At 70.3% G+C, this 227,207-nt stretch carries 216 protein-coding genes, 1 pseudogene and 1 riboswitch (2 of these 218 cut by a window edge); of the genes and pseudogenes, 116 read left to right on the top strand and 101 right to left on the bottom strand.

Going from position 1 to position 227,207, the window contains the following annotated elements; translation table 11 throughout:
- The 5 genes in view from EAS64_RS38350 to EAS64_RS38330 are tightly spaced (at most 30 nt apart) and all read left to right on the top strand, a layout consistent with a single transcriptional unit that may run on beyond the window.
- On the top strand, positions 1-472 hold the 3' portion of the coding sequence (locus EAS64_RS38350) for a nuclear transport factor 2 family protein (RefSeq protein WP_145861331.1). It extends 26 nt beyond the left edge of the window; 472 of the gene's 498 nt are visible here — the last part of the coding sequence; its start codon lies off the left edge, out of view; its stop codon occupies positions 470-472.
- Entirely contained in the window at positions 450-1,625 is a 1,176-nt protein-coding gene (locus tag EAS64_RS38345; protein ID WP_145861330.1) for a hypothetical protein, read from the top strand. Before EAS64_RS38350 ends, EAS64_RS38345 begins: the two co-directional genes overlap by 23 nt.
- On the top strand, positions 1,625-2,401 hold the full coding sequence (locus EAS64_RS38340) for an SDR family oxidoreductase (RefSeq protein ID WP_145861329.1): 777 nt from the start codon (positions 1,625-1,627) through the stop codon (positions 2,399-2,401). Before EAS64_RS38345 ends, EAS64_RS38340 begins: the two co-directional genes overlap by 1 nt.
- On the top strand, positions 2,398-3,561 hold the full coding sequence (locus tag EAS64_RS38335; RefSeq protein WP_145861328.1) for a sulfotransferase family protein: 1,164 nt from the start codon (positions 2,398-2,400) through the stop codon (positions 3,559-3,561). The genes EAS64_RS38340 and EAS64_RS38335 overlap by 4 nt, the downstream gene beginning before the upstream one ends.
- Positions 3,562-3,591: 30 nt before the next feature.
- Entirely contained in the window at positions 3,592-3,828 is a 237-nt protein-coding gene (locus EAS64_RS38330; RefSeq protein WP_145861327.1) for a hypothetical protein, read from the top strand.
- Here EAS64_RS38330 and EAS64_RS38325 read toward each other — a convergent pair.
- From EAS64_RS38325 to EAS64_RS38305, 4 genes are all read right to left on the bottom strand, one after another.
- Entirely contained in the window at positions 3,825-4,241 is a 417-nt protein-coding gene (locus EAS64_RS38325; protein ID WP_145861325.1) for a carboxymuconolactone decarboxylase family protein, read from the bottom strand. The genes EAS64_RS38330 and EAS64_RS38325 overlap by 4 nt on opposite strands.
- Before the next feature lie 184 nt (positions 4,242-4,425).
- Positions 4,426-5,160 (bottom strand): hypothetical protein, encoded by a 735-nt coding sequence (locus EAS64_RS38320; RefSeq protein WP_145861323.1) that lies wholly within the window; start codon positions 5,158-5,160, stop codon positions 4,426-4,428.
- On the bottom strand, positions 5,141-5,503 hold the full coding sequence (locus EAS64_RS45275; RefSeq protein WP_222849910.1) for an SDR family oxidoreductase: 363 nt from the start codon (positions 5,501-5,503) through the stop codon (positions 5,141-5,143). Before EAS64_RS45275 ends, EAS64_RS38320 begins: the two co-directional genes overlap by 20 nt.
- 303 nt (positions 5,504-5,806) lie before the next feature.
- Positions 5,807-7,411 (bottom strand): GMC family oxidoreductase, encoded by a 1,605-nt coding sequence (locus EAS64_RS38305; protein WP_145861321.1) that lies wholly within the window; start codon positions 7,409-7,411, stop codon positions 5,807-5,809.
- Between the two features lie 191 nt (positions 7,412-7,602).
- Here EAS64_RS38305 and EAS64_RS38300 point away from each other — a divergent pair, with 191 nt between their 5' ends.
- Together EAS64_RS38300 and EAS64_RS38295 are read left to right on the top strand one after the other, a co-directional pair.
- Positions 7,603-8,358, top strand: a complete 756-nt coding sequence (locus EAS64_RS38300; protein WP_145861319.1) for a glucose 1-dehydrogenase — start codon at positions 7,603-7,605, stop codon at positions 8,356-8,358.
- Between the two features lie 2 nt (positions 8,359-8,360).
- The gene (locus tag EAS64_RS38295; RefSeq protein WP_145861317.1) at positions 8,361-9,290 is read left to right on the top strand and encodes an SDR family NAD(P)-dependent oxidoreductase; all 930 of its coding nucleotides are present in this window, start codon (positions 8,361-8,363) and stop codon (positions 9,288-9,290) included.
- Between the two features lie 532 nt (positions 9,291-9,822).
- Here the strand turns inward: EAS64_RS38295 and EAS64_RS38285 are convergent.
- Positions 9,823-10,128: a hypothetical protein gene (locus EAS64_RS38285; protein ID WP_145861316.1), complete on the bottom strand. Its 306-nt coding sequence runs from the start codon at positions 10,126-10,128 to the stop codon at positions 9,823-9,825.
- 51 nt (positions 10,129-10,179) lie between these two features.
- On the opposite strand from EAS64_RS38285, the gene EAS64_RS38280 reads away from it, so the two are divergent.
- Entirely contained in the window at positions 10,180-10,827 is a 648-nt protein-coding gene (locus tag EAS64_RS38280) for a TetR/AcrR family transcriptional regulator (RefSeq protein WP_145861314.1), read from the top strand.
- A gap of 47 nt (positions 10,828-10,874) precedes the next feature.
- On the opposite strand, the gene EAS64_RS38275 is transcribed toward EAS64_RS38280, so the two are convergent.
- From EAS64_RS38275 to EAS64_RS38265, 3 genes are all read right to left on the bottom strand, one after another.
- Positions 10,875-11,396: a hypothetical protein gene (locus EAS64_RS38275; RefSeq protein ID WP_145861312.1), complete on the bottom strand. Its 522-nt coding sequence runs from the start codon at positions 11,394-11,396 to the stop codon at positions 10,875-10,877.
- A 19-nt stretch (positions 11,397-11,415) separates the two neighbouring features.
- Positions 11,416-12,246, bottom strand: coding sequence for a class I SAM-dependent methyltransferase (locus EAS64_RS38270; RefSeq protein WP_145861310.1), 831 nt, complete (start codon positions 12,244-12,246; stop codon positions 11,416-11,418).
- Positions 12,247-12,604: 358 nt separating this feature from the next.
- Positions 12,605-14,140: an aldehyde dehydrogenase family protein gene (locus EAS64_RS38265; RefSeq protein ID WP_222849909.1), complete on the bottom strand. Its 1,536-nt coding sequence runs from the start codon at positions 14,138-14,140 to the stop codon at positions 12,605-12,607.
- 98 nt (positions 14,141-14,238) lie between these two features.
- Between EAS64_RS38265 and EAS64_RS38260 the strand changes: the two genes are divergently transcribed.
- The 10 genes from EAS64_RS38260 to EAS64_RS38215 are packed head-to-tail and all read left to right on the top strand — an operon-like array spanning position 14,239 to position 23,584.
- Positions 14,239-15,084, top strand: coding sequence for a CoA transferase subunit A (locus tag EAS64_RS38260; protein WP_222849925.1), 846 nt, complete (start codon positions 14,239-14,241; stop codon positions 15,082-15,084).
- Entirely contained in the window at positions 15,081-15,836 is a 756-nt protein-coding gene (locus tag EAS64_RS38255) for a CoA-transferase subunit beta (RefSeq protein ID WP_145861306.1), read from the top strand. Before EAS64_RS38260 ends, EAS64_RS38255 begins: the two co-directional genes overlap by 4 nt.
- Entirely contained in the window at positions 15,833-16,918 is a 1,086-nt protein-coding gene (locus tag EAS64_RS38250) for an NAD(P)H-dependent flavin oxidoreductase (protein ID WP_145861304.1), read from the top strand. The genes EAS64_RS38255 and EAS64_RS38250 overlap by 4 nt, the downstream gene beginning before the upstream one ends.
- Positions 16,918-17,697, top strand: coding sequence for an SDR family oxidoreductase (locus EAS64_RS38245; protein ID WP_145861302.1), 780 nt, complete (start codon positions 16,918-16,920; stop codon positions 17,695-17,697). The genes EAS64_RS38250 and EAS64_RS38245 overlap by 1 nt, the downstream gene beginning before the upstream one ends.
- Before the next feature lie 9 nt (positions 17,698-17,706).
- On the top strand, positions 17,707-18,474 hold the full coding sequence (locus EAS64_RS38240; RefSeq protein ID WP_145861300.1) for an enoyl-CoA hydratase family protein: 768 nt from the start codon (positions 17,707-17,709) through the stop codon (positions 18,472-18,474).
- A complete protein-coding gene (locus tag EAS64_RS38235) occupies positions 18,474-19,610 on the top strand; it encodes an acyl-CoA dehydrogenase family protein (RefSeq protein WP_145861298.1) in 1,137 nt (378 codons plus the stop codon). The genes EAS64_RS38240 and EAS64_RS38235 overlap by 1 nt, the downstream gene beginning before the upstream one ends.
- Before the next feature lies 1 nt (position 19,611).
- Positions 19,612-20,607, top strand: coding sequence for an acyl-CoA dehydrogenase family protein (locus EAS64_RS38230; protein ID WP_145861296.1), 996 nt, complete (start codon positions 19,612-19,614; stop codon positions 20,605-20,607).
- Entirely contained in the window at positions 20,607-21,446 is an 840-nt protein-coding gene (locus EAS64_RS38225) for an enoyl-CoA hydratase (RefSeq protein WP_145861294.1), read from the top strand. Before EAS64_RS38230 ends, EAS64_RS38225 begins: the two co-directional genes overlap by 1 nt.
- Positions 21,443-22,591: an acyl-CoA dehydrogenase family protein gene (locus EAS64_RS38220; RefSeq protein ID WP_145861292.1), complete on the top strand. Its 1,149-nt coding sequence runs from the start codon at positions 21,443-21,445 to the stop codon at positions 22,589-22,591. The genes EAS64_RS38225 and EAS64_RS38220 overlap by 4 nt, the downstream gene beginning before the upstream one ends.
- 3 nt (positions 22,592-22,594) lie before the next feature.
- Entirely contained in the window at positions 22,595-23,584 is a 990-nt protein-coding gene (locus EAS64_RS38215) for an acyl-CoA dehydrogenase family protein (protein WP_145861290.1), read from the top strand.
- A 34-nt stretch (positions 23,585-23,618) separates the two neighbouring features.
- Here the strand turns inward: EAS64_RS38215 and EAS64_RS38210 are convergent, their stop codons facing one another.
- Positions 23,619-25,031, bottom strand: a complete 1,413-nt coding sequence (locus tag EAS64_RS38210; RefSeq protein ID WP_145861288.1) for a dihydrolipoyl dehydrogenase family protein — start codon at positions 25,029-25,031, stop codon at positions 23,619-23,621.
- Between the two features lie 112 nt (positions 25,032-25,143).
- Between EAS64_RS38210 and EAS64_RS38205 the strand changes: the two genes are divergently transcribed.
- Positions 25,144-26,202 carry a glucose 1-dehydrogenase gene (locus EAS64_RS38205; RefSeq protein WP_187366478.1) on the top strand — a complete coding sequence of 353 codons (1,059 nt, stop codon included), beginning with the start codon at positions 25,144-25,146 and terminating at the stop codon, positions 26,200-26,202.
- A gap of 170 nt (positions 26,203-26,372) precedes the next feature.
- Here the strand turns inward: EAS64_RS38205 and glnII are convergent, their stop codons facing one another.
- Together glnII and EAS64_RS44210 are read right to left on the bottom strand one after the other, a co-directional pair.
- The gene (gene glnII, locus EAS64_RS38200; RefSeq protein ID WP_145861284.1) at positions 26,373-27,395 is read right to left on the bottom strand and encodes a glutamine synthetase; all 1,023 of its coding nucleotides are present in this window, start codon (positions 27,393-27,395) and stop codon (positions 26,373-26,375) included.
- A 192-nt stretch (positions 27,396-27,587) separates the two neighbouring features.
- Positions 27,588-27,683 carry an SHOCT domain-containing protein gene (locus tag EAS64_RS44210; RefSeq protein ID WP_187366477.1) on the bottom strand — a complete coding sequence of 32 codons (96 nt, stop codon included), beginning with the start codon at positions 27,681-27,683 and terminating at the stop codon, positions 27,588-27,590.
- A 176-nt stretch (positions 27,684-27,859) separates the two neighbouring features.
- Between EAS64_RS44210 and EAS64_RS38190 the strand changes: the two genes are divergently transcribed.
- Positions 27,860-28,600, top strand: coding sequence for a DUF899 family protein (locus tag EAS64_RS38190; protein WP_145861280.1), 741 nt, complete (start codon positions 27,860-27,862; stop codon positions 28,598-28,600).
- 52 nt (positions 28,601-28,652) lie between these two features.
- Here EAS64_RS38190 and EAS64_RS38185 read toward each other — a convergent pair whose 3' ends face one another.
- Positions 28,653-29,057 (bottom strand): DUF302 domain-containing protein, encoded by a 405-nt coding sequence (locus EAS64_RS38185; RefSeq protein ID WP_145861278.1) that lies wholly within the window; start codon positions 29,055-29,057, stop codon positions 28,653-28,655.
- 156 nt (positions 29,058-29,213) lie between these two features.
- Between EAS64_RS38185 and EAS64_RS38180 the strand changes: the two genes are divergently transcribed.
- Positions 29,214-29,957, top strand: a complete 744-nt coding sequence (locus tag EAS64_RS38180; protein WP_145861276.1) for a class I SAM-dependent methyltransferase — start codon at positions 29,214-29,216, stop codon at positions 29,955-29,957.
- Between the two features lie 508 nt (positions 29,958-30,465).
- Positions 30,466-31,221 carry a uroporphyrinogen decarboxylase/cobalamine-independent methonine synthase family protein gene (locus tag EAS64_RS38175; RefSeq protein WP_145861274.1) on the top strand — a complete coding sequence of 252 codons (756 nt, stop codon included), beginning with the start codon at positions 30,466-30,468 and terminating at the stop codon, positions 31,219-31,221.
- A gap of 130 nt (positions 31,222-31,351) precedes the next feature.
- Here EAS64_RS38175 and EAS64_RS38170 read toward each other — a convergent pair whose 3' ends face one another.
- A complete protein-coding gene (locus tag EAS64_RS38170) occupies positions 31,352-32,161 on the bottom strand; it encodes an SAM-dependent methyltransferase (RefSeq protein ID WP_246116078.1) in 810 nt (269 codons plus the stop codon).
- A 480-nt stretch (positions 32,162-32,641) separates the two neighbouring features.
- Here EAS64_RS38170 and EAS64_RS38165 point away from each other — a divergent pair, with 480 nt between their 5' ends.
- Both EAS64_RS38165 and EAS64_RS38160 read left to right on the top strand, forming a co-directional pair.
- A complete protein-coding gene (locus tag EAS64_RS38165) occupies positions 32,642-33,253 on the top strand; it encodes a DNA-3-methyladenine glycosylase I (RefSeq protein ID WP_145861272.1) in 612 nt (203 codons plus the stop codon).
- A 707-nt stretch (positions 33,254-33,960) separates the two neighbouring features.
- Positions 33,961-34,908: a TIGR03621 family F420-dependent LLM class oxidoreductase gene (locus EAS64_RS38160; RefSeq protein ID WP_145861270.1), complete on the top strand. Its 948-nt coding sequence runs from the start codon at positions 33,961-33,963 to the stop codon at positions 34,906-34,908.
- Positions 34,909-34,978: 70 nt separating this feature from the next.
- Here the strand turns inward: EAS64_RS38160 and EAS64_RS38155 are convergent, their stop codons facing one another.
- Complete coding sequence (locus tag EAS64_RS38155; RefSeq protein WP_145861268.1) at positions 34,979-35,869, bottom strand: alpha/beta fold hydrolase; 891 nt, start codon at positions 35,867-35,869, stop codon at positions 34,979-34,981.
- A gap of 448 nt (positions 35,870-36,317) precedes the next feature.
- Between EAS64_RS38155 and EAS64_RS46995 the strand changes: the two genes are divergently transcribed.
- The 10 genes from EAS64_RS46995 to EAS64_RS44205 all read left to right on the top strand — a co-directional run bounded on the left by EAS64_RS46995 (position 36,318) and on the right by EAS64_RS44205 (position 46,424).
- Complete coding sequence (locus EAS64_RS46995; protein ID WP_145861266.1) at positions 36,318-37,409, top strand: alkaline phosphatase family protein; 1,092 nt, start codon at positions 36,318-36,320, stop codon at positions 37,407-37,409.
- On the top strand, positions 37,409-37,744 hold the full coding sequence (locus EAS64_RS46990) for an alkaline phosphatase family protein (protein WP_187366476.1): 336 nt from the start codon (positions 37,409-37,411) through the stop codon (positions 37,742-37,744). Before EAS64_RS46995 ends, EAS64_RS46990 begins: the two co-directional genes overlap by 1 nt.
- Positions 37,745-37,982: 238 nt before the next feature.
- A complete protein-coding gene (locus EAS64_RS38140) occupies positions 37,983-39,632 on the top strand; it encodes an alpha-amylase family protein (RefSeq protein WP_145861262.1) in 1,650 nt (549 codons plus the stop codon).
- Between the two features lie 352 nt (positions 39,633-39,984).
- On the top strand, positions 39,985-41,325 hold the full coding sequence (locus EAS64_RS38135) for an ABC transporter substrate-binding protein (protein ID WP_145861260.1): 1,341 nt from the start codon (positions 39,985-39,987) through the stop codon (positions 41,323-41,325).
- 26 nt (positions 41,326-41,351) lie between these two features.
- Complete coding sequence (locus EAS64_RS38130) at positions 41,352-42,353, top strand: carbohydrate ABC transporter permease (RefSeq protein WP_246116077.1); 1,002 nt, start codon at positions 41,352-41,354, stop codon at positions 42,351-42,353.
- A complete protein-coding gene (locus tag EAS64_RS38125; protein WP_145861258.1) occupies positions 42,350-43,207 on the top strand; it encodes a carbohydrate ABC transporter permease in 858 nt (285 codons plus the stop codon). Before EAS64_RS38130 ends, EAS64_RS38125 begins: the two co-directional genes overlap by 4 nt.
- 2 nt (positions 43,208-43,209) lie before the next feature.
- Entirely contained in the window at positions 43,210-44,028 is an 819-nt protein-coding gene (locus EAS64_RS38120) for a DeoR/GlpR family DNA-binding transcription regulator (RefSeq protein WP_246116076.1), read from the top strand.
- A gap of 396 nt (positions 44,029-44,424) precedes the next feature.
- A complete protein-coding gene (locus EAS64_RS38115; protein WP_145861256.1) occupies positions 44,425-45,555 on the top strand; it encodes a hypothetical protein in 1,131 nt (376 codons plus the stop codon).
- Between the two features lie 58 nt (positions 45,556-45,613).
- Positions 45,614-46,000, top strand: a complete 387-nt coding sequence (locus tag EAS64_RS38110; protein WP_145861254.1) for a VOC family protein — start codon at positions 45,614-45,616, stop codon at positions 45,998-46,000.
- Between the two features lie 271 nt (positions 46,001-46,271).
- Positions 46,272-46,424, top strand: coding sequence for a hypothetical protein (locus tag EAS64_RS44205; protein ID WP_187366475.1), 153 nt, complete (start codon positions 46,272-46,274; stop codon positions 46,422-46,424).
- Between the two features lie 22 nt (positions 46,425-46,446).
- Here the strand turns inward: EAS64_RS44205 and EAS64_RS38105 are convergent, their stop codons facing one another.
- The 3 genes from EAS64_RS38105 to EAS64_RS38095 form a co-directional block, all read right to left on the bottom strand.
- On the bottom strand, positions 46,447-46,896 hold the full coding sequence (locus tag EAS64_RS38105) for a hypothetical protein (RefSeq protein ID WP_145861252.1): 450 nt from the start codon (positions 46,894-46,896) through the stop codon (positions 46,447-46,449).
- Positions 46,897-47,008: 112 nt separating this feature from the next.
- Complete coding sequence (locus EAS64_RS38100) at positions 47,009-48,025, bottom strand: endonuclease/exonuclease/phosphatase family protein (RefSeq protein ID WP_187366489.1); 1,017 nt, start codon at positions 48,023-48,025, stop codon at positions 47,009-47,011.
- 23 nt (positions 48,026-48,048) lie between these two features.
- Complete coding sequence (locus EAS64_RS38095) at positions 48,049-49,167, bottom strand: D-alanyl-D-alanine carboxypeptidase family protein (protein WP_145861248.1); 1,119 nt, start codon at positions 49,165-49,167, stop codon at positions 48,049-48,051.
- Positions 49,168-49,395: 228 nt separating this feature from the next.
- Between EAS64_RS38095 and EAS64_RS38090 the strand changes: the two genes are divergently transcribed.
- Positions 49,396-50,070: a response regulator gene (locus tag EAS64_RS38090; protein WP_145861246.1), complete on the top strand. Its 675-nt coding sequence runs from the start codon at positions 49,396-49,398 to the stop codon at positions 50,068-50,070.
- Positions 50,071-50,093: 23 nt separating this feature from the next.
- Positions 50,094-51,203, top strand: coding sequence for an ATP-binding protein (locus EAS64_RS38085; RefSeq protein ID WP_222849908.1), 1,110 nt, complete (start codon positions 50,094-50,096; stop codon positions 51,201-51,203).
- Here EAS64_RS38085 and EAS64_RS38080 read toward each other — a convergent pair.
- Entirely contained in the window at positions 51,181-51,975 is a 795-nt protein-coding gene (locus EAS64_RS38080) for an SDR family oxidoreductase (RefSeq protein ID WP_145861245.1), read from the bottom strand. The two genes, EAS64_RS38085 and EAS64_RS38080, sit on opposite strands and share 23 nt — an antisense overlap.
- A complete protein-coding gene (locus EAS64_RS38075; RefSeq protein ID WP_145861243.1) occupies positions 51,975-53,123 on the bottom strand; it encodes an acetyl-CoA C-acetyltransferase in 1,149 nt (382 codons plus the stop codon). The genes EAS64_RS38080 and EAS64_RS38075 overlap by 1 nt, the downstream gene beginning before the upstream one ends.
- 275 nt (positions 53,124-53,398) lie before the next feature.
- On the opposite strand from EAS64_RS38075, the gene EAS64_RS38070 reads away from it, so the two are divergent.
- The gene (locus tag EAS64_RS38070) at positions 53,399-54,502 is read left to right on the top strand and encodes an AMP-binding protein (RefSeq protein ID WP_281283381.1); all 1,104 of its coding nucleotides are present in this window, start codon (positions 53,399-53,401) and stop codon (positions 54,500-54,502) included.
- 19 nt (positions 54,503-54,521) lie between these two features.
- On the opposite strand, the gene EAS64_RS38065 is transcribed toward EAS64_RS38070, so the two are convergent.
- Together EAS64_RS38065 and EAS64_RS38060 are read right to left on the bottom strand one after the other, a co-directional pair.
- Positions 54,522-54,899, bottom strand: coding sequence for a VOC family protein (locus tag EAS64_RS38065; RefSeq protein ID WP_145861241.1), 378 nt, complete (start codon positions 54,897-54,899; stop codon positions 54,522-54,524).
- Positions 54,896-55,660 (bottom strand): ArsR/SmtB family transcription factor, encoded by a 765-nt coding sequence (locus tag EAS64_RS38060; protein WP_145861239.1) that lies wholly within the window; start codon positions 55,658-55,660, stop codon positions 54,896-54,898. Before EAS64_RS38060 ends, EAS64_RS38065 begins: the two co-directional genes overlap by 4 nt.
- 174 nt (positions 55,661-55,834) lie before the next feature.
- On the opposite strand from EAS64_RS38060, the gene EAS64_RS38055 reads away from it, so the two are divergent.
- Entirely contained in the window at positions 55,835-56,926 is a 1,092-nt protein-coding gene (locus EAS64_RS38055; RefSeq protein ID WP_145861238.1) for a proteasome accessory factor PafA2 family protein, read from the top strand.
- 30 nt (positions 56,927-56,956) lie between these two features.
- Here EAS64_RS38055 and EAS64_RS38050 read toward each other — a convergent pair whose 3' ends face one another.
- The 4 genes from EAS64_RS38050 to EAS64_RS38035 all read right to left on the bottom strand — a co-directional run bounded on the left by EAS64_RS38050 (position 56,957) and on the right by EAS64_RS38035 (position 59,560).
- Positions 56,957-58,321 (bottom strand): transaminase, encoded by a 1,365-nt coding sequence (locus tag EAS64_RS38050; protein WP_145861235.1) that lies wholly within the window; start codon positions 58,319-58,321, stop codon positions 56,957-56,959.
- Positions 58,303-58,839: an OsmC family protein gene (locus EAS64_RS38045; protein WP_145861233.1), complete on the bottom strand. Its 537-nt coding sequence runs from the start codon at positions 58,837-58,839 to the stop codon at positions 58,303-58,305. The genes EAS64_RS38050 and EAS64_RS38045 overlap by 19 nt, the downstream gene beginning before the upstream one ends.
- Positions 58,840-58,929: 90 nt before the next feature.
- On the bottom strand, positions 58,930-59,325 hold the full coding sequence (locus EAS64_RS38040) for an SAM-dependent methyltransferase (RefSeq protein ID WP_246116075.1): 396 nt from the start codon (positions 59,323-59,325) through the stop codon (positions 58,930-58,932).
- Positions 59,261-59,560, bottom strand: coding sequence for a hypothetical protein (locus tag EAS64_RS38035; protein ID WP_145861231.1), 300 nt, complete (start codon positions 59,558-59,560; stop codon positions 59,261-59,263). The genes EAS64_RS38040 and EAS64_RS38035 overlap by 65 nt, the downstream gene beginning before the upstream one ends.
- A gap of 125 nt (positions 59,561-59,685) precedes the next feature.
- Here EAS64_RS38035 and EAS64_RS38030 point away from each other — a divergent pair, with 125 nt between their 5' ends.
- Entirely contained in the window at positions 59,686-60,351 is a 666-nt protein-coding gene (locus EAS64_RS38030) for an N-acetyltransferase (protein ID WP_145861229.1), read from the top strand.
- 51 nt (positions 60,352-60,402) lie between these two features.
- On the opposite strand, the gene EAS64_RS38025 is transcribed toward EAS64_RS38030, so the two are convergent.
- From EAS64_RS38025 to EAS64_RS38015, 3 genes are all read right to left on the bottom strand, one after another.
- Positions 60,403-61,422, bottom strand: a complete 1,020-nt coding sequence (locus EAS64_RS38025; RefSeq protein ID WP_187366473.1) for a thioredoxin family protein — start codon at positions 61,420-61,422, stop codon at positions 60,403-60,405.
- Positions 61,419-62,666, bottom strand: a complete 1,248-nt coding sequence (locus EAS64_RS38020; RefSeq protein WP_222849906.1) for an epoxide hydrolase family protein — start codon at positions 62,664-62,666, stop codon at positions 61,419-61,421. The genes EAS64_RS38025 and EAS64_RS38020 overlap by 4 nt, the downstream gene beginning before the upstream one ends.
- Before the next feature lie 135 nt (positions 62,667-62,801).
- Entirely contained in the window at positions 62,802-63,449 is a 648-nt protein-coding gene (locus EAS64_RS38015) for a VOC family protein (protein WP_145861227.1), read from the bottom strand.
- Positions 63,450-63,580: 131 nt separating this feature from the next.
- Between EAS64_RS38015 and EAS64_RS38010 the strand changes: the two genes are divergently transcribed.
- Positions 63,581-64,228 carry a TetR/AcrR family transcriptional regulator gene (locus EAS64_RS38010; RefSeq protein WP_145861224.1) on the top strand — a complete coding sequence of 216 codons (648 nt, stop codon included), beginning with the start codon at positions 63,581-63,583 and terminating at the stop codon, positions 64,226-64,228.
- Positions 64,229-64,261: 33 nt separating this feature from the next.
- The gene (locus EAS64_RS38005) at positions 64,262-65,197 is read left to right on the top strand and encodes a PLP-dependent cysteine synthase family protein (protein ID WP_145861222.1); all 936 of its coding nucleotides are present in this window, start codon (positions 64,262-64,264) and stop codon (positions 65,195-65,197) included.
- Between the two features lie 16 nt (positions 65,198-65,213).
- On the opposite strand, the gene EAS64_RS38000 is transcribed toward EAS64_RS38005, so the two are convergent.
- A complete protein-coding gene (locus EAS64_RS38000) occupies positions 65,214-65,804 on the bottom strand; it encodes a TetR/AcrR family transcriptional regulator (protein ID WP_145861221.1) in 591 nt (196 codons plus the stop codon).
- Positions 65,805-65,900: 96 nt separating this feature from the next.
- Between EAS64_RS38000 and EAS64_RS37995 the strand changes: the two genes are divergently transcribed.
- Together EAS64_RS37995 and EAS64_RS37990 are read left to right on the top strand one after the other, a co-directional pair.
- Entirely contained in the window at positions 65,901-67,115 is a 1,215-nt protein-coding gene (locus EAS64_RS37995; protein WP_145861218.1) for an acyl-CoA dehydrogenase family protein, read from the top strand.
- A gap of 24 nt (positions 67,116-67,139) precedes the next feature.
- Positions 67,140-68,288, top strand: coding sequence for an acyl-CoA dehydrogenase family protein (locus EAS64_RS37990; RefSeq protein ID WP_145861216.1), 1,149 nt, complete (start codon positions 67,140-67,142; stop codon positions 68,286-68,288).
- Positions 68,289-68,317: 29 nt separating this feature from the next.
- Here EAS64_RS37990 and EAS64_RS37985 read toward each other — a convergent pair whose 3' ends face one another.
- From EAS64_RS37985 to EAS64_RS37975, 3 genes are all read right to left on the bottom strand, one after another.
- A complete protein-coding gene (locus EAS64_RS37985; RefSeq protein ID WP_145861214.1) occupies positions 68,318-69,346 on the bottom strand; it encodes an LLM class F420-dependent oxidoreductase in 1,029 nt (342 codons plus the stop codon).
- Positions 69,343-70,446, bottom strand: a complete 1,104-nt coding sequence (locus tag EAS64_RS37980) for an NAD(P)H-dependent flavin oxidoreductase (protein WP_145861212.1) — start codon at positions 70,444-70,446, stop codon at positions 69,343-69,345. Before EAS64_RS37980 ends, EAS64_RS37985 begins: the two co-directional genes overlap by 4 nt.
- A 72-nt stretch (positions 70,447-70,518) precedes the next feature.
- Positions 70,519-72,096: an acyl-CoA synthetase gene (locus tag EAS64_RS37975; RefSeq protein ID WP_145861211.1), complete on the bottom strand. Its 1,578-nt coding sequence runs from the start codon at positions 72,094-72,096 to the stop codon at positions 70,519-70,521.
- Between the two features lie 64 nt (positions 72,097-72,160).
- Here EAS64_RS37975 and EAS64_RS37970 point away from each other — a divergent pair, with 64 nt between their 5' ends.
- Positions 72,161-72,958: a crotonase/enoyl-CoA hydratase family protein gene (locus EAS64_RS37970; protein ID WP_145861209.1), complete on the top strand. Its 798-nt coding sequence runs from the start codon at positions 72,161-72,163 to the stop codon at positions 72,956-72,958.
- A 158-nt stretch (positions 72,959-73,116) separates the two neighbouring features.
- Here the strand turns inward: EAS64_RS37970 and EAS64_RS37965 are convergent, their stop codons facing one another.
- Complete coding sequence (locus EAS64_RS37965) at positions 73,117-74,679, bottom strand: acyl-CoA synthetase (protein WP_222849905.1); 1,563 nt, start codon at positions 74,677-74,679, stop codon at positions 73,117-73,119.
- Positions 74,680-74,748: 69 nt separating this feature from the next.
- Here EAS64_RS37965 and EAS64_RS37960 point away from each other — a divergent pair, with 69 nt between their 5' ends.
- From EAS64_RS37960 to EAS64_RS37950, 3 genes are read left to right on the top strand one after another with little or no spacing between them, the layout of a single operon-like run.
- Positions 74,749-75,717 carry a Zn-ribbon domain-containing OB-fold protein gene (locus tag EAS64_RS37960; RefSeq protein WP_246116074.1) on the top strand — a complete coding sequence of 323 codons (969 nt, stop codon included), beginning with the start codon at positions 74,749-74,751 and terminating at the stop codon, positions 75,715-75,717.
- Complete coding sequence (locus EAS64_RS37955) at positions 75,714-76,769, top strand: thiolase family protein (protein WP_145861205.1); 1,056 nt, start codon at positions 75,714-75,716, stop codon at positions 76,767-76,769. The genes EAS64_RS37960 and EAS64_RS37955 overlap by 4 nt, the downstream gene beginning before the upstream one ends.
- Positions 76,766-77,947: a thiolase family protein gene (locus tag EAS64_RS37950; RefSeq protein WP_246116073.1), complete on the top strand. Its 1,182-nt coding sequence runs from the start codon at positions 76,766-76,768 to the stop codon at positions 77,945-77,947. Before EAS64_RS37955 ends, EAS64_RS37950 begins: the two co-directional genes overlap by 4 nt.
- Here EAS64_RS37950 and EAS64_RS37945 read toward each other — a convergent pair.
- Positions 77,931-79,160: a cytochrome P450 gene (locus EAS64_RS37945; protein WP_145861204.1), complete on the bottom strand. Its 1,230-nt coding sequence runs from the start codon at positions 79,158-79,160 to the stop codon at positions 77,931-77,933. The genes EAS64_RS37950 and EAS64_RS37945 overlap by 17 nt on opposite strands.
- A gap of 116 nt (positions 79,161-79,276) precedes the next feature.
- On the opposite strand from EAS64_RS37945, the gene EAS64_RS37940 reads away from it, so the two are divergent.
- The 7 genes from EAS64_RS37940 to EAS64_RS44200 all read left to right on the top strand — a co-directional run bounded on the left by EAS64_RS37940 (position 79,277) and on the right by EAS64_RS44200 (position 86,361).
- Positions 79,277-80,407, top strand: coding sequence for a steroid 3-ketoacyl-CoA thiolase (locus tag EAS64_RS37940; protein ID WP_145861202.1), 1,131 nt, complete (start codon positions 79,277-79,279; stop codon positions 80,405-80,407).
- Positions 80,408-80,516: 109 nt separating this feature from the next.
- On the top strand, positions 80,517-82,400 hold the full coding sequence (locus EAS64_RS37935; RefSeq protein ID WP_145861200.1) for a glycoside hydrolase family 15 protein: 1,884 nt from the start codon (positions 80,517-80,519) through the stop codon (positions 82,398-82,400).
- Between the two features lie 52 nt (positions 82,401-82,452).
- The gene (locus tag EAS64_RS37930; RefSeq protein ID WP_145861198.1) at positions 82,453-83,112 is read left to right on the top strand and encodes a hypothetical protein; all 660 of its coding nucleotides are present in this window, start codon (positions 82,453-82,455) and stop codon (positions 83,110-83,112) included.
- A gap of 251 nt (positions 83,113-83,363) precedes the next feature.
- Entirely contained in the window at positions 83,364-83,501 is a 138-nt protein-coding gene (locus EAS64_RS45270) for a hypothetical protein (RefSeq protein WP_222849904.1), read from the top strand.
- Between the two features lie 56 nt (positions 83,502-83,557).
- Positions 83,558-84,697: a cation:proton antiporter domain-containing protein gene (locus EAS64_RS37925; RefSeq protein ID WP_222849903.1), complete on the top strand. Its 1,140-nt coding sequence runs from the start codon at positions 83,558-83,560 to the stop codon at positions 84,695-84,697.
- 105 nt (positions 84,698-84,802) lie between these two features.
- Positions 84,803-86,215, top strand: a complete 1,413-nt coding sequence (locus EAS64_RS37920; protein ID WP_145861196.1) for an NAD(P)/FAD-dependent oxidoreductase — start codon at positions 84,803-84,805, stop codon at positions 86,213-86,215.
- A gap of 5 nt (positions 86,216-86,220) precedes the next feature.
- Positions 86,221-86,361, top strand: coding sequence for a hypothetical protein (locus tag EAS64_RS44200; protein WP_187366472.1), 141 nt, complete (start codon positions 86,221-86,223; stop codon positions 86,359-86,361).
- A 40-nt stretch (positions 86,362-86,401) separates the two neighbouring features.
- On the opposite strand, the gene EAS64_RS37915 is transcribed toward EAS64_RS44200, so the two are convergent.
- The 3 genes from EAS64_RS37915 to EAS64_RS37905 all read right to left on the bottom strand — a co-directional run bounded on the left by EAS64_RS37915 (position 86,402) and on the right by EAS64_RS37905 (position 89,913).
- Positions 86,402-87,367 carry a cyclase family protein gene (locus EAS64_RS37915; RefSeq protein ID WP_222849902.1) on the bottom strand — a complete coding sequence of 322 codons (966 nt, stop codon included), beginning with the start codon at positions 87,365-87,367 and terminating at the stop codon, positions 86,402-86,404.
- A 4-nt stretch (positions 87,368-87,371) separates the two neighbouring features.
- Positions 87,372-88,286 carry a DUF389 domain-containing protein gene (locus EAS64_RS37910; protein WP_222849901.1) on the bottom strand — a complete coding sequence of 305 codons (915 nt, stop codon included), beginning with the start codon at positions 88,284-88,286 and terminating at the stop codon, positions 87,372-87,374.
- A 73-nt stretch (positions 88,287-88,359) separates the two neighbouring features.
- Positions 88,360-89,913, bottom strand: a complete 1,554-nt coding sequence (locus EAS64_RS37905) for a GMC oxidoreductase (RefSeq protein ID WP_145861195.1) — start codon at positions 89,911-89,913, stop codon at positions 88,360-88,362.
- A gap of 177 nt (positions 89,914-90,090) precedes the next feature.
- Here EAS64_RS37905 and EAS64_RS37900 point away from each other — a divergent pair, with 177 nt between their 5' ends.
- From EAS64_RS37900 to EAS64_RS37840, 13 genes are all read left to right on the top strand, one after another.
- On the top strand, positions 90,091-91,473 hold the full coding sequence (locus tag EAS64_RS37900; protein ID WP_145861193.1) for a cytochrome ubiquinol oxidase subunit I: 1,383 nt from the start codon (positions 90,091-90,093) through the stop codon (positions 91,471-91,473).
- Between the two features lie 9 nt (positions 91,474-91,482).
- On the top strand, positions 91,483-92,577 hold the full coding sequence (cydB, locus tag EAS64_RS37895) for a cytochrome d ubiquinol oxidase subunit II (protein WP_145861192.1): 1,095 nt from the start codon (positions 91,483-91,485) through the stop codon (positions 92,575-92,577).
- A 26-nt stretch (positions 92,578-92,603) separates the two neighbouring features.
- Positions 92,604-93,977 carry a glucose-6-phosphate dehydrogenase gene (gene zwf, locus EAS64_RS37890; protein ID WP_145861190.1) on the top strand — a complete coding sequence of 458 codons (1,374 nt, stop codon included), beginning with the start codon at positions 92,604-92,606 and terminating at the stop codon, positions 93,975-93,977.
- Between the two features lie 7 nt (positions 93,978-93,984).
- Positions 93,985-95,709, top strand: a complete 1,725-nt coding sequence (gene cydD / locus EAS64_RS37885) for a thiol reductant ABC exporter subunit CydD (RefSeq protein ID WP_145861424.1) — start codon at positions 93,985-93,987, stop codon at positions 95,707-95,709.
- Complete coding sequence (gene cydC / locus EAS64_RS37880) at positions 95,706-97,484, top strand: thiol reductant ABC exporter subunit CydC (protein ID WP_145861188.1); 1,779 nt, start codon at positions 95,706-95,708, stop codon at positions 97,482-97,484. Before cydD ends, cydC begins: the two co-directional genes overlap by 4 nt.
- A 169-nt stretch (positions 97,485-97,653) precedes the next feature.
- Positions 97,654-99,897: a helix-turn-helix transcriptional regulator gene (locus EAS64_RS37875; RefSeq protein WP_222849900.1), complete on the top strand. Its 2,244-nt coding sequence runs from the start codon at positions 97,654-97,656 to the stop codon at positions 99,895-99,897.
- A 148-nt stretch (positions 99,898-100,045) separates the two neighbouring features.
- The gene (locus tag EAS64_RS37870) at positions 100,046-100,405 is read left to right on the top strand and encodes a carboxymuconolactone decarboxylase family protein (RefSeq protein WP_187366471.1); all 360 of its coding nucleotides are present in this window, start codon (positions 100,046-100,048) and stop codon (positions 100,403-100,405) included.
- Between the two features lie 361 nt (positions 100,406-100,766).
- Positions 100,767-102,131 (top strand): DUF2252 domain-containing protein, encoded by a 1,365-nt coding sequence (locus EAS64_RS37865; protein ID WP_222849899.1) that lies wholly within the window; start codon positions 100,767-100,769, stop codon positions 102,129-102,131.
- A gap of 19 nt (positions 102,132-102,150) precedes the next feature.
- A complete protein-coding gene (locus EAS64_RS37860; protein ID WP_145861181.1) occupies positions 102,151-102,834 on the top strand; it encodes a hypothetical protein in 684 nt (227 codons plus the stop codon).
- A 77-nt stretch (positions 102,835-102,911) separates the two neighbouring features.
- Positions 102,912-104,465 carry a long-chain-fatty-acid--CoA ligase gene (locus EAS64_RS37855; RefSeq protein ID WP_145861179.1) on the top strand — a complete coding sequence of 518 codons (1,554 nt, stop codon included), beginning with the start codon at positions 102,912-102,914 and terminating at the stop codon, positions 104,463-104,465.
- A gap of 305 nt (positions 104,466-104,770) precedes the next feature.
- A complete protein-coding gene (locus tag EAS64_RS37850) occupies positions 104,771-106,180 on the top strand; it encodes a DUF2252 domain-containing protein (RefSeq protein WP_145861177.1) in 1,410 nt (469 codons plus the stop codon).
- Between the two features lie 34 nt (positions 106,181-106,214).
- Complete coding sequence (locus tag EAS64_RS37845) at positions 106,215-106,691, top strand: hypothetical protein (protein ID WP_145861175.1); 477 nt, start codon at positions 106,215-106,217, stop codon at positions 106,689-106,691.
- 2 nt (positions 106,692-106,693) lie between these two features.
- A complete protein-coding gene (locus EAS64_RS37840; RefSeq protein ID WP_145861173.1) occupies positions 106,694-107,326 on the top strand; it encodes a hypothetical protein in 633 nt (210 codons plus the stop codon).
- 316 nt (positions 107,327-107,642) lie between these two features.
- On the opposite strand, the gene EAS64_RS37835 is transcribed toward EAS64_RS37840, so the two are convergent.
- The 3 genes from EAS64_RS37835 to EAS64_RS37825 are packed head-to-tail and all read right to left on the bottom strand — an operon-like array spanning position 107,643 to position 108,713.
- Positions 107,643-107,822, bottom strand: a complete 180-nt coding sequence (locus EAS64_RS37835) for a chloride channel protein (protein ID WP_145861172.1) — start codon at positions 107,820-107,822, stop codon at positions 107,643-107,645.
- Positions 107,819-108,478: a YciI family protein gene (locus tag EAS64_RS37830; RefSeq protein WP_145861169.1), complete on the bottom strand. Its 660-nt coding sequence runs from the start codon at positions 108,476-108,478 to the stop codon at positions 107,819-107,821. The genes EAS64_RS37835 and EAS64_RS37830 overlap by 4 nt, the downstream gene beginning before the upstream one ends.
- A gap of 10 nt (positions 108,479-108,488) precedes the next feature.
- On the bottom strand, positions 108,489-108,713 hold the full coding sequence (locus EAS64_RS37825) for a hypothetical protein (protein ID WP_145861167.1): 225 nt from the start codon (positions 108,711-108,713) through the stop codon (positions 108,489-108,491).
- A gap of 193 nt (positions 108,714-108,906) precedes the next feature.
- On the opposite strand from EAS64_RS37825, the gene EAS64_RS37820 reads away from it, so the two are divergent.
- The 3 genes from EAS64_RS37820 (at position 108,907) to EAS64_RS37810 (ending at position 111,379) form a co-directional block, all read left to right on the top strand.
- Complete coding sequence (locus EAS64_RS37820) at positions 108,907-109,485, top strand: dihydrofolate reductase family protein (RefSeq protein ID WP_145861165.1); 579 nt, start codon at positions 108,907-108,909, stop codon at positions 109,483-109,485.
- A gap of 92 nt (positions 109,486-109,577) precedes the next feature.
- Entirely contained in the window at positions 109,578-110,462 is an 885-nt protein-coding gene (locus EAS64_RS37815) for an SMP-30/gluconolactonase/LRE family protein (protein ID WP_145861164.1), read from the top strand.
- Between the two features lie 35 nt (positions 110,463-110,497).
- Positions 110,498-111,379 (top strand): acyl-CoA thioesterase domain-containing protein, encoded by an 882-nt coding sequence (locus EAS64_RS37810; RefSeq protein ID WP_246116072.1) that lies wholly within the window; start codon positions 110,498-110,500, stop codon positions 111,377-111,379.
- Here EAS64_RS37810 and EAS64_RS37805 read toward each other — a convergent pair.
- Together EAS64_RS37805 and EAS64_RS37800 are read right to left on the bottom strand one after the other, a co-directional pair.
- Positions 111,357-112,136 carry a GNAT family N-acetyltransferase gene (locus EAS64_RS37805; RefSeq protein ID WP_145861161.1) on the bottom strand — a complete coding sequence of 260 codons (780 nt, stop codon included), beginning with the start codon at positions 112,134-112,136 and terminating at the stop codon, positions 111,357-111,359. The two genes, EAS64_RS37810 and EAS64_RS37805, sit on opposite strands and share 23 nt — an antisense overlap.
- A gap of 186 nt (positions 112,137-112,322) precedes the next feature.
- Positions 112,323-113,126 (bottom strand): SDR family NAD(P)-dependent oxidoreductase, encoded by an 804-nt coding sequence (locus tag EAS64_RS37800; RefSeq protein WP_145861159.1) that lies wholly within the window; start codon positions 113,124-113,126, stop codon positions 112,323-112,325.
- Between the two features lie 188 nt (positions 113,127-113,314).
- Here EAS64_RS37800 and EAS64_RS37795 point away from each other — a divergent pair, with 188 nt between their 5' ends.
- Positions 113,315-114,094, top strand: coding sequence for a TetR/AcrR family transcriptional regulator (locus tag EAS64_RS37795; protein ID WP_222849898.1), 780 nt, complete (start codon positions 113,315-113,317; stop codon positions 114,092-114,094).
- An 84-nt stretch (positions 114,095-114,178) separates the two neighbouring features.
- Here the strand turns inward: EAS64_RS37795 and EAS64_RS37790 are convergent, their stop codons facing one another.
- From EAS64_RS37790 to gap, 5 genes are all read right to left on the bottom strand, one after another.
- On the bottom strand, positions 114,179-114,508 hold the full coding sequence (locus tag EAS64_RS37790) for an RNA polymerase-binding protein RbpA (protein WP_145861157.1): 330 nt from the start codon (positions 114,506-114,508) through the stop codon (positions 114,179-114,181).
- 177 nt (positions 114,509-114,685) lie between these two features.
- Entirely contained in the window at positions 114,686-114,916 is a 231-nt protein-coding gene (gene secG, locus EAS64_RS37785) for a preprotein translocase subunit SecG (protein WP_145861155.1), read from the bottom strand.
- A 51-nt stretch (positions 114,917-114,967) separates the two neighbouring features.
- Positions 114,968-115,765, bottom strand: coding sequence for a triose-phosphate isomerase (gene tpiA, locus EAS64_RS37780; protein WP_281283380.1), 798 nt, complete (start codon positions 115,763-115,765; stop codon positions 114,968-114,970).
- Positions 115,766-116,038: 273 nt separating this feature from the next.
- Complete coding sequence (locus tag EAS64_RS37775) at positions 116,039-117,250, bottom strand: phosphoglycerate kinase (RefSeq protein WP_145861151.1); 1,212 nt, start codon at positions 117,248-117,250, stop codon at positions 116,039-116,041.
- 22 nt (positions 117,251-117,272) lie between these two features.
- Positions 117,273-118,283: a type I glyceraldehyde-3-phosphate dehydrogenase gene (gap, locus tag EAS64_RS37770; RefSeq protein WP_145861149.1), complete on the bottom strand. Its 1,011-nt coding sequence runs from the start codon at positions 118,281-118,283 to the stop codon at positions 117,273-117,275.
- Positions 118,284-118,708: 425 nt separating this feature from the next.
- Between gap and fdhD the strand changes: the two genes are divergently transcribed.
- From fdhD to EAS64_RS37750, 4 genes are all read left to right on the top strand, one after another.
- A complete protein-coding gene (gene fdhD / locus EAS64_RS37765; RefSeq protein WP_145861147.1) occupies positions 118,709-119,557 on the top strand; it encodes a formate dehydrogenase accessory sulfurtransferase FdhD in 849 nt (282 codons plus the stop codon).
- A 117-nt stretch (positions 119,558-119,674) separates the two neighbouring features.
- A complete protein-coding gene (locus tag EAS64_RS37760; RefSeq protein ID WP_145861145.1) occupies positions 119,675-121,066 on the top strand; it encodes a molybdopterin molybdotransferase MoeA in 1,392 nt (463 codons plus the stop codon).
- 122 nt (positions 121,067-121,188) lie between these two features.
- Positions 121,189-123,507, top strand: coding sequence for an FdhF/YdeP family oxidoreductase (locus tag EAS64_RS37755; protein WP_145861143.1), 2,319 nt, complete (start codon positions 121,189-121,191; stop codon positions 123,505-123,507).
- Between the two features lie 151 nt (positions 123,508-123,658).
- Positions 123,659-124,945 (top strand): NosD domain-containing protein, encoded by a 1,287-nt coding sequence (locus EAS64_RS37750; RefSeq protein ID WP_145861142.1) that lies wholly within the window; start codon positions 123,659-123,661, stop codon positions 124,943-124,945.
- Between the two features lie 81 nt (positions 124,946-125,026).
- Here the strand turns inward: EAS64_RS37750 and EAS64_RS37745 are convergent, their stop codons facing one another.
- Positions 125,027-125,278: a hypothetical protein gene (locus tag EAS64_RS37745; protein ID WP_145861140.1), complete on the bottom strand. Its 252-nt coding sequence runs from the start codon at positions 125,276-125,278 to the stop codon at positions 125,027-125,029.
- 72 nt (positions 125,279-125,350) lie between these two features.
- On the opposite strand from EAS64_RS37745, the gene EAS64_RS37740 reads away from it, so the two are divergent.
- The gene (locus EAS64_RS37740) at positions 125,351-126,109 is read left to right on the top strand and encodes a DNA alkylation repair protein (RefSeq protein WP_145861138.1); all 759 of its coding nucleotides are present in this window, start codon (positions 125,351-125,353) and stop codon (positions 126,107-126,109) included.
- A gap of 113 nt (positions 126,110-126,222) precedes the next feature.
- Positions 126,223-127,935: a phospholipid carrier-dependent glycosyltransferase gene (locus EAS64_RS37735; protein WP_187366470.1), complete on the top strand. Its 1,713-nt coding sequence runs from the start codon at positions 126,223-126,225 to the stop codon at positions 127,933-127,935.
- 272 nt (positions 127,936-128,207) lie between these two features.
- On the opposite strand, the gene EAS64_RS37730 is transcribed toward EAS64_RS37735, so the two are convergent.
- On the bottom strand, positions 128,208-129,419 hold the full coding sequence (locus tag EAS64_RS37730; RefSeq protein WP_145861135.1) for an ROK family protein: 1,212 nt from the start codon (positions 129,417-129,419) through the stop codon (positions 128,208-128,210).
- A gap of 39 nt (positions 129,420-129,458) precedes the next feature.
- Here EAS64_RS37730 and EAS64_RS37725 point away from each other — a divergent pair, with 39 nt between their 5' ends.
- Positions 129,459-130,814 (top strand): MFS transporter, encoded by a 1,356-nt coding sequence (locus EAS64_RS37725; RefSeq protein ID WP_222849897.1) that lies wholly within the window; start codon positions 129,459-129,461, stop codon positions 130,812-130,814.
- Here EAS64_RS37725 and EAS64_RS37720 read toward each other — a convergent pair.
- The 8 genes from EAS64_RS37720 to uvrC all read right to left on the bottom strand — a co-directional run bounded on the left by EAS64_RS37720 (position 130,811) and on the right by uvrC (position 137,220).
- Positions 130,811-131,023 (bottom strand): hypothetical protein, encoded by a 213-nt coding sequence (locus EAS64_RS37720; RefSeq protein ID WP_145861133.1) that lies wholly within the window; start codon positions 131,021-131,023, stop codon positions 130,811-130,813. The two genes, EAS64_RS37725 and EAS64_RS37720, sit on opposite strands and share 4 nt — an antisense overlap.
- 5 nt (positions 131,024-131,028) lie before the next feature.
- Positions 131,029-131,256 carry a hypothetical protein gene (locus EAS64_RS37715; protein WP_145861132.1) on the bottom strand — a complete coding sequence of 76 codons (228 nt, stop codon included), beginning with the start codon at positions 131,254-131,256 and terminating at the stop codon, positions 131,029-131,031.
- Positions 131,257-131,260: 4 nt separating this feature from the next.
- Positions 131,261-131,644, bottom strand: coding sequence for a hypothetical protein (locus EAS64_RS37710; RefSeq protein WP_145861130.1), 384 nt, complete (start codon positions 131,642-131,644; stop codon positions 131,261-131,263).
- A 138-nt stretch (positions 131,645-131,782) separates the two neighbouring features.
- On the bottom strand, positions 131,783-132,217 hold the full coding sequence (locus EAS64_RS37705) for a hypothetical protein (protein WP_145861128.1): 435 nt from the start codon (positions 132,215-132,217) through the stop codon (positions 131,783-131,785).
- An 81-nt stretch (positions 132,218-132,298) separates the two neighbouring features.
- A complete protein-coding gene (gene whiA / locus EAS64_RS37700; protein WP_145861126.1) occupies positions 132,299-133,276 on the bottom strand; it encodes a DNA-binding protein WhiA in 978 nt (325 codons plus the stop codon).
- Positions 133,277-133,297: 21 nt separating this feature from the next.
- Entirely contained in the window at positions 133,298-134,308 is a 1,011-nt protein-coding gene (locus EAS64_RS37695) for a gluconeogenesis factor YvcK family protein (RefSeq protein ID WP_145861124.1), read from the bottom strand.
- 4 nt (positions 134,309-134,312) lie between these two features.
- Positions 134,313-135,194, bottom strand: a complete 882-nt coding sequence (gene rapZ / locus EAS64_RS37690) for an RNase adapter RapZ (protein WP_145861123.1) — start codon at positions 135,192-135,194, stop codon at positions 134,313-134,315.
- Positions 135,187-137,220: an excinuclease ABC subunit UvrC gene (uvrC, locus tag EAS64_RS37685; protein ID WP_145861121.1), complete on the bottom strand. Its 2,034-nt coding sequence runs from the start codon at positions 137,218-137,220 to the stop codon at positions 135,187-135,189. The genes rapZ and uvrC overlap by 8 nt, the downstream gene beginning before the upstream one ends.
- A 127-nt stretch (positions 137,221-137,347) precedes the next feature.
- Between uvrC and EAS64_RS37680 the strand changes: the two genes are divergently transcribed.
- Positions 137,348-138,568, top strand: coding sequence for a cytochrome P450 family protein (locus EAS64_RS37680; protein ID WP_222849896.1), 1,221 nt, complete (start codon positions 137,348-137,350; stop codon positions 138,566-138,568).
- A gap of 424 nt (positions 138,569-138,992) precedes the next feature.
- Here the strand turns inward: EAS64_RS37680 and ald are convergent, their stop codons facing one another.
- A complete protein-coding gene (gene ald, locus EAS64_RS37675) occupies positions 138,993-140,108 on the bottom strand; it encodes an alanine dehydrogenase (RefSeq protein ID WP_145861119.1) in 1,116 nt (371 codons plus the stop codon).
- A 232-nt stretch (positions 140,109-140,340) separates the two neighbouring features.
- On the opposite strand from ald, the gene EAS64_RS37670 reads away from it, so the two are divergent.
- From EAS64_RS37670 to EAS64_RS37640, 7 genes are all read left to right on the top strand, one after another.
- Entirely contained in the window at positions 140,341-140,802 is a 462-nt protein-coding gene (locus EAS64_RS37670) for an Lrp/AsnC family transcriptional regulator (RefSeq protein WP_246116071.1), read from the top strand.
- Between the two features lie 134 nt (positions 140,803-140,936).
- The gene (locus EAS64_RS37665; RefSeq protein ID WP_145861115.1) at positions 140,937-142,112 is read left to right on the top strand and encodes an acyl-CoA dehydrogenase family protein; all 1,176 of its coding nucleotides are present in this window, start codon (positions 140,937-140,939) and stop codon (positions 142,110-142,112) included.
- On the top strand, positions 142,112-142,987 hold the full coding sequence (locus EAS64_RS37660) for a phosphate/phosphite/phosphonate ABC transporter substrate-binding protein (RefSeq protein ID WP_145861113.1): 876 nt from the start codon (positions 142,112-142,114) through the stop codon (positions 142,985-142,987). The genes EAS64_RS37665 and EAS64_RS37660 overlap by 1 nt, the downstream gene beginning before the upstream one ends.
- A gap of 70 nt (positions 142,988-143,057) precedes the next feature.
- The gene (locus tag EAS64_RS37655) at positions 143,058-144,329 is read left to right on the top strand and encodes a ferritin-like domain-containing protein (protein WP_187366469.1); all 1,272 of its coding nucleotides are present in this window, start codon (positions 143,058-143,060) and stop codon (positions 144,327-144,329) included.
- Positions 144,330-144,460: 131 nt separating this feature from the next.
- Complete coding sequence (locus tag EAS64_RS37650) at positions 144,461-145,315, top strand: hypothetical protein (protein ID WP_145861111.1); 855 nt, start codon at positions 144,461-144,463, stop codon at positions 145,313-145,315.
- Positions 145,316-145,844: 529 nt separating this feature from the next.
- The gene (gene sigK, locus EAS64_RS37645; protein ID WP_145861109.1) at positions 145,845-146,435 is read left to right on the top strand and encodes an ECF RNA polymerase sigma factor SigK; all 591 of its coding nucleotides are present in this window, start codon (positions 145,845-145,847) and stop codon (positions 146,433-146,435) included.
- Positions 146,435-147,217 (top strand): anti-sigma factor, encoded by a 783-nt coding sequence (locus EAS64_RS37640; protein WP_145861107.1) that lies wholly within the window; start codon positions 146,435-146,437, stop codon positions 147,215-147,217. The genes sigK and EAS64_RS37640 overlap by 1 nt, the downstream gene beginning before the upstream one ends.
- Before the next feature lie 164 nt (positions 147,218-147,381).
- Here EAS64_RS37640 and EAS64_RS37635 read toward each other — a convergent pair whose 3' ends face one another.
- Positions 147,382-148,215 (bottom strand): class I SAM-dependent methyltransferase, encoded by an 834-nt coding sequence (locus tag EAS64_RS37635; RefSeq protein WP_145861105.1) that lies wholly within the window; start codon positions 148,213-148,215, stop codon positions 147,382-147,384.
- A 94-nt stretch (positions 148,216-148,309) separates the two neighbouring features.
- On the opposite strand from EAS64_RS37635, the gene EAS64_RS37630 reads away from it, so the two are divergent.
- The 3 genes from EAS64_RS37630 to EAS64_RS37620 all read left to right on the top strand — a co-directional run bounded on the left by EAS64_RS37630 (position 148,310) and on the right by EAS64_RS37620 (position 151,383).
- Positions 148,310-148,852 carry a DUF488 domain-containing protein gene (locus EAS64_RS37630; protein WP_145861103.1) on the top strand — a complete coding sequence of 181 codons (543 nt, stop codon included), beginning with the start codon at positions 148,310-148,312 and terminating at the stop codon, positions 148,850-148,852.
- Positions 148,853-148,993: 141 nt separating this feature from the next.
- Positions 148,994-149,503, top strand: coding sequence for a DinB family protein (locus EAS64_RS37625; RefSeq protein WP_187366468.1), 510 nt, complete (start codon positions 148,994-148,996; stop codon positions 149,501-149,503).
- A 62-nt stretch (positions 149,504-149,565) separates the two neighbouring features.
- Positions 149,566-151,383, top strand: a complete 1,818-nt coding sequence (locus EAS64_RS37620; protein ID WP_187366467.1) for an NAD-binding protein — start codon at positions 149,566-149,568, stop codon at positions 151,381-151,383.
- A 20-nt stretch (positions 151,384-151,403) separates the two neighbouring features.
- Here EAS64_RS37620 and EAS64_RS37615 read toward each other — a convergent pair whose 3' ends face one another.
- A complete protein-coding gene (locus tag EAS64_RS37615; protein ID WP_246116070.1) occupies positions 151,404-152,246 on the bottom strand; it encodes an FAD:protein FMN transferase in 843 nt (280 codons plus the stop codon).
- Positions 152,247-152,316: 70 nt separating this feature from the next.
- Positions 152,317-152,805, bottom strand: coding sequence for a QcrA and Rieske domain-containing protein (locus tag EAS64_RS37610; protein ID WP_145861099.1), 489 nt, complete (start codon positions 152,803-152,805; stop codon positions 152,317-152,319).
- Between the two features lie 516 nt (positions 152,806-153,321).
- Between EAS64_RS37610 and EAS64_RS37605 the strand changes: the two genes are divergently transcribed.
- Complete coding sequence (locus tag EAS64_RS37605) at positions 153,322-153,723, top strand: cupin domain-containing protein (RefSeq protein WP_187366466.1); 402 nt, start codon at positions 153,322-153,324, stop codon at positions 153,721-153,723.
- 279 nt (positions 153,724-154,002) lie between these two features.
- Here the strand turns inward: EAS64_RS37605 and gcvP are convergent, their stop codons facing one another.
- The 8 genes and pseudogenes from gcvP to EAS64_RS37565 form a co-directional block, all read right to left on the bottom strand.
- Entirely contained in the window at positions 154,003-156,882 is a 2,880-nt protein-coding gene (gcvP, locus tag EAS64_RS37600) for an aminomethyl-transferring glycine dehydrogenase (RefSeq protein WP_145861411.1), read from the bottom strand.
- A 112-nt stretch (positions 156,883-156,994) separates the two neighbouring features.
- Positions 156,995-157,125, bottom strand: a riboswitch (glycine riboswitch).
- An 85-nt stretch (positions 157,126-157,210) separates the two neighbouring features.
- Complete coding sequence (locus EAS64_RS37595) at positions 157,211-157,756, bottom strand: MerR family transcriptional regulator (protein WP_281283379.1); 546 nt, start codon at positions 157,754-157,756, stop codon at positions 157,211-157,213.
- Positions 157,757-157,910: 154 nt separating this feature from the next.
- Positions 157,911-158,372: pseudogene (locus EAS64_RS37590) on the bottom strand (bifunctional nuclease family protein); the annotation flags it as partial.
- Positions 158,373-158,453: 81 nt separating this feature from the next.
- Positions 158,454-159,155, bottom strand: coding sequence for a transcriptional regulator FtsR (gene ftsR, locus EAS64_RS37585; protein ID WP_246116069.1), 702 nt, complete (start codon positions 159,153-159,155; stop codon positions 158,454-158,456).
- Positions 159,156-159,220: 65 nt separating this feature from the next.
- On the bottom strand, positions 159,221-159,790 hold the full coding sequence (locus EAS64_RS37580) for an FHA domain-containing protein (protein ID WP_145861090.1): 570 nt from the start codon (positions 159,788-159,790) through the stop codon (positions 159,221-159,223).
- Between the two features lie 357 nt (positions 159,791-160,147).
- Positions 160,148-162,646: a mannose-1-phosphate guanyltransferase gene (locus EAS64_RS37575; protein WP_145861088.1), complete on the bottom strand. Its 2,499-nt coding sequence runs from the start codon at positions 162,644-162,646 to the stop codon at positions 160,148-160,150.
- Positions 162,643-163,221 carry a CDP-alcohol phosphatidyltransferase family protein gene (locus tag EAS64_RS37570; protein ID WP_246116068.1) on the bottom strand — a complete coding sequence of 193 codons (579 nt, stop codon included), beginning with the start codon at positions 163,219-163,221 and terminating at the stop codon, positions 162,643-162,645. The genes EAS64_RS37575 and EAS64_RS37570 overlap by 4 nt, the downstream gene beginning before the upstream one ends.
- 256 nt (positions 163,222-163,477) lie before the next feature.
- Positions 163,478-164,032, bottom strand: coding sequence for a DinB family protein (locus EAS64_RS37565; protein WP_145861083.1), 555 nt, complete (start codon positions 164,030-164,032; stop codon positions 163,478-163,480).
- A 180-nt stretch (positions 164,033-164,212) separates the two neighbouring features.
- On the opposite strand from EAS64_RS37565, the gene EAS64_RS37560 reads away from it, so the two are divergent.
- The 3 genes from EAS64_RS37560 to EAS64_RS37550 all read left to right on the top strand — a co-directional run bounded on the left by EAS64_RS37560 (position 164,213) and on the right by EAS64_RS37550 (position 167,363).
- A complete protein-coding gene (locus EAS64_RS37560; protein ID WP_145861082.1) occupies positions 164,213-165,349 on the top strand; it encodes a ligand-binding sensor domain-containing protein in 1,137 nt (378 codons plus the stop codon).
- Between the two features lie 79 nt (positions 165,350-165,428).
- Positions 165,429-166,541 (top strand): hypothetical protein, encoded by a 1,113-nt coding sequence (locus tag EAS64_RS37555; RefSeq protein WP_145861080.1) that lies wholly within the window; start codon positions 165,429-165,431, stop codon positions 166,539-166,541.
- A gap of 159 nt (positions 166,542-166,700) precedes the next feature.
- Positions 166,701-167,363, top strand: coding sequence for an NAD(P)-dependent oxidoreductase (locus EAS64_RS37550; protein ID WP_145861078.1), 663 nt, complete (start codon positions 166,701-166,703; stop codon positions 167,361-167,363).
- An 89-nt stretch (positions 167,364-167,452) separates the two neighbouring features.
- On the opposite strand, the gene EAS64_RS37545 is transcribed toward EAS64_RS37550, so the two are convergent.
- The 5 genes from EAS64_RS37545 to EAS64_RS37530 all read right to left on the bottom strand — a co-directional run bounded on the left by EAS64_RS37545 (position 167,453) and on the right by EAS64_RS37530 (position 171,015).
- A complete protein-coding gene (locus tag EAS64_RS37545; protein WP_145861076.1) occupies positions 167,453-168,265 on the bottom strand; it encodes a hypothetical protein in 813 nt (270 codons plus the stop codon).
- 842 nt (positions 168,266-169,107) lie between these two features.
- Positions 169,108-169,368: a hypothetical protein gene (locus EAS64_RS37540; RefSeq protein ID WP_145861074.1), complete on the bottom strand. Its 261-nt coding sequence runs from the start codon at positions 169,366-169,368 to the stop codon at positions 169,108-169,110.
- Between the two features lie 2 nt (positions 169,369-169,370).
- Entirely contained in the window at positions 169,371-169,520 is a 150-nt protein-coding gene (locus EAS64_RS44195) for a hypothetical protein (RefSeq protein WP_187366465.1), read from the bottom strand.
- A 48-nt stretch (positions 169,521-169,568) separates the two neighbouring features.
- Complete coding sequence (locus EAS64_RS37535; RefSeq protein ID WP_145861072.1) at positions 169,569-169,802, bottom strand: hypothetical protein; 234 nt, start codon at positions 169,800-169,802, stop codon at positions 169,569-169,571.
- A 157-nt stretch (positions 169,803-169,959) separates the two neighbouring features.
- Complete coding sequence (locus tag EAS64_RS37530; protein WP_145861071.1) at positions 169,960-171,015, bottom strand: hypothetical protein; 1,056 nt, start codon at positions 171,013-171,015, stop codon at positions 169,960-169,962.
- 180 nt (positions 171,016-171,195) lie between these two features.
- Here EAS64_RS37530 and EAS64_RS37525 point away from each other — a divergent pair, with 180 nt between their 5' ends.
- The gene (locus EAS64_RS37525; protein WP_145861069.1) at positions 171,196-173,010 is read left to right on the top strand and encodes an ABC-F family ATP-binding cassette domain-containing protein; all 1,815 of its coding nucleotides are present in this window, start codon (positions 171,196-171,198) and stop codon (positions 173,008-173,010) included.
- A gap of 24 nt (positions 173,011-173,034) precedes the next feature.
- On the opposite strand, the gene EAS64_RS37520 is transcribed toward EAS64_RS37525, so the two are convergent.
- Complete coding sequence (locus tag EAS64_RS37520; protein ID WP_246116067.1) at positions 173,035-174,786, bottom strand: MFS transporter; 1,752 nt, start codon at positions 174,784-174,786, stop codon at positions 173,035-173,037.
- A gap of 92 nt (positions 174,787-174,878) precedes the next feature.
- Between EAS64_RS37520 and EAS64_RS37515 the strand changes: the two genes are divergently transcribed.
- Both EAS64_RS37515 and EAS64_RS37510 read left to right on the top strand, forming a co-directional pair.
- The gene (locus EAS64_RS37515) at positions 174,879-175,352 is read left to right on the top strand and encodes a winged helix-turn-helix transcriptional regulator (RefSeq protein WP_246116066.1); all 474 of its coding nucleotides are present in this window, start codon (positions 174,879-174,881) and stop codon (positions 175,350-175,352) included.
- 713 nt (positions 175,353-176,065) lie between these two features.
- Complete coding sequence (locus EAS64_RS37510) at positions 176,066-176,497, top strand: MarR family winged helix-turn-helix transcriptional regulator (RefSeq protein WP_145861067.1); 432 nt, start codon at positions 176,066-176,068, stop codon at positions 176,495-176,497.
- 178 nt (positions 176,498-176,675) lie between these two features.
- Here the strand turns inward: EAS64_RS37510 and EAS64_RS37505 are convergent, their stop codons facing one another.
- From EAS64_RS37505 to EAS64_RS37480, 6 genes are all read right to left on the bottom strand, one after another.
- Complete coding sequence (locus EAS64_RS37505; RefSeq protein WP_145861065.1) at positions 176,676-177,302, bottom strand: 2'-5' RNA ligase family protein; 627 nt, start codon at positions 177,300-177,302, stop codon at positions 176,676-176,678.
- Positions 177,303-177,403: 101 nt separating this feature from the next.
- A complete protein-coding gene (locus EAS64_RS37500; RefSeq protein WP_145861064.1) occupies positions 177,404-178,150 on the bottom strand; it encodes an ABC transporter ATP-binding protein in 747 nt (248 codons plus the stop codon).
- Complete coding sequence (locus EAS64_RS37495; protein WP_145861062.1) at positions 178,140-180,134, bottom strand: branched-chain amino acid ABC transporter ATP-binding protein/permease; 1,995 nt, start codon at positions 180,132-180,134, stop codon at positions 178,140-178,142. The genes EAS64_RS37500 and EAS64_RS37495 overlap by 11 nt, the downstream gene beginning before the upstream one ends.
- The gene (locus EAS64_RS37490; protein ID WP_145861060.1) at positions 180,134-181,000 is read right to left on the bottom strand and encodes a branched-chain amino acid ABC transporter permease; all 867 of its coding nucleotides are present in this window, start codon (positions 180,998-181,000) and stop codon (positions 180,134-180,136) included. Before EAS64_RS37490 ends, EAS64_RS37495 begins: the two co-directional genes overlap by 1 nt.
- On the bottom strand, positions 180,997-182,421 hold the full coding sequence (locus EAS64_RS37485) for an ABC transporter substrate-binding protein (protein ID WP_145861058.1): 1,425 nt from the start codon (positions 182,419-182,421) through the stop codon (positions 180,997-180,999). Before EAS64_RS37485 ends, EAS64_RS37490 begins: the two co-directional genes overlap by 4 nt.
- A gap of 58 nt (positions 182,422-182,479) precedes the next feature.
- Positions 182,480-183,385, bottom strand: coding sequence for a fumarylacetoacetate hydrolase family protein (locus EAS64_RS37480; protein ID WP_145861056.1), 906 nt, complete (start codon positions 183,383-183,385; stop codon positions 182,480-182,482).
- A 238-nt stretch (positions 183,386-183,623) separates the two neighbouring features.
- On the opposite strand from EAS64_RS37480, the gene EAS64_RS37475 reads away from it, so the two are divergent.
- Complete coding sequence (locus tag EAS64_RS37475) at positions 183,624-184,397, top strand: FadR/GntR family transcriptional regulator (protein ID WP_145861054.1); 774 nt, start codon at positions 183,624-183,626, stop codon at positions 184,395-184,397.
- Positions 184,398-184,445: 48 nt separating this feature from the next.
- Here EAS64_RS37475 and EAS64_RS37470 read toward each other — a convergent pair whose 3' ends face one another.
- The 9 genes from EAS64_RS37470 to EAS64_RS37430 form a co-directional block, all read right to left on the bottom strand.
- A complete protein-coding gene (locus tag EAS64_RS37470) occupies positions 184,446-185,405 on the bottom strand; it encodes a phosphotriesterase family protein (protein WP_145861053.1) in 960 nt (319 codons plus the stop codon).
- A 123-nt stretch (positions 185,406-185,528) separates the two neighbouring features.
- Positions 185,529-186,335: an SAM-dependent methyltransferase gene (locus tag EAS64_RS37465; protein WP_145861051.1), complete on the bottom strand. Its 807-nt coding sequence runs from the start codon at positions 186,333-186,335 to the stop codon at positions 185,529-185,531.
- Between the two features lie 181 nt (positions 186,336-186,516).
- Positions 186,517-188,634: a 3-hydroxyacyl-CoA dehydrogenase NAD-binding domain-containing protein gene (locus tag EAS64_RS37460; RefSeq protein ID WP_145861049.1), complete on the bottom strand. Its 2,118-nt coding sequence runs from the start codon at positions 188,632-188,634 to the stop codon at positions 186,517-186,519.
- A 2-nt stretch (positions 188,635-188,636) separates the two neighbouring features.
- Positions 188,637-189,815, bottom strand: coding sequence for a thiolase family protein (locus EAS64_RS37455; protein ID WP_145861047.1), 1,179 nt, complete (start codon positions 189,813-189,815; stop codon positions 188,637-188,639).
- Between the two features lie 104 nt (positions 189,816-189,919).
- Positions 189,920-191,323 carry a DNA polymerase/3'-5' exonuclease PolX gene (locus tag EAS64_RS37450; protein ID WP_145861046.1) on the bottom strand — a complete coding sequence of 468 codons (1,404 nt, stop codon included), beginning with the start codon at positions 191,321-191,323 and terminating at the stop codon, positions 189,920-189,922.
- Between the two features lie 99 nt (positions 191,324-191,422).
- Complete coding sequence (locus EAS64_RS37445; RefSeq protein WP_187366463.1) at positions 191,423-191,680, bottom strand: hypothetical protein; 258 nt, start codon at positions 191,678-191,680, stop codon at positions 191,423-191,425.
- Entirely contained in the window at positions 191,655-191,930 is a 276-nt protein-coding gene (locus tag EAS64_RS37440; protein WP_145861042.1) for a trypco2 family protein, read from the bottom strand. The genes EAS64_RS37445 and EAS64_RS37440 overlap by 26 nt, the downstream gene beginning before the upstream one ends.
- On the bottom strand, positions 191,914-194,100 hold the full coding sequence (locus EAS64_RS37435) for a CHAT domain-containing protein (RefSeq protein ID WP_145861041.1): 2,187 nt from the start codon (positions 194,098-194,100) through the stop codon (positions 191,914-191,916). The genes EAS64_RS37440 and EAS64_RS37435 overlap by 17 nt, the downstream gene beginning before the upstream one ends.
- Positions 194,101-194,199: 99 nt before the next feature.
- Positions 194,200-195,627 carry a glycosyltransferase 87 family protein gene (locus tag EAS64_RS37430; RefSeq protein ID WP_187366462.1) on the bottom strand — a complete coding sequence of 476 codons (1,428 nt, stop codon included), beginning with the start codon at positions 195,625-195,627 and terminating at the stop codon, positions 194,200-194,202.
- A 173-nt stretch (positions 195,628-195,800) separates the two neighbouring features.
- Here EAS64_RS37430 and EAS64_RS37425 point away from each other — a divergent pair, with 173 nt between their 5' ends.
- Entirely contained in the window at positions 195,801-196,697 is an 897-nt protein-coding gene (locus tag EAS64_RS37425; RefSeq protein ID WP_145861037.1) for a cytochrome c biogenesis CcdA family protein, read from the top strand.
- Between the two features lie 17 nt (positions 196,698-196,714).
- Here the strand turns inward: EAS64_RS37425 and EAS64_RS37420 are convergent, their stop codons facing one another.
- The gene (locus tag EAS64_RS37420) at positions 196,715-197,482 is read right to left on the bottom strand and encodes a gamma-glutamyl-gamma-aminobutyrate hydrolase family protein (RefSeq protein ID WP_145861035.1); all 768 of its coding nucleotides are present in this window, start codon (positions 197,480-197,482) and stop codon (positions 196,715-196,717) included.
- A 218-nt stretch (positions 197,483-197,700) separates the two neighbouring features.
- Here EAS64_RS37420 and EAS64_RS37415 point away from each other — a divergent pair, with 218 nt between their 5' ends.
- The 3 genes from EAS64_RS37415 to tnpB all read left to right on the top strand — a co-directional run bounded on the left by EAS64_RS37415 (position 197,701) and on the right by tnpB (position 201,060).
- Entirely contained in the window at positions 197,701-198,441 is a 741-nt protein-coding gene (locus tag EAS64_RS37415) for a VOC family protein (RefSeq protein ID WP_145861033.1), read from the top strand.
- Positions 198,442-198,480: 39 nt separating this feature from the next.
- A complete protein-coding gene (locus tag EAS64_RS37410) occupies positions 198,481-199,548 on the top strand; it encodes a hypothetical protein (RefSeq protein ID WP_145861031.1) in 1,068 nt (355 codons plus the stop codon).
- A gap of 222 nt (positions 199,549-199,770) precedes the next feature.
- Complete coding sequence (gene tnpB, locus EAS64_RS37405; RefSeq protein ID WP_145861029.1) at positions 199,771-201,060, top strand: IS607 family element RNA-guided endonuclease TnpB; 1,290 nt, start codon at positions 199,771-199,773, stop codon at positions 201,058-201,060.
- Between the two features lie 33 nt (positions 201,061-201,093).
- Here tnpB and EAS64_RS37400 read toward each other — a convergent pair whose 3' ends face one another.
- Both EAS64_RS37400 and EAS64_RS44190 read right to left on the bottom strand, forming a co-directional pair.
- Positions 201,094-201,927: a PhzF family phenazine biosynthesis protein gene (locus EAS64_RS37400; protein ID WP_145861027.1), complete on the bottom strand. Its 834-nt coding sequence runs from the start codon at positions 201,925-201,927 to the stop codon at positions 201,094-201,096.
- Positions 201,928-201,937: 10 nt separating this feature from the next.
- On the bottom strand, positions 201,938-202,093 hold the full coding sequence (locus tag EAS64_RS44190) for a hypothetical protein (RefSeq protein WP_187366461.1): 156 nt from the start codon (positions 202,091-202,093) through the stop codon (positions 201,938-201,940).
- A gap of 268 nt (positions 202,094-202,361) precedes the next feature.
- Between EAS64_RS44190 and EAS64_RS37395 the strand changes: the two genes are divergently transcribed.
- The 4 genes from EAS64_RS37395 to EAS64_RS37380 all read left to right on the top strand — a co-directional run bounded on the left by EAS64_RS37395 (position 202,362) and on the right by EAS64_RS37380 (position 208,301).
- Positions 202,362-203,189, top strand: a complete 828-nt coding sequence (locus EAS64_RS37395) for an FAD binding domain-containing protein (protein WP_145861025.1) — start codon at positions 202,362-202,364, stop codon at positions 203,187-203,189.
- A complete protein-coding gene (locus EAS64_RS37390; protein ID WP_145861023.1) occupies positions 203,186-205,978 on the top strand; it encodes a molybdopterin-dependent oxidoreductase in 2,793 nt (930 codons plus the stop codon). Before EAS64_RS37395 ends, EAS64_RS37390 begins: the two co-directional genes overlap by 4 nt.
- A gap of 28 nt (positions 205,979-206,006) precedes the next feature.
- Positions 206,007-206,894 (top strand): factor-independent urate hydroxylase, encoded by an 888-nt coding sequence (gene pucL / locus EAS64_RS37385; protein WP_145861022.1) that lies wholly within the window; start codon positions 206,007-206,009, stop codon positions 206,892-206,894.
- A 123-nt stretch (positions 206,895-207,017) separates the two neighbouring features.
- Positions 207,018-208,301: a hypothetical protein gene (locus EAS64_RS37380; protein ID WP_145861020.1), complete on the top strand. Its 1,284-nt coding sequence runs from the start codon at positions 207,018-207,020 to the stop codon at positions 208,299-208,301.
- 43 nt (positions 208,302-208,344) lie between these two features.
- Here the strand turns inward: EAS64_RS37380 and EAS64_RS37375 are convergent, their stop codons facing one another.
- Positions 208,345-210,615 carry an anthranilate synthase component I gene (locus EAS64_RS37375; protein WP_145861018.1) on the bottom strand — a complete coding sequence of 757 codons (2,271 nt, stop codon included), beginning with the start codon at positions 210,613-210,615 and terminating at the stop codon, positions 208,345-208,347.
- Positions 210,616-210,882: 267 nt separating this feature from the next.
- Positions 210,883-212,493, bottom strand: coding sequence for a hypothetical protein (locus EAS64_RS37370; protein WP_145861016.1), 1,611 nt, complete (start codon positions 212,491-212,493; stop codon positions 210,883-210,885).
- A 389-nt stretch (positions 212,494-212,882) separates the two neighbouring features.
- Here EAS64_RS37370 and EAS64_RS37365 point away from each other — a divergent pair, with 389 nt between their 5' ends.
- The 4 genes from EAS64_RS37365 to EAS64_RS37350 all read left to right on the top strand — a co-directional run bounded on the left by EAS64_RS37365 (position 212,883) and on the right by EAS64_RS37350 (position 215,867).
- Positions 212,883-213,344 carry a MaoC family dehydratase gene (locus tag EAS64_RS37365; RefSeq protein ID WP_145861014.1) on the top strand — a complete coding sequence of 154 codons (462 nt, stop codon included), beginning with the start codon at positions 212,883-212,885 and terminating at the stop codon, positions 213,342-213,344.
- Positions 213,345-213,416: 72 nt separating this feature from the next.
- Positions 213,417-214,175 (top strand): maleylpyruvate isomerase family mycothiol-dependent enzyme, encoded by a 759-nt coding sequence (locus EAS64_RS37360; protein ID WP_187366460.1) that lies wholly within the window; start codon positions 213,417-213,419, stop codon positions 214,173-214,175.
- A gap of 58 nt (positions 214,176-214,233) precedes the next feature.
- The gene (locus EAS64_RS37355; protein ID WP_145861011.1) at positions 214,234-215,094 is read left to right on the top strand and encodes a metallophosphoesterase family protein; all 861 of its coding nucleotides are present in this window, start codon (positions 214,234-214,236) and stop codon (positions 215,092-215,094) included.
- An 11-nt stretch (positions 215,095-215,105) separates the two neighbouring features.
- Positions 215,106-215,867 carry a phosphotransferase family protein gene (locus tag EAS64_RS37350; protein ID WP_187366459.1) on the top strand — a complete coding sequence of 254 codons (762 nt, stop codon included), beginning with the start codon at positions 215,106-215,108 and terminating at the stop codon, positions 215,865-215,867.
- 214 nt (positions 215,868-216,081) lie between these two features.
- Here EAS64_RS37350 and EAS64_RS37345 read toward each other — a convergent pair whose 3' ends face one another.
- Positions 216,082-216,600: an XdhC family protein gene (locus EAS64_RS37345; protein WP_246116065.1), complete on the bottom strand. Its 519-nt coding sequence runs from the start codon at positions 216,598-216,600 to the stop codon at positions 216,082-216,084.
- A 176-nt stretch (positions 216,601-216,776) separates the two neighbouring features.
- On the opposite strand from EAS64_RS37345, the gene EAS64_RS37340 reads away from it, so the two are divergent.
- Positions 216,777-217,358 carry a nitroreductase family protein gene (locus EAS64_RS37340; protein WP_145861007.1) on the top strand — a complete coding sequence of 194 codons (582 nt, stop codon included), beginning with the start codon at positions 216,777-216,779 and terminating at the stop codon, positions 217,356-217,358.
- A 30-nt stretch (positions 217,359-217,388) separates the two neighbouring features.
- Here EAS64_RS37340 and EAS64_RS37335 read toward each other — a convergent pair whose 3' ends face one another.
- Both EAS64_RS37335 and EAS64_RS37330 read right to left on the bottom strand, forming a co-directional pair.
- A complete protein-coding gene (locus tag EAS64_RS37335) occupies positions 217,389-218,678 on the bottom strand; it encodes an AI-2E family transporter (protein WP_145861005.1) in 1,290 nt (429 codons plus the stop codon).
- Between the two features lie 201 nt (positions 218,679-218,879).
- Positions 218,880-220,103 (bottom strand): glycoside hydrolase family 3 N-terminal domain-containing protein, encoded by a 1,224-nt coding sequence (locus tag EAS64_RS37330; RefSeq protein ID WP_145861403.1) that lies wholly within the window; start codon positions 220,101-220,103, stop codon positions 218,880-218,882.
- Between the two features lie 145 nt (positions 220,104-220,248).
- Between EAS64_RS37330 and EAS64_RS37325 the strand changes: the two genes are divergently transcribed.
- Positions 220,249-221,253, top strand: a complete 1,005-nt coding sequence (locus EAS64_RS37325) for an LLM class flavin-dependent oxidoreductase (protein WP_145861004.1) — start codon at positions 220,249-220,251, stop codon at positions 221,251-221,253.
- A 91-nt stretch (positions 221,254-221,344) separates the two neighbouring features.
- Here the strand turns inward: EAS64_RS37325 and EAS64_RS37320 are convergent, their stop codons facing one another.
- The gene (locus tag EAS64_RS37320) at positions 221,345-222,991 is read right to left on the bottom strand and encodes an amidohydrolase (protein ID WP_145861002.1); all 1,647 of its coding nucleotides are present in this window, start codon (positions 222,989-222,991) and stop codon (positions 221,345-221,347) included.
- A 125-nt stretch (positions 222,992-223,116) separates the two neighbouring features.
- Between EAS64_RS37320 and EAS64_RS37315 the strand changes: the two genes are divergently transcribed.
- The gene (locus EAS64_RS37315; protein ID WP_246116064.1) at positions 223,117-223,434 is read left to right on the top strand and encodes an ArsR/SmtB family transcription factor; all 318 of its coding nucleotides are present in this window, start codon (positions 223,117-223,119) and stop codon (positions 223,432-223,434) included.
- Positions 223,431-223,973: an SRPBCC domain-containing protein gene (locus EAS64_RS37310; protein WP_145861000.1), complete on the top strand. Its 543-nt coding sequence runs from the start codon at positions 223,431-223,433 to the stop codon at positions 223,971-223,973. The genes EAS64_RS37315 and EAS64_RS37310 overlap by 4 nt, the downstream gene beginning before the upstream one ends.
- On the opposite strand, the gene EAS64_RS37305 is transcribed toward EAS64_RS37310, so the two are convergent.
- Positions 223,954-224,412, bottom strand: coding sequence for a GNAT family N-acetyltransferase (locus tag EAS64_RS37305; RefSeq protein WP_145860998.1), 459 nt, complete (start codon positions 224,410-224,412; stop codon positions 223,954-223,956). The genes EAS64_RS37310 and EAS64_RS37305 overlap by 20 nt on opposite strands.
- A 196-nt stretch (positions 224,413-224,608) precedes the next feature.
- Here EAS64_RS37305 and EAS64_RS37300 point away from each other — a divergent pair, with 196 nt between their 5' ends.
- Both EAS64_RS37300 and EAS64_RS37295 read left to right on the top strand, forming a co-directional pair.
- Positions 224,609-224,929: a YciI family protein gene (locus EAS64_RS37300; protein WP_222849893.1), complete on the top strand. Its 321-nt coding sequence runs from the start codon at positions 224,609-224,611 to the stop codon at positions 224,927-224,929.
- Between the two features lie 58 nt (positions 224,930-224,987).
- Positions 224,988-226,280, top strand: a complete 1,293-nt coding sequence (locus EAS64_RS37295; RefSeq protein ID WP_145860996.1) for an RNA polymerase sigma factor — start codon at positions 224,988-224,990, stop codon at positions 226,278-226,280.
- 20 nt (positions 226,281-226,300) lie between these two features.
- Here the strand turns inward: EAS64_RS37295 and EAS64_RS37290 are convergent, their stop codons facing one another.
- Positions 226,301-226,918, bottom strand: coding sequence for a TetR/AcrR family transcriptional regulator (locus tag EAS64_RS37290; protein WP_187366457.1), 618 nt, complete (start codon positions 226,916-226,918; stop codon positions 226,301-226,303).
- Between the two features lie 123 nt (positions 226,919-227,041).
- Between EAS64_RS37290 and EAS64_RS37285 the strand changes: the two genes are divergently transcribed.
- A protein-coding gene (locus tag EAS64_RS37285; protein ID WP_145860992.1) for a DHA2 family efflux MFS transporter permease subunit crosses the window boundary here: on the top strand, positions 227,042-227,207 show its beginning. It continues 1,439 nt past the right edge of the window; 166 of the gene's 1,605 nt are visible here — the first part of the coding sequence; it begins with the start codon at positions 227,042-227,044; the stop codon falls past the right edge of the window.

The raw sequence follows: 227,207 nt of genomic DNA, 5'->3' as shown, positions 1-227,207 counted from the left end.
CCGCCAGCTGAAGTACCGCTACCTCCGCTGCGTCGACCAGAAGCTGTGGGACGAGATGGCGGACGTGTTCACCGAGGCCGCCACGGTGGACTACGGCACGCACGTCTACGGGAAGCCGCTCAAGCTCGCCGGCCGGGACGAGATCATCGCCTTCTTCCGCGCCAAGCTGGGGCCCGAGATCATCACCGTGCATGCCGCAGGCCAGCCGGAAATCACCGTGGACGGCGACAAGGCCAGCGGGACATGGCGGTTCGAGGACACGGTGATCGCGACGGAGCACCGCGTCGCCATCGCCGGTGCCGCCTTCTACCAGGACCGCTACGAACGAGGCCCGGACGGATCCTGGCGCATCGCGCACACCGGCTACGTGCGCATCTACGAGGCGATGATGTCGCTCGACGATCTGCCAAGCTTCAAGTTCCTCGCCGGGCTGCCGACAGGGAAGAGCGATGCTGACGCAGCCGTTCGCTGAGGCGCTTGCCGAGGCGGAGAAGATCATCGCGGGCGCCCCGCACGTCAAATCGGAGCGCGACCTCGCCGAAGGGTACGACTACCTGGCGGGCAGCATCCAGGCATCGCTCCGGCTGGCCTGGGCCTACGAGCGCGACTTCCCGTACTTCGTGCAGTCCACCGGGCCGTACACGAAGCTGGGGCTCGATAACCCGGACACGCTGTACTTCCACGCCTATCTGCGCGACAACGCGGAGTACGTGGTCACAGGCACCCGCGGCACGACCGCCGACCTGAGCTTCCAGGTGCTCAAGGGCGACTACACGCCCGCCGAGGTGCCCGACAGCCTGAGCGCGTTCGACGACCGGGCGATCGAAGTGGCGGATAACGGCGAATTCGAGTTCCGGCTTGGCCCAGGCAAGGCTGGACCCGGGTACTTCACGCTCGGCCCTGGCTCGGCGATGCTCGTCGTGCGCGAGGTGTACAGCGACTGGGCCGGGGAGCACCGCGGCACGCTCCGCATCCACCGGGCCGGCCACGAAGGCGAAGCGCCGCCCGCGGCGGTGGACACCGCGACCGCGGCGAAACGCTACGCGGTGGCTGGCAAGCTCCTGCTGTCACGACTGCGGACCTTCCTCGCCTTCCCCGAGTGGTTCTACCTGAACGAGCCGGCCAACACGCTGACCCCGCCGCGCGCCACCCCGGGCGGGCTTGCCACCCAGTTCTCGTCGGCAGGCCACTTCGACCTGGCCGACGACGAGGCCATGCTCGTGTCCGTGCCCGCCGCCGGCAAGGACACCGCGCCGTACCAGGGCCTCCAGCTCGGCAGCATGTGGTACATCTCGCTCGACTACATCAACCACCAGACCAGCCTCACCGCCGACCAGGCGAGGATCGACCCCGACGGCCGGATGCGGTTCGTGATCAGCGAGCGGAACCCCGGGGTGGCGAACTGGCTGGAGCTGACCGGGCACACCCGTGGCTACGTGCAACTGCGGTGGCAGCGGCTGACCCGCGACCTCGGGCCGAAGGACGGGCCCGCGGTCGAAGTCGTCCCGTTCACGGAAATCCCGGACCGGCTGCCGTTCTACGACAGCGCGCGGGTGTCCCCCGACGAATGGCGCAGACGCATCGCGGCGCGCCAGGCGGCGATCGCGGAAAGGATGCTCGGCTAATGCTGCTGAAGGACAAGGTCGTTGTGGTGGCCGGCATCGGCCCGGGACTCGGTCGTTCCATCGCGCTGGCCAGCGCGCGGGAAGGGGCCGACGTGGTGCTCGCCGCGCGGACCGCTTCCCGGCTCGACGACGTGGCCAAGGAGGTCACCGCGCTCGGGCGGCGCGGGCTCGCCGTGCCGACCGACCTGGCGGACGCCGCGGCGGTGGAGCGGCTGGCGCAGGCCGCGCGAGACGCGTTTGGCCGGGTGGACGCCCTGGTGTACAACGCGCTGGCGATGCCGCCGATCAAGGAACTCCGCGTGGTCGGGCTTGACGCGGTCAGCGCGAGCTTCGACGTGAACGTGGTCGCCGCGCTGCGGCTGACCAGGCTGTTCGTTCCCGACCTGGCGGAGAGCAAGGGCTCCGTTGTGATGATCAACTCGATGGTGGTGCGGTACTCGCAGCGGACGATGGGGCCGTACAAGCTCGCCAAGGCGGCACTGCTCGCGATGGCGCAGAGCCTGGCCACCGAACTGGGCCCGCAGGGCATCCGGGTCAATTCCGTGGCGCCTGGACACATCTGGGGCGACTCGCTGAAGTGGTACTTCGGCTACCAGGCCAAGAAGCGCGGTGTGACGGTCGAGGAGATCTACGCCGAGACCGCGGCCCCCATCGACCTGGGCCGGCTGCCCGAGCCTGACGAGATCGCGGACGCCGTGGTGTTCCTTGCCTCGCCGCTGGCGCGGGCCGTCACCGGCCAGTGCCTGGACGTCAACTGCGGCGAGTACCACCATTGAGCCCCGCCGAATCGAACAATGGCAATCCGGTCGGCACCGTCGAGGACCTGCGCGCGTCCGCGTCGCGGCGTACTGGCCTCGCCGACTTCGGCCCGGATGACTACACCGACGGGCTCGCGGTGCTGCTTGATTCCTTCGCGGCCGACGCGGGGCTCACGCCGCTTGGCGCGAAGGCACAGCGGGCGCTGCTGCGCGGTGTCCTGATGGCCCGGCTGTGCAGCGAGGCAGCCTGGCAGGCGAACCCGGAGTACGCCGAGGTCAGCATCGGACGTCCGGTCTTCATCACCGGCCTGCCAAGGACAGGCACCACGGCGCTGCACCGGCTGCTCTCCGCGGACCCGGCCAGCCAGGGCCTGGAGATGTGGCTCGCGCAGGTGCCGCAGCCCCGCCCGCCGCGGCATACCTGGCCAGGCAATCCCGTCTTCCAGTACATCCAGGCGGGCTTCGCCAAGCACCATGATGAGCATCCCGAGTTCATGGGCCTGCACTACATGGCGGCCGACCAGGTCGAGGAATGCTGGCAGTTGCTGCAGCAGTCGATGCGCTCGGTATCGTTCGAGACCCTCGCGTACGTGCCCGGCTACTCGGCGTGGCTGCGCGAGCAGGACTGGACCGATGCTTACCTGCGGCACCGGCGCAACCTCCAGCTGATCGGCCTGCACGACACTGGCCGGCGGTGGGTACTCAAGAACCCCAGTCACCTGTTCGCGCTCGACGCGCTGCTCGCCATCTACCCGGACGCGCTCGTCATCCAGACGCACCGCGCGCCGCGGACGGCGATCGCGTCCGCGTGCAGCCTGGCGGCGCATGCCTCGGCCGGCTGGTCGCCGGTCTTCACCGGCGCGCTGATCGGGCGCACGCAACTCGACCTGTGGGCCCGCGGCCTGTCCCTGTTTACCGCGGAGCGCGCCAGGCACGACCCGGCGCGCTTCTACGACGTGCGCTACGACGACCTGGTGGCCGACCCGGCAGGTACGGTGCAAGGGATCTACCGGCATTTCGGGCTGCCGCTGACCAGCGCGGCGGCCGACGCGATACGGGCGCTTGCGGCGTCCTCGCGCGACGGAGGTGAGTCCCCGCACCGGTACACGCTCGATAACTTCGGCCTGACCGCCGACGAGGTGGACGAGCGCTTCGCCGCCTACGCGGTCCCGTTATGATCGTTCGATGGTTAGAAAGGCCGTGGCGGTGTGAGGCTTGAGCGGGCAGGCCAGGCCGGTTTCGTGCTGGGCGTGACCGCGGTGGAGCTGTCGTCGCTCATCGCGGCCGTGCGCGTCGCCGCGGACGTGCTCGACGCGGACGAACGCACGCCGCCGGAGGCGGTCGCGCGGCTTCGGGTGCTTCTCGGTGACTACGAGCGCGCGACCGCCCGCCTGGATCGGCCGGGGGATCAGTCTGGGGGCTCGCCGGGACCGGCGCCGGCTTAAGCCGGGGCCGCAGCGTGCTTGGTGATGTAGGCCGTGATCTGGTCCACCTCGTGAGTGAACCGTTCGTAGTCGTACTGGCTGGCGTTCAGGTAAGTACTCCACCCCATCGTGTGCATGGCCATCAGCGCGGCTTCGTTGATCTCCTCGTCGGTGGCGCCGTACAGTCGTGCGGCTTCGGTGTGGAAGTAGACGCAATATCGGCAGCGCGTTGCGCCCGACACGGCGACCCCGATCAGCTCCTTGTACTTGTTCGGGATGGCCGTCTGATCGCTGAGTTCGACGCCCTTGAAGCTCTCCCATTCGCTGTCGAGCAGCGGGCCTGGCAGGTTCTCGAAGAACCCCGGTACCCGTCCCCAGCATCTCGCGGATTTCGGTCTTGGTGTCCACAGCCATAGGACACACCTCCTTCTCATCCCCCCGGAAGGTCGGTTTTCGTGTGTGCCCAGCGAGCCCAAGGGGACACATTATATCTCCCGGGTGTTAAGAAGACGCAGCGGGCGTTCCTGGCGGGTTAGCGGCTCCCGCTGATCCCTGAGCCCCGCGAGACCGTCACGCTGACGCTTGTGGCGCCCCGGGCACCTACTGCCGTAGCAGTGCCTACCACAGCGAGTCCTGCTCACAGAAGCGGGTGAATGCTCGGCCGGCGTCCGAGCCCTGGTAGGCGTTGTGCAGGTTGTCCTGCAGTACGTGTGCGAGGTGGTCGGGATTGGACGAGACCTCCAGGTCCTCGTCGAGCGTCTCGGCACGGAAACCCCAGCCGTGGGGAAGGGCGAGCCGACTGGCGAGATGGGCGAGGTTGTCGTCGCTGAGCACCGGCTCCCGGTGCTCAGCGGAGGATTGCATGATGAACGCCTCACCGTCGGGGGCTGCGAGCACGTAGACCTGGCTTCCTTTGTTGAAGGTGGAGGTGCTGTTGCGGGAGACGTAGCCGGGGTAGTAGCTGCCCTGGACGGTGGCCTGCATCATCGTTGCCGCGCCCGCCACGCCCGTCCAGGTGCCTGTGACGCCACCGAAGGTCTTGTCGTCGCCGGCTTCCAGGACGTCGAGCCGGTCGAACATCCAGTGCCTTATCGGGTTGAGCCAGGCATGCAGGGCTCCGTTTTCACGCGCGATGGTGTCGGCGTCGAGTGCGTCGAATTGCTCGGGTGTCGGGTCGCACACGCCGGTGGTGTTCCAGATGTTGGCGATGGCGTTGTCCTGGCTGGTGCCAGTGATCAGGCCCACTTCGCAGAACCGGTAGCCACGCATGTCCTGCAAGTGGATCTCCCGGCCGGGAACCAGATGCTCATGGTGAGCCGCTGCCATGTTCTGCTCAAGGCTGGCTTCGGTCATGGAAGTTCTCCTCTCGCCCCGTCACCGGGCCGTCTTGATCCAGTCCTGGTAGTGCGTGTGTGCCAGGTGCGCGTCCGGGCCCGCGATAAGCACGTCGCCAATCACGGGCGAGAACGTTCATGAAAGTGCGGAAGGAGCCCAGGGAGGCTTCGTCGAATGTCGGCGAGTTCGCTACGTTGACCACGATTTCGGCACCTTCCAGTGCCTGGTCCAGGCCCTTGCCTGTGATCAGGTCGAGGCCGGTGGACAGTGCCGCGGGGACGACTTGGTGCCCGGCTGCGGTGAGCCCCTGGACCACCTGGGAGCCGATCAGTCCAGTACCGCCGAGGACTGTGAGCTTCATGGCTGATTCCTTTCCGAGGCGTGCCATGCTCGGTCTCGGTCTTGGTATCGTCCCGGGCGCAGTCGCGGGACGAGTCGGATCGCTCCCCGGTCCTCCTGCCCGGCGACTTGGCGGAGGAAACGGCCCAGGAAGGCAGACCGGCGATGGGCGGCCGCGGCTTCCGGAGTCCTCGCTGGCCGCCGATGTTGCCCGGCTGCGCCAGGTGCTTGCCCGCCAGGACGGCCCGACCATCGTTGTCGGCCATTCCTACGGCGGTCAGAGAAGCTGCTGCCGAGGCTGTCTCTCGTGGTGCGGCACGCTTACTCAGCCGCGGAGCATGAGGCTCGCGCAGTGCTCGCCGATCATCATCGCCGGGGCGTTCGTGTTACCGCCGGTGATGGCGGGCATGACCGAGGCGTCAGCCACCCGGAGCCCGTCGACGCCGAGCACGCGCAGCGCCGGGTCGACGACCGCCCGCTCGTCCGTGCCCATCCTGCAGGTGCCGACCGCGTGGTAGACCGAGGTCGCCCGGTTCGGTACCTCCTTGGCCAGCGCGGCGCGGTCGCGGTAGTCGGCTCCAGGCGACAGCTCGAGCTCGACGTCGCCGGCGACCAGCTTGTGGCTCATCGCGGCGCGGATGAGGTCCATCCCGTCCAGCAGGACGGTGGTGTCGTCCGGCTCGGTCAGGTATCCCGGGTCGATGAGCGGCTCTGCGGCTGGGTCGGCGGAGGCGAGGCGGAGCGTGCCTCGGCTCTTGGGGTAGATCAGCGTGGAGAAGATAGTCAGCGCGGGGCGCTTGTCGACCACGTGCCTGGTTGGTGCGTCCTGGTTGGGGAACGGGTAGGACCAGGGCAGCGCATGGAGCTGGATATCGGGGACGGGCCCGGCCAGGCTGCTGCGCACGAAGCCGACCATCTCGAAGACGCTGCGGCCCATCCAGGTGTCACCGCGGACCGCCTCGCTGAGGATCCCGCCGACGAAGTACGGCGTTGTGCCGCGGTTGCGGGCAGTCTTCATGACGTAGGTCAGCGGGACGAACATGTGATCGTGCAGGTTGTCGCCCACGGGCAGGTCGGCGATGACGTCGATGCCGTGCTCGCGCAGGTGCGCGGCCGGGCCGATGCCGGACAGCATGAGGAGTTGCGGCGAGCCGAAGACGCCCGCGCAGACGATCACCTCCTTGACGGCCCTGACGGTCTCCCGCCCGGTTTCCGTGGTGACCTCGACGCCGACGGCGCGCCCGCCCTCGATGACGATCCGCGCGATGTGCGTGCGGGTCATGATCGTCAGGCCTGGCAGATCCTGCTTGTTCAGGTAGCCGATCGATGAGCTGTAGCGCAGCCCGTCCGCGGCGTTCTGCTGCATGACGGAAACGCCTTCCTGCGACGCGCCGTTGTAGTCGTCGATTCGGCCAACCCCGGCGGTGGCGGCCATCGCGTCGATGAACTTCTCCGACGCCCCGGTCAGGTCCCGCTGCCTGGTGACCCGCACCGGGCCGCCGCCGCCGCGCAGCTCGCTCGCGCCGTCTTCCCAGTCCTCCATGCGCTTGAAGCTGGGCAGCACGTCGCGGAAGGACCAGCCCTTGCAGCCGGCCTCGGCCCAGTCGTCGTAGTTCCGCTGGTTGCCACGGACGAACACCATCCCGTTGATCGAGCCGGAGCCGCCGAGCACCCGGCCGCGCGGCTGCGGGATCCGGCGGCCGAGCGCGGCCGGCTGCGGAACGGTGTAGTAGCCCCAGTCCAGGCGCTTCTTCAGGGCCGGCACGTTGTGGAAGATCGCGATCATCCCAGGCTTGCGCACAAGGCGGGTGCGGTCCGGGCCGCCCGCCTCAAGCAGGATGACGCTGGCGCCCGACTCGGCAAGTCGCCGCGCCAGCACGCATCCGGCGCTGCCCGCGCCGGCGACGACGTAATCCGCGCTGTGTTCCATCAGGTCCTCGCAGCAGCTCGCCCGGTGCTCGGGACTCTACGCCAACGCCATCTTCAAGACAAGAACACGTTCTAATATGATGAACGGGTGCGGCTTCCTATTGTCGGCGAACCGTGCTGTTCATGGTGTGGCCGACAACAAGATGGCGTTGCTACACGTTCTAGCGATTCGACAAGTCAAGCGGAGGGCACATGGGCCGCCTCGACGGCAAGGTCGCACTGATCACCGGGGGCGCCAGGGGCATGGGCAAGTCCCACGTGCGGCACTTCGTCGCCGAGGGCGCGCGCGTGGTCTTCGGCGACCTGCTCGACGACAAGGGCGCGTACGTGGCCGCCAAGCTCGGCGACGAGTCCTGCAGGTACCTGCACCACGACGTCACAAGCGAGGCGGACTGGGACGCCGCGATCACGCTCGCGCTTGAGGCCTTCGGCTCCCTCGACGTGCTGGTGAACAACGCCGGCATCCTCACTTTCGCGCCGATCGCCGACATGCCGCTCGCCGACTTCAGGCGGGTGCTCGAGGTGAACGCGGTGGGCTGCTGGCTTGGCATGAAGGCGGTGATCGGCCCGATGACCAAGGCGGGCGGCGGCTCGATCGTCAACGTCTCCTCGATCGAGGGATTCACCGGGGCGGCGGGCCTTTCCGCTTACAGCGCGAGCAAGTTCGCGATCCGCGGGATGACCAAGGCCGCCGCGCAGGAACTCGGCCAGTTCGGCATCCGGGTCAACTCTGTGCATCCCGGCGGGGTGCTCACCCGGATGGTCCTTGACCAGGCGGAATCGGGCCGTGACGGCGAGCGCTTCCTCGGCAGCATGCCGCTGCGCCGGTTCGCCGAGCCCGCCGAGATCTCCCGCCTGGTGGCGTACCTGGCCTCGGACGAGTCGTCCTACTCGACAGGCAGCGAGTTCGTCGCCGACGGCGGCGTGCTGTCGGGACCGGGGTACTGACCATGGACGACGCGCTGTCGCTGGCTGGCAAGGTGGCCATCGTGACCGGGGCGGGCAACGGACTCGGCCGGGCGGAGGCGGTCGCCCTCGCCAGGGCCGGCGCGCTGCTCGTGCTCAACGACCTGCCGGGCGACCCGGTCGCGGAGACGGCCGCGCTGATCGCCGCGGGGGGCGGCGAGGCGGTGGTCCGCAGGGGGGACATCGGCGACTGGGAAACCGGCCACTGGCTGGTGCGGGATGCGCTTGACGCCTACGGGCGGCTGGACATCCTCGTCAACAACGCCGGAGTGCTGCGGGACCGGATGGTCTTCACGATGTCGGCCGAGGAATGGGACCTGGTCATCAGGGTGCACCTGCGCGGCCACTTCGTCACCACCCGGCACGCGACCGCGCACTGGCGGGAGGCGAGCAAGCGGGCGGGCGGCCCGGTCTACGCGCGGATTGTGAACACCTCGTCGGAGGCGTTCCTGCTCGGCTCGCCGGGTCAGCCGAACTACGCCGCGGCCAAGGCCGGCATCGCGGCCCTGACGGTGTCCACCGCCCGCGGCTGCGCGCGGTACGGCGTGCGCGCCAACGCCATCTGCCCGCGCGCCCGTACCGCCATGATCGCCGGGCTGGTGAGCCCGCCGCCCGAGGAGGGCCCCGACCCGCTCGACCCCGAGCACGTGACGCCCCTGGTGACCTACCTGGCGAGCCCCGCGGCGGAACGGATCAACGGCGAGGTGTTCGTCGTGCACGGCGGCGTCGCCGCCGTCATGAACCCGCCGAGCATCCGTGCGGTCTTCCGCGCGGACACGCCCGACGGCATGTGGACGCTGCCCGCCGTGCACGACGCCCTGGCCGGCGCGTTCGCCGACAGTTCGCCGGACGCCCCGGGCTTCGCCTACATGGAAACGATGGCCCTGGCCACCGAGACGATCGGCTTCGGCTAAAGCACGCCGCACTGTCAGCGACTGGAACCGGTAGGCGTTGCCGACGTCCACGGGATGGAAGTCCACGACATCGAACCGCGCGTTAGCCGCGAAGCCGAGCAACTGCTCGTCTGTGCGCCAGGAGAAGAAGCGCGGCGGCACGTGCGAGTCATCGTGGATCGGGCCTTCGGCACTCTCGTTCCGGCCGTACACCCCGACGAAGAACAGCCCACCGGGGCAGTGCTCGACCATCACCGCCGAGAGGTCGGCCGCTACGACTGCAAAGCCCTCCTCCTGAAAGTAGGCGCTGTCCTGCCCGGTGCCGGCACCGATCTCCAGCAACCGGATGCCCGGCGTCAGCCGCTCCCGGAACGCTTGCCGTTCTGCCAGCTTCCACGGTTGCTTGCTCAGCCCGTCACGCCATGCCGCGCGCGCGTCGTACGCCTCACGCAACGGGCCAAGCACTTCCTCGTATCGGATCGTCACGCTAATCATTATCGACTGGCCTGGGCGGCTTGCTATGGACCGCGAGGCACCCCACCTTGGGCGGGGGTCAGGGCGTGAGGGAGTGGTCGGCCGTCCAAGCGTCGATGATGTCGAGCGTGGCGCGCGGCGGCTCGGGCGGCACGAAGCCGAGCATCTCCTGCAGCATGGGGTGGACGACGGGGTGGAGCCGGTCATGCTCGAAGGCCTCCCAGTCGTCCTTGGACTGCCAGACCTCGACGTAGCGCAGGCCGTTCTCGATGCCGTAGGCCAGGTGGGCGATCAGGCCAGTCGGTCGCTCCGGGCCGATGCCAGCCCTGATCCGGGCGTAGATCTCCGTGTTGATCGGCACGTCGTAGGTGAATGCGTAGGTCATGTGCTCGCCCCTCATTTTGATCCGAACCAGATTCGGATTAATATGGTCATCATGGACCCCGAGCAGCCCCCCGTCAAGCGGCGGTACGACGCACCCAAGCGCCGCCAGGCGGCGGAGCGCACCCGCACCGCGGTCCTTGACGCCGCCCTGCACCTGTTCACCCGCCAGGGCTACACCGCGACCACGATGACGGCGATCGCCGCCCAGGCTGGCGTCGCGCTCGACACCGTCTACGCCTCCGTGGGCCGCAAGCCCGACTTGGCCCGGCTGCTAATCGAGACCGCGATCTCCGGCACCAGCCAGGCCATCCCCGCCGATGGACGCGACTACGTGCGTGCGATCCAGGCCGCACCCGACGCCCGAACGCGGATCGCCATCTACGCCGCCGCGATGCGGCAGATCGCCGGGCGGCTCGCCCCCGTCCTCGGCATCGTCCAGCAAGCCGCCCCGGCAGAGCCGGAACTCGCCGAGTTGTGGCGCGAGATCGCCGAGCGGCGGGCGGCGAACATGCGCCGTTTCATCGACGCACTCGCCGCGGTCGGCACGCTCCGCGTGGAACCCGGCGAAGCCGCCGACATCGTGTGGGCCACCAACGCTCCCGAGCTCTACCAACTGCTCGCCGGCCAGCGCGGCTGGACCCCGGAACGCTACGAGCACTTCCTCGCCGATACCTGGCAGCGCCTGCTCCTGGCCGACTAGCCCGGCCCCGATGCTCACCGCACGACCGTTCCGCTACAGGTTCAGTGCTAACCGATCGTGGCCCCCAGTATCTGCGTGACGATTCCGGCCGCAAAGGCGAGGACTGCGATCCGGAGCCGGAAATCCTTCCCGGTGTCCGATAGATACCTGACAGTAACGACCGGGAGCAGCAGGGCCGACCAGACCAGCGCGGCGGCCAGCAGCACCAGCCCGACAGGAGCGCAAAGGACTACGGCGGGCCAGCCAACGGTGCGCGCGTTCCGCCAGCCCCGTTCCCACCAGCGGAAGATCAGTCCAAGAGATTCAGCCATCTGCGGCGCCAGAAGCCCTTCGGCATCTGTTTCCTCATCGGTTTCCGCTCCGGACTCCCCCCTCAGGAGCAGGATGTCGGGCCGGGCCTCGCTTACCGGATCCGTCACGGATACGGATGCGCCAAAGGACAAATTGCGGTCCGCGTCGGCGATGACTCGCTCTCGGTATCGGGTGGCTACATACCAACAGCCGGCGGCCAGACCGAGGAGATCGAGGCCGCTGCCCGCCAACTCCAGCAATTTCGCGTGTTCAGCCACTAATTCACGCCTGTCACGGTTATCGCGGCCGATCGGCTGTTCCGAAGACTACGTCGGTGCGCACGGCTGTCACCCTGGCCGATCGCAGTTCGCTGAGCACTAGGCTGCGGACGCGGTCATATTGCCCGGGAGCAAGGGCGTCAACGGTGGCCCGGTAGCCTGACCCGAGCACGATCTCCCAGAACCTGTCCGGATGTTCCAGATGGTGCTGGCCTGGGACCGCTGCGACGGCGGGGTTCGGCACCTCGGCCCGGGAGAACAGGCCGGCGACGGACTCGGGGGTGGTGATCACGTCCCACGGGTTGAAGGCCTTGAACAGGGACGGCTCGACGGCGCCGACAGCCGCCCAGAAAATGCTATTGGCCGGCTCGAACAGGCCCGCCCCCCAGGTGGTGACGGCCAGCACGCCGCCGGGCTTGACCAGTCGCCACATCTCCCTCACGAACGCCGTCATATCGGAGGCGAAGAAAACGCCGAACACGCACACGACCGCGTCGAAGCTGCCGTCAGGCAATCCCGTCTCGAGCGCGTCGCCATGGCGGAATTCGATATCAACCAGGCGCTCGCGAAGGGCCCTGGCCCTGGCCATCTTCAGCAAGGGCGCCGCCACGTCGATGCCAAGAACGCGCCCTGTCGCGCCGACGGCATGGGCGGAAGGGATCGCTGACGCCCCGGCGCCACAGCAAAGATCGAGTACCAGGCCGCCAGCGGGGAGCGTCAGCCGGGACACCGTGGCGGCACCGTATCGGTCCCAGAAGCCCAGCGAGGCAAGGCCGTAGTGATCGGCCGCTGCTCCATACGTGCTCGCTGCCCGCTGTGCATGCTGACCCAGTGCCCGCTCAGTTGGCATACCGCCCGCCCCCTGGTTGCCCTGACGCTGTCACCGGCCATCCTGCCATCAGGGCTCTGCGCCTGCTACCAACGCCGCCGTGATCGAGCGAATCGGGCGCGGGATGCCGATACCTTGGCTACTTCTGGGCTTGGCCGATGATGGCGGCTAGGTCTTCGGATAGACCGCCAGACCGCCGATGACCGCCCATCGTGCCTCTGCCGGTAGATTCGCACCTCAGCGTCACACAAGTCGAAGACCACCCGGAACTTCTCAACATCAGCAGCGGCCATGACTCCATTCTCGGCGGCGTTAAGCCGTCCGGTCTGCCTCGACGCGCTGTCTGCCAGCCTGTCAAGCGACCTGAGGCGTGCGGAGGTCAGATCATCTCGTCGGTTAGCGGGAGCAGGACGGTCTTCAGCTCGGTGTAGGACTCGATCGCGGCGCGGCCGCCCTCGCGGCCCATGCCCGACTGCTGGAAGCCGCCGAACGGCGCGTTCGGCTCGAGCTGGTAGCCGTTGATGCCGACCGTGCCGGCGCGGATGGCCTTGGTCAGCCGCATCGCCCGGCGTATGTCTGAGGTCCACACGGTGGCGGCGAGCCCATAGGCGGTGTCGTTGGCGAGCCGCAACGCCTCGTCCTCGTCATCGAAGGGGATGACGGAGAGCACCGGACCGAAGATCTCCTCCCGGGCGATGCTCATGTCGTTGGACACGTCGGCGAACAGCGTCGGCGTGACGAAGTTGCCCACCGCGAGGTCGCCCGCCTCCCTGGTGCCGCCGCAGACCAGCCGGGCGCCCTCTTCCTGCCCGCGGGCGATCAGGCCGAGGACCCGGTCAAGCTGCCTGGTGTTGATCAGCGGCGCGGAGGTGACCTCCGGGTCGAACGGGTTGCCGTAGCTGACCATGCCCGCGATCACCTCGGCGGTCGCGAGGAACTCATCGAGCGCGTCCCGGTGCACCAGCGCCCTGGTCTGCGCCGCGCAGACCTGACCGGACAGGCCCAGGGTGACGGTGCCCATGGTGACCGCGGCGGCGGTGCCGACGTCCGCGTCGGCGAAGACGACCGCCGGGCTCTTGCCGCCGAGTTCCAGGCTCACCCGCTTGCATCCGACGGCCGCGGCCATCATGACTCGCTGGCCGATCGCGCGGCTGCCGGTGAACGACAGCTTGTCCACCATGGGGTGGCTGATCAGAGCGTCGCCGGTGGGTTCGCCTGGGCCGGTGACGATGTTGAGCACGCCCGCAGGCAGCCCCGACTCCTCGGCGATCAGCCTGGCCAGCCGCAGCACCGCGAACGTGGCGTACTCGGATGGCTTGACCACGATCGTGCAGCCGGCCGCCAGCGCCGGCGCCACCTTCTGGGCGAACAGCGGCAGCGGCGCGTTCCACGGGATCACCGCGCCGACCACGCCGACCGGCTCGCGCAGCGTGAAGACCATGTGGTCGCCGCCCTGGAAGGGCGGCAGCGTCTCACCGGCCAGCTTGTCGGCCCAGCCGGCGTGGTGCTCGAAGACGTCGGCCACGAACTCGGCCGACACCGCGTAGATCTCGCCGAAGCTCAGCGGGACGCTGTTGTCGAGCGCCTGGAGCCGCAGCAGCTCGTCGCCGTGCGCCCGGACGAGGTCCGCGATCGCGCGCAGCACCCGGCCGCGCTCGCCGGCCCGGGCATGCGGCCACGGGCCCTCGTCGAACGCCCGTCGCGCGGCGCGTACGGCCAGGTCGACGTCGGCCGGCCCGGCGACGGGAAACTCGGCGACCCGCTCCCCCGTCGCTGGATGCGTGTGGCTCCAGGTCGCGCCCGACTCGGCCGTGACCCACTCGCCGTTGATCAGCATGCGGCCGTCAGTCAAGGCGAGCTCGTCGGCGTACGGCTTGATGGACGCGACCATGACAGCCTCGCTAAAGTAGAACATGTTCTATTTAATGGGAGCCTACACCAGTGCTGCGCGCAGCGGGAGGCTTGTCAACCAAGCGCTTGCTAGATGAAGCTGAGGAGGTGGCGGACAAGCGGATGACCGAGGACGAGGTAGTCGCCAGGCTGCGCCCGGCCATGACCATCGGGATCGGCGGCTGGGGGTCGCGGCGCAAGCCGATGTCGCTGATCCGGGCGATCCTGCGCTCGGACCTGCGCGACCTGACGATCGTCTCCTACGGCGGCCCTGACGTCGGCCTGCTGTGCGCCGCGGGCAAGGTCAAGCGGCTGGTCTACGGCTTCGTGTCGCTCGACTCCATTCCGCTCGAGCCGCACTTCCGCGCCGCCCGCGAGTCGGGGACCGTGGACGTCACCGAGTACGACGAGGGCATGCTGCAGTGGGCGCTGTACGCGGCATCGCTGCGGCTGCCATTCCTGCCGACCAGGGCCGGACTCGGATCTGACGTCCCGCGGCTCAACCCGGAACTGCGCACGGTTACCTCGCCCTACGCTGACCGCGAGGAACTGCTCGCGGTCCCCGCACTGCCGCTCGACGCCGCGCTGATTCACCTGAACCGCGCCGACGCCACCGGCAACGCGCAGTTCCTGGGGCCCGACCTGTACTTCGATGACCTCTTCGCGACCGCCGCCGAGCACGCGTACGTGTCCTGCGAGCGGATCGTCCTCACCGGGGAACTGCTCGCGGCCGGCGGGCTCGCGTCGCTGCGCATCCACCGGTGGATGATCGAGGGCGTCGTGGAGGCACCGAACGGCGCGCACTTCACCTCCTGCGCACCTGACTACGAGCGCGACGAGGCATTCCAGCGCGGCTACGCGGCGGCAGCCGCCGATCCCGCCAAATGGGCGGCGTTCACGGCCGCGTACCTGGGGGGCAGCGAAGCGGACTACCAGCGGGCGGTCGCTTCGCGGGCGGTACCTTCATGAGCGGCGCGACCAGGGCCGAAGTGTGCGTTGTCGCGTGCGCCGAGGCGTGGCGGGGCGACGGTGAGATCGTGGCGAGCTCCTTCGGCATCGTCCCCACCATCGGCGCGCGGCTGGCCCGGGCCACGTTCGCGCCCGACCTGCTGCTCTCGGACGGGGAGGCGACGTTCGTGGCCGGCTGCTGGGCGGTCGGCGAGCCACCGGACGGGCCGGCCGAGGGCTGGGTGCCCTTCCGTGCGGTGTTCGACCTCCTCGCGGCCGGCAAGCGGCACGTGATGATGGGCCCGAGCCAGATCGACCGGTTCGGCAACGTGAACATCTCCGCGATCGGCGACTTCGCGCGCCCCGCCCGTCAGCTGATCGGCATGCGCGGCGCGCCGGGCAACAGCGTCAACCACCCGACGAGCTACTGGGTACCCAGGCACCAGCCGCGAACGTTCGTGCCGAAGGTCGACGTCATCTCGGGGATCGGCTACAACAGCGCGGCGGCGGCGGGGCCCGCCGCCAGCCGGTTCCACGAGCTGCGGCGGGTCGTCACGAACCTGGCGGTGCTCGACTTCCGCTCGCCTGACCACACGATGCGGCTCGTTTCTGTGCATCCCGGAGTCAGCGTGGCCGAGGTCGTCGCCAGCACCGGCTTCGACCTGGCGGTCAACGGCGACGTGCCGCAGACCAGGATGCCGACACACGAGGAGCTCCGGCTCATCCGCCAGGTCATCGATCCCCGCGACACCCGGCGCGGGGAGGTGTCATGAGCCACCCCGCTCCCATTCACCCGGGACTGCGCACCGCCGCCTGCGACCTGCTCGGCATCCGGTACCCGATCGTGCAGACCGGCATGGGCTGGGTGTCGACGCCCGAACTGACGGCCGCCACGTGTAACGCGGGCGGACTCGGCGTGCTGGCCAGCGCGACCCTCACGGTGGCCGAGACGGAGGCGGCGATCGCCCGCACCAAGGAGCTCACTGCGGCGCCGTTCGGCGTGAACCTCCGGGGCGACTCGCCTGACCTGCCCGAACGCGCGGGGCTGCTCATCAAGCACGGCGTCCGGGTCGCCTCGTTCGGGCTTGCGCCTAACGAGTCGGTCATCCGCGAGCTGACCGAGGCCGGCCTTGTCGTCATGCCCTCGATCGGCGCCAGGCGGCACGCGGAGAAGGTCGCGGCGCTCGGCGCAGCCGCGGTCGTCGCGCAGGGCAGCGAGGGCGGCGGGCATACCGGGAGCGTCCCCACCTCCATCCTGCTCCCCCAGGTCACGGCCGCGGTCAGCATCCCAGTCTTCGGCGCCGGCGGCTTCTGCGACGGCCGCGGGCTCGTCGCCGCGCTCGCCTACGGCGCCGCCGGCATCGCGATGGGCACCCGGTTCCTGCTCACCAGGGAGAGCCCGGTGCCCGCGCATGTGAAGCAGGAATACTTGCGCCGGGGCGTGACCGACACCGTGGTCACAGCGGTGCTCGACGGCGTGCCGCAGCGGGTGCTGCGCACCGAGCTCGCGGACCGGCTGGTGCGCGGCGGCTCGCTGTCCCGGCTGGCCAGGTCGGTGCGGCACGCGGCGGGGTTCAGGAAGATGTCCGGCACCTCATGGGCGGACCTTGTCCGCGAGGGAGTGGCCATGAAACGAAACCACGGCCTGTCCTGGCCCGCGGTCATCATGGCGGCGAACACCCCCATGATGCTCCGCGCGAGCATAGTCGACGGGCGGACCGACCTCGGCACGCTCGCCAGCGGGCAGGTAGCGGGCGTCATCGACGACCTGCCGACCTGCGCCGAGCTCATCGAACGCATCATGACCCAGGCCGACGCGATCCTCACCCGCCTTGCCCGGCCGGAGGGTTCTTGATGGCACCGCAGCCGCAGCCGCACGCCAGCCACGGCCTGCTGACGGGGAAGACCGTCGTGGTCACCGCCGCGGCCGGCACCGGGATCGGGTTCGCCACCGCGCGGCGCTGCGCCGAGGAAGGGGCGCGGGTCGCGATCAGCGACCGGCACCTGCGACGGCTGGGCGAGGCGGCCGACGAGCTTGCCGACCTCGCGGGCGAGAAACCGCTGGCGATTGCCTGCGACGTGACCGTGGAAGACGACGTGCGGCGGCTGTTCGACACCGTGGCCGCCGAGTACGGCCGGATCGACGTCGCGGTGAACAACGCGGGCCTCGGCGGGAACACCCCGCTGGCGGAGATGACCGACGAGCAGTGGTACCGCGTGCTTGACGTGACGCTGAACGGCACGTTCCGGTGCACCAGGGCCGCGCTGCGGCACATGCTCCCCCGCGGCAGCGGGGCGATCGTCAACAACGCCTCGGTTATCGGCTGGCGCGCTCAGGCGGGACAGGCGCACTACGCCGCGGCGAAGGCCGGCGTCATGGCGCTCACCCGGTGCGCGGCGATCGAGGCGGCACCGCACGGCGTCCGGGTGAACGCGGTGGCGCCGAGCATCGCCATGCACCCCCACCTGGCGAAGACCTCAAGCGAGGAACTGCTCGCCGAGCTCGCCGCGCGCGAGGCGTTCGGCCGGGCGGCGGAACCCTGGGAGGTCGCCGACGTCATTGTCTTCCTCGCCAGCGGCTACTCCTCCTACATGACCGGGGAGATCGTGTCGGTCAGCAGCCAGCACCCCTAGGGAGGCGCGATGATCAGCACCCAGACTGACGCGGCGGGTATCGCCGAGGTGGTGATCGACCACCCGCCGGTGAACGCGCTGCCCGTCGCCGGCTGGTACGAGCTGGCGCACGCGGTCACGTCCGCCGGGTCGGACGGCGGGGTGCGCGTGGTCGTGCTGCGCGCCGAGGGACCCGGTTTCAACGCCGGGGTCGATGTCAAGGAGATCCAGGCGGGCGGCTTCGAGGCGCTGATCGGCGCGAACCGCGGCTGCTTCGCGGCCTTCGCGGCGGTGTACGAGTGCGCCGTGCCGGTGATCGCGGCGGTGCACGGGTTCTGCCTCGGCGGCGGTATCGGCCTGGCGGGGAACGCCGACATCATCGTGGCAAGCGAGGACGCCACGTTCGGCCTGCCGGAGGTGGACCGCGGCGCGCTCGGCGCCGCCACGCACCTGTCCCGTCTCGTGCCGCAGCATCGGGCGCGGGCCATGATGTACACCTCCGCGACCGCCACGGCCGCCGAGCTGCACGCGTTCGGTTCCGTCTACTCGGTCGTCCCGCGGGACCAGCTGCGCGAGGCGGCGCTCAAGCTGGCCGCCGAGGTCGCCGCCAAGGACCCGGCAGTGATCCGCATGGCGAAGGAGGCGTTCAACGGCATTGACCTCCAGGACGTCCGGCGCAGCTACCGCTACGAGCAGGGCTTCACCTTCGAGCTGAACCTGTCCGGCGTGTCCGACCGGCTGCGCGAGTCGTTCGGCCGCCCTAACGGCCCTAACGGCCCCAGCGGCGGGACTGACTGATGGACCTGCGCTGGTCGCCGGCTGAGGAAGCGTTCCGCGGCGAGGCCCGTGGCTGGCTTGACGCCAACGTGCCGCGCGGGCTGCCTTCCGGCGACACCCGGGCGGGCTTCGCCGCCCACCTCGGCTGGGAGCGCGCGCTGCATGCGGCGCGGTGGGCGGTGGTGTCCTGGCCGAGGGAGTACGGCGGCCGCGAGGCGACGCTGTGGGAATGGCTGATCTTCGAGGAGGAGTACTACCGCGCAGGGGCGCCGCAGCGGGTCACCCAGAACGGCATCTTCCTGCTCGCGCCGGCCTTGTTCGAGTTCGGCACGCCGGAGCAGCGGGATCGCTACCTGCCCCGGATGGCCGCCGCGCAGGACCTGTGGTGCCAGGGCTGGTCCGAGCCGGGTGCCGGGAGCGACCTCGCTGCCGTGGCCAGCACGGCGGTCCGGGACGCGGCGGGCGGCGGCTGGCGGTTGTCCGGGCAGAAGACATGGACGACGCGCGGGGCGTTCTGCACGCACTTGTTCGGCTTGTTTCGCACTGATCCCGCCGCCGAGCGGCACCAGGGACTGACCTATTTCCTTGTCCCGCTTGACGCACCAGGCGTCACTGTCCGGGGGTTCCCCAGGCTTGACGGCGACGAGGGGTTCGCCGACGTGTTCTTCGACGAGGTGTTCGTCCCCGACAGCGACGTGCTCGGCTCCGTCAACCAGGGGTGGCAGGTCGCCATGGCGACCGCGGGGTCCGAGCGCGGACTTACGCTGCGCTCGCCCGGGCGCTTCACGGCGAGCGCGGACCGGCTGCTTGACCTGTACCGCGAGCGCCCGTCCGCGGCGCTGCGCGACCGGGTCGTGCAGTGCTGGATCGAGGCTCGGGCCTACCAGATGTTCACGCTCCAGCAGGTCACTCGCCTGGCCGACGGCAAGCCGAGCGGACCGGAGGCAAGCCTGACCAAGCTGGCGTGGTCAGAGCTCGACGTCCGGCTGCACGAGACCGCGCTAACCCTCCTGGGTACCGAAGGGGAAGTCGACGGCCCGTGGACCCGCGGGTTCCTCTTCTCGCTAGCCGGCCCGATCTACGCCGGGACGAATGAGACACAGCGGAACGTGGTGGCCGAGCGGCTGCTCGGCCTGCCGAAGGGCCCGCGGAGGTGACGTGCGCTTCGAGCTGAGCGACGAGGCAGCGGCGCTGCGCGACGCGGCCGCCGGGCTGCTCGCCGCCGAGGTGACACCCGCGGTGATCCGCGCGGGCTGGCCCGGTCGCGAGGGGCTTACTGAAGCGGAGCGGCCGGGCGCCGCGCGGCGCAAGCTCGCCGCGCTTGGCGCGGTGGGCACGCTGGTACCCGAAGAGCACGGCGGCCTCGGGCTCGACGAGAACAGCCTGGTGCCGCTGCTCGAAGAGGTGGGACGCAGCGGGCTGCCCGCGCCGGCGGTGGAGACGATCGCCGTGGCGGCGCCGCTTCTGCCCCGGCCGGACATCCTGGCGGGCGACACCCTGGTGGCCGTCAGGCATGGTGACCTGATCCCGTTCGGCCAGGCTGCCGGGCTCATCGTGGCGCGCGATGGTGACAGCATGATCTCGTTCGGGAGAAATGATCTTGATCTGATTCCCCAGACGGCCGTCGACGGATCGAGGATGCTCGCCCGGGCGGTGCCGGCGGCGGGGCCGGCCCACGGCGGCACCGTGCTCACCGACGACCCGGCGGTGACGGCGGCCGCCTGGCAGCGCGGGGTGCTTGGCACGTCGGCACTGCTCACCGGGCTGGCGCTGCGGATGCTCGACCTGACCGTCGGCTACGTCAAGCAGCGCGAGCAGTTCGGCGTGCCGGTCGGCAGCTTCCAGGCCGTCAAGCACGCGCTCGCCAGCGCACTTGTCGCCGTCGAGTTCGCCCGCCCGGTGGTGCTGGCTGCGGCCTGGGCACAGGCCGCGGGCGCGGCCGACGCCGGCCGGCAAACCTCGGCGGCGAAGGTGCTCGCCACGGAGGCCGCCCAGTTCGTCGCGCGCACCGCGATCCAGTGTCACGGCGCGCTCGGCTACACGACCGAATACGAACTGCACCTGTTCGCCAAGCGCGTGTGGGCACTGGCAGCGGCCTGGGGCGACCCCGCCGCGCACCGGGCCCTGATCGCCGATTCGCTAGGAGTGGCCTGATGGCTAAAGTCGTGCGCACGCAGCGCTGCGGGGCGATCACCCGCATCACCATGAACCGTCCCGAGTACGGGAACGCGCAGAACTCGGCGATGACCTACGCGCTCGACGACGCGTTCTACGCGGCCGCCGCCGACGACGAGGTCAAGGTCATCGTCCTGGCCGGCGAGGGCAAGCACTTCTCCGCAGGCCACGACATCGGCACGCCGGGCAGGGACATCGGCCAGTCGTTCCCGCGGCGGGCTGGCCTGTGGTGGGACCACGTCGGCAAGGACGGGGCGGAGAGCAGGTACGCGCGCGAGGAAGAGGTCTACCTGGGGATGTGCCGGCGGTGGCGCGAACTGCCGAAGCCGGTGATCGCGCAGGTGCACGGGGCGTGCATCGCCGGCGGGCTGATGCTCGCCTGGATCTGTGACCTCATCGTCGCCGCGGACGACGCGTTCTTCGCCGACCCGGTGGTGAGGATGGGCATCCCCGGCGTGGAGTACTTCGCGCACCCCTGGGTGATGGGGCCGCGGCAGGCGAAGGAGTTCCTGTTCCTCGGCGAGCGGGTCGACGCCGCCCGCGCGCTGCAACTCGGCATGGTCAACCGGGTGGTGCCGCGGATGAGGCTGGCGCAGGAGGTCACCGAGATCGCCGAGAAGATCGCCGCGATGCCGCGGCTCGGCTTGGCACTCGCCAAGAAGGCGGTCAACCAGGCCGAGGACGCGATGGGCCTGCAGGTGGGGATGGACTCGGTGTTCGGGCTGCACCACCTGGCGCACGCGCACAACGCCGAGACGGGGACGGACTCGCTCGCGGGGCACGACGCGCGGTCGATGCGCGACGGCGGTGGCTCGTGAACGACGAGCAGTTCCGCGCCGAGGTGCGCGGGTGGCTGACGACTCAGCTGGCGTCGGCCGAGTTCGCCTGCCTCGTCGGCAAGGGCGGCACCGGTCGCGCGCACGAGTTCGTCGCCGAGCGCATGGCCTGGGAGCGGCGCCTCGGCGCGGACGGCTGGATCGGCCTCGGCTGGCCCGAGGAAGACGGCGGGCGCGGCCTGCCGTGGCACAGGCAGGTCATCTTCTATGAGGAATACGCGCGGGTGAACGCACCGGGGCGCGTCGGTCACATCGGCGAGCAGCTGGTCGCGCCGACGCTGCTGATGTTCGGTACGCCGGAGCAGAAGGCGCGCTTCCTGCCGGGGATCGCGGCCGGCACCGAGCTGTGGTGCCAGGGGTACTCAGAACCGGGGGCCGGATCCGACCTCGCGGGGCTGCGGACGCGGGCGTCACTGGTTGACGATGAGTGGCACATCGACGGGCAGAAGATATGGACTTCGCTGGCCCATGTCGCGGACTGGTGCTTCCTGCTCGCCCGAACGGTGGCGGGCTCCGACCGGCACCGCGGCTTGTCCTGCCTGCTGGTGCCGGTGCGCCAGCCGGGTATCGAGATCCGGCCGATCAAGCAGATCACCGGCACCGCCGAGTTCAACGAGGTGTTTTTCGACGACGCGCGCACCGCCGCGGGCAACGTGGCGGGCTCCCCCGGCGACGGCTGGCGGGTCGCGCTCGGCATGCTCGGCGTCGAACGCGGTGTCTCCAACCTCGGCCAGCTGATCGGCTTCCAGCGCGAGTTCGACGCCGTGCTCACCGCGGCCCGCGGCAACGGGAGCATCCACGATTCCGACATCGCCGCGCGGGTCGCCGACGCCTGGATCGCGCTGCAGGTCATGCGGTTCACGGCAGAGGACACCCTCGCGGTCCCTAACCAGGGCGGTGTCGCGGCGAACATCACCAAGCTGCTGTGGACGACGTGGCACCAGCGCCTCGGGGAACTTGCCGCCGACGTGGCGGGCGCGGACGCGACGCTGGCCGGCCCGGGCTACGACCTGACCGACATGCAGCGGCTGTTCCTGTTCTCCCGTGCCGAAACCATCTTCGGCGGGTCGAACGAGATCCAGCGGAACATCGTCGCCGAGCGCGGGCTCGGCCTGCCCAGGGGATAGCGCATGGACACTCGGGAACAGGCCGCCCTGCGCGAGGCGGTACGCGACTTCCTTGGCAAGCACCACGACTCGCAGGCGTGGGCGCGGCTCACCGGAGAGCTCGGGCTCACCGGACTGGCGGTCCCCGAATGCTACGGCGGGGCGGGCGCCGGCCTGGCCGAGGTCGCCGTCGCGGTCGAGGAGACCGGGCGGGTGCTGCTGCCGGCGCCCTACCTGTCGACCGCACTGGCCGGCGCGGTACTCAGCGAGGGCGGTGCGGTGCCTGGCGCCGAGTTCCTGCCCGGCATCGCGTCCGGCGCGCTGCGCGCCGCTTTCGCGCTCGGCGACTCGGTGACCGCCTCCGGCGGCCGGCTAACCGGCGTCGCGCAGCACGTACTCGATGGCGCGGAGGCCGACCTGTTCGTCGTCCGCACCGGGGACGCGCTGTTCGCCGTCCGGGCCGCGGACGCGGTCGTCACGCCGGCCGACACCCTGGACCAGAGCAGGTCGCAGGCCGCGGTCGAGTTCCGCGATGCCCCGGCGCTTGCGGCCGGCTGCGCCGCCGAGCGGGCAGAAGAACTGCTGCGCGTCATGCTGGCGGTCGAGTCGGCCGGCGCGGCCGCGCACTGCCTGGACGTCACCGTGGGCTACCTCAACACCCGCGTGCAGTTCGGCCGGCCGATCGGCGCCTTTCAGGCGCTGCGGCACCGGTGCGCGGACCTCGCGGTAGAGGTGGCCTCGGCGCGGGCGACCGCGTACGCCGCCGTGCGCGCGGCGGCGTCCCCGGACGGGTCGCCGGCGGAACTGGCGGTGCTCGGGCCGCTGGCCAAACGGCACTGCGTCGACGTGTTCTGGCACGTGGCCGCCGAAATGATCCAGTTGCACGGCGGGATCGGGTTCACCTGGGAGCACGAGGCCCACCGCTACCTCAAGCGCGCCAAGACGTCGCAGCTGCTGCACGGCACCCCGGCCGAACTGCGGCGGCTGGTCAGTCAGCGCGCGGGGCTGTGCTGAGCTGTTTCACCCGGTCGGCCAGCCTGCCGGCGGTTCATTCCTCGGGTCCGAGGTAGCTCCAGGCGGGCGGGAACTGCCCGATGCCGATGGCGCGGCAGGCCTTCTGGGCCGCCATGCTAACGGCCTCGGTGAAGGTGGGGAAGGCGAATTGCATCTCGGCGAGTTGTTCCACGCTCATGCCCGCCGCCATGGCGGTAGCCACGACCTGGACGGTTTCCGCGGAGTATTCGCCGAGCACGTGGGCGCCGAGGATGGCGTGGGTGCGCCGGTCGGCGATCAGCTTGCAAAAGCCGTCCGGGCGGCCGTCTGCCACCGGCCGGACGAGATCGTCATAGCGCGCGATCCCTACCGCGCTTTCGTGATCGCGGGCGGCCTGGTCCTCGGTCATGCCGACCGAGCCGTATTCGGGATCGGTGAAGCTCCCGCTGGGCACCGCCGCATAGGCCATCTGACGGCTCGGGCCGCGCACGGCGTTCCAGGCGGCGGTGCGTCCTTCGAGCCGGGCAGTCTGGACGAGCTTCGTCCGGCCGTTGACGTCCCCGGCGGCGAAGATGTGTCCGACGTTGGTGCGCAGGTAGTCATCGACCGGGATGGCACGCGGGCCGCTGTCGACCCCGGCGGCGTCAAGGTCGAGGTCCCGGAGGTTGGCGGGCCAGCCGACGGCGGCGAACACCGCCTCGGCCGTCGCGTGCTGGACCGCGCCGCCGGGGGCGAAGCGGACGGAGACCTGGCCGCCGCCGGGTTCGAGGGCCTGGACCCTCGTGCCGGTGGCGACCTTCATGCCCTTGGCTTCGAACGCCAGGCTCAGCGCGGCTGAGATGCTGGCGTCCGCGCCTGGCACGAGACGGGGACCAGCTTCGACGAGCAGGACATCGGCGCCGAAGTCGGCGAAGATCGAGGCGATCTGGCAGCCGGTGTCGGCTCCGCCGATGACCGCGACCTCGCGCGGCAGGGCCTTGAGGGTCAGGATGTCCAGGTAGGTCAGCGCCAGCTCACCACCCGGGACCGGCAGCGGAGCCGCGCGGCAGCCGACCGCGACGATGACGCGGTCCCCGTACCAGCTGCGCCCATCGCCTGCTGCCACCGTGTGCGGGTCAGTGAACTGGACAGGGCCGAGGTGGTCGGCCAGTTCGATCCCGCCGTGGCGCAGACGGCCCGCGATGTCCTTCTTGTCGTGGGCGTACCGGGCGACCCGTGCGCTGTTAGCCAGCACCGCGTCCAGGTTGGGTACCGGCCGTGGGCCCTGCAGGCCGAAACGTTCCCAGGAGGACCAGTCCCTGGCTAGCCGGGCGGCCCGGGCCAGGGTGCGAACCGGCGTCGGCCCGCGGTTGATGTTGGTCCCGCCGACCTGCTCAGCTTCAAGCAGCGTGACGTCGGCGCCCAGCTCCCGCGCCTGGAGCGCGGCGGTCGCGCCCGCGGGGCCTGCGCCCACCACTAGCACCCTCACGGTGGCGCCTCAGCATGAGTCATGATCACGGATGCTAGCTTGAGCGCCATCGCCTGCTCTTCACCCCACGCGGGTGATGCTGAGGTGTCCACCGGGCGCCAGGGTGAACGCCATGCGCGCCATCACGGTCATCCCCGGCAAGCAAGACTCCGTCGCGCTCACGGACATGCCCGAGCCCCCCGAGGAGGACGGGCCGGTCCTGGTGCGGACGCGGGCCATCGGCATCTGCGGCACCGATCTGGAGATCATCAACGGCGAGTACGGGACAGCGCCGCCAGGACAGGAACGCCTCATCGTGGGGCACGAATCACTGGGCCGCGTGGCCGAAGCCGCCCCGGACACCGGGTTCAAGGCCGGGGATCTGGTGGTCGGCATCGTGCGCCGGCGTGACCCGGTGCCCTGCCCGGCGTGCGCGGCGGGGCACTGGGACATGTGCATTAACGACCGGTACACCGAGCGGGGCATCAAGGGCCGGCACGGTTATGCGTCCGAGCGCTACCGGATCCATCCCGAGCACCTGGTCGCGGTGGACCCCGCTCTCGGCGTCCTTGGCGTGCTGCTCGAGCCCGCCACCGTGGTGGCCAAGGCCTGGGACCACATCGAGAAGATCGGGCGGCGGGCCGCCTGGGCGCCGGAGGCAGTGCTAATCACCGGCGCCGGGCCGATCGGGCTGCTGGCCGCTCTGCTGGCCGTACAGCGCGGCCACCAGACCTACGTGCTCGACCTGGTCACAGAAGGCCGCAAGCCGGAGATGGTCCGGCGGCTCGGGGCAACCTATGTCCATAGCGGGGACCTCACCGAGGCGGCCGCGGAGGCGGACATCGTCATCGAGTGCACCGGCTTCATCCAGTTGCTGCTTGACGCGAAATCGCGGCACCCGCGCTACCGGATCATCTGCCTCACGGGAGTCTCCGCGGTCGGCACCGAATCGGTCATCGACCCCGGGCTGCTCAACCGGAACATGGTCTTGCGGAACTCGGTCCTGTTCGGCTCGGTCAACGCCAACCGGGAGCACTACGAACTGGCCGCCAAGGCGCTGGCTCAGGCCGACCCACGGTGGCTTGCCGACCTGATCACCCGCCAGGTGCCGCTGGACCAGTGGCCCGACGCCTACGCGCGCAGGCCCGACGACATCAAGACCGTCCTTGGCTTCCCGGACGTGTCACCCTAGCGCTCGTCCGCCGGTGCGCCGATTACGGCGTTCACCGGCGATGCCGCCGCCCGGCCGGTACTGGCTCAAGGTCCAGCTCCGCCTGCACGGGCGCGGCGCCCCGCTAACAAGCGGGCCCGCCGCGCCCCTGACGCAGATCAGTATCATTCCCCGAGACTAGGAACCGAGGATCAGACCTGGCCGGCCTTCTCCAAGGCGGAGCAGCAGGTGTTGATCAGCAGGCGGGTGACCACGTACGGGTCGACGTTCGCGTTCGGGCGCCGGTCCTCGATGTAGCCCTTCTTGTCCACCTCGACCTGCCACGGGATACGCACCGAGGCGCCTCGGTCCGAGACGCCGTAGCTGTAGACGTTCCACGGGGCGGTCTCGTGCAGGCCGGTCAGGCGTTCCTCGATGCCGTGGCCGTACTGGCCTACGTGCTCAAGGACCTTGTCCTGGTCGGCGCCGAGCGACTCGCACGCGGTGATGATCGCGTCGTAACCCTCGCGCATGGCCTTGGTGGAGAAGTTGGTGTGCGCGCCCGCACCGTTCCAGTCACCCTTGACCGGCTTGGCATCCAGGGTGGCGGAGATGCCGAACTCCTCGGCGGTGCGGTAGAGCAGGTAGCGGGCGACCCACAGGTGGTCGGAGGCGGTCAGGCCGTCGACCGGGCCGATCTGGAACTCCCACTGGCCGGGCATGACCTCGGCGTTGATGCCGCAGATCGCCAGGCCGGCGGCCAGGCAGCGGTCCAGGTGCAGCTCGACGACCTCACGGCCGAAGACCTCGTCGGCGCCGACGCCGCAGTAGTAACCGCCCTGCGGGGCCGGGAAACCGGCCTCAGGGAAGCCCAGCGGACGGTAGCCCTTGAAGAAGGTGTACTCCTGCTCGATGCCGAAGATCGCCTCCTGAGCGGCGAACTGCTCAGCGATGGGGCGCAGCACCGCGCGGGTGTTGCTCGCGTGCGGGGTGCCGTCGACGTTCTCAACCTCGCAGAGCACCAGGATGTCGTCGCCGCCGCGAATCGGGTCCGGGCAGGTGAACACCGGCACGAGCACGCGGTCCGAGGCGTGGCCCTCGGCCTGGTTGGTGCTGGAACCGTCGAAGCCCCAGGTGCCTGGCTGCCCGCCGTCCGTCAAGACCTTGGTCTTGGAGCGAAGCTTGGCGGTCGGCTCGGTGCCGTCGATCCAGATGTACTCAGCCTTGAAGCTCACGGGCGCAGTCCTTGCAATGGGTGGGAAGCTCGCGGTGGCGCACGGCGGTGCTCCACTGCACTGGAGACGTCCGCGGTCGCTTGAAGAGATTCACAGCTAACAATTTCCCGGTTATTGCCCCTGTGTGAACGGCAGGTTAATCAGCTTGAACGTGGCAGAGGTCACGGGCCATCTGGCAGGCGTCCGCGCTGGTCACTGCTTGTCGTGTTGCAGGATGCGACGCTTGGCGGCCGTATAGGCGGCGTCGGAAAGCACGCCGTCGTCGTGCAGCTGCGCGAGCTTGCGCAAGTGGGATATCCACGGCTGCACACAGGGCACACCAGGTAGTCGTCTGTCCCGTAGGGCAGGACGGGCACGAAGTACAGGCCGATTGAAGCCCCAACATCCGCGCCCCAGCTCATGCCCGGCAGGTGATCGACCGGTCGCCCACCCGCCCGCCGCAGAAACAGACTAGGCTGAGCTTGATGTCTGTAGACCCGGCCACCCGGTTCCCCGGCGAGTCAGACGAATACCGGCTCGCACGCAACCGGCTGTTGGCGGCGGAGATCGAGCTGCGGCGGGCGATCGAGCGGGTCGCCGCGCAGCGTCGCGCGCTGCCCCCCGGTGGTGCCATCCCGCACGACTACGTCTTTGACGAGACGGCAGATGGGGGCGGCCAGGTGAGGTTCTCCGAGCTATTCGCGCCCGGCAAGGACACCCTGGTCATCTACAGCTTCATGTTCCCGCGCTGGTCGGGCGACACCAGACCGGGTCCCGCGGAGGGCCAGACGGCCCGGCTGCCGCTCGCCGAGACGCCGTGCCCGTCGTGTACCTCAATCCTGGACTCGCTCGACGGCGCTGCCCGGCACCTCGTCCGCCCGCTCAACTTCGTGGTGGTCGCCAAGTCGGATCCGGCTCGGATCGGTAACTTCGCGCGGGAACGCGGCTGGCGGAATCTGCGGCTGCTGTCCTCGCGGAACAACAACTACAACCTCGACTACAACGCCGAATCGCCAGATGGCGAGCAGAGCCCGGTCCTGAACGTGTTCACGCGCGATGGCGACGGGTTCCGTCACCGGTGGGCGACCGAGCTGATGTTCGCGCCGCGGGACGAGGGCGAAGAGCCCCGGCATGTCGACTCGATCTGGCCGATCTGGAATGTCCTGGACATGACGCCGGGCGGGCGCGGGAGCGATCCGGACTTCCCAGCGATGCAATACGCGTAGCCGCTCGGCCCAATCGCGCCGAGCGGCTGTCGCCCGCTCGGATCAGCGCAAGTTATCCACCAAGTAGTGCCTCAACGATCGACTCAACTGCGTCGAAGGGCGCACGCAGTGCACCCTCGAGATGGTGCCGCTCGGCCAGAAACCCCGGTGAGTTGTAACTCACTGATACTGCTCCGTTCCTGTCCTGCCAGACCAGCACCTTGAGCGGGATATCCAGCGCGGCGAGCGGCGCCGCGAGCATCGCCGCCGCTCCCACAGCCGGCTTCCCGAACATAACGAGTTTCGAGTCGGGCATCTGCACACCAGCTCGTTCGGCTACGCCGCTGTGATCGATGACGTTGAACACCGTGAAGCCCCGATCCGCCATCACACGCCTCAGTTCGTCGATGGTCTGCGGGACGGACTGACTGCTGGGTTTGGTGATGACCCCGTCCGAAGACTGCGTGCTGTCTGGCATCAGGCTTCCTTTCGAAGTGAGGCGCACTTGTGCCGGGCTCACCGCGCCGGTCGTTGCCTGATTTTCTCGTTCAAGAGATGCACCCACGCGACCGGGGGCTCGATCCGACGACTCCGGGGCTGGTGCACGTCTGGTGTCGGGAAATACGCTCGGGCGGTGTCCTCGTCTCGGGGTCCGTCTCTGCGTGAACTGACGGTACAAGCGCTCTCCTCGGTTGAGGGCGGCTATGACCGGCTCGCACCGAAGTTCGACCGTTCGCCGTTCCGCACCCCCGATGGCGTGCTTGAGGCCACCGCCGACGCGTTGCGCCCACTCGGCCCCTTCGGCCGGGGACTGGACGTGTGCTGCGGCACCGGCGCGGGCATGCGGGTCCTCAGCTCCGTGTGCCAGGAACCTGCGGTGGGCACCGACTTCAGCGCGGGCATGCTCGCGCAGGCACGCGGTGCGCACCCGCAGGCCAGGTGGGTGCGGGCCGACGTCCAGGCCCTGCCGTTCGCCGCAGCCTTCGACCTGGCAGTCAGTTTCGGGGCGTTCGGGCACTTCCTGCCATCCGAACGGCCCAGCCTGTTCACCGGCGTGCACCGCGCGCTGCGGCCCGGCGGGGTTTTCGCTTTCCCGGTCTTCGCGCTGCCCCCGCCCACCTCACGCTGGTACTGGGCACTGCTCGGGTTCGACCTGGCCATGCGGGCCCGCAATGCCGTGTGGCGCCCCCCGTTCGTCATGTACTACCGCACCTGGCCACTGCCCGCGGTCCGCGACGACCTGACGGCATCGGGGTTCACCGTGACGACAGTCCCATTGACCGCTCTCGGCCAGCGCAGGGACGGCAGCCCGCGGTACCGGCTTGTCCTCGCGCGCAGGGCCGACTCCCCGGCAGACCGTGGCGAACCCGCACCTTAGGAAGACCTGGCGCCGCAACTGGTGAAGACACCGCCCGGGTAGGTGGGTCTCCTCAGCGCTTCAGCTGTCTGTATCCAGGGCGGTGATCAGCTCGCGCAATTGGCGGAAGGCAGCCTTCCTCCGCAGCGAGGCTGACATACCAGGATGCGCGCATGACGGTGATGCTGCCGTTTTACGATCCGGGTTATATACCGGCCTGCGTGCTTACGAACGAGCCGTGTACCGATTGTTCGATAACTCGGCCATAATCCGCGCCTATAGTCTGCCTGCCGCTGCCGCTGTGGGCACGGACGCAGTCACCAGAGAGGTCCGCGATGAAGACCAGCCCGGATCGGATCCTGACAAAACACACGGGCAGCTTGCCGCGGCCGGCGAGCCTGACCGACCGCCATGATGGGCAGGCAGTGCGGGACGCGGTGCAGCAGTCAGTGACGAAACAGCTTGCCGCAGGCGTCCCGTCGGCAACCCCAGTTGTGATGGTCCGGTTGCCTACCTGGACACGTCGCAGGTGGATGCCGACATCGCGAATCTTCGGGCGGCCAGCGCAGCCGCCGCGACCGAGTTGTTCATGTCGGCTGCGTCGCCCGGCGTGATCGGAATGTTCATGCCGAACCGTTACTACCGGAGCACTGAGGACTACATCACCGCGCTGGCGGATGCGATGAAGCCCGAGTACGACACCATCTATCAGGCCGGGCTACTGCTGCAACTGGACTGCCCGGACCTGGCGTGCGAGTGGGCCCGGGGAGAGCGCCGAACGATCGGCGAGTTCCGCGAGGTTGTGGCACAGCGACTCGCGGTGCTCGACTATGCGACACGTGACATCCCGAGTGAGGCGATGCGGCTGCATCTGTGCTGGGGAAACTACGTGGGCCCGCACCACACCGATATCCCGCTGGCCGACATCATCGAGCTGGTGTTGCAGGCGCGCCCGATGGGCCTGTCGCTCGAGGGCGCCAATCCCCGGCACGAGCACGAATGGCAGCTATTCGAAGATGTCAAGCTGCCAGACGGGAAGATCCTGATCCCGGGCGTAGTGGACTCCACCACTAACTACATTGAGCATCCCGAGCTCGTGGCGCAGCGCATCTGCCGCTACGCCGGGGTAGTCGGACGCGACAACGTGATCGCTAGCACCGACTGCGGCTTCGGCACTTTCGCCAGCCAGGTCATCGTGGAACCGGAAATCGCCTGGGCAAAGCTCGCCACGATGGCCGAAGGCGCGCAGCTAGCCAGCTCGCGGCTATGGGGACATCCCCGGTAGGGCGGTCAAGGCCGCCGATGCCAAGGTGCGATCGGCCGGTGGCGGGGCGCTGTGACCTGACGGCTGACTGCCAGGGGTCCGCGGCACCTCCCGGCTAGATCGGGGATATAGCGAAGCGCCTCGTGGCGTATCAGGGCTTGCGGGCGACGCCGCAGTACACGTTGACCTGGGCCGGGTCAGGCAGCAGGATGCTGTTGCCGGGACGCCACTCGGAGACCAGGACGACGCCCGGCGGGACAAGTTCCAGGCCCGGGAACGCGAGCCGGGCGAAGTCGTCGGAGTCGCGTTGCTGGGTCCGGATGCCGCCCGCCCGCGCGGCGCGTTCCATGGCGGCCACCGGGGCGGGTGCGTGGTCCAGCGCGGTGTGCGAGGCGACGAGGTAGCTGCCGGGCGGCAGCGCGTCGAGCAGGGTCGCCACGACCTCTGCGGGCTTGTCCTCGTCAGGAAGGAAGTGCAGGACGGCGACCAGGACGAGTGCGAGCGGCTTGCCGAAGTCGAGGACGTTGCGGACCTGCGGGTCGGCGAGGATCTGCGCCGGGTCGCGCAGGTCGGCGTGGATGTAGGCGGTGCGCCCTCCCGGCGCGGACGTCAGCAGCGCGCGGGCGTGGGCGAGGACCATCGGGTCGTTGTCGGTGTAGACAACCCGGGACTCCGGAGCGATGCGCTGCGCCACCTCGTGCACGTTGCCGGTGGTCGGCAGCCCGGTCCCGATGTCGAGGAACTGCCGCACTCCGGCCTCCCCGGCCAGGTACCGCACGGCCCGGCCGAGGAACGCGCGGTTCTCCCGCGCGGCGATCCGCAGCCCGGGCGTTTCCTGGAGCATCTTCTCCGCAAGGGCACGGTCGGCGGCGAAGTTGCTCTTCCCGCCCAGCAGGTAGTCGTAGATCCGGGCCGGGTGCGGCCGTGACGTGTCCAGGTCCGGCCCTGCTTGCTCCGTCACTGTCAGCCCCGTTCTATCTGGGCCGCGAACGGACCCGGCTGCGCATGAAGTCTCAGTCACAAATCCTATGATCCCGGGCACTCTGAATTGAGGGGATCATGCCGGGTGCCGCTGCCAACGGGTCTGAGCCGCCTTTCAAGAGGCCCGCCGGCAAGGTGGTCTGGCGCGGTCCTCTGGACCGACAGGCCACGCGCGAACGAGGTAGGCGGGACAGATCACCTGGTTATGGAGCTCGCAACCGGCCGTCTTGAGACTCGCCATGGCATGGCGTCGAGTCGCCGAGCGGACGCGGAGAGTATCGTCGGCTGCAGCCCCTGCCGTAAGTGGGGGTGTGAATCCAACCAGCGGAGGTGCCAGGCTCCCGCCGCTGCCAGAGGGAATTGCGATCGAAGCGGTTGCCTCCAGCCACGTCGCGATGGTCTACCTCCCCAGCGGTGTGGCCTAGGTCATCACTACGCGAGCAGAGCGTCGGGAGGCCAGATGAGCAGCGACGTGATCCTCGGGCACGACGGCAAGCCGCGCTGCGCCTGGGTCGGCGGCGACGCTGCCTTCGCCCGCTACCACGACGAGGTCTGGGGCACCCGCACCTACGACCAATCCGCGATGTTCGAGGCACTCACCCTCGGCGTGTTCGAGGTCGGGCTGAGCTGGTCGATCGTGTTCGGCAAGCGGGACGCGTTCCGCAGGGCGTTCCGGGGCTTCGACGCCGCCGAGGTTGCCGCGATGACCGGGCAGGACGTGGACCTCCTGGTGCAGGACACCTCGATCATCCGTAACCGTGGCAAAATCCAGGCCACCGTCGAGAACGCCCGCGCGATGCTGTCGGCATCTCCGAGCCTGGCGACGCTCGCGAAGTCCTATGAGACCACCCGCGAGCGGGCTCCGAGGTCCGTCGCCGATCTGCCCAAATCGACCGCGCAGGCCGAGGCGTTCGCCAAGCAGCTGAAATCCCAGGGATACCGGTACGTCGGGCCGACGAGCGTGTACGCATTCATGCAGAACGTCGGCGTGGTCAACGACCACGTTCATGGATGCTTCCGCGCGACCGACTACGCCGCCACGCCCGCGGGCGTTGAGGATCGCAACCCATGAGGAGCACAGGCGGACATCAAAGTGGCGGCGAACGCGAAATCGCCACCAGTAACGGCCTGTGATCTACGGTTTCGGCGAGCATCTGGCCAGCAGCCAAGGCTCACGTTGACGCGAGGCAGTTTCGGGAATCAGCCCGTGACATATCAGCCGCATCTGTCCCAGCATGCGCCAGGCAACCCTGGCTCTCATTCGAGCGCTGATCAGGCGGTTCTGGAGCGTGAGAACTGGACGGCAGCCGTGGCGGTTCTAGAGACCGCCCACGAACATGCCCTGACCTGCGTCAGCACCATTGGCATGGCCTCTTTCGGCACCTTTTCTGCACGGGTTCAGGCTGCGTGCGTTTCGAACCAGACGGAGCCGAGGTCGTGTCCAGCGGTAAGGCGCACATCGGCGTTGAGGGCAGCGGCGAGGCGGCGCAAGAGGGGGACGATGGGCTCAGTGCACCTTCCTCGATGCGCTTGGGATCGTCGGCAGCCTCTTCGGGGCGTACCCAGGCTGCTCGTGCTGGCGGGTCTTGCGGAATAGGGTCAGCAGCACGATTCTCCCGTCAGGAGTACACCAGTACGTGGTCTGACCATGGTCCGCCGAGTTCGATGCCTTTCTCGGCGAGCGGCCCGCAGACCTCGTCGACGGTGCCCATCTCCCCGGCGCCAGTATGACCTCGCCCGTCTAGACATAACACCCGGTTCATCTAGCAGGATGCTGGCATGCGCCCCTTCCGCTTCCTCGCGACCGTCAATGAGAACCCCGGCTTCGCCGAGCTGACCTCGCTGGCCCGCAAGGCTGAGGCCGTCGGCTGCTCCGCGTTCGTACTGCCCGACCATCTCGTCGGGCAGTACGCTGCGCTGCCGCTGCTGGCCATGGTCGCGGCGGTGACCGAACGGCTGCGGGTGGGCACCTTCGTGCTCAACGTCTGCCTGCGCCATCCGGCCGTGCTGGCCCAGGACCTCGCCACTCTCGACGCGCTGTCCGGCGGCCGTTTGGAGATCGGCCTGGGCGCGGGCTGGAATAAGCCCGAGCACGACGCGATCGGCATCCCCTTCGAACCGGTCGGTGACCGGATCAAGCGCCTGACCGAGGCGATCGCGATCCTGAAGGGGTGCTTCGCCGAGGGGCCATTCTCCTTTTCAGGCGAGCACTACGCCATCACCGGCCATGACGCCGCGCCCAAACCGGCGCAGCGCCCGCACCCGCCGATCTTTCTGGGCGGCGGCGGCAAGCGCCTGCTGACCCTCGCCGCACGCGAAGCCCAGATCATCGGCTTGGCGCCGCGGCTGCTGCCGGGCGACCCGCCCCGCCTCGACGCCCGGAGCCTGACCGCCGCGGCAACCGAGGAGAAGATCAGCTGGATCCGCGAGGCCGCTGGCGACCGTTTCGGCGAACTGGAGCTCAACACCTACCCCGCCGGGGGGCCGGTGGTCGTCACCGGCGATCCGCGCGCCGAGGCGCGCCGCCGCGCCGACCGCCTCCATGCAGCGACCGGGGTCGAGCTGACCGCCGAGGAAATACTGGACTCGCCGCATGTGTTCATCGGCAGCCTCAAGGACCTGACGCGCAAGTTCGTGGACCTGCGCGAGCGCTTTGGCATCAGCTCGTTCCTCGTCGACGACCTGGACGCGCTGGCGCCGGTGGTGGAGGAGCTCGCCGGGCGGTGAAACCCGGCCCGTCGGGTAATCCCCCGCCTGGGCGCCGGCCTGCAAACGGCGCTCGTGATCTTGGCTTTTTCTATTTCGCCAGGACGGGGGCGAAGAAGTTGGCGATCAGCGCATTGACTCTCTCGGCCTCGTCGTGGTGGACCCAGTGCGAGGCGTCGGGCAGGCGCTCGACGCGGTCGAGGTTGGGCACGTCGTCGTGGTCGGGTTCGGCTAGTTCCTGGCCGAGGTAGTGATCGCGCTGCCCCCAGATGACCAAGGTGGGCGCCTGGACGGGGACAAGCGCCGCTTCGGCCTTCTTCTGGTCTTGCCGCACCGAGGACCGGTAGTAGTTGATCATCCCGGTCGCCGCGCCCGGCTGCGACCACGCCTGGACGTAGCGGTCCATCTCCTGCGGCGTGTAGGCCGGGCGGGCGTCGTGCAGGAAGTGCCGGAAGAAATGCCAGTTGTTGGCGTGGACGACGCTTTCCGGCAGCTCCGGCAGGTCGAAGAAGAAAAAGTACCAGGACTTGCGGAGCTGGCCGGGGTGATGCAGTCCCTGCGACAGCTTCCGCGGGTGAGCCGCGTTGAGGATGACCAGCCGGTCCACCATCTCGGGGTGGTTCATCGCCAGGTCCCAGGCGACGGTTCCGCCCCAGTCGTGCCCGACCAACAGCGCGGACCCGGCACCGCGTTCCTGGATGAGCCCGCGGATGTCCGCGGTCAGCTGCCCGCTGTCGTAGGCCGCGACATCGGCCGGCTTGGATGACAGGTTGTACCCGCGCATGTCGGGCGCGACCACCCGGAATCCCGCGTTCGCCAGCGGCTGGATCTGCAGCCGCCAGCCGTACCAGAACTCGGGGAACCCGTGCAGCAGCACCACCAGCGGCCCGTCGCCGGCCTCCACGTAATGCAACCGCTGGCCGCCGACATCGGCGTAGCCGTCACGAAGCTCGCCGCCGGTGCGATCCTCAGCTGTGCTCATTGCCGCCTCCTTGTGGATTTCCCAGGGATGACGCTAGCGATCTCAACGGTGCGCCTTACCAGGCAACACTCTTGTCGGTTCCCCCGGCCCAGTCCCGCGGGCCCAGTGAGGTGAGGTCGTACACGCCGCGTACGACGCGGCGGCCTCCCGAGCAGGCCGACGTCGCTTCCCCACGTACCCATCGTGCGGGGTAAGCAATCCGCATTGCCGGGTAACGCTGCCTGAAGTCGGCCAGGCCGGCGGGCACGAGGCACCTGGCCCTTGCAGAGCACGGCGAGAACGTGCCGGGATGGGCGTGCGCCCCCACCGTCACGCCGGCTGCTCCTGGGCGGCAACGGCAGAATCCACTGAGGCGTTACCTAAGGGTCGGCGTTCGCTCACCGGACTTTTCCTGGGCGCGAGGAGACTCGTCGCACCAGGGCACGGCCAGTTCCAGTGAGGAGTTCACGTGGACGAACGACAGGGCAAGGGCGGGGGCGGGGCGTCGGCCGGGCGGGTCAGCAGGCGGGGCGTGCTGAAAACGGGCATCGCGGCCGGGGCACTCATCGGTACCGGAGCGTGGGGCACTGCGGCGAGTGCGGCACCGCTTCGCCGGCCGGGGTCGCTGCCCTACCCGAAGCTGGCCGCGGGCACCGACACGATCCCGCAGATCGAGCACGTCGTGGTGCTGATGATGGAGAACCACTCCTACGACAACTACCTGGGCATGCTGCAGCGCCCAGGGGCGGACGGGTTCAGGTTGGGGCGGGACGGGCTGCCGACCGCGGCCAACCCGTATGGCAACGGGCAGATCCAGAATGCGTTCCGGATGCCCACGCACTGCCAGCTGGATGCCCGTCCCAGCCAGGAGTGGACCGCCAGCCACAACGCCTACGACAACGGCCGGATGGACGGCTTCGTCAGCACCCCCATCGACCCGCTCACTACGCAGACCGTCGGCGGCGTCGCCATGGGGTACTGGCAGGCCGAAGACCTGCCGTTCTACTACTCGTTGTACCGGCAGTTCCCGATCGCGGACCGCTACCACTCCTCGGTCCTCGGCCAGACCTTCCCCAACCGGCGCTACCTGCTGGCGGCGACCTCGATCGGCCAGATCGACGACACGGCGCCGGCGCTCACCGACTACCCGGCGGCCGGCACGATCTTCGACCAGTTCGACGCGCACGGCATCTCCTGGAAGGACTACACCGCGGCCCTCGTTCCGACCTCGTCCTCGCTCGCGCTGTACCCGGCGCTCTACGAGAAGAATGCCGCGACGAAGATCGTCCTCGACGCGGAGTTCTTCACCGACGCGGCCGCAGGGACCCTGCCGAACTTCAGCCTGGTCGAGCCCGACTACGGCACCACTTCCGAGGAGAACCCGCAGAATATCGCGCTGGGCGAGCAGTTCGCGGCGAGCATCATCAACGCGGTGATTCAGGGCCCTGGTTGGCGCAAGACCGCGCTGATCCTCACTTACGACGAGCACGGCGGGTACTACGACCACGTGCCGCCGCCCGCCGCGATCCCGCCTGACATGACAGCATCGGCCCGACCCTAGTGCCAGGGGAGAACGGCTTCGACGGGTTCGCCAGGTACGGTTTCCGTGTCCCGTTCACCCTCGTGTCGCCCTGGTCACGGCGGAACTACGTTTCGCACCGCCTCTTCGACCACACCAGCATCCTGAAGCTGGTCGAGATCAAGTGGAACCTGCCCGCGCTGACGTTCCGTGACGCGAACGCGAACGCGATGCTGGACATGCTGGACCTGCACAAGCCCGCCTTCGCCGAGCCGCCGCACCTGGCGATTCCGATCGCCGCCGCCGACCCCTCGTCGCTCACCTGCAGCACAACCGGCCCGGGCACGATCCCCCCGCCGGGCTCGGTCACCGGCTGACCCCGCACTGGTAGTACGCCCATCGGCCAATTGCCGCTACGACCCGCGCGTCGACAGGCTTGCCGTATCAACTCAGACAAGCCTGGAGGCAGCCATGCAAGACCACCGACGTACCCGGCTTCTGATTACCACCGCAGCGATCACACCTGCGCGGGGACCGTGAAGCTCTGATCCGCCGAGTCGCGAAACGCCGGACCAGCGGGTTTCGCCGCCGCTGCTCCGGGGAGGGTGAAGCCGCATGACTGAGCGCTGGTACAAAAAGGCAGTCATCTACTGCCTCGACGTGGAGACGTTCCAAGACTCCGACGGCGACGGTGCCGGTGACTTCGCCGGGCTGACACGCCGGCTGGATTACCTGGCCAGGCTCGGCGTCAACTGCCTGTGGCTGAACCCTATCCATCCCTCACCGGACCGCGACGGCGGCTACGACATCAGCGACTATTACAACGTGCATCCCCGGCTTGGCACACTCGGCGACTTCGCGCTCTTCTTGCAGGCGGCGGACAGCAGGGGCATCCGGGTCGTCATGGATCTGGTGGTCAACCACACCTCGGACCAGCACCCGTGGTTCCAGTCAGCACGCTCCTCACCTGACTCGGCGCACCGTGACTGGTATGTCTGGTCCGAACGGGAGCCGGCCGACCGGCGGCAGGGCATCGTCTTCCCCGGCGAGCAGGACGAGACGTGGTCGTATGACACGAGTGCGGGCGCCTGGTACTACCACCGGTTCTACCGGTTCCAACCCGATCTCAACATCAGGAACTGCCTGGTCCGCGAAGAGATCAAGAAGATCGCGTCATTCTGGCTGCAGCTGGGAGTTGCCGGATTCCGGATGGACGCGGTGCCGTTCCTTATCGAACGCACCACCCCGGACGGCGGCAGCGGCGATAAGGACTTCGGGTTCCTTACGGAGTTGCGCCAGCATGTGCAGTGGCAGCGCCGGGACGCGCTGCTGCTAGCCGAGGCGAACGTCGACGCCGACCAGATCGCCGCTTACTTCGGCGACAGCGGCGGCTCAGCCAACCGGCTGCACATGCTGTTCGACTTCCTGCTCAACGCCCAGATCATGCTGGCGCTCGCCCGCCAGGATCCGGAGCCTGTCATCGATGCGCTGCGCGACACCCCAGCGGTGCCCGCAGGGTCGCAGTGGGCCACGTTCCTGCGCAACCACGACGAGGTCGACCTGTCCCGGCTCACCGCCGACCAGCGGCAGACGGTGTTCGCCGCATTCGGCCCGCAGGAGGACATGCGCCTGTACGGGCGAGGAATCCGCCGCCGGCTCGCGCCGATGCTCGGCGGCGACCAGCGCCGTCTCCGGCTGGCCTACTCGCTTCAGTTCACCTTGCGCGGAACACCAGTCATCCGTTACGGCGAAGAGATCGGCATGGGCGACGACCTGTCGCTTCCGGACCGGGAGTCGATCCGCACGCCTATGCAGTGGTCGCCGCTGCCCAACGCCGGCTACTCCGCCGCCGCACCCGGCCAGCTTGTCCATCCGGTCGTCGCCGAGGGTGCGTTCGGCTACCAAAAAGTCAACGTACAGGCCCAGCGCAACGATCACGGCTCACTGCTGTCGTGGTTCGAACGGATGATGTCCACACTGCGCGAGTGCCCGGAGATAAACACCGGCTCGTGTGCCCATGTCGACGTGCCCACGCCGCCCGGCGTCCTTGTGCACCGTGCCGACGACACGGCCGGCACCATACTGTTCGTGCACAACCTCGGCGACCAAGACGCCCTCGTCGATGTCAGCAGCCTCGACGACATCGCCGAATCGCCCACCGAAATGTTCGCGGATCGCGATTACGGCGACATCGACCTAGCTAAGCTCCCGGTCGGCGGCTACGGCTACCGCTGGATCTGCCTGCGCAGGGAATTTTCCCTGTAGACGGTGACGGGGCTGTCGGCCGTCGCGCCGTCCTGGACCTTCTCGAGGTCGTACGGCTTATCGAGGCTTAACATTTCCTGCCGTACGTTCATACGCCACTGCCAGAAGTTGGTCAACTTCTATCAAAGTTTATCGTGCGAGGTCTTCCGGAACGGGGAACGCCGCGCTCGGCAGGGCTTTAGCGCTGTCCGATGGGGTCGCCGTGGCACGTGTGTATGCCAAGATAACGGCTCGGTAAGCCTACATGAGCAGATCTTGACAGCATCGTGTTCTGTGTTGAGATGATCTTGTCGGCTCTCGTTAACCATACCGAGGGTTTAGAAAAGGCGGGAAGCACCTGCAAGGAGTGGCAATGAAGCGCACATCCTCCTCCGAAGATCTTCAATTCAACCGACGAGCCGCCCTCAAGGGACTGGCCGCGGCCGCCGGGCTAGTCACCATCCCAGGTGCCCTCGCCGCCTGCAGTTCCAGCACAAGCAGCCCCAGCGGTGGCGGTACGTCGGCGTCCGGCGGGACGAGCGGCGGCACCATCAGCTTCGGCTCCAACTACTCCGACCCCGCGCCGAAGCAGGCCTTCGCGGCCCTGGTGAGCAACGCCAAGAAGGCCACCGGCGTGAACATCTCAGTTAACACAGTCGATCACAATACCTTTCAGGATGACATCACGTCCTACCTGCAAGGAACGCCGAATGACCTCGCAACCTGGTTCGCCGGGTACCGGATGCAGTACTTCGCGGCGCAGGGACTGCTCGAGCCCGTCGACGACGTATGGGACAAGATCGGCGCGAACTTCAGCGACGCGGTGAAGGCGCTGTGTAAGGGCGCCGACGGCAAGTACTACTTCGTGCCGATCTACAACTACCCGTGGGTGGTCTTCTACAACAAGAGCACCTTCACGCAGAAGGGCTACACCGTCCCCGCGACGTGGGACGACCTGATCACCCTGGCCAAGAAGATGAAGTCCGACGGCCTCGTCCCGTTCGCCTTCGCCGACAAGGACCAGTGGCCCGCGCTCGGCATGTTCGACATCCTGAACCTGCGTGTCAATGGCTTCGACTACCACATCAAGCTGATGCACAACCAGGCGTCCTACACGGACTCGCAGGTCACGGACGTGTTCAACCAGTGGGGTGAGCTCCTGCCCTACATGCAGAGCGGCGCCGCCGGCCGCATCTGGGAAGACGCGGCCAAGACCCTGGAAGCCAAGCAGGCGGGCATGATGTTCCAGGGCACGAACCAGGTCGCCGCCCAGTACGTCACCGACGGCAAGAAGCTGGACGACCTGGCGTTCTTCCCGTTCCCCACCATCAACCCCAGCTTCGGCCAGGACTACATAGACGCGCCGATGGACGGCTTCATCCTGCCGGCCAAGGCGAAGAACAAGGACGCGGCCAAGCAGGTGCTTCAGTACATCGGCACCGGCGCCGCCGAGGCGAGCTACCTCAAGTACGACCAGTGGGACGTGGCCGTGGCCACCGGTGCCCAGGTGCCGACCTACAACTCCATCCAGACCGCGTCCGTGCAGGCGATGGCGAACCTCAAGGGTGTCGCCCAGTTCGGCGACCGGGACACCGCGCCGCCGATGGCGACGGCCCTGGAGACGGCGATCCTGAAGTTCATCGCCAACCCCGCCGCGTCCGGCATCAAGCCGATGCAGTCCAGCCTGGCGAGTCAGGCCAAGTCGATCTTTTAGCCAACGATGCGAACGGGACACCAGTCGTGACCCACGATGTGGCCCGCCGGGATACGGCCCGGCAGGAGACGCAGGCGAATGGCGGCCGCCGCATGCGGTCCGCCCGCCGCTTTTCCCGCCGGGACATCCTGGTCGCCGCGGCGATGCTCGCCATTCCCGTACTGGCCGACCTCGCCTTCATCTGGGGCCCCGCCGTGGTCTCGATCGCGCTGTCACTGTTCAAGTGGAGCGGGATCGGCGGCCTGCACGCCCGTAGTTGCATCGCCGGCGGCCTGTTCCCGGACAACGGGTGCTTCACCGGCGTGCAGAACTACCACGAGGCGGCCACCAACTACCCGCCGTTCTGGCCCGCGGTGCAGCACAACCTGATCTGGCTCGGCGTGTTCGTCTTCATCGCGGCGCCCCTCGGGATGTTCTTCGCCGTCCTGATCGACACGGGGCTGCGCGGTAACCGCGTCTACCAGACCATCCTGTTCATGCCGGTGATGCTCAGCCTCGCGCTGATCGGCATCATCTGGGAGTTCATCTACTCACCGAACTACGGCCTGATCAACACCGTGATCGGGCACAACACGAACGCCAACCTGATCGACTGGCTTGGTAACCCGAACCTGAACCTGTGGGCGGTTCTTGTCGAGGCGAGCTGGCGGCAGGCCGGGTACGTGATGGTGCTCTACCTCGCCGGGCTGAAGGCGGTAGACGCCAACCTCAAGGAGGCCGCCCGGATCGACGGCGCGAATGCCTGGCAGGTGTTCTGGCGGGTCACGTTCCCGTCGATGATGCCGATGAACGTCGTGGTCGCGGTGGTGACGGTCATCGAGTCGCTCCGCGCGTTCGACCTCGTGTACATCACGAACAAGGGCACCAACGGCCTCGAGTTGCTGTCCGCGCTGATCACGAACAACATCGTCGGCGAGACCTCGCGGATCGGCTTCGGCTCCGCGCTTGGCGTTGTGCTGCTGGTGATCTCGCTGATCCCCATCTCGGTCTTCGTGTACCAGATGTTCGGCCGGAGGGAGACGCGATGAAGCGTGCGTCATGGCGCACCGCGGCCTACGTGTTCATGATCGTCGCTTGTCTGGCGTGGCTGGTCCCGCTGCTCTTCGCGCTGTACGTGAGCTTCCGCCCGTACGCGGAGACGAGCCAGTACGGCTACGTGAGCCTGCCGCACACCTTCACGTTCCAGAATTATGTCAACGCCTGGACCCAGAGCGACATGCTACGGTTTTTCGGCAATTCGGTGCTGATCACCGTTCCGGCGGTGATCGTGACCCTGTTGCTTGCGAGCATGGTCGCCTTCGTGGTGACCCGGGTCACCATGAAGGTCAACCTGGCGCTCCTGCTGCTGTTCACTGCGGGCAACCTGCTGCCGCAGCAGGTCATCATCACCCCGCTCTACCGCCTTTACCTGCTCATACCGCTGCCGGGCTTTCTCAGCTCAAGCGGCTACCTGTATGACTCCACCATCGGCCTCATCGTCATCAACGTCGCATTTCAGACCGGCTTCTGCGTGTTCGTCCTGAGCAACTACATGCGCACCATCCCCGGTGAGATGTACGAGGCCGCCGAGGTGGACGGCGCGGGCCTGTGGGCGCGTTACTGGCGGATGACGATGCCGCTGTGCCGCCCCGCCCTGGCCGCCCTGGCCACGCTGCTGACGACCTGGATCTACAACGACTTCTTCTGGGCGATCACGCTGATCTCAACGGGCGGCAAGCGGCCCGTAACGTCGGCACTGGCCAACCTGCAGGGACAGTTCGTCTCCAACCAAAACCTGATCGCCGCCGCCGCCGTGATCGTCGCCGTACCTACCCTGGTCGTGTACCTTCTGCTACAGCGTCAGTTCATCGCTGGCCTCACCCTCGGATCGACGAAGGGCTGACCATGGCGGACCATGAGGCCGGCGGCCCCGCTATGCTGCCAGCCCAGCGCCAGGACCGGATAGTCGCGGAGATCGAGCGGGTCGGCGGCGCCCGGATCACGCAGCTAGCCGAGCTGCTCGGCGTTTCCGAGATGACGGTGCGCCGGGACATCGACGCGCTCGCCCGCCAGAGCTTGATCAAGAAGGTGTACGGCGGTGCGACGGCACCCACGCGGAGCACGAGTGACGAGCCTGGATTCGAGGCGAAGTCGCACCGTGAGCTGGCCGCAAAGGACCAGATCGGTGCGATGGCGGCTTCCCTGATCGAGCCGAGCACCACGGTCGCGGTCAGCGCTGGCACGACGACGTACGCGACAGCCGTCCACCTCGCCAAGATTCCCGGCCTCACGGTGGTCACCAACAGCGTCCGGGTGGCCGACTACCTGCACGCCCACGGTGACAGGACGCAGACGGTACTGCTCACCGGCGGCGTGCGCACCCCGTCCGACGCGCTGGTCGGCCCTGTCGCCGTTCAAACGATCAACGACCTGCACGTGGACGCCTTGCTGCTCGGCGTGCACGGGATGGACCCGAAGGCCGGGCTCACCACGCCCAACCTCATGGAGGCGGACATGAACCGCGCCATGATCGCAGCGACCAGCCGCCTGATCGTACTCGCCGACCACACCAAGTGGGGCGTGGTCGGCCTGTGCGCCATGGCCCAGCTCGCTGACGTCAGCGTCCTTGTCTCCGATGAAGGTCTGAGCGTCGAGGCCCGCGACGCACTGAGCAACCTGGTCGGCGAGCTCCTCGTCGCCGACCCCAAGGAAGCCGCTGTCTGAAGCTTCGCCTACCCAACAGTACGTATTTTGCTAGTTACATTGTGTAATTTAGGTTGAAGTCACTGGTTATCTCTGCTCTGCTGCTTCAAAGGGCAGAAACTTCGCATTAGAGCACTACCGGGGGGGCCGGTGGATGACTCACGCGCACGACCACATAACTGGCAGGGGCAACAACCCGAACCGGAACGCGGGGATGCGGGCATACGGGCACCGCACGAGCGCGGCGCGTCAACCGGCCCGGGAACGCCAGACAGCACTGCTTCTCGGTCACCAGGAACCGGGACGGACAGCTTGCCGATGCGGGTCCGGCCGCCCCGCCGCCCGGGAACTAGCGGCACCGCCGCGCATGGCAGGGTAATCCTGTCCGATCACGACCTGGCGGTTATCCGGAAGTCGGTGGCACTGGCCCGCCTCGATGGCAAGGACTACCAGCAGTCCAGCACGGCGGCCCTGAATGGGACTGACCCTGGCGCCGACCCGCCGGCCCCTGAGTCCCGTGATACCCGGCCGCCCGAGTCCAGGTGGTCAGTGCCGCCGCCCGCGACCACCCAGGGGCTGCCCGAAGCCCACCCGCCCTGGGGCACGCCACAGGCAAACACCATCCGGATGTGGACCCGGAAGCGGTTCATGCTGGCTGGCGCGATCATCGTGGCAGCCATGCTGTTTTGCGGGGGAGCCCTCACCGTCACGCTGATCCACCGCACGACAGTTGGGAACGGGCGGGCGGGCCCGGGACTTACCGGGCCGCTGAGCGGGGGACCGCCTCCGGATGAGGCCGCGATCGCAGGCGCGGCAGCAGCCCGGACCGCGGCGGCGGCGTGGATAGCCCGCCAAGTCGACCCAGCCGCGATCATTGCCTGCGATCCGCAGATGTGCGCGGTGCTGCAGGGCGACGGGATTCCAGCGGCCCGCCTGCTCCTGCTCGGGACCGGCAACGCCGCGCCGCTCGGCAGCGACGTGATCGTTTCCACGGCGGCCGTCCGTGAGGAGTTTGGCAGTCGCCTAACCAGCGTGTACGCCCCGGTGGCACTGGCCACATTCGGGTCGGGGAGCGCTCGGGTTACCGTTCTGGTCGTGGCCGCTGACGGTTCCGCCGCATACCAGCGCAGCTTGCAAACCGACGCCTCCGCCCGGCGTTCCGTCGGTGCACAACTGCTGCGCAACCCTGACGTCCGAGTATCTCCTGTCGGCCGCCGCGAACTTGCCGCCGGGCAGGTGGACGCGCGCCTGCTCAGCGTTATCGCGGCGCTGGCCACGCCGTATCACCTCGACATCACCGGGTTCGGGGCGCCGACGGCTGGCGCGGACCCCGCCGTACCGCTGCGTTCAGCCGACATATCGGTAGCCCCGGCAGGTAGCGGGGGCGCCGCGGCGACGCTCAATGCCGCAAAGAGGTTCCTGCTCGCCCAGCAGTCCCCGTACCGGCCTGCAGAGGTCACCACGGTGCAGCTGGCCGACGGTCGGGCCGCGCTGCATGTCGAATTCTCGGCGCCGAGCCCGCTGGGACTGCTGGGGTCACCTAATTGATCACGCAGGGCTGTGCGACGGGCGCATCGCCCAACAGCCGACCTGCGAGGATTGCAGGATGGAGGTACTCAGCAGCCGCATCCTGCTGCGTCCGGCCGACCTGGGCCGGAGCAGGCACTTCTACCGCGATGTTCTGGGCCTGGCGGTCTACCGCGAGTTCGGGCCTGCGGATGATCCCGCCGTCGTGTTCTTTCTCGGCCAGGGACTGCTCGAGGTATCGGGGCACGCGCCGGGCCCTTCCGCGGCCTCGGTGAGGATCTGGCTGCAGGTCCGCGATGTCCGCGCCGAGTACGGCCGGCTGGCCGCAGCCGGGGCCCGCGTCGTGCGCAAGCCGGTGCAGGAGCCATGGGGCCTGGTGGAAATGTGGATCGAAGATCCCGATGGCGTCCCCATCGTGCTGGTCGAGGTTCCCGAGGACCACCCGCTGCGCCGCGACCAGAGATGACCCGGCGGTGAAGGCGCTCGCACGCCGAGGGGCAGTCCCGCCGATTAGTTCGCGTTCCGCGTTTGGTCTACGTTGGCAGAGCCCGGTCCAGGCGTGGACATGAGGCGAAGAAGCTAGTGCCGTGCCAGGCACGGTCGGGAGAAGGAGAGATTGTGCGCCGCCTGCCCACCGAGCCGCTGGCAGTCTCCGCGCTGCCTCCGTTACCAGCCGCGATGAGTACGAGTCCGCCCGTTCCAGACTGCTAGTCAAGGAGAAGGCGCACGCCCGCGACGTGACGCTGGCGTACCTCTGCGAGGGCAGCTACCAGGAAAGCCGCACCGTATTCGGGCGCCAGGAGCCGTGGCGTGTCGACGGCCGACCGCTGGCGCAGTGGGACGTCACCGACGAACCTGTCGCCCAGGCCGGCGCCGCTATCCCGCGCTGAAGAGCCGGAACGCACCGTCTCATCAGCTGCTGGCGTCCGGCTTTCCGAGGATAACCAGGTTGGCTGCGTAGCAGAGCATGGCAACGGCGGTCAGCAGGGCCATGCCGAGCGACGCGCCGTCACTGCCGTCCTGAGCGAAGGATGAGCCGGCACCGAACGCGCCCAAGATGACCAGCAGGCCCGCCGAGGTGGTGGCAATGGTCGGCCTGTGCCGTGCCTGGATCGCCCGCACAACCAGCATGATGGCGGCGATGACCAGCAGGATGCCGAGGATCACATGGACCGCGAGCAGCGGGCTGGAGAACATGCCGACGGACTTGCTGCTCGTCGGCGCGGTCCCGTACAGGCTGTAGGCGGTCCCGAGCACGAACTGGAGGACCAGCATCGTCAGGGCGCCGAAGCTGGCCATGCGGATGCGGTTGGCCGCCTTCGCGCTCAGCGCCGGGGGCTTCTCCGCGGTGGGGATTGACATGTCCTACACCGTATAGTGCGCGTGGCTGTGGCGGGCGGCCACACTGGGCTTAACAGCGCCAGGGTCGCCATCGGGTACCGCACCCGGGTTCGCCGGGGTCGTTCCGCGGTGTTCACCAGCTGATTGTGGCCTCCACCGGCCTGTGGTCGCTGCCGTTGGCCGGCAGCACCCAGGATTTGTCCGGCTCTACACCTCTGACCAGGATCTCGTCGATCCGCACCACGGGGAAGGACGCCGGCCAGGTGAAGCCGAAGCCGCTCCCGGACACGTGCTGGGCCGAGAGCAGCTGTGCGGTGATGCCGGCGAACGCCCGGTCGTCCACAGACCCGTTCAGGTCGCCGAGCAGGACCACCCGCTTACTCGGATCGTCTGCGATGGCCGTGCTCAGCGCCTGCACGCCTATGTCTCGCGAGGCAGTCCAAAAGCCCGCCCGCGGATTCACCCGTACGGACCCCAGGTGAGCCACATAGACGGTGAGTGGCCCGTGATTCGTGGCCACCGTGGCGCGCAGCGCCCGGCCCAGTTCCAGCTTGCTGCCTGCTGTCATCGTGTCCGCCAGCGGCCCGTAGTCCATGATGTCGATCGGCCGAGTGCCCGACAGTGGCAGTTTGCTCCACAGCCCGACCGTGCCCTGCAGCGTGTGGTACGGGTACGCCTTCGCCAGCTCCGTCTCGTACGTGCCCGTGGCCTGTGGTGTCAGCTCCACCAGGGCCAGCTCGTCCGCGCCGGAGGCAGCCAGGTCGCGGGCGGTGCCGACCGGGTCGTGGTTGCCTGCGCCGACATTTTCGCTTGCCACGGTAAGGAACCCCGCGGAGCGGGACTTGTCGCTGAGCACCCCGCCGAAGAGGTTCAGCCACACCATGGCCGGCAGCAGCAGCGCCGCCACAGCGGAAGCGGAGCCGCGCAGCAGCGCCAAGGCAAGCAGCACAGGGATGAACAGGCCGAGCCACGGTAGGGCCGTCTCCGTCAGGCTGCCAAGGTTCCCTGCTCCCCGGTTCGGGATCTGCGCGTGCAGCGCCATCAGCAGCCCGAGCAGCAGCGCCTGCGCCGCGAGGACGAGGCCGCGCTTCCAGGGGCCCGACAGGGAGGTGTGGCTCTGTTCTGGCTCCGCCGCGTCCACCTGCATCATCGTCTGTGCTCGTTCACCGGGGGTCACTTCTGCGTCCTTTGGCCCCGGATGAGGGGTGGCCCTTGTGGAGAGACCTCGGAGTCATCACGCGAACCGGACCGCACGCCGGCACCGACGGCGGTATGCAGAGCGAGTACGAGGTCATGCCCGACTTGCAGTGCGTGCGGCAGCATGGTCCCGGCCGTGCCGGACTGGCCGAAGGCGGCGGCCACGATCAGGGTGCTGCGCCCGCTGACCTCCTGCCAGGCCGCGACGAGAAGGCACCCCCGGCCGCCTGCGTGCTGCCTGTCTTGAGGCCGACAATCCCGTCCTCGCAGCAGCGTGTTGGTGTTGCGGACCACGCCGGCCACCGGAACGAAGGCCGCGGGCATCGCCGTGATCGCGGCAATCACGGGCACGTGCATCGCTGCCGCGCCGAGGCGCACCTGGTCGGCCGCCGTGCTGATGGTGGACGAGTCAAGGCCGGAAGGGTCGGTGTAATTGGTGCCTGTCATGCCCAGGCTGCGGGCAGCGGCGTTCATCTTCGCTGTGAACGCATCCTGGCTGCCGGCGTCCCACCGGGCGAGAATCCAGGCGATGTTGTCGGCCGAGGGCAGCAGCAGCGCCGCCAGCGCCTGGCGCTCGGTAATCGTCTCTCCGGCAGCAACCGCCACCACCGAGTCACCGTCGGCGACCTGCGACGGATACTCGGCTGCCTCCGACGACTCGACGGTGATACCAGGACCTGAGCCGTTCGCGGACAGGGGGTGGTCCCGAAGGATCACGTACGCGGTCATCAGCTTGGCGACGCTGGCGATGGGCACCTGCCTGGTCGCGCCCGGGCCGTCTGTCACGCCGTAGCCGCTGATGTCGGCGGCCGAGGTCCCGTCGGCCGGCCACCAGACCGCGCCCAGCTTCGGCTGGCTGGCGGTGCCAGGTCCGGCTGCTTGCGTGGACGTTCCTGAGGGCCGTGCCGTTGGCCAGGAGAGGGCCGCCGGGCGGGAGGGAGATCTGTGCAGCTCCGCGATGGCGAGGCCGGCCAGACAGCCGAGCGCGGCCAGGCAGGCCAGCGCGGTCAGGAGAGTCCGGCTTGTCCTGCGCCGCCGGTAACCCGTTCGTGTTCCGTCCGGCCCCCGCGAGGGCCGACTGCTCGTTAGGTGCATGCCTGCGACGGTGCAATACCAGCTTCACCGGCGTGTCCGGCTACCGTCACAGCTGTGTCACAGCGGACGCCGGAGAGGCGCCCTGTGACACGATCATGACAATCCCCGGACCGGTTCATGACATGGGCACCGTGTACTCAAGGCGGTGACACACCGGCCGTTCGCCGTGCGGCGAACACCCCGCAGCTGGGACCATCTCGCGCGGGATCGGAGACATAATGGCAGGTAATGGCTACCGTACTGCTAGTCGAGGACGATCCGGCCGCCCGTCAGGGCCTGGAGCTTGCCCTGCGCCGCCTCGGCTACGAAGTGCGGCCCGCCGAGTCCGGCGAGGCGGCACTTCGCGACTTTCCCGACGCCGCCGCGGACGTGGTGGTGCTCGACGTGATGCTCCCGGGACTTGACGGCTTCGAAGTCTGCCGTCAGCTACGTCGCCGCGGTGACATCCCGGTCATCATGCTGACCGCACGGGGCGACGACCTGGACATCGTGGGAGGCTTGGAGGCCGGGGCCGACGATTACGTGGTCAAACCGGTGGAGCCGCGCGTGCTCGACGCGCGCATCCGCGCCGTGATCCGCCGTACAGCCGGGGCTGGCTCGCCAGCGGAGACGTACGGCGAGCTCATGATCGACCGCGGCTCGCTGATCGTTCGCCGGGACGGCCAAGACGTCTCGCTCACGCCCACCGAGCTGCGGCTGCTGCTGGTCCTTTCCGGTTCCCCGCGGCAGGTGTTCTCCCGGGTACAGCTTCTCGACCTCGTCTGGGAACACGACTACCTCGGGGACTCCCGGCTGGTCGACGCCTGCGTGCAACGACTGCGGGCAAAGATCGAGACCGACACGTCCGAGCCCCGCTACATCCAGACCGTGCGGGGGTTCGGGTACCGGTTCGGGCCGGTGTAGCGGGAGAGTAGGAGGGATGCTCGGTGCGGACCCGCCTGGTGGTCGCGTTCATCGTGGTGGGGCTGCTGTCGGCACTCGCCTCGTCATGGTTCCACACCTTGATCGAGTCCTACCGCCTCCCGGCCTGGCTGGGCGACGTGATCCTTGGGCCAAGCTGGCTGCGAAACCTGCTGCATGGCACTCCAGGACAGCCACCACCCCGCGTGGTGCCCCATACCGCGCTGGTCTTCTTCGTCGTGGAGGCTGGGCTGCTGCTCGCGATGATTACCACGGTCGCGGTCGCCGTGTACCGGCCGGTCGTGCTGCCGGTGCGGCGGCTGGCCCGGGCCGCGCAGCGCATGTCCGGCGGTGACCTGTCGGCCCGGGTCCAGCTGCAGGGCCGTGACGAGCTCGCCCAGTTGGTCACCACATTCAACGAGATGGCTTCCGCCCTGGAGAACAAGGTGAGCGAGCTGGAACAGATGGAGGCACGCGCCCGGAAGTTCGCCGACGATGTGTCCCATGAGCTGCGGACTCCGCTGACCGCGATGACGGCGGTAGCCGGCATCCTGCATGAGCACCCGGGACTGACCGGAGACGCCGCGACGGCCGGGCGGCTGGTTCAGCAGGAGGTGGAGCACCTCAACCGGCTGGTCGAGGACCTCATCGAGATCTCCCGCTTCGACGCGGGCACCGCGCAGCTTGTCACCGATGAAACAGGTATCGCGAGCGCTGTCAGCCAGTGCCTGCGAGCACGGGGCTGGTCCGATGTGCGCACCGACGTGCCCGCCGGGGTGACCGCACGGCTGGACCGCCGCCGCTTCGACGTCATCCTCGCCAACCTCGTCGGCAACGCCTTGCGTCACGGCGGCCCGCCGGTGACCGTGACGGCCCGCATCCAAGCAGACGGCCGAGGCGCAGGACAGTTGGCACTGGAAGTACGAGACCACGGCAACGGGCTGCCCCTCACCGCGATCCCGCACCTATTCGAGCGGTTCTACAAAGCTGACACGGCACGGACGCGCTCCGAGGGAAGCGGCCTTGGCCTGGCGATCGCCCGGGAGAACGCGCGTCTGCACGGCGGTGACATCCACGCGGGCAATCATCCGGACGGCGGTGCGGTATTCACCGTTAACCTCCCGCTGAACGCCTGACCTCGCCGGGTACCGCATCCGGGTTCGCCGCGAGGTAGCGCGCCGGCACCTCTCCCCCGCCGTGCACCGCGAGGTCGGCGCCGGTCACGTATCCGGCCAGCGGCGAGGCGAAGAACAGGCACGCCGACGCGACGTCGGACGGCTCCGCCATCCGCCCCATCGCGATGGTCGCGGCCACCGACGCGCCGCCGTCCTGGCCGTAGTACTGCGCCGCGGTCGCCGTCATGACCGGGCCGGCGGTGACGTGGTTGACCCGCACCTTCGGCGCCCACTCAAGCGCGAGCGCCCGGGTCAGCTGGAGCAGGCCCGCCTTGGCGGCGCTGTAGGCGGCCGACCCTGGCTCGGTGTGCCGCGCGGCCACGCTGCCGATGTTGACGATCGCGCCGCCGGAGTCCTGCTGCTGCATCCGCGCGTTCGCGGCCTGAGCCACGTAGAACGGCGCGAGCAGGTTCAACTCGACGACCTTCGCCACGAAGCGCGGCGAGACCGTCGCCGAGTCCGCGGACGGCGCGCCTCCGGCGTTGTTGACGAGCACGTCGAGCCGACCGTAGCGGTCCATCGCAGCATCGACGACCAGCCGCGCCTGCTCCGGATCGCGCACGTCGGCGGCGACGAAGCGCAGCCCTTCCGGCAGCGACGACGGCTGGTTCCTCCCGCACACGACGACCGACGCGCCCGCCGCGACGAACGCCCGCGCGATGCCAAGGCCGATGCCGCGCGTCCCGCCGGTGACGAGTGCGACCCGCCCGCTCAGGTCGACCGGGTTGTCCATCAAAGCCTCTCGATGATCGTGACGTTCGCCTGGCCGCCGCCCTCGCACATCGTCTGCAGCCCATACCGGCCGCCGCGCCGCTCAAGCTCGTGCAGCAGCGTGGTCATCAGCCGGGCGCCGGTGGCGCCGAGCGGATGTCCGAGCGCGATCGCGCCTCCGTTGACGTTCACCCGTGCGGGGTCGGCGCCGGTCTCGGCGAGCCAGGCGAGCACCACCGGGGCGAACGCCTCGTTGATCTCGATCAGGTCGAAGTCGTCCATCGTCAGCCCGGTCTTCGCCAGCGCGCGGGCGGTCGCCGGGATCGGCGCGGTGAGCATCCAGATCGGGTCGGCGCCGAGCACCGACAGGTGATGGACACGCGCCCGTGGCCTCAGTCCGTGCACCCGCAGCCCGCGTTCGCTCACGATGAGCAGCGCCGCGGCCGCGTCGGACAGCTGGCTGGAGGTCGCCGCGGTGACGGTGCCGCCCTCGATCAGCGGCGGCAGCGACCGGATCTTGTCCAGGTCCGGCGCCCGCGGGCCCTCGTCGGCGGTGACGCCGGACACGGGCTCGATCTCGCGGGCGAACCTGCCCTCGGCCCTGGCGGCGATCACCCGCTCGTGCGACCGGACCGCGAACTCCTCCATCGCCGCGCGGCTGAGCGACCACTTGGCCGCGATCATCTCGGCCGCGCGGAACTGTGAAACCTCGGCGTTCCCGTACCGTGCCCGCCAGCCGGCCGAGCCGCTGAACGGGTCGGTGAAGCCGAGCGACTTGCCCGCCGTCATGGCGTACGAGATCGGGACCGCCGTCATGTGCTGCACCCCGCCCGCCACGACAACGTCGGCGGTGCCTGCCAGCACCGCCTGCGCAGCGAAGTGCACCGCCTGCTGTGACGAGCCGCACTGGCGGTCCACCGTGGTGCCGGGAACGTGGTCGGGAAGCCCGGCGGCGAGCCACGCGGTGCGGGCGATGTCGCCAGCCTGCGGCCCCACGGTGTCGACGCAGCCGAAGATCACGTCCTCGACCGCCGCGGGGTCGATGCCCGTGCGCGACATGAGCGCCGTCAGCACGGCCGCTCCCAGGTCGGCGGGATGCACCCCGGCCAGCCCGCCGCCGCGCCGGGCTACGGGGGTGCGCACGGCTTCCACGATGTACGCTTCCATCACTTCGAGGCTACCAAGCGCTTGCTCGGCAAACTAGACTTCGCAAGGTGGGCATGCCGACGACGATCCCGGCCGCGCTTGTTGGTTCAAGGGCGACGAGGCCGCCTGGATCCTGCGCCGGAGCGGTGCCCGGCTACTCGTCACGGACAACGGCTTCCTCGGCAATGACTACGCGGGAATGCTGCGGGACGCCGAGCTTCCGTCGCTCACCGAAATCATCACTCTGAACGGGTTCGGCGGTCTCTCCTGGGCAGAGTTCCTCCGCCGCGGTTCGGGGGGTGCCGCGGGGTGACCCGCTGGCGCGCGCGGACGCGGTCACCCCGGACGACGTTTGCGACATGTTCTTCACCTCGGGCACCACCGGGCGGCCCAAGGGCGTCATGACCACCCACGGCCAGAACATCCGTGTCTACACGGCGTGGGCGGACGGGGTCGGCCTGCGGCCGGAAGACCGTTACCTGATCATCAACCCGATGTTCCACACCTTCGGCTACAAGGCGGGGCTGCTCGCCTGCCTGATCCGGGGCACGACGATCATCTCGCAGCCGGTGTTCGACGCCGCCGAGGCGATCCGCCTCATCGGGCACGAGCGGGTGACCGTGCTGCCCGGGCCGCCGACGCTGTACGCCTCGCTGCTCGATCACCCGGCGCGGGCGGGCAAGGACCTGTCCTCACTGCGGCTGGCGGTGACCGGCGCGGCCGTGGTTCCCGTGCCGCTTGTCGAGCGGATGCGCGCCGAGCTTTTCCGCGAGGTAGTCATCGCCTACGGCCTGACCGAAAGCTGCGGCACCGTGACCGTCGGCGACCCGCACGCCGATCCGCAGACGGCGTGCCGCACGGTGGGCCGGGCCATCGAGGGCACCGAGGTCATCATCGGCAGCGCCGATGGCGCCCCGCTGCCGCCGGGGTCGAGCGGCGAAGTCCTGGTGCGCGGCTACAACGTGATGCGCGGCTACTTCGAGGATCCGGCGGCGACGGCGGCGGCCCTCGACCCGGCGGGCTGCCTGCACACCGGCGACGTCGGCACACTGGACGCCGACGGCAACCTGCGCATCACCGACCGGCTCAAGGACATGTTCGTGGTCGGCGGGTTCAACGCCTACCCGGCCGAGATCGAGCAGGTGATCGCCCGGCACGAGCAGGTGTCCGAGGCGGCCGTCGTCGGCGTCCCGGATGCCCGCCTTGGCGAGGTCGGCTGCGCCTTTGTCGTGCCCCGGCCCGGCGCGACGCCGGTCGAGGTGGAGATCATCGCGTTCTGCCGCGAGCGGCTGGCGAACTTCAAGGTCCCGCGCTCGGTGCGGATAGTCGCCGCGCTCCCCCGCAACGCGTCGGGCAAGGTGCTCAAGACCGAACTCCGCGACGCGGCACGCGACGAATCGTGACGACGCCTCGGTAGCGCGGCTATACCGTTTCTGTCATGGAGAAGGCGTTGCCGTCGGGGTCACGGAAGGCGAACATGGCGGGGACGCCGGGCCAGCGCAGGATTTCGTCGACGTCTACGCCGGCGGCCAGGAGCGCGGCGCGGGCGGCTTCGGCGTCGGCGGTGGTGAATCGGATGCCGATGGCTCCGCGCGTGACCTCCGCTGCCGCGGGTTCCAGTGTGACGATCGTGCTGCCGCCGCCCGGCGCGAGTTCGATCCACCGGCCGCCGTTGGGGGTCGGGTTGTCGCGCAGGACGGTGAAGCCGAGGGTGCCGCTGTAAAAGCGCAGGGCAGCGTCTTGGTCGTCGACCGGGATACTGACCGTGCGGATACCAGTGATATGGGTTGTGGCGGTCATTGACTGCTCCTCGCGTACATAAGAGAGCCAGGGGTGGTGAGTTCCTGGCCGGTCTCGAGCCAGGTCTTCAAGCCGGAAAGGATCATCGGCCACCCGCCGTACAGGTGCGGGTCCGCGTTCTCGGACAGCTGGTCGTGCGTGACGGTGAGCCGGCAGGAGTTACCGACGGGCTCGATTTCCCATGTCACGCGGCTGGTACCCGCGGCGGCGACGTTGTCGTCCCACACGGCCCGGTAGGACTGCACCAGCCGGCGCGGCGGGTCGACCTCAAGATTCTCGCCCTCGATCAGCGGCCTCGGCGCGCTCGGGTGCGTTACCTGGTAGGCGGAGCCCGGCGTCCAGCCGGACTCGACGCGCGCGCCGAACTGATAGCGCGCCCGGATACCAGGATCGGTGATCGCCCGCCAGAGCTGTTCTGGCGTGGTGCGGATATAGATCTCAAACACCTTCTCCACATTCGCCTCCATGTCGCGTTTCAGGTCAACGAGGCCGGCGGCCCAGCCTTCGGTGTACTTGTTCACCCACCGGTCGTGAACGAGCCGGATCGGGACCGGATTGAGGTAATGCAGCTTTTCCCGGCCACTACGGCGGCTGACGACAAGGCCCGCCGCCTCAAGTAGGCGCAGATGCTTGGCCACTGCCACCCGGGTCATGTCGAATCGGCCCGCAAGCGCGCCGAGCGTCTGGCCGTCGCGGCGGAACAGCTCGTCGAGCAGCTCCCGCCGCGTCGGGTCGGACAGCGCCTTGAATACCAGCTCCACGAACCCACAATAGGAAACCATTTGGTTTCATGTCAAGCCGTGACGGTCCGAGCGGGCGCGGATTGACATTCCGGGCCGGGGTGGACGACCATGACGAGTGGCGTGATCTGACGCCTAGTCTCGCGACTCTGCACAGCCGGAGTCCTGCCGAGGCGAAGGGGGGAGAACCCTCGGATGACGGCGGATGCGGAATTGCCGATGACCCGGCGGGCCTTCGGGCTGAAGGCTTCGTACACGGCGGTGTTTGGCGGCGGGCAGGCCCCGGGCGAAGGTGGGGCCGGGCAGTTCCTGTTCCGCGAGGCGGTGGGCGGGGGCAGTTCGCCGGTCGTCTACCTGGAGAACGGCGCCCTGCTCTGCCTGCGCCCGGATGAGTCCGGAGCTGCGCAGCCGGCTTACGCCACCCCCGAATGTGACTCGATCGTCGAGCTAGTGGCAGCGCAGCGCGCCGGGGACGAGATCCTTACCCGGCTGGCCGCCCAGGCGCAGGAGTCACTGACCGGCGAAGGCTCCCCCGCCACCGTGACGGTGTCCAGGGCAGTGGCGGCTCAGTCGGAGTCGTACCTGGTCCACTCCGTCGTCGCGCCGGAGCGGTACCTGCGGCTACTGGAGCCGTTCCTGGCTACCCGGTGGGTCTGTGGCGGCCGGTGGGTCGATGGCTACGCCGGCGCACCCGCGGCCCCGCAGGTGGCCATGGCGGCGCGGGCGTTCGCCGACGAGCACCGCTACCGGCGGCTCAAGATCACCGGCGCCTGCCCCGGCCTTACCGAACTGGCGACGTTCGTGAGGGTGGGGGCAACCGAGCAGGTCCTGCGCATGGCCGAGTCCTCCACCGAGGTGTCCGTCGATCACCGCCGCGGCACCCCGTCGATCGACGCCGCACGCACCCAGCGCGCTTATCTCGCCGCCGCGCGGCGCACGCGCCACCGCCGACCAGAAGATGACATCATCCTCGACGCGTGGCAGACCGCCCTGGATAGCCACGAAGACAGCCATGACCCGGTGCCCGGGAGCCAGGCGGATATTCCGATCGCCACCGCCGCTCAGATCGAAACCGCTGTCAGCCTGCCACCCCAGACAACCAGAGCCCGGCTGCGCGGCCTGTTCATCAAGACCGCCAAGGATCACCGCCGGAACTTCACGGTCGACTGGGTTCATCTCAAGCTCAATGACGGCGAGCGGCGGACCGTGCTCTACTGGAATCCCCTCGACGCACACCTGGAGATAGCCGAGCGGCTGATCGCATCGATCTCGAGACCGCCAGCATGACCGAGAGCCGCCTTGGGTCCGCATGCGGCCTCAGGCCAAGGCCTGCGTAAACTCCCCGACCGCGTCGAGGTATACCTGCAAGTCCTGTGGTGTGTGCGCGACCGAGACCGTGGGCCCGAGCCACCAGCCCGACTCCCACACGCCACGGTTGGCAAGGAACAGTCGGATGAGCGCACGCAGACCGGGATCGTCTGTGTCCCGGGCGCCGCGGGCATCGCGCGGAGGCTGCGGGCTGAAGAAGTAGAAGGCGTGCGAGCCGTGGGCACTGACCGACCATGGAAGCCCGGCCCGGTCGATGTGTGCCCGCAGGCCTGCGGCAAGCTTTCCGCCCAGGCTCGCCGTGGTGGTGAATGCCTCCGGCGTCAGCACCTCGGTGAGAGCGGCGCGAGCGGCGGCCATGGACAGCGCATTGGCAAAGAGCGTGCCTCCGGTGGCTACCTCGTCGTAGGAGATCCCGGACACGGCCGCCCCGTCTGCGGGCGGCCGCAGGGTCGAAGCTACGTCCTCCGTCATTCCGTACGCCCCAAGCGGCACCCCGCCGGCGATCGACTTGCCGACGGTCAGGAGGTCCGGTTCGAGACCCCACTCGGTAGTGAGTCCGCCATACGCGGTGACCAGCGTGTGAGTCTCGTCGATCGCCAGCAGCGTCCCGTGGCGGCGGGTCAACTCGCGCAGCCCATCGTGGAATCCGGGGTCAGGCAGCAGGAACCCCGCGTTGGTCATCGCCGGCTCGGTCAGCAGCAGCGCCACGTCGCCTGGCGCCAGCGCACGCTCGACGGCATCCAGGTCGTTGAACGGCACGATCCGTAGATTGGCCGTGACCTCCGCCGGCAGGCCGGTGTACTCCGGCATGACCCTGCCGTCTTCGGCGACGCCCAGCGTTGGCTCAAGGTGACCGTGATACTTGCCGTCGAAAACGAGCAGCTTCTCACGGCCGGTCCGGGCCCGCGCGACCCGCACGACCTCGGTATTCGCTTGCGTCGCAGACAGCGTGAACTGCCATTTGGTCATCCCGTACCGCGCCGCAAGCGCCTCGGCCACGACTAGCGCGTCCGCAGAAGGCAGGAGGAACTGGTTCCCCGCCTCCATCCGTTCGCAGACGGCACGGACGACCGGCGCGGGGGCGTGCCCGCAGAAGGCGCTCATGTCCGCGACGTACATGTCCACGTACTCGTGGCCGTCAAGGTCCCAGAACCGGGATCCCGCCCCGTGCGACACCCATAGCGGCGGATGGTCGTACAACTCCTCCATCCACGACATCGGCACACCGCGCGGCATCGTCCTGGTGGCCCGGGAGGTTGCTTCCATTGAACGAGGACGGTCGTCACGGAACCTCTGGTCCTCGGCGACGGCGAGCGCCTCGACCTTAGCCTGATTCACCCCGGGACCCCCCATAACGAGTCCTGCGCGAGGCCGGCGGTCATCGTCAGCTCCGGCGGGTGAGCCAGGGTCTGGTAGACGACGCAGTAGCGCTCCGTGAGGCGGATCAGCGTCTGGACTTGCTCGGGAGTTGCCCCGGTGTCCAGCTCGAAGGCCAGGCGGACGGAGCTGAACCCGACCGGCGCCTCCTTACTCACGGCCAGCGTGCCGCGGAAGTCCAGGTCGCCCTCGGCGGTGACGGTGCCCCCGGCCAAGGGGATCCCCAGCGAGATGGCGACTGCGCGCAGCGTGACCCCGGCGCAGGCCACGAGCGCCTGCAGCAGCATGTCCCCCGAGCACAGCAGCGAGCCGTCCCCTCCGGTGGCCGGGTGCAGGCCCGCCATGGCCAGCTCGCGGCCCGTGGCCACCGAGCACGCGACGGCCTGCTCGTCGAGCTGGCCACTGGCCCGCAACGTGACCAGTGCCTCGCGGGGGTTGGCGCGGTAGGTGTCCTTGAGCGGCTCCTGCACCGCGCGAAGCCCTGCGCTGTCCATGCCTGCACTCCCGTCTGCGGCGCCCGCGCGCCGCGCGCCCGGAACCTGCCTACCCCTTCACCGTAGCCCGACGCGTCAGCCGGGTGCTCGTCAGCCGATGGCCGGCTTGACGTCCACCACCGGTGTCCCGTCGATTGCCTCCAGGGCATCGACTTCAATCCGGAGCCCGGCGCGCGCCACGATGCGGGCACGGTGCAGGCCGATAGGGTTCGGCCGGTTCGGGGAACAGGTACTGAACACGCCGGTAAGCGGCTGGCTCATGTCATTTTGCGGATGGGTGCTCAGCTCGTCGCGGCGCGACCGGTGGAGCCAGGTGAGCACCACGATCTCATCGCCCGGGCGCAGGTCCTTGGCGCCCTCCGCGACTTGCTCATCGAAGCGGATCCACGCCCGGGGCGCGCCTTCGCGCTGGTTCGGCGAATCATCGAGGACCGTCAGAGCCGACTGCACCCACCCGATCGGTACCAGACCGTAGTTCATCTGCATAAGAACAGTCTGCTGGCCGGCCGCGGGCACGGCCCACGCGGTTGCCTAGATTGATCCCGGTGCGCGGGCTGTGCCGGAGCCGGGCGCCGGTCAGCACCACCGCGGCGGCGCCATCGGCGGCGGCGTCATCCAGAGCTCCGCACAGCGCCTGGCACAGCTCAATGTCCAGCGCGTTGGCCTTGCCGTGCCGCATGGCCAGCACGGCCACGCCCTCCTTCATGGTGGATTCGATCACCAGCGGCCTCCGTTACGGTCATGGCATCAGTAAGTGCCAGGCTAGCGAGGAGGGCAGCGCAGGCGATGCAGGCGCCGCAGGGCTCAGCGGCGATGGCTGGAACAGCAGCCGATAGCGTGAGCCGCGTGACGGACCATCCTCTTGGCGTGCTGATCGTCGCGGCGGCCGGCGGGCGTTTCCCCGCGGCGGATGGCTCGTGGCGCCGAGTGCCGCCATGGCGTCCAGGGGTGGAGGCGATCGTCGCGTTCACGGGGCATGCGGTGTTCGCCGTCGAGCCTGATATCCCGGATCACCTGCTCGGTGATCTGGGGGCCGACGGATTCGGCGGCGCGCACCACCCTCGGCTGATCAGCACCCTGGCCGGAGCCGACGGCTGGATCGACAGCCTTGACATGCTGCTGGTCGCCAGCGGCACCGGGACATCACCCCTGGTGGACCGGCCCGACCTCGCCGCTCATCCGCGGGCGGCGTTCGCCGCCAGGATCCGGGACTGCCCGCGGGTGATGGGCTACCCGGACCCCAAGCGTGCGGATCTCGCCGTCATCAGCAGGGGGATCGGCGGCCTCACCGAGATCAGCTTCGAACTGGAACCTGGCCGCCGGGGAAGCGGCGCCGGCGCCGGGCTGGTCCGCGACGCGCTCGGGACAATCCGGCGCGGCGAGATCGCGGTGGCCGCGGTCGCCCCGGGTAACGTCGCCAGCGTCCGCGCGCTGCTGGCCGCCGGTTTCCGGCCGACCGGGTCGATGCAGCTGTTCAGCCGCGGCAACCGCACCGCGAGCCGGCCAGGCTGACTCCCCCGCGGTCGCCGCGCCGCCTGTGTGGCTCGCGTGCTCTCCCGCGGTCTAGCCGAAGGTGAACGCGTAGACCTGAACCCCCGGGTCGGTGAAGGTGATCTCGAAGGTGTGGTCGGTGACTGGGCTGTGCTGCCTGATGAGTTGGTGCAGCCGCTGTTCGGCCACCTTTCCGTTGCCCTGGCCGTCAACATCGGCCCCGTGCGCCGCACCCGGCGGCTGCCCGTCGATGAGCACGCGGAATCGCACGGACACGCCCCGTACCGCCGGTCCCATGACTAGGTGCAGATCGCGGGCGTAGAAGCGATATGCGATCTGGCCGTGGGCCTCGTTCAGCGTGCTGGCCTGTTCGTCCATCGTCCATTCCCCCGACAGGGCCCAGTGGTTGAGCCTCAGCTCGGCCGGGGCGGGGTAGGCGTGCGGTTTGCCCGCTACCGCCCCGCCGGGAGACGCGAAATTCTCGGTGCGCTCAGCGCCGGTGTAGTTCTCTGCCGACCTCAGGGCGGCCCAGTCGGCCGGGGCCTCCACGCCGCGGGCGTCGACCGAGACCAGGTCATGGCCGATGGCGTCGGACCCGGCGTCGGCCAGCAGCTGCTGGATGACCATCTCCGACTGCTGGTACTGGCCCTCACCGAAGTGGTGATGCCGGATACGCCCCTGCGCGTCGGCGAAGTACAGGGCCGGCCAGTAGTGGTTGTCGAGGGCGCGCCATACCGCGTAGTCGTTATCGATCGCGACCGGGTAACCGATCCTCATCTCCTGGACGGCCCTGCGGACGTTGTCCGGGTCGCGCTCGAACGCGAACTCGGGCGTGTGCACGCCGACCATCACGAGCCCGCGGCCGGCGTATTTCTCTGACCAGGCGCGGAGGTAGGGAAGCTGGCGCAGCCAGTTGATACAGGTATAGGTCCAAACGCCGGCCAGGACCACGTTCCCGCGGAGCCCGGCCGGCGTCAGCGGCGGAGAGTTGAGCCACCCGGTCGCGCCGCCGAACGACGGCAGCTCACCCAGGACAGGCGGCCGGGCAGCGGCCGTGTGCAGCCCGGCAGGCGCGAGCCAGTCCGGTTTCATGACGGTACCTCCCGGCTAGCGCAGTGACCGGAACGCCGCGCGAACCTCGGCGGCGAACAGCGACGGCTCCTGCCAGGCGGCGAAGTGGCCGCCCCGGTCGACCTCGTTGAAGTAGATGAGATTGGGGTAGGCCCCCGCTCAGCCCAGCTGCGCGGAGCTCGGTAGATCTCCTTGGGGAAGACGGTCACCGCGGCGGGGATGGTCACGTTCTTGACGCCGAAGAAGTCGAACGTGTTCTCCCAGTACAGCCGGGCGGACGAAACCCCTGTGTTGGTCAGCCAGTAGAACGTGAGGTTGTCGAGAACTTCGTCCCTGGTCAGGTTGCCGACGGGGTGCCCGGCGAAGGCGTCCGCGATGTCCTGGTAGCTGTCCGCGTCGTGGTTGAGCATCCAGCCGGCCAGGCCGACCGGTGAATCCGCCACTCCGTAGAGCGTTTGCGGCTGCGTGATCATTTCTATCCCGTAGCCGATGCCCTTCGTGTAGAAGAAGTTCAGCTGCTCGTACGTGCGGCTTTCATCAGCGGACAGGCCGTCTGGCGGCGGACCACCCGCCCCAAGTACGTTGCGCGCCAGCGCTGCTGAGACTTGGGGTGGGACGACACCGGCCATGTTGGTGTGCATACCGAGCAGTTCCGGGGGTGCCTGGGTGGCCATCACGTCCGTGACGATCGCGCCCCAGTCGCCGCCTTGCGCCACGAACTGCGTGTAGCCGAGCCGTCTCATCAGCTCGACCCAGGCACGAGCCATGCGGTCGGGACCCCAGCCGGTCTCGCGCGGCTTGGCGGAGTACCCGTAGCCCGGTATCGACGGGATCACCACGTCGAAGGCGTCCGACGGGCTCGCCCCGTGGGCGGTGGGATTGGTGAGCGGGTCGATGATCGCCAGCAGCTCGATGATCGAGCCCGGCCATCCGTGCGTGACGATGACCGGCAGCGCGTTTTCGTGTGCCGAGCGGACATGGATGAAGTGGATGTCCAGCCCGTCGATTTCGGTCATGAAGTGGGGCACGGCCTTGAGTTTCGCCTCGCACCGGCGCCAGTCGTACTCCGTTGCCCAGTAGCGGGCGAGTTCTTTCATGACCGCCAGCTGCGGTCCCTGCGAATGATCGGGGACGAGTTCCTCGTCCGGCCAGCGGGTGGCTCCGACGCGCGCGCGCAGCGCGTCCAGTTCTGCCTCGGGAACCTTGGGGATCGTGAACGGCCGGATCGCTTTGGCGCCCGTTGTGGTTTCGGTCGTGACAGACAAGTTGGCCTCCTCGATTTCGTTCGGTGGTCGATGCAGAGCTGGCCGGTCCAGAACCGGCCAGGGGCCTTCCGAGATTGGAAGCAGGCCGTCGCTGCGCTCACCGAGGTGATGCCCGGCGAGCGCAGCGCAAACACTTCAGGGCGTGGGCATGAGCGATGCGGCTTCCCAGGCGAATCCGTCCGGGTCGGTGAAGGGTCCGGCATCGCAGGTGAGGGCGATCCGGTGCGATCCGGCGCCGTCCGGGGAGACGCCGGCGTCCTTGGCCAGGGCGCGCCGCTCGTAGAGCGCCAGCTTGACGTGAGATGACGGGGCGGCGAACTCGACGTACTTGCGGCCGAAGCTCTTCGCCACCGCGAGGCCGTGCTCGGTGTAGAACCGCTTGCTCGCGGCGACGTCGGAGACTCCGAGCAGGAGCACGATGTCGTCGATCTGCCGGGTGGCCGGGCCAGTGTTCTTCTTCGCCGATGTCGCGACCTTCCAGATTGTCCCGTCGGGGGCGGTTACGACACCGCCGTAGCCCCAGAACCCCTTCTTTACGGGCTTGAGCACGGTCGCACCGGCGTCGAGGGCGGCGCCGATGAGCAGGTCGACGTTGGCCGGCTGGGACACGACGAGCGACAGCGTGAAGCCGCGGAAGCCGCTCGTCGGCGCCTGCGACGCGCGGAAGCGCACCTGGGTGCCGAGGCCGAAGGCGGCGCTGCCGAAGGCCTCGGCGGCGGCAGGGTCGGGCACCTCGAGAGTGACCGCCGTGATGGAAGTGGCAGCGGGAGTGACGGTGGTCATGGCTAGTCCTTTCTTGTCCGCGGACGCGGGCTGCAGCGGGGTCTTGACGCCTTGGGCTGAAGAGCCGGTCAAGGTCGGTCCTCATTTCGTGATAGTTGGACTCTCGTTTCGATAGGGGTACTATCACGAATATGAACGAAGTTGTCAAGCCCGGCCGCCCCTACCAGGGGGCCGCCCGCCAGGCGCGCACCCGCCGCACCCGGGCCGCCGTCGCCGAGGCGGCCCGCAGCCTGTTCACCGAGCGCGGCTATGCCGCGACCACCATCGAGGCGATCAGCGACCGCTCGGATACGCCGCAGCCGACGGTGTACCGGTTGTTCTCCTCCAAGCTCGGGATTCTCAAGGCCCTGCTCGACGTCTCCGTCGCGGGCGACGACCAGGCGGTGGCCATGCTCGACCGCCCGCAGGTCCGCGCGCTTCTCTCAGCCGAGGATCCGAAGGACCAGCTGGCCGGGTTCGCCGCGCTGGTCAGTGACGTGATGGCCCGCGTCGGGCCCGTTCACCGCATCCTCGCCGACGCGGCCAGATCGGACCAGGACGCCGCTTCGCTGCTCGCCGAGATCGCCCGGCAACGTCACGAGGGCCAGCGCCGCATCGCAAGCTCTCTCGCCCGCTCGGGCGCCCTGCGGCCCCGGCTCACCGAGCGCGACGCCGCCGACATCATCCACGCCCTGGCCTCTCCCGAGGTGCACGGCCTGCTCGTCTCCGACCGCGGCTGGACCAGCGAGCAGCACGAGAAATGGCTAAGGCAGATCCTCATCGACCAGCTGCTCCCCTAGGCTGTTTCGGGCTGCGTTGTGCTGGAGGCAGAGATGGAGATGGAGCGTCCGGGCGGGCTGTCGGCCATCGGCAATACGCCGGTGGTCCGGCTGGCACAGCTGGCCGGTGATTGCTGCGCCGAGGTCTGGGTGAAGATGGAGGCGGCCAATCCCACCGGCTCGTACAAGGACCGGATGGCCCTGGCGATGATCGAGGCGGCCGAGGCCGATGGCCGCCTGCGGCCGGGCCAGCTGGTCGTGGAGTACACCGGCGGGAGCACCGGCTCGTCCCTGGCGTTCGTCTGCGCGGTGAAGGGCTACCCGCTGCGGATCGTGTCTTCCGACGCGTTCGCCGATGAGAAGATCCGCACCATGCGGGCGTTCGGTGCCGAGGTCGAGCTGATCCAGAGTCCTGAGGGCATCACCCCTGGCCTGATCCCGTCGATGATGCGCAGGGCAGCCGAGATCGCCGAGCAGACCGGCGCGTTCGCCACCGATCAGTTCAACAATGCCGACATGGTTGATGGTTACCGCAGGCTCGGCGAGGAGCTGCTCGAGCAGCTTCCCGGGCCGCCGCCGGTCAGCGCGTTCTGCGGCTACGTTGGCACCGCGGGCTGCTTCCTGGGGGTCAGCCGCGCGCTGGCCGCCGGGCTGCCCGGGCTCCACCGGGTCGTCGTCGAGCCCGCCGAATCGGCCGTGCTGTCGGGCCGGCCGCCCGGCACCCACCACATCGAGGGCGGCGGCACCGGCCAGCGCCCGCCGCAGCTGTGGCCCGCCGACTACGACGAAGTCATCGCCGTCCCCGAGGCCGACGCGTTCCGGACAGCCCGCCTGGCCGCCCGCGGCGAGGGCATCTTCTCCGGGCCGTCGACCGGCGCGAACCTCGCCGCCGCGCTGGAAATCGCCCGCCGGCTCGGCCCCGGACACCGGGTGGTCACCATCCAGGTCGACAGCGGCCTGAAGTACCTCACCGGCCAGCTCTACTCCTGACCGCCGGAGATGCCTGCTACTGGGGGCGGGCGGAGAAGCTGTCGAGGAAGACGGCGGTGATGTCGTCGGCTAGCTGGCTGGTGGGGTACTCGCCGACCGGGTGGTGCCAGCGGACCGAGAGCCATACCGCGTCGCGGATCAGCCGGTAGAAGACGCGCGGGGCGATGTCGGCGCGGAAGCTGCCCTCGGCGACGCCCTTCTCGATTACCAGCAGCCAGGTGCGCTGGATGTCGGCCGCGCCGGCCAGCACGTCGGCGAACCGCGGCCGCTCGCGCAGCCAGGACCGCTCGTTCTGGTAGATGGCGGTGGCCTGGGGCTGCTCGCTGGCCACCTGGAGCGAGGTGAGCACGAGATCGTGCAGGCTCTCGGCCGGGCCCTTCCCGCTGGCGAGCACCGCGGCGTAATGATCCTGGATGGCCCGCAGGTAGCCGGTCAGGATCTCCGCGACGATCGCGTCCTTGGACTCGAAGTGGTGATACAGGCTCCCGGAGAGGATGCCGGCCGCGTCCGCGATCTCGCGGACCGTGGTCGCGCCGACGCCCTTGCGGGCGAACAACTCCGCCGCGCTGGCGAGGATGATCGCCCGGCGGTCCTGGGGCTCCTTCACGCTCGTGAGGCTATCAAGCGCTTGCTCGGCACGCTAACCGGCAGCGGCCGCCCGGTGTACTCTAATAGAACACGTTCTAGCTCGCTTGGAGGGCGGATGCGGATTGCCTACACCCCCGAGCAGGAGCGGCTGCGACGGGAGTTGCGCGACTACTTCGGACGGCTGATGACCGACGAGGTGCGCGCCGGGCTAGCCGACTCGGCCGAGGGCGACTATGGGCAGGGCGACGCCTACCGCGCGGTGGTGCGGCAGCTCGGCGCGGACGGCTGGCTGGCCCTGAGCTGGCCCGAAGAGTACGGCGGGCGCGGCGGCACCATGCTCGACCAGCTCATCTTCACCGACGAGGCCGCGATCGCGCGGGTGCCCGTGCCGTTCCTGACCATCAACACGGTGGGACCGACGATCATGCGGTTCGGCACTCCCGAACAGAAGTCGTACTACCTGCCGAAGATCGCCGCGGGCGAGATCCACTTCTCCATCGGCTACTCGGAGCCGGGGGCCGGCACCGACCTCGCGTCGCTGCGGACGACCGCGACGCGCGACCAAGACGGGTACGTGGTCGACGGCCAGAAGATGTGGACCAGCCTTATCCAGTACGCGGACTTCGTGTGGCTCGCCTGCCGGACCGATCCAGACGCGCCCAGGCACAAGGGCCTGTCGATCATCATCGTGCCGACGTCGGCACCCGGCTTCTCCTGGACGCCGGTGCGCACGATGGCGGGCGTCGTGACCAGCGCTACGTACTATCGCGCGGTGCGCGTGCCGCTGTCCGCCCTCGTCGGCGCGGAAAACCAGGGCTGGCCGCTGATTACCAACCAGCTCAACCACGAGCGGGTGGCGCTAACCTCGGCGGCGCCGGTGCTCTCCGCGCTCGCTTCGGTGCGGGAGTGGGCGCGGGACGCGAAGCTGGCGGACGGGCGGCGGGTCATCGACGCCGAGTGGGTCCGGCTCAACCTGGCCAGGGTGCACGCCAAGGCGGAGTTCCTCAAGCTCATGAACTGGCGGATCGCCTCCTCTGCCGAAGTTAACGGGGGGGCTCGTCCCCGAGGGCCAGCATCCGTCGGGCCCGCCGCGGCGTCGGCCACGAAGGTGTACGGCACCGAGTTCGCCGTGGAGGCCTACCGGCTGCTGATGGAGGTGCTCGGCGCCGGGGCGCTGGTGCGTTCCGGTTCTCCCGGTGCGGCTCTGGCCGGGCGGATCGAACGCCAGCACCGCGCCGCGCTGATCTTGACCTTCGGCGGCGGGACGAACGAGGTGCAGCGCGACATTATCGCGGCGGCCGCGCTCGGGCTGCCCGCCGCCCGCCGTTGATCCTTCAGCTCCAGGAGGGCCGTCGTGGACTTCTCGCTCAGCCAGGCGCAGACCGAGATCGCGGGACTCGCGAGAAAGATCCTTGCCGACCAGGACAGCGCGCCGCGGCAGTGGACGGACCTCGCCGCGGCCGGCGTGCTCGGCGCCGGGCTGCCCGAGCCGCTTGGCGGCGCGGGCCTTGGCTTCCTCGAGCAGTGCTCGGTGCTCGCGGAGGCCGGCCGGGCCGTTTCGCCGGTCCCCTACCTCTCGTCGCTCGTGCTCGGCGCGGGCGCGATCGCCGCGTTCGGCACCGCGGACCAGCAGCGCCGGTGGATCGCTGCGGCCGGTGACGGCTCGGTGGTGCTCACCGCCGCGCTGGCGGAGGAGGACAGCGATGACCCGGCGTCGCCGTCGACGACCGCCGAGCGAGCCGACGATGGGTGGCGGCTATCCGGGGTGAAGACGGCGGTGCCCGCCCTGCCGCGCGCCGATCTCCTGCTCGTCCCCGCGACGGTGACCGCAGGGCGAGCGGGCGAGGTAGACGGCGCCGACGGGGCCGGCGAGGTGCTGGTGTTCCTCGTCGAGCCGTCAGATCGCGGGGTCGGCATCACGCCGCAGGAACTGACGGACAGCGCGAACGGCGCGGAGGGGCCGGACGCCGGGCGCCTTGTGCTCGACGATGTCCGTATGGACGACAGCCGGGTGCTCGGCGAGCCCGGCCGGCGCGGAGAAGTGGCGGGCTGGCTGGTGGCGCGGGGCACCGTCGGACTGTGCGCCGTGCAGGCCGGCGTGGTCGGGCGGGCGCTGGAGCTGACCGCGCAGTACGCGCGCAGCCGCGAACAGTTCGGGCGGCCGATCGGGTCGTTCCAGGCGGTGGCCCAGCGCCTCGCCGACGCCTACATCGACGTGGAGGCGGTATGGCTCACAATGTGGCAGGCCGCCTGGCTGCTCGACACCCGCCGGCCTGACGACGCCGAGACGGCCGCCGCGATCGCCACCGCCAAGTTCTGGGCCGCGGACGCCGGCCACCGGGTCGCGCACACCGCCGTCCACGTACACGGCGGGACGGGCATCGACGCGTCGTATGTGCTGCACCGGTACTTCACCGCGGCCAAACGGGCCGAGTTCTCACTCGGCGGCGCCACGGCGCAGCTCCTTCGGCTCGGCGGCCTGCTGACAATGCAGGAACTCTAGCCAGGGAGTCAAGCCGGGGTCGTGGCAGCTCACCGGACCAGGCCGGCCACCTTTTCGAGCAGTCGCAGGTCGCAGCTGGCGAGGAACGTGGTGAGCACGGTTTCCTGCCAGCGCTGGATCTCGTCGGCGATCTTGGCCCAGGGGCCGATGAGCGCCACGTCCTCCACCAGCGCCGTCGGGACGGCGGCGATCGCGGCCTTCTTGTCTCCGGCCAGGTAGTGATCCTGGATCGCCCTCGCCTGCCCCTCGTAGCCCATCCGGGCGAAGACCTCGTAGTGGAAGTTCACGCCGCGGGCGCCCATACCGCCGATGTACAGCGCGAGTGCGGGCCGCAGCCGGTCGGCGGCCCGCTCCACGTCATCGTCCGGGACGATGCCGAGCGGGCCGCCGACGACGTCGAACGTCGCGGCCGAGTGGCGCGCGCCCGGGCGGCCGAAGCCCTCGGCGAGGGCCGTGGCGTAGAAGTCGTTCATCGCCGGGGAAAAGAACATGGGCAGCCAGCCGTCGGCGATCTCGGCGGCCAGGGCCACGTTCTTCGGCCCCTCGGCACCGAGGTAGACGGGAATCACGGTACGGAACGGGTGCAGGATCGAGCGCAACGGCTTGCCGAGGCCTGTACCGCCCGCCAGCGGAAGCTGGTAGTGCTTCCCGTCGTAGCTGACCGGCTCCGCGCGGGCGATGACCTTGCGCAGGATGTCCACGTACTCCCTGGTGCGCTCGAGCGGGCGCGGGTACGGCTGGCCGTACCACCCCTCCACCACCTGCGGGTTGCTGGTGCCGATGCCGAGCATGACGCGGCCCTTGGTGAGGTGATCCATCGTCATCGCGGTCATCGCCAGGGTGGCCGGGGGCCGTGCCGACAGCTGCGAGACCGCCGTGCCCAGCTGGACGCGCGAGGTCCGTGAGCCATACCAGGCCAGCGGCGTCCACGCGTCGCTGCCGTAGGCCTCCGCCGTCCAGACCTGGTCGATGCCGAGGCGCTCGGCGGCGTCGAACTGCTCCGCCGCGCCCGCTGGCGGCCCCGCGCCCCAGTAGCCGGCGGTGACCGCGAGCCTCATCCCAGTCCGCCAAGCCGCCGCAGGGTCTCGTCCATCTCGGCGACGAGGGACTCGATCACCGCGGCGACCGGGCGGATCTCGCTGATCCGGCCCACCACCTGCCCGGCGGGCATCGGCACCACGTCCGGCTGCCCGGAGCGCATGAGCCGCTGGTGCGCGCCGGCGACCAGCAGGTTCTGCAGCGGCATGCGCAACGGCTCCGGGGCATCTGGCTGCTCCCACGCGGCCGTCCAGCGGTTCTTCAGCAGCCGGGCGGGCTTGCCGCTGTAGATGCGCGACCGGACGGTGTCCGAGGACGTGGCCGCCAGCAGCGCCTGCTGCACCGCGGGCGCGGACGTCATCTGCGCGTACTCGCGGGTGAGCAGCCAGGCCGAGCCCATCCAGGCGCCGGCGGCGCCGAGGGCGAGCGCGGCGGCGACCTGCCGGCCGCAGCCAATCCCGCCCGCGGCGAGTACCGGCACCCGGTCGCCGACCGCGTCGACGATCTCCGGGATGAGCACCATGCTGCCGATCTCGCCGGTATGGCCGCCGGCCTCGTAGCCCTGCGCGACCACGATGTCCACGCCGTTCGCGACCTGCGCTTGCGCGTGCTTCGGCGCCCCGGCGAGCGCCGCGACCAGCATGCCGTGCTCGTGGGCGGCGGCGATGACGTCCGGCGGCGGCGAGCCGAGCGCGTTCGCGATCAGCCGGGCGGGGTGGGCCAGCGCCACCTCGACGTGCTTGCGGGCGACCGAGTGTAGCCAGCCGAGCACGCCGTCGGCGTCCGGCGCGCCGTCGGGCAGCGGCGGCACGCCGAGCGCGAGCAGCGTCCGCTCGACGAAGTCCCTGTGCACCTGCGGGATCATCGCTTCCAGGTCGCTGGCGGCCGCCTCCACGGGCACCCTGGCGGGCATGACCACGTCGACGCCATAGGGCCGCCCGCCGGTGTTCGCGTCCATATAGTCCAGGGCCGCGTCAAGCTCGGCCGGGTCGTTGAACCGCACGCAGCCGAGCACGCCGAGGCCGCCGGCCCGGCTGACCGCCGCGGCGACCTGCTCGGACGGGCTGAAGCCGATGATCGGTTGCTCGATGCCGAGCAGGTCGCAAACCGGTGTCCGCACGGAGAGCTCCTCTATTTCTGATCGTCGAGGTTCACGGACGTCGCCGCCACGGCACCAGAACAGGAGGTCTCATCAGGCCCTCTCTGGTTGCGCCGGCGTGGCGGGGGGATGCTCGCCGGCGTAGCGGTGGGCCCAGCGGTAGTCGGCCTTGCCCGACACGGTGCGGCCGATCGAGTCCACGAACCAGACGGTGCGCGGCGCCTTGTAGCCGGCCAGCCGGCCGTGCACGTGCGCCTGGAGCGCCGCCGCGTCCGCGGCGGCGCCGGTTCTGAGCTGGACAAGCGCGGCCACCCGCTGGCCGAGCCGGTCGTCGGGCACGCCGATGACCAGTGCGTCGAACACGTCGGGATGGGACTTCAGCGCGCCCTCGACCTCTTCCGGGTAGACCTTCTCGCCGCCCGTGTTCACGCACGTGTTGCCCCGGCCGAGCAGGGTGATCGAGCCGTCTTCCTCCACCCGGGCCCAGTCGCCGGGCACCGCGTAGCGCCTGCCGTTCACCTCGGCGAACATCTCCGTGGTCTTGACTGGGTCGTTGTAGTAGCCGAGCGGGACGTGCCCGCCGCGGGCCAGCCTGCCGGCCTGCCCGGGCCCGCACACGCCGCCCGCCTCGTCGATCACGATGACGTCGGGGCCCGCCGTGACCGTGGGGCCGCCGTGCTGCTCGTCGTCCGCGCTGACGAACGCGATGCCCGCGAAGCCGGTCTCTGTCGAGCCGATCGCCTCGCTGATGAACACGTTGGGCAGCGCCCGCGTGCACGCCTCCTTGACCGGGGGCGAGAAGAGCGCGGCCGTGGAGTTGAGCGACACCAGCGAGGACGTGTCGTAGCCGCCGGCGGCCAGTGCCTCCATCAGCGGCCTTGCCATCGCGTCGCCGATCATGGAAAGCACGTTGACCTGGTGCCGCTGCACCGCTTCCCATACCGCGTGCGGATCGAACTTCGGCAGGATCACCGCCGTGTCCCCGCCGAACAGGCACGCGAGCGTGGCCACCATGGCGGCGCCGTGGATGAGCGGGGCCGGCGCCATGCGGACCATGCCGTTGTCGCCGACGCCCGCGCGGGACTGCGCCCACTCGTCCTCGAGCGGCTCGCCGGTGAGGAAGTCGATGCCGCCGCCAAGCGTGCGCCAGATGTCCTCATGGCGCCACATGACGCCCTTCGGCTGTCCGGTGGTGCCCCCGGTGTAGATGATGTAGACGTCATCGGGGCTGCGCGGGCCGAAGTCGCGGGCAGCGGACTCGGCCGCGGCCGCCTCGGCGTAGTTCCCGCCGATCACCACGCGCGGCAGCCCGGCGGGCGCGACGGCATCGACGACCGGCGCCAGGTCCTTGTCGTGGACGAGGACGGCCAGGCCCGCGTCTTCCAGGTGGTACGCGAGCTCTCGCGCCAGGTACCGGTAGTTGATGTTGATCACTACGGCCCGCAGCTTGATGGTGGCGAGCAGCGTCGCGACGGTCTCGATGGAGTTGCGGGCGTACAGGCCGACGTGGCCGCCCGGGCCGACCCCGAGGGCGGCCAGATGGTGCGCCACCCGGTTGGCCTCGTCTTCCAGCCCGCTGTAGGTGACCTCCCGGTCGCCGCAGATCAGCGCGACCCGCTGCGGGAAGGTGTCGACGGCATGCTCGAACAGGTCGGCCATGTTCAGCGCCATGGGTAGAAATTAGAACGTGTTACTGTTTTTAGCAAGACCTGACCGTCACTCCGGGAGGCAGAGTTTGAGCGAGTCGGCCAGCGAGCAGCCGCACGCGCTGATCGAGCAGCGCGAGCACGTGCTCATCGTCACGATGAACCGGCCCGAGGCGCGCAACGCGCTCAGCTCGGCGATGATGACGCTCATGCGCCAGGCCTGGGACCGGGTCGACGCCGATCCGGACATCCGGGCGTGCGTGCTGACGGGGGCGGGCGGCGCGTTCTGCGCGGGCGCCGACCTCAAGGCGATGACCAGCGACCATCCCGGCTCGCGGCTCGGCGACTTCGACCTCGCGGTGATCGAGCCGCTGCTCAAGGGGCGCCGCCTGACCAAGCCGCTGATCGCCGCGGTGGAGGGGCCTGCCATCGCCGGCGGCACCGAGATCTTGCAGGCGACCGACATCCGGGTGGCCGGAGAGAGCGCGCGGTTCGGCGTTTCCGAGGCCCGCTGGGGCCTGTTCCCGCTTGGCGGCTCCGCGGTGCGGCTGACCCGGCAGATCCCCTACACGCTCGCCGCCGACCTGCTGCTTACCGGGCGGCACATTACGGCCGCCGAGGCGCTGTCCATCGGGCTCATCGGGCACGTCGTGCCGGACGGGCAGGCTCTGGACAAGGCGCTCGAGATCGCCGCCGCCATCGCCGCCAACGGCCCGGTCGCCGTGCGCGCGATCTTGCGCGCCATGCGGGAGACCGAGGGCCTAGCGGAGAACGACGCGTTCGCGCTCGAGGCCAAGATCGGCGCCGCCGTGTTCGCCAGCGACGACGCGCGCGAAGGGCCGCGCGCCTTCGCCGAGAAGCGCCGCCCGCAGTTCCGCGACGCGTGACAGGACCGCGCTGAACGCCCTCCTGGCGCGGTCGCAGGCGTCACCCTATCCGTTCGCCTGCCCGGCCGCGTACGGCAAGTCGACCGTGTCGACATAGCCGGACCAGCGGAGGGTGAACTGCCAGCACCCTGCCGCTGGATGACTATCGCTGTTCGTTCCTAGATCGCGCGGTCGCGGCCGGCCCAGTAGGGGTCGCGCAGGCGGCGCTTGTAGAGCTTGCCGTTGGGGTCGCGCGGCAGTTCCGCGGCGTAGTCGATGGTCCTTGGCAGTTTGTACCTGGCGATCCGGCCGTCGAGGAAGGCCAGCAGTTCCGCGGTCAGGTCCGGTCCTGCCTGGCGGCCGTCCGCGGGCTGCACGACGGCCTTGATCTCCTCGCCCCATTCCTCGTGCGGAATGCCGAACACGGCCACGTCGGCGACCGCCGGGTGACAGGACAGCTCGGCCTCGATCTCCGCCGGGTAGATGTTGACCCCGCCCGAGATGATCATGTCTCCCTTGCGGTCGCAGAGGTAGAGGTAGCCGTCGGCGTCCAGGTAGCCGATGTCTCCCACCGTGAACATGCCCCGCGCGCGGGCGGCGAGGGTCTTCTCCCTGTCCTTGTGGTAGTCGAAGGTCGAGGCGCCCATCCGCAGGTAGACGAGGCCCGGCTGGCCGGCCGGTAGGTCGTCGCCGCACTCGTCGAGTATCCGGACCTCGGAGCCAAGCCAGGGCCTGCCGACCGATCCCGGCCGTTTCAGCCACTCGTCAGCGGTGATGCCGGTGCCGCCGCCCTCGGTGGCCGCGTAGTACTCGACGATCACCGGCCCCCACCAGTCGATCATCTTCCGCTTGACTTCCTGCGGGCACGGCGCGGCGCTGTGGATCGCGGCGCGCATGGAGCCGACGTCGTACGCCGACCTGACCTGCTCGGGCAGCGCGTGCAGCCGCCTGAACTGCGTCGGCACCATGTGCGTGTGGGTCACCCGGTGCCGCTCGATGAGCGCGAGCGTGGCCTCCGGGTCGAACCCGTCCATGAGCACGACCGGATGGCCGAGCTGGAGTGAGATCGTCGCGAAGTTGAGCACCGCCGTGTGGTACAGCGGCGAGCAGCACAGGTGCACGTTGCCGTCGAACGGCGCCAGGCCGAACAGGCCGAAGAACCAGGCGCTGGCGGCCGGGACGGTGTCCGGGTCCTGGCCGGTGAGCACGCGCCGCACGCCCTTGGGACGGCCCGAGGTGCCCGACGTGTAGACCATGGGGGCGCCCTGGGTGCGCTGGTCCGGGCGGCCCGCGTCGTCCGCGCCCAGGCCGGACAGCGAGGTGAACCCGGCGATCTCGCCGACCGCGAACCTGGCGGCGGCAGCGATCTCCGCCTGATCCGCCGCCGCCGCCGCGACGGCGGCGAACCGCTCGTCCGCCACGAACGCGGCCGCGCCGCTGTCGCCGAGTATGTAGGCGACCTCGGCGGCGGCCAGGTGCCAGTTGACCGGCACCACGTACAGCCCGGTCTCCATCGCGGCGAAGAACAACGCGAGGGCCGCGGAACTGTTGGACAGCATCCCGGCCACGCAGTCGCCTGAGCGAAGGCCGAGCGCCCGCAGGCCGCGGCCGATCTGGTCGGCCCGGCCGGCCAGTTCGGCGTAGCTGACGATCGTGCCGTCCGGCTCGATCACCGCCGGGCGGTCCGGTGCCTGCGCTGCGATGGTCCACAAGCCGGTGTCAGTCAAGGGACTGTCAGTCACGGAACCCAATTTAGAACGTGTTCTAAACTGGGACAAGCCATGAACTGCAACACGTTCTACAATGAGGCGGTGACAGCTACCCCGCTACGGGCGCCGATGGAGATCGCGTTCGACTACACGCGGTCGCTCGGGCCGGTGCTCGGCCAGTTCATGACCGCGCTCAGGGAAGGGCGCGTCCTGGGGGCGCGCAGCGCGGACGGCACCGTGCACTCGCCGCCGTTCGAGTATGACCCGGTTACCTCCCTGCCGCCGCGGGAACTGGTCGCGGTCGGCCCGTCCGGGACGGTGCTGACCTGGACGTGGCTGGACACGCCGCTGTCCGGGCAGCCGCTCGACCGGCCGTTCGGGTGGGCGCTCATCCGGCTGGACGGCGCGGATACCGCGATGCTGCACGCGGTCGACGCCGGGTCCGCCGCCGCGATGCGGACCGGGATGCGGGTGCGGCCGCGCTGGGCCGGCGAGCGGGTCGGCAGCATCAGGGACATCGCATGCTTTGAGCCATGCGATGATGCGCCCGCGGCTGTTCAGCCCTCGGCGGAGGGCGCGGAGGGCACCGCTCCGGTGACGATGACCGTCACCCCGATCCGGCTGCGCTATGAGCACACCGCCTCGCCCGGGGAGAGCACCTACCTGAGGGGCCTGGCCGAAGGCCGGCTGACCGGGCAGCGGTGCCCCGCGTGCGGGAAGGTGTACACCCCGTCCCGCGGGACCTGCCCGGTTGACGGCGTGCCCGCCGACGAAGAGGTCGACCTGCCGGACACCGGGACCGTCACCACCTTCTCCATCGTTAACGTGGCCTACCCCGGCCAGCAGGTCACGCCGCCGTACGTGGCGGCGGCGGTGCTGCTCGACGGGGCGGACATCGCCTTCCAGCACCTCATACTCGGCTGCGAGCCCGGCGAGGTGCGGATCGGCAAGCGGGTGCGCGCGGTGTGGCGTCCGCGAGACGAATGGGCACCGTCGGCCTCCACCATCAGCCACTTCACGCCGAGCGGCGAGCCGGACGCCCCCTACGAGACCTACGCGAGGCATATATGACCGAGGTGGCCGTCGTCGGCTTCGCCCAGTCGCCCTGCCGGGTTCGCGAGGACGCGACCACCGGCGGGGTGGAGATGCTGGTGCCGATCTTCGCGGAGGTGTACGCCGCTACCGGACTGACCAAGGGCGACATCGGGTTCTGGTGCTCGGGGTCATCTGACTATCTGGCCGGGCGGGCGTTTTCCTTCGTGCAGGCGGTGGACGCCATCGGGGCCGTCCCGCCGATCATGGAATCGCACGTGGAAATGGACGGCGCCTGGGCGCTGTACGAGGCGTGGGTGAAGATCATGTCCGGCGAGGCGGAGATCGCGCTGGCGTACGGCTTCGGCAAGTCCTCGGGAGCCGAGTTGCGGCGGGTGCTCGCGCTGCAGCTGGACCCCTATGTGGTCGCCCCGCTGTGGCCGGACGCGGTGTCGGTCGCGGCGCTGCAGGCGCGGCTGGGCATCGAGGCCGGGCTGTGGACCGAGAAGGACATGGCGGAGGTCGCGGCGCGCTGCCGTGCGGCCGCGGTTTCGAACCCGGCCGCGCAGGTGTCCGGGGACGTGCTGGTTGAGGACCTGCTCGGTGCGCCCTACGTCGCCGACCCGCTACGGGCGCACGACTGCGCGCCGGTGGGCGACGGCGCCGCAGTCGTCATCCTCGCCGCCGGCGCGCGGGCGCGCGAGCTGTGCCAGCGGCCGGCCTGGATCACGTCGTTCAGGCACCGGATCGAATCGGGATCGCTCGGCGCCAGGGACCTGCTGAGCGCGGGCATCGGCGGCGGCCTCGGGCCGGACCGCCTCGCCGGGCGGCCGGTTCAGGTCGCCGAGCTGCACGCGCCCTTCACCCATCAGGAGATCCTGCTGCGCCGGGCGCTCGGCCTGGACGGCGAGACCGAGGTCAACCCGTCGGGCGGCGCGCTCTGCGGCAACCCGATGTTCGCCGCGGGGCTCGCTCGGATCGGCTGCGCGGCACGGGCGATCATGTCCGGGCACGCGTCATCGGCACTGGGGCACGCGACCAGCGGGCCCGCACTGCAGCAGAACCTCGTCTGCACCATGGAGGCACGGTGACAACTGGAGGCACGGGGAAAGTGCAGGCCGCGGTGCTCGGCGTGGGCCAGACCAGGCACAAGTCCAAGCGCACCGACGTGTCGATGGCGGGACTGTGCCGGGAGGCGGCGGACCGCGCGCTTGCCGACGCCGGGCTCACCTTCGCCGACATCGACGCGGTCGTGGTGGGAAAGGCGCCTGACCTGTTCGAGGGCGTGATGATGCCCGAGCTGTACCTGGCGGACGCGCTCGGCGCGGTCGGCAAGCCGCTGCTGCGGGTGCACACCGCGGGCTCGGTCGGCGGCGCCACCGGCATCGTCACGGCCAACCTGGTGCAGGCGGGCATCCACCGGCGGGTGCTCGGGCTGGCGTGGGAGAAGCAGTCGGAGTCCAACGCCATGTGGGCGCTGTCGATCGCGCCGCCGTTCAGCATCCAGGTGGTGGCCGGCGCCGGCGGGTACTTCTCGCCGCACATCCGCGCCTACATTCGCCGCAGCGGCGCGCCGCCGGACATCGGGGCGATGGTCGCGGTCAAGGACCGGCGCAACGGCGCGCTTAACCCGTACGCCCACCTGCAGCAGCCGGACATCACGCTGGAGTCGGTGCAGGCCTCCCCCATGCTCTGGGACCCGGTGCGGTACGACGAGACCTGCCCGTCGTCGGACGGCGCCTGCGCCGTGGTCATCGGCGACGAGGAGGCCGCCCTGGCCAGCCAGGGGCCCGTGGCGTGGATCCGGGCGACCGCGATGCGGACCGAGCCGACGATGTTCGCGGGCAAGGACCCGGTGAACCCGGCGGCGGGCCTCGCGGCCGCGGCCGCGCTCTGGCGGCAGGCCGGGATCACGTCACCGATCGACGAGATCGACGTGGCCGAGATCTACGTGCCGTTCTCCTGGTTCGAGCCGATGTGGCTGGAGAACCTTGGCTTCGCCGAGCCCGGCGAAGGCTGGCGGCTGACCGCGGCGGGCGAGACCGCGCTCGGCGGGAAGCTGCCGGTCAACCCCTCAGGCGGGGTGCTGTCGTCGAACCCGATCGGTGCCTCAGGACTGCTCCGCTTCGCCGAGGCAGCCATGCAGGTGATGGGCAAGGCGGGCGCGCACCAGGTGGCCGGGGCACGGACCGCGCTCGGGCACGCCTACGGCGGCGGGTCGCAGTACTTCTCGATGTGGGTGGTCTCCAGCACTAAATCCGGTAGCTGACCGGCAGGTGCTTGATGCCGTTGAGCCAGCCGGAGCGCAGCCGCTCCGGCTGGCCGGCCGGGCGGATGTCCGGCATTGCGTCGGCGATGGCGTTGAAGATCAGCCCGATCTCAAGCTTGGCGAGGCTGGCGCCCAGGCAGTAATGCGCGCCGAACCCGCCAAGGCCGACGTGCGGGTTGGGGTCGCGGAGGATGTCGAACCGCTCCGGATGGTCGAAGACGTCCTCGTCGAAGTTCGCTGACCGGTAGAACAGGCCGACCCGCTGCCCCTGCCTGATCCGCTCTCCGCCGAGCTCGGTGTCGGCGAGCGCGGTGCGCTGGAACACCGTGACCGGCGTGCCCCACCTGATGATCTCGTCGGCCGCCGTCTCCGGCCGCTGCGCCTTGAACAGCTCCCACTGGTCGGGGTTGTCGAAGAAGGCCTGCATGCCGTGGGAGATCGCGTTGCGGGTGGTCTCGTTGCCCGCCACCGCGAGCATCAGCACAAAGTAGCCGAACTCGTCCGACGACAGCTGCTCACCGTCGATCTCCGCGTTGACCAGCTTGGTGATGATGTCGTCGCGCGGGTTCGCCGCCCGGTCCTCGGCCATCTCCATGGCGTACGCGAGCAGCTCCATCGCCGCCTCGATCCCCTCGGCCGCATACTCCGGGTCATCCGAGCCGACCATCTGGTTGGACCACTGGAAGATCTTCTTCCTGTCCTCCTGCGGAACGCCGATCAGCTCCGCGATCGCCTGCAGCGGCAGCTCGCAGGCGACGTCCGTGACGAAGTCGCCGGTTCCCTCGGCCAGCGCCGTGGCGACGATCCGCCCGGCGCGCTCGCGCAGGTTGTCCCGCATGCCGCGGACCGCCTTCGGCGTGAAGCCGCGGGACACGATGCCGCGCACCTTGGTGTGCTCCGGCGGGTCGATGTTGAGCAGGATCACCCGCTGCATCTCGATCGCGTCCCTGGTGATGCCCTCATGGAACCGGATCAGCGCGGTGTTCTCCCAGCTGGAGTACAGGTCGCTGCGCCTGGAGGCCTCGAGGATGTCGGCGTGCCTGGTCACCGCCCAGTAGCCGTCGTCATCGAAGCCCGCGGAGCCGCGGCGCTGGGCGTTCCACCAGACCGGGGCCGCCCGGCGCAGCTCGGCGAATTCCTCGGCCGGAACCCGGCTGGCGTAGAGGTCAGGGTCGGTGAAGTCGAAGCCCTGCGGGATGTCCGGTCCGGCCATGACCGCCTCCAGGTGATGCCCGAAATTGAAACATGTTCTATTTTAGGTAGGGTACACGGGCTTGTCCGACTGAACCATAGCCAGTAACGCGTTCCATCGATGGGAAGGTGATCGTGGTGGGTACCGCGGTGATCGTCGAGGCTGTGCGCACTCCGATAGGCAGGCGCGGCGGGGTGCTCGCGGGCCTGCACGCCGCGGAAATCCTCGGCGCCGCGCAGGTCGCGCTGCTCGACCGGGCCGGCCTGGACCCCGCGGCGGCCGAGCAGGTCGCCGGCGGCTGCGTGACGCAGGCAGGCGAGCAGTCGAACAACGTCACGAGGACCGCGTGGCTGCACGCCGGCCTGCCGTACCAGACGGGCTGCCTGACCCTCGACGCCCAGTGCGGTTCCGGGCAGCAGGCCGTTCACCTGATCGCCGGCCTCATCGCGGCCGGCGCGATCGGCGTCGGCGTCGGCTGCGGGGTGGAGGTCATGTCGCGGGTGCCGCTGCGCTCGAACGTGGGCACCGGGGTCGGGACGCCTCGGCCGGACACCTGGGACATCGACCTGCCGAACCAGTTCGTCGCCGCGGAGCGGATAGCCGGACGCCGCGGCCTGACGCGCGCGGAGATCGACGCCTTCGGCCTGCGCTCGCAGACGCTGGCTCAGGCCGCCTGGGCCCAGGGGCGCTTCGGCCGGGAGATCACGCCGCTGAAGGCGTCGGGCGGGCTGGTCGACAGGGACGAGGGCCTGCGGGCGACCAGCCTGGACGCGCTGGCCCGGCTCACTCCGGTGGTTGAGGGCGGGCTGCACACGGCGGGGACGTCCTCGCAGATCTCCGACGGCGCGGCCGCCGTGCTGCTGGCCGACGCCGGCCGGGCGCGGGCGCTCGGCCTGCGGCCGCGCGCCAGGATCGTCGCCCAGTGCCTTATCGGCGCGGAACCGTACTACCACCTTGACGGTCCGGTCGCGGCGACGGAGCGGGTCCTGGCGGCCAGCGGCATGACGCTCGCGGACATCGACCTGTTCGAGGTCAATGAGGCGTTCGCTTCCGTGGTGCTGTCGTGGCGGCGCGTGCTGCGGCCCGACGAGGACAAGGTAAACGTCAACGGCGGGGCGATCGCCCTGGGGCACCCGGTGGGCGCGACCGGCGCCCGGCTGATCACTTCCGCGCTGCACGAGCTTGAGCGGCGCGACGCGAGCACCGCCCTGATCAGCATGTGCGCCGGCGGGGCCATGGCCACCGCCACCATCATCGAGCGCGTGTGACGCCGCATCCGCGACTCGCGCTGAAATCCCCCGATCGGAGGGATGCCAGGCCGCCTTGCGGGGGGTGACGGTGGACGGGTACACGTGAACTGGCGCGAAGGAGACTTTCGTGGATCGGTACCCGGACATCAGTGAGCACGGGCTCATCGGCGACCTGCAGACAGCCGCGCTGGTAACAAGCGACGGCACCGTGGACTTCTTCTGCTGCCCCCGTTTCGACTCACCGAGCGTCTTCGCGTCGCTGGTCGACGCGGAGCGCGGCGGCCACTTCAGCATCAAGCCGGCCGCCGACGGCTACGTGACCAAACAGCTCTACTTTCCCGACACCGCGATGCTTATCACCCGGTTCATGACGAAGGACGGGGTCGGCGAGGTACTCGACTTCATGCCGGTCATCGAGGGCGCACCCACGGACCGGCACCGGCTGGTCCGGCACCTGCGGGTGGCCCGCGGCACCATGCGGTTCGAGCTGCAGATCCAGCCCCGGTTCAACTACGGCCGCGCCAAGCACACGGTCGAGCTGGCGGAGGAGGGCGCGGTGTTCCGCGCCGACGACGGGATGGTGCTGACGCTGCACGTCGCGGGCATGCGCGAGACACCCAGCGAGAGGGCCAAGGTGGAACAGGCCGGCGACGGGCTGCGCGCGGTGTTCGAGATGCGCGAAGGCGAGAGCGGGCGCGGTGTGATGCTCGAGTCGGCGGGCGGGAAGCCGAAGGCCATGACGGCCGCCGAACTGGACCAGATGGCCGACGACACCGCGGCCTACTGGAAGTCCTGGGTAGGCCGTTCCACCTACCAGGGACGCTGGCGGGAGATGGTCAGCCGCTCGGCGATGACCCTCAAGCTGCTGACCTATGAGCCGACCGGCGCGCCGGTAGCCGCCGCGACGTTCGGGCTGCCCGAGCAGACCGGCGGCGAGCGGAACTGGGACTACCGGTTCACCTGGATCAGGGACGGTTCCCTGACCATGCACGCCCTGGCCAACCTGGGCTACCTGGTGGAAGCCGGCCGATTCAACCTGTGGCTGCGCGACCGGGTCGCCGAGCAGGCCGGGAGCGCCTCCGGCCCGCTGAAGATCATGTACCGGGTCGACGGGACATCCGATCTGGTGGAGGAGACCCTGGAGCACTTCGAGGGCTGGCGTGGCTCGCGGCCGGTCCGCATCGGCAACGGCGCCGCCGACCAGCTGCAGCTGGACATCTACGGCGAGGCGCTCGACGCGCTCTATTACTTCGCTGAGCAGGGCGCGCAGATCGGCCACCGCGGCTGGCAGGAACTGTCGCAGATCGTCGACTGGGTCGCGGACAACTGGGACCAGCCCGACGAGGGGGTCTGGGAAACCCGCGGCGGCCGCAAGGACTTCACCTACGGCCGGTTCCAGTGCTGGGTAGCCCTCGACCGCGCGATCCGGCTGGCCGGGGACACCGGACGGCCCTCCAATCTGGCCAAGTGGGTGGTCGAACGAGACCGCCTGTACAACCAGATCATGGACCGCGGCTGGAACAAGAACGTCGGCGCGTTCACCCAGCATTACAGCACCGACGTGCTCGACTCCGCGCTGCTGTTCATGCCGCTCGAAGGCTTCGTCGCACCCCAGGACCCGATGTGGCAGTCCACGCTGCGCGCCATGGACAAGCAGCTGGTCTCCGACAGCCTCGTCTACCGGTACAACCCCGCAGCCTCGCCCGACGGGCTGCACGGCGACGAGGGCACCTTCTCCCTGTGCACCTTCCTCTACGTCGACGCCCTGGCCCGCTCCGGGCGACTGGACGATGCCATCCTCACCTTCGAGAAGATGCAGACCTACGGCAACCACCTGGGCCTGTTCTCCGAGGAGATCGGGCCAACCGGCGACCAGCTCGGCAACTTCCCGCAGGCGTTCACCCATCTGTCGCTGATCAACTCCGCGCTCACCCTCAACCGCGAGCTCGAGCGGCGCGCCGCCCACCCAGAGCGGATCGCCGCCATCGAGCAGCTGGCCGCATCCGTCTGACGACGGGTCGGGGTGAGCCATGCAGCTGCATGGCTCACCCCGGTCGCAGCTCATGACAGAGGCAGCCACGGGCCCCGATCGGGCTGAAGCCGGGAGCGCGCTGAGAACACCCCGGGCGGCGTCAGTCGCCGGCATCATCTTCTCCGTCCTCCTGATCACCGCGCTAACGCTGCTGCGGCTCTCGGCCCCGCCCAGTCCCGCCGTCGCCGGGACGTGGCTGACCGATTCCGCGCACCGTACCGCGCTGGCCATCGGGCTTAACCTCGTCCCGTTTGCCGGGATTGCCTTCTTGTGGTTCATGGGGGTGGTGCGCGACAGGATCGGCGAACGCGAGGACCGCTTCTTCTCGACCGTGTTCCTCGGCAGCGGCCTGTTGTTCGTTGGCATGCTGTTCGTGGGCGCGGCCGTGGCCGGCAGCCTCGTGGCGAGCGCAACATCGACGGCGCTGCCGGGCACCCTGGCGCTGGGCCGCAACGTCACCACGAGCCTGCTGAACGTCTACTCCATGCGGATGGCGGCGGTGTTCACGCTCACCACGGTGACCATCGCGCGCCGCACCAGGATCGTCTCCCGGTGGGTCACCCTGGCAGGGCTGGCTTGTGCGGTGGTGCTGCTGGTCGGGATAGGGATCAGCCCGTGGGCGGAATTGGTGTTCCCCGCCTGGATCCTGGCGCTGAGCTTGGATATTCTCCGCGCCGGCCATGACCACTGACCAGGTCTTGACCGGGGTGAGTCTCATCGTGGTGCTCGCGGTGGGCTCGCAGGTGCTGGCCAGCCGGCTGCGTATCCCGGCACTGATCGTCATGCTTCCGGCGGGATTCATTGCCGGGCTGCTGACCAGCGACGTCAATCCGAGCCGGCTCCTCGGGCCCGCGTTCCAGCCGAGCCGCCCTGGAGCTCGGGGCCATCCTGGTTGTATCGGGCCCCACGGTCGTCATCCCGCTGCTCGCCTTCGTCCGCCCGGTGGAACGGCTGCAGCGGGTGCTGGCCTGGGAGGGGTCGCTGATCGACCCGGTGGGCGGCATTCTCGGCGCCGTCGTACTGCACGGCGTGCTCGCGGGCACGCACAGGCACCTCGGCAGCCAGCTCGGCCTGTTCTAGGCATCGGCCTGGCCGGAGCGATCGCGGGCACCGCGGCCCTGTGGCTGCTGCTGCGCGTGCTCGAGCTCGGCGAAGTGCTAGGCACGAGCGCCCAGCTCGCGGTCGTCGTCGGCGTCGCGGCGGGCTGTGACATCCTCCGCGACGACGCGGGACTGATCGCCGCGATCATCATGGGCGTGGCGGTGGCGAACATGCGCTCGTTTGACATGCCGGCGCGCCGCCCGTTCTTCGAGACGCTCGTGCAACTGGTCATCGGGCTGCTGTTCGTCTCGATCTCCGCGACCATCACCCCGGCGTCGCTGCGCCACCTGGTGCTGCCGACGATCGGCCTGGTCGCGGTGCTCGTGCTCGCCGTGCGGCCGATCGTGGCCGCGCTCGCCACGCCGCGGACCGAACTGAGCCGCGGCGAGCGCGCGTTCACCGGCTGGATGGCACCGCGCGGCATCGTCGCGGCGGCGACCGCGACAACGTTCTCCGCGACGCTGTCCGCGCACGGGGTCGGGGGTGCGTCGAAGATCCTGCCCGTTACCTTCCTGGTCATCGCGGTAACGGTGGCCGTCTATGGCTTGTCGGCCGCACCGGTCGCGCGCGCCGTTGGCGTACTGAACAAGCCGCGGGCCCGGACGCTGCTCGTCGGGGGCGCCCCGTGGGTGGTCGAGCTTGGCTGTGCGCTGCAATCCACTGGCCTTGACGTGCTGGTGTGGGCCGGGCATGAGGACGAGCGGGCACACATCAGGAAGGCGCATCTCGAGCTGGCCCAAGGCGAGCTGCTCGCGTCCGCCACCGGGCAGGGCGCGCAGCTCGAGGGAGTGACCGCGGTGCTCCTGCTCACCGACGAGGACGACTTCAACGCGCTGGCGTCGACCGTGCTGCGGGCCGGGGAAGAAGGCGAAGTCCAGGTGTACCGGCTGGGTCCGCCCAGCCAAGCGCACGGGGTCGTGGCGCCGTTCATGGGCGGGGACATCCTGTTCGCCGACGACCTCAGCCGCACGGCGCTCGCTGCCCGGTACGCCGACGGTGCGCGGATAATCGCCCGCCCGGCTGACCACCACCCCGTCCCGGACGGCTCTGACCTGCTATTCGTGTTGCGCGGCGATGGCCATCTGGAGCCGGCGACCCGCACCGCCCAGCCGTCGCCGCGGCCCGGAGAAACCGTTGTCCTGCTCAGCCAGGGCCGGGTTAGCACACCCCGCTGAAGCCGCCTATACCTTCATCAGGGCGATGACCGGCGACTCTCGCGCGATCAGCATGGCAGTGGAGGCCCGAAGATCGTACGGAGCAACGAAAGGTCGGGGTGAGCCATGGCCGAGGCGTCCGGCAGCCGCCGGGTAGTGATCGTTGGCGGCGGGTTCGCCGGCTTGTTCGCGGCGCGGGCGCTCAGCCGCGCGCCGGTCCAGGTGACTCTGCTCGACCGCGCTGAGCATCATCTATTTCAGCCGATGCTGTACCAGTACGCCACCGGCATCGTGTCTGAGGGGAAGATCGCGACACCGTTGCGGGAACTGCTGAAGAAGCGCGGCAACGTGGAGTTCATGGTGGCCGAGGTGACCGGGATCGACGCGGACAGCCGCAAGGTACTGGCGCGGCGGCCGCTTGGCGAGCCGATCGAACTCGGCTACGACTATCTCATCCTGGCCGCCGGCGTCCGGCAGTCCTATTTCGGGCATGACGAGTACGCCGCGGTCGCGCCCGGAATGAAGACCATTGAGGACGCCAGGAAGATCCGCCGCCGGGTGTTCGGGTCGTTCGAAATGGCCGAGTCCGCCGACGACCCCGCGGAACGCGCCAAATGGCTCACCTTTGCCCTGGTGGGCGCGGGACCCACCGGGGTGGAACTGGCCGGGCAGATCCGGGAGGTCGCCACCAAGACGCTGCGCCGCGAGTACCGGCATATCCGGCCGGAGGACGCCAAGGTCATGCTGTTCGACGGCGGGAGCGCCCCGCTGGCGGCGTTCGGGCCGAAACTGTCCGCGCTGGCCGCCCGCCAGCTGCGCAAGCTGGGGGTCGAGATGCACATGGGCTCGCTGGTCACCCATGTGGACGCTGATGGCCTGGACGTCAAGGATCACGAGGGCAACGTGACCCGGTACGTGGCGGGCAACATCTTGTGGACCGCGGGGGTGGCGGCGCCGCCGCTAGCCAAGGCGGTGGCCGAGGCAACCGGCGCCGCGCAGGACCGGGCGGGCCGCCTGGTCTGCGGACCGGACCTGTCCCTGCCCGGCCATCCGGACATTCTGGTAGCCGGCGACATGATGAGCCTGGACAAACTGCCCGGGGTCGCCGAGGTCGCCATGCAGACAGGCCTGTACGCCGGCCACCGGATCACGCATGAGGCGCAGGGCCAGACGTATGACAAGCCGTTCCGCTACCACGACCTCGGCTCGGCCGCCTACATCTCCCGCGGCCACGCCGTCGTCTCCGCGTTCAAGATGAACTTCGGCGGTTTTCCCGGCTGGGTGGTCTGGCTGTTCATCCACATCGGCTTCCTCACCGGCTTCCGCAACCGCCTCGGAGCGCTCGTCAGCTGGTGGTTCGCCTTCACGCGTGACCTGCGCAGGGAACGCGCCTTCACCATCGACGACGCGCCGACGGCGGCCGGGATCTACAGTCGCCAAGCGGACACCGCGGCGCTGCCGCGCGACGTTCCGCGCCAGGCAGCCGCACCCGAGCCGCGACCGGCGGCCGAGCCCGCCACCAGGCCTCCATCGGGGTGACTGAGGTGGCGATCGAGGGGATCGGTCCGCGGCCCCCGGGCCGGCGACTGCTCACCCGGCTGCGCGGCCAGGTCCCCGCGGGCACGCCGGTAGTGGCCGACACGATCGAAGGCGCGCTGGCACCAATCGGCCGCGTGCCCGCGTGAAGGCTTGCGCCCGGGCTGCGGTCAATGCGGGGAGCGCCCGCTACAAGACGGCGATCGGGTTGACCGGCGAGCCGGTGCCGGTGGGCAGCCGCAGCGGCGCGATGACGCACAGGAACGACCAGCGGCCGGCCGCCGCGCACGTGCTCGCCAGGCTGGTGAACTGCAGGTAGTCGAGCAGGTGGAGGCCTAGCGCGTTGACGGCGAGCACGTGCACAGGGAAACCGACGCCCGCGACGACGCTCGGAGCTGTGTCATTGTTGCCGTCGCCGCCCAGGACGGCGATCTGGCGCTCCGCCAGCACCGGCAGCACGCTGGGGTGCAGCCCGGCCCGCGCCTGCGCCGCGTCCCACGGGCCCTGCTCGTTTCGCCGGCGGCGGTGCCCCACGCGCACGAACACGATGTCGCCCCGGCCGGCCCGAACGCTCTGGTCCCGCTCGGCCGCCAGCACGTCGTCCACCGTCACGCTGTCGCCCGGCTCCAGCCACTGGACGCCACGGGAGCGCGGTATGTCGAGCAGCACCCCACGCCCGACGATGCCGTCCGCCGCGACGTCGATGGACAGCTCGGCCGCTCCGTGCTCGCCGACGGTATCCGCGGGCACACCGTTGTACAGGGTGCCATCGAACATCACGTGGCACAGGGCGTCGATGTGACTGTCGGCGTTGCCGTGGATGTTCATCGCGATCCGGTCCATGCCGAAGAACACTCCCCGACCGGCGTCGGCCCCAAGCGGCTCTTTCATCTCATGCCGGGCGGGCTCTGGGTTGTCGGCCGCCGGCCAGTCCTCTATCGGGGCTGCTAGTGGCACGGTCCGGCCCAGCTGCACCTCACTCAGGGCGGCGCGCACCTCGTCCGGCGTGATGTAGTTCAGCGCTCCGCGCCTGTCGTCCGGGCCCCAGGGCAGCTGGCGACGCAGCCGGTCGTATATCGAACGGAACTCTGCCTCCGTCATCGGGCCGGACAAGGAAGCCGCCGGGCCGGCGGAGGCGCGCGGGGTGCCTGTCATGCCATTACCCTCCGGTTTGCTGCAGCTTGGGTGGTACCGCCGCCGTGGCCCGCCGGGCAGCCCGTAGCCAGATGGCCCGCTGTACCGGGATACCGACAGTCGCGACAGCTGTCAGGACCACGACGTTAAGCAGGAGCTGGAGGGCCGATCCCCGGGCCTCGCTGTCGCTGCCGAAGGCCTGCGACACCCCGACGTCCGATGCCGCCGGGATGGTGGTCACCGAGATGAATACCCCGATCAGCGTGCTTGACCGTGCTTCGGTCAGCGAAACGACGCCGACCGCGCCGGCCAGCAGCGCGACCATGAAGGACAGCCAGTTAGGGGTGTCGATCAGGGCGGAGACCGGGCGGAGACCGGCTTCATAGGCCCTGGACTCCAGCCCGGCCCCCCGGATGACCAGCGATAGGAGCAGCGCGAAGACCATGGCGAGGGCGAAGCCGAATACCAGCGCGCCCGCGCCGCGCCGTACCCGGGATGAATCGCGGTTGATCAAGCCGTACGCGAGGCTGAGGATGGCACCGTATTCCGGGCCGACGACCATCGCGCCGACGATAAGGATCTGCGAGTTCGTGACGATCCCGATGGCTCCGATGAGTCCCGCGATGACCAGCAGGACGTACCAGCTCGGCGGGAAGCTCCCCTCCAGCGCGATCCGGCCCTCGACCTCGGCCCAGACGGGCGTGAACTGCTGGTACCGCGTCCGCTTGGCCGCGACGCGGCCGGCGTGCGCGGAGATCGAAGTGTCGACATTTTCCAGGATTATGGAGCCACGCTCTTCCACCCCTAGGCCGCGCAGCCGCTCGATGACATCATTGGCCGCCCCGTGCAGGACGTCGAAGTGCACCGCGTCCCCGTCGGGATGCCTGACGGCATCGGGGTGCAGGGTCAGGTTGATCACCCCGGGCTCCGAGCGGAGCATAGGCATCACAGTCCCGGTGATGTCCGGCAGGCTGACCACTCTCAGATGGATCACTGCGCACGCCCCGGTCCGGCTATGCCATGCGGCTCAGCAGGTGGTCACCGACCCGCAGGGCGTTGGCGATCGCGGTCAGCGCCGGGTTCACCGCCCCGATGCTGGGGAAGAAGCTCGTGTCCACGACGTAGAGGTTGTCGAGTTCGTGGGCCTTGCAGTTAACGTCGAGGACCGAGGTGGCCGGGTCTGCGCCGAACCGGCAGGTGCCGGCCTGGTGGGCGCAGCCCGCCAGCGGGATGGCCATGTCCATGTAGAAGTTCTTGCGCAGCACGTGGTGCGCGGCCATCCCCACGTGGTTGAGCACCTTCTTCAGCTCACCATAGAGGCGATCGGCCTCCTCGTCGTTGGTCGATGAGTAGGCGAGGTGGATGTTGCCGCCGGAGTCGGTGGTCACCCGGTTCTCTGGCACCGGCAGGTCCTCGGTGGTCAGCCACCAGTCCACCGCGTGTTCGGCCACGTCGGACAGAGTCCATTCTGGTGCGAACATCGTCTTCTCTGGCTGCTCGCCCCGCATCGCCTCGGCGTTGGACTTCCCGATCATCTGGATGTTGCCCATCGGCCACTGGTAGTCCTTGGTCGGGAGGTAGAAGTCGTTGATGCCCAGCGTCTTCTGGAAGATGGTGTCGTTCTTCTCCTTGGACAGGGACACGATCGCCTTGCAGTTGTGGAACGTGTAGTTGCGTCCCACTTGATCCGACCCGTTCGCCAGGCCGTTCGGGTGTGTGTCGTTGGCCGAATTGAGCAGGATCTTCGCGCTGTTGGCGGCCCCGGCGGAGATCGCCACGATGTCGCCCTGGTAGACCTCGCGCTCCCCGTTCCTTGACACCACGACTCCGGTGACCGTGCGGCCGGAGCCGTCGGTCTCCAGCTTTGTCACCTCGGCGCCGGTAAGCAGGGTGACGTTGGGACGGTCAAGCAGCGGCCTGACCGCGATGACCTCGGCGTCGGCCTTGGCATGCACCAGGCACGGGTAGCCGTCACACCAGGTGCAGCGGATGCAAGTGCTCCTTGGCCGGTCGGCCTCGTCCAGCATGATCCCGCAGGGTGCGTGGAACGCGTGGTAGCCGCCCTTGCCGAGGTCGTCGTACAGCTCCTGGATCCTGGGCTCGTGCGAGACAGCGGGCCAGGGGTAGGGCTCGCTGCGGTGACCCTCGGTCGGGTCCTCGCCTCCGTTGCCGTGGACCTGGTACATCTGCTCGGCCTTGGAGTACCAGGGCTCGAAATCGTCGTAGGACAGCGGCCAGGCCGGCGAGATCCCGCTGACATGCTTGATCTCTTCGAAGTCCTGCGGGCGCAGCCGGTACAGGGCAGCGCCGTACAGCTTGGTCGCCCCGCCGACGAAATAGTGGACCTGCGGCTGGAACGCCTTGCCGTCGCGGTCGTACCAGGTGTCCTTGGAGATGTACTTGCCGTCAGCGAACACCGGTTTCGGGTCCCAGTTGTCTAGCTCGCGAGGCAGGAAGTCGCCGCGTTCCAACAGCAGGATGCGCTTGCCCGAGTCGGCGAGCCCGTGCGCGAGCGTCCCGCCGCCGGCCCCGGATCCGATGATGATTACGTCATAGCTCTCGGTCATACGCCTACCATCGCCGCCTTGACGGTGCCTGGCATCCCCTCATCCGGGCTAAAGCCGCCCGGCCGCGGGCCCGCGGCCGGCAATACCCACATCGGAGCGATGCCGCAGCTCATACGCGCAGTCCACGATGGCGACCAAGGACCAAGGCGGGAAGCGCTCTCATCGGGAGACAGCCGAATGAACGTTGATCTGGCGCGGATTCAGTTCGCGTTCACCTCGATCAATCACTTCTTCTTTGTGCCCGTCACGATGGGGCTGGCGTTCCTGACCGCGCTGCTGCAGACGGCCTGGCATCGCAGCCGGCGCGAGGAGTACTACCGGCTGACCCGGTTCTTCGGCACGCTGCTCGTCATCAACATCGCGATCGGCGTAGTGACCGGACTCGTCCAGGAGTTTGAGTTCGGGATGAACTGGGGGCAGTACTCACGGCTTGTCGGCAACATCTTCGGCGCGCCGCTGGCCATGGAGGGCCTCGCCGCGTTCTTCCTCGAGTCCACGTTCCTCGGGCTGTGGCTGTTCGGCTGGAACAGGCTGTCGCGCCGCGTGCACCTGGCGACGATCTGGCTTGTCGCGTTTGGCAGCATGCTCTCGGCGGCGTTCATCCTGGCGGCGAACTCCTGGATGCAGCACCCAGTCGGCTACACCATGGTCAACGGCAAACCGGTGCTCAACAACCTCTGGGCGGTGTTCACCAACCCGGTGTTCCTGTGGGGATACGCCAAGGTGGTGTTCGTCGCGCTGACGACCGGCGCGATCATCATGCTTGCCGTCTCCGCATGGCAGCTCAGGCACGGCGGTGACCGGGGCGTGTTCATCCGTTCCACCAGGATGTCGCTGATCGTGCTGCTCCCGGCCATCTTGTTCACCATGCTGGTCGGCGACGAGCTCGGCGTCATCGAGGGCAAGTACCAGCCGATGAAGATCGCGGCCGCCGAGGCGCAGTGGACCACCTGCCAGCCGTGCTCGTTCTCGCTGTTCCAGATCGGCGGCGGCAACCAGGACCAGACGCCGACCCAGATTCTCGAAATCCCGCACCTGCTGTCCCTGCTGGCCACCAACCACTGGAACGGGCAGGTCGTCGGGCTGAACCCGCTGCAGGCGCAGTACACCAAGCAGTTCGGGCCGGGCAACTACGTGCCGAACGTCTTCATCCAGTACTGGAGCATGCGCACGATGGCTTACCTGGGCGCGCTGGTACTGCTGCTATCTCTGTGGGGGCTGTGGCTGAACCACCGCAAATCGCTGGCCACCTCGCGGGTGTTCTTGAAGGTGGCGGTCTGGTCCGCCGTGCTGCCGTTCCTCATGAACACCGCGGGCTGGCTACTGACAGAGAGCGGCCGCCAGCCGTGGATCGTGCAGGGCATCATGCTGACGAAGAACGGAATATCGCCGACGGTCAGCGTCACCTGGCTGTGGATCAGTCTGGTCTTCTTCATCCTGCTGTACGGCACCCTGGGCACGGTCGACCTGCTCTTGATGCTCAAATACTCGCGAAAACAGCTTCCGTCCGCTCCCGCTCCAGCCGACACGGACGCGCCTGTGCCCGCCGTCTTGTACTGAGAGGCATCGATGAGCAGCTTCGTACCGTTCTGGTTCATCGTCATCGCCATCCTGTGGACCGGGTTTTTCGTCCTCGAGGGATTCGACTTCGGTGTCGGCATGCTGCACAGCGTGGTCGGGCGCGACGAGGCAGGGCGCCGGGCAGCCATCAACACGATCGGGCCGCTCTGGGACGGCAACGAGGTGTGGCTGATCGTCGCCGGGGCAGCCATGTTCGCCGCGTTCCCCGGCTGGTACGCGACCATGTTCTCCGGGATGTACCTCGCGCTTGTCCTGCTCCTTGGCTGCCTCATCATCCGCGGTGTGGCCTTCGAGTACCGCGGGAAGCGGGACGCCGCCCGCTGGCGGCGCACCTGGGATGTCGGGCTGACCGTCGGCAGCGTGCTGGCCCCGCTACTGTTCGGCATCGCACTCGGCGACCTGCTGCACGGCCTGCCGATCAACTCGGCGCAGAATTACACCGGCTCGTTCTGGGACCTGTTGCAGCCGTACGCCGTGTTCACTGGCGTCACCATCGTCTTGGTCTGCCTGCTGCACGGCGCGAACTTCCTGAGCCTCAAAACCACCGGCGACGAACATGAGCGGTCCCGGCGGATCGCCCGTCGCGTGGCCCCGGTCACCTGCGCCTTCGTCATCGGCTTCATCATCTGGACGCATATAGAGGCGAGCAGCGCCTTCTTCCTCAACGTGATCGAACTGCTTGCCATCCTGGCCGCCCTCGCCGCGGTCTCGCTTGTCTACGCCCGCCGCGACGGCTTCGCGTTCGCCGCGACCTGCGTGACCATAGCGGCCTGCATCATCACGCTCTTCGTCGACCTGTATCCCAACGTGATGGTGTCCTCCACCAACGCCGCCTACAACCTCACCGTGCACAACACCGCGTCCCCGCCGTACTCGCTCAAGGCGATGACGATCGTGGTCATCATCTTCTTGCCGCTGGTGCTCGGCTACCAGGCGTGGACCTATTACGTGTTCCGCAGGCGCGTTAGCGCCAGCGAGTTCCGGCCAGGCGCGGCCCCTGCGGAGGTGCCGGAGCCTCGGGCCGCGGAGCCTCCGCGGCGACGCTCAGTGCGCCCATGGGGCAGAGTCACGCCCCGCGCGTAGGAAACGACCCACTAGGAGGTAGCGACATGTCCGACAAAGTCGACGCCCTGGTCATCTTCGGCGCCACCGGTGACCTGGCCAAACTGGAGACCTTCCCCGCGCTGGTGGGGCTGGTCAAGCGGGGCGTTCTCGACGTCCCGGTGATCGGGGTGGCCAAGAGCGGCTGGGGTCTCTCGGAGTTCCGCGACTACGCCGTCAACTCACTCAAGCTCAACAAGATGGACCCCGCCGACCCGGACGCGGTGAAGATGCTGAACCTGCTGCGGTATGTCGACGGTGACCTCGACGACGACAACACCTACAAGGCCATGTCCGAAGAGATCGGCGCGGGCAGGAAGGTGCTGTTCTACCTGGAGGTGCCGCCGTTCCTGTTCGGGCGGATCTCCCAGGGCATCGCCGCCGTCGGCCGCGCCGACGACGCCCGGGTGATGGTGGAAAAGCCGTTCGGCACCGACCTGGCCAGCTCACGGCAGCTCAACGACACCATGCACCGGCACTTCCCCGAGGAGGCCATCTTCCGGGTCGACGACTGGCTCGCCTTCGACCCGGTAGAGAACGTGCTGTTCGTCCGGTTCGCCAACGCAGCGATCGAGCCGCTGCTCAACCGCGACCACGTGGAGAGCATCCAGATCACCATGGCCGAGGCGTTCGACGTGTCCGACCGCGGCCGGTTCTACGACCACACCGGTGCCATCCGCGACGTGCTGCAAAACCACATGCTCCAGGTGCTGGCCAGCGTGCTGGCCGAACCGCCGTCCGGGACCGGCATGAAGCACTGGCGCCAGGCCAAGCAGACCGTCCTCAACGCGATCAGCCCGCTCACGCCGGAAAACACCGTCCGCGGCCAGTACGAGGGCTACCGCCAGGTCGATGGCGTCGCCGCCGACTCCACCGTGGAGTCCTTTGTGGCGGTCCGGCTCAATGTCGATTCCTGGCGCTGGGCCGGAGTCCCAATCCTCATCCGTGCGGGCAAGACCATGCCGGTCACCGCCACCGAGGTCAGCATCACCCTCAAGCGGCCGCCGCACGACGTGTTCGGCATCGAGCCCGCCACCCCGCAAGACTCGCTGCGGTTCCGAATCTGGCCAGAAGCAGCCGTCGGCCTCACCCTGCACGGCAAGAAGCCGGGCGCAGGCTGGGAGCCGCAGGCCGAGGATCTTTCCTTCGCACAGCAGTCCGGGACGGACATGCGCCCGTATGACCGGCTCATCGGCGCCGCGCTCGACGGGGACCGGTGGCTGTTCGCCAGTCAGGACACCGTCGAGGCCGCCTGGGAGATCGTCGACCCGGTGCTCGGCGACGCCGTCCCGGTGCACCCCTACCCGCGAGACAGCTGGGGCCCGAAGGAAGCCGACCGGCTGCTGCCCGCCGGGGACACGTGGCGTAACCCGGCCGCCTGACCGCGTGATGAGGGCCGTTGACCCCAGGCTGCTGAGGCACGCGCGGGCGGCCAGGACCTGCCTGTTCGTCACCGTGCTGCTCGGCCTGGCGGTCACCGGGCTCATTCTGGCGCAGGCGGCGCTGCTCGCCCGCGCACTAGCCACCGCGGCCCTCGGTACCGGGGCCACGGCCCTGGCCGGGACGCTCCTCCTGCTGCTTGGCGTGGTGCTCGCGCGGGCCGCCGCCGCCTACGGCGGCGAAGTCGCGGCGCTGCGGGCCGCGGCCCGGGTGAAGTCGCAGCTGCGGCGCAAGCTGATCAGGCACGCCCTGCGGCTGGCGCCGGTCTCGCTGGAGGGGCAGCGACCAGGCGAGATCGCCGCGCAGGCGACGAAGGGGCTAGACGGACTTGACCCCTACTTCGCGCGGTACCTGCCGCAACTGGTGCTTTCCGTGCTGGTCCCCGTCGCGGTGGTGGTGACGGTGACCGCCGCCGACTGGATCTCCGGCGTGGTCATCGCGGCCACACTGCCGCTGATCCCGCTGTTCGCGGCCCTGGTCGGCCTGCACACCAAGGCGCAGACAAACCGCCAGTGGCGGCTGCTTGCCCAGCTCAGCGGTCATTTCCTGGATGTCGTGCAGGGGCTGCCCACGCTCAAGGCATTCGGCCGGGCCAAGTTCCAGGAGCAGGTGATCGCAAGGGTGACCAGCGAGCACCGGTCCGCCACCATGGCGACGCTGCGCATCGCGTTCCTGTCCGCACTGGTCCTTGAACTGTCCGCGGCACTGGCCACGGCCATCGTCGCGGTGGAGACCGGGCTACGGCTGCTGTCCGGGCACATGCAGTACCAGACGGCGCTGCTCGTGCTGCTGCTCACCCCGGAGGCGTACCTGCCGCTGCGGGCGGTGGCGGCCCAGTACCATGCCAGCGCGGAGGGGACCGCCGCCGCGCAGAGCATCTTCGCCGTCCTTGACACCCCGGTGCCGTCGCGGGCGGTCCGGGCCCCGGCCGCACTGGTGGACCGCGGCGCGCGGGTTCCCGACCTGCGCGCGGCCACGATCTCGCTGAACGGGGTTTCCGTGGCATACCCCGGCCGGGACTGTCCGGCCCTGGACGGACTTGACCTGACCATCAGCCCGGGTGAGCTGGTCATGCTCACGGGACCGAGCGGCGCGGGCAAGACCACCGTGCTGCGGCTGCTGCTGAGGTTCATCGAGCCGAGTTCGGGAACCGTCCAGGCCGGCGGAACCGACCTGGACGCCGTCCCCGTCGAGCCCTGGCGCGCGCAGATCGCCTGGGTTCCGCAACACCCCAGCCTCTTCGCCGCGTCGGTGGCTGACAACATCGCCCTCGGACAGCCCGGCGCCTCCCGGGCGGCCATCGAGGAGGCCGCCGGGCTCGCCGGGGCAGCCTCGTTCATCGAAGCGCTCCCGCACGGCTATGACACTCAGCTGGAAGAGCAGGCCGTCCGGCTGTCGGCCGGGGAGCGCCAGCAACTCGCTCTGGCCCGGGCGCTGCTGCGCGACGTTCCGCTGCTGCTCCTCGACGAGCCAACGGCCCACCTCGCCCCGGCCGCCGCCGCCGCGATCGACCGCGCCATCCGCGGCCCGCTGGCCGGGCGCACGATCATCGTGGCCACGCACCGGGACGCCGGCCTCGCCGGCGCCAGCCAGGTCATCACCGTGGACGGTCGCCGGCGCACGGAACCCGCATCCCGGCAGGCCAGTCCGGTCGCCACGGCCGTCATCCGATGATCGCCAGGAACCCGGCCACCGCGCTAGACGGGAATGGGCTGGCCAGGGACGGGCGGCCGCCGCTGCTGCGGCTGCTCGCGATGGCCCGGCCGCTGCGCGGCAGGCTGCTCGGCGCGGCGGCGGCCGGTGCCGCCGCCACCGGCTGCGGCGTCGCCCTGCTCGCCGTCTCCGGATTCCTGCTCGCCAGGGCGTCGCAGCACCCGAGCATCCTGGCGATCTCGGTGGCAGTGGTCGCCGTGCGCGCACTGAGCGTCGGCCGCGGCGTGTTCCGGTACCTGGAGCGGCTGGCCTCCCACGACGTTGCCTTCCGTGTCCTCGCCCAGGTGCGGGTCGCGATCTGGCGGCGGCTTGAGGCGCTGGCACCGAACGGGTTGGTGCTCTTCCGGTCCGGCGACCTGCTCGCCCGGCTGGTCTCTGACGTCGACGCCACCCAGGACCTGTTCATCCGCGGCGTCACCCCAGTCGTGGCCGCCGCCCTGGTGGGCGGTGCCACGGTGGCCGGATGCCTGCTTATCCTCGCCCCGGCGGCGGCCGTGCTGGCAGCCGGACTGCTGACCGCCGCCCTCGTCGTGCCGCTGGCCGGGGCCGCCGTGGCCAGGAAGGCCGCAAGGGCGGCGGCACCCGCCCGCGGCAGGCTCGCCGCCACCGTCACCGAACTACTGGACGGAGCGGCCGACCTGCACGCCTTCGGCGCCGCCGACGCCGCGCTTGCCCGCGCCGAGGTCACCGACGCCGAACTGACCCGGTTGGACGGCCGGACCGCCGCGGCCTCCGCCCTCGGCGCCGGATCGATGAGCGCGATCACCGGCATCACCCTCTGGGCGGTCCTGGTGCTCGGGGTGGCCGCCACCGGAGCAGGCACGCTGTCCCGGGTGCCGCTCGCGGTTCTCACGCTGACCGCGCTTGCCGCGTTCGAGGCGGTCAGCGCGCTGCCCGCTGCCGCCATACAGCTCGGCCAGGCCCGCGTCGCCGCTGGCCGGATCGCCGCCGTCACCGACGCGCCGGACCCGGTCATCGAGCCGGCCCGCCCGCGGGCACTGCCGCCCGGCCCGTTCGCCGTCCAGCTCCGCGATGCCACCGTGGTGTACCGGCCGGGCGGTCCGCCTGCCCTGGACCGGGTGAGCCTGGACCTGCCGCCCGGACGGCGCGTGGCGCTGGTGGGCGCGAACGGCGCGGGCAAGTCCACCGTCGCCGCGGTGCTCATGCGGTTCCGCGAGCTGGCCTCGGGCGCGGCCCTGCTCGACGGCCACGACCTGGCCGGCTACGCGGCCGACGATGTGCGGTCCGTCATCGGCGGCTGCCCGCAAGATCCGTACCTGTTCGCCGCCACCATCCGCGACAACCTGCGGCTGGCCCGGCCAGCGGCCACCGACGAGGAGCTGGCGGCCGCCGCCGGCCGGGCCCGGCTGCTGCCGTGGATCGAGTCGCTGCCCCAGGGCTGGGACACCCCCGTCGGCGCCCGCGGAGCGGCCGTCTCCGGGGGCGAGCGACAGCGGCTGGCGCTCGCCCGGGCATTCCTTGCCGACCCGCGGCTGCTTATCCTCGACGAGCCCACCAGCCACCTGGACCCGACCGCCCGCCGGGCGCTCACCACCGACCTGCTGCACGCCACCGAAGGCAGGTCCGTCTTGCTCATCACCCATGAACTAGACGGTCTTGACCAAGTCGACGAGATCGTGGTCCTCGACCATGGCAGGATCGCCGAGCAGGGCCCCCACCAGCAGCTCCGCCGTGCGGGCGGACGCTATCAGCGGCTGTGTGAGCACGGATACTGATCATTTCCAAGAGTCTTCCCTGGTCAGTGGCACAATGTCTCAGTCGACCCGGGTGACTCAATGGGCCCTTCAATGGCAAGAGCTAAAATCGTCCTCAATGACTACGGGGGCTGACCAGCGCCTGCACGTTCCGCGGCAGGCGAGGTCAAGAACAGTCAAAGGTTCGAAGGTGACGGCGAACACACGTGACGCGCCGACGCCAGCTGACCTGGGGCAGCTGCTGCTCGACGCCAAGTTTTCGGTTCCGCAACCTCGGCAAGGCACCGTCGGGCACAGCGACCTGGTGGAGACCGCTCGTTCGAGCGGCTGCCGCCTCATCGCGGTCACGGCACCGGCAGGCTACGGCAAGTCGACCTTCCTCGCTCAATGTGCCGCCGCGGAAGACCGGCCCGTCGCCTGGGTATCTCTCGATCCCTTCGACGACGATCCCGCGACCCTGCTTGCCTCGGTCGCGTCCGCGTTCTGCCGCGCCGGCCTGGGCAGTCCTGATCTGGTTTCCGACATGCGAGGCCAAGGCGTGTCCGTGCTTGGCCGCGCCGCGCCGCGCCTGGCCGCGGAGCTCCGCGCGAGCCCCGTTCCCTTCGTCCTCATGCTTGACGATCTCCACGAGCTGCAGTCGGCGGTTTGCCACGATGTACTCGGGATGGTCATCTCGGCGATTCCGCGGGGATCTCAGCTGGCCGCAGCCAGCCGTGACGAGCAGCCTGAACTGCCGCGGCTGCGCGCCACGGCGGACGCACTGGAGATCGGCGCCAGTGACCTGGCGCTCGACGCGGCCGGGGCGCGGCAGATCTTCGCGAACGCGCAGGTGAGCCTTACCCCGGAGCAGGCGATCGCGGTGACCGGGCGGACCGAGGGGTGGCCGGTTGGCCTGTACCTCGCTGCCCTGATCGCGAAGCAGTCCCCTGACCAGCCGCAGACCGTCAGCGGCGAGGACCGGTACGTGGCCGACTACCTGTACCACGAGGCCCTGACCCGGCAGCCGAAGGCGATCCAGCGGTTCCTGCGCCGCACGGCCGTGCTCGATCAGCTCAGCGGTCCGCTCTGCCAGGCCGTACTGCCAACGTGCGCCGCCGACGTTCAGCTGCGCCGGCTAGAGGCGCACAATCTGTTCCTGACCCCGCTCGACCGCGAGCGGCGCTGGTACCGGTACCACGCACTGTTCCGGGAGTTTCTGCTCGGCGAGCTTCATCGCACCGAACCCGACATCATCGCGACGCTGCACGAGCGAGCCGCCAATTGGTATGAGTCCAACGGTCTACCGGAGCAGGCCGTGGAACACCTGCTGCAGACCACCGACCGGGACCGCGCAACGCGGCTGGTGACCAAGCTGGCCCTGCCCACCTTCATGGCCGGGCAGCTGGCAACCGTGCAGCACTGGTACCGATCGATCGGCGATGTGCACATCGAACGCCACCCGCCGTTGGCGGTGCTGAGGTGCTGGGCAACGGTGCTTACCGGCGACGTGGCGGAGGGACCGCGGTGGGCGGCGGTTGTTGATGCTGCCTCGTTCGACGGTGTTCCAGGGGATGGCTCGGCCTCCTTCGACTCGGCGCGCGCTATGTTGCGGGCCGGCATGTGTGCCGCCGGCCCGGAGGCGATGATGGCCGACGCCACCTTCGCCGTCGGCCAGGAGGCAGCCTGGAGCCCCTATCGCGACACGGCCATGTGGCTGCTCGCCCAGGCGCACCTGCTCGCCGGACATCTCGAGGAGGCGCGCGCCGTGTTCACCGAAGCGTCCGCCATCGCCGTCGAGATGGGCAACTTCGACACCATACCCAGCGCCGAAGCCCAGCTCGCGTGGCTCGCCATGGACCGCGGTAGCTGGCAGGAGGCGGCCGGCCACGTGAACCTCGCACTGGCCACGATCGAAGACAACCGGATGCACGACTACATCTGCAGCATCCCGGCCTTCGGAGCGGCAGCCAGGCTTTCACTGCACGACGGCGACCGCAAGGAAACGGACCGGCAGCTTGCCCGTGCGATGCGGTCACGCCCGACAGCCACGTACCTAATGCCGTACCTCGCGGTTCGGGCGCGACTGCAGCTGGCCCGGGTATATTTCGCCATCGCGGACGCGGCCACCGCCCGCCAGCTCCTGCGCGAGATCGAGGACATCCTGCTCCGCCGTCCGGCTCTTGGAACCCTGAGTGACGATACCGACGAGTTCCGGCGCGCTCTGGACACCATTGCCGCCCCCGGGTCCGCCAGCCCGCTGCCGCTCACGCCGGCCGAGCTACGGCTGCTCCCCTACCTGCAGACACACCTCACGGCCGACATGATCGCAAAGCGGCTATTCATCTCTATCCATACGGTAAAGACCGAAATTAAGGCGATCTACCGCAAGCTTGGCGTCTCATCTCGCGACGACGCGGTGCGGAAAGCGAAAGAGACCGGCCTGCTCGGCGACTAGCAGCCCGCACCGCCGGACTGGTTCACGCTGTTCATCCGGCATTTACCTACGACGGGGTGATGCGGCGCCTGCATACCCGGTACGACGATGGCAGCAATGAAACGGTCCAGTGGGTGCGCGGTGCACGCCAGACGAAGGATATAGATCCGTGGGTGAGGCGGTGAAATACCAAGACATCCTGCGCAGACTGGCGATCATAGACGAAGAATTCGCCAGTGGGCAGGCCGGGCTCAACTTTGGCCAGTCCGATGGCCAGGCGCTTGATCCGAAGGTCGCTGCGCTCGTCCGGGTGGGGGCGCTGGCAGCGATCGGCTCGCCGGAGGTCTGCCTGGAATGGAGCACCAGCAAGGCGCTGGCGGCAGGCGCGACCGAAGCGGAGGTTACCGGCGTGCTGCTGGCCGTCGCCCCGGTGATCGGACTCGGCCGGGTGGTCGCTGCGGCGCCCGGTGTGGCGGGCGGGTTCGGATATGACATAGACGCCGCGCTTGAGGAACCGGGCGGCCATTGACGGCTCGCATGGCATGCCGGCCGGGATCGTGCAATACCTCTAACGGTGTGATGCCCCGGGACCACCGCGGGACCAGCATGGCTGGCAGGCGGCCTGATGGCCGACTACAGGTCAGGTGTCCAGGTCGCAGTAACCACGCACCCGTTCGGGATAACCGGATTTTGATTTTCCCGAACGGACCGCATCGCCAAGATCCGAACAGGAGGTAGCAGAGATGGCCGTTAAAGAGGCCGTAAAAGCAGCGCTAGAAATCGGGCACCCGAGCCTGGCGGACCGCCGGGCCGAGGGCCGCGATGCCCGGGATCGGGTTCCACCGTCGAGCCACTCGGGATGGCGCCCGGCACAAGGCAGGCCGGACCCAGTGGCGCTGCTCGAGGAGCAGAACAAGACCAGGGAGCAGGACCTGGTGCCGGTCCGGCATGGCCGGATGATGGTCTCGCCGTTCACCTTCTACCGTGGCGCGGCCAAGATCATGGCGGCGGACCTGAAGGACACGCCGGTAGCCGGCCTGGACGCCCAGCTCTGCGGTGACGCGCACCTGTCCAACTTCGGCATGTTCGCCTCTCCGGAACGCCACCTGATGTTCGACCTGAACGACTTCGACGAGACTCTGCCGGGGCCGTTTGAGTACGACGTGAAGCGGATGGTGGCGAGCTTCACGATCGCCGCCAGGAACAACGGGTTCGGCAAGGCGGACACCCGGGCCGTGGCGCTCGCGTCGGTGGCGGCCTACCAGGAGGCGATGAGAGATTTCGCGCAGATGTCCACGATGGACATCTGGTACGCCCACCAAGACGAGGACAGTCTCCGGACGATGATCCAAGGCGCCATGGCCGGGCTCTCAACGGAAGTGAAGAAGGACACGAAGTCAAAGGCGGGGAAGAAGAAGGAGAAGCAGGACACCAACGAGGAAAAGGAAGCCAAGAAGGCGGTCAAGCGCGCGCAGAAGAACGTCGAGAAGGCCCACACGCGGGACAGCGTGCAGGCGCTGTCCAAGCTCTGCGAGGTGGTGAACGGGCAGTACCGGATCGTTAGCCAGCCGCCGGTCATCGTCCCGGCCCGCGACCTGCTGACTACGTACGGCATGTCCCCGGACGAGATCATGCCGACCATCCACGAACAGCTGCGCGCGTACCGGGCCACCCTGCAATATGACCGGCGCCTGCTGCTGGAGAAGTTCGAGGTGGTGGACGCGGCGCGCAAGGTGGTGGGGGTCGGCAGCGTCGGGACCCGGGCGTTCATCGTGCTACTACAGGGCCGCGATGAGCATGACCCGCTGTTCCTGCAGGTCAAGGAGGCTACCGCCTCGGTGCTCGAGGCGTACCTGCCCAATAGCCGGTTCCGTCAGCACGGCGAGCGGGTGGTGCAGGGACAGCGAATGATGCAGGCCGTCAGCGACATCTACCTGGGCTGGACCAAAGGGCGGGACGTGAGCCGCAACTTCTACTGGCGCCAGCTTCGCGACATGAAGGGGTCGGCCCTGGTAGAAACGATGGCACCGCTCGCGATGACGTACTACGGACGCCTGTGCGGGTGGACGCTGGCGCGGGCGCACGCCCGTTCCGGCGACCCGGTCGCCATCGCCGAATACCTCGGCAGCAGCGACGCGTTCGACCAGTCGATCGTCGACTTCTGCGAACGGTACGCCGACCAGAATCAGAAGGACTACGACGAGTTCGTCGGAGCGATCCGAGCCGGGCGGCTCGAAGCGGTCGAGGGCGTCTGACTACCGGACGGCGCCGGGCATGACGTCAGTTGACGGATCCCCGGCGGCGCCGGCCCAGGCCGCGCGGGGTGAGCACTGGTGGCCGGTGGCGCTGGCGATCGTGGTCGTCGCCGTGCTGCATCTACTGCTGCCCGCCAAGTACCGGGTGAACCCCGCATGGGTGCTTCCGGTGGTGCTGCTCGGGCTGCTCGCGGCCATGATCGTCGGGGACCCTGGCCGGATCGACCGGCAGAAGACCTGGCTGCGGATCGCCACCGGAGTGGTGATCGCCTGCCTCACGCTGGCGAACCTGCTGGCGGCCGCCCGGCTCGTCGATGACATCCTCAGCAACAACAAGCTATTCGCCAGCAACGCCGGCGCGCTGCTGGCAACCGGCGGGGTGATCTGGATGACGAACGTGATCGCGTTCGGGCTGTGGTACTGGGATCTGGATCGCGGCGGCGCCGCCGCCCGTGCGCACCATCCGCAGGCCAACCCGGCGTTCGTCTTCCCTGAGATGCTGAACTCGCAGTTCGTCGTCGCCGGGTGGGTACCGAAGTTTGCCGATTACCTGTCGCTCGGTTTCTGGACGGCCACGGCGTTCAGCCCCACCGACGTCTCCGCGATCAGGCCATGGGCCAAGCTGCTGATGATGACGGAAGCAGGCGTGTCGCTGGCCATCGCCACGCTGGTGATCGCCCGCGCGATCAACATTCTCGCGTAGCCGGCTGGAGCTGTTTTCTCACGCGCTAGGTGCTACAGTCCTGCCACTCCTCCACCTGATCACGAAAGCGACGGCTGATGGCCAATCTTGCCACCCTGCTCGAGTCCACCGCGGCGGCGTATCCCGACCGGACGGCAATCGTCGCCGGTGGCCTCAGGCTCAGCTACGCGCAGTTGGACGGCGCCTCCAGCCAGGTCGCGAACCTGCTGACCGCACGCGGGGTGGGCCGGGGCGACAAGGTGGCCCTGTCCTGCCCCAACCTGCCGTACTTCACGGTCATCTACTACGGGATTCTCAAGGCCGGCGCGACCGTGGTGCCGCTCAACGTGCTGTTGAAGCCGCGCGAGGTGGCCTATCACCTGGCGGACTCCGAGGCGGTGGCGTACTTCGCATTCGAGGGCACCGCCGACTTGCCGATCGGCGAGGCCGCGTGGGAAGGCTTCCGCGCTACCCCTGGCTGCCGTGAGTTCTTCCTGGTAACGGCAGACCCGGCTGCTCCCCCGGTGCTGGGAGGACCGGAGCACTACGCGCCGCTGGTCGCGGCGCAGCCTGCGGCGTATTCGACGGTCGACGTCGACGACGACGAAACGGCCGTCATCCTCTACACGTCGGGGACCACCGGACAAGCCAAGGGCGCCGAACTGCGACACCGCAACATGCGCGACAACGCACGCAGCGGCGTCGCCCTGTTCGACGTCGACGCCTCGCGCCCGGACACCTACCTGTGCGTGCTACCGCTGTTCCACTCCTTCGGCCAGACCGTGATCCAGAACAACGCCATCGCCTTCGGCGGCACCATCGTGATGCTGCCGCGTTTCACGGCACCCGCCGCGTTGCGGCTGATGCTTGACGAGCAGGTGACGTTCTTCGCCGGCGTGCCGACGATGTACTGGGCACTGCTTGGCGCGCTCGAGGACGGCGTTGACGTCTCCGCGATCGCCGCGCGGCTCCGGGTCGCCGCGGCAGGCGGCTCGGCCTTGCCCGCCGAAGTCCACCGCGCCTTCCAGCGGCGTTTCGGTGTCACCATCCTCGAGGGCTACGGGCTGTCGGAGACGTCGCCTGTCGCGTCCTTCGCCCCGTGGGGGCAGCCGGTCCGGGTCGGCTCGATCGGCGTCCCGATCCCCGGCGTCGAGATGAAGCTGATCAACGATGACTGGTCCGATGTGCCCGACGACCCCGACGCGATCGGCGAGATCGCGATCAAGGGCCACAACGTCATGAAGGGCTACTACAACCGTCCCGAGGCCACCGCCGAGGCGATCAGGGACGGCTGGTTCCGCTCCGGCGACCTGGCGAAGAAGGACGCCGACGGCTTCTACTACATCGTCGACCGGTCCAAGGACATCATCATCCGCGGCGGGTTCAACGTGTACCCGCGCGAGATCGAAGAGGTCTTCATGACCCACCCGGCGGTCTCGCTTGTCGCGGTCATCGGCGTGCCGCACGAGTCGCGCGGGGAGGAGATCAAGGCCGTTGTGGTCAGGAACAAGGACCACGACGTCACCGAGGACGACCTGGTCGCCTGGGGCAAGGAGCAGCTCGCGGCGTACAAGTACCCCCGCATCGTGGAGTTCGCCGACGAACTGCCCATGACATCCACCGGCAAGATCCTTAAGCGCCAGCTCAAATAGCGCCTTGGTCCGGTGTTTCTGTTGCTGTGTGCAAGCCTGACGGCCCTGAACCGGCGCGGGTCACGTGACACAGCACGCTTCGCCCGCCGATGACGCCTCCAGAGGAGGACGGCCTGGATTCACTCCATCTGGGCGATGATGCTCACCCTGGCGGGTGATCAAGTGGTGGCGTGACGGTGAACGCAACGTAAACGGGCCAGATAGTGAGTTTCCGGGAGACGCTGCGCAGGCGGCGAGGAACCAGGTAGTTCACCGGCAGTTCCGGCGCATCACGCTCATGGCCCTGGAGGGAAGAAGGGGTTGCCATGCCGGTGAAGACAGAGAATGCGGAGCAGCTGAGCCGGGCCGACCGGGAGGCGCGGGGGAAGGACGCCCAGGCAGTGGCTCCGCTGGAGTCGAACGCGGAGTTCACGCCGGGCCCGTCGCGGGATCCGGTCGGGCTGCTGCTGGAGCAGGAAAAGACCCGGGTGCCGGAGCTGCTGCCGGTCCGGCACGGGCGGATGCTGGTGTCGCCATTCACCTTCTACCGGGGGGCGGCGCTGCCGATGGCGGCCGACCTGGCCACCACCCCCACCTCGGGGCTGCGGGTGCAGCTGTGCGGGGACGCGCACCTGTCCAATTTCGGCGCGTTCGCCTCCCCCGCCCGGCGGCTGGTGTTCGATGTCAACGACTTCGACGAGACCCTGCCCGGCCCGTTCGAGTGGGATGTCAAGCGGCTGGCGGCCAGCCTGGCCGTGGCCGGACGGGAGAACGGGTTCACCGCCAAGGCCCGCCGCAAGATCATCCTCGCGGGGGCCGAGAGCTACCGCACGGCGATGCGCGCCTTCGCGGAGCAGCCTTTCCTGGCGGTGTGGTATGCCCACCTCGACGTCGAGGACGCGATCGCACAGTTCCGGTCGCAGATGAAAAAGAAAAGGGTCAAGGCCACTGAGAAGATGGTGGCCAAGGCCCACACCGAGGACAGCACCAAAGCGCTGCGCAAGCTCACCACCCAGGCCAACGGGCAGCGGCGGATCATCAGCGACCCCCCGCTGATCGAGCCGGTCGAGCAGCTGTTCCCCGACGTACGGGTCGATGCGATCTATAAGCTGCTCCGCGAGGTGCTGGGAAAATACCAGCGCACCCTGCAGTCCGACCGCAAGCACCTGCTGGAGCAGTTCACCCTGGTTCAGGTGGCCCGCAAGGTGGTCGGGGTCGGCAGTGTCGGCACCCGCTGCTGGATCGCCCTGATGGACGCCGGGGACGGGACCGAGCCGCTGTTCTTGCAGCCCAAGGAAGCCCAGGCCTCCGCCTTGGCCGCCTACTGCGGGCGCAGCCCCTACGCCAGCCACGGCGAGCGCGTCGTCGCCGGGCAGCTGCTGATGCAGGCCGAAAGCGACATCTTCCTCGGCTGGACCCACGTGACCGGCCCCGACGGGGTGGACCGCGACTACTACGTGCGGCAGCTGAAGGACTGGAAGTTCTCCTTCCCGATCGAGCAGATGATCCCCTCGGGCATGGCCGCCTACGCGCAAATGTGCGGGTGGTCCCTGGCCCGGGCCCACGCCCGTTCCGGCGACCGCATCACGCTGGCCTCCTACCTCGGCGGCTCCGACCAATTCGCCCAGGCGATCGCCGACTTCGCCGAGACCTACGCCGACCAGAACGACCGCGACTACGCCGCGTTCCAGGCCGCCGCCAAAGACGGCCGGGTCCAGACAACCACCGACATCTGAGACGTCCTAGGGCGAGGAAGCAGGGGAACGGCCTATGGCGAACGACGCCGGGCACGCTGAATCGCTCGGCCGCCGCTACCTCATCCAGTTCGACGAAGACACCCTCCGGCAGCGGCGGTTGCGGATCCGGCTCGCCATCGAGTTTCTGGGCACGTTCATTCTCGTGACGGTCGCGGGCCGCAGCGGGCATGATGAACCATTACACGGGCGGCAACCCGATCAGCCGGACGGCGGCGGTGATCGCGCCCGGGGTGGTCGTCATGGCCATGATCTACGCCTGGGCCCGCTGTCCGGGCTGCACATCAACCCCGCCGTGACCTTCGCCTTCACCGCCTGCGGGATGTTCCCGCACATAGGACATCACCCGGGAAGGAGGATCTCAGCTCGCGGCCGACGGAAGGCATCATGGAGTGTCCGCAGGGCCCGGGCAGCGTCTGGCTGGCCTGACGCAAACGCAGGCATGCGGAGGCAGCGCCCGGGTTGGCCGCCGGCCAGCGTCAGGAACATGTGACGATGACGGCTGAACCGCCGCAGAGCCCGGTAACCGACGCAGTCCGCAGCCTCGAGGTGCGGTGGATCTTCCCAGGCCAACTGCAGGCCGGGGTGGCCGGATGGTTCGGGCGGTTCCCCGCCAGAACGGAATCACGCGAGGACACCTACCTGCTGGATCCGTCGTTGCCCGGGCTGTCGGTGAAGATCCGCAGGGGCAGGGCATTGGAGGTGAAGGCCTACCTAGGGAGCCCGGGAGTCCTCCAGGTGGCGGGCCGCGCCCGCGGGCTCATGGAAGGCTGGCAGAAGTGGTCCTTTCCCTTCGGCCTTCCCCGCCAAGACAGCGGCGACCAGGTCGGCTGGAGGAAGGTACGCAAAAAGCGGCGCATCATCCGGTTCTCATCGGCCAGCCGGCAGATCGTGGCGGCCGCCGCGAGGCTGGGCCCGAAGCCGGAGTGCGAGGTGGAACTCACTGAGGTCCGCACGTGCGGCCAGGACTGGTGGACGCTGGGGTTCGAGGCGACCGGTCCCGCCGATCTGCTGCGCAGCGAAATCGAGGCCGCCGCCACGCTGGTGTTCGCCCAGGCCCTGCCCGGTCGCACGGAACCCGGCCTGGATGAATCCCGGTCTTATGCGGGATGGCTAGGCCAGCGGTAGGCGCTGACGGTGACGCAAGAACGCGGAAACTGTCCCTCCGCAGAGCCGACTGGGTCCCCGTACTGATCGTCAGGCCCGCGACAGTCCACTACAGTCCGCGCTGTAGCAGACAGGAACCATGGTCCGTTCGGGCCACCACCGCCATGCTGGCGGCGAGCACGGCGAACCGGCCATGCCGAGCGTCGTTGTAATGTCCTGGATCGCCTGTTGCTCGGCTGGGGTTACGTTCTCCTTACCCTCAACGGGTGTATCGCCCGCTGCTCAGCCCTGGGCAAGGTGCTGGCAGAGAGACAGCCATGTGGTCCCGGGGTCTCGATCACCCACTGGCCGGGGCGGCTGGTTTCGCCGCGGCGCAGGCCAGTCCCAGCGGCACGCCGGGGATGACCTGGTGAACGATGACCCCGGCCGTTCCGCCGATGAACAGCGACGGGAAGATGGGGCCGCCCACAAAGCCGCTGCCCTGGCTGACGGCGAAGGTGAGCATCTTGGCGATCAAGTCGCTGTGGCTCCGGGGCGTCCTGGCCGAGATCGGACTCGTATCGTGGAGTTCGCTGACGAACTGCCCACGACATCCACCGGCAAGATCCTCAAGCGCCAGCTCGAATAGCGCGCCCGACGCCAGTAGCGGTCCGGCCACAGCGGCGCTTCGTTACCTCCACTCGCCGCCGAACATGCGCACGCCTCGGCCGCCATCTCGGCTACCCAGGGACCGATCGGCTCCATGGCGGACTCCCGCGGGTCCACCGACGGATCGGTACAGGCGAGCATCAGGTACCTGGTCTTGCCCGCGCCCGGCTCGGGCAAGTGCTCGGCCGGAGCACCGCCGACCAGGGCCCGCACCTCGACCGCCCCCATCCAGGAGTGGGGATGCCTGCCGGCCCACCGCACCGCTTCCTCCATGCCTGCGCACTCGATCACGTCAAAGCCGGCCACCTGCTCCTTGGTCTCCGCATACGGTCCGTCGGTGACGATGAGCTCGCCGTTCCGCCCTTTGATGGTGGTAGCGTCCGCATCCAGCTGCAGCGGGCTGCCCTCAATGTTGACCCCGGAGCTGATCGTCTCGTCGAGCCAGCGGGCAAGCGCGGCCCAGGTTTGGTCGTCCCACGCCTCCGCGAGGTCTGGGGCGCCCGTGTGGATCAGCAGGTACTGCATTGTCCCCTCGCTACCGGACACTCGACATGAACCGAGCTGGCGCAGTCACCGCGTCCGCGCTGCGGGCCGGCCGGACGCGCCGCCGCGGGCGGAAGGCACGTCCGAGGCAGAGCCGCAGCTCGTGCACCGCGGCGGCAATCTCACCCGCGCGCGCGTCCGCGGCCCGCTGCTCGGCGGCACTGATGTGAAGGCCGTGCTCGTACTTGTACATCTGGTACGACAGTGTGTAAAGCATCGTTCCTCCATCCGGTGGAAGTCCTCTCGAGCCCGTTCGGCTCGTCCACTCGGACGACGAACGGAATCTCCGAGATGGACAGCGCCACGCCGGACGCGACCGGACCAAATCCGGGTACGTAGGCACCTGGGGACTGAAACGCGGTGGTGAGACCGGGTGCCGCTACCCGAGACCCAAAGACGAGGACCGCACGATGCCAGAACTGCTCATCGACTTCATCACTTCGCTCGATGGCTACGCGGCCGCCGACGGCTGGCCGGGCTGGTGGGGACTCGAAGGACCCGAGTACCTCACCTGGCTGGGAGAGCAGCCAGAAGCGGACTACACGGTCCTGATGGGTGCGGCCACCTACCGCCTCATGTCGGGATTCGCCGCCGCCGGCGAGCCCGGCACCGACGCCCTGGCGGGCATGTCGAAGGTCGTCTTCTCGACCACACTGAGCGAGCCCCTTCTCTGGCCCAACACGCGACTCGTGGCTCAGGACCCGGTCGAGGCCGTGCGTGAGATGAAGGCCAAGGCGTCCACGTCGATGCGCACCATCGGCAGCCTCACCCTGTGCCGTTCGCTCCTGAAGGCCGGTCTCGCGGACCGCTTCCGCGTGGTTGTCTTTCCGGTGATCACGGGTAGCAGCGGCCGGGAACGGATCTACGACGGCTACCCCGATGTCGCGCTGGAAATGATCGGCAGCCGCACCTTCGACGGCCGCAGCCAACTGCTCGAGTACGTTCCGACGATTCTCGCTGGGCCACCGAGCCGGCCGGAATCCCGCTGAGCGACGCGGCCGACGTGACGTCTTTCCCCGTTCCTGCTCCTCGGTGATCATGGAGCAAGGCGCTTGCCCACTGCTCACCCAGGAGGAACCCGATGGCGACGGAGCCAGCTACTGTCCTTGCCGACCTTCATTTCGCGGAGGCTCCGCGCTGGCACGAAGGCCGGCTGTGGTTCTCGGACTTCTACGCGGGCCAGGTCATGTCGGCGGGCGAGGACGGGTCCGATCTCCGGGTGGAGGCCATCGTCACGCAGCAGCCCTCCGGGCTTGGCTGGCTGCCGGACGGCCGGCTTCTGGTGGTGTCCATGCGCGACCAGAAGATCCTGCGCCGTGAGGCCGACGGATCGCTGCGGGTGCACGCCGACCTCAGCGGTCACGCCAGCGGCCATCTCAACGACATGGTGGTCGATGCCGAGGGCCGCGCCTTCGTCGGCTGCTTCGGCTTCGATCTCATGGGCGGAGCGCCGCTGGCGCCTGGCGCCCTGTACCGGGTGGATCCCGACGGGAGCGTCACCGAGGCCGCCGGCGATCTCTGGTTCCCGAACGGCGTGGTGATCACCGCTGATCGCGTGCTCCTGGTGAACGAGACGTTCGGGAACCGGGTGACCGCCTTCGACCTGACGCCACAGGGAGAGCTCACCGCCAGGCGAATCTGGGCGCAGTTCGCACCCCTGCCGACGGAACGCGCGTTGGAAAGCGTATTTCCCCAGCTCGTCGTCGCGCCCGATGGATCGTGCCTTGATGGCGCGGGAGGCCTCTGGATCGCAGACGCGATCGGCGGACGGGTCCTGCGCGTCACCGACGGCGGCACCATCACCCACGAGGTTCACCCCGGGATGCCGGTGTACGCGTGCGCGGTCGGCGGCGCCGCCGGCCACACCCTGTTCGCCTGTGTCGCCCCCGACTTCTTCGAGGAGCCACGCAAGTCGGCTCGCGACGGCAAGATCGTCGTGGTCCCCCTGGAAGCAAGCGCGGCCTGAACGTCTACCCTGTCCTGGATTAGGAAGGGGAGACTGTGAGCGTTGAGACATCCGGCGGCGCCGGTCCGTCACCGGATGGCGGTGACGCCGCGGTCGGGGCGCCTAAGCCGAGCGTCGAAGGTTTCTTCCGCGCCGATGGCGACCTCCTGGTACCCGCCGCGTTCGCGACCAGCCCGTGGGGCCAGGTACTGCACGGGCGGCTTATCGGCGGCCTGACGGCGCGAGCGGCGGAGCAGGCCCGCGCCGAGTCCGCCGAGCTGGCCTGCAGCCGCCTGACCGTTGACCTGTTCCGGTCGGCGCCGCTCGCGCCGGTTAGGGTGACCACGAAACGGGTTCGCGCGGGCAGGCGCATCATGGTCCTCGACGTGACCGTCGAGCAGGATGACGGCCCGGTCGGCCAGGGCAGGGTTGTCCTGCTGCGCCGCTCCGCGCAGCCCGACGGCAGGTTCCGCCCGCCGCCCGCCTGGGGTGCGCCGACGCCGCCCGAGCTGGGCCCGCCGGAGCCGATGGCCACCCGCCGCTGGACCCCGCCGTGGGAGTCATGGCGCATCGGCAACGGCGCCGGGGCGATGACGGCGGGCCTGTGGATCAGGGACACGCATCCTCTTGTCACTGGCGAGCAGCTGACTCCGCTGGTGCGCCTCGCGATGGCCGCCGACCTGGCGAGCCCGGTGTCCAACTCCACCGACCGTGGCCTGAGCTTTATCAACGCGGACTACACCGTCTATCTCGGACGCGAGCCGCGGGGCGAGTACGTCGGGATACAGCCCGACGGGCACCTCAGCGAGGCAGGCGTGGCGGCGGGCCGGTGCGTGCTGCACGACCTGAGCGGTGCTGTCGGCTTCGCGAGTGTGGCAGCCGTGGCCAACCCGACGCTCGGCTTACCGGCAGGCGCTACTCCACCGGGCGGCGGATGAAGCTGAGCTGGGCCTCGGTCTCGGTGAAGCCGACCGCACGGTAGACGCGGATGGCGACCTCGTCGGGGTCGGCGACCATGACGAGCGTCCGGGTGCCCGCGGCGATGGCGGCCGCGCCTGCCTGCCAGACCAGGGTGCCGGCCAGGCCGCGGCGTCGGGCCGCGGGATGCGTCTCCACGCTCTGGTACCTGGCGAGTCCCTCGATACCCCGGACGAGGCCAAGCTGCGCGACAAGCGTGCCGTCGAGGAAGGCGCCGAACCATGCGGCGTGACCCGCCTCGGTCAGCGCTCGCTTCGCCTTCAGCTGGGCCGCGAGGAACCCCGTGTCGCCGCCTGGCTCGCCGGCGTAGAGCGCCGCCGCGAGCTCGAACGACTGCCGCCAGTCGGCGTCACCCGTGAGGGTCCTGATGACCGCCTCGGTGTTCGGCTGCGGCGGGGCGTGCACCGCGGCCGCCGTCATGACGGCGTTGCGCTCAAGCGTCATCCCGGCCAGTTCGCTGGGATCGACGGAGTCGGCGTCCGTCTCGTCAAGGCCGAGCGCCACGTGCCGCGCGCCAGGAAACTCCGCGGTGAAGCTGACCAGCCAGCCAGCGCCCGAGCCGGGCTTGAGATCGCGCAGCAGCAGGAAGTTGCCCCACCAGTAGTCGGGGTTGCCCGGGGTGCGGATGACGAGATGATCTCCCTGGTCGGTGACCTGGCTGCCCTCTAGCGCCAGGATCGCCAGGTCGGTGCGGTAGCCAAGGGAGCGAATCTCCACGCGCCGAAGATACACGCTGCACCAGGGTCCCAGCTGGGCGAGAGGTTTGGCGGGGGGCGTCGCTGGGGTGGGCCGACGCCCCCGCCGAGGAAGTCCGCTGGCCGCGTGGCCCTCGGCCTTCCTCATCTCGGCCCGGCGAGAGCGGGATGTATCGCCAGGCCGAAACTGATTGCGCGGATAACCCGCTTACATGCCCATGCCGCCGTCGACCGGCAGGCCAGCGCCGGTGATGAACCTGGCGCCGTCGGAGGCGAGGAAGACGACCGCATCCGCGATGTCCGGGACCTCGCCGAGCCGGCCGAGCGGGGTGAGCCCGACGACCGCGGTGGCTGCCTCCTGGGCGCTGGGGAACAGGCCGACGGTGGCCATGTCCTGGGCGAGCTGGTTGCCCATTTCGGTGGGGACCAGGCCGGGGTAGACGCAGTTGACCCGCACCCCGTAGCCGAGCCTGCCCGATTCCATCGCGGCGACCCGGGTCAGCCGGTCAACCGCGGACTTGGTCGCCGAGTATCCGGCGATACCGGGAAAGGCGATCGTCGCCGCCACCGACGCCACGTTGACGATCGCCCCGCCTGAACCGGCCGGGCCGCCCGGCCGCATGGCACGGAGTCCGTGCTTGAGTCCGAGCGCCGTGCCGAGCACGTTGACCTCGAGCATCCGCCGGATGTCGGCGGCGTCGATGTCGACAAGCAGGCTGGTGATCTCGATCCCGGCGTTGTTGACGAGGATGTCGAGACCGCCGAGGTACGCGATGGCCTGCGGCACGGCCTGCGCCCAGCTGTCCTCCGCGGTGACGTCGAGCGTGACGAACTCGGCGCGCGCCCCGGCATCGCGCAGCGAGCCGGCGGTCACCTTGCCCAGGTCCTCGCGGATGTCGGCGATCACCACCGCCGCCCCGGCGCGGGCCAGTGCCCGTGCCATCCCCTCGCCGAGCCCCCGCGCGCCTCCGGTGACCACGGCCTTGCGGCCCGTCAGGTCATAAACGCTCATCGGCACCTCTCTATGCGGCCAAAGTCCCCCGCCGCCGTAGTGCACGTTTACCCGCTGGCCGCCGTGGCCTAGCGCGTCAACGCCCCAGGCCTCCGGCGTCTTATCACCGTCGTATTGTTCTTGACAGTTGTCAAGCGTTTGCTTGACGATCGTCCTAGGTCATTTGTCCTATCGACAAGGCTGATAACGTGGCCGTATGGCAAACCGACGACGAGGTCGGCCAGCATGACGCGGGCGACCAGACGTTGACGGACCCGCAACCTCCCGACCAGGCGCCACAGGCATTCCCTTCTCCTGCCGAGACACCACCACAGCAGCCCGCCACGTACCGCGCCGCCCCGGGCGATGCCGCGACCAGGACGCGGGACCGGATCGCGCGGCGCAAAGTGGACAAGTTTACCGAGCGGCGCGAGCAGCTCGCCGCCGCCGCGCTCGCGACCCTCGCCGAGCAGGGGTACGCGAACACCAGCCTGCGCGACATCGCGCAGCATTCGGACTTCTCCCACGGCGTGCTGCATTACTATTTCGCGGACAAGTTCGAGCTGATCATCCACTGCGTGAGCAAGTACAAGGCCGAGTGTGTCACCAGGTACGACGAGCTGGTGGCTAGCGCGACCTCGGCTGACGAACTGCGCTACGGCATCGGCGCGGCCATGGCCAGCACGCTCAGGGACGACGCGACCATGCAGCGGCTCTGGTACGACCTGCGCAACCAGTCGCTGTTCGAGGAGCGGTTCCGCGCCACCGTGCGGGAGATCGACCAGTCGCTCGAAGAGATGATCTGGCGGATCGTGAGCAGGTACGCCGAACTGAGCGAGTCCCCGCTCGCGGTCTCACCGGCCATGGCATATGCCCTCATGGACGGCCTGTTCCGGCAGGCGCTGCTCGCGCAGCTCAGCGGCGACGCGGCGGCGGGTGACATGCTGGACAAGCACATCACACAGCTCCTGCCGGGCCTTCTCGGCTAGGCGCATGCGATACGGCGAACGCGCATCGCCCCGGGCAGCCACGCTGCCCGGGGCGATGAACGGTTGTCGCAGATCGCGCGGCGGTCAGCCGCGCAGGCGCGCCAGCGCCTCGGCGAGGATGGCCTCGCCGTCGGCGTCGGAGCGGCGCTCCTTCACGTAGGCCAGGTGGGTCTTGTAGGGCTCGACGCGCGGCGGAGCCGGGGGGTTGGCCTGGTCCTGGCCGGCCGGGAAGCCGCACCGCGGGCACTCCCACTGCTCGGGGATCGCGGCGTCCGACGCGAAGCTCGGCCTGGTCTCGTGCGCGTTCGAGCACCAGAACGACACCCACGTGCGGGGTGCGGCCTCACCGCGCTCCGCCTCGCCCATCGGGCCGGCGCCTACCCTGCTCCCGCGGATCGCGTTGCCACTACTCACAGAAACTCCACCTCGATGACTTGCCTCGATGACTTGAGGCTGATGACCTCAACGAAGGCCCGCTCGCCCGGAGCGGGAAGCAGGCCTGCCCGGCCTTGATTTATTTCACCACTTGTTTCGCCGCCGTGCGGCGCAAACGCGCACACAACGCGGACGTCGCGCCCCGGGCCGATGACCCTAGTGGTTGACGAGCCAGCCCAGGGCGACGCAGCAGACGAACCACAGGACCCCGAAGAAGATGGTGATGCGGTCCAGGTTCCGCTCCACCACCGACGAAGAGCCAAGCGTTGAGGAAACGCCGCCGCCGAACAGGTCGGACAAACCGCCGCCCTTGCCCTTGTGCAGGAGAACGAGCAGCACCATCACCAGCGACGTGATGATCAAGATGACCGAGAGCGCGATCTCCACCGGTGTTCTTCTTTCCCCTTGACGCTCTAGAGACTGGCCGTGGGCGGTATCTCAGCGACCCGTGGCCAGCTCACGATACCGGCAGATCTCAGCGAACTGACCGGCGTCGAGGCTTGCGCCGCCGACGAGGGCACCGTCCACGTCCTGCCCCGCCATGATGGGAGCAATGTTATCGCCCTTGACGGACCCACCATAAAGGATACGCACCCCGAGCCCGGCTTCGCCGCCCGCCGCGCCCGAAATGTGCTCGCGGATCGCCGCGGCCATCTCCTGCGCGTCGGCGGGGGACGCGACCTCGCCGGTGCCGATCGCCCAGACCGGTTCGTAGGCGATCACCAGCTCGGCGACCGCCGTGGCGGGGATCTTCGCGAGCGAGCCCTTGAGCTGCTCGATCACGTGCTCCACGTGGGCGCCCGCCCGGCGCACCTCAAGCTGCTCGCCCACGCACAGGATGGGCGTGACGCCGACCGCGAGCGCGGCCTTGACCTTGGCGTTCACCAGGGTGTCGTCCTCGTTGTGGTACTGGCGGCGCTCGGAGTGCCCGCACAGCACGTAAGAGCAGCGGAGCTTGGCGAGCATGGGCCCGGAGATCTCGCCGGTGTAGGCGCCCTTCTCGTGCCTGGAGATGTCCTGCGCGCCGTAGCCGATCTTCAGCTTGTCGCCGTCCACCAGGGTCTGCACCGAGCGGAGGTCGGTGAACGGCGGCAGCACGACCACCTCGACGTGGCGGTAGTCCTTGTCGGTCAGGGTGAACGCCAGCTTCTGCACCAGCGCGATCGCCTCGAGGTGGTTGCAGTGCATCTTCCAGTTGCCGGCGATCAGCGGCAGCTTCTTGCTGTTATCGCTCACGTTTGAGACCCAAGCTCCGTATGGCCGTGGCAGCCGCGCCCGGCGGCGCGACTTGTTGCTGTTATCCGAGACTGTGGCCCCCATGATCACGGAACATTTGATCCTGACGGAACTTTTCTCCCCGATCCGGGGAGAAAAGTTCCGTTGAAATCCGAAGTTCCGTGATCATCGCCCGCCCGCGGGCGGCTGCGGCCACTTCATGCTGTTATCACGCCGACGAGGACGGCGAGGCGCCGCCGCCGCGACGGCACGCGACGCCTCAGCGTACTGCGGCTACTCCTCCAGGGCGGTCAGGCCGGGGAGCGTCTTGCCCTCGAGGTACTCAAGGGACGCGCCGCCGCCGGTGGAGATGTGCCCGAACGAGGACTCGTCGAGCCCGAACGAGCGCACCGCCGCCGCCGAGTCGCCGCCGCCGACCACGGTGAGGCCGTCGACCTTCACCAGCGCCTCGGCGACCGCCCTGGTGCCCGGCGCGAACGCGGGGAACTCGAACACGCCCATCGGGCCGTTCCAGAACACCGTCTTCGCGTCCGCCAGCTTCGCGGCGAACAGCTCACGCGACTCGGGCCCGATGTCCAGCCCCATATGACCCGCGGGGATCGCGTCGGCGGCGACCACCAACGGCGGCGCGTCAGCGGCGAACCGCGGCGCGACCACGATGTCGGTCGGCAGCACCAGGTCGACGCCGCGCTTGCCGGCGTCGGTGAGTATCTGCCTGCACGACTCGATGTGGTCGGGCTCAAGCAGCGACGTGCCGACCTCGTTGCCCAGGGCGGCGAGGAACGTGTAGACCATGCCGCCGCCGATCAGCACCCGGTCGGCCAGGCCCAGCAGGTTGCCGATCACACCGAGCTTGTCCGACACCTTCGAGCCGCCGAGCACGACCACGTACGGGCGGGCCGGGTCGACGGTCAGCCGCCGCAGCACGGACACCTCGGCGATGACCAGGTCGCCCGCCGCGTGCGGCAGCAGCTTGGGCAGCTCGTAGACCGAGGCCTGCTTCCGGTGCACCACGCCGAACCCGTCGCCCACGTACAGATCGCCGAGGCGGGCGATGTCGGAGGCAAGCCCAACCCGTTCCGACTCATCCTTGGATGTCTCGGCGGGCTCGAAGCGGACGTTCTCGAGCAGCGCGACGTCACCGTCGGCCAGGCCCGCGACCGTCTCGGCCGCCGACTGCCCGACCAGGTCGCTGGCGAAGGCCACCGGCTTGCCGAGCAGCTCGGCGAGCCGGCCGGCGACCACTCGCAGCGAGGGGCCGCCCTCGGCGCGCTCGGCGAAGTCCTCGCCCTTGGGCCGCCCGAGGTGGGCCATGACGATGACCCTGGCGCCCCGGTCCGCCAGCTTCTTGATCACCGGCAGCGAGGCGCGGATGCGCCCGTCGTCGGTGATCGCGCCACTGCCCGACTTGTCCAGTGGCACGTTGAGGTCCGACCTGACCAGCACCCGCCGGCCGGAGACCTCGAGGTCGTCGATGGTTTTCATGGATGAATCGCCAGCTTTCCTGCTAGCCAAGCCGGGACGCGACGAGTGCCGTCAGGTCGACGAGCCTGCTTGAGTAGCCCCACTCGTTGTCGTACCAGCCGAAGACCTTGACCTGGTTGCCGTAGGCCATGGTGATCGACGCGTCGAAGGTGCATGAGGCGGGCGCGCCCACGATGTCGGAGGAGACGATCGGGTCCTCGGTGTAGACGAGGACGCCCTTGAGCGGGCCCTCGGCGGCGGCCTTGAACGCGGCGTTGACCTCGTCCTTGGTTACTTCCCTGCCGAGTTCGACGACCAGGTCGGTGATCGAGCCGGTGATCACCGGCACGCGCAGCGAGTAGCCGTCGAGCTTGCCCTTGAGCTCCGGGATCACCAGGCTGGTGGCCTTGGCCGCGCCGGTTGAGGTGGGCACGATGTTCTGCGCGGCGGCGCGGGCGCGGCGCAGGTCCTTGTGCGGGCCGTCCTGCAGCATCTGGTCCTGCGTGTAGGCGTGCACGGTGGTCATCAGGCCCTTGACGATGCCGAAGTTGTCAAGCAGCACCTTGGCCATCGGCGCCACGCAGTTGGTGGTGCAGGAGGCGTTGGAGATGATCGCGTGGTTGGCAGCGTCGTACTTGTCGTCGTTGACGCCCATCACGATCGTGATGTCCTCCTCCTTGGCGGGGGCGGAGATGATCACCTTCTTGGCGCCGCCCGCGATGTGCGCCTTCGCCGCGGGGCCGGTGACGAAGCGGCCGGTGGACTCGATCACGATGTCCACGCCAAGGTCGCCCCAGGGCAGGTTGGCCGGGTCGCGCTCGGCGAGGATCTTGATCGGCTTGCCGCCGACGACGATCGAGTCGCCCTCAACCGACACCGGCTTGTCGAACCGGCCCGCGACCGTGTCGTACTTCAGCAGGTGGGCCATGGTCTTCAGGTCGCCGAGGTCGTTGGCGGCGACGACCTCGAAGCCGCGGTCGCCGCTCTCCTCAAGCGCCTTGAAGAAGTTCCGACCGATCCGCCCGAACCCGTTAATGCCAACTCGAATGGTCACAGCACCAGTCTCCGTTCCGATCGCCGCTCGTCACTAGGGTCCAACGTCCGGGACGTCCGTGTCACTTCGTCACGTCCCTGCAGCGGCGGCGTGCTCGCTGTCACGCCCCCGGGGAGATTATCGAACACCGTCCCCCGGCCAGCAGACCTCGGGGGGTCGCCCCGGTCCGCGGGGCCGCTCATGCCTAGTCGTACTGCCCCAGTGGTCTAGACCATACTAACAAGGTAAAGAAATGGCAATATCCGTAACGGTTGCGCCATCCTCCTTTCCGCCACCGTTTCCCTTCCGGCCGCACTGGGTTTCCGCGTTTCGGACACAACGGGGCGGGCCATCGGCTTGGCCGCCGCGTGGAAGACCGGTCGCGAGCGCCGGCGTACGCTGAATTGACGGCAGCAGGGCGGGCAGCAGGGCGGAAGGCGGCGGCGGTGGCAGGGCGGACGGCGCGGCGGCGGATCACCCGGGTCACGGTGACCGAGACCGGCGTGTCGGCGGCGGCCAGGGCCGACCTGCTCGCCGCCGAGGAGCCGCTCGGCATCCGGGTGGACGGGACCGCGCTCACCATGACGATGCGGACGCCGGGTGACGACGTGGAGCTCGCGGCTGGATTCCTGGTTGGCGAGGGGATCGTGCGCGGCCGCGACGACATCGCAGCGATGAAGATATGCGACGGGACGACCTGCGGTCACCTGGACCACACCGACGACGAAATCGGCAACATCGTCGACATCACGCTCGCGCCAGGCGCCGAGGTGACGCTGGGCGCGCGGCGGAACTTCATGACCACCTCGGCCTGCGGCGTCTGCGGCAAGACCTCGATCGACGACATCCGCCTGCTGCCGCGCACGCCGCTGTCCGCCGACGGTTCCATGTTCGACCCCGCCGTGCTGACCACGCTGCCCGACCGGCTGCGCGAGGCGCAGCGGGTGTTCTCCGCCACCGGCGGGCTGCACGCGGCCGGGCTGTTCACCGCGTCCGGCGAGCTGCTCGCGGTGCGCGAGGACGTCGGGCGGCACAACGCGGTCGACAAGATCGTCGGCTGGGCGGTGCTCCAGGACAAGCTGCCGCTGAGCGGCTGCGCGCTGCTGGTGTCCGGCCGCGCCTCGTTCGAGCTGGCACAGAAGGCGGTGCTCGCGGGGATTCCGCTGCTCGCCGCGGTGTCCGCGCCGTCGTCGCTCGCGGCTGACCTGGCGCAGGAGGCGGGACTGACGCTGATCGGCTTCCTGCGCGGCCAGTCGATGAACGTCTACGCGGGCGCGCAGCGGGTAGCGGTGTGACGCGGGACCAGTGCGATCGCGGACCGGTGCCATGAACGCCAACCCGAGGAGCAGCGCACGGCGGATGCGCGACGAACGGTACCCACGGACGGCCGGGCAGCCCAGCGGTGGTGAGCCGTGGGCCTGACCGGCGGCGGGAGCCTGGCACTGCCCGACGTCGCCTACCAGCGCTGGCTTGACTCGCTTGGCGGGGCTGGCTGGCCGGCGCGGTCCGGCCGGGCCAGCCCGCCCGGCCTGCCCGGCGAGCTTGGTGACAGCGAACGGGTCCCGCTCGACGAGGCACTGGGCCGCGTCGCCGCCGCCGCGGTGACCGCCCGCTGGCCGTCGCCGCGCTGCGACTGCGCCGCCATGGACGGGATCGCGGTGCGCGCCGCCGGCCTGCCGATCGCCCCGGCCGTCGGCGGCACGGTCGCCCCGGCCGGCACGGGCGGCGCCGACGACCTGGACGCGCAGGACCTGGACGCTCGCGCCGGTGCTATCCGGCTGCCGGCCGGCGCGTTCGAGTGGATCGACACCGGTGACCCGATGCCGGACGGCCTGGACACGGTGGTCGTTAGGGAGCGGTTGCTGCCGCAGGGAGACGGCAGCGTGCTCATCGCGGCGGGCCCGGACGCCGCGGCCCCGCTGGCCACGGCCGGGCAGCACGTGCGGACCGCCGGTGAGGACTTCGCGGCCGGCGAGGAGCTGCTACCCGCCGGGCGGCTCCTGCGGCCAGGCGACCTGGCCGCCGCCGCGGCGGCGGGGCACGCGACACTCGTGGTTACCCGGCGGCCGGTCGTCGCGATCATCCCGACGGGCGACGAGATCCGGCCCGCGGGTGAGCCGCTGCGGCGCGGCGACATCATCGACACCAACTCGATCATGCTCGCCGCGCGCTGCCGCCAGCTCGGCGCGCTGGCCGAGGTCGGCCCGATCGTGCCCGACGACCCGGACTCCCTGGCGGCCGAGTTGCACCGGGCCGCGGCGGGCGCGGACCTGGTGCTCATCATCGCCGGGTCGAGCCGCGGCCGCGGCGACCACGCCGCCGCGGTACTCGCCCAGGTCGGCGGCGTGGCGGTGGCCGGCGTCGCGGTCCGACCCGGCCATCCCGCCATCCTCGGCCACGTCAAGCGGCCCACCGGAGCCAAGGCGGCGGACCGGGCCGCGATCGCGCCGGCCATCGGGCTGCCCGGCTATCCGCTCGCCGCGGCGGTCATCTTCGAGCTGTTCGCCGTCCCGCTGCTCGGCGTGCTCACCGGGCACACGCCGGCCAGGACGACGATCCGCGCGCGGCTCGACCGTGACTGGACCGGTCGGCCCGAGGCGGAGAACTGGGTGCTCGTCACACTCAGCGACCACGGTGAGCGCGGCGAACTGCCGCTCGCCACGCCGGCCAGGCGGGGTGCCGGCACTATCAGCCAGCTCGCCCGCGCCGACGCGTGGTGGCAGGTCCCGGCCGGCCGGGACCGGGTCGACTTCGCGGCGGGCACCGAGATCGCGGTGCTGCCCGTCGCGGACATTGCCCGGTAACCCGTGCGCCGCCCCTCGGACGCGTGCCGCCGTGTGGCTGCACGATTAGGTTTCCGCGCGCACGCGGCTCAGGACCGGGGAGGCCGAAGGGCGGCCCGCCGCAGCCCCTAGGGTTTACCGATATGGGTGATGTGAGGGGCGATGACCGGAATATGACGATCGGCGAGCCGGAGACGTCCGCCGTGGGAGTCCCCGGGGTCGCCGTATCGATGCGCTACGCGCTTGGCGAGATGGGCGCGGCCCGCTCGGTGCGGACGCTGCTGCGGGTCAACCAGGCCGACGGCTTCGACTGCCCGTCCTGCGCCTGGGGCGACCCGGCCGCTGCCGATCGCAAGCACGCTGAGTTCTGCGAGAACGGCGCCAAGGCCGTCGCCTGGGAGGCCACCAGGAAGCGGGCGGACGCCGCCTTCTTCCGCGCGCACTCCGTCGCGTTCCTGCGCGAGCAAACCGGCCACTGGCTGGAGGCTAACGGGCGGCTCACCGAGCCGATGTACCTGGCCGAGGGAGCCACACACTACCGGCCCATTGGCTGGGACGAGGCGCTGCGCCTGATCGCCTCCCGGCTGCGGGCACTCGACGACCCGAACCGCGCCGTCTTCTACACCAGCGGCCGGGCGAGCAACGAGGCCGCCTTCGCCTATCAGCTGCTCGCCCGCAGGCTCGGCACCAACAACCTGCCCGACTGCTCCAACATGTGCCACGAGTCGAGCGGCGCCGCGCTCACCGAGACGATCGGCCTCGGCAAGGGCACGGTCACCCTCGAGGACCTCTCCGAGCACGCGGGCCTCATCGTCGTCGTCGGGCAGAACCCCGGCACCAACCACCCGCGGATGCTCGCCGCCCTGGAGGAGGCGAAGAAGCGCGGCGCGAAGATCGTCGCGGTCAACCCGCTGCCCGAGGCCGGGCTGCTCCGGTTCAAGAACCCGCAGAAGGCCAGCGGGCTTGCCGGCCACGGCACCAAGCTGGCCGACCGCTTCCTGCGGGTGCGGGTCAACGGCGACCTGGCGCTGTTCGCCGGGGTCAACAAGGCGCTACTGGCACGGGACGACGCCGACGCCATCCTCGCGGGCGGCGGAGCCGCCGGCCCGGTGCTCGACCACGCGTTCATCGATGCATACACCGAGGGGTTCGAGGCGGCCGCCACCGGGTGGCGCGCCCTGGACTGGGCCGACGTGGAGCGGCTGAGCGGGCTGTCCCGGTCGCGGATCGAGGAGTTCGCCGACGACGTCACCGCCGCCGAGTCGATCATCGTCTGCTGGGCGATGGGCCTGACGCAGCACGCGAACGCGGTCGGGACCATCCGCGAGGTGATGAACTTCCTGCTGCTTCGCGGCAACATCGGACGGCCCGGCGCGGGCCCGTGCCCGGTGCGCGGGCACAGCAACGTGCAGGGCGACCGGAGCATGGGCGTCTGGGAGAAGATGCCCGACGCGTTCCTCGACCGGCTGCGCGACGAGTTCGGGTTCGACCCGCCGCGCGCGCACGGCTGGGACGTGGTGGACTCGATCAGGGCGATGCGCGACGGCAAGGTCGGCGTGTTCTTCGCCCTCGGCGGCAACTTCGCCTCCGCTGCCCCGGACAGCGAGGTCACCGCGGCCGGCCTGCGGCGCTGCGACCTCACCGTGCACGTCGCGACCAAGCTGAACCGCTCGCACGTGCTCACCGGACGCGAGGCGCTGATCCTGCCGTGCCTGGGACGCACCGAGCGCGACAGGCAAGCGAGCGGCGAGCAGTACGTCACCGTCGAGGACTCGATGAGCGTGGTGCACGCCTCCCGCGGCCGCCTCGCCCCCGCGTCCACGGAACTGCGCAGCGAGGTGGCGATCATCACCGGGCTCGCTGCGGAACTGTTCGGCGACGAGCTTGGCTGGTCCGCGATGGGCGGCGACTACTCGGTGATCCGCGGGCACATCGCGAACGTCGTCGACGGCTGCGCCGACTACGACGCACGGGTCAGCCAGCCAGGCGGCTTCACGATGCCCCGGCCGCCGCGCGACTCGCTGACGTTCGCCACGCCATCGGGGAAGGCGCGGTTCACGGTCAACGCGGTGAGCGCCGTCCGGGTGCCGCCCGGTCACCTGCTGCTGCAGACGCTGCGCTCGCACGACCAGTTCAACACCACCGTGTACGGGCTCGACGACCGCTACCGCGGCGTGCACGGCGGCCGCCGCGTCGTCTTTGTCTCCGGCGAGGACCTGGCCGAGCGCGGCCTGCGCGACGGCGACCTGGTGGACCTGGTCAGTGTCTGGTCCGACGGCGAGCGCCGCGCGCCGGCCTTCCGCGTGGTCGAGTACCCCACGCCGGCCGGCTGCGCGGCCGCCTACTTCCCCGAGGCGAACGCGCTTGTGCCGCTGGACTCCACCGCTGCGATCAGCAACACCCCGACGTCCAAGTCGGTGATTATCCGCCTGGAGCGGTCAGTCCCGCCTGCCGTGGGCTAAGCGTCCCTGATACCGCGGGACATGATTATCATAACCCTCGGTATCCTCGGTGCTACTCTCCGATATAGCGAGCGGCGCGGCGGCGCACGGAAACGGCGCCATTCCGCCGGCCGCTGGTTCCGGTAATTCGCGCGGCTTTCGGGGGGGAAGCATGATATCCAACCGGTTTATCCGGCTGGCCGGTGCGCTGGTAGCGCCCGTGCTGGCCGTCGGTGCGCTGGTGGCACAGGCGGGAGTGGCGTCCGCCAGCGCGCAATGGTTCAGTGGCAAGACGCTCTTCGTGGCACCATCGGGCAACCAGAATAACGACGGCAAATCTTGCCATTCCGCAGGATTCAGCACCATTCAGTCCGCAATCAATACCGCACCCGACGGTGCGACCATCATCGTATGCGCCGGGACATATCACGAGCAGGTCGTGATATCCAAGCCGGTATCGCTCGTCGGCCAGCACGCGACCATCGACCAGTCGGGCGTCACGCCGACGTTCACCATCACCCTGCGCGGGCTCGGGCAGCAGGTCATCTTCGCGGCGGTGATCGTCGTGAGCTCCCACGTCACGCTGAAGGGATTCATTATCCAGCACGCCGAGGGTGAGGGAGTCCTGGCCGCTGGACTGAGCGGTCCCCTGTCCAGCATCGTGATCGCCCACAACGCCGTCGTCCACAACGACCTGGGCGGCGGTGTCCCACCACAGTCGACGTACTTCCAGTGCGCGGCACAGGGGCAGGTGCCCGGTGACTGCGGCGAGGGCGTTCACTTCGCCGGTAACGTCGCCTTCTCGGCGATCCGCGACAATTTCATCGCCTTTAACTCCGGCGGCGTATTGCTCAGCGACGACATCGGGCCCACGCACAACAACCTGGTCGAGGGCAACGTCGTGACGCAAAACGCCGCGGACTGCGGGATCACCGTTCCCGGGCACAACCCGGGAGCGCTCAACGCCAACGGCGTGCCGCAGCCCTCGGTCGCGGGCGTCTACCGGAACGTCATACGGAAAAACGTGGTCACCGACAATGGACTCAAGGGTGAGGGCGCCGGAGTGCTGTTCGCCAACGCGGGTCCTGGCACCGCGTCCTACGACAATCTGGTCGAAGGCAACTTCATCGCCGGCAACGAATTGTCCGGCGTCACGATGCACGCGCACACCATCGGCAAGACACAGTTCGAGGACCTGAACGGCAACAGGATCGTCGACAACGTCATCGGCGAGAACAACACCGGCGGCGACCCGCTCGACTTCCCGGCAAGCCCGCAGGACAAGGAAACGACCGGCGTACTCGTGTTCTCCGGTGGCGTGAAGGTCCGCGTCAAGATCGCGCGCAATCTCATCTACGACAACCACTTCGGCATCTGGCTGAGCAAGCCGGTTAAGGCGTTCGGCCTGGGCTCTAACACGTTCATCGACGTGACCGTGCCGGTCTCCGCGAACAACTGACCCGGCGACACTGGACGGCGGGCCGCGAGCGCGCCCGCCGTCCAGTCAGCCCCCGGTCACGCTCCGCGCCTGTTGCTGTTATCAACCAGTGGCGCAGTCGGTGCTGTCCGGCGACGCCTTCTCGGCGGCCCGCCAGCCGGCCAGGATCCACCGCCCCACGCAGGCGGCCCCCATGAGCATCGCGGCGAACTGGACGCCGACGACGACCCAGTACAGGCACTGCCACGCGGGATGCCGGTCCAGCGCACCGGCCAGCCCGCCGCCCGCGCACCCGGCCTCCCACACCGGCAGGTACCGCCACTCGAACCAGCCGCTGCCCTGGTCCTCCTCCACGTACAGCAGTACGCCGGCGATGAGGGTGCCAACTAAGCCTGTCGCAGCGTCAGCCGTGCGTAGGGTGGGGCCGTGGATGGATTCGATCCGGATGCCACTGCCGCGACCCTCACGCAAGCGCTGCGTCCGTTCGGTTCGACGGCACGAGCCGCGCAGGAAAAGCGGTACCTCAAGAGCGAGCTTGAATTCATCGGCGTCGCCATGCCTGACATCCGCCGCGTGGTCAAGGCGGCAGTCAAGGATCACCTCGCAGCCCACGGCAAGCGCGGTGTCCGGCTCGACAGGGAGACCGCCGTGGCCTGGGCACTCGCCCTATGGCAGGAGCCCGTGCATGAACGCCGGGCCGCGGCGATCCAGATTCTCCAGCTGGCTGTCACGCGGCTGGCCGCCGCGGATCTGGCGACCATCGAGCGGCTGATCCGCGACGCACGCACCTGGGCGTACGTGGACCCGCTGGCGGGGAACATCGCGGGCGCCGTCGCCTTGCGCGACGCGTCGTCGTGGGAACGAATCGACACCTGGGCGGTCGACGGGGACTTCTGGGTACGCCGTTCGGCACTGCTCGCATTGATGCCAGGCATCCGCGCCGACCAGCCCGACCTGCGCCGGTTCGTCCGCTACACCGACCCGATGCTCGCCGAACGGGAGTTCTTCATCCGCAAGGCGATCGGCTGGGTGCTTAGGGAGATCTCCCGCCAGGACCCTAATTGGGTCGCGACCTGGACGGAAGATCACGTAGCCGAGATATCGGGTGTCACCTTCCGCGAGGCCGCCAGGTACCTACCCCCCGAGACGAAGGCCCACCTGGAACTGCGCCGCGCCCGCCGGTAGGTCCGCCCCTGGCTGGCCCGCGTGATGCCATGGTCGGCCCGGGCGACGCTGCCTGCGATGGTAAATTGGGCCCCTCCAGTCCACCAGTTCCCGTGCCACCCCGGAGCGTTCCTATGCCCGCTGTCCGTCGCGCGAAGGACGGTACGCCCGTCGGCAGCGCGGGCGGCGGACCGGACGGCGCGGGCAGCGCCCGGGAGGGCGCCGGCGCGGCGGGCCGCGGGTTCCTGCTCCGCGTGCCGTCGTCGGCCGGCCTTGTCATCCTCGCCGCGACGGCGCTCGCGCTCGCGCTGCGGCTGTTCCTGGTCACCAGGCCCGGCTTCCTGACCTCGGGCCAGGTCGAATATGACGACGGTGTCTACCTCGGCGCGGCGCTGCGGCTGCTGCATGGCGCGATGCCGTACAAGGACTACGCGTTCGTCCAGCCCCCGGGGATCATCGTGGTCGGGCTGCCAGGCGCGCTGATCGGCTCGCTGACCTCGCAGGCCGGCGGCCTGGCGGTGGCCCGCCTGCTCAGCGTGCTGGCAAGCACCGCCTGCGTGCCGCTGGCCGGCCGTCTTGTGCGGCACCGCGGCGCACTGGTCTGCGCGGTGACCGCTGGCCTGCTCGCGGTGTACCCCGCCGACATCCTCGCCGCGCGGACGCTGCTGCTGGAACCATGGATGAACCTGGCCTGCCTGCTCGCGGCGACCGCGGCCTTCCGGGAGGGGCGCCTGGCCAGCCCGCGCTGGCTCGCCGTGGCGGGGGTGGCGCTCGGCTGTGGCGTCGCGATCAAGTTCTGGGCCGCGATCCCCGCGGCGGCGCTGCTCGCGGTGTGTCTCATCGCGCGGCCTGAGCCCGGTGCGTCGCGACTGCGGCGCGGCGGCGCCTTGCTCGGCGGTTCCGTTGGCGGCTTCGCGGTGCTCGCCGGGCCGTTCGCCCTGGCCGCGCCGGGCGCGTTCGTGCACCAGACGCTGCTATACCAGGTCAGCCGGGTCGGCGAGTACACGCCGGTGTCGCTGCGGCTCGCGCACCTGACCGGGCTGATCGACGTCCTGAGCAGGAGCGGGAAGCTCACCGTGCCTGGGACTACCGGCCACACGCTGTTCTCCATGGGCGCCGAGGCCTCGACGCACATCGTCGCGGCCGGCTGGAAGGCGTACGCGGTGGCCGCCATCGCGATCGTGGTGATCGCCGCCGGCTACCTCATCGTGCCGCGCCGACGGACGCCGCTTGAGTGGTTCGCCCTGGTCACCGCCGCCGCCGCGGCCGCGGCGATCCTGGGCTACTCGGCGTTCTTCTACCACTACCCCGACTTCCCCGCGCCGTGGATCGCCATCACCGCGGGTGCCGCCATCGGCGCCCTGGCCGGCCCGCTGCGCGGCGCCCGTGCACGACGGGTGCTCGCGGCCGCGATCGCGGTGGTGATCGTCGCGGCCGGCGCGGCCGAGGCACGTGAATTGTCCGGCGCGCACGTGCCGGACAGCCCCGCGGTCGCGTCGGCGCTGATACCGAAGGGATCGTGCCTGGTCGCCGATCAGGTGTCGTTCGCGATCGCCGCGAACCGGTTCACCGCTCCTGGCCCCGGCTGCCCGGACGTCGTGGACTCGCTTGCCACCACGCTCGCGCTCAGCGGCGGCGTATCACCGCAGGGCGGTGCCGGGCAAACGGCGGCTGTGGTCGCGGGCTGGGAGAAGATCTTCGGGCAGGCGCGCTACGTGTGGCTCTCGGCAGGCGCACCCGCGCGCATCCCGTGGACGGCGGGCCTGCAGACCTGGTTCGACGGCCACTTCAGGCAGATCGCGGCGTTCCCCGGCTACGGCGACAGCAAGCTGTACGTCCGCCGCTGAGCCTCGCGTCACCGGCGCCGAGCGCATCCACCGAGCACATCCTCAGGGGCCGCGCTGAAGGCGAACACCGGCCGGGCCGCCCCTCAGCGGCCCCGCACCGGCGTGACGACGATCAGCTCCAGCCTGTAGTCCGCACCCTCGCCCATCCTCTCGTAGCCAACGCCCCGCTGTAGGCGAGGCGTTCCCCCTCCGCCCACTCATGAGAGCCACCCTACGACGCACTGCCTTCCCATGCAATTGCATTCGCTGCAATGGTGTGGCATTTACCAGGGTCAATCCGGTAATGACCGAATGAGCACCGGATTGTCCAATACGGGCTGCCATGCGGTCTCCGCCGCGCCGATCAGACCCGCGTCATCCAGTGAGCAGGCCTCGACCGGAATCGCCGCACCGTGACCCCATGGGCTGTGCCGCGCGACGGCCTCCCGGAGCGGGCCAGGGGCGACCGCGAGCAGCGCCCCGTGCATCCCGCCGAGCAGCACGCGGTCGGGGTTGATCACGTTGATCAGGCCGGCCAGCCCGAGACCGAGGCGCTCGACGATCGCGTCGGCTGCCTGGCGGACCCGCGCGTCTGTCTGGTAGCCGTCGCGCAGCAGGGCGATGGCCTCATCGAGGATCGGGCCCTGCGCCGGGAGCTCCCGCCCGGCCGACTCAAGGAATCTCGCCGCGTCGGTCTCCACGTTCAGGCAGCCGCGGTTGCCGCAGACACAGGGACGACCGTACGGGTCCACGCTCACGTGGCCCGCCTCCATGGCCAGTCCGGTGCTGCCGGTGTAAAGGCTGCCGTCGAGGACAAGCCCGCCGCCCACGCCGCGATGCTCGGCGACCAGAACGAGCAGATGCCCGGCGTCGCGACCCGCGCCGTGTCGGTGCTCGGCGAGGGCGATCGCGTTAACGTCATTGACAGCGCTGAAGCCTGCCGGGGCTGCCACGCCCCTGCGGGTGAGTTCCGCGGCGAACAGCTCGCGCACCGGCGAGCCATCGGGCCAGCCGACGTAGAGCGCGCGGATGGCGGTGCCCTGCGGCCGGGTGACCGCGGTCGGCAGGCAGGCCGCGGCGCCAACGCAGCGGCGGCGCGAGGTCCGCAGCAGGTCCGCGGCCGCCTCCGCGACTTCCCCGAACACGAGGCCGGGATCGGCGGGCACCGGCGCGTGCCATGCCCGCCGCGCGGCGATGACCCCGCCGAGCCCGACGAGAGCGACCGCGTAGCCGTCCGGATGCACCTGGGCGGCGAGCGCCACCGGGCCTTCCGGGTCTGGCACCACGCGGTGCGACGGACGGCCCTGATGGCCGCCGCCCGGTCCGCTGTCTACCACGATCAGGCCAAGATCACGCAGTTCGGCGGTGATCGCGCCGGTCGTCGCCCTGGTCACTCCGAGCTGGCTGGTAAGTTCCGAGCGCGTGGCCGCCCGGCCGGCGTGGATCAAGGTCAGGGCTGTTCCGGCCAGCGTCGGGCCAGCCAGCGTCGCGGGTTTTAGCTCCACGCTGTTGTCCGCATTTCGATTTGCCTCTATCCTTGTTTTGTGCAGCTGCTATACAAACTACCGCTGCCGGTCACGGCGGGCAACGAGACCGCGAGCATCCGCGCCGCGATCACGGCCTTCTTCGCCGCCGACGGGTTCATCTTCGCCAGCTGGGCGGTGCGGATCCCGGCCGTGAAGGCGGCGGTCGGCGCGTCACCGCAGTCGCTGGGGCTCGCGCTGCTCGGCGTGTCGCTCGGCGCTATCGCCACGATGACGCTGACCGGGGCGCTGTGCCGGCGGTTCGGCAGTCCCCGGGTCGTGGTGGTCGCCGCCGTTTGGCTCTCGTTCGCGCTGCTGCTTCCGGCGCTCTCCTCCTCAGCGCTCGCGCTCGGACTGTCGCTCGTCGTCTTCGGCATCGGCTACGGCGGCCTCAACGTCGCGATGAACAGCTACGCCGTGGACCTGGTCGCCGTGATGCGCCGCCCGGTGATGCCGTCGTTCCACGCGGCGTGGTCGTTCGGCGGTCTGGCAGGCGCCGCCCTCGGCGGCCTCGCGGCGCCGCACCTGTCGCCGTTCACCCACTTCGCGCTGGTCGGCCTGCTCGGCCTGGTGGTGACCGCGACCTGCGGCCGGATCATCCTGCGCAGCGACCTGCCTGCCGAGCTGGCGCAGCGCGCGGTCGCCGAGGCGAGCGGCATCGAGGCGGCGGGCGGCGCGGACCCGAGTTCGGTCGCCGGCGGTAGCGGTGGCTCCCCCGCCGAGGCTGGCACAGCCAGTGACGGCGAGGCGACGCCTCGCGAGACGACAACAGGCAATTCGCAGCCGAACGGTAGCGTGCCACACCCGGCCGCGTCCGCCCGGACCCAAGGGGTGTGGCGGACGGTGGTGCTGCTCGGCGTGATCGCGCTGTGCTCCACCTACGGCGAGGGCGCGGTCAGCGACTGGGGCGCGCTGCACCTGCGCAACGACCTGAACGTGGACGCGGGCCTTGCCGCCGCGGGCTACGCCGCCTTCGCGCTCGCCGAAGCCGGCGGACGGCTATTCGGCACCGCGCTGCTCGACCGCCTCGGCCAGACCCGGGTCCTGGTCTACGGCGGCCTGATCACCTGCGCCGGCATGCTCGCCGCCGCGCTGTCGCCGGTGCTGCCGCTGTCCCTCATCGGCTTCGCGTTGGCCGGCCTCGGCGTGGCCAACGCCTTCCCCACCGCCATGTCCCGCGTCGGCGCCCTCGCGGGCCCGAACGGCGTCGCCGCCGCCTCGACCTTCGGCTACGCCGGCTTCCTGCTCGGGCCGCCCGCGATCGGCTTCCTGACCGGCGCGGTCAGCCTGCGGGTGGCGCTGACCACGGTCTCCGTGCTCGGCATCCTCGCCGTCTTCCTCGCCCGCGCGGCATCCACCGACCGGACCGGGGCCTAGGACACCGCGCTCAACGGCGTCGCCTCCGCGGTGCCATCGGGCGGCCGCTCAAGGTCCCAGGCGATCCTGACCGCGGTCACGGCGGCCTGCACATAGCCAGGGCCGAGCGGGAAGTTCTGCCGCGCCCGCGCCAGCCGCTCGAACGACAGCGGGTCGTGCGCTTGCTCCGCGGTCTGGAAGTCTTGCTGATCCTGGCAGAGCCCGAACACCTGGCCTACGGTGGCGAGCCACAGCGCTGCGCGGCGACCTGGTCCGCGATCAGTGCGCCCGCGAGGTCGTCGAGCGGGACCCGCGGCGGGCCTTTGGCCGGCAGGGGCCCTGCCTTGACCGCCTGGCCCCGCTGGATGTCCACCGCGCGGCGGATCAGCCGGACGAGTTCGCGCGGCAGCCCGCCCGACAAGACGTAAAGCAGGTCGGCTGACGGCTCGGTGACCTGTACCAAACGGCTACCTGCCAGTCGTCTCGCCTCCTGCCCGGTCAAGAAGGAGAGCGGGACCACGGTTAGAAGACGAAGCGGTAAATGCGCGCCGCCACAGCAGGGAACTCGAGGTCCGTGCCGGTGAAACGAATCCACGTGGTTTCCTCGGCATTCCGGTCATCTCGCCCTCAAGTGCCCGGACTCGTGCCTCGCCGAGCACCGAGGCGCACAGGGTGCCGAACAGGTGCAGCAGGAAATCGCGGGCGTCGTATTGCGCGGGCGCCGCGACGGTGACACCCCAGCGCTGAACCTCGTTCTCGCCGTCCCATGGCGCGAGGGGACGCAGGTCGGGCACCGGCCGGGCGAACTGGCTGAGCAGCGTGGTCTTACCGATGCCGCGCGGGCCCGCCACCCCGATAGGAGAACTCGCGCTTGTAGCTCGCCGTGAGGTCGGCGTCGATGACCAGGTTGATCCGGCTCGTCAGGTCGGCGACGAGTTCGTCCCGCAGCGCCGCGCGCGCTTCGGCCCGCCGCCCGTCGATCTCGCGGATCAGCGCATGCCGGAGGATGCCATCCTGCGCGGCGGCCTCGGCGAAGGCCTGCCATGCCTGCGCGAGGTCGGCCTGGGCGGAGCCGAGCTCTCCCTCGAGCCTCGCCAGCCGGTCTCCGTCCGCGCCGCGGCCGGCTGACGCTGCCGGTCGAGTCTCCTTATCTTGTTCTCGGCATCGGCGATCGCTCGCGATTGCCGTGGCAGCAGTTCCCTGAGCATCATCTCGCGCTCGCCGTCTAGCCGGGTAACGGCGTTCGCGCTCGCCGCGTGCAGTTCGAGCAGCTGGCCGGAGCCGAGAGCCTCGCCGGTCATCCCGGTGATCTTGTCCACGGTGTCCCGGTCATCGTCGACATCCGCGAGGTTCTCCCGGATCTCCTGGCGGGCGAGCACCTGCGCACACGCCTCATCCACCAGTTCGGCAAACCAGTCAGCCATGCCCCGCTCCGGGTGTCCGTGATGTCGCTAACGGTCACCCTACGGCGGTGACGCCGGCCCGCGCCACAGAATCCGGACCGGCTACGGGAGCATGTCGACCGTCAGGCAGGCCTCCGTAGACGGCATGCCCAGGTCCGCGGCGCGTCGGTCGGCCATCGCGAGCAGGCGGCGGATGCGGCCGGCGATGGCGTCCTTCGTCAGCGGCGGGTCAGCGAGCTGGCCGAGCTCCTCCAGGGACGCCTGCCGGTTGGCGACGCGCAGCCGGCCCGCCATCACCAGGTGCTCAGGCGCGTCCACGCCGAGAATCTCCAGCGCCCGCTCCACCCGGGCACCCGCCGCGACGGCGGCGCGGGCCGAGCGGCGCAGGTTGGCGTCGTCGAAGTTGGCCAGCCGGTTCGCGGTCGCCCTGACCTCGCGGCGCATCCGCCGCTCCTCCCAGGCAAGCACGCTGTCGTGCGCGCCGAGCCTGGTCAACATCGCGGCGATCGCCTCGCCGTCCCTGATCACCACCCGGTCGACGCCGCGGACCTCACGGGCCTTGGCGGAGATCTTCAGCCGCCGCGCCGCGCCGACCAGGGCCAGCGCGGCTTCCGAGCCCGGGCAGGTGATCTCGAGTGCCATCGAGCGGCCCGGCTCGGTGAGCGACCCGTGCACGAGGAAGGCGCCGCGCCAGGCGGCCTCGCAGTCGCAGATGCCGCCGGAGACAACCTGCCGCGGCAGGCCGCGCACCGGGCGCCCGAACGAGTCGATGAGCCCGGCCTGCCTGGCGAGGCTGTCGCCGCCCTTCGACACCCGCACCACGTACCTGCTGCCCTTGCGCAATCCGCCAGGGGCGAGCACAAGCAGCTCAGACGGCTGGCCGAACACCTCGGCGATCGACGCACGCAGCCGCCTGGCCACCGCGGCGGTGTCAAGCTCCGCCTCGATCACGATGTGCCCCGCGGTCAGCGTGAGCCCGCCCGCGAACCGCAGCAGCGTGGACACCTCCGCCTTCCGGCAGCACGGCTTGATCACCGGCACCCTGCTGAGCTCGTCTTTCACCACGCTTGTCATCGCCATAGCGGCTCTCCCCCCATCACCTTAGAACTGCTCCCCCAGACGACGCCGCTCCCCGAAAATCGCCCGGTAGGCAGCGGCCAGCCGCACCGGGTCGTGCCGTGTCCCGTCCGCCGCCGCCACCTCGGCGAGCGTCAGCGAGGCACTCATCCGCTCCGCCGCCTTGCGGAGATCGTCCTCGGCGCCGGCCACCGCGGCGGCGTCGGCGAGGACGACATCGAAAGACAATGATGACGCGTGATCGGCGAGAACTTCCAGATGCTTGTGTGGCGAAAATCCCTCGGTCTCCCCCGGCTGCGGCACCAGGTTCAGTGCCACGAGCTTACGCGCCGCCGTCCGGGTCAGGGCGGAACGGAGCGAAGGCACCATCAGGTGCGGCAGTACGGAGGTGAACCACGAACCGGGCCCGAAGACCACCCAGTCGGCGTCGAGCACCGCCTCGACCGCCTCCGGAACGGCGGGCGGGTCGGCCGGCACCAGCGAAATCGACCGCACCCGGCCCGGCGTGACCGCGACCGCCGCCTGCCCGCGCACGGTGGACACCGCGGCGGGCAGCGCCGGGTCGACCCCCTCCACTAGCGCGACGATGTCCAGCGGCACCGCCGCCATCGGCAGCACCCGCCCGGTGACCCGCAGCAGCCGCGCCACCCAGTCGAGTCCCGCGACGGGATCACCGAGCAGGTCCCACAGTCCGGCGATGAGCAGGTTGCCAAGGGAGTGGCCGCCCAGGTCGCCGTCGCCGCGGAAACGGTGCTGGACAACCCGGGCCCAGGTCGTGCCCCAGTCATCGTCGCCGCACAGCGCCGCGAGCGCCATCCGCAGGTCACCAGGCGGCAGCACGCCGAACTCCTCGCGCAGCCGGCCGGACGACCCGCCGTCGTCGGCCACGGTCACGATCGCGGTGACCCGGTCCGTGACGCGACGCAGCGCGGACAGCGACGCGGCGAGCCCGTGCCCGCCGCCAAATGCGACGACCTTTGGCTGGTAGGTACGGGCGGTACGGGGGGTTGCCCCCCCGGGTGACGGCACCGTCAAGCGGTCACTCCCGCCCGAGGTCGCGGTGCGCGACGCTCACGTCGCGGCCGGTCAGCTTCGCGGCGAGCTGTTCTGCCATGGCCACCGAGCGGTGCTTGCCGCCGGTGCAGCCGATGGCAAGCGTGACGTACCGCTTGCCCTCCCGCTCGAAGCCGGCCAGGGACACGTCAAGGACCTGCAGGTACGCGGCGATGAAGGCCGACGCGGCCGGCTGGCCGAGCACGTACTCCCTGACCGAGGCGTCGAGGCCGCTCAGCGGCCGCAGCTCAGGCACCCAGTGCGGGTTGGGCAGGAACCGGCAGTCGGCCACCAGGTCGGCGTCCACCGGCAAGCCGTACTTGTAGCCGAACGAGACGATGTTCAGCCGCAGCCCGGTCACCGAGTCGCCGCCGAAGTAGCCGTGCATCCTGGCGCGCAGCTCGTGCACGTTCAGCGCGGAGGTGTCGAGCACGATGTCGGAGTCGCCGCGGACGGCGCGCAGCAGCTCGCGCTCGGCGTTGATCCCGTCGAGTATGGTGCCTGAGCCCTGCATCGGGTGCGGCCTGCGCACGTTCTCGAAGCGCTGCACGAGGACGGCGTCGGACGCCTCGAGGAACAGAACGTGCGGCGCGACGCCGCGGGCGCCAAGGGAGGAGATCGCGGACTTCAGGTCGGTGGAGAAGGCTCGCGACCGGACGTCGACGATCGCCGCGATGCCGGCCAGCGAGGCGCGGTCCGCCAGGTCGAGCATGGTGGGCAGCAGCGCGGGCGGCAGGTTGTCCACCACGAACCAGCCGAGGTCCTCGAGCGTCTTGGCGGCGGAGGTGCGCCCGGCCCCCGACATGCCGGTGATGATGACGATGTCGGGCGTTGGCGGCCCGGCACGTTCCCCTGTCGTATCAGTCATTGTCCCTTGAACCCCCCGGATTAGGCATGCTGTTCTGCTGATCACCGGCCCGCTGAACACTGGCCTGGCGCAGCGCGATCACCACCGACTCGGCAAGCTTAGGGCCGATCCCGGGCACCGCCGCCGCGATCTCCTGCGGCGACGCCGACGATATCGCCTTCACCGAGCCGAACGCCTTCAGCAGCGCCGCGCGGCGCGACGGCCCAAGCCCGGGCACCCCGTCGAGCGCGGACGTGATCGCCGCCTTCCCCCGCTTGGCCCGGTGATAGGTGATCGCGAACCGGTGCGCCTCGTCCCTGACTCGCTGCAGCAGGTAGAGCCCCTCGGACGAGCGCGACATGATCACCGGGTACTCCTGGCCGGGCAGCCACACCTCCTCGAGCCGCTTGGCGAGACCGCACACCGCCACGTCGTCGATGCCGAGATCGGCGAGCGCGGCGGCGGCCGCCGCCACCTGGCCCGCGCCGCCGTCCACGACCACCAGGTTGGGCGGGTAGGCGAACTTGCGCTGCTGGGGTGAAACCACCAACCGTTCATCCTGATCCTGGTCTTGATCTTGGTCGTGACCTGGATCGCCGGCCTCGGGGTCGCCGAGGAGATCGAGCTCGCCTGACTGCTCGCGTTCCTCCAGGTAGCGGCGGAAGCGGCGGGTGATCACCTCGCGGATCGCCGAGATGTCGTCGCTGCCCTCATAGCCCTTGACCGAGAAGCGGCGGTACTCGCTCTTGCGCGCCAGGCCGTCCTCGAACACCACCATGGAGGCGACCACGTGCGTGCCCTGGAGGTTGGAGACGTCGTAGCACTCGATGCGCAGCGGCGCGTCGTCGAGTTCCAGGGCGTCCTGGATCTCGTTCAGTGCCTTGGACCGGGTGGTGAGGTCGCTTGCGCGCCGCAGCTTGTGCAGCGCGAGCGCCTCCTTCGCGTTGCGGGCGACGGTCTCGGCGAGAGCCTTCTTGTCGCCGCGCCGCGGCACGCGCAGCTGGACAGGGCCGTCGCGTCGCTCCGACAGCCACTGCGTCATCGCCTCTGCGTCCGGCGGCAGCTCGGGAACCAGGACCTCGCGCGGTATGCCATTGCTGTCCGGTGAGGTCCCCTCGCCGTAGAACTGGCCGAGGAAATGCTCGACCAGGTCAGCGGGCGTGGTCTCCTCGACCTTCTCGAGCACCCAGCCGCGCTGGCCCCTGATCCGGCCGCCGCGCACGTAGAAGATCTGCACCGCGGCCTCGAGCTGATCCTCCGCCAGCGCGATCACGTCGCAGTCGGTACCGTCGCCGAGCACCACGGCCTGCTTTTCCAGGGCGCGTTCCAGTGCCTTGATGTCGTCGCGTAGCCGGGCCGCTCGCTCGTACTCCTCTTCCGAGGCGGCCTCTTTCATCTCCGCGGTGAGCTTCCTGATGAATCGGCTCGTCTGGCCGGACATGAAGTCGCAGAAGTCCTCGGCCAGCGCCCGGTGGTCGTCGCCGCTGATCCGCTTGACGCACGGCGCGGAGCACTTGCCGATGTAGCCGAGCAGGCACGGGCGGCCGATCTGCCCGGCGCGCTTGAACACGCCGGTGGAGCAGGTGCGGACGGGGAAGACGCGCAGCAGCGTGTCGACCGTCTCTCTGATCGCCCAGGCGTGTGAGTAGGGGCCGAAGTAGCGCGTGCCCTTGCGCTTGGCGCCGCGCATCACCTGGACCCGGGGAAACTCCTCGCCCATGGTCACCGCGAGGTAGGGGTAGGACTTGTCGTCGCGGTACTTGACGTTGAACCGCGGGTCGAACTCCTTGATCCAGGAGTATTCGAGCTGCAGCGCCTCGACCTCGGTGTTGACGACCGTCCACTCGACGCTCGCCGCCGTGGTCAGCATCAGCTGGGTGCGCGGGTGGAGCGCCGAGAAGTCGGCGAAGTACTGGTTGAGCCGCTGCCGCAGCGACTTCGCCTTCCCCACATAGACGACCCGGCCGCGCTCGTCACGGAACCGGTACACGCCCGGTTCCTCGGGAATCTCCCCCGGCTTGGGACGGTATCGATTCGGGTCGGCCACGACTGTAAGCCTAGTCGCCGGGGCGCGCCCGCGCGGACCTTGCGGCGCTCCGCTGCGCCCGCGCCGGCTGCGTTCGCTCGCGGCCCGCGACGTCCCCAGTCGCGTAATATCTTGTAGGCTGGCGCTCGTGACGGAATCCGCGGCCACGCCCTCGGCCGAGCAACTCGGCGAGGACTACTTCCAGGACCCACATGCCCACTTCGCCCGGATGCGGGAGGAGGGGCCGGTGACGTCGGTCGTGCTGCCGCACGGTGACCGGGTCTGGCTGGTCACCAGGTACGCCGACGTGCGCGCGGCGCTCGCCGATCCGCGGCTGTACAAGGACTGGGCGGGCAAGCTCACCTCTCCGGACTGGGTGCCGGACGCGGTGACCGGCTACCTGTCGGTGCACCTGCTGAACGCCGACCCGCCCGATCACACGCGGCTGCGGAAGCTGGTCGCCAAGGCGTTCACCGCGCGGCGGGTCGCCGGGCTGCGCCCCCGCGTCGAGGCGATCACCGCGGAACTGCTCGACGCGATGGAGGCGCGCTTCGCCGCTGGCGAGGACGCGGTCGACCTGATCGAGGCGTTCGCGTTCCCCCTGCCCGTGACGGTGATCTGCGAACTGCTCGGCGTGCCGGTCGGCGACAGGGACAAGTTCCGCGAGTGGTCGCACGCGATCGTGGCCAGCGACGGAGATCCCGGGTCCTTCCGCGCGGCGGGGACGGCGATGTTCTACTACTTCAACGAGCTCGTCGCGGCCAAGCGGGCGCATCCGGCCGACGACATGATCTCGGCACTCGTCGAAGCGCGCGACGCGGGCGACTCGCTGAACGAGCGCGAGCTGATCGCGATGCTGTTCCTGCTGCTCGTGGCCGGCCACGAGACGACCACGAACCTGATCGCCTCCGGCGTCCTTGCCTTGCTGACCCACCCCGACCAGCTGGAGCGGCTGCGCGCGGACCAGTCCCTGCTGCCGGGCGCGGTCGAGGAACTGCTGCGCTTCGTCAACCCGCTCAACCACGCGACCGACCGGTTCACGCTCGAGCCGGTGGAGATCGGCGGGGTGCTGATCCCGGCCAGGGAGTGGGTGCTGTGCGTGACCTCATCGGCCAATCTCGACCCTGGGCGGTTCCCCGACGCCGAGCGGCTCGAGGTGGAGCGGGAGGCGGGCGGTCACCTGGCCTTCGGTCACGGGATTCACTACTGCCTCGGCGCGCCGCTGGCCCGGCTGGAGGGCGAGGTCGCCTTCGGCGCGCTGCTGTCGCGGTTCCCGTCACTGTCGCTCGCCGCCTCGGCGTCCACGCTGCGCTGGCGGCCGAGCTCGCTCATCCACGGCCTCGAAACGCTGCCGGTCCGCCTCGCCTGAGCCATCCCAGTCGCGTTCCCGGTCTGCTGGCTTGGCCGAGTCACGTCATGATTCAGGCGGAGGTGCGGCACGAATCGCGGCACGGCGCGGAGCACGTAAACGCTTGCGCGGACCGGAAGGCTGGCGGGGGGGTGGGTGCCGGTGCCTTCCGGTCCGCGGTCTTCCGGCGCGCGGGCCGGCGCCGCGGCTGTTTGCCGCGGCGGGTGGCCGCACGGTTCGTCCGGCGGGGTGTCCGGACGACGCCGGCGCGCGGGAAGCTGGTACCGAACGGGTGCGGGCGACGCCGTCAAGCCGCCGCTCAGCCCGCAGGGCTGGCGGGCGTGTCGCGCGGCGGCGGCTCCGCCTGTTCCCAGCCCCGGGGAAAGGGCAGGGGTCGGGCGGAGCCGCGCAACCGTTCGGGATGATGCAGTTTTTGATCTTGCGGTTAGGCCAGAGCGGAGGCGACGGAGACCGACTCGTAGCCGTGGGCGGCGGCGACCGGGCCGTTGGTCAGCTGGCCCTCGTGGGTGTTGAGGCCGGGGGCGAGCGCCGAGTCGGCCGCGAGGGCGGCGCGCCAGCCCTTGTCCGCGAGCTCGATCACGTACGGCAGGGTCGCGTTGGTCAGCGCGTAGGTGGAGGTGTTCGGGACCGCGCCCGGCATGTTCGCCACGCAGTAGAAGACGCTGTTGTGCACGCGGAAGACCGGGTCGGCGTGCGTGGTCGGGTGCGAGTCCTCGAAGCAGCCGCCCTGGTCGATGGCGATGTCGACGAGCACCGAGCCCGGCTTCATCCGCTTGACCAGGGCGTTGCTGACCAGCTTGGGCGCCTTGGCGCCGGTGACCAGCACGGCGCCGATCACCAGGTCGGCGTCGAGTACCGCCTTCTCGATCTCGTAGGAGTTGGAGGCGACGGTCTGGATGCGGCCCTGGTAGAGCGCGTCGATCTGACGCAGCTTGGCGATGTTCCTGTCGAGGACGGTGACCCGGGCGCCCATGCCCACGGCGATCTGCGCGGCGTGCTGGCCGGAGACGCCGCCGCCGATGACAACCACGTGCGCGGGGCTGGTGCCAGGGACGCCGCCGAGCAGCACGCCGTAACCGCCGCCGGAACGCATCAGGTGGTAGGCGCCGACCTGCGGGCCGAGGCGGCCTGCCACCTCGGACATCGGGGCGAGCAGCGGCAGCGAGCCGTCGGCGAGCTGCACCGTCTCGTAGGCGATGCCGGTGACCTTGTTCTCAAGCAGCGCGTCAGTGCAGGCCTTGTCGGCGGCCAGGTGCAGGTAGGTGAAGAGGGTCAGGCCCGGGCGCATCCGGTGGTACTCCTCGGCGACCGGCTCCTTGACCTTGAGCACCAGGTCGGCGGTACTCCACACCTCGTCGGCGTCGGGGATGATGGTGGCGCCCGCGGCGACGTACGCGTCGTCGGACAGCTGCGAGCCGGCTCCGGCATCCTTCTCGAGGTAGACCTCGTGACCGTGGTCGCTGAGCTCGCGCACGCCCGCGGGGGTGATCGCGACGCGGTACTCGTGGTTCTTGACCTCGCGGGGGATGCCGACCTTCATGGGACGCTGCCTTTCCTTGGTTCGCTCGGGCGTTGGATGCTCTACGCTGAGCCGCGTTCGGCCCGTTGCTTCATGATGCATTTTCCTCGGAAAATTAGCCATATTCGTGAACAAGATTCTGTAGACTGCGTTTATGATGTCGGGAAATTCCTCTGAGTCGATCTCTGCGGGGAGCCGGCCGAATACTCTTCGGCCCAGCTGGCCCACGGCGCCGTCGCGGGCAGAACCGAACGTGCCGACGGGCGGCGACCTCGACGACATCGACAGGCGCATCGTGCACGAGCTGGCGCGCGATGCCAGGCTGCCGAACAACGCGCTCGCCGACCGGGTCGGCATCGCGCCGTCGACCTGCCTGGGGCGGGTGCGGGCGCTGCGGGAGCGCGGCGTGATCCGCGGCTACCACGCCGATGTGGACCCGGCCGCGCTCGGGCGGCCGCTGCAGGCGATGGTCGCGGTGCGGTTGCAGTCGCACGCACGGGGGCGGATAAGGGCGTTCGTGGCCGAGGTGGCGGGGCTGCCCGAGGTGCTCAACGTGTTCTTCCTCGCGGGCAAGGACGACTTCCTGCTGCACGTCGCGGCGGCGTCCACGGCGGCGCTGCGAGACTTCGTCGAGACGCTGTCCTCGCACGAAGACGTGTCCTACACGGAGACATCACTGATCTTCGAGCACATCCGCGCCGACGCGGCGGGGTGAGCCTCGCCGGCGGCACAACGCGGGCGGCGGTTTCCTGTGCGGGCGGATAGTGGCGCGTCCTTCGGGTACCGGCGAGGATGAGACCACCGGCCGGTCGGCCGGTTTCTTAGCCGAACCGTGAGAGGCAGGCGGCAATGCCATCTCAGGAGTCGTATCGCGACGCGCTCCTGCGTGTAATCGAGTCAGTTGTGGCACCCGGGGCGGCGGCGGTCGACGCGTCCGGCTCGTTCCCCAGGGCTCAGGTCGACGCCCTCGGCGCGGCCGGAATTCTCGGGCTGACGGTCCCCGCCGAGCATGGCGGCGGCGGAGCGGGGCTGCGTGAGGCGGCCGACGTGGTGCGCGAGCTCGGCTCCGTCTGCGGCTCCACCGCGATGGTCGTCACCATGCACTATGCGGCGGTCGCCGCGCTGACGGCGGCCGCTGACAAGGAGACGCTGACCGCGATCGCGGGCGGCGGGCACCTGTCGACGCTCGCCTTCTCCGAGCGCGGGTCGCGGTCGCACTTCTGGGCGCCCCTGTCCACGGCGACGCTCCTCGGCGCGGGGGACGAGGCCATGGTCCGACTGAACGCGCACAAGAGCTGGGTGACCGCGGCGGGTCAGGCGGACAGCTACGTGTGGTCGAGCCGGCCGCTCGACGCGGTGTCCGGTGCGGTTTTCGGCGCCGCTCCCGGTCCGATGACCCTGTGGCTGGTCCCGGCCGGCGCCGCCGGGCTCCTTGTGGCCGGAGAGTTCGACGGGCTCGGGCTGCGCGGCAACGCGTCCGCGCCGATGACGGCGGACGGCGTGACCGTGCCGCTCGGCGCGATGCTCGGCGGCGACGGCGCTGGCCTCGACCTGGCGCTCGCGGCGGTGCTGCCGGTGTTCCTTATCTGCTCGGCGGCGATGAGCGCGGGCCTGATGCGCCGCCTCGCCGACGAGACGGCCGCGCACCTGCGCGCGACGCGGCTTGAGCATCTCGGCGTGTCGCTGGCGCAGCAGAGCGCGCCGCGGGCACGGCTGGCGCGGCTGCGCATCGAGGCGGACCGGACCTGGGCGCTGGTCAGCGACACGATCGGCGCGGTGGAGCAGGGACGCGATGACGCGCAGCTCCTGGTCCTCGAGGTGAAGGCGGCCGCGGGTGAAGCGGCGGCCGACGCGGCGGACCTGGCGCTCACCGCGGGCGGCGGGGCGGCGTACCGGAAGGAGTCGGTGGTCGAACGGCTGTTCCGCGACTCACGGGCGGCGCGGGTGATGGCCCCCACCACCGAGGCGCTGCACGACTTCATCGGCCGCGCGCTGCTCGGCTTGCCACTGCTCGGGGAGGCGTGATGGGTGTCCTGCTCGGCGCGGTCGCCTATGACCCGAAGGTGGTCACGATCTGGGACGGGTTCCGTGCCTGGCTGCGCGGGCCCGGCGGCGTCGACTTCGACTACCTGCTCTACTCCAACTACGAACGGCAGGTGTCAGACCTGGTCGATGGGCGCATCGACGTCGCGTGGAACTCGCCGCTCGCCTGGGTGCGCGCCAGGCGGCTCGCCGCTGCCCGCGGCGCCACGCTGACCCCGGTCACGATGCGGGACACGGACTGTGACCTGCGTTCTGTCGTGGTGGTGCGGGCCGACTCCCCGGTGACGTCGCTTGGCGACCTGGCCGGCCGGGTGGTCGCGACCGGCGCCGTCGACTCGCCGCAGGCCACGCTGCTTCCGCTGTCGCTGCTACGGTCCGCGGGGCTGAAGCCGGGGGCCGATGTCACCGTCCGCCGCTTCGACGTCGGGGTCGGGCTGCACGGCGACCACGTCGGCGGCGAGCGGGACGCCGCCCGCGCGCTGTTCGCCGCGGACCCGGCGGACCGCGTCGACGCGGCCTGCATGATCGACGCGAACCTGCTGCTGTTCGGCCGCGAGGGGGTGCTGCCCGCCGGGGCCGTCCGCGTCCTGGCGCAGACGCCGCCCTACGACCACTGCACGATGACAGCAGGCCCGTCGGCGGCCGGCGGCCTCGACGTCGACGTCGCGCGGCTCGCGGAACTGCTGCTCGGCATGGATTACGCCGACGCGACGCTGCGCCCGCTGCTCGACCTGGAAGGGCTGAAGGAATGGCGACCGCCCCGGCTGTCCGGCTATGAGCAGCTGGAACGCGCGGTGGACGAGGCCGGGTTCTACGACGCCGACGGGACGGTCACCGCGGCGGACTACCGGCCATGAGGCGCGCATCGTGAACCGCGTCATGAACCGCCTCGTGAACCGCGTCGTGAGCCGTTAGGGACTGGTGGCGATGCCGGGCAACGACCAGGCCGACCTCGCCGGAGTCCTTGCCGGAGTGGCGGACCTCGCGAACCTCGGGCTAGACGAGGGCGGTCACCTGCTTGTGACGCACGGGCTTGACGCGCTGTCGCCAGGCGAGCGGCTGACGGTCACCGGATCGCACCCGGCGCTCGGGATTCACCTGGCCGCGTGGTGCCGCGAGCACGGGCACCAGGTTGCCTGGACGGATGCGGGCCCCAGCGGCAGCCCGCGGGCAGGGCGTGCCGGCGGCACCGCGGACGACACGACGGTCGTGATCGTCAAGGGGTCAGCGGGCGAGCGGCGCTGGCAGGGGGCGGAACGGGCCGGCCTCGCGGCCGGTCCGCCGGCGGCGCACGCGAACGCCGCCTGGGGCCTTGCCGCGCGCGGCGCTCTCGTCGAGGCGGGCGGGCCGCCGATCGGCGCCCAGTGGTCAGAGCGCGACCACGTGTGGGCCGACATCGCGCCGCAGCTCTACGCGGCGGCGGCCGCGAGCCAGTGGGACCCGGCGACGGCCGTCGACTGGACCGCGCCTCTTGGCGGGGCCCCGCCGGAGGTGGAGCGCGCCGTGGTGCAGCTGATGACCTACCTGGTGGAGAACGAGCAGGCCGCGCTGATCATCCCGGCGCGGCTGCTGTCCCAGCTGCACCCGCACTACCGGGAGGTGATGCAGCTCCTCGCGACGCAGGCCGCCGACGAGGCACGGCACGTGGAGGTGTTCACCAGGCGCGCGGTGCTGTCCGGCGGCGAGCCCGGCACCTCATCGGCGGGCGGCCGCGCCTCGCTGCAGACGCTGCTCGACGAGCCGGACTTCACCACGGCCGCATTCCTGCTGTCGGTGCTCGGCGAGGGAACCTTCCTCGACCTGCTCCGGTTCATCGCCGAGCACGCGCCGGACCAGGTCACGGCCGACGTGACGAGGCTGGCGGCCAGGGACGAGGCACGGCACGTGGCGTTCGGCGTCGCGCACACGGCCCACCTGGCCCGGGCCGACCGCCACTACCTTGGCACACTCCGTCAGGCGGTCGAACGCCGTCATGCGGCGCTGCGAGATACCGCCGGCCTGAACGCGGAGGTGTTCGGCGCGCTCGTGCTGCTCGGCGCCGGCTCCTGGTCGCCTGAGGCGATCCGACGGGGCTGGGCGGCGGTCCGTGACCTGCAGGACCGGATGGACGAGGGGCGGCGCCGGCGGCTTGCCGCGATCGGCTTCCCCGACGACGAGGCCGCCGAGCTGTCTGCCCTGCACACCCGCAACTTCATGTAGCCCTGAGCGAATGGCTGATCGAAAAAGATCTTGAAAAGAATACCTCTGCCTTATTTATTGATCATCATTTATTCGCTAGAATGTTTGTGTAGGCAGATCATGAATCGAATATCTTCGGAAGGAGGGCCGAAATGCAGCAGTCCGCGCCCACCGCGTTTCCCCGCCCGCAGCCGGAGGACGACTTCGATCTTGATGCCGACCTCGACCGGCTGGCCGCCGACATCGAGGCGGGCCGCCGGCGGATCCCGGAGGAATGGGAACTCGAGGGCCCGGCGGTCTCTGTCAGCCTTGGCGACGCGTGCGACGTCGATCCGGCGCTGCTCGCCGTGATGTGCGGTCCTGACGGACTCGGCGGTGAGGCGCCGAGCGCCGCGTTTGGCGAGGACCGCGCGGCCGATGTGCTGCGTCCAGGCCCGGTGCTATCCGCGCTGACCGAGCAGGCAGTGTCCGACCTGCCGTCCCTCTCCGACGACCAGCTGATCGGTGCGCTGTCGGCTGCGCGGCGGCTGGAAAACCGGGCCGCCTACCTGCAGGCCGTGGCGATCGCGGAGTTCGCCCGCCGCCGTGAGATCCAGCGGGAGGAGGCGAGGTCGCGCAAGGTGCCGCCGCACCGCCGGCCCGGTCAGTTCCCCGGAGACGAGCTCGCTGCTGAACTGGTCTGCACCGTTCACTACGCCGACGAACGGATCTGGGAAGCCACCGACCTGGCGACGCGTCTTCCGCGGACCCTCGCGGGCATGGCGGGCGGCACCATCGACGCCGTCCGCGCGTCCATCATCTGGAGCTACACCTGGGCGCTGACCCTGCTCGACGCCGAGGAGTCGAGGGCATTCGTCGCGGCCGCATCTCGCAGCCCGCGAACCCGCTTCTGCGTGACGATCGTGGCGCCGGACGGCACGGCCCTGGCCCATGGCTGTGCCCGGGGACAGCATCCCTGGACGCCGCCGCCACAAGCCACACAAGCCACACAAGCGAACGCCACGTAACCGCCGGGTCGCCCGCCGCCAGGCTGCCCCGATCCCGCACAGGCCCAGCTGCTCGCCGACCTCGTCCGGCGGCTGAACATCACGCTCCGCCCGATCGTTCGCGGCCCGTGCGATCACGCGGACGCCGAGGATCGCTACACGCCAAGCCGGAGCCTCAAGCACCTGGTCCGTGCTCGCACCGCCACCTGCTCGGCCCCCGCCCTGCAACGCGCAGGCCATCCAGTGCGACCTCGATCACACGGTCGCCTATCCGGATGGCCCGAGCTGTCAGTGCAACCTGGCGCCTAAATGCCGGAGGCACCATCGGTGCAAGCAGGCTCCCGGCTGGTCAGTGAAGCAACCGGAACCGGGTGTCCTGCGATGGACCGCTCCGTCCGGCCGTGGCTACAGCACCGTCCCCGCGCGCTACGACCTCTGAAGCGAAAAAGCGAAGAGCGCTCGACGAAGCTGTGCGCTGTCGCTGGATCGTGATGTGTATAGACGCGAATCTTGTCCACATCCGATGCGGCTGCGGCGTCGAATGGTGCGTATGGATCAGACTGACCCTGACCAGCCGGGGCTCACGCGCGCACCCGAGGACGGCGAGCCAGACCACAACAAGTTGCTGCGCCGTGCTGCGGTCGGCGACCAGGAGGCGTTCGAGCTGCTGTACCGGAAGCTCGCCCGGCCAGCCTACGGCGTTATCCGCCGGGTGCTCCGCGATCCCGCGCAGTCCGAGGAGGTCACCCAGGAGGTGATGCTCGAGGTGTGGCGGACGGCGGCGCGGTTTGACCCGGCACGGAGCAGCGCCGCGACATGGGTGCTGACCATCGCGCACCGGCGGGCCGTCGACCGGGTGCGGGCGGAGGTCGCGGCGACCGAACGGGAGCTGAAGACGGCCTGGGCCGACGTGGTACCAGACGACGTGGCGAACCTGGTCGAGAACAGCATGGACCGGGACCGGGTCCGGCGCTGCCTCGGCGACCTGAGCGAGGTACAGCGCCAGTCGATCACGCTCGCCTATTACCACGGTTACACCTACCGCCAGGTGTCCGCGCTTGTCGACGCCACCCTCGCCGCCATCAAGAGCCGCATCCGCGACGGCCTGCTGCGCATGCGCGACTGCCTGGGGGTGAGCTGATGCTGCCGTGGCGCCGCAACCTGCACGCGCTGGTCGGCGCGTATGCGCTCGATGCCCTCGGCGAGGGAGCGGAGCGAGAGCGGTTCACCAGGCACCTGCGCCGCTGCACGTCGTGTGCGGAAGAGCTTCGCGGGCTTCGGGAGGTGGCCACCGCCCTGGCTTACGCCACGGCGGCGGAACCGCCACCTGAACTCCGGCGGCGGGTGATGGCGGCCGTGAGCCGCACCCGCCAACTGCCGCCTGAGGCGCTGCCACAGTGGCGGTTCCGCGGTTGGCTGTCCCGAATTCCAAGCAGCGGCTGGCTGCCACGACTCGCGACGGCCACCGCGGCCATCGCCATCGCCGCCGTGGTCGCGCTCAGCGTCGCGCTGTCCTCCGCCACCCAGCAGCTCAACTCCGCGCGAGCGCAGGGTCAGGCGATCGCCGCGGTGCTCGCGGCGCCGGACGTCACGACGGTGACCGGGCCGGTCAGCGGCGGGGGCGTGACGACCGTCGTGCTGTCTGCGGGCAGGCGCGAACTGGTCGTCAGCACGAGCGGGCTTGCCGCCCTGTCCGGTGGCAAGGTGTACGAGCTGTGGCTTATCGGGCCATCAACGGCGCAGGCCACGGCCATCAGGCGAGCGGGGCTGCTGCCTGGGGCCGAAGCCGGGCTCACCGCGCCGGTCCTGGCATCCGGGCTGGTGGCTGGCGACAAACTCGGCATCACGGTCGAGCCCGCCGGCGGGTCGAACCAGCCGACCACCACGCCCATCCTGCTCTTGAGCCTGCCTGCGGTGACCTGAAACACGACCGTCTTGTACCGCCGGCCAACCACGCCGGCCGGTACCGCCCCGCCGCCGGGGCGGTACCGACCGCCGAGCCCCCACCAACCCGGCGGGCGGTACCTGGGTCCCGCAATCGCTTGTTCGTAGCGAAAGCCCACCTGGATGGGTCGGATGCCGGAAATTTAGGAAATTTCCTGACGAGCGATCGGGAGAGCGGAAAAGAGGCTGAGAGCGGCGCCCTGCCCGAGGACCGGATTGGCGACGGGCAACAGCAGGCGGTAGCGCGCCGGGAGCGTGGCGCGCAGGCCGGCCGGCGGCCGGGTGGGCGCGGCCGACTCCAGCAGGCGCAGGCCGAAACGCTCCAGCGTGCGCGGGTCGTCGCAGGACCACTGCCAGCGGGCGATGCCCCGTTTGGCGGCCATCTTGTGCTCCATTTCGAGAATCTTCCGCGGGTAGCTGTCGAACGCGATGAGGGCGCTGGGGAACCGGGCGGCGATCCGGGCGAGAAGGCCAGTGACCTGATCATCGGTCAGATATGGCAGCACCCCGTCGGCCACGAAGAAGTACGGCCCCGGCAGTTGCTCCGCCGCCGTTAGCCAGTCCTCGTCGAGAAGCGACCCGGCGATCATCCGGCGCCGCCCGGTGTCGGAAAAGAACCGCCGCCGCAGCTCGATCGTGTCCGGCAGATCCAGGTCGATCCAGTGCGCCGACCCGTTATCTACCCGTTCGAACCGGGTGTTCAGCCCGGTGCCGAGCTCCACCACCGTCCCGCCCGGGCTGACCGCGAGGAACTGGCGCACCCACCAGTCGAGGATCATCGTCCGCAGCACCACGAGGAACGACATGGCGCTCTGGTTGAAGGTGCCCGTGTCGAAGTCGATCTTCCTGACGAGCTCGACGGCCCTCTCGTCGCGCAGCAGCGGCCGCTTCCGTTCCGTCTCCCGCGCCCGCGCGAGCAACGGGAAGAACAGCGTCTGCTGAACGATGCCTAGCTCTGCCTGTTGTCCGTTCGCCATGTGCCCATACTGCCAAGGGAGGCGCCGGCCAAACCAACTGTCCCCCCGCGACCCGGGCGGCCACGGGCGGCCACAGGCACCGTAGGGTCGGAGGATGCTCCTCAGCTACGGGCACGGGACGGATTCCGCCGAACGGACGGCGGCGCTTCTCGCGGACGCGGGCGTGGTCTCCCTGGTGGACATCCGCATCGCGCCGGGCAGCAAGCGCCATCCGCAGTTCGCCCGTGCCGCGATGGAGGAATGGCTGCCCGAGGCCGGCGTCGGCTACCGCTGGGAGAAGCGGCTCGGCGGCTTCCGCAAGCCCAGTCAGGACAACCCGGACGTGACGTGGCGCGAGCCGATGTTCCGCGGGTACGCCGAGTACATGCGCGGGGCTGACTTCCGCGACGCGATCGACGCGGTGCTCGCGGAGGCGACGGGCAACCGCGACGGCCAGGTGGCGGTGATGTGCTCGGAGTCCCTGTGGTGGCGCTGCCACCGACGGCTGCTCGCGGATTTCATTACGCTCGCCCGCGACGTCGAGGTGCGCCACCTGATGCACAGCGGAGGCACCGACTCGCACCGCCTGTCCCCCGGTGTCCGGCTGCGCGCCGACGGGCTGCTGGTCTACGACGCCGGCCAGGAACCGCTGATCTAGCCGGCGGTGACGAAGCAAGCCGCACCCGTTCTTGATGATGCTTTTGGTCCGCCAGCCGGGGACTCGGGTCGCTGGAAAAGGAGTGCGATTTTGTCGGCAGGCGGGACTAGAGTCAGGACTGGCCGCGCGAGAGGAGATCCGGTGCGACAGATCCCTGACCCCACGTCGACGGACGAGCGGGACGTGCTCGGGCAGTACTTGGACTACCAGCGCGAGACAATCCTGCTCAAGACCGAGGGGCTGACCAGGAAGCAGCTTGGGCAGCGGATCGCGACCTCGGACCTGACGCTCGCCGGGATCCTTTACCACCTGGCGCTCAACGAGGAGGGCTGGTTCGAGGTGCACTTCGGCGGACTCGGTCCGCGCGAGGACTTCACCGGCATCGACTGGGACGCCGACCCGGAGTACGAGTTCCGCACCGCCCTGGAGAAGGAGCCCGAGTGGCTGCGTCGCCGCTACCGCGAGGCCTGCAACCGGGGCAGGCAGGTCGTCGCCAGGGCGCCCAGCCTCGATGACCAGTCGGCCGCCCCCTGGCAGGGGAAGCCGTTCACGCTCCGCTGGGTGATCCTGCACCTGATCGAGGAGACAGCGCGGCACGCGGGGCACGCTGACCTGCTCCGCGAGGCGATCGACGGCAGTGTCGGCGAGTAGCTGGCCGACGAATAACCCGGGCCGGTTAACAGCCGGTCATGCGCGCTGGGCATGCTTATCCCGTGGGGGGACACGGCGCCTGGCAGGGGCATGTGATCGTCTGCGGGCTGCCCGGAGTGGGGCTGCGGATCGTGGAGCAGCTCGCGCTGTCCGGCGTGCCCGCGGTGGTGGTCGACGATCATCCGCCGCCGCCGCTCGCCCAGCTGATCGCCCGCTGGCGCGTGCCGCTCGTAGCCGGCCCGACGCGCGCCGAGGAGACGCTGACCTCGGCGGGCCTGGCCGGGGCGATCGCGGTGCTGTGCGTTCAGGACGACGACCTGGCCGCGCTGGAGTCCGCGCTGCTCGTCCGGCGGCTCCGCGCTGACGTGCGGGTGGTCGCCCAGCTCACCAACCCGGCGGTCGGCCGCGCGATCAAGGAGGCCGGCGTCGCGGTCCTCGACGTGGCCGGGCTGTCCGCGCCGTCGGTCGTCGAGGCGTGCCTGCGCGCGGGCGTGCAGGAGATGACCCTGTCCGGTGAGCGGTTCCTCGCCGCACGGACGACCGCACCGCGCGACGCGACGCTGCGCACGCTGTACGGCGCGCTCGCCCCGGTCGCGGTGGTGCCGCCCGTCGGCGACGTGCAGGTCTGCCCCGGCCGGGATACCCGGGTGCGGGCCGGTGACGAGGTGACGCTCATCGGCACCCCGGCCGAGCTTGCCGCCGCCTCCGTCATCGATGATCCGGAACGGGTTCGTGTTTCACGCCGCTCCCCCGGCGTCTTCGGCCTCGCGGGGCAGGCACGCTGGGTCAGGCAGCTGCGCGACCTCGCGCTGTCCCTGGCACGCGCGGCCGACCGCCGGCTGGCGATCGCGCTCGGCGCGCTGCTCACCGTGCTGGTGATCACCACGCTCGTGCTCCGCTTCACCTACCGCTACGCCGGGCCAGGGCACCGCATCACGCTGATCGACGCCATGTACTTCACCGTCGAGACGGTGACGACGGTCGGGTACGGCGACTTCTCGTTCAAGAGCGAGCCGGATTGGCTGATCGTCTACGCGATCCTGCTGATGATGACCGGCGCGCTGTTCGTCGCGGTGTTCTTCGCCCTGGTAACGAACATGCTGGTGAGCAGGCGGATCGAGGAGTCGCTCGGGGTCCGGAAGATCACCGGCCTGCGCGGCCACGTGCTGGTGATCGGCCTCGGCACGGTCGGCCTGCGGGTGGTGCGCCAGCTGCGGGACGCCGGCCGCGACGTGGTCGTCGTGGAGATGAACGAGCACAACAGGCACCTGGGCCAGCTGCGGGTCCTGGGGGTGCCGGTTATTGTCGCCGACGCGACGCTGCCCGAGGTGCTGGCCTCGGCGCAGCTGGCCGTCGCCTCCGCGGTCGCGGTGCTGACCAGCGACGACCTGGCCAACCTGGAGACCGGCCTGGCGGTGCGCGACCAGCTCGGCGACCGCTGGGGCTCGACGCCTGTCGTGCTGCGCATCTTCGACCCCCGTCTCGCGCATTCGGTGCGGGAGACGTTCGGGTTCCACGACGTCCGGTCGACCGCCGCGCTCGCCGCGCCGTGGTTCGTCGGCGCGGCCCTCGGCCTCGACGTGCTGTCCACCTTCTACGCCGGCGACGAGCTGCTGCTCGTCGCCCGGCTGACCGTGACGCCGGGCGGCGGGCTGCACGGCCTGGCGATGCACGAGCTTGCCGCGCGCACCCGGGTGCTGGCGCTGCGCCGCGCCGCCGACCGCTCGGTGCTCGAGCACCCGCCGCGCCGCTCGGACCGCTTCGAGCCGGCCGACGAGGCCTACCTCATCGGCCCCTACGACGAACTGCTCACGGTGCTGCGCCGGGACCGGCCCTCGCCTGGCGTGGCCGACGATCCGGCCGGTTCGACGTCACGCTGACCGGACGGCGATACGCGAGGTCAGGCCGCGACGATGAAGGCGGCGAATCCGGCGGTCTGCCAGGTCTGGCCGGTCTCCGTGATCGCGTAGGCCTCGTAGCCGGGCAGCGACTCCGCCCAGGCGCGTGCCCGGTCCGGGCCCATCGCGAAGGCGGCCGTCGCGCAGGCGTCGGCCAGGGCGAGGCTGGGGCCGGCCACGGTCAGGCTGGCCAGGCCGGCGGCGGGGCGGCCAGCGTGCGGGTTGATGATGTGCGTGCCGCGCTCGGCGGTGCCCGAGGTGGCGACGCCACAGTCCCTTGCCTCGACGACGAGGGCGAGACGACCGGGCCGGTGCGGGTCGGCGATGCCCACCCGCCACGGCGCACCGGCCGTCGCGCCGCCCGCCGGTGTTCCGCCGCCGGCCAGGGCGCCAGCGGCGGACGGGACCGGGCGGCCGCCCACGCACTGCACGTCGCCTCCGCCGTTGACCAGGTGGCTCACTGAGCCCGCCGCGCTCAGGATGTCCGCGGCGCGCTCGACAGCCCAGCCCTTCACGTATCCGGACGGGTCGAACCGGCCGGCCGGCGACGCGGTGAAGTAGCCGCCGGACAGCTCACGGACGAAGGCGCACGCCTCGATGACCTCGGCGACCTCGGGCGCGCAGCCGTCGACGGTCACCTCAGCGTCGGCGAGCAGTGAGACGTCGCTGTCCGGCCGGAACGGCGAGAAGACGCGGTCCACCCAGTGCAGCCACCGGACGGCAGCGTCGAGCGACCCGTCGTGCCGCGCGGTGACCGGCACGTCGAACGAGACCACCGTGCCCATCACCGGCTCGGCGTGCCGCACTCGCGCCACCAGGACCGGGTTCGTCGTCGCGCTACGCACTCCCGCCGGCTCCTCCTGTGACTTAAGGTTTTCCAAGGATTCTATGGTGCTCAATGCGTGCCGCAATGCCTCACTCGAGGAAGATGCTGTCCCCGGTGACCTTTATCTGCTTGGCGGGCAGCGGCTTCGGTGCCGGGCCACCGACGACATCGCCGGTCTTGATGCTGTACTGGCTGCCGTGGCACGGGCAGTCGATGGTCCCGTCGCTGACCTGATTGACGATGCAGCCCATGTGCGTGCACACCGCGCTGAAGGCCTTGAACTCACCGCTGACCGGCTGGGTGACCACGACCTGCTGGCTGGTGAAGATCTTGCCGCTGCCCACTGGGATGTCGCTGGTCGTGGTGAGCGCGTCGGCCGCACCGCCGCCCTCGCTGACACTCGAACCCGCGGCTGGCGTGCTCGCGGACGCCGCCTGGGTCGTCCCCGCGCCGCCAGCCTGCGAGCTGCTAGAACCACCTCCGCAGGCGGTAATCGCGCCGGCGAGTCCCACGAGGCCGACGCCCGCCAGGACGCCTCGGCGAGTGGCCAGCGAATCCGTCTGTGGTTCCTGTGTCACAACTTCTCCTCGTCACCTATGTGGCCGTGGGTGCGGATGGGGCAGCCGGTGCCGACCGCTCTTCTTATTGAAGAACGCGGCGGGGGGCGGCTTGGTTCATGGACGGCCGTAGTACCAGGGTAGAGATTGCGCGGGCGCGCGATGGGAGCGACCCGCGAGGCGGACGAATCAACGGCCGCACCGTCATAACGGAATGTGACCATTGCAAACCGTACCGATCCTGCGGAAGAAAGAAATTTCCCCCATTCACTCGTACGATGAATTTCGAATAAGTAGTATGAGCTTAGTAAATACATCACATGTAACTTTTAGGAAAGGTCTTTCTAACCTTCAGGCTATCTCCATATGTCCTTACAGAGAGTGGCGATATCGTTCCTTAACACCATAATCTTGGCGAAGTAGGTATCACGGATAGGACACGGGTAAATGCTGAGAGTTAGCAAGGTTGATGAGTGGCTGCCCCGGCCGCGCGACGCCGAGCGCCCTCATGCAGGCCCGCGTGCGCACGGCGACTGCGTGATCATCCGACCGGGCGGCCGGCTTCCGGTGGACCCGCCGGCCGGTCCCGCGGAGCCGCCGGGTGCCGGGGCGCGGATGCGGCCGCGTCTCGCCATCCTCCCGCCTGGTACACGCGGCCGACCTCATTTTCACGACGCACAGGCGACGGCTATCCACATCGTCAGCGGCGAGACCGAAGTCTGGCATGGCGACGGGCTCACCCAGCGGTGGGTAGCCCAGGCGGGCGATGTCGTCTGTGTCCCGCTCGGTGCGCCGCACCTGACGGTCAACCGCGGCGACGTCACCGCGATCGCGGTGGTATCGCTGGCCGATCACCCGGACCAGGCCGGCACCGTCGTGATAGAACTGCCTCGGCACCTCGCCGGGCTGCTGGCCCTCCCAGTCGCGGCCGGCTCATGAACCCTTCTCTCCCCCGCGTAAGCCTCCCGCGGGGACGCGGCGAACCGGCACTTCCGCAGCGGCACCTCCTCCGCTGCGGATCACCAGGGGCTTCTCTCCCCCCTCAAGCCGGAGTCGTCGCGAGTGGCCTGGGGTCCCCGCTGGTGTAGCTACGGGGACCCCGGGCCGTCGTGTGGTGGGCGCCCGATGGCAAAAAACGCCATCGTATCGGGCGCCCACCACACGGACATCTCCCGGGGGGCGACCCCCGTACCCCCCGAAGGCCGGTCCGGAGTGGTGCTACTCGAACGCCGCGGGCGGCGGGCAGGCGCAGACCAGGTTCCTGTCGCCGTACGCCTGGTCGATGCGGCGGACCGGGGGCCAGTACTTGCCACGGCCGCCCGCGGGCCCGCGGGCGCCGTGCCCGCCCGGATAGCCGCCGTCCTCCCGGCGGTAGCCGTGCGACCATTCACCGGCGATCAGCATCTCGGCGGTGTGCGGCGCGTTCTTCAGCGGGTTGTCCGCCGCGTCCCACTCCCCCGACGCCACCTTGTCCACCTCGCCCCTGATGGCGATGAGCGCGTCGATGAACGCGTCGATCTCGGCGAGCGACTCGCTCTCCGTCGGTTCGATCATGAACGTGCCCGCCACCGGGAAGGACATGGTCGGCGCGTGGAAGCCGTAGTCGATGAGCCGCTTGGCCACGTCGTCCACGGTGACCCCGCCCGGCAGCCGTCGCAGGTCCACGATGCACTCGTGGGCGACAAGGCCGTCCCGCCCGGCGTAGACGACCGGGTAGAAGGGCGCGAGGCGGCGGGCGATGTAGTTGGCGGACAGGACCGCCACCTGCGTGGCGCGGCGCAGCCCGGCCGCGCCCATCATCGCGATGTACGCCCAGGAGATCGGCAGGATGCCGGCCGAGCCGTACGGCGCACTCGCGACCGGGCCGCCGGCCGGCTCGCCCGCGCCCTGCCCGATCCTGGCCGGCAGGAACGGGGCCAGGTGGGACTTGGCCGCTACCGGCCCGACGCCGGGGCCGCCACCACCGTGCGGGATGCAGAACGTCTTGTGCAGGTTGAGGTGCGACACGTCGCCGCCGAGCAGCGCGAGCGAGGCGACGCCGGCCAGCGCGTTGAGGTTGGCGCCGTCGATGTACACCTGGCCGCCCGCCTCGTGCACCAGGTCGGCGACCGTGGTGATCGTCTCCTCGTACACCCCGGTGGTCGACGGGTAGGTGACCATGATCGCGGCCACCCGGCCCTCGTGCGCGGCCAGCTTCGCGCGCAGGTCATCCAGGTCGACCGCGCCGTCGGGGCCGCACCGGACCACCGCCACCCGCAGGCCGGCGAGGACCGCGGACGCCGCGTTGGTGCCGTGCGCCGACTCGGGGATGAGGCACATGTCGCGGCCGTCGTCGCCGCGGGAGCGGTGATACGACCGGATCGCGAGCAGCCCGGCGAGTTCGCCTGCCGACCCCGCGTTCGGCTGCAGCGAGCACGCGTCGTAACCGGTCACCGCGCACAGCCAGCGCTCGAGGTCGCCGATGAGCCGCGTGTACCCGGCGGCGTCGGCGGCGGGCGCGAACGGGTGCAGTCCGGCCCATTCCGGCCAGGTGACCGATTCCATCTCCGCGGTCGCGTTCAGCTTCATCGTGCAGGAGCCGAGCGGGATCATCGAACGGTCGAGCGCCACGTCGAGGTCGGACAGGCGGCGCAGGTAGCGCAGCATCCCCGTCTCGCTGTGGTACGCAGAGAAGGTGGGATGGGTCAGGAACTTGGATGTCCGCGCGAGGGACGCGGGGATGGCGTCGGAGTCGATGACCGACAGCCGGACATCGGCCGCGTCAAGACCGCTGCCGACCATGGAGGCCCCCACCAGGGCGGCCACGACGTCGCGCAGGTGCTCGACCCTCGTCGTCTCGTCGCACGTCACCTGCACCACCCCGCCGCCCGCGTCGTGCAGGCGGTAGCCGGCCTCCGCGGCGCGCAGCAGGGCGGCGCGCGCCTCCGTCGGCCCTGGCAACTGCACGCCGATCGTGTCGAACGCGGCGTCTGCCGTGGTGAGCAGCCCGTTCTCCTTCAGCGTGGCGGCGAGGGTCAGCGCGTGCCTGTGCACTCGCCGTGCGATCGCCGTCAGGCCGTCCGGGCCGTGGTAGCAGGCGTACATCGACGCCACGACCGCGAGCAGCACCTGGGCGGTGCAGATGTTGCTCGTCGCCTTCTCGCGGCGGATGTGCTGCTCGCGTGCCTGCAGGGCGAGCCGGAACGCGGGGTTGCCGTCGGCGTCAACCGACACGCCCACCAGGCGACCCGGGAGCTGCCGCCGCAGGTCGGCGCGGACGGCCAGGTACGCCGCGTGCGGCCCGCCGTAGAACATCGGCACGCCGAACCGCTGGGTGGAGCCGAGCGCGATGTCCGCGCCCATCTCACCAGGCGGCTTGAGCAGGGTTAGGCCAAGGATGTCGGCGGCGACCGCCACCACGGCGCCCGCGGCGTGCGCGGCCTCGATCACCGGCATCAGGTCGCGGAGCGCGCCGCTGGCGCCTGGGTACTGGAGCAGGACCCCGAAGACGCCATCGAAGGTGTCGTCGGCGGTGACCGGCGCCACGCGCAGGTCGATGCCGAGCGGCTCGGCCCTGGTCCGCAGCACGTCCAGGGTCTGCGGCAGGCAGTCGGCGTCCGCGAGGAAGACCGTCCGGTTCGCCTTGCCCGCGACCCTGCGGGCCATGGTCATCGCCTCGGCGGCCGCCGAGGCCTCGTCCAGCAGCGACGCGTTGGCCACGTCGAGCCCGGTCAGGTCGCTGACCATGGTCTGGAAGTTGAGCAGCGCCTCAAGACGGCCCTGGGAGATCTCCGGCTGGTAGGGCGTGTACGCGGTGTACCAGGCGGGGTTCTCGAGCACGTTCCTGCGGATGACCGCCGGCGTGACGGTGCCGTGGTAGCCGAGCCCGATCATCGAGACCGCCACGGTGTTGCGCGCGGCCAGGTCGCGCAGCTCGGCGAGCGCCTCCTGCTCGGTGAGCGGCGACGGCAGCCCGGCCAGCGAGCCCGGCGGCCGCGCGGACGCGGGCAGTGCCGCGGCCAGCAGGTCATCGAGCGTGTGGTAACCGAGAGTGGCGAGCATCGCCCGCTGGTCTTCCTCCGACGGGCCGATGTGACGTGCCGCGAACGGGCTGGTCATCGGATATCCGGTCGCTGAGCTGCCAAGCCCGGCAATGGCTGAATCGTCGCGCATGGAGTCTCCCCAGTTTGTGTCGACTCCCCAACTGTCGCCGGATGGCTCCAGAGCTGCTTTCCCCGGTCCGGTCCCTGGTGCCTGAGAGGTTCTGGGGATCGTTGCCCCTTCGGCGCATCCACGTACGCCACCGCCTGGGCGATGAATGCCCTGGCTGGAGGCGCGGGGTGTCTCTCCCGGACTGGAAAGTAACGCGTTTTTCAGCTTAGCGCATCCGCGCGGTGTGAGCTGGTCACCCCGCCCGGCCGGCGGGTCAGCCCGTCTTGCGGGCTGGTCAGCCAGTCTTGCGGGCCGCGCGCCGACCGGCGAGCTCGTCGCTGCCGTCGGTGATCAGGCCGTCCTCAGCGCGCACGGCGGGCAGCTCGGCGAGGTCGCCCGCCACCTCCTGCCAGACCCGGCCGAGCGCGATGCCGAACACGCCCTGCCCGCCCTGCAGCAGGTCGACCACTTCGTCGGCCGACGTGCACTCGTACACGCTCACCCCGTCGCTCATCAACGTGACCTGAGCGAGGTCCTCGGTCCCGTGGTCGCGCAGGTGCTGCACGGCGGCGCGGATCTGCTGCAACGAGATTCCGGTGTCGAGCAGCCGCTTGACCACCTTGAGCACGAGGATGTCGCGGAATCCGTACAGCCGCTGCGACCCGGATCCGTGCGCGGCGCGCACACTCGGCTCGACGAGGCCGGTGCGGGCCCAGTAGTCGAGCTGGCGGTAGGTGATGCCGGCCGCGGCGCAGGCCGTGGGGCCGCGATAGCCGATCTCAGGGTTGCCATCGTAGAGCGTGCCCTGCACAGCCCCAGACCCACCCTTTGCTACCGACACGGCCACCTCCTGTGACTACCCCCGGCAATTGGCACGGTAGGCCTGCCGGCCAGCCACGTCAACGATCGCGCTCGGCGCGTCGCGACATTGAGCGCGAAATCCGGGCAGGGCGGGCGGCCGACGGGAGGGTGGGCTGGCCGGCGAATAACGCCGATTTGCCGAAGTCCTCAGGTGAGATCTGGTCGAGGAACTCACGGAACTTCTCGACCTCGTCCTCCTGCTCGTCCGGGATGGGCACGCCCACCTCGTCGAGGATCTCGTCGGTGGCGAAGATCGCCGCTCCGGTGCGCAACGCCAGCGCGATGGAGTCAGACGGCCTGGCGCTCACCTCGGCACCGTTGGAGAACACAAGGTCCGCGTAGAAGATGCCGTCGCGCAGCGCGGTGATGTTCACCGTGCGCAACTGCACATTGAGCACCTCGAGGACGTCCTTGAAGAGGTCGTGCGTCAGCGGCCGCAGTGACACCATGCCCTGCTGGGCGAACGCGATCGCGGTCGCCTCCACCGCCCCGATCCAGATGGGCAGGTACCGGTCACCCTGCGCCTCTTTCAGCAGGACGATCGGGCTGTTGGACGGCATCTCGACACGGACGCCGACAACCTCCATCCGCCGCACTGGAGCTCCGTCCTCCATGGGCCCAGCGCCGCCCGGCGGCGCTAAGCGAACCGAACCACTCTTCTTGCCAAACTACACCCGTTATCGCCCGGAAGCCGAGCGCAGCCCCGGTGCTTCCCGGGACTCTCCGCTCTGTGTACCCGGATGCGGCGGCTGTGATGCAAGTCCGGCTTCGCTTAGTCCGTCCTCAATCAACGTCGCGTGGAGGCTGGCGATATGGCCTGCGATGTCCTGGGCGGCGCGCAGCGCCGGCTCACGGCTACCCTTCTGCCTGGTCAGCGGGGCGACGGCCTGCTCGATCAGCGCGGATTCCCGCTCGACGGCGGCCTTCACCACGCGCAGGTGACGCGGCTGGATGCCGTGCTCGCCGAGTTTGACCGCGGACCTGAGCACGGACAGCGCCTGGGTGCCGTAGGACCGGGCACGGCGGATCAGCCCGTAGTCCTCGAGTTCGGCGAGCAGGTCCTCGGCGGCGCCCGCCGCGGCGAGCAGCTCGCTCCTGGTCATCACGACCGCGGGCACGGCTCCGCCGGCGCCAGTGCCGTCGAGCGCGCCGTCCAGGGCGTCGAGGCGCTCCTTGATCACCCGCAGCGGCAGGTACTCGTCACGCTGCGCGGTCAGGATGAACCGGAGCCGCTCGATGTCGGCGACGGAGAACCGGCGGTAGCCGGACGACGAACGCAGCGGCTGGATCAGCCCCTCGGCCTCGAGGAAGCGGATCTTGGACGGGCTGACGTCGGGAAACTCGGAGCTGAGCGCATCGAGAACCTGACCGATGCTCACGCTTGCTCTATTGGCGCTCCCCCTGCTGGGGGTGCCGCTCACGAGCGCCGACTGGTGCCCGCGGGTCATACGTAGTCCTGCGCTCCCAGTCCGCGGCGCCGGCCGACCTCGGGACTGCGGGTCATGAACAGCAGCCGGAACTTACCGATCTGTACCTCGTCGCCCCCGAACAACTCGGCCTCCTCGATCCGCTCGCGGTTCACGTAGGTGCCGTTCAGGCTACCAACGTCACGGACGGTGAAGCGGTCGCCATGCCGGTAGAACTCGGCATGGCGCCGGGAAACCGTCACGTCGTCGAGGAAGATGTCGCTGTCCGGGTGCCGCCCGGCCGAGGTGAAGTCGCTGTCGAGCAGGAACCTGCTTCCCGCGTTCGGGCCGCGCAGCACGACGAGGAGGGCCGTGCCGGCCGGGAGGGTGTCGGCCGCCGCGTAGTCAGGGGACGACGGCTCCTCGTAGTAATCGGTCTCGCCGGCGACCGGCGAGATGATCGACGTGGTTTCGCCGCCGCGTTCGCTGGGGATAGCACTGAAGCTGCCGGTGCTCGTGGAGCGCGCCAGCTGGGCGCCGCAGTTGGAGCAGTACCTGGCGCCCTCGGGGTTCGGCCGACCGCATCGCGCACAGTACATAGCAGCCATGGCTTCGCCCGGCCTCCCCTCTCGCTGTACAGCGGGCTCGTGCAGCATCGCGTCAGGCGACGCGGTCAACGGTACCCGCGCCGAGGGCTCTGGGTCTACGCGCCACGAAAACAGGCGGCGCAGGGCCCCCTTTGGCGCGCCATCCTGTCCCCGACGTCTCCGCCACACAGCCGCTTCACCTCCGGGTCAACGCGCACGGCGCATTTTTTCGCGATGCGCTGGCCGCCGGCGCAAATCGCGAAATGGTACGTCTGCGTAGTTAACACACAATACCCGAATGTGCGTCCCTGAACCGCCCGCATGCGATCACGCAGGGCGGAGGCAGCCGCGGCAGGCAGCAGTGGCGGCCCGCGCCGGCTACTGGCCTGCGCCCTCGACGATCGTCGCCCACTCGTCGAGCAGCAACTGCGCGGAGTCAGCGTCGGTGCCCTCGGCCCACAGGTGGGTGACGGCCTCGGCGGTGTCCGGCAGCACCAGCACCCAGCCCCGGTCGGTTTCGACGATCCGCACGCCATCGGTGGTGTCGACGGGCCTGGTGCCCGCCGCCTCCATCACGGTGCGCATCACCGAGCCCTTCGCGGCCCACGGAGTGGGGACAGAGCGGCGCATCAGGTGCGCCCGCGGTATGCGGGAGTCGATCTGGCTGAGCGTCAGCCGGGTCCGCGCGACCAGGCCGAGCAGCCGGACGAAGGCCGCGATGCCGTCCACGGTCCTGCCGAACTCGGGCACCACGAACCCGCCGCGCCCGTCGGCCGCGAAGATCACGTCGTCGCCCGCGGCGGCGGTAGTCAGCGCGTCCCGCGAGGTCGGCGTCCAGGTGACCTGCACGCCATGGAACTTGCACACCTGCTCGGCGACCCGCGTCGTGGTGACCGGCAGCGCGACCCGGCCGTGCCGCCGCTCGGCGGCGACCAGGTCGAGCACGACGAGCAGCGCCCGCTCGTCGCTGACCAGCGCGCCCTTCTCATCGACCAGGTGGATGCGCTCGCCCACCGGGTCGAACCTGACGCCGAACGCGGCCCGGGAGGACGAGACCACCTCGGCGAGCCGCTGCATCCCCGCCCGGTCCTGCGCCACGGTCTGCGTGGGCGTGACCTCGTCGAGGTGGATATTGAGCGTGTGCACGTCAACGCCGAGGCTGCCGAGCAGGGTGGGCAGCACCAGCGACACCGTGCCCCCCGCGCAGTCCGCGACCACCTTGAGCGCGGCCGCTGGGACCCCGTCCAGGTTGACGCAGCGCAGCAGCTCATGCGTGTAAAGCTCGACGACGCGTGGCGGGTAGGACAGCTCGGCGATCTCGCCGGGGAACGCCCGCCTGAACTCCTGCCGGGAGAAGACCCGCTCCAGCTTGCGCTGCGCGTTCTGGGACAGCTCCGCGCCGCGCTCGTCCAGAAAGATGATGTCGACCGACTGGGTGTCGCCCGGCGTGGTGCGCAGCGCGACGCCGCCACTGTACTTGCGGCGCGCGGTCTCGAACCTGGCTACGGGCAGCGGCAGCGCCTCCAGGTCCATGACGTTGATCGCCGAGGCGTTTAGCGCGCTCTGCACGGCCCGCTTGAGGGTGCGCGCCGCCCGGGACACGTCACGGGACGTGGTGACCGTCGAGCCCTTGCGCAGCGTGGTCGCATAGGCGGAGGCGAGCCGGACCGCCAGTTCCGGTGTGACCTCCACGTTGATGAGGCCGGATACGCCGCGCTCGCCGAACAGGGTCCGCTGGCCGCGCGACTCCCAGATCACCGAGTTGTTGACCACCGCGCCGGCCTCGATGGTCTTGAACGGGTAGACCTTCACCCCGGCGGAGATGTAGGCCTCAGGCTCGACCACGCACTCGTCGCCGATGACGGCCATCTCCTCGATCCGCGCCCGGCGCATCACGTCGGTGTTCTTGCCGACGACGCAGCCGCGCAATGTGGCGCCCTGGCCGACGAACACCCGGTTGTGCACCACGGCGCGATGGATGAAGGCGCCCTCCTTCACCACCACATTGGCGCCGATCACGCTGTACTCGCGCAGGTGCGCGCCGGCCTCGATCTTGGCGTACTCGCCCACGCAGACCGGCCCGGTAAGCACCGCGTCCGGGTCGACGTCCGCGCCCTCCGCCACCCACACCCCAGGCGAGAGCTCGAACCCGGCGATGTCCACCTCGACCTTGCGGTTGAGCACGTCCGCCTGGGCCTTGAGGTAGGACTCGAGGGTGCCGACGTCCTCCCAGTAGCTGTCGGACACGTAGCCGAAGAGGGGGGCGCCCCGCTGCAGCAGCCTCGGGAACACGTCGTGCGACCAGTCCACCGACTCCTTCGCCGACACCTCGGCGAGCACCTCGGGCTCCATGATGTAGACGCCGGTGTTCACGGTGTCGGAGAAGACCTGGCCCCAGGTCGGCTTCTCGAGGAAGCGCTGGATCCGCCCGTCCTCATCGGCGATGACGATGCCGAATTCAAGCGGGTCGGGCACCCGGGTGAGCCCGACGGTCACCAGGGCGCCGTTGTCCTTGTGGAAGCGCACCATCTCCGACAGGTCCATGTCGGTCAGCGCGTCACCGGAGATGACGAGGAACGTGTCGTCCCGCAGTTCGTCCTCGGCGTTCTTCACCGAGCCCGCGGTGCCGAGCGGCGTCTCCTCGGTGGCGTACTGGAGCGACATGCCGACGTCGTCGCCGTCACCGAAGTAGCTCCTGACAAGCGCCGCGAGGAACTGGACCGTCACCACGGTCTCCGTGAACCCGTGCTTCTTCAGCAGTCGAAGTACGTGCTCCATGATGGGCCTGTTCACCACGGGCAGCAGCGGCTTGGGCTGGTTGGCGGTCATCGGGCGAAGCCTGGTGCCCTCGCCGCCTGCCATCACGACGGCCTTCACGACGGATGCGCTCCTTTCACCAGATCTTTGATTTCGGTGAGGTAGAGCAGCGCCGCCCACCAGTAGAGGGCCACGCCCCACACGGCGAAGGCCCAGCCGATTATCCGCACGACCTCGGCGGTGGTCCCGCCGTGGGCACCGAGGAAAAGCAGTGGAAACGCGTACATGAGGCACAGCGTTGCGGCCTTGCCGACGAAGCTGACCTGCAGCGCGCCGTACTCGGTGCGCCGCCTAAGCACAAGCAGCGCCAGCCCCACGAAGATCTCACGCGCCGCGAGCGCGGTGAACAGCCACCATGGGATGATCCCCCGGACCGCCAGCGCGATGATCGTGACCGCGATGTAGAGGCGGTCAGCCGCCGGATCGAGCAACTGGCCAAGTCTGCTCGTCTGGTTGAGCATCCGTGCCAGCTTCCCGTCCAGCCAGTCGCTAATCCCCGCGAAGCCCAGCAGGGCGGCGGCGATGATGTCGGTCTGGGCGGTACGCGGGCCGGTGACGAGCCACAAGAACACGGGAACGCCAGCCAGCCGCGCGGCGCTGAGCACGTTCGGCCAGGTGACAATCCGGTCTCCCACGCTGCGATCGTAATGGAACCGTGTTCGACCGCACACTTCGGGTGGCACAGTTAGCGGCACTTCGTGCCAAAAATTGGCACAACGGACCAGGTCCGGTTTTCCTCTTTGTGCAATTCATTCACCTCTCCCGCATGCCTCACGCCCAGGCGGCGCCCGCGCGATGCCGCCCGGCGCAAAGTGACCCCCAGTAATGAGGATAGAACTTCCAGTCATCCCGAACGGGTGCGTGCCCCGCCCGGCCAGCTTGAGCCGACGGCTACGGCTGCCAGCGGTACAGGTCGCGCAGCAGGGCGATCTCGGCGCCGTGGTGCAGCGTCTCGCGGTTGATATGCAGCACCAGAGCGGCCATCGGGTACTCCGCGAACGGCCCCTCCGCCGGGCCGCAGGGACGGGCCAGGCCGTCGGCGCTCAGGCCGCGCACACCTGCCAGCCACGCGGCATAGACCTCGTCGAGCCTGGCGAGCGCGTCCGCGGCGGTTCCCGGGCAGTCGTAGCTTTCGTAGGCGACGGCAGGGCCGCCGAAGTGCGACGCCACTCGCATACCGAAGACGCCGGTGAGCAGGTGGCTCAGCCGCCAGGCGATGGTGGTCACCGGTGCGGGGTCCGCCTCGCGGTCGTAATCCATCGCGAAGGGGCCGCCGCCAAGGGACATCGCCGCGGTGGAGGTGCCGCGCGGCCTGATCGACCACATGCCGGGCACCGGCTCCCAGAAGTACTCGTCGTCGGTGAGGCCATCGAACCGCGGCCGAAGCGCCTCGCGCCAGTGCCAGTCCAGCTGCTCGGCGAGTTCGGAGTTCCAGTCGACGCTCATAACGCACACGGTAGGACCACCCACCGACAGTCGCTCCGCGATCTTTGCTGAATGTGCGAGATTGTTGAACTCATCAACCAATGGGCTAACCAATTCCGCAGAATTGCCAGACTTCCCAGTGCGCTTCCCCTGTGTCACGATTGATCCGCTACGGGCTGGCGGAGCAAGGGGAACCTAAATATGTCACGTGTTATCACTGTGCGCGGACGCGGGCGGCGGGCCGCGGCAGCGGCCGTCGGCGCGGGCGTTCTCGCGCTCGCCGGGGTGACCGGGACGGCGGCCATCGCCGGCGCGGCGCCCATCAATGGGGCGCGTCCCGCCGCGGCACCGAAATGGCACATCATTAAATCGGTTAAAACAGATTTCAGCGGCCAATTCACCGCGGTGGTCGCGACGGGCAAGAGCACCGGCTGGGCGTTCGACGGGAACGGGGAATCCGGGGTCAAGGCAACGGCGTGGCGGGAAAACGACACGACCTGGACCAAGGTCGCCTTCCCGAGCGTGACGAACGAGGAGGTCGTCGCGGCGGGCGCGGATTCGCCGAATGACGTGTGGGCATTCACCCAGAACTTCAGCGGGGCGTCGCGCGTGCTGCGCTGGAACGGGTCGCGCTGGTCGCCCGTGAAGAGTTTCTCCGCCCCGATCGGCAATGCCACCGTGCTGTCGAGCCATGCCGTCTGGGTCTACGGCTGGCCGCCCGTGACGGGCACGCCGACGCTCGGCGTCTGGTTCTACAACGGGAAGACCTGGACGCACGTCAGCAAGACGATCGCCGGCGGCAGCGCGCTGTCCAACAAGAACGTCTGGGGCTACACCGCGACGAGCGTCGAGCACTGGAACGGCGCGAAGTGGACCGCGACGTCGGTGAAGAAGCTGCTGCCCGCCACCGATCCGCATGGCCTCAACAACCCGTCGGTCGCGGGCATCGTCGCCCTGTCGGCGAGCAACGTCTACGCGCTCGGCAGCGGTGACACCCAGGACGAGGGCGGCCCGCTCGTGGTGCTGCACTTCAACGGCCGCGGCTGGACGAAGGTGGCCTCCGGGCAGTTCGGCGCGGGCCCGGGCCCGCAGGTCAGCTCCGACGGCGCCGGCGGGCTGTGGCTGCCGATGGACGGACCGGTCGGCGGGACCTCGTTCCTCGTGCACTACGCGGCGGGCAAGCTGACCAAGGCGACCCTGCCGGTCAGCGCGCCGCAGATCACCATCGGCGCGGTCGGCCGGATACCCGGCACGGCCGCTCAACTGGCCGGCGGGTTCACGCACAAGGCCGGCGACCGAGGCACCGGCGTGGTCGCGGTGCTGCTGCGATACGGCTGATGCGGCCAGCACGACTGAGCGGGCCTGGCCGCTCTCGCCAGCGGCCAGGAGGAATCGGCGTACAGAAAGGATCGGGGACATGGCACGAATGAGGAATAGGCGCGGGCGCGCGTGGCTCGTCGCCGCGACCGCGGCCGCGGGCGCCGCGATGGTCGCGCTGGCCGCTCCCGCCGCGTCGGCGGCGCCTGCGTCGCCGACATGGCACGTGGTCAAGTCGGTCAAGACCAACCAGGGCGTGTTCACCGAGGTGGTCGCGACCGGCAAGACGTCGGGCTGGGCGTTCGGCGGCCAGTTCAACACCCTCAGCGCCGACACCGCGTGGCGGCGCAGCGGCGCCACCTGGGCGCAGGACAAGGCGTTCCCCGGCAAGAAGAACGAGACCGTGGTGACCGCGGGCGCGAACTCGCCGTCCGACGTGTGGGCGTTCGCCTCGCAGATCAACGGCGTCTCGCGGGTGCTGCACTATAACGGCAAGGCCTGGTCGGTCGCCAAGACGTTCGGCGCCCAGATCGGCGGCGCGTCGGTCGCGGGCAAGAACGACATCTGGGTGTTCGGCGCGGACTTCTTCGGCATGCCGGCGCTCGGCGCCTGGCACTTTAACGGGCACGCCTGGAAGCTGACAGGCAAGGGCCTGCAGGGCGGCAGCGCGCTGTCGGCGACCAACGCCTGGGCCTTCAGCGGCACCAAGGTGTACCACTACAACGGCAGCAAGTGGGCGGGCACCAACCTCAAGTCGCTGCTCCCGGCGAAGCAGCAACTGAACTTCCCCGCGGTCACCGGGATCGTCGCCCTGTCGCCGACCAACGTGTACGCGATCGGCAACGGCAACCTCCAAGACGAGGGCGGCCCGACGGTGATCCTGCACTTCAACGGGGTCGGCTGGAAGAAGGTCGCGTCGTCGCCCAAGTTCGGCTACGGCAGCATGAGCACCGGCGGCTCGCAGCAGATCAGCACCGACGGCAAGGGCGGCCTTTGGCTTCCCTTCCCGGGCGTCGACGGCCAGAAGTCGTTCATGCTGCACTTCGCGGGCGGCAAGCTGACCCCGGTCGCGCTGCCGGGCAACCCACTGGCAATCTCCGTCGTGTCGATCTCCCGCATCCCTGGCACCGGGGCGCAGCTCGCCAGCGGTTCCACCTTCAAGGCGGCACAGCCAGGCGTCAACCAGGTGGCGGTCATCCTGCAGTTTTCGTAGCTGGCAGATCCTGGCGTTAGCAGAGAGCATCGCGATCTCGCATCCGGCGGATGCGAGATCGCGACGTTTCCCAGAAATATTCTCCGGCGATTTCCGATTGCTGACTATCTGCGGGCCTCGTTGGGACGGCCGCGGCTATCGAGAGAACGGGAGAGGTCTATGACGACGATCGCGATTTTCGGCGGGACCGGGTACGCGGGGTCCGCCATCAGGGACGAGGCGCTTGGCCGCGGGCACCGGGTCATCGCCGTCGCCAGGAAGGCCACGGCCGACGCCACCGCGGCGGACGGGCTCGTGTTCCGGCAGGGCGACGTGCACGACGCGGCGTTCGTCGAGTCGGTCGCGGCCGAGGCGGACGTGATCGTGGTGGCGATCCGCTTCGGCCCAGGCGGCAGCGGCGAGGGCGACGTCCGGCTCGCCGACGCGCTCCCCTCGCTGACCGCCGCCGCCGCGAAGCACGGCGCCCGGCTCGGCGTGGCCGGCGGCGCGGCGTCGCTCCTCGTCGCCGAGGGCGGCCCACGGCTGCTTGACACCCCGGAATTCCCCGCGCAGTTCAAGGGCGAGGCGGGCAGCGCGGCCGACGCCCTCGAGGATCTGCGCGCCGACACGACGGGTGCCGACTGGTTCTTCGTCTCCCCCGCCGCCGCGTTCGGGTCCTACAACCCCGGCCAGCCGACCGGCAATTACCGCACCGGCGGCGACATTCTGCTGACCGATGAGCAGGGCAAGTCGGAGATCTCCGGCGCCGACTACGCCCTGGCCTTCGTCGACGAGATCGACAGCCCCAAGCACCACCGCACCCGCTTCACCGTCGCCTACTAGCCAGCCTCCGTGGCCCGTCTCGCGGCCAGCTGAGTGCCGTCGGGCCGGCCCGACGGCACTCACTCAAACGAGCGACGCGCCCGTTTCGGTCAGCCCCACGCCTTGCCGTTCCAGTGCAGGATCGTCGTGGTCTTACCGTCGCCGCCGACAGCCCAGCCGTCGTTCGCCGCGTCGCCGGATACCGCTTGCAACTGACGACCGCCGGGCACGGGGACCTGCGTCCAGGCCTTCCCTGTCCAGCGCACGATGAACGGCACGTCCTTGCCGGACCGGGAGCCAACCGCCCAGACGGTGCCGCCGGGGAAGTAGGCGACGCCGTGCAGCAGGCTGCCGGTCGCGCGGGGCACGGCGACGAAGCGCCACGTCTTGCCGTTCCAGTGCGCGCTGAACCCTCCGTCGCCGTTGGCGCCCGCTGGGTCATGGCCGACAAGCCACGCCTGGCCGCCCGGGCCCACCGCGACGGCTTCCGGCAGGGCGTCGAAGAGCCGGCCAGCCACCTTCCACTGGGTACCCGTCCAGTGCAGCACGACGCCGGACTCGGCGGAGGAGCCGTAGCACACGCAGCCGGCGGCCCACGCCGCGTTCTTGCCGCTGAACGCCACGCCGTACAGGGCGGTCGACGCTACGCCGGGAAAGGTGACGGACTGCCACGTGCCGCCTGTCCGGTGCACGGCGAGCCCGGCTGGCGGCTCGACGCCGGGCTGGCCGGTGCTGAGCCCGGTGATCCAGGCGTCAGAGCCGGAGGCGGCGACGCCGGTGTAATAGGCGTAGCGCACCGGGGCGGGGCTGCGCTGCACGCTCCAGGCCTTGCCGTTCCAGTGCAGCACGTAGCTGGTGGTCGGCCCCTTCGGCGTACCGGTCTCGCCGACCGCCCAGGCGTTGCCTGCCGACGTGGCGGCCACCGCGGTGAGAGCTCACCCTTGACCTGGTACCCGGTACTTATCGCTGCGGAATGCGCGACGGCGGAAGTGCCCGGGCCGCTCACGGCACTGGCTCCGCTCGCCGCGGCAGCGATGGCCACCGCGGCGACGCCGCCCGCCGCTGCCGCTGTCCGCAGACCCCATAGTCTCCGCATGCGATTGCACCTCTTCCCAGCCCAGACTGCCTCGTGGCGAGCAATTCTAGGGAGCGATGACGCGTAAATTAAGAGGCACAAAGTCCCGTAGATCTTGTCCGCGCGGCGGCGCGGCTCCCGGCGACAGCCGCCGCAGCGGGGCGGCCAGATACGATGGCGCCCTTTGCCATCGGGTCGCCGCGCGGACCTCGGGGGGTACGGGGGGTCGTCCCCCCGGGAGGTTGTCTGTTTGCGCGCCCGATACGATGGCGCCCTTTGCCATCGGGTCGCCGCGCGGACCTCGGGGGGTACGGGGGGTCGTCCCCCCGGGAGGTTGTCTGTTTGCGCGCCCGATACGATGGCGCCCTTTGCCATCGGGCGCGCAAACAGAGGCCGGCCGGACGCGAGACTGTGCCCGCGTCCGGCCGGCCTCGGCCCTCCCCCTCAAAGGGCCGCCCGGATCCCCCGCCCGCAGGTCCGTTGAGACACCAAGTCTAATGTCTCGTGGCGGTCCGCGCACAGGGTAGCGTTAGTCATAATTCGTTTCATTTGGGACACCAGCGGCGAGGGGTGTGGCACGCCATGACGGCCCGGCCGGAACGAGTACCGGCGGAAGAGGTCAGGCAGCGGATGCTCGACGCAGGGCGTGAGCTCGCGGAGGAGGTAGGCGCGGCTCTCACCATCGAGCACCTACGCCTCGAAGAGGTCATCCAGCGGGCCAGGGTGCCGCGCAGCTCGGTGTACCGGATGTGGGCCTACCGCGAGGACTACATCGACGACCTGCTCGTTTACCTGGCCGGTAGCGGAAGCTGGTTCCGTGACCGGCCGGTGCTCGACCCCCGGACGTACGACGCGGTCGGGCAGATCCTCACCGACAACGCGGAACTGCTCGCCACCCCGTCCGGCCGCCGCGCGCTGCTGTGCGAGATCGTCCGGGTCGTCGCGACGCACAACTACGCCACCTTGACCGATTCCGTGCAGTGGCGGCTGCGCATGGCGCTGATCGCCACCCTCGGCTCCACCCGCGGCAGCGCCGCGCGGCAGCGGATCGCCGCCGCGCTCGGCGACTCGCAGCGGGCGGCGCGGGAGTCGATGGTCACCATCCTCGGCCAGTTGTCCGCGGTGCTCGGGCTGCGGCTGCGCGATCCCGCCTACACGCTCGACCACGTGCAGCTGGCAGGCGGCCTGTTCATCCAGTCCCTAGCGATGCGCAATGTCCAGGTCCAGGCCGCGCTCGCCAGCCCGGACGGCGAGTCCGCCGCACCGGACCCCGCCGCAGCAGGGACGGTCCCTGCCGGTCCTGGCTCCGGGACGGCCCCGGCCGGCGCCGAGTTGGACGGCGCCGCCGACGCCGTCATGGTGGACCGGCTGCTCAACGTCTCCATTCCCGGCCCCGGCCTGCACGGCGAGCCGACCGAGTGGAGCCTCGCCGCCCTCGGCTACCTGGGAGTGCTCGACGCGTTCTTCGAGCTTGACCCGGACTTCAGCCCGCCCGCGGTCTTAGCCCGCACGGTAACGCCCTGGGCCGACTGGCGCTCGAGACTAGCTGGCGCCCCTGGCCAGCGCCATGACCCTGTCGCTGAGCACCGCGACGCCGGGGGCGGGCTCCGCCTCGTAGTAGCCGGGCTTGCGCTTCCTGAGCAGGGTGTCACCGTTCTGGCGCCAGCTGAAGGCCCTGTTGCCGAGCACCCGGCGGAACACGGCGTCGACGCCGTCCGGGTAGGCCGCGGCCATCCGGCGCAGCGGCAGCGGCGGGATGCTGTCCTCGCGCAGGTAGGCGCGGAGCACGTTGGCGTGCTGCGGGTCAGCGGCGAGCGACGGGTCGGCGAACATCGCGCGCAGCATGCCGTACTCGGGCACCACGACGAACCCGTCGAGCTCGTCGTAGATGATGCCGACGGTGTCGAACTCGAAGAATCCATCCGGCATCACGAACGTTGTCTCGCCCGTATCGCTGACCGCGCGGTGCCGACCACGGGCCGCGAGAGCGGAGTCGCGGCGCATCTTGTAGTAGGCGTTGAGCCGACCCTCCGCCTCCGGGGTGGGCAGCACCAGTTCGTCTGCGCCGAAGAACGCGACGAACTCCTCCCGGTCCCGGCGCATGTACACCCAGCCCTGCCTGGCCTTCTCCTGGTTGCGGAAGACCAAGTCCGGCTCGCGGGTGGCCAGGTCGATCGCCAGCCTGGCGACCTGCCGCGCGTCAGCCTTCGGGTAGCCGATCTCGTCACCGGCCACGAGCCACGCCGAGTCGTCCTCCGTGAGCGGCAGCATCGTGCCAGCGAAGAAGCCCCCGGATTCTGGTGTCACCGCTCCCGGCGAGACCGTACTCGGCGCGGTTGAGAGCCCGTAGATCCGGTAGTCGAGGTCGTCGACCAGGTTGAGCGCGATGACGGCCTGGCCCGCGTTGTCTCGCCGCGCGATGGACCGGATCTCGAAGACGCCGCGCACATGGTTGGCCTCCCAGTCGGCGATGAGGCCACGGTCGGCGCGGCTCAGCCCCCGCTGGGTGGCGACGAACTGGCTGGCGGCGGCCAGGCCACCGGCCGCGCCGAGACCCTGCCGCAACCGGATGGCACGCTCGATCAGCTCTGGACCCACGGGTAGAGATGGTAGATCAATCTCCGCATCGGACGGAAAACTCAGTTGCGCGCGGCGTGCCCTCCCCGCATGATGTTCATGTCTCATTCCCGGCAGTCGGAGAGTGGCTTGGAGCTCTGAGGTCGACCCCAGTGCCGCGCCGTGCTGGCGCGTGCCCGCGACCTCTCTTCGGAGCTGACCATGTCTATCGTCCTATCCGATTTGTCTTTTTCCTTCCCGAACGGGCGCGTCCTGCTCTCCGCCCTCAACGCCGCCTTTGGCCCCGGCCGGACCGGCCTGATCGGCGTGAACGGGTCAGGAAAGTCCACGCTGCTACGGCTTATCGCCGGCGAACTGCGCCCGTCCGGCGGGTCGCTGACGGTGACCGGCGAGATCGGTTACCTGCCGCAGAATCTCACGCTCGACGTCGGTGCCACGGTGGCCTCGCTGCTTGGCATCGCCCGGGTACGGGACGCCATCCGGGCGATCGAGGCCGGCTGCGTCGACCAGGCGGCCTTCGACGCGGTCGGCGACGACTGGGACGTCGAGGACCGGGCCAGGGAGTGGCTGGCGCGGCTCGGCCTGGCGCGCGTGTCGCTCGATGACCCGGTGGGCCGGCTGTCCGGCGGGGAGACGGTGCTGACCGCGATGTCCGCCCTGCTGCTGCGGCGGCCGTCGGTGCTGCTGCTCGACGAGCCGACCAACAACCTGGACCTGAACGCGCGGCACCGGCTGTACGCGGCGGTCGAGGCGTGGCCGGGGCTGATGATGATCGTCAGCCACGACCGCGCGCTGCTCGCGCGCGCCGATCAGATCGCGGACCTGTCAGGCGGGTCGCTGCGGATGTACGGCGGCAACCTCGAGGCGTACGAGGAGATGCTTGCCAACGAGCAGGCGGCGGCGCGGCGGGCGGTCACCTCGGCAGCGGCGGACGTGCGCCGCGAGCGGCGAGACCTGATCGAGAACCAGGTCAAGCAGGCGCGGCGGGACCGGATGGGCCGCGCGCTCGCCGCGTCGGGCTCGCTGCCGCCGATCATCGCCGGCGCCCGCAAGCGGGCGGCGGAGGTGTCGGCGGGCAAGTCGCGCGATGTCGCGCTCGGGCGGATCGCGGACGCGCGGGCCAGGCTGAGCGAGGCGGAGGAAGCGCTGCGCGACGACGCGGCGATCAGGATCTCGCTGCCGGGCACCGCCGTGCCCGCGGGCCGGACAGTACTGACAGTGCAGGGCCTCGACGGCCGGTGGGCGCCGTGGCACGCCGCGAGTGGCATGGCGGCCGACGCCGGCGACTGCTCGGCCGGCGCGGGTGACGGCTCGGCCGACGCGGGTAACGGGTCGGCCGACGCCGCGGGAGACGGTCTGCCTGGTGACGTTGGCCGACTGGCGGAGCTGATCGTCCGCGGGCCGGAGCGGGTGGCGATCACTGGCCCGAACGGCGCGGGCAAGACGACGCTGCTGCGCACGCTGGCCGGAGCATCGCTAGACGGGACCCTCGACGCGACCGCGCGCAGCGGTGCGGCGCCGGACGAGAAAGCCACGGAGGGGACGGCCCTGGCTGACGGGACCTTCGCCGCCGTGATGGTCCGGCGGAACGCGGCGTCCGGGTACCTGCCGCAGCGGCTCGACATCCTGGACGACGAGCTCACCGTGGTGGACAACATGCGAGCGGTTGCCCCCCGGGCCTCCGTCAACGACGTGCGGGCGGGGCTCGCGCGGTTCCTGTTCCGCGGCGCGCGGGCGGACCAGGTGGCGGGAAGCCTGTCCGGCGGCGAGCGGTTCCGCGCGGTCCTCGCCGCGCTGCTGCTGGCGGACCCGCCGCCGCAACTGCTGCTGCTCGACGAGCCGACCAATAACCTCGACCTCGCCTCGGTCAGGCAGCTGTCGCAGGCGCTGTCCTGCTACCGCGGCGCGCTCGTGGTCGTCAGCCACGACGTCCCGTTCCTGCACTCGATCGGGATCACCCGCTGGCTGCACCTCGATCGCACCGGGCGTCTCGCGGACACCGAGCCGCTGCCGTGAACCTCTTATTCGCGTCCTCGTTGATTATCCGGCGGAGGAAGCCGCGTTATCGGGCGCTGCCGTGGCGGTTGCGCCCGTGGGGTGAGCGCGGGCCGAGCGGCCGGCGGGAACGAGCAGCAGTGCCACCAGGCCGGCCGCGAACGCAGTCGCGGCGAGCACCACGGTGGCGTGCTGGAAGACGCCGAGCGCCGCGCCGCCGCTTGGGTGGCCGAGTACGGTGACCAGGATCGCGACGCCGAGGACGATGCCGACCTGGCGGGCCATCGTGACGATGCCGGAGCCGGTGGCGAAGCGTTCCGGCGGAACGGCCGAGACGGCGGCGCTGACCAGGCTCGGCAAGGTGAGGCCAACGCCGGTCCCCGTCAGCAGCATGCCGGGCAGCATCCGCGTGACGTAGTCGGGGGTAATCGCGAGGTTGAGCCGCCAGAAGACGCAGCCGGCGGCGTAGGCGGCACAGCCCACCGCGGCGACGGGGCCAGGGCCGATCCGGCGGGCGATCGGGGCGGCGGCGATCGACCAGAACGGGACGAGCAGCGGCCCCGGCGCGACGCCGAGTCCGGTGCGCAGCGCCGACCAGCCCCACACGTCCTGGCACCACAGCGTGACGAGCAGCAGCATCGCGCCGAACGACATGCCGAACACCACGTTCGCGGCGGTGGCGGTGGCGAACACGGGGCGGCGCAGCAGGTGCGGCTCGATGACCGGGGCCGGATGGCGGGCCGAGCGGCGGGCGAACCACACCAGGAGCACGGCCGCCGCGCCGAGCGAACCGAACAGCGCCGGTGACGTCCAGCCCCAGTCGTCCGCCTTGACAAGGCCGAGGGCGAGCGCGCCGACCGCCACGGTAAACAGGCCCGCGCCGATCGCGTCGGGCAGTGCCTCGGCCTCCTCCTGCCTGGTCCCGGCCGCGACGGACTTCGCGGCTGGCTTCGGCAGGATCCGGATACCAGCGACGACCGCGACGACGACGACAGGGACGTTGACGAGGAAGACCCAGTGCCAGCTCGCCGCGACCAGGGCGCCGCCGAGCACCGGCCCGAGCGCCGCGGCTGCGCCGCCCACCGAGGTCCACGCCCTGATCGTGGCGACCCGCCGCTCGGCGGGAGCGGCGGCGAGCAGCAGGCCGAGCGAGGCAGGCATGAGCAGCGCGCCGCCGGCCGCCTGAACCACGCGGGCGGCGACGAGCACCCAGACGTCCGGCGCGGCGGCGCAGGCCGCGGAGGCGACGCCAAAGATGACCATGCCTGCCAGGAACGCGCTGCGGCGGCCGATCAGGTCGGCGGCGCGGCCTGCGGGGACAAGCAGCGCCGCGAACACGATCGCGTACGCGTTGAGCACCCACGACAGGTTGGCGAGGTCAGCGCCGCCGAAGCTGCGGCCGATTGACGGGATCGCCACGTTGACGATGAACAGGTCAAGGTTGACCACGGCGATGCCGGCGGTGACGATCGCGAACACCGCGGCGAAACTCGCCGGCGCCCGGTCCGCCTGCGCCCGATCCGCCTGCGCCCGGTCGGCCCGTGGCCGGTCCGCCTGCGCCCGATCCGCCTGCGCCCGGTCCGCCTGCGGCCGGTCCGTCTGCCCCCGGTCCGTGCGTGCCCGCCGTCCGCGGGGCGGCGCGACCTTCGCCGGAACGCCCGCCGCGGCCTCAAGCGGGACGGCCGTCACGGCCTCAGAAAGCGCCGCGCTGGCCGTCGCCGCCCCTGTTCCAGGCACTCCCCCGGCGACGGTGCTAATGCTGATGATGATGCCGTCGTCCGCCGCGCTCTCGGTCACCCGTCACTCCTAGGTTTGGAAACCCAACCCGCCATCGTCGATGGCCAGCGTACGTCGAGCGAGTTTGATTTTGCAACTGATATGCTTATGACGTGAGCGAGGAACTGCCAGGCCGCCCGTGCTCCGTGGCCGCCGCCATGAACCTGGTGGGCGAGAAGTGGTCGCTGCTCGCCGTGCGCGAGATCGCCTTCGGCAACCGCCGGTTCGACGCCATCGCGCGCAACACCGGTGCGCCACGCGACCGGCTAACCGCGCGACTGCGCGCCCTGGAAGCCGGCGGCGTCATCGCGCGCCGCCAGTACAGCGAACACCCGCCGCGCTACGAGTACGAACTGACCCAGGCCGGCAAGGAACTGCGCTCGGTGCTCGCCGCGCTGCGCGCCTGGGGCGACAAGTGGGCGATTGACACCCCGCCGCCGTCCGTATTCGAGCACACATGCGGCCACGAACTCGACGCGGCGGTCGTCTGCCGCCACTGCGGCACCGAGGTCGACCTCGACGACCTGACCCTCCGCGTCAACACCCCCGGCTGGACCCGCACCGGTCCCGCCCAGCCAGTCCCCTGACCCCCCTGCGTCCCGGGTTCCTGCCCAGGCCCGGCTCCGCCCGCCGGCCTTCAGCGCTCCGCGCTTGTTGCTAAAGGCAGAGAACCGCTGCGGCCCGGGTGCGCCGGGCCGCAGCGAGTGCCCGCCCGGGCCCGGTGCGCTCGCGCTTCTTGCTGTTATCTTGCGTGCGGCGCGCGGGCCCGGTGGGCCTGCCGGGGGGCGCTGACGGAGGTGCCGTCGGCCGCACCCGCGTTGACCGTCTTGCCGGCCGCCGCCGAATGGGAGTTCGCGCGGCGGGCGGCCGACAAGATCACTTCGCGGGCTGGCGGCCAGCCGCCAGCGCTGGAACTGCGGCGAGGGTTACTTCGCGACGGCGGCGGCCGACCGGCAGCGCCGGAACTGCAGCAGGGGCTACTTCACGGCGCGACGGCGGCGGCCGACCGGCAGCGCCGGAACTGCGGCAGGGGCTACTTCGCGGCGCGGCGGCCGGCCGGCAGGGCCGGAACAGCGGGGGGTTACTTCGCGGCGGCGAGGGCGGCCTGGAGGCGGAAGGTGCCGGGCGGAAGCTCGCCCTCGGCGCGGGCCTTCTCCAGGGTGGACGCCCACCAGGCGAGGTCGTCGAGCATGATGCCGGCGGCGGCGTTCGTGATCGGGTTCTGCGGCTGGCCGTCGGAGTCGAAGGCGTCGCCGACGAAGGGGATGACCAGGTCGGCCGCCGCTCCGCCGACACGTGCATGACCGGCTGCCTGCGACCGCGGCAGCTCATCGCGCTGAACCTGCTCGCCGAGCGCGGCCCGATGACACAGGCCGCGATGGGCGCCGCGCTGAGCCTGGACCCGAGCAACGTGGTCGGCCTGCTCAACGAGCTCGAGGAACGCGGCTTCGTCGCCCGGCGCCGCGACCCCGCCGACCGGCGCCGCCACATCGTGGAGCTGTCGGCGGTTGGCTCCGGCGAGCTCGCGCACACCTACGACCGGCTCGAACTCGTGGAGGACGAGCTGTTCAAGGGGCTGACCGCCGTGGAGCGCGCCACGCTGCACACGCTGCTCGCTCGTGCGGTCGACACGCTTGCCCCGACGAGCTGCGAGCCGAGCCCGTGCGCCGGCCCCTGCCTCGCGCCGGCCGACGACGGCTGCGCGGAGGACAAGCCATCGCATTCCGCCTAAGTCAACGGCGATCATCCCGAACGGCTGCGTAGTTCCAGCACACCCGCGCTCCGCGCTTCTTGCTGTTATCCGGCGGAGGCGGCGCGGCGGCAGCTGGGGGCAGCGGAGGGCGGCGCGGCAGCAGAGCGCGGCACTGCGGCTGCGGAGGGCGGCACGGCGGCAGTAGAGGCGGCGCAGACTAGCCGAGGGGGAACGCCGCCAGGCGGCGCCACTGGCCCGGCGGACTGTCCGGGTCTCCGGGCGGCGGGCCGGCCATGAGCGTGACCTCGGTGGCGGTGGCCTCGATGGGCAGGTGCGGCAGGATCGCCGCCGCCGCGGCGCGCATGGCCGCGAGCCCGCCACGGTCGCCGACGGTCAGGTGCGGGATCACCTCGTCGTAGCCGCCGCCGTAGGGCGGGCAGGACGGAAACGCGGCGAACGCCAGGGCGGTGAGCGCACTGAAGCGCTCCGGCTCGCCCGGGCCGAGCCAGACCACCTCGTCGCCGAACCAGCGGACCCGGTCCAGGGTGAAGCCGAACGCGGGCACGCCGGAGAACAGCCCGGCGAGCGCGCCGCGGACGGTCTCGTCGATACCCGACGGCGGCAGGAACGGGTACAGCACGGTCAGGTGGGCGGGCACGCCGTCCCGTGCGCTGGTGTCAAGCCTGGCGCGATGCCCGGCCACGGCCGGCTCCGCCGCGGGCACCGCCACGAGCAGCGCGCTCTGCCAGCCCGCGGGCCAGTCGCGCGGCCAGTCACCGGCGCCAGTCACCGGCGCCGCCTGCGGGACGGTACCGGGCGGCACGTCGGGAGTCGCGGGGGGCATGCGGCAACGCTACGCAACCGTTCGGGATGGCGCAGTTGAATTTCTGGCGCTGCCTGGCGAGCGGATGACCGTTCGCCTGCTTGGCTGCCCCGCCGGGACGATCACCGGGTGACGGTGCCGCCTAGGAAGGACTCGACGAAGGCGGGACTGGCGAGAAGTTCGGCCGGGGTGCCTTCCATCCGGACCTCACCGCCGGCGAGCACGTAGGTTCTGCTGGAGATCGCGAGCGCGGCGCGAGCGCGCTGCTCGACGACGAGCACCGCGGCGCCGCTGCCCGCCAGCCCGCGCACGTGCTCCTCGAGCAGCGTGCGCGCGATGGCCGGCGCGAGGTTGGCCGTGGGCTCGTCTAGGAGGAAGACCGATGGCCTGAGCATGAGGACCCGTCCCATGGCCAGCATTTTCCGCTCACCGCCGCTCAACTTGCCAGCGGGCCGCGACAGCATCGCGCCGAGTCTGGGGAAGATGGCCGTCACCTCATCGATCCTGGCCCTGACGTCCCTCGACGGCAGCAGGTAGCCGCCCATCTCCAGGTTCTCCCGCACGGTGAGGGGCGGGAACACGTCGTCCACCTGCGGCACGTAGCCGACCCCGGCTCGCGCGACTTCTTCCGGCGCCCAGTGGGTCACGTCGGTGCCGCCGACGGTCACCGTCCCCGCGGTGACGCGTACCACGCCGACCAGGCTCTTGAGGAAGGTGGACTTGCCTGAGCCATTCGCGCCGACCAGCGAGACGACCTCACCTGGCTCGGCGTGGACGGTCACGTTCCTGATGACCGGGTCACCGCCGTAGCCCGCGGTCACGCCCGCCGCCCGCAGCGACAGGCCCGCCGAGACGCCCTCAGCCGACAAGGTAGGCCTCTACGACATCGCTGCGACGGCGCAGTTCCGCCATGGTGCCCTGGGCCAGCACGATCCCCTCGGCCATGGCCACCACGGGGTCGCAGAACTCATCCATGATCGCGAGCTCGTGCTCGACCATGAGGACGGTCAGCCCGCCGGCGGCGAGCGCGACAAGCTCGCCGCCGATCACGCGAGCCAGGTTAGGGTGCACGCCGGCCATGGGCTCGTCGAGCAGCAGCACCTGCGGCTCGGCCATCAGCGCGCGCATGATCTCGACAAGGCGGCGCTGACCGCCGCTAAGGTCTCCCGCGTAGCTGTTCGCGTGCGCCTCGAGCCCGAACCGCTCAAGCAAGGCGACAGCCCTGGCGATCGCCGCGTCCTCGTCGCCGCGCCAGTGCCGCGGCCCCGCCAGGGCACCGCGCAGCGAGTCGCCCCGGTGGCCGGGCACCGCGGAGAGCAGATTCTCCATGACGGTGAGCTTTTTGAACTCGCTGGCGAGCTGGAAGGTGCGGATCAGGCCGAGCCTGGCGCGCCGGTAGGCGGGCAGGCCCGTCACGTCGTGGCCCTGGTAGCGGATCTGTCCCGCGGTCACCGTAAGCGTCCCCGCGAGCATGGCAAGGAGGGTGGACTTGCCGGCCCCGTTGGGCCCGATCAGGCCGGTCAGCGTCCCGCGCCTGACGGTCAGCGAGACGCCCGCCACGGCACGCAGTCCGCCGAACTCACGGACCACGTCGACGGCCGCGAGCACGACGTCCCTGTCGGGCGGTCCTGTCGCGACCGCCGGGTCATGCGCCGGCCCGGCGATGCGCACGGCAGCTGGCACGGCGGTCATCTCCGGCGGCGGCACGGCGCCGGCAGGGACGGGACCGGCAGGAGCGAGACCGGCAGGAGCGAGACCGGCAGGAGCGAGACCGGCAGGAGCGAGACCGGCAGGAGCGAGACCGGCATGGCCCGGACGGGCTTGGGCGGCGCCGGCACTAACGCCGCCGGACGCGGGCGGGCCGGAACCGGCAGGCCCGGCGGGCGGCATGGTCAGTGGCACGGCGCGGATCAGCCGCTTGCGCTCCGGGAGTATGCCCTGCGGCCGCACCCACAGGAAGATCACGATGAGCAGGCCGATGGCCACCCACTGCAGCGAGGGGATCAGGTTCGGCGGCAGGTTGTTCGAGGTGGGGATGTAGCGGGTGACCTCCTCGAAGCCGACCGGAACGAGGATCGCCCCGAGTATCGCGCCACGGTGGTTGCCCGCCCCGCCGATGATGACCGCCGCGAATAGTACCACGGTCTCGGCGTAGCCCCAGGCGGCCGGCGACCAGGTGGTGATGTAGGAGACCAGGATGCCGCCGGACAGGCCGGCGATCGCGCCGCCGGTCACCAGCATCGCCGTCCGAAGCGAGAGCAGGTTCTTGCCGAGTGAGTCGGCGACAATGTCGTTGTCACGCATGGCGCGCAGGCTGCGGCCGTACGGGGACCCGGTGATCCGGCGGACGAGCAGGTAGACAGCCGCGCAGGCGGCGACGGCGACCGCCGCGAGCGCCCACTGATAGCCGGCCGCCTGCGGGTCGTACTCCCCCTGGAGCGGCTGCGGTATCAGGGACAGCCCCGCGTCCCCATTGAGCAGCGGGCGGTAGTTGGTCGCGAGCAGGTTCAGCAGCACCGCGGTGACCAGCAGGCCCACCGCAGCGAAGTCGCCGCGCAGGCGGCGCCCGACGAGAAACGTGAACGGCAGCGCGATCAGCCCGCCCACCACGGCCGCGCCGATCCACGAGACGGGGAACGGCAGGTTCCAGCCTCCGATATACGACTGGAACCCGCCGTTGGCCGAATCGGCGGGCAGCGCGAGAACGGCGGCGGTGTAGCCGCCCGCCGCCTGGAAGACGATGAAGCCGAAGTTGGTGACGCCCGCCACCCCGAACTGCTGGCTGAGGCCGAGGCAGGCCATCGCGTCGACGGCGGCGTAGATGACCAGGTTGATGAGGTAGTAGGAGTTCATCAGGCCGTCTTCCCGAACAGCCCGGTGGGGCGGACGCCGAGCATGACGAGCAGCGCGACGAACGCGATCACGTACTTGTACGACGGCGTGATGTAGGCGGCGCTGACCTCGGTGGCCAGGCCGATGACGAGGGCGCCGAGCATGGCGCCGTAGGCCTGGCCGGGCCCGCCGAGGAAGGTCGCCGCCAGGATCAGCACGAGGAACAGGTCGGTGCTCGTCGCGTCGAAGCTGCCCGCGTCCATCGCGAAGACCACCCCGGCCAGCCCGCACAGCCCCCCGGTGATCGCCCAGGTGGCGGTGGTCACCCGCCCGGTCCTGATGCCGCAGTTGCGGGCGAGCGTCCGGTTGGCCGCCGTCGCGCGCATGGCCTTGCCGAGGCGCGTGTAGCGCAGCAGCGCGTGCGTTCCCGCCATGACAAGCAGCGACAGGCCGATGACCGCGAACTGCACCGCGGTCAGCGTGAACCCGTCGGCGGTGACCGACGGCCCCTGGCTCATCGTGTAGGAGACGCTGGTGCCGCCGGCGATCGCCTGGACGCCGAACTCGATGATGAGGGTCATCCCGAGTGAGACGATCACCATCGTGATCGGCGCGGTGCCGCGCCGCTGGAACGGCGCGTACACGCCGGCGTTGAGCAGCACCGACCCCGCCGCGCAGGCCGCCACCGCGGCGACAAGGCCGATCCAGATGTTGACGCCATGGGAGTTCAGCAGGTACGCGAGGAAAGCGCCCGCGATCATCACCGCCCCGTACGCCAGGTTCAGCACGTCGGTCACGCCGAACTGGAGCGTGAAGCCGACGGCGGCGACCGCCAGAACCGAGGCGGTGACCAGGCCGAAGCCAACCGAGGCGAGGAAGATGCTCATCCGGCCAGTGCGCGCAGCTGCGCGGCGCTCAGGTTGCCGACGACGTTCACCTGGCCGTTGGCACTGTAGGTGTCGACCTGGAAGATCCCGGTCGAGTCGTGGTAGCTGTCGAAGCTGGTCGGGCCGCCTGGCCCCTCGTACCTGATCGCCTTGCCCGCGCCGAGCAGGCTGGCGCACGAGGCGAAGGAGTAGCAGACGGTCGCGCCCGGCCCGCCGTTGCCGATCGTGACGATGTCCGGCCCGTACACGCTCGGGTCGGTGGACTTGGCCATCACCATCGCGAGCGCGGCCAGGTTGATCCCGTCATACAGGTGCACGCCGCCAGGCGCGCTCAGGTACGTGGTGAAGTCGCCGGTGGCTCCGGGGACCTTGCCCTGCTGGGCGAGGAGCGCGGCGGAAAACGCCTGGAACGCGGGGCCGCTTGTCTCGGTTACCAGGTTGTCCGCGTGGAACTGCGATGCGAACGTGCTCGCGCCCACCGCGGCCGCGGCGGCCTTGAAGAACGGGGGCGAGATGGCCGCGGACGTCCCGATGACGGGGATCATCGTGCCCCCGTTGAGCTGCTTGATCTCGGAGAACAGGGTCGGGTCCGCCGACCCGAGCGCCTCGGTCATGATCGCGTCGGGATGGGACGAGACGATGGCCTCCGCCTCGGTGCGGAAGGTCGTGGCGTTCAGGTCGAGCGTCTGGTTGCTGGTGAGCGTGATCCCGGCCTTCTTCAGGGCGGCGATGGCGGGCTGGATGAAGGTCTGCGAGCCGATGTCGTTGCCGAAGGCGAGCGCGATCTTGCGGTAGTGGAGCTGCTGCGCGATCGCCACCATCGCATAGGACTCCTCCAGGTCGGGCGGGACCAGGCGGTAGAAGTACGGGAAGTGCACGCTGTCGAACTCGGACTGCCCCGTCATGCAGAACATCGCCATCTTGTGCGCGTTGATGATCGGCGCAACGGCCGCCGCCTCGTCCGAGGTGCAGCCGATGACGAGCGACAGGCCCGACGTTGAGGCGAACATCTGGTTGACCGCCGGCACGGCGTCGGCGGGGTCGCCGCGGGTGTCCACGCTCTTGCAGGTGAGCGGATGCCCGTTCACGCCGCCCGCGGCGTTGATCGCCGCGGTCGCGCCGTAACAGGAGGCAAGGTAGGTGGGGCCGAGTGCGGCATCGGGACCGCTGAACGGCGCGACGTCCGCGACGGTGAGCGGCGACCCCGTCGGCTGGCTCGCGGCTGCTCCCGAGGCACTGGAGGCGGGCGCGCTTGCCGTGCTCTGGCCGGCCGGGGCGCCGGTGGCCGGCGCGCTCGACGCGGGCGCGCCGGTGCTTGTCGACGAACTGCAGGCGGTCAGTGCGGCGAGTGCCGCGGCGCAGATGGCGGCAAGCAGCAAGGCACGTCTCTCGCGCGCTGCCGCGCGGCTGGTGAACGTCATTGGTCCCTCCACGTGTGTGTTCTGAGCTGCGATGCGATCAGCCGGCCGGGCATGACGCTCAGAGCCCGAACGCGGCGGTGCCGACGGGATGCCATGGCCAGCCGCCCCGGTCGCCCGGTTCGGCGACGACGCGGTTGCGGATGGTGCCGAGGCCCTCGATGGCGACCTCGATGACGTCGCCCGCGGTGAGCCAGACCGGGGGCTGCCGCGCGAAGCCGACGCCTCCAGGAGTGCCGGTGGCGATGACGTCGCCGGGGGCGAGCCGGGTGAAAGAGGAGAAGAACTCGACGGCGCGGGCGACGCTGACGATCATCTGCGAGGTGCGGGCCGACTGCATGACCTGGCCGTTGAGCACGGTGGTGAGCAGTGCGTCGGCCATGTCGGCCTCATCCGTGGTGACTACCTCGGGGCCGATCGGCATGCTGCCCTCGAAGTTCTTGCCCGCGGTCCACTGCGTGCCCGCGCGCTGCCAGTCCCGCGCGGAGGCGTCGTTGAGCACCACGAACCCCGCGATCGCGTCGAGGGCCTGGTCCGCCGGAATGTACCGGCCTCCCGTGCCGATGACGACGCCGAGTTCTCCCTCGAAGTCGAACCGCTCGGTCAGTGCCGGCCTGACCAGGTCGGCGTAGGGTCCGAGCACGCTGTCGCCGCCGCGGACGAAGGCCTCCGGCCAGGTCGGCACGGCCCGGCCGCCCTCGATCGCGTGCTCGGTGTAGTTCACGCCGAGGCAGAGAATCCGCGCCGGGGCAGGCACCGCCGGCCCGAACTCCCAGGGACCGCACTCCCTGCCGTCCTGGCCGGCGATGGCCCGGACCGCGTCCGCGCCTGCCTGGCCCGCGTGCAGCACGGCCAGCAGCGCGGCGAACTCCGGCCGGCCGGTGCCCGCCGCGACGTCGATGTACCCGGACCTGCCGCGCACGTGCAGCCGCGGCCCCGCCGGGGTGAGTATGGTCGCCAGCCGCACCTGGTCCGCCTCTCCCGCCGCCACCGCGATTGGGCGTGGCTTGCGCAACGATTGGTCGAAATCACCAGATTGGTTGGAGACTAAACCGCCGCAACAAGCCGGTCAATAGCTTCAAATATGCAGAACTCGTTAAGCCCAGCTGGTCAGATCACCGTGGATTGGTACGATTGGTTGGATGGAAAGCGGGCGCGGCATGCGATAGCCTGCGCCAAGCAGGGTGGATGGTGAGCTAGCAGTGATGGGGACCACGCCGGCCGTGCCCGCGAAGCGGGGACGCGACCTCGCGGAGCTGATCCTGGCCGAATCCGGGCGGTCAGGCCTCGTGCCTGGTTCCCGGCTGCCCACCGAACGACGGCTCGCCGCCGATCTGGGTGTCACCCGCAGCGGCATCAGGCACGCGCTCGCGGCTCTCGAGGCGGATGGCCTGATCTCCCGCGAAGTCGGCCGCGGCACCTTCCTGCGCGACGAGGCAGCCGGCGCCCTCGCCGCCGCTCGCGACGGCGGACCGCGCGCGAGCGAGGCCGCGGGCCCCGATGGCGACGGCGGCGGCGAGCCCTCGCCTGCGCGGGCGCGTCAGGCCGCACCGGACTTCGCGCCCGCCGACGTGATGACGATTCGCCGCCTCATCGAGCCGCAGGCGCTGCCGCTCGTCGTGCTCTGGGCGACGGCCAGGGACTTCGCGGAGATGGAACGCTGCGTGGCAGGAGGCGACCAGGCCGCGAGCTACGAGGAGTTCGAGACGTGGGACCTCGCCCTGCACCGTGGCATCATCGCGGCCGCGCACAGCCCGCTGCTGGCGGCGCTCTACGGCGTCGTCGAGTCGGCACGGCACGGGCAGGTGTGGGGCGAGCTCAAGCGGCGCAGCGCGACGCGGCAGCGCCGGGAGCTCTACCAGGAGGATCACCGGGCGATCGTCGCCGCCCTCCGGGAACGCGACGCGGACGCGGCCGTTGAGGCCATGCGCACGCACCTCGCCCGGGTGGCCGGGCACCTGCTCGGCGAAGAACGCTGACGCCGCGCGCCGGCTGAGGCTGGCGCGCGGGATTGGCAGGCCGCGCGGTTACCCGGCGAGGATGCGCGCCGGGTTGGCGACGAGCATCGCGTCGATGTCGGCGCCGGCGACGTCGTGCTCGCGCAGGTACGGCAGCACGTCCTGGCTGACGTGCAGGTAGTGCCAGTCCTTGAGATCGTCGAGCCTGCCCGGGCCGAACCAGTCGATGTAGCAGCAGGTGTCGTGGGCGAGCACCATGCGGTGGGCGTAGCCGCGACGGCACATCTCCACCACCAGGTCGGAGCGCTCGGTGAAGGTCGCGAAGTGATCGATGCCAAAGCGGTCCATGCCGAGGGTCAGGCCGGTGTCCGCCATCGCCGCCAGGTAATCGGGGTCGCGAACCGCGTCGCCCGAGTGGCCGAGCACCACCCGGCTGAGGTCGACGCCCTCCGCCTTGAGGACGGCGACGATCGCGGGGCCGTGCTTGCCCGCGGCGTGCGTGTGGATGGTGATGGGCGTGCCGCCGGTCGCGACGTGGGCGCGGGCGACCGCGCGGAGCACGCGCTCCACGCCCTCGGTCAGGCCCTTCTCGTCCACGGCGCACTTGAGCATGCCTGCCTTGATCCCGGTGTCGGTGACGCCCTCGGTGATGTCGCGGACGAAGAACTCGGTCATCGTCTCCCGCGCCCGCTGCCAGAAGAACATCGGCACCGCGTCGAAGGTGTAGATGCCGGTCGCCACCACGATGTTCAGCTCGGGGACCTGCTCGGCGATCCGCTTGATCCGCGCGATGTTCCTGCCCTGGCCGATGACGGTGACGTCGACGATGGTTGAGATGCCGGCCGACGGCAGCTCGCGCAGCCGCCGCACCGCGTCGGCGACCCGCTCGTCCTCGTCTCCCCATTCGCTCGGGTAGTTCGACTGCACGTCGGCGGTGAGCACGAACACGTGCTCGTGCATCAGCACCCGGCCGAGGCCGGCCGCCTCGACGGGGCCGCGCGCCGTCTGGACTGGGGATGACTGCGCCATCGGATGGCTCCTTTCCACACGGGCATCGTTCTCGCCCGATCCCCGCGGCGTCAACGGCGCCGGCCCCAAGGCTGGGCCCGCTCGTCCCGTGCCGCGCTCAGGCACCGGAACCCGGCAGTCCGCTCAGGGCTTTTTCGCCACGGCGGCGAGCAGCGGCAGGTCGTCGGGGCATTCCGGATCGTCAGGCGCCGGCCGCCACTGGTTCACCTCGACGAGGCCGGGATCGACGAGTTCGAGGCCGTCGAGCCAGGACCCGATCTGACACCGGCTTCGCAGATGGACCTGGGGCTCGGTGTCGCGGTTCCACAGGCGCTGAGCCACCGTGAGCCGCTGGTCCTCCGCGGGGTGCATGACGGTCAGGTAGCTGCCCGCGGCCGCCGCCGCGACGAGGCCGGCCACCACATCGGCCGCATCGGCGATGAAGGTGAGCACGTCTATCATGAGGATGCCGACCGGCTGGGCCAGGTCGAGCGTCTGCGCCGCGCCGCCGAGCACGGCCGGGATGTCGGTGGCGTCCGCGTTGAGGTAGCCGGTGGTGCCCTCGGCGTCCGATCGCATCCTGGCACGCGCGTGCACTAGGACGACAGGGTCGTTGTCCACGTAGACGACACGGCACGACGGGTCCGTCGCCTGCGCCACCTCGTGGGTGGCATCTTTCGTCGGCAGGCCGGTGCCGATGTCGAGGAACTGCCTGATCCCCGCCTCGGCCTGGTAGCGGACGGCACGGCGGAGAAACGCGCGGGACGCGTACGCCGCGTGAGCGAGCACAGGAGCCGTGGCGATCAGCTGCCTGGCCGCCCGCCGGTCGACCTCGAAGTTGTCGCGGCCCCCCAGCATGGCGTTCCACACCCGCGCCACGTTCGGTGCCGACGAGTCGACCTTGGCGGCCCGTACCGGTCGGGACGCCTCCGCGAGCCATTCCTCGGACACCGCAGGTAACCCCTTGCCGCTTGCTTAAGAAATCGGGCCTTCACGCTGTGCGACCAACGGAGCATTTTTACCACAGCGGACTACGTAGCACCGGCCCAGCGGCTGAGTATTTTAGGTATTTATACCTAGCGGACATCTCTGCCGCCCGGAGGATCCCGTGGGGTCCACCGGGCGGCGAATGTCACCCGCGGAACGGCGCCCCGTTCACCTTGGCCGCGACTCCCGTCCGGTCCAGGTAGGGGGTGATCCCGCCGAGGTGGAAGGGCCATCCCGCGCCGAGGATCATGCACAGGTCGATGTCCTCAGCCGCGGCGACCACGCCCTCGTCCAGCATGATCCTGATCTCCTGCGCGAGTCCCTCCACGGCGCGGGCGAGCACCTCGGGCGCGGTCGACGGGCGGTCGCCGCCGGCCAGCAGCGCGAGCACCTCGGGATCGACAGTGAAGTCCGGCAGGTACACCGACGGCTTACCGGACTCGGCGAGCGCGCGCAGCTTCGGCGAGACCGCAAAGCGGTCGCCGAACGCGTCCGCCAGGGTCTCCGCCACGTGCAGCGCGATCCGCGGACCGACGAGCTGCAGCAGCAGGAACGGAGTCATCGGCAGGCCGAGCGGGTCGGCGGCGTGCTCGGCCACCTCGAACGGCGTGCCCTCGTCCACGGTACGGGTGATCTCGCCGAGGAACCGGGTGAGCAGCCGGTTCACCACGAACGCGGGCCGGTCGGCGACGATCACGCAGTTCTTCTTGAGCTTCTTGCCGACCTCGAGAGCGGTCGCGAGCGCCGCCTCGTCGGTGGCGGCGCCGCGCACGACCTCGACAAGCGGCAGCACCGCGACCGGGTTGAAGAAGTGGAACCCGACGACCCGCTCCGGGTGCGCGAGCTCCGCCGCCATCGCGCTGACCGACAACGAGGAGGTGTTGGTGGCGAGCACGCAGGCAGCGGGCACGACCGCCTCGACCTCGGCGAACACCTGCCGCTTGACCGCGAGCTCCTCGAAAACCGCCTCGATGACGAAGTCCGCGTCGGCGAACCCATCCTTGGACACGGACCCGGTGATCAGCGCCTTCTGCCGGTTGGCGGTGTCGGCGGAGATCCGGCCGCGGGACGCCTGCTTGTCGATCTCGGCGTGCACATAGGCCACGCCCGCGTCGACCCGCGCCTGGTCCAGGTCGGTCATTACCACCGGCACCGCGAGCCTGCGCACGAACAGCGTCGCGATCTGTGCCGCCATCAGGCCCGCGCCGACGATGCCGACCTTGGTCACCGTGCGCGCGAGCGACTTGTCCGGCGCGCCCGCTGGCCGCCGCGCGCGCTTTTGCACCAGGTCGAACGCGTAGAGACCAGCGCGCAGCTCATCGGACAGCAGCAGGTCGGCGAGCGCCTCGTCCTCGGCGGCGAAGGCCTCGTCGCGGGTGCGCGTCCGCGCCGCCTCGACGAGCTCGATGGCCCGGTACGGCGCCGGCGCGGCGCCGTGCAGCTTGCCGTCGGCGAAGAAGCGCGCGCCCGCCACCGCCTGCGCCCACTCGGCCTCGGTGCCCCTGGGCTCGGCGTCTGCCCCGGTCGGCCGGCCGACGGTGACGGCGCCGGTGAGCACCTGGGTGGCCCAGCGCAGCGACTCCTCGAGGAAGTCGGCGGGCTCGAACATCGCGTCGGCGATGCCGAGCGCGAACGCCTCAGTGCCGCGCAGCATCTTGTTCTGCGACAGCGGGTTCTCCACGATCAGCTTCAGCGCGCTCGCCGGGCCGATCAGCCGCGGCAGCAGGTAGGCGCCACCCCAGCCGGGAACGAGGCCGAGGAAGCACTCGGGCAGCGCGACCATGGGCACGCCGGAGGAGATCGTCCGGTAGGTGCAGTGCAGCGCGACCTCAAGCCCGCCGCCGAGGGCGACGCCGTTGATGAAGCCGAACGACGGCACGGGCAGCTCGCCGAGCCGACGGAACACCGTGTGCCCGAGCCGCGCCACCTGCAGGGCACGGTCGCGGGCGGCGGCCGCGTCGATGCCTGTCTCGGCGATCGCCTTCGCGGCGCCGTCCAGGTCCGCGCCGGCGCCGAGGATGAACGGCTTGCCCGTCACGCCGACGGCGGCGATCTCGCCGGCCGCGGCCCGGGCCGCCACCGCGTCGAGCGCCGCGTCAAGCGCCAGCAGTCCGTGCGGGCCGAACGTGTTCGGCTTGGTGTGGTCGTGCCCGTTGTCCAGCGTGATCAGCGCGAGTGTGCCCGCCGGACCGAGGTCGACGTCGCGCACGATCGCGCGGGTGACTACCTCGTCGGGGAACGCGTCTGCCATGGTGGCCGTCATCGTCAGATCCTCTCCCACAGCACGGTGCCGCCCATGCCCATACCGACGCACATGGTGGTGAGGCCGTAGCGGACCCCGGGGTTCTCCGCGAACTGGCGCGCGAGCTGGATCATCAGCCGGACGCCCGAGGAGGCGAGCGGGTGGCCGAGCGCGATCGCGCCGCCCCACGGGTTCACGCGCGGGTCGTCGTCGGCGATCTTGAAGTGGTCAAGGAATGCGAGCACCTGGACAGCGAACGCCTCGTTGATCTCGATGAGGCCGATGTCATCCATGGTGAGCCCCTGCCGGGCGAGCAGCTTCTCGGTCGCGGGGACCGGCCCGACGCCCATCACCTCCGGCTCGACGCCGGCGAAGGAGAAGTCGACAAGCCGCATCTTCGCGGACAGGCCAAGCTCGGCGGCGACCTCCTCGGCGGCGATGACGCAGCCGGTCGCGCCGTCGTTGATGCCGCTTGAGTTGCCCGCGGTGACCCGGCCGTGCGGGCGGAACGGTGTCTTCAGCGCGCGCAGGCCCTCAAGCGTGGTCTCTGGCCGCGGCGGCTCGTCCGTCGTCGCCCAGCCCCAGCCGAGCTCGGCGGTGCGGATCGCCATCGGCACCAGGTCCGGCTGGATCATCCCCGCGGCGTAGGCCGCGGCCACTTTCTGCTGGCTGGCGAGGGCGTAGGCGTCGGCACGCTCCTTGGTGATGGACGGGAACCGGTCGTGCAGGTTTTCCGCCGTCATGCCCATGAACAGCGCCGACTCATCGACGAGGCTCTCGGAGAGGAACCGCGGGTTGGGGTCGACCTGCTCACCCATCGGGTGGCGGCCCATGTGCTCGACCCCGCCGGCGATCGCGATGTCCGCGGTGCCGAGTGCCACCGCGCCCGCCGTGGTCGTGACGGCCGTCATCGCGCCCGCGCACATCCGGTCGATGGCATAACCGGGTACGGTCACCGGCAGTCCGGCGAGGATCGCCGCGGACCGGCCGATCGTCAGCCCCTGGTCGCCGATCTGCGTCGTGGCGGCGATCGCCACCTCGCCGACCCGGTCCTTGGGCAGGTCCGGGTTGCGCCGCAACAGCTCCCTGATCACCCTGACCACCAGGTCGTCCGCGCGGGTCTGCGCGTAGATGCCCTTCGGTCCCGACTTGCCGAACGGCGTTCGCACGCCGTCGACGAACACCACGTCCCGTGCCCGCATAATGGCTTCCTTCGCTCTCTCCCCCGATGCCGGCACACCGGCCAAGGCTTCGGGGTGATTCCTGCCGCCTATGCTACTTGTCAGTAACACTACTTGTCAGTAACTTAATGCCGCGACCGCTTCACGCGCACGAACTCGGTCAGCCTGTCCAGCGGCCAGGCGTTGATCACGTCCTGCGCCGTGAGGCCGCCGTACCAGGCGGCGGCGATCCCGTACGGCATCCGGTCCAGGTCGGTCAGCGAGTGCGCGTCGGTGTCGATGGAGAACTTCACGCCCGCGTCCCTGGCCGCCGCGAGATGCTCGGGCGGCAGGTCCATCCGGTCCGGCGAGGCGTTGATCTCGAGCGCGGTCCCGGTGCGGGCGCACGCCGCGTACAGCGCGTCGAAGTCCACGTCGACCGGCGGCCTGCGGCCGAGCTTGCGGGTCAGCGGATGGCCGATGACGTTCACGCACGGGTTCTCCGCGGCCGCGACGAACCGGGCGGTCATCGCCTGCCTGTCCTGGTCGAAGTGCGAGTGCACCGAGGCGACGCACAGGTCGAAGCCGGACAGAAAGTCCTCGTCCCAGTCCACCGAGCCGTCCGGTGCGATGTTCAGCTCGCTGCCGTGCAGCAGCGCCATGCCGGTCGAGCCGGCCAGCGCGCGCACCTCCTCCCGCTGGGCGAGGATCTTCTCGGCCGTCATCCGCTGCATGACCAGGTTGGGCGCGTGGTCGGTGACCGCGTAGTACGCGTAGCCTTTGGCCTCCCCGGCCTCGAGCATCGCGGTAAGCGACGCCACCCCGTCGGTGAGGTCGGTGTGCGTGTGCAGGTCGCCGCGGAGGTCTTTCATCCGAACGAGTTCCGGGCTCCGCCCCGCACCGTCCACCGCGTCCGCGTGCTTGGTAGTGCGCTCCGCGCTTGTTGCTGTTATCCCGGAGGTGGGGGTGTGGGCGGTGGGGGTGTGAGCAGCCGGGATGCGGGCGGCCGGGATGTGGGCGGCGAGCGCGGCGTAGATGTCGTCCTCGGTCGCGCCGCGCGGCAGCGCCCGCAGCGCCTCGCGCAGCCCGGCGTCCCCGGTCATCGCGTCGAGCCCGCGCCTGATCCGCTCGTCGGTCTTGATGCCGAAGCCGGAGACCTTGCGCAGCCTGCCCTCGCGCAGCGCCGCCTCCAGCCCGGCCAGGTCGCCGATCCCGAGGTCGCGGCTGAGCCGCAGCGCCCGCGTGGGGCCGATCCCCGGCACGGCGGCAAGCGTCATGACGCCCGGCGGGATCTTCGCGCGCAGTTCCGCCACCGCCGCGATGTCGCCGGTCCGCCGGTATTCGGCGATCTTGCCCGCGATCGAGCTGCCGACCCCGGGTATGGATGTCAGCTGGGCGTCGGGCAGGTCGCCGATGTCCCGCGGGTATCCGGCGACCGCCTTGGCCGCCCGCTCGTAGTTGCGCGCGCGGAACGGGTCGCCGCCGGTGATGCCGAGCAGCTCCGCGTATTCCCGCAGCAGCGCCGCGACTGCCTCATTGGTCGACGCCATGACTCCATTCTCGCGCGCCCTGGCATTGTCGCGCGTCCCGGTGGGGCCGGCCGACTGGGGAGAGCCCGCGCCGCCGGGCCGAATCCCGGCGGCTCCGGTTCAGGCCGTCGGGCGGGCGATGGTCAGCCGCATGGTGTGCGTGACCTCGTCCTTCAGCTCCCCGTCGACCCCGAGCGCGATCGAACCGTCAGAAGCGACGCCGAACGACAGCTCGACGGTGCCGTCACGCAGCACGAAGGGGTCCTCGCCCGCCGCGGCGCGGGCCATGACCGCGCGCACCGTCTCGATGGCCTCCACGAGAACGACGCCGCGCGTCTCGATGACGGGGGTGTCATCGGGGATGAGGGTCAGCTCCATCAGGTGCGTGTCCTGCCTGGTGACCGACCCGCCTACCTTCACCCGCGCGCCGATCAGCCGGGACGCGGAAATCGAGGCTGCCGCCGAGGCCGCGGGTCGCGACCGTGTTGAGCCGCAGCCTGACGGCGCTGACGGTCAGGTCCCGGCCGGGATCGGTGACGGAGATGCTGGCAACCTTGATCGCCCGCTTGATCGCGTCGATCAGTTGACCGACGGGGATGCCCAGGTCATCGCTAGCGGAGAGCGGCACGCGGATCACCGTACACCGCGTAGGCGAGCCACGTCGGGTCGCCGGGTTCGTCCGCGGCGGCCCTGCGTGCCCGCATGACCGCATCGCCGAGCGTGGCACCCGTCTGCAGCTGACCGTAAAGCTCGGCGGCGAAATCGCGCGCGGTCGTGTCCCGCACCGCCCACAGCGACCCGATGAACGCGGCCGCGCCCGCGTCGAGGAACTTGCTGGCCCAGCCGTCGAGATGCTGATAGGACGGGTTCGCGCCGGCGCTGCGGCAGGCGTTGATGAATACCGTCGGCGCCGATGCCGCGAGCACCTGGCCCACGGCGGCGGTCGTCAGCTGCGTCGGCGTGAACTGCCGCTGGTCAAGGAAGATCGCCGAGCCGCCCGCCGGATCGAACGCGTTGTGGCAGGCGAAGTGCAGCAGGCCGAAGTCGCCCGCCCTGATGTGGTCGAGCAGCGGAGTGAGTCCGCCGATCACCGGCTCGGGCGCGTACGACAGCCCGAACAGCCGCAGCAGTGTGGTGACCTCATCGCGTGCCTGGGCGGGCGAGCCGTCGGGCAGCACGAACCAGGCCGGGGACAGGCGCAGCGAGCGCGACAGCCGGCGGCCGAACACCGCCCTGGTCACCGGGAACTGCTCGACCAGGAACCCGGCGTCGCGCCCCCGGTCAAACGGGTAAAGCAGTTCCCATGGGACGGTGTCGCCGTCGGCGAGGATGGTCAGCTGCCCGATCCGGTCGCTGCGTTCCCAGAACTGCTCACGAAGCTGCTGTGGTAGCAGCTCCTGCCACAGTCCGGCGCCCGCGTTGACCAGGTAGTCCCGCGTCTCGGCGGCCGAGTAGCCTGCCCTGCCCCTGGCGAGCATCTCAAGGCCGTTGAGCATGCGCTCGACTACCGGGCCCGGCGGGTAGGCCAGGCTGGCGGTGACCTCGGCCGGGTTGTCCTCGTCGCGGAACTCGAACCGGTAGGCGTTGTGCACCGGGTCATGCCTGACCACCAGGCTCACCGCGCCGGCGACGGGTGTGACGTCCACGAGCGCGACGAAGTCGCGATGCTCGGCACGCCTGAGCCGGAATCTGGCCACCGTCAGCTCGACGGCGAGCTCGCCGAGGTAGGTCCCGCCGATCCACGCGGTGATGCTGAGCCGGCACGGCCCGGGGACGGGAGCGCGCAGCTCGAACATGACCGGCTCGGAATCGCCCGCCGCGGGCACGTGGATCGTCTGGCGCTGCGCGCTGAGCACATCAAGGCCAGGCGCGTGCAGTACGAGCAGCACGTCTTGGCCGCCGGGCGGCACGGAGAACGACTTGAACGGCACGTCGCCGCCGCGCGGGTCGAGTACTATGCCGGCCAGCACGCTGAACGTCTCGCCGACGCGCACGCTTGGCGGGCACCGCCCGCGCAGGTACCTGGCGGGCTCGGCCACCGGCGCCGGGCCGTACCCCTGCCCCTGGTAGGTGCCAGTATCTGGCGCCTCGGCGGCTCCCTGCCAGGCGCCCGTCCCTGGCGGCTGGGCGGCTCCCTGCCAGGCGCCCGTACCAGGCGGCTCGGCGAACCCGCCGTCGGCCGGGCCGCCCGAGCCGACCGGAGCCGGATCTGACCATCCGGGGTTCGCGAGCTCCGGCGCATAGGGCTCGACGGGCACTGGCGGCGGCAGTGGCGGGGGCGCCGGCGGCGGAGGTGCCGGGGGCGGCGGAGGTGGCGTAGGCGGAGGAGGAGGCGGAGGAGGCGGAGGCGGCGGCGGAGGTGATGCGGCGCCGCCGTTGGGCTCGGCGGCGTCTTGGCCGCTGCGCGGCAGTGCCTGCGTGTACCCGGACTCGTCGAAGGTCCACTGGCGCGTCGGAGCGCCCATGTCCTGCGGCGGCGTCGGCACCTCCAGCTCGATCCTTGGGCCGTCCGCGGCGCTGGCCAGCCGGACGACGAGGCTGCCGGTGATCTCCAGGCGGTAGACCCGCGCGCCGTCCAGCCAGGTGCCGTTGCGGCTGGACAGGTCCTCGAGCACCCAGGTGCCGCCGATGACGCGCAGCGCCGCGTGCTCGCGTGACACGCGCGGGTCATCCACGTAGACGTCGCAGTCCGGGTCGCGGCCGATGGTGTACCTGCCACCGTCCGACGCCCTCAGGCTGGACCGGCTGGTTCGCACAACCAGCGGCGGAACGCCGCCAAGGGGATCGATTCGGACCATGTCCACTCCCAGGTTCCTGCGCCCATTGTGCCTCAGGATTGGCCGTAAGCCTGAGGAGTTGGTCCCTGTCTTTAGAGATTGGGGGTCAGGGATCTGGCTTCAGGGAATCGTGGCGGCGACCGGCTCGTGCGGTGAGGCCTCCGCCGCCTGCCGCCTTCTGGCGAGCCAGAAGCCGAGGCCGAGCAGCAGGAACAGCAGCAGCACGCCGGCCAGGATGTAGGCGTTGCCCCACAGCAACTGGAAGCCGTGCCAGTGGTACTCCACGTAGCTGGGCTGGTCGCCGCGGGTTGCGAACTTGATCGGGTTGGTGTTGGGCTGCGCCCACAGCAGGCCGAGGGAGAAGCTGCCGAGGTTGCGCGCGCGCTCCCACATCGCGTCCGGCCACGCGCCGAACGTCGCGAGCAGGAAGGCGGCGAGGCCGCACAGCCAAATCGCGCCGCGCCGCGCACCGCGCCGGGCCGCCGCGAGCGCGTAATGGCCGGTCACGGCCACCGCCGGGGCGACCCACACCCAGTGGTGGTCCCAGCTGACCGGGGAGACGAGCAGGCCCGTCAGCGCCGTCGCGAGCAGCGCGGGCACCGGGTAGCCTGCCCGGTCGAGCAGGCAAGCCGCGGCAAGCCCGAGGAGGAGCGCGACGCAGGCGACGGCGATCCACGGTGCCTGTCCCGCCGCCACCGAGCCGGCGAACCTGGTGACGATGGCGCGCAGCGACTGGTTTCCCGCCCAGCCCATGAAACCGGCCCTGTTGCCGTCGGCGAGGAACATGCCGTGCAGCCACCACCGCGACGAGTCGTGCGGCAGCACAGCGAACCCGACGGCAACGGTGGCGGCGAAGCCCGCCAGGGTCGCCACCGCCTCGCGGAACCGGCGGGTGAGCAGCAGGTACGGCACGAAGATCAGCGGCACCAGCTTGACCCCGGCGGCGACGCCGGTCGCGGCGCCCTTCCACCAGCGGCGCCTGCCGCTCGCGGTGACGTCCGGCTGCAAGAGGTCCCACAGGATGAGGGCCGTCAGGATGAGGTTGACCTGCCCGAGGTAGATGGTGCGCACCACGGGCTGCAACCAGAAGGTGGCCGCCGCGGCGAGCAGGGTCGCGCCGAGCCTGATCCGGCGGTCAGCGTAGCCGAGGCCGCCGAAGGTGAACCAGAGGGCCGCCACCAGGGCGACAACGTTGCCGACGACGGACACAATCGACAGCGTCGTCCAGTTCAGGATGGAGGCGACGGCGAACGCGATCGCGGCGAACGGCGTATAGGTGAACTTGAGCGCGAGGTCGCTGTAGCCGCCCCAATCGTAAAGCGGCGCGTAGGCGTGCGGGTCGTAGTACGGCGTGACGTGCCTGACGATCAGGCCGCCATCCTTGTATACGGTGAGGTCCACCTCGTTGAGCGCGCCGAACGGACCGCTGAGCGCGGCATAGATCAGCCAGCTCACGATCACGGCGGCGAAGGCGATGGCGCCAGCACGCAGGAGCTTGGCTCCCGGGGCCGAAGCGGCCCTCGGGACTTCGCTGGCGGCCAGGTTCACGCCTGCAACGATATCGCCTGCCCGAGGGGCATCAGGCGCACCGCTCGCCCCGGCGAGCCCGCCCGCGAGCCCTGCCATGGGGCACGGTCCCGGCACCGCTCCCCCACGGCATCAGCCATACTGGGAGTCATGTCAGCCCAGACCCCCGCCGCGCCGTATGGGGCGGACGCGCGATGAGCGTCAACAGCCTCGTGTCGTCCGGGCCGCTGCTGCTGGCCATCCCGGTCGCCGTCGCGGCGGGAGCGGTGACGTTCCTTTCGCCTTGCTGCCTGCCGCTGGTGCCGGGCTACCTGTCCTATATCACCGGGATGTCCGGCACCGCCGTGGCCGATGAGGCCGGCGGCGCGATGGCGGACCCTGCGACCGAAGACAGTGCGGGAGCCGAGGCAGCCACCGGCACCGCGGCACAGGCGGGCGGGACCGGGTCGGGCGGGGTGACGACGCGGACGAGGAAGACGGCCACCGGGGCCGCGGCGGCGCCCACCGGGCGCACCGTCGCCGGAGCGGCGCTGTTCGTCCTCGGCTTCTCCGCGGTGTTCTCGCTCTATGGCCTGGCCGCCGGCGGGATCGGCCACCTGCTGCACACGCACACCGACGGGCTGACCCAGATACTCGGCGGGGTGACGATCCTGCTCGGGCTGCTGTTCTTCGGCGCGTTCGACCGGTTCATGTTCGCGGGACGGATCTTCAAGCCGTCGCTGCGGCCGCAGGCCGGCCTGGCAGGCGCGCCGCTGCTCGGCGTGCTGTTCGGCGTCGGCTGGACGCCGTGCCTCGGGCCTACACTGGCCGCGGCGCTCACGCTATCCGCCCAGTCGGGCACCGCGGCGCGCGGCGCGTTCCTCGCCTTCGTCTACGGGCTTGGCCTCGGCATCCCGTTCCTGATCGTCGCCGCGCTGTTCCAGCGCCTGGTGAACGTGCTCGGCTTCTTCAAGCGCAACGCGCGCATGATCAGCAGGATCGGCGGCGTGATGCTGGTGGCGGTGGGACTGCTCGAGGTCACCGGAGCCTGGACGTCGGCGGTCAGCTGGCTGCACACCCACTGGTTCGGCGGTTTCCAAACGCCGCTGTAGCGAGCCGGCCTAGGACCTCAGCGGCGGGCGCCGGCCTTCGGCTTCATCGCGACGGGTTTGCGCGGCTGCTGCGGGCTCGCGCTCTCCGGCGCCGGCCGCCGTGGCTGGCTCGCGGCCTCGGCGAGGGCGGCGAGCAGTCGCAGGTCGTCGCCTTCCTCCGGGTGCCAGTGGATGCCGACGGCGAAACGCTGCCCGTCCACCTCCAGCGCCTCGGTCACCTCACCGTCCGGCGACCAGCCGGCCACGGTCAGCCCGTCGCCCAGGTGGTAGGGAGCCTGATGGTGCGCGGCGGGGACAGAGACGCGGGTGCCGAGCAGCCGGCCGAGCAGGCTGTCGGCGCCGAGCACGACATCGTGCGGCGTGTAGCGGGCCCGCTGCTCGCAGTGGCCAGGCAGGTCCTGGGTGAGCGTACCGCCGCGCGCCACCGTCAGCACGTGCAGCCCGCGGCCAATCGCGAGGATCGGCAGCCCCGCGTCGAGTGCGGCGCGCATCAGCGCGAGCTCGAAGCGGTCCCTGCGGCGGTCGGGCTCGTCGGTCTCCGCACCGCGCTCCTGGCCGTAAAGCGCCGGATCCAGGTCCCTGCCGCCGGCGAAGACCAGGCCGTCGAGCGTGCCGACGAAGGCCGCCACCGAGGACGGCGGCACGGACGGCAGCACCACGGGCGCCGCTCCTGCCCGTTCCACCACGCGGGTGTAGCTGACCGGGGAGATCACTGCCTCGCGGATCCAGTCACCCCAGCGGGCCGCGTCCAGTTCCCCCGTAATGCCGATGATCGGGCGGCCCATCCCGGTCCTCCTGTCGCAAATGCTGACACGGTAAGCGAGCCGGGCGTGCAGGCCCCCCCAATCCCGGCTGTGGCGCCATTCTTCCGGACAAACGGGACCGGTGATGGGACGATGGCCTATTTCCACGATCGTCGATGGCTTGCCCGCTCATCCCGCGGCGGCCTGGACGCTCATCCCGCGGTGGCGCGGCGGGCGCGGCGCGGTGAGAAACTGGCGGCGTGGTCATTCCCTGGCTGACGGTATTCCTCGATTTCCCGCCCTCGTCGCATCACGCGGGGGTGACGTTCTGGCAGGCGGTGACGGGCTACGGACTGTCGCCGGCCCGCGGCGCGAACGGCCAGTTCGCGACGCTGCTGCCGCCATCGGGAGACGCCTACCTGCGCGTGCAGCGCGTCCGCGAGGGCGGCGGCTGCCACCTCGACCTGCATCTCGACCCGGCGGAGCCGGTGCGCGACGTCATCGACCGGATGGGAGCGCTCGGGGGGAGCGTCCTGCACCTCGAGACCGGGCTCGTCATCGCCGACAGTCCTGGCGGGTTCACCTTCTGCCTGGTCGACTGGCACGGCGAGCGCGCCGTGCCGCCGCCGCTGGCCGGCGGCGCGGGCGGCGCGACACGGCTGGACACGCTATGCCTGGACGTCCCGCCGGCGGAGTTCGAGCGGGAGTGCGCGTTCTGGGCGGCGTTCACCGGCCAGGAGACCCATCCAGCCCCGGTTCCCGGGTTCGCCTTCCTGACCCGGTCGCCTGAGTGGCCGATCCGCCTGCTGCTGCAGCGGCGCGACAGCGCCGCCCCAGGCGAGCGGACGCGCGGGCACCTGGATTTCGGCTGCACCGACCCGGACGCCCAGGCCAGGCACCTGAGCCTAGGCGCCCGCCTGGTGGCGAGGCAACAGTACTGGACCGTGCTCGCCGACCCGGCGGGAAGCGAGTACTGCCTGATCGGCCGGGAGCCCATCTAGCGGATGCAACCGCCTGGCGGCCGGCAGCGTCCAACCGGCATGGCACCTAAGTTTCGCCCGCGCGTGATCCGGGCCGTGGCCGCCGCGCTGGTCGTTGGCACGCTGACGCTGGGCTGCCAGGCAGCGGGCGGCGGCACCCATGCCGCCGCCCGGCCTGCGCACCCGACGGCCAGCGCCGCGGCAGCGACAAAGACAGCGACAAAGACAGCGACGCAGGCAGAGCCCGCGAGCCCGGTGCCGCCGGGCCCTGGGCCGTTCGCCTCGGACGCGACGGACCGCAAGCTCGCCACGGCTCTCGCGGCCGCCATCCAGCGGGCGTTCACCCCGCCGCCCGGGTCGCGCAAGCTCAGCGGCCCGCCCCAGGGAACCTGGCGCGACCTGGGAGTGCCCGGCGGGGTGATCCCCACGGATGGCGAGGTGTTCGTCAGCTCCTGGTGGCAGGTGCCCGGGCAGCCGCAGGCCGTCCTGAAGTGGCTCCAGGCGCACGAGCCACGGCCCTGGTACGGCGGCGGCCGCGGCAGCTTCGGCCCGGTGGCCGAGCCCGGCGATGTAACGCCCGCGGGGCAGCGGCTCGCCGACGTGTACACGGAGTGGAGTGACACCTTCGAGAACTTCCATGCGCCCGGCGTCATCGGCGCGGAGCAGCTGATCGTGGAGGAGATCCGCAGCGGCGCCGGCCAGACCTATACGCGCGTCGATTCCCTGGTCACCTGGCGGACGCCGCGGCCGCTCGCGGAGCGGGTGCCGGCCGGCGCCCGGGTCGTGACGATCACCGCTGAGCCGATGGCCGGCGCCGCGGTCCCGCAGGGATCGCCTGCCACGATCACCGACCCCGCCACCGTGGCGCGGATCGCGTCGCTCATCAACGGCCTGTACCGGGGCGGCGAGCTCTGCGCCCCGCCCCCGCCGACGTCTGACCGCATCGAGCTGACCTTCAGCGCGAAGCCCGGCGGCCCGCCGCTCGCGACCGCGGACGCCGACTTTCGCGGCTGCCGTCAGGTGCGGTTCTCGGTCCCCGGTGCGTCGTCGCTGCCCCTGCTGGCCGAAGTCAACGACCGGCTGGTGCCCGCCATCCTGGCAGCCGCCGGCCTGCACTGGTTCTCCTAGCGACGGCCATCGCGGGCGGGAGGAGGTGGAACCGAACCCGTTCGGGATGAGGGGTTGCCGACTGCTGTCGCAATGGTGATCAGTGGCGCTGTTCGGTGCTCAGTGGCGAGGGGATGCACGACGGGAATGGCGGCATGTAAGAGTTCGATGGCGAGCCGGAATGTCGTTCAGGGTCGATATCGTGTTCTTGCTGGCGCTGGTGCCCGGGAAGGGGAACGTGCGGTGGTGATCGTGCAGGCGTACCGGTTCGCGCTCGACCCGACGCGGGGGCAGGAGCGGGCGCTGCGCTCGCACGCGGGTGCGGCGCGGTTCGCCTGGAACTGGGCCCTGGCGGCGTGCCTGGAGCGCTACCGCGCGGAACGCAGGTGGTATTCCGGTGCGGAGCTGCACAGGCGGTGGAACCAGGTGAAGAAGGCCGACCCGGCCCTGGCCTGGTGGGAGCAGAACTCCAAGTGCGCCTACCAGGAGGCGTTCCGTGACCTGGACCGGGCGCTGCGTGAGTTCACCAGGTCGAACAAGGGCGAGCGGCCGGGGCGCCGGCTGGGGTTCCCCCGGTTCAAGAAGCGGGGCAGGTGCCGGGATTCGTTCCGGCTGACCGGGACGCTGCGCTGCGGGCGGGGCACGGTCACCCTGCCGCGGCTCGGGGTGATCCGGACCCATGAATCGACCCGGAAGCTGGCCCGGCGGCTGGAGGACGGCACCGCCCGGATCCTATCGGCGACGGTGTCGCGGACGGCGCAGCGCTGGTTCGTGTCGTTCACCGTTGAGGTTGACCGGGCCGTCCCTGACCGTCATCCCCGCCCCGGCTCCGCGATCGGGATCGACCTGGGCGTCAAGGCGCTGCTCACCGGCGCCGACGACACGGGCACGGTGATCACCGTCCCCGGGCCGCGGCCGCTGAGGGCGGGGCTGCGCCGGCTGCGGCGCGCCGCCCGCGCGCACGCCCGGACGAAACCGGGTTCGGCGGGCCGCCGCGAGGCGGCCGCCCGGCTGGCCCGCCTGCACGCCCGGGTCGCGAACCTGCGTGCCGACGCGCTGCACAAGGCCACCACGATGCTCGCCGCCCGCTACGAAACGGTTGTGGCCGAGGACCTGAACGTGGCCGGGATGACTCGCAACCGCCGCCTTGCCCGGGCCGTCGCCGACCAGGGATTCGGGACCGCCCGGCGGATGCTGGCCTACAAGACCGCCTGGCAGGGCGGGACGCTGGTCCTCGCAGACCGCTGGTTTCCCTCATCGAAGACCTGCTCGGGCTGCGGCACGGTGAAAGCCAAGCTGGCCCTGGCCGAGCGCATTTACCGGTGCGATGGGTGCGGCCTGGTCCTGGACCGGGACGTGAACGCCGCCCGGAACCTGCTGTCCCTCGCCGCCAGTGGGGCGGAGAGGCGAAACGCCGGGGGAGGGACTATAAGACCGCGCCCCGCGCGGCACGACCCGCCGAACCCGGAACCCGGCACCCCTCGCAGGGACAAGCCCGGGACCGCCGCCCGGCAACAGGCGGCTGCGGCATGAGCGCCCCCGAACACTCAACCGCAACGGTCGTGTTTACAGGTGGACGTTGCCGGAGATCAGCGTGCGGGTGCCGCCGCCGATCCAGACCGATCCGTCGGGGTCCGCGGTCACGTGCACCCGGCCGCGGCGGCCGAGCGCGGTGCCCTGGCTGGCGATGTAGGGCGCCGTCGCCTTGCCCGACGCGATCAGCCACAGGGCGAGCGAGGCGTTCAGCGATCCGGTCACCGGGTCCTCGCCTGTCCCGTTGATCAGCGGGGTGAAGGCGCGCACCTCGAACGCCTCGGGCGAGCCGTCCGGGTAGCGGCCGAACACCCCGATGTCCCGCGACGTCACGCCCGGCGTCAGGTCGAGCACGGCCTGCGCGCTCGCCAGCTCGACGGCCACCCAGCCGGGCCCGTTGTCTGCCCACTGGGCGTCGATGATGTCCTCGCGCTTGATGCCGAGTGACGCCGCGACCTCGTCGAGGTCCGCGTCGTCGACCGGTCCGGAGCGGATCAGCGGCGGCGCCTTGAAGGCGAGGTGCCCGTGCGGCGACCTGCGGATCATCACCAGGCCGATGCCGCACTCCTGAATGATCATGTCCTGCCTGGCCGGCGGGCCGCCCGCCTCGAGCCACGCGTGCGCGGAGCCGAGCGTCGGGTGGCCGGCGAACGGCAGCTCCCGCTCAGGCGTGAAGATCCGCACCAGGTAGTCGGCGCGCTCATCGGCCGGGGGCAGCAGGAACGTGGTCTCCGACAGGTTCGTCCAGTGGGCGAACCGCCGCATCTCTTCGTCGGTAAGGTCGTCGGCGCCATGAACCACCGCCACGGGATTGCCGCGGAACGGCTCCTCGGTGAACACGTCGACCTGCCGGAATTGCCGGTGCACGAATATCAGCTTAGCGGCTACCCGAGGGAAGGATCTTGATCACTACGGTAGCCACCGGGAGCAGCACCGCGAGCAGGCCGATCAGCAGCCGCTGCGTCTGGTAGGACATCACGAGCGGCGATTGCGCTGATTGCTGCGGCGCCGCCGGGTCGCTCAGCTGGGTCATGCTACTCACCAATTTTCTGGCAGCCATTTATCGCCGTCACTATGGCGAGGGCAGCGCGGCCCGCGGCGATTTCCGCTAAGCATGCCAGAATGGCTCGCGGTAAACCAGAGACATCGAAATCGAACGCAAAAGGCGTGAGCCGCCGTGCGTACCGCCCCATCCCCGCGCAAGACGCGGGCATGACATACACGTCGGCGGCCGGATACGCTCGCGTAACGTCGCCGCGCCAGCATGGGGGAATGATCACGACCGGGGGGCACTGGTCCGCATGGACCTGAACACCGTCACCGAGTTCGCGCCGGCCACGCGGGCCGCGTGGCGGGACGGGGACGCGTGGCTCGGCGGCGGCACCTGGCTGTTCTCCCAGCCGCAGCCGCGTGTGCGGCGGCTGCTCGACCTCGACGCGTTCGGCTGGGCGCCGCTGCGCGAGACAGCCGACGCCGTGACCGTCGCCGCGACTTGCACCCTGGCCCAGCTGGCGCGCTGGCGGCCCGCGGACCGGCACTTCGACGGCGCGGCGACGCTGGCCAGGCAGTGCTGCCACGCGCTGCTCGGCTCGTTCAAGGTGCACAACGTCGCCACCGTCGGCGGCAACATCTGCCTGTCGCTGCCCGCCGGGCCGATGACGTCGTTCGCCGCCGCGCTGGACGGCGTCGCCCTGCTGCGCGCTCCCGACGGTACGCGCCGCGCGGTGCCCGTCGCCGCCTTCGTCAGCGGCGACGGCCGCAACGCGCTGCGCCCGGGCGAACTGCTCAGCCACGTGTCGCTGCCCGCTGCCGCGCTCACCGCGCGGACCGCCTTCCGCCAGCTGTCGCTGTCGGCCGTCGGCCGGTCCGCCGTGCTGGTCATCGCCCGCCGCGACGCTGATGACGGCACGGTGGTCACCGTCACCGCGTCGGTCCCGCACCCGGTCCAGCTCCGCTTCCCCGCGCCGCCGACCCCGGCCGAGGCCCTGGCGGACCTCGACGCGGTCATGGACGCGGCCCTGGACGCGACGGGTCCCGGCTACCTCGACGACGTGCACGGCGCTGGCCCATGGCGCGCGGCGATGACCAGGCGGCTGATCACCGAGACACTCGGGGAGCTGGCCCGATGAGGATCAACGGCGAGCCGGCCGACGCCGAGCCGCGCCCCGGCCAGTGCCTGCGCACGTTCCTGCGCGAGCACGGTTGGTGCGGCGTCAAGAAGGGCTGCGACGCAGGCGACTGCGGCGCGTGCACCGTGCACGTGGACGGCGTGCCCGTGCACAGCTGCGTCTACCCCGCGGTCCGCGCCCGCGGCCGCGAGGTCACCACGATCGAGGGACTGGCCGGGCACCCGGTCCAGGACGCGTTCCTCGCCGCGCAGGCGTTCCAGTGCGGCTTTTGCACCCCCGGCATGATCATGACGGCGGCGGCGCTCAGCGAGGACCAGCGCGCGGACCTGCCGCGCGCGCTCAAGGGCAGCATCTGCCGGTGCACCGGCTACCGCGCGATCCAGGACGCTGTGACGAGCACGACGATCCCGAACGGCGACCTCTCTTTTTTCTTCCCTACTCCCAACGACCAGCGTGACCGTCATCGTCAGAAAAAAGAGAGTTCGTTCGTGGCTTCGCCCGCCCCCCCCGCAGTCACCCCAGCGGAGGGCGGCCCGGGTTCCGTCGGCACCGGAGTGCCCGCACCCGCGGGGCCCGCCGTGGTGACCGGCACGGCCCGGTTCACCTGCGACCTGGCGCCTGACCCCGCACCTGAGGCGGCAGGCTCGGCCGGCCTCGCCGGCGCGGCGGGCGAGCACCTGCCGCCGGAGCCGCCGCTGCACATGAAGCTGGTCCGCGCACCGCACGCGCACGCGTTGATCAGGTCCGTCGACACCGTCGCGGCCCTGGCGGTGCCCGGCGTGGTCGCCGTGCTCAGCTACGCCGACTCGCCGCCGCGCCGATTCTCCACCGCACGGCACCACAACCCCGACGACGACCCGTACGACACCGTCGTCTTCGACCGCGTGGTCCGCTTCCACGGTCAGCGGGTCGCCGCGGTGGTTGCGGAGACCCTCGCCGCGGCCGAGGCAGGCTGCGGGCTGGTCGCGGTCGACTACCAGCCGCTGCCCGCGGCCGTCAGCCCGGCCGACGCGCTGGCGCCCGGCGCGCCCGCGCTCCATCCCGGCCTCGCGCCCGGCAACGTCTGCGCCGAGGTGCACCGGCAGACGGGTGACCCCGAGGCCGGGTTCGCCGCGGCCGCCGTCGTGTACCAGGAAACGTTCCGAACCCAGCGGGTAGCCCATGTCGCGCTCGAGACGCACGCCACCATCGGCTGGCTCGATCCGGCCGGGCGGCTGGTGCTGCGCACCGCCACCCAGGTGCCGTTCCTCACCCGCGATGAGCTGTGCCGGATTTTCGGTCTCGAGCGGGACCGGGTCCGGGTCGTCGCCAAGCGAATCGGCGGCGGGTTCGGCGGCAAGCAGGAGATGTTCACCGAGGACGCGGTCGCCCTCGCCGTGCTGCGGACCGGGCGGCCCGTGCAGCTCGAGTTCACCCGCGAGGAGGAGTTCACAGCGACGGCCACCAGGCACCCGATGGAGATCACCGTGCGGGCAGGTGCGGCGGGCGACGGCACGCTGACCGGCTTCTCGCTCGACGTCACGGCGGACACCGGCGCGTACGGCAACCACGGGCCGGGGGTGCTGTTCCACGCGGTGGAGGAGGCGGTCACCGCCTACCGCTGCCCAAGCAAGCGCGTCGACGCCCGCGCCGTCTACACGAACACCGTGCCCGCGGGCGCGTTCCGCGGCTACGGACTCTCGCAGACCGTGTTCGCCGTCGAGTCCGCGATGGACGAACTGGCCAGGCGGCTCGCCATGGACCCGGCCGAGCTCCGGCGCAGGAACCTGCTGCGCGCGGGTGACGTGCCGGACAACGCGAGCGGCGAGCCCGCCGACGTGACGACCGCCACCCTTGGCGTGCTTGAGTGCCTGGACCTGGTGGAGAAGGCGCTGGCCAGCGGCCGGGGCGCGAGCGCGCCCGCCGGATGGCTCAGCGGTACGGGCATCGCGGTCGCGCTGCTCGACACCATCCCGCCCGGCGGGCACCCGGGTCACGCCATCGTCAAGGAGCGGCAGGGCGGCGGGTACGCCGCCTACGTCGGCACGACCGAGTTCGGCAACGGGACCACCACGGTGCACCGGCAGCTGGTCGCGGACGTGCTCGGCTGCGACCCGGCCGACGTCCTCGTCTTCTCCTCCGACACCGATCGCAGCGGTCACGACACCGGAGCATACGGGTCGACGGGCATCGTGGTCGCGGGCACCGCGACCATGCGGGCGGCGCGGGCCCTGGCGGACGCGATCGCGGCGCGGTCGGCCGCCGGCGAGCCTGCCTCCGGTGCATCAGCCCCAGGTGCAGCTGACCGCAAGCTCCTGGAGGCCGAGGGGTACTGCGACGGGCGCAGCCGGTCCGTGTCCGCGACCGCGCAGGGATTCCGGGTTGCCGTCGACCCAGCGACCGGGGCGGTGCTCGTGCTCCAGTCGGTGCAGGCCGTTGACGCGGGCACGGCGCTCAACCCAGTGCAGCTGCGCGGCCAGGTGGAGGGCGGCGTCGCGCAGGCGCTCGGCGCGGCGCTGTTCGAGGAGGTGCGCGTCGCGGCCGACGGCGTGGTGACCACGCGCGCGCTGCGCGAGTACCACGTGCCCGTCCTCGCGGACCTGCCGCGGACCGAGGTGCACTTCGCCGCGGCGGCGCGCGACCCCTTCGGGCCGCACGGGGCGAAGCCGATGAGCGAGGCGCCGTTCAACCCGGTCGCGCCCGCCCTCGCCAACGCGGTACGGGACGCGACGGGTGTCCGGTTCACGGCGCTGCCGCTGCGGCCGGACGTGATCTACGGCGGCCTGAACCAGCGCCAGCCGGGGAACTAATCGCCAGACAGAACCTAGGAGGGGCCTCGTGGTCCAGCTCGGCGGCAACCGGTACGGCAAGGCGGAGGTCCGGCTCGTGCACGTGGCGCGCGGCGCCGGGGCGTCCGGTGCCGACCTGATCAGGGACTGGAACGTCGGCACGTCGCTGTCCGGTGACCTGGCCGACTCGCACCTGACCGGGTCGAACGCGAAGGTGCTGCCAACCGACTCGCAGAAGAACAAGGTGTACGCCCTGGCCAGGGAACTCGGCGGGGACGTGGCGCCCGAGGTGTTCGGCGTCGAGCTCGGCTCGTTCTTCGTGTCCTCCCAGGAGCCGATCACCCGGGCGCGGGTGTCCGTCGATGAGTACGGCTGGACGCCGGTTGGCGCGGCCGGCTACTCGTTCGCGCGCGCCGGCGACCTGGTGCGGACGACGGTGGTGCACGTGGACGCCGCGGCGGGGACCACGGTCGTGTCCGGGCTGAAGGACCTGGTGGTGATGAACACCACCGCGTCGGAGTTCTGGGGGTATCCGAAGGACCGCTACACGACGCTGGCCGAGACCAGGGACCGGATCCTGGCCACCTCGGTCACCGCCGCGTGGCGCTTCCGGCCCGAGGCAGTGGCCGCCGGAGTGGACTGGGATGCGGCGTTCCGCGCCGGGAAGTCGGCGGTACTCGAGACGTTCGCCGCGACGTACACGTACTCGCTGCAGCAGATGCTTTACGCGATCGGCTCGGCCCTCCTCGACGCGCTGCCCGCGGTCTGCGAGGTGCGGCTCTCGCTGCCGAACAAGCACCACTACCTGGTCGACCTCGCCCCATTTGGGCTGGCCAACGACCGTGAGGTCTACCTGGCGGGCGACCGGCCCTACGGTCTCATCGAGGGCGCCGTGCTCGCCGACGACGCGCCGGAGCCCGGCATCGCCTGGGACTGAACGCCCCAGCGAACTCATGCAGGAACGCACGCCGTGGCGGCCCGGACACGCGGCGGCAGAATCGGCGCTAAAATTCCCCGGCGATGATGCAACGAAATGACGCACTCTAATCGTCTTACAGGCGTGAACGCCTTCCTGCGAGGGGCGCGGCCGTGGCTGCCGCTCGTTTTGGCGTTCGCGGTGTTCGCCGGGCTGTGCATGACGGTGCTCACGCTGCTGCCCGGCGGCCCGCCCTCGCTGTCCAGCCCGGTGGCCGTCAGCTACTCCGATCCCGATCCGTCGTCCGGCGTGTGGTCGGCCTACGCCCAGACCACCCCGGCGTCCGGACCCGGCTTCGCAGGCCCGCGGGACGTGACCATCAGGAAGACGGGCACGGCGGCGGTGCTCGCCACGGTCAGCCCGCCGCGCCCCTATGCGACGTTCGCGTTCGTGGCGGGGACCGGCGAGCCCGACCGGTGGATCGCCGGGGCGCAGCGCGGGCACCCGGTGCGGCTGGACAACAGCGCCCAGCCGGTCACGCTGTTCCTGCTCGCCTTCCACTCGACCTCGAGGCGTGTGACGGTGACCCGGCTTCCCGCGCCGGCCATGCTCGCGAGCGGGCTCATCACCGACCGCTCGCCGCTGGCCGTGGCCGGGTCCGCGAGCGCCGGCCAGCTGGCCGCCGTCACGCTCTCACCCGACGGCCGCCGCCTCGCGCTGCTGATCATCACCGCGGCCGGCTACCAGGTCCGCGTCTACCCGGTCGGCGGCGGCTCCACGGCCGGCGACACCGCCAAGACCTGGACCGAGCTGTCCGCGGCCGGCGCCGCCCCCGCCACCTGGGCCTTCTCGCTGAACTGGCTCGGCGACGCCCGCACCCTCGCCATCGGCATCACCGACCGGGGCACCGCCACGGCGATCCGCGGTCACAGCTCGGTGTTCTGGCTGGACACCGCCCGCCCGGCCGGCGCGCTGGCGACGGCCGGCACGACGGTGCCGCTGACGTTCCCCGCGCCCACCTCGACGCCGACCTTCGGCGGCCCCCACGCGCCCAACGGGTGCACCGGCGCCCCCGTTCCGGCCAGCGACGGGCGGACAGTGCTCTGCTCGGGCACGGCCGCCTTCCCCGTCAACATGGCGGGCGCCACCTCGGTCGGCATCTGGACCTTCTCCGCGCGGACCGGGAAGCTGACCGACGCATGGAACCAGCACACCATCTGCTGCCTGCTGACCAGCACCGACTTCCCCAACATCCTGTGGGTCAGCCCGCACGGCGATAGCGTCATCGCCGCCGGGATGACCATGAAGAACCAGGGCGCGCAGCTGTTCCTGCGCGCCCCGAACGGACGCCTGCGGCAGTTGCCCTGGTCGGGCCTGTTCCACTACCCAAGCGTCGGCAACATCTCCGAGCCCTCGACTGCCTGGTAGGCCAGGCAGCCGAGGTCAGCCGGCCTCGTTCAGGCTGCGCAGGTCAGGCTGCGCAGGTCAGGCTGCGTAAGTCAGGCAGGGCAGCCGCCCTGGCACGGACGTGCCCGAGGACGTTGGCGATGATCCGGTGGCCCGAGCGGCCGGCCGCGGTGAGGATCGACTCCGGGTGGAACTGGACCGCCCAGCGGCCCGCCGCCTCGTCCTCGATCGCCATGACAACGCCGTCCGGCGTGGTGGCGGTGACTGTGAAGCCACCCTTGACGTCCGCCTCCTTCGCGTACAGGGAGTGGTAGCGGGCCGCGGTGAACCCGGCGGGCAACCCGGTGAACAGGGCGCTCGCGCAGTCGTCGCGTACCTGGATCAGGCCCGGCTTGCCGTGCTGCGGCTCGGGCAGCAGCGACAGCTCACCGCCGGCGTGCTCGACCATCGCCTGCAGGCCGAGGCAGACGCCGAAGGCGGGCAGCCGCCTGCAGTCGAGCTCGGACAGCAGGGCGTCGCAGCCGAAATCGGCAGGCCGCCCCGGCCCCGGCGACAATACGACCAGGTCCGGGGCGATCTCGTCGAGCAGCGCCGCGTGGAAGCCGGACCGCAGCGTGGTCACGTCGGCGTCATGCTGGCGGAAGTAGTCCGCCAGGGTGTGCACGAACGAGTCCTGGTGGTCCACGAGCAGCACGCGCAGCCTGCGCGGCGCGGGCCCAGTGCCCCCGGAACCAGTGCCACCGGAGCCAGGGCCGGCGGCGTAGTCGGCCGAACCGGACGCCGCGATCTCGGCCTCTCCGGGGCCGGTGATGGCGCGCTCGGCCGCCAGGCGGGCCTCCTCCACCTCGCGCAGGGTTTCCAGCAGGGCGCGGGCCTTGATGTGGGTCTCCCGCTCCTCGGACTCCGGGTCCGAGTCGTACAGCAGGGTCGCGCCGACCCGCACCGCGGCGATGCCGTCGCGGATCCGGGCGGTGCGCAGGGTCAGGCCGGTGTTCATCGAGCCGTTGAAGCCGATCGCGCCGACCGCGCCGCCGTACCAGCGGCGCCTGGTCTCCTCGTTGTCCTCGATGAACTGCATGGCCCAGGTCTTCGGCGCGCCGGTCACCGTCACCGCCCACATGTGGGTGAGGAACGCGTCGAGTGCGTCGAAGCCGGGTCTCAGCCTGCCTTCGATGTGGTCGACGGTGTGGATCAAGCGGCTGTACATCTCGATCTGACGCCTGCCGATGACCCGCACGCTGCCAGGGACGCAGACGCGGGACTTGTCGTTGCGGTCTACGTCGGTGCACATGGTCAGCTCCGACTCCTCCTTGGCCGACCCGAGGAGCCGTGCGATGTTGGCCGCGTCCTCGAGCGGGTCCGCGCCGCGGGCGATGGTCCCGGAGATCGGGCAGGTCTCCACCCGGTCGCCGTTGACCCGCACGTACATCTCCGGTGAGGCGCCGACCAGGTACTCGCCGTCACCCAGGTTGAACAGGAACTCGAACGGCGCCGGGTTCCGCTCCCGCAGCCGCTCGTAGAACCGGGACGGCGACGCGCACTGCTCGTGGAACACGTGACCTGGCACGACCTCGAAGAGGTCACCGCACTTGAAGCGCTCCTTGGCCTGCTCCACGACCGCCGCGTACCGGCCGGGGGCCGGCTGCGGCGGCAGCGTGCCCGCGCCCGGCGCGGGCGCCGGGGTCGGTTCGGTGTCCCTGGCCAGGCCCGCGGTGGACTTCCCGGCGACATCGAAGTCATAGGAGTACCTGATCGCCTCCTCGCGACGCAGGTCAATGGCCCAGATCTGGTCAGGCAGGTGCAGCACCAGGTCGCGCTGGTCGTCGTCTCTGTCGATCGTCAGGCGCACCGGCTCGAACTGGAACGCCAGGTCGTACCCGAACGCCCCATACAGCCCCAGGTGCGCGTCCGGGCAGGCGAACGCGGCGGTGATCTCCCGCAGCACGCTGAATACGGTGGGCCGCCGCGACCGCTCCTCCTCGGTGAAGGTGCCCTCCCCCTCCGGCACGTAGACGGCCACCGAGTCCGGCGCCGCCGACTGGCCCACGCCGGCCCGCAGCATCGCCTCGCGGATCGCCGGCATCAGCACCAGGCCGCGCTCGTTGAGCGCCCGTGCGGTCACCAGCCTGCCCCGACAGGCGATCTCAAGCGGCGGGTCAGCGTACGCGAGGTGCCAGCGGCTGTACCGGCCTGGATACTCCATGCCAGAGCTGAGCACGCCGCCGCGGCGGCGGTCGACGAGCTCGGCGATCCGGGTCAGCTCGGCAGGATCAAATGCCTCGGCGCTGCGGGTGATCGTCACGCCGCCGCCGGTCGTCATGGTGCTGGTGTCCACCGTTGGGCCTCATCTGTCGGTCTGGCCCGGCACCGGCGGGAGAAACAAAAAGCGACCGCCGTCTCCGGGCGGTCGCTATGACAACAGCAGCGGACACCGCCTACGGGCGGCGCCACCACTGAAGGTCAGGAAACGTCTTCATCGTGGCCAACGATAGCACCGGCGCACTGCGCCTGCAGCACTTCTGGGCCTGCAGCACTTCTGGGCTCGTACCACTTCCGGGCCCGCGGCACTTCCGCCCCCGCCGGCGCTGCCGCGCGCGGCTCGTCAGCTGGCGGGCATCGGGCAGGCGGCGCGGGTGTCCGGCATCCGCCAGGCGGCGGCCGCGCCGTCGATCAACTCGGCGGCCTTGCGGAGGCTGCCGTCGTCCGCGGCGGTGACCTGCTGCCCGGACACGAAGGCACGGACCATCGGGAACACCGCCGGGTCGCCGAGTAGGCCGCCGTGGAGTGCGTTCACCACGACCACATCGGCCGGCAGGGCGCAGTCGGGGAGCGTCACCGCGTCCGCGAGCGGGATCACGGCGAGCCAGCGGAGCGACGGGTGCGCGCCGGCGACGACGTCCTCGAAGTACCTGGCGCCGTACTCGCTGACCGAGGCGAGCAGCTGCTTGGCGCCGCTCGGGCCGTATGGCGACATGCCGCCGACCACGCGGTTCAGCTCCTCCAGTGCTTCCTGCGAGACGGAGGCGCCGTCCGGTCCCTGATAGCTGAGCTGACCGGGACTGACGATCGGGCTGAGCAGTGCCACGGCGGCGACCGGCAGATGGCGATGGCGGGCGAGCATCGCGTAGACGCCGAGCGTGCCCTCACTCTCCGCGACCACGTCGACCGGCCGACCCGTCACCGCGTGCAGCGCGCCGACCTGCGCGGCGATCCGATCACCGAGAGCCGGGAGCGGCAGGTCGTCGGCGGACCCGCCGCCGGGGCGCGGCTTTCCGTTCGGGCCGAGGCCCAGGTAGGAGAACTGGCGCACAGGCACCCCCGGCAGCGCGGCGTGCAGGCTGTTGGCGGCGTCACAGCACCACGATCCCCAGCCGCCGACCACGAGGACCGCATCGCCGTCCGTCCCGGCCACCGTGCCGGGTGAGGACGACCGGGCCCGCTGCCCCGTTTCCTGCCCGGACAGTGCCGCGCTGACCGCGACGCCCTGCGCGGGGCTGATCGGCAGCTGTATCGTGCCGGTGAACATGAGGCGGGCGACGCCGACCACGATGGCGACCACGGTCACCGCCGCGACCGGCGCGAAGGGCAGGCTGAACAGCAGCCGCGCGGGCACCGACTCGTGAGCGCGCGGCTGCACCCGGGCGGCGAGGCCGGCCAGGCCGTACCAGGCCCTGGCGTTGACCAGGCCGGCCAGGCCGACGATGACAAGCGCGCCACCTGCGGGCAGGTACGCGATCACCGCCGCGGCGGCGGTCGCCGCGGCGAAGCTGTACATCAGCCAGCCGACGGCGCTCGCCGCGGGCAGCCGCCGCCACCACGAGGACATCACGCCGCCGTGGCTGAGTGCGGCGACGATGCCGAGCATGATCGGGAACGCCGCGAGGAAGGGCCAGGAGAACGGGAGCACCGCGGCGCTCAGCGCCAGGGTGGCCGCTGGCAGCAGCAGCACCCAGGCAAGGAGGGTCAGCGCGGCGCACGAGACGAATGCCGTGCCGGTCCGCGGTCCTGGCACGCCGCGCGGCCAGGCCAGTCGCAGCAGCGCCACGTCAAGCGCGGACCGCGCGGCCAGGACAAGGACGAGCAGGCCGACGAACCATAGCCAGGACAGGCCGCCGGCGAACATCCACCGCAGGTCGTGATAGGCGGCGAGCGACGGCGGCGCGGTGACCTGCGGCGCGACGGACCTGGCGCTGGGGGCGAGGAGCGTGAGCAAGCCACCCTCCACCACAGCGCCGCCTGCCGCGGTGAGAATGAGCCCCCTGTGCCGAAGGAATCTCTCGGCGGGAAATTCCGTGCGCATATGAGATCCAGGTGAGCGGCGACAACCGCCCTCAGCCAGCACAACCAGCTAACCGGAGGGTGCATTCCATATCTCGATCACAATCCGGCAAACCAGCCGTCCATCCCCGTAGCGGATATTCTTCCCGGGTCCGCACTCGGTGACACGCCGTGCTCGCCGTGCGGCGTACCGGTTACCTGCGGGTAGGCAACGATCAGGGTTCCTGATAACGTCTGCCATGCGCAGCGCGGGGACCGGCGGGTCCACCGCCGGCCTGGCGGGTATGCCCCTGGAGCCGGCCCGTGCGGATGGAGGAGAACGAGATGAGCAGCAGCACGACGACAACGCTGGCGGAGCTTCCCGCGCTGAAGGGTTCGGTGCTCGGGGTCAGCGACTGGTTCGAGGTCACTCAGGACCGGGTGAACACGTTCGCCGACGCGACCGACGACCACCAGTGGATCCACGTGGACCCGGAGCGGGCCACCGCCGAGTCCCCGTTCGGCGGCCCGATCGGGCACGGGTTCCTCACCCTGTCGCTGTTCATCCCGATGTGGGGGCAGATTCTCACCGTCACCGACGTCAAGATGGGGGTGAACTACGGGCTCAACAAGGTGCGCTTCCCCGCTCCGGTGCCCGTCGGCGCCCGCATCAGGCTCACTGCCACGCTGCTCGACGTCGAGGAGGTCAAGGGCGGCCTCCAGCTGACGGTCGCCGGGGTGATCGAGCGCGAGGGGTCGGACAAGCCGGTCTGCGTGCTGGAGTCGCTCGCCAGGTTCTACGGCTGACCGGCATTCCCGCCGGTTCCGCGCGCCCGCGGCGCGGCGCCGACCGTCCGCGGCGCGCTGTAGCCTGACGTGGTGCTTGATCACGAAGGGTTCTGCCAGCGCGCCGAGAACGAGATCGCGGCCCTCGCCGAGGTCATCGCGGGCGCACCCGACATCGCGTCGGACGTGCCGAGCTGTCCGGGCTGGACATTCGCTGACCTGGCCCAGCACACGGGTGACGTGCACCGCTGGGCCACGACCATCGTCGAGACCCGGGCGACCGCGCGGGTGCCGTTCCCCGAGGCCGACTCGCCCTGGGCGTCAGCCGATGGCTGGGCGCAGTGGCTGACGTCTGGCGCGCGCCCGCTGCTCGCCGCGCTTCGCTCGGCGGGACCGCTGACCCCGGTCTGGTCCTGGGGGCCCGGTCGGACCTCCGGCTGGTGGGCGCGCCGGATGCTGCACGAGACGACGGTGCACCGGGCAGACGCCGAACTCGCGCTTGGTGTCGGCCCGGTCATCGACCCCGTCGTCGCCGCCGACGGCATCGACGAGTTCCTGTTCAACCTGCCGTCCGCGCGGCGGCCGTTCAAGCACCTGTCGTCGCTGCCCGCCGGAGCTTCTGTCCACCTGCACGCGACCGATCACGACGGCGAGTGGCTGATCAGGTTCACCGGCGACACCAGCGGGATCTCCTGGTCGCGCGGGCACGAGAAGGCCACCGTGGCGGTCCGCGGCGCCGTGACTGACCTGTTGCTCGTCGCCTACGGGCGCATGCCCGCCTCGAACGAGCGGCTGGCCGTGTTCGGCGACCCGTCGGTGCTCGACGCGTGGCAGCAGAAGACGGCCCTTTGAACGCCGGCCCTGTTAGCGCCGACCCGGTGAACGCGGGCATCCCCCGCCGCGGCCGCTGATGCCGGGACGGCTGCTCGCGGTCAGCGACCTGCACATCGGGTACCCGGAGAACCGCGCGTACGCGGACTCGCTCGCGCCCGAGCATCCCGACGACTGGCTGATCGTCGCGGGCGACGTCGGCGAGTCGTTCGCCGACGTCGGGTTCGTGCTCGCCTCGCTTGCCAACCGGTTCGCGCGGGTGATCTGGACGCCTGGCAACCACGAACTGTGGACGCTGCCCGGCGACCGGGTCGCGCTGCGCGGCGCCGCCAGGTACGACGCCCTCGTCACCGTGTGCCGCAAGTTCGGGGTGCTGACCCCGGAGGACGACTTCCCCCGCTGGCCGGGACCGGACGGCCCGGTGACGGTCGCCCCGTTGTTCACGCTGTACGACTACTCGTTCGCGTCCGGCGACGCCACGACGGGGGACGGCGGCGCCGGCGGCGGTGCGGCCGATGACGCGAGAGTGGCGGCGCTCGCCGCCGCGCGGCGGGCCGGGATCACCCCCATGGACGAGGGACGCCTGCACGCCGACCCGTACCCGTCACTCGCCGCGTGGTGCGCGGACCGGGTGGCGGCGACGGATCGGCGGCTGGCCGGGGTCACCGGGCCCGTCGTGCTCGTCAGCCACTGGCCGCTGTCGCCCGGGCCGCTTGCGGCGCTGCGGCACCCGGAGTTCGCGCCGTGGTGCGGGACCACGCTCACCGACGGCTGGCACACCCGTGAGGGCGTGCTGGCCTGCGTGTACGGTCACCTGCACATCCCGCGCGGCACGCGGCACGACGGCGTGCGCTTCGAGGAGGTCTCCGTTGGCTATCCGCGCGAATGGCAGCGCTGGGGCTCTGCTCCACCGCCACCGCGGGTGGTCCTCGGGCAGTAAGGTGGGTCGCCGTGCCTCCTTTCGTGAAGCGCCGTCCGCCCGCCGCACCCGGGTCGATCCCAGCCGTGCTCGGCATGTTCACCGGCGAGGTCCGCTTCTACCGTGAAATCGCGCCGTTGCTCGGCGTGCGGGTGCCCGCCTGCTATACGGCCGAGGACACCGCCGAGGGCACGCTGCTCGTCCTCGAGGACCTGTCCGCGTGGACGCCGGGCGCCGATCCCGCGAGGGCGGCTCGCGTGCTGTCCGGCATGCACCATCGCTGGTCGGGCGCGGGCCCGGTCCGCTGGCCGTGGCTGCGGCCGATCGGCGCCGCCATCGACCTGGTGGAAGAGCTGTACGCGCGGACCTGGCCGCATCTGGTGCAGCGCGGCGACCTGCCGCGTCCCGTCGCCGCGTTCAGCGAGGCGCTGGTGGGACGGGTCACCGACGCGGAACGCGCGATCCTGGACGCCGGACCGCTGACGATCATCCACGGCGACGCCCAGGCGCGGAACATGCGTACCGGCCCGGCCGGCGAGGTGGCCCTGCTCGACTGGGAGGACGTGTCGGCGGCGCCCGGCCTGCTCGACCTGGCGTGGCTGCTCACCTCCTCGACGGACCCCGGCCGCTGGGACGAGGTGATCGACGCCTACGGCCCGGCCCACGGCCTGCACCACGTCCTGCCGGCCGTCATCGTCCAGGGCCTGCTCAGCATGACAGGCGAGCCCCCAGGCTCACCCGAGGCGCGGGCCTGGACCGCCCGCCTCGACGAGGCCTGCTCCCGCCTCCGCTAACGCCGGGCGCGTCGCCGGCAGGGGGAACCTGGCGGCACGCGACAGCGCCGGGTGCAGTTCATCCTGCACGGCGTCATGTACGACGTGACCGGCCCGGCCGTCTCTCCCCGGGAAGCCGAGCACCTGGCCGGCGAAATCCGCCCGGCGTAGCGCACGCACGTACGCGGCGCGGGTGCTGGGCAGAGTAAGCCGCAACCGTTCGGGATGACGGGTTTTAGAAGGCGAAGCCGCCGGGGCGGGAGTTGCGGTCGGCGAGCAGGCCCGCGAGGGTGGAGATGGCGATCTCCGGCGGGATGCGGGAGCCGATGTTGAGCCCGATGGGGCGGTGCACCCGGGCGATGTCCGCCGCGTCGACGCCGAGGTCGGTGAGGGCGGCGACGTGCGGCCCCGCGTGCCGCGGGTTGCCCATGATGCCGACCCAGCGGGCCTTGGTGGCGAGGGCGTCGCGCAGCAGCACGCCGAGTTCGTCCCGGTGGTGGTCGGTGACCACCACGTCCGCGTCGTCGAGGTCCTCGGGCATGGCCGTGAGAACCGGGAAGCCCGCCATCCGGGCGGCCTCCGCCCGGCCGGCGTCCGGCTCCACGAGGAGGGTGCGGAACCCGGCGTCGGCGGCGTATCTCAGCAGGTATCCGGAGACGGGCGAGGCGAACACGGCCACCAGCGCGCGCTGCGCGGACTCGCCGCCCGCCTGCGGCGCGGCCGCGGAAGCCTGTGACGCGGAAGCCTGTGACACGGAAGCCTGTGACACGGAAGCCTGAGACGCGGAAGCCTGTGACACGGAAGCCTGGGGAACGGGAGACGGGGACGCGCCGTGGGCGACCGCGCAGGCGTCGGATTCTGCTGCCATGCCGCCAAGTCTGCTACATCCCGATGCCGATAGCCACGTCGCGCCTGGTTAGGGTGATCGCTATGGAGTTCCAGGAGGTAGTGCGGCGGCGGCGAATGGTGCGGACGTTCACCGCCGAGCCGGTGCCGCAGGAGTCGCTCGACCGGATACTCGGAAACGCGGTGCGGGGTCCGTCGGCCGGGTTCTCGCAGGGACAGTCGTTCCTCGTGCTGACCGACGAGGCGGACAGGAAGCGGTTCTGGTCGGTGGCCGGGGCGGCGGTCGCCGAGTCGTCGCAGACGGCCCCCCTGGTGATCGTCCCGATGTCGTGCAAGCGGGTCTACCTCGAGCGCTACGCCCAGCCAGACAAGGGCTGGACGGATACGGACGAGGCCCGCTGGCCGGTGCCGTTCTGGCACATCGACACCGGGATGGCGGGCCTGCTGATCCTGCAGACCTCGGTGGACGAGGGTCTCGGCGCGGTGTACTTCGGCATCGTGCCCGAGGCGGTGGCGCCGTTCCGCGCGGCGTTCGGCGTGCCCGACGATCAGGAGCCGATCGGCGCGATCGCGATCGGCTACGACGGCGAGGCGGACAAGCGCGATCTGCGGTCCCGGCGGCGCGACCTCAGTGACGTGATGCACTACGGCCGCTGGGCTGGGTAGGCGGCCGCTTCGCTGAGCGCGCCGACCCCGTCAGGAGGGGCCTTGGGCGGCGTGCGCGCCGTGCCTGGCCGGCTCTCCGGACTGGGCAGCGTCCCCGCCATCGTCCTCGACTCCCTGCTGGGCGATTTCCCTCGCCTCCTTGGCGGCATCGCCCGAGGATTTGACGATGTCCGACTCCTCCGCGTCCGCCTCCGATGGCGGGGCGGTGAGCCGCCACGCCTCGCGGACGATCACCTGGAACGCGCCAGCTGCCGGGATGGCGAGCAGCGCCGCGACGAAACCGCCGAACAGGCCGCCGAGCCAGTCGCCGAGTGAGGCGGCGACCAGCACGGCGACAAGCACAAGCAGCGGCGAGATGCGCACCGTCTTGGACATGATGACCGGGTTGAGTATGTGGTTCTCAAGCTGCGTGTAGACCAGGAAGACCACCAGCGTGATGATGCCCGCGGTGAGGCCGTTGGCGAACAGGGCGAACAGCACGACGGGGATGCCCGCCAGGGCGCCGCCGATCATCGGCAGGAAGTCGACGAGCGCGACCCACAGCGCCCACAGCAGGGGGAACGGCACGCCGAGCACGGCGAGGTCGACGAGGACGACGAGGCCGCAGATGATCGAGGTCAGGAAGTTGCCGACCATGTAACCGACGACCGAGCGGTTCACCTCGGACGCGACCGCCTGCACCTCCTCCGCCTGCCCGGGAGAGAGCAGCGAAAGCAGGCCGCGCCGCAGCTTCGGCCCTTCGAGCAGCAGCATCAGCACCAGGATGAAGATGGTGAGGAGTTCGATGACCAGCGACAGCGCGCCCTTGCCGACGGCGAGCGCCGGTGAGGAGAGGTTCTGCCCGAACGTCACCAGCTTCGACGAGTTCTGCTGCACCCACTGCTGCACGTGGTAGTGCTGAACGAGCCTGCCGTACCAGTACTGGCCGTGTTCCGCCTGCGATACGTAGGTCGGCAGATTGTTCGCCAGGTGGGTGATCCCGTTGACGAGCGGGTATCCGAACGCGACGGACAGCCCGGAGAACACCAGCACCATGAGGACGCCCACCACGGTGACCGCGTATCCGCGCCGCTTCACCAGGTACCGCTGGGTCACCCCGACCAGGGGGTTCAGTATCAGCGCGAGGAACCCGGCGACGAGCAGCAGCAGCAGCACGGTCCTCAGCCGGTAGATCACCTTGCCGGCCAGGAAGAAGACGGTGACTACCAAGATGGCCGTGATAATGGTCCGCAGCGGGACCCTGCGGAGCTCGGCCGCGGCCCAGAGCCGGCCAAGCCGATACCCCAGCTGGCCCTTGCCTTGCTTGCCTTGCTCGGTCACGCCTGCCTGCCTGTTCCTCGGTTACGCGTACAGCATGTCAGGTTCTCCGCGTGATTGGCGCCATCGGTGGGGGATCGCCCGTCCGCGCTGACAACGGTGTCCTGACCGGTACCGTCCGGCTGCCGACCCTCCGCCAGGCCTGTGTTACTGCCCCGCTCACGGCCCGCTATGCGGCCTGACAGGGAGATCGGCGCAGAGAAATCAGCAGGGCAGCAGCCCGGCGGCCTGCTTGGCGGTGAGCACCCGGCGCGCGGCGTCGTCGACCGTGGCGCGGAACGCGGCGCTGGCCTTTGCCTTGGTGAGCACGGCCGCCGCCATCTGCTGCGCGGGGCCGAGAGTCTGCGAGGTGACCAGGTCGCCGCCGGCGGTGAGGAAGTCGATCGCCCTAGTCCCCTCGGGAATGGTGCTCACCGCCTGCGCCTCGCCGAGGTCATCGGAGGCGATGACGCCGCCGAAGCCGAACTGGTCGCGCAGCAGCCGCATCACGACCGGGGAGAACACCGCGAGCCTGGACGCGTCGATCCGCGTGTAGGTGGCGAGTGCGACCATCACCATCGGCACTCCGGCCCCGATCGCGGTGCGGAAGGAGTTCAGGCCGGGGTCGCCGGCCGTCGTCACATTGTCCACCACGTCCGCGGCGAAGTCGGTGTTGCCCGTCACCCGGCCAAGGCCAGGGAAGTGCTTGGCCACGGTCGCGACCCCGGCGTCGGCCATCCCCTGGATGAAGGCGGCGCCATGCGCGCCGTCGCTCGCCGGGTCAGAGCCGAAGTCCCTGTCGAGCGCGCCGATCGGCGCGTTGGACGCCGCCGTTCCGGCCGGCACCACGTCCATGACCGGCGCGAGGTCGAGGTTGACGCCCGCGGCGCGCAGTTCGGTCCCCCAGCCGGTCGCCGACTGCTTCAGCGTGTCCGCCGTCCAGCCGCCCTGCTCGAGCGCGGACGGCATGGTGGCGAACCCGGGCCCGGCGAGCTGCTGGATCTTCCCGCCCTCCTGGTTGGCGGCGATGAAGAACTTGACACCGCCCGTGTCCGACCGCGACGCGAGCGACTGCATGACGGCGGTCCGCGCGGCGAGCGCGGCGGTCCCCGCCGAGGACACGTTGAGCAGCAGCGAGCCGAAGTGGTAAGCCTGTTCCGCGGCCTCGATCTGCGAGCCGGCGATGTCGCCGTCCACTCCGACGAGGAACAGCTGGCCGACGCGCTGCGCGAGGGTGAGGTTACCGAGCGCCTGGGCCACGCACGCCGCCGCGACCGTGCCGGTCGTCGGCGGGTCGCCGGCCGCGGCGCCGGTCCCATTCGAGGCCGTGACCGCCGGGCGCGCGGACGCCGCGGATCCCCCCGCGCCGCCGCCTGAGCAGCCGGCGGTCAGCGCACAGGCCAGCACGGCGGCGCAGGCCGCTACCTGCCGCAATCGACTTCGACCCATTTGCACGTGACGACTCTAGCCGCCATTCCTTGGGTGCCGAGCACGTAGCGAAGCGAGGGTTAGTGAAAGACCATGATCCAGAACGGGTTCATGCTCCGCGTGTCCCCGCCCGCGCGGGCCTTTCCGCCCACAGAAGGGAGCGACGATGCTCTTCGCCGTCTTCGACCACAACGACGCCTCTGGCCGGCCAGCCGGCAGGCAGCTGGACGAGCGCCTCGAGCTGATCACGGCGTACGAACGGCTTGGCTACTACGCCTACCAGCTGGCCGAACACCACGGTACGCCGCTCGGCATCGCGACGCCGCACCTGATGCTCGCCGCCGCGTCCAGGCTCACCTCGACGATCAGGCTCGGCATGATGGTCTCGATCCTGCCGCTCGTCCCGCCGCTGCGGATGGTCGAGGAGATCGCTACCCTCGATCAGCTCACCGGAGGGCGGCTCGCGCTCGGCGTGGGCCGCGGCATCTCCCCGGTGGAGACCGGGTTCCACGGCGTGCCTGGCGACGAGGCGCAGCCGCGCTTCGACGAGGCCTTCGAGATCCTCCAGATGGGACTCGACCCCGCCCTGTCCGAGGTGACATTCCACGGCAAGTACTACGACATCGAGTCCGCGCCGGTGGTGACCAAGACGGTGCAGCAGCCGTTCGTCCCCTGGTATGCGACGCGGACACCGGACAAGGCCCGCTGGTGCGCCCGGCTCGGCATGCCGATGCTCGCCCTGGTCCCGTCGCAGCAGGTCCGCGTGCTCACCGACGCCTACCGGGAGGAATGGGCGTCGCTCGGCCGCGCGGAGGCGGACCTGCCGCCGCTCGGCATCTCCCGCCAGATCGTGATCGCCGACACGAACGAGGAGGCCAAGGCGATCGCCAGCCGGGCCTTCGGCCTGTTCGCGGTGAATATCAGCTATCTATGGCACAAGTTCGGCGTCCCCATGCCGCCAGGCGTGGCCGACGGCACGTTCGAGTCGCAGGCGGACGCCCACCGCTACGCCGGCGACCCGGCCGGCGCCAGGGCATGGGTCGCCGAGCACGCGCGGGCGGCGGGCGCCACCTACTTCTCGCTGGAATTCGCCTTCGGCGACATGACCAAGCAGGAGATCGCCCGCTCCGCCGAGCTGTTCGCCACCGAGGTGATGCCCGCCTTCCGCTAGGCCGGAGGTGACCCACCCCGGGCGTCGCCAGCGGGATCCGCGGGGTCTGCGGAGTCTGCGGGGTTGCGCCGTCCGCGGCGTGAGCGCGCGGTCAGTCCAGGCGGGAGTAGCGCAGTTCGCCGCCGGTGATGGTCGCGACGACCTCGAGGCCCACGATCCGGCCGGGGCTGACCAGCGTCGGGTCTTCCGACAGGACGGTGAAGTCGGCGAGCTTGCCGGCCTCGATGGAGCCCTTGACGTGCTCGGCCTTGCTGGCGTAGGCGGAGCCCCAGGTGTAGGCGCGCAGCGCCTCGGCGGCGGTGACCGCCTCCGCGGCGTTGAACGGCGCCCCGGAGGCGGTGCGCCTGTTGACCATGTCGTGGATGCCGAGCAGCGGGGTTCCCGTGACGACAGGGCGGTCGGAGCTGCCGGGCAGCACCATGCCCGCGTCGAGCAGCGATCGCTGGCGGTACAGCCAGGAGTGCCTGCCTGGACCCACGGCGGCGAGCATCCCGTCGCCGATCTCGGTGGCGAACCGGCCCTGGCCGACGGCGATCACCCCGAGCGCGGCGGCCCGCGCCACCTGGTCCGGCCTGGCGGCGGCGAAGTGCTCGATGCGGTGCCGCACGTCGGGTCGCGGGTACCTGCGGGCCGCCTCGTCGAACGCGTCGAGCGCCAGGTCGATCGCGCGGTCGCCGATGGCGTGCGCGGCGACCCGCCAGCCGGCCCGGTGGGCGGCGATCATCGTGGCCCTGAGCCGCGCGGCGTCGGCCTGGAGGTAGCCGCTGTTGGACTCCTCGCCCTCGTAGGGCGCTGTCATCGCCGCCGTCCTGCCGACAAGGGAACCGTCGGTGAAGATCTTCATCGGCCCGAGTCGGATCCAGTCGTCGCCGAAGCCGGTGCGCAGCCCCAGGTCGATCCCGGTCTCGATGCCGTCGGCCGGGTGCGCGGCCAGCGGGTGGAACGCGTCGCTGACCACCATCAGCTCGGTGCGCACGTGCAGCCGGCCCTGCTCCCTCGCCGCGGTGAAGGCGGTGAAGTCCACGGGCGAGAGGCCGACCCAGCCGCCGCCGACACCGGCCTCGGTGACGGAGGTGAGCCCCTCCGCCAGGTACCGCTCCCCCGCGGCGGCCACCGCGTCGGTCAGCGCGCTGAGGGGGTAGGGCATGGTCAGGCGGCCGACAAGCTCCTGGGCGCGCTCCTCGAGCAGGCCGTTGGGCCGCCCGGCGGCGTCGGCGGAAACCCGCCCCCCGTCGACGAACGGCGCGCTCTCGTCGATGCCAAGATCGCGCAGCACCAGGCTGTTCACCACGCAGAAGTGCCCCGAGGTGTGCTTAAGCCACACTCTGTGGCCGGGTGCGGCCGCGTCCAGCGCGTCCCTGTCCGGGTGCGCGCCCAGCTTGTTCTGGTCGTAGCCGGAGCCGATGACCCACTCCCCCGCGGGTGTGGCGGCGGCCCTGGCCGCGACGCTCGCGTACAGCTCGTCGAGGCTGTCTGCCCGCAGGTCGATCTCGGTGAGGGACAGGCCGAAGCCGGTCATGTGGTTGTGCGCGTCGTGGAAGCCGGGCACCAGCGTCGCGCCACCGAGGTCGATAATCCGCGACGGCGGGACACCCGCCCGGTCCGCGGTGGCCGGCGCCCGGTCATAGACGGCGGCGATCCGGCCGCCCGTCACGGCGACCGCGGCCGCGAGCGGCCGCGCCGGGTCCATGGTGAGTACCCGTGCGTTGACGAGCAGCAGGTCGGGCTCGAGCGGCATGGCTACCGATCATATTCCGGCCCGCCCGGTGGGCCAGGAGGCGGGCACGCCGCGGGCTCGCGGCGTGCTGTCGACTGCCTTGATACCTTGACAGTTATATAACTGGAAAGGTATGTTCAGTGGTCATGGCGATGGAAACGACCCTTCAGGTGATCGCGGAGCCGCGACGGCAGGCGATACTCGACCTGCTGCGCGGCGGCGAGCTGCCGGTCGGCGAGCTCGTGGCGCGCCTTGGGCTGAGCCAGCCGCTGGTGTCCAAGCACTTGCGGGTGCTCAAGGACGCCGGGCTCGTCCAGGTCAGGGCCGACGCGCAGCGCCGGCTGTACCGGATCAGGCCGGAACCGCTCGCCGAACTCGACGACTGGCTCGCCCCCTACCGCGCGCTGTGGAGCGGCAGCCTCGACCGGCTCGAACAGCATCTGGAACGCAGGAGGAACGGATGACGCAAGCATCGCTCGACACCAGCGGCACCAGGCCCGCCGTCAGGCTGGAGCGGCACCTGCCCGACCCGCCCGCCGTCGTCTGGCAGGCGATCACCGACCGTGCGCAGCTCAAGGCGTGGTTCCCGTGTGACGTGATCGTCGAGGGCGACCGCTGGGCGGTCGGCGCCTCGATCAGCTTCCCGTTCCCGCCCGAGGTCGTGGACATGACGCTGACCGGGACCGTGCTCGCCGTCGATGAGCCGGCGCTGCTTTCCTACACCTGGGGCGAGGACGAGGTGCTCACCTTCGAGCTGTTCCCCGACGGGGAGGGCACCCGGCTGGTGCTGACCGACCAGTTGCGCGGCAGCTGGGCAGCGCGGAACGCCGCGGGCTGGGACGACTGCCTGGACCGGCTGGCCGGTCTGCCGGCGCAGCCGGACGCGTGGCGCCGTCGGTTCGCCGCCTACTCGGCCGCGTTCGAGCCCGAGATCGGCCCCCAAGAGGGCCCGCCCGCCGACCGGTTAAGCAGAGCCGACAGACCTAACCCGGGCGGTGCCTGACGAAGAGGTCGTGGTCCGCGGCGAACCCGAGCCGCTGGTAGAACGGGATCGCCCGCTGCGAGGGACGCAGCACGACGCGGACGTAGCGCTGCCCGTCGGCGTGGTCGAGCAGCGCGCGAAGCAGCAGCGAGCCGATGCCGCGGTCCCTGTGGGCCTTGAGGACGAACGCGTTCGCCAGGTAGCCCCAGGTGCCCACGTCGCGGCCTGGCTGCGGCATCCGTGCGAAGATCGCCAGGTTCATCATGCCGACCGCCGCCCCGTCGACCTCGGCAAGCCAGGAGATCCGGCGGGCGAACTCGCGCTCGTACCAGTCGAGGAAACGCGCCTCGAACTCCGCATCGTCCACAGCGCCGTGCTGTTCCGCGGTCCACGCGCGGCGCAGGGCCGCGAGTGCAGGCCCGTCGGCGGCCTCGGCGATCCTGATAACGGGCTCGGTCATGAGCCAGAATCGTACCGATGGCGGCTAACAGGGCGGGCTACGGCCAGCGATGCGCCGGGCGCAGAGAATCATGGAGATCGCCTTCCAGGAAGCTGTCGATTTCCGGCGGGTCGTCCGACGTAGGGGATGCAGGGACGAAGCCAACAACCCGAAGGGAGAGCCATCATGGCTCAGTACGCGGTCTTGATCTGCGGCAGTGACTCCGCCCACGCCCCGGAAGCGACCGAAGAGGACCGCGGTCCACACCAGGCACCACGACGAACTCGTGGCCAGCGGGGTCCTGGTCACCGCCTGGGCCCTGACACCGAAGGACATGGCCACCTCGGTTCAGGGGGACCTCGTCACCGACGGCCCGTTCATCGACTCCAAGGAGGTCGTCGCCGGGTTCTACGTGATCGAGGCGCCTGACCTCGACGCGGCGCTGGCGATCGTCAAGCGCAATCCCGCGCTGCCCATGGGCGCCAGGCTGGAGGTCAGGCCGGTGCACGGCAGTTACACGCGCCAGGCGAAGCCGTGAACCTGCCCGTCGAGTCCCAACAGGACGAGCCGGCCGGTCACCCGAGCCCGGCGGCCAGGTGACCGACGCCGGCGCCGTCGCGGCGGCCCTGGCGGACGCGCACCGAAGCGAGTGGGCCCGGGTGCTCGCCGCGACGGCGCGCGTCGCCAGGGACCTGGACCTGGCCGAGGAGTGCGTGCAGGAGGCGTACGCGGCGGCGCTGCGCTCCTGGGCCGCGACCGGGGTCCCGGACAACCCGGCCGCCTGGCTCACCACCGCGGCCAGGCGCCGCGCCATCGATGCCATCCGCCGCGCCAGCGCGCTCCGCACCCGGCTGCCGCTGCTTGTGGAGCCCGAGGGCGACCCGTCGCCGGCGCTGACCGACGACGAGGCGGCCACGGACTGGGAACGGACCGAGGATGCCATGGACCCCGCCGCGCCCGCGCCGGACGACCGGCTGCGGCTGATCTTCACCTGCTGCCATCCCGCGCTCGCGGCCGACGCGCAGGTCGCGCTCACCCTCCGCCTGGTCTGCGGGGTGGCGACGACGGACATCGCCAGGTCGTTCCTGGTGCCCGAGGCGACGATGGCCGCGCGGATCACGCGGGCGAAGAAGAAGATCGCCGTCGCCCGCATCCCCTACCGGGTCCCGCGCAAAGCCGAGCTTCCCGAACGGTTGCGTGCGGTGCTTAACGTCGTCCACCTGCTGTTCACGGCCGGCCACACCGCCCCGTCAGGACCGTCCCTGGTCCGCGCCGACCTGGTGGAACGGGCACTGCAGCTCGCCTCGCTGCTGCAAGAGCTGATGCCCGACGAGACCGAGGTGCACGGGCTGCTCGCGCTGCTGCTCGTCACCGACGCGCGCCGGGCCACCCGCGCCGACGAGCGCGGACGGCTGATCAGGCTGGAAGACCAGGACCGCACCCGGTGGGACCGGGCCGCGCTCGCCCGGGCCGACGTGCTGATCACCGGCTGCCTGCGCGCCGGAGTGCCTGGCCGCTACGTGCTGCAGGCCGCGATCGCCGTGCTGTACGCGGAGGCGCCGAGCTACGAGGAGACCGACTGGCCGCAGCTCGTCGCCCTGTACGACGCGCTGCTGCGGGCGTGGCCTTCCCCGGTGGTAGCGCTTAACCGCACGGTTCCGCTCGCCATGACGGCCGGACCGGGGGCGGCCCTGGCGGAGATCGCGGACCTGGAGCGGGACGGCCGGCTGGCCGGCTACCAGTACTTGCCAGCGATCAAGGCGGACCTGCTCTGCCGGCTAGGCCGCACCGGCGAGGCGGCGGAAGCCTACCGCCAGGCCCTCGCCCTGGCCAGCAACGAGGCCGAGCGCGTCTTCCTCGCCGAGCGGCTGGCGGCCGTGTCCGGCTAGTCCCACCAGAAGTCTGCCTGTTAGCGGGGCGCCAGGCCGCGGATGAGGGTCGCGATGAAGGCTTGGTAGGTGTATTCCGGGTCGGGCGTGAGTACCAGGCCCTTGAGCTCGAGTGCCACCGCGCCGTGCACGGCCGACCAGATCTGCTGCGCGACCTCCAGGGGGTCGGGGGCCGCGATCACGCCGGCCGCCGCGGACATCTCCACCGCGCGGACCAGTGCGCCGAAGCAAGCCGCCGCGTGGTCATGCACCTCCTGGCTGTCGTGCTCGTGCAGGATCGCGTCCTCGAACATGATCGCGTAGAAGTGCGGGTTGGCCAGCGCGAATCTGCGGTAGGCCAGCCCGCAGGAGATGAAGCGGCCACGCATGGCCGGCTCGCCCGCCGCGGCGAATGCCTCCTCAAGCGACACCCGCAGCCGGTCGAAGCCCTTGATCAACAGGGCCTCCACCAGGCCGTCCTTGCCGCCGAGCCGGTTGTAGACGCCCATCGGCGCGATGCCCGCCTCGGCGGCGACCGCGCGGACGGTCAGCCCGGCTGGCCCCTCGCGGACGAGGACCGCCTCCGCGGCGGCCAGGAGCTCACGCTCGACGTCGGCGGACGGCGTCCGGCCGCGGCGCGCCGGTATCGCTTCACTCATGCGGACCATCATTCCTTACCCGGCTCTTTTCTGGCCGGCCCTTGACACACTATAGAACGTCGTTACATAGTTATAGAACAACGTCCTATGAATGTCGTGAACGTCACACAGGGGGAATCACCCATGGAAGCCCGTACCGGACGAACCGTCGCCGACCGGCGCTGGTGGATCCTGGCAGTGCTCTGCCTCAGCGTCCTGCTCGTGGTCGTGGACAACACGATCGTCAACGTCGCGCTGCCCACGATGAGCCGCGACCTCAATGCCTCGACCTCGGCCCTGCAGTGGGTCG

The organism is Trebonia kvetii, from assembly GCF_007827045.1.
In the GTDB taxonomy this organism is placed as follows: Bacteria; Actinomycetota; Actinomycetes; order Streptosporangiales; family Streptosporangiaceae; genus Trebonia; species Trebonia kvetii.
The sequence above is the reverse complement of the archived record's forward strand: the minus strand, read 5'-3'. Positions and strand labels throughout refer to the sequence as shown.

What these genes read in the sequence shown, in the direction of transcription:
- EAS64_RS38345 (WP_145861330.1), top strand. Translation starts at nt 450, where the DNA reads ATGCTGACGCAGCCGTTCGCTGAGGCGCTTGCCGAGGCGGAGAAGATC.
- EAS64_RS38340 (WP_145861329.1), top strand. Translation starts at nt 1,625, where the DNA reads ATGCTGCTGAAGGACAAGGTCGTTGTGGTGGCCGGCATCGGCCCGGGA.
- EAS64_RS38325 (WP_145861325.1), bottom strand. Translation starts at nt 4,241, where the DNA reads ATGAGAAGGAGGTGTGTCCTATGGCTGTGGACACCAAGACCGAAATCC.
- EAS64_RS38320 (WP_145861323.1), bottom strand. Translation starts at nt 5,160, where the DNA reads ATGACCGAAGCCAGCCTTGAGCAGAACATGGCAGCGGCTCACCATGAG.
- EAS64_RS45275 (WP_222849910.1), bottom strand. Translation starts at nt 5,503, where the DNA reads ATGAAGCTCACAGTCCTCGGCGGTACTGGACTGATCGGCTCCCAGGTG.
- EAS64_RS38305 (WP_145861321.1), bottom strand. Translation starts at nt 7,411, where the DNA reads ATGGAACACAGCGCGGATTACGTCGTCGCCGGCGCGGGCAGCGCCGGA.
- EAS64_RS38300 (WP_145861319.1), top strand. Translation starts at nt 7,603, where the DNA reads ATGGGCCGCCTCGACGGCAAGGTCGCACTGATCACCGGGGGCGCCAGG.
- EAS64_RS38295 (WP_145861317.1), top strand. Translation starts at nt 8,361, where the DNA reads ATGGACGACGCGCTGTCGCTGGCTGGCAAGGTGGCCATCGTGACCGGG.
- EAS64_RS38285 (WP_145861316.1), bottom strand. Translation starts at nt 10,128, where the DNA reads ATGACCTACGCATTCACCTACGACGTGCCGATCAACACGGAGATCTAC.
- EAS64_RS38280 (WP_145861314.1), top strand. Translation starts at nt 10,180, where the DNA reads ATGGACCCCGAGCAGCCCCCCGTCAAGCGGCGGTACGACGCACCCAAG.
- EAS64_RS38270 (WP_145861310.1), bottom strand. Translation starts at nt 12,246, where the DNA reads ATGCCAACTGAGCGGGCACTGGGTCAGCATGCACAGCGGGCAGCGAGC.
- EAS64_RS38265 (WP_222849909.1), bottom strand. Translation starts at nt 14,140, where the DNA reads ATGTTCTACTTTAGCGAGGCTGTCATGGTCGCGTCCATCAAGCCGTAC.
- EAS64_RS38260 (WP_222849925.1), top strand. Translation starts at nt 14,239, where the DNA reads ATGACCGAGGACGAGGTAGTCGCCAGGCTGCGCCCGGCCATGACCATC.
- EAS64_RS38255 (WP_145861306.1), top strand. Translation starts at nt 15,081, where the DNA reads ATGAGCGGCGCGACCAGGGCCGAAGTGTGCGTTGTCGCGTGCGCCGAG.
- EAS64_RS38250 (WP_145861304.1), top strand. Translation starts at nt 15,833, where the DNA reads ATGAGCCACCCCGCTCCCATTCACCCGGGACTGCGCACCGCCGCCTGC.
- EAS64_RS38245 (WP_145861302.1), top strand. Translation starts at nt 16,918, where the DNA reads ATGGCACCGCAGCCGCAGCCGCACGCCAGCCACGGCCTGCTGACGGGG.
- EAS64_RS38240 (WP_145861300.1), top strand. Translation starts at nt 17,707, where the DNA reads ATGATCAGCACCCAGACTGACGCGGCGGGTATCGCCGAGGTGGTGATC.
- EAS64_RS38235 (WP_145861298.1), top strand. Translation starts at nt 18,474, where the DNA reads ATGGACCTGCGCTGGTCGCCGGCTGAGGAAGCGTTCCGCGGCGAGGCC.
- EAS64_RS38225 (WP_145861294.1), top strand. Translation starts at nt 20,607, where the DNA reads ATGGCTAAAGTCGTGCGCACGCAGCGCTGCGGGGCGATCACCCGCATC.
- EAS64_RS38215 (WP_145861290.1), top strand. Translation starts at nt 22,595, where the DNA reads ATGGACACTCGGGAACAGGCCGCCCTGCGCGAGGCGGTACGCGACTTC.
- EAS64_RS38205 (WP_187366478.1), top strand. Translation starts at nt 25,144, where the DNA reads ATGCGCGCCATCACGGTCATCCCCGGCAAGCAAGACTCCGTCGCGCTC.
- EAS64_RS38190 (WP_145861280.1), top strand. Translation starts at nt 27,860, where the DNA reads ATGTCTGTAGACCCGGCCACCCGGTTCCCCGGCGAGTCAGACGAATAC.
- EAS64_RS38185 (WP_145861278.1), bottom strand. Translation starts at nt 29,057, where the DNA reads ATGCCAGACAGCACGCAGTCTTCGGACGGGGTCATCACCAAACCCAGC.
- EAS64_RS38165 (WP_145861272.1), top strand. Translation starts at nt 32,642, where the DNA reads ATGAGCAGCGACGTGATCCTCGGGCACGACGGCAAGCCGCGCTGCGCC.
- EAS64_RS38160 (WP_145861270.1), top strand. Translation starts at nt 33,961, where the DNA reads ATGCGCCCCTTCCGCTTCCTCGCGACCGTCAATGAGAACCCCGGCTTC.
- EAS64_RS38155 (WP_145861268.1), bottom strand. Translation starts at nt 35,869, where the DNA reads ATGAGCACAGCTGAGGATCGCACCGGCGGCGAGCTTCGTGACGGCTAC.
- EAS64_RS38140 (WP_145861262.1), top strand. Translation starts at nt 37,983, where the DNA reads ATGACTGAGCGCTGGTACAAAAAGGCAGTCATCTACTGCCTCGACGTG.
- EAS64_RS38135 (WP_145861260.1), top strand. Translation starts at nt 39,985, where the DNA reads ATGAAGCGCACATCCTCCTCCGAAGATCTTCAATTCAACCGACGAGCC.
- EAS64_RS38125 (WP_145861258.1), top strand. Translation starts at nt 42,350, where the DNA reads ATGAAGCGTGCGTCATGGCGCACCGCGGCCTACGTGTTCATGATCGTC.
- EAS64_RS38120 (WP_246116076.1), top strand. Translation starts at nt 43,210, where the DNA reads ATGGCGGACCATGAGGCCGGCGGCCCCGCTATGCTGCCAGCCCAGCGC.
- EAS64_RS38110 (WP_145861254.1), top strand. Translation starts at nt 45,614, where the DNA reads ATGGAGGTACTCAGCAGCCGCATCCTGCTGCGTCCGGCCGACCTGGGC.
- EAS64_RS38105 (WP_145861252.1), bottom strand. Translation starts at nt 46,896, where the DNA reads ATGTCAATCCCCACCGCGGAGAAGCCCCCGGCGCTGAGCGCGAAGGCG.
- EAS64_RS38100 (WP_187366489.1), bottom strand. Translation starts at nt 48,025, where the DNA reads ATGATGCAGGTGGACGCGGCGGAGCCAGAACAGAGCCACACCTCCCTG.
- EAS64_RS38095 (WP_145861248.1), bottom strand. Translation starts at nt 49,167, where the DNA reads ATGCACCTAACGAGCAGTCGGCCCTCGCGGGGGCCGGACGGAACACGA.
- EAS64_RS38090 (WP_145861246.1), top strand. Translation starts at nt 49,396, where the DNA reads ATGGCTACCGTACTGCTAGTCGAGGACGATCCGGCCGCCCGTCAGGGC.
- EAS64_RS38080 (WP_145861245.1), bottom strand. Translation starts at nt 51,975, where the DNA reads ATGGACAACCCGGTCGACCTGAGCGGGCGGGTCGCACTCGTCACCGGC.
- EAS64_RS38065 (WP_145861241.1), bottom strand. Translation starts at nt 54,899, where the DNA reads ATGACCGCCACAACCCATATCACTGGTATCCGCACGGTCAGTATCCCG.
- EAS64_RS38055 (WP_145861238.1), top strand. Translation starts at nt 55,835, where the DNA reads ATGACGGCGGATGCGGAATTGCCGATGACCCGGCGGGCCTTCGGGCTG.
- EAS64_RS38050 (WP_145861235.1), bottom strand. Translation starts at nt 58,321, where the DNA reads ATGGGGGGTCCCGGGGTGAATCAGGCTAAGGTCGAGGCGCTCGCCGTC.
- EAS64_RS38045 (WP_145861233.1), bottom strand. Translation starts at nt 58,839, where the DNA reads ATGGACAGCGCAGGGCTTCGCGCGGTGCAGGAGCCGCTCAAGGACACC.
- EAS64_RS38040 (WP_246116075.1), bottom strand. Translation starts at nt 59,325, where the DNA reads ATGCAGATGAACTACGGTCTGGTACCGATCGGGTGGGTGCAGTCGGCT.
- EAS64_RS38025 (WP_187366473.1), bottom strand. Translation starts at nt 61,422, where the DNA reads ATGAAACCGGACTGGCTCGCGCCTGCCGGGCTGCACACGGCCGCTGCC.
- EAS64_RS38015 (WP_145861227.1), bottom strand. Translation starts at nt 63,449, where the DNA reads ATGACCACCGTCACTCCCGCTGCCACTTCCATCACGGCGGTCACTCTC.
- EAS64_RS38010 (WP_145861224.1), top strand. Translation starts at nt 63,581, where the DNA reads ATGAACGAAGTTGTCAAGCCCGGCCGCCCCTACCAGGGGGCCGCCCGC.
- EAS64_RS38005 (WP_145861222.1), top strand. Translation starts at nt 64,262, where the DNA reads ATGGAGATGGAGCGTCCGGGCGGGCTGTCGGCCATCGGCAATACGCCG.
- EAS64_RS37995 (WP_145861218.1), top strand. Translation starts at nt 65,901, where the DNA reads ATGCGGATTGCCTACACCCCCGAGCAGGAGCGGCTGCGACGGGAGTTG.
- EAS64_RS37985 (WP_145861214.1), bottom strand. Translation starts at nt 69,346, where the DNA reads ATGAGGCTCGCGGTCACCGCCGGCTACTGGGGCGCGGGGCCGCCAGCG.
- EAS64_RS37975 (WP_145861211.1), bottom strand. Translation starts at nt 72,096, where the DNA reads ATGGCGCTGAACATGGCCGACCTGTTCGAGCATGCCGTCGACACCTTC.
- EAS64_RS37955 (WP_145861205.1), top strand. Translation starts at nt 75,714, where the DNA reads ATGACCGAGGTGGCCGTCGTCGGCTTCGCCCAGTCGCCCTGCCGGGTT.
- EAS64_RS37945 (WP_145861204.1), bottom strand. Translation starts at nt 79,160, where the DNA reads ATGGCCGGACCGGACATCCCGCAGGGCTTCGACTTCACCGACCCTGAC.
- EAS64_RS37930 (WP_145861198.1), top strand. Translation starts at nt 82,453, where the DNA reads ATGACAGAGGCAGCCACGGGCCCCGATCGGGCTGAAGCCGGGAGCGCG.
- EAS64_RS37920 (WP_145861196.1), top strand. Translation starts at nt 84,803, where the DNA reads ATGGCCGAGGCGTCCGGCAGCCGCCGGGTAGTGATCGTTGGCGGCGGG.
- EAS64_RS37915 (WP_222849902.1), bottom strand. Translation starts at nt 87,367, where the DNA reads ATGACAGGCACCCCGCGCGCCTCCGCCGGCCCGGCGGCTTCCTTGTCC.
- EAS64_RS37910 (WP_222849901.1), bottom strand. Translation starts at nt 88,286, where the DNA reads ATGCTCCGCTCGGAGCCCGGGGTGATCAACCTGACCCTGCACCCCGAT.
- EAS64_RS37905 (WP_145861195.1), bottom strand. Translation starts at nt 89,913, where the DNA reads ATGACCGAGAGCTATGACGTAATCATCATCGGATCCGGGGCCGGCGGC.
- EAS64_RS37900 (WP_145861193.1), top strand. Translation starts at nt 90,091, where the DNA reads ATGAACGTTGATCTGGCGCGGATTCAGTTCGCGTTCACCTCGATCAAT.
- cydB (WP_145861192.1), top strand. Translation starts at nt 91,483, where the DNA reads ATGAGCAGCTTCGTACCGTTCTGGTTCATCGTCATCGCCATCCTGTGG.
- zwf (WP_145861190.1), top strand. Translation starts at nt 92,604, where the DNA reads ATGTCCGACAAAGTCGACGCCCTGGTCATCTTCGGCGCCACCGGTGAC.
- cydD (WP_145861424.1), top strand. Translation starts at nt 93,985, where the DNA reads ATGAGGGCCGTTGACCCCAGGCTGCTGAGGCACGCGCGGGCGGCCAGG.
- cydC (WP_145861188.1), top strand. Translation starts at nt 95,706, where the DNA reads ATGATCGCCAGGAACCCGGCCACCGCGCTAGACGGGAATGGGCTGGCC.
- EAS64_RS37860 (WP_145861181.1), top strand. Translation starts at nt 102,151, where the DNA reads ATGACGTCAGTTGACGGATCCCCGGCGGCGCCGGCCCAGGCCGCGCGG.
- EAS64_RS37855 (WP_145861179.1), top strand. Translation starts at nt 102,912, where the DNA reads ATGGCCAATCTTGCCACCCTGCTCGAGTCCACCGCGGCGGCGTATCCC.
- EAS64_RS37850 (WP_145861177.1), top strand. Translation starts at nt 104,771, where the DNA reads ATGCCGGTGAAGACAGAGAATGCGGAGCAGCTGAGCCGGGCCGACCGG.
- EAS64_RS37845 (WP_145861175.1), top strand. Translation starts at nt 106,215, where the DNA reads ATGGCGAACGACGCCGGGCACGCTGAATCGCTCGGCCGCCGCTACCTC.
- EAS64_RS37840 (WP_145861173.1), top strand. Translation starts at nt 106,694, where the DNA reads ATGACGGCTGAACCGCCGCAGAGCCCGGTAACCGACGCAGTCCGCAGC.
- EAS64_RS37830 (WP_145861169.1), bottom strand. Translation starts at nt 108,478, where the DNA reads ATGCAGTACCTGCTGATCCACACGGGCGCCCCAGACCTCGCGGAGGCG.
- EAS64_RS37825 (WP_145861167.1), bottom strand. Translation starts at nt 108,713, where the DNA reads ATGCTTTACACACTGTCGTACCAGATGTACAAGTACGAGCACGGCCTT.
- EAS64_RS37820 (WP_145861165.1), top strand. Translation starts at nt 108,907, where the DNA reads ATGCCAGAACTGCTCATCGACTTCATCACTTCGCTCGATGGCTACGCG.
- EAS64_RS37815 (WP_145861164.1), top strand. Translation starts at nt 109,578, where the DNA reads ATGGCGACGGAGCCAGCTACTGTCCTTGCCGACCTTCATTTCGCGGAG.
- EAS64_RS37800 (WP_145861159.1), bottom strand. Translation starts at nt 113,126, where the DNA reads ATGAGCGTTTATGACCTGACGGGCCGCAAGGCCGTGGTCACCGGAGGC.
- EAS64_RS37775 (WP_145861151.1), bottom strand. Translation starts at nt 117,250, where the DNA reads ATGAAAACCATCGACGACCTCGAGGTCTCCGGCCGGCGGGTGCTGGTC.
- EAS64_RS37755 (WP_145861143.1), top strand. Translation starts at nt 121,189, where the DNA reads ATGGGTGATGTGAGGGGCGATGACCGGAATATGACGATCGGCGAGCCG.
- EAS64_RS37750 (WP_145861142.1), top strand. Translation starts at nt 123,659, where the DNA reads ATGATATCCAACCGGTTTATCCGGCTGGCCGGTGCGCTGGTAGCGCCC.
- EAS64_RS37735 (WP_187366470.1), top strand. Translation starts at nt 126,223, where the DNA reads ATGCCCGCTGTCCGTCGCGCGAAGGACGGTACGCCCGTCGGCAGCGCG.
- EAS64_RS37705 (WP_145861128.1), bottom strand. Translation starts at nt 132,217, where the DNA reads ATGGCTGACTGGTTTGCCGAACTGGTGGATGAGGCGTGTGCGCAGGTG.
- whiA (WP_145861126.1), bottom strand. Translation starts at nt 133,276, where the DNA reads ATGGCGATGACAAGCGTGGTGAAAGACGAGCTCAGCAGGGTGCCGGTG.
- rapZ (WP_145861123.1), bottom strand. Translation starts at nt 135,194, where the DNA reads ATGACTGATACGACAGGGGAACGTGCCGGGCCGCCAACGCCCGACATC.
- ald (WP_145861119.1), bottom strand. Translation starts at nt 140,108, where the DNA reads ATGAAGGTCGGCATCCCCCGCGAGGTCAAGAACCACGAGTACCGCGTC.
- EAS64_RS37665 (WP_145861115.1), top strand. Translation starts at nt 140,937, where the DNA reads ATGCCATCTCAGGAGTCGTATCGCGACGCGCTCCTGCGTGTAATCGAG.
- EAS64_RS37660 (WP_145861113.1), top strand. Translation starts at nt 142,112, where the DNA reads ATGGGTGTCCTGCTCGGCGCGGTCGCCTATGACCCGAAGGTGGTCACG.
- EAS64_RS37655 (WP_187366469.1), top strand. Translation starts at nt 143,058, where the DNA reads ATGCCGGGCAACGACCAGGCCGACCTCGCCGGAGTCCTTGCCGGAGTG.
- EAS64_RS37650 (WP_145861111.1), top strand. Translation starts at nt 144,461, where the DNA reads ATGCAGCAGTCCGCGCCCACCGCGTTTCCCCGCCCGCAGCCGGAGGAC.
- sigK (WP_145861109.1), top strand. Translation starts at nt 145,845, where the DNA reads ATGGATCAGACTGACCCTGACCAGCCGGGGCTCACGCGCGCACCCGAG.
- EAS64_RS37640 (WP_145861107.1), top strand. Translation starts at nt 146,435, where the DNA reads ATGCTGCCGTGGCGCCGCAACCTGCACGCGCTGGTCGGCGCGTATGCG.
- EAS64_RS37635 (WP_145861105.1), bottom strand. Translation starts at nt 148,215, where the DNA reads ATGGCGAACGGACAACAGGCAGAGCTAGGCATCGTTCAGCAGACGCTG.
- EAS64_RS37630 (WP_145861103.1), top strand. Translation starts at nt 148,310, where the DNA reads ATGCTCCTCAGCTACGGGCACGGGACGGATTCCGCCGAACGGACGGCG.
- gcvP (WP_145861411.1), bottom strand. Translation starts at nt 156,882, where the DNA reads ATGACCAGCCCGTTCGCGGCACGTCACATCGGCCCGTCGGAGGAAGAC.
- EAS64_RS37580 (WP_145861090.1), bottom strand. Translation starts at nt 159,790, where the DNA reads ATGGCTGCTATGTACTGTGCGCGATGCGGTCGGCCGAACCCCGAGGGC.
- EAS64_RS37565 (WP_145861083.1), bottom strand. Translation starts at nt 164,032, where the DNA reads ATGAGCGTCGACTGGAACTCCGAACTCGCCGAGCAGCTGGACTGGCAC.
- EAS64_RS37560 (WP_145861082.1), top strand. Translation starts at nt 164,213, where the DNA reads ATGTCACGTGTTATCACTGTGCGCGGACGCGGGCGGCGGGCCGCGGCA.
- EAS64_RS37555 (WP_145861080.1), top strand. Translation starts at nt 165,429, where the DNA reads ATGGCACGAATGAGGAATAGGCGCGGGCGCGCGTGGCTCGTCGCCGCG.
- EAS64_RS37550 (WP_145861078.1), top strand. Translation starts at nt 166,701, where the DNA reads ATGACGACGATCGCGATTTTCGGCGGGACCGGGTACGCGGGGTCCGCC.
- EAS64_RS44195 (WP_187366465.1), bottom strand. Translation starts at nt 169,520, where the DNA reads ATGGTGACCATCGACTCCCGCGCCGCCCGCTGCGAGTCGCCGAGCGCG.
- EAS64_RS37535 (WP_145861072.1), bottom strand. Translation starts at nt 169,802, where the DNA reads ATGGAGACGTTGAGCAGCCGGTCCACCATGACGGCGTCGGCGGCGCCG.
- EAS64_RS37525 (WP_145861069.1), top strand. Translation starts at nt 171,196, where the DNA reads ATGTCTATCGTCCTATCCGATTTGTCTTTTTCCTTCCCGAACGGGCGC.
- EAS64_RS37510 (WP_145861067.1), top strand. Translation starts at nt 176,066, where the DNA reads ATGACCGGCTGCCTGCGACCGCGGCAGCTCATCGCGCTGAACCTGCTC.
- EAS64_RS37505 (WP_145861065.1), bottom strand. Translation starts at nt 177,302, where the DNA reads ATGCCCCCCGCGACTCCCGACGTGCCGCCCGGTACCGTCCCGCAGGCG.
- EAS64_RS37495 (WP_145861062.1), bottom strand. Translation starts at nt 180,134, where the DNA reads ATGAACTCCTACTACCTCATCAACCTGGTCATCTACGCCGCCGTCGAC.
- EAS64_RS37490 (WP_145861060.1), bottom strand. Translation starts at nt 181,000, where the DNA reads ATGAGCATCTTCCTCGCCTCGGTTGGCTTCGGCCTGGTCACCGCCTCG.
- EAS64_RS37485 (WP_145861058.1), bottom strand. Translation starts at nt 182,421, where the DNA reads ATGACGTTCACCAGCCGCGCGGCAGCGCGCGAGAGACGTGCCTTGCTG.
- EAS64_RS37475 (WP_145861054.1), top strand. Translation starts at nt 183,624, where the DNA reads ATGGGGACCACGCCGGCCGTGCCCGCGAAGCGGGGACGCGACCTCGCG.
- EAS64_RS37470 (WP_145861053.1), bottom strand. Translation starts at nt 185,405, where the DNA reads ATGGCGCAGTCATCCCCAGTCCAGACGGCGCGCGGCCCCGTCGAGGCG.
- EAS64_RS37460 (WP_145861049.1), bottom strand. Translation starts at nt 188,634, where the DNA reads ATGACGGCCACCATGGCAGACGCGTTCCCCGACGAGGTAGTCACCCGC.
- EAS64_RS37455 (WP_145861047.1), bottom strand. Translation starts at nt 189,815, where the DNA reads ATGCGGGCACGGGACGTGGTGTTCGTCGACGGCGTGCGAACGCCGTTC.
- EAS64_RS37450 (WP_145861046.1), bottom strand. Translation starts at nt 191,323, where the DNA reads ATGGCGTCGACCAATGAGGCAGTCGCGGCGCTGCTGCGGGAATACGCG.
- EAS64_RS37445 (WP_187366463.1), bottom strand. Translation starts at nt 191,680, where the DNA reads ATGGAGCTGACCCTCATCCCCGATGACACCCCCGTCATCGAGACGCGC.
- EAS64_RS37435 (WP_145861041.1), bottom strand. Translation starts at nt 194,100, where the DNA reads ATGGTCCGAATCGATCCCCTTGGCGGCGTTCCGCCGCTGGTTGTGCGA.
- EAS64_RS37425 (WP_145861037.1), top strand. Translation starts at nt 195,801, where the DNA reads ATGAGCGTCAACAGCCTCGTGTCGTCCGGGCCGCTGCTGCTGGCCATC.
- EAS64_RS37420 (WP_145861035.1), bottom strand. Translation starts at nt 197,482, where the DNA reads ATGGGCCGCCCGATCATCGGCATTACGGGGGAACTGGACGCGGCCCGC.
- EAS64_RS37410 (WP_145861031.1), top strand. Translation starts at nt 198,481, where the DNA reads ATGGCACCTAAGTTTCGCCCGCGCGTGATCCGGGCCGTGGCCGCCGCG.
- EAS64_RS44190 (WP_187366461.1), bottom strand. Translation starts at nt 202,093, where the DNA reads ATGACCCAGCTGAGCGACCCGGCGGCGCCGCAGCAATCAGCGCAATCG.
- EAS64_RS37395 (WP_145861025.1), top strand. Translation starts at nt 202,362, where the DNA reads ATGGACCTGAACACCGTCACCGAGTTCGCGCCGGCCACGCGGGCCGCG.
- EAS64_RS37390 (WP_145861023.1), top strand. Translation starts at nt 203,186, where the DNA reads ATGAGGATCAACGGCGAGCCGGCCGACGCCGAGCCGCGCCCCGGCCAG.
- EAS64_RS37365 (WP_145861014.1), top strand. Translation starts at nt 212,883, where the DNA reads ATGAGCAGCAGCACGACGACAACGCTGGCGGAGCTTCCCGCGCTGAAG.
- EAS64_RS37355 (WP_145861011.1), top strand. Translation starts at nt 214,234, where the DNA reads ATGCCGGGACGGCTGCTCGCGGTCAGCGACCTGCACATCGGGTACCCG.
- EAS64_RS37340 (WP_145861007.1), top strand. Translation starts at nt 216,777, where the DNA reads ATGGAGTTCCAGGAGGTAGTGCGGCGGCGGCGAATGGTGCGGACGTTC.
- EAS64_RS37330 (WP_145861403.1), bottom strand. Translation starts at nt 220,103, where the DNA reads ATGGGTCGAAGTCGATTGCGGCAGGTAGCGGCCTGCGCCGCCGTGCTG.
- EAS64_RS37325 (WP_145861004.1), top strand. Translation starts at nt 220,249, where the DNA reads ATGCTCTTCGCCGTCTTCGACCACAACGACGCCTCTGGCCGGCCAGCC.
- EAS64_RS37320 (WP_145861002.1), bottom strand. Translation starts at nt 222,991, where the DNA reads ATGCCGCTCGAGCCCGACCTGCTGCTCGTCAACGCACGGGTACTCACC.
- EAS64_RS37315 (WP_246116064.1), top strand. Translation starts at nt 223,117, where the DNA reads ATGGCGATGGAAACGACCCTTCAGGTGATCGCGGAGCCGCGACGGCAG.
- EAS64_RS37310 (WP_145861000.1), top strand. Translation starts at nt 223,431, where the DNA reads ATGACGCAAGCATCGCTCGACACCAGCGGCACCAGGCCCGCCGTCAGG.
- EAS64_RS37305 (WP_145860998.1), bottom strand. Translation starts at nt 224,412, where the DNA reads ATGACCGAGCCCGTTATCAGGATCGCCGAGGCCGCCGACGGGCCTGCA.
- EAS64_RS37290 (WP_187366457.1), bottom strand. Translation starts at nt 226,918, where the DNA reads ATGAGTGAAGCGATACCGGCGCGCCGCGGCCGGACGCCGTCCGCCGAC.